The 186,785-nt window shown below is 74.0% G+C and carries 164 protein-coding genes, 2 rRNA genes and 2 pseudogenes; 71 read left to right on the forward strand and 97 right to left on the reverse strand.

Going from position 1 to position 186,785, the window contains the following annotated elements; all coding sequences use genetic code 11:
- Window positions 1–251 precede the first annotated feature (251 nt).
- A complete protein-coding gene (locus ACWEPX_RS22840) occupies window positions 252–3,338 on the reverse strand; it encodes a S8 family serine peptidase (RefSeq protein ID WP_451899247.1) in 3,087 nt (1,028 codons plus the stop codon).
- A 124-nt stretch (window positions 3,339–3,462) separates the two neighbouring features.
- Between ACWEPX_RS22840 and ACWEPX_RS22845 the strand changes: the two genes are divergently transcribed.
- The 8 genes from ACWEPX_RS22845 (at window position 3,463) to ACWEPX_RS22880 (ending at window position 10,785) form a co-directional block, all read left to right on the forward strand.
- A complete protein-coding gene (locus ACWEPX_RS22845) occupies window positions 3,463–5,076 on the forward strand; it encodes an nSTAND1 domain-containing NTPase (RefSeq protein ID WP_451899248.1) in 1,614 nt (537 codons plus the stop codon).
- A 45-nt stretch (window positions 5,077–5,121) separates the two neighbouring features.
- On the forward strand, window positions 5,122–5,547 hold the full coding sequence (locus ACWEPX_RS22850) for an HD domain-containing protein (protein WP_451899249.1): 426 nt from the start codon (window positions 5,122–5,124) through the stop codon (window positions 5,545–5,547).
- Window position 5,548: 1 nt separating this feature from the next.
- Complete coding sequence (locus ACWEPX_RS22855) at window positions 5,549–6,691, forward strand: sensor histidine kinase (protein ID WP_451899250.1); 1,143 nt, start codon at window positions 5,549–5,551, stop codon at window positions 6,689–6,691.
- Window positions 6,688–7,341 carry a response regulator gene (locus ACWEPX_RS22860; protein WP_451899251.1) on the forward strand — a complete coding sequence of 218 codons (654 nt, stop codon included), beginning with the start codon at window positions 6,688–6,690 and terminating at the stop codon, window positions 7,339–7,341. Before ACWEPX_RS22855 ends, ACWEPX_RS22860 begins: the two co-directional genes overlap by 4 nt.
- An 81-nt stretch (window positions 7,342–7,422) precedes the next feature.
- Window positions 7,423–8,805 carry a hypothetical protein gene (locus ACWEPX_RS22865; RefSeq protein WP_451899252.1) on the forward strand — a complete coding sequence of 461 codons (1,383 nt, stop codon included), beginning with the start codon at window positions 7,423–7,425 and terminating at the stop codon, window positions 8,803–8,805.
- Entirely contained in the window at window positions 8,802–9,197 is a 396-nt protein-coding gene (locus ACWEPX_RS22870; RefSeq protein WP_451899253.1) for a FixH family protein, read from the forward strand. Before ACWEPX_RS22865 ends, ACWEPX_RS22870 begins: the two co-directional genes overlap by 4 nt.
- A 9-nt stretch (window positions 9,198–9,206) precedes the next feature.
- Window positions 9,207–10,271, forward strand: a complete 1,065-nt coding sequence (locus ACWEPX_RS22875) for a hypothetical protein (RefSeq protein WP_451899254.1) — start codon at window positions 9,207–9,209, stop codon at window positions 10,269–10,271.
- Window positions 10,264–10,785, forward strand: coding sequence for a hypothetical protein (locus tag ACWEPX_RS22880; protein WP_451899255.1), 522 nt, complete (start codon window positions 10,264–10,266; stop codon window positions 10,783–10,785). Before ACWEPX_RS22875 ends, ACWEPX_RS22880 begins: the two co-directional genes overlap by 8 nt.
- Here ACWEPX_RS22880 and ACWEPX_RS22885 read toward each other — a convergent pair.
- From ACWEPX_RS22885 to ACWEPX_RS22905, 5 genes are all read right to left on the reverse strand, one after another.
- Window positions 10,772–11,926: a cytochrome P450 family protein gene (locus ACWEPX_RS22885; protein ID WP_451899256.1), complete on the reverse strand. Its 1,155-nt coding sequence runs from the start codon at window positions 11,924–11,926 to the stop codon at window positions 10,772–10,774. The two genes, ACWEPX_RS22880 and ACWEPX_RS22885, sit on opposite strands and share 14 nt — an antisense overlap.
- The gene (locus tag ACWEPX_RS22890) at window positions 11,923–13,038 is read right to left on the reverse strand and encodes an MAB_1171c family putative transporter (RefSeq protein ID WP_451899257.1); all 1,116 of its coding nucleotides are present in this window, start codon (window positions 13,036–13,038) and stop codon (window positions 11,923–11,925) included. The genes ACWEPX_RS22885 and ACWEPX_RS22890 overlap by 4 nt, the downstream gene beginning before the upstream one ends.
- Window positions 13,035–13,550, reverse strand: coding sequence for a hypothetical protein (locus ACWEPX_RS22895; protein WP_451899258.1), 516 nt, complete (start codon window positions 13,548–13,550; stop codon window positions 13,035–13,037). The genes ACWEPX_RS22890 and ACWEPX_RS22895 overlap by 4 nt, the downstream gene beginning before the upstream one ends.
- 3 nt (window positions 13,551–13,553) lie before the next feature.
- A complete protein-coding gene (locus tag ACWEPX_RS22900) occupies window positions 13,554–14,000 on the reverse strand; it encodes a helix-turn-helix domain-containing protein (protein WP_451899259.1) in 447 nt (148 codons plus the stop codon).
- A gap of 348 nt (window positions 14,001–14,348) precedes the next feature.
- Entirely contained in the window at window positions 14,349–15,071 is a 723-nt protein-coding gene (locus ACWEPX_RS22905; protein WP_451899260.1) for a PaaX family transcriptional regulator C-terminal domain-containing protein, read from the reverse strand.
- A gap of 54 nt (window positions 15,072–15,125) precedes the next feature.
- On the opposite strand from ACWEPX_RS22905, the gene ACWEPX_RS22910 reads away from it, so the two are divergent.
- Entirely contained in the window at window positions 15,126–16,754 is a 1,629-nt protein-coding gene (locus ACWEPX_RS22910) for an acyl-CoA dehydrogenase family protein (RefSeq protein WP_451899261.1), read from the forward strand.
- The gene (locus ACWEPX_RS22915) at window positions 16,751–18,064 is read left to right on the forward strand and encodes a serine hydrolase domain-containing protein (protein ID WP_451899262.1); all 1,314 of its coding nucleotides are present in this window, start codon (window positions 16,751–16,753) and stop codon (window positions 18,062–18,064) included. Before ACWEPX_RS22910 ends, ACWEPX_RS22915 begins: the two co-directional genes overlap by 4 nt.
- Here ACWEPX_RS22915 and ACWEPX_RS22920 read toward each other — a convergent pair whose 3' ends face one another.
- The 3 genes from ACWEPX_RS22920 to ACWEPX_RS22930 form a co-directional block, all read right to left on the reverse strand.
- Window positions 18,065–18,226, reverse strand: coding sequence for a hypothetical protein (locus tag ACWEPX_RS22920; RefSeq protein WP_451899263.1), 162 nt, complete (start codon window positions 18,224–18,226; stop codon window positions 18,065–18,067). It lies immediately after the preceding gene.
- A 73-nt stretch (window positions 18,227–18,299) separates the two neighbouring features.
- Window positions 18,300–19,877 (reverse strand): solute symporter family protein, encoded by a 1,578-nt coding sequence (locus ACWEPX_RS22925; RefSeq protein WP_451899264.1) that lies wholly within the window; start codon window positions 19,875–19,877, stop codon window positions 18,300–18,302.
- On the reverse strand, window positions 19,874–20,263 hold the full coding sequence (locus tag ACWEPX_RS22930; protein WP_451899265.1) for a DUF485 domain-containing protein: 390 nt from the start codon (window positions 20,261–20,263) through the stop codon (window positions 19,874–19,876). The genes ACWEPX_RS22925 and ACWEPX_RS22930 overlap by 4 nt, the downstream gene beginning before the upstream one ends.
- A gap of 263 nt (window positions 20,264–20,526) precedes the next feature.
- Here ACWEPX_RS22930 and ACWEPX_RS22935 point away from each other — a divergent pair, with 263 nt between their 5' ends.
- From ACWEPX_RS22935 to ACWEPX_RS22945, 3 genes are read left to right on the forward strand one after another with little or no spacing between them, the layout of a single operon-like run.
- Complete coding sequence (locus tag ACWEPX_RS22935; RefSeq protein ID WP_451899266.1) at window positions 20,527–22,857, forward strand: nitrate- and nitrite sensing domain-containing protein; 2,331 nt, start codon at window positions 20,527–20,529, stop codon at window positions 22,855–22,857.
- Complete coding sequence (locus tag ACWEPX_RS22940) at window positions 22,854–23,297, forward strand: roadblock/LC7 domain-containing protein (protein WP_451899267.1); 444 nt, start codon at window positions 22,854–22,856, stop codon at window positions 23,295–23,297. The genes ACWEPX_RS22935 and ACWEPX_RS22940 overlap by 4 nt, the downstream gene beginning before the upstream one ends.
- A gap of 2 nt (window positions 23,298–23,299) precedes the next feature.
- Window positions 23,300–23,773, forward strand: coding sequence for a DUF742 domain-containing protein (locus ACWEPX_RS22945; protein WP_451899268.1), 474 nt, complete (start codon window positions 23,300–23,302; stop codon window positions 23,771–23,773).
- A 102-nt stretch (window positions 23,774–23,875) separates the two neighbouring features.
- On the opposite strand, the gene ACWEPX_RS22950 is transcribed toward ACWEPX_RS22945, so the two are convergent.
- The 4 genes from ACWEPX_RS22950 to ACWEPX_RS22965 form a co-directional block, all read right to left on the reverse strand.
- Complete coding sequence (locus tag ACWEPX_RS22950; RefSeq protein WP_451899269.1) at window positions 23,876–24,835, reverse strand: PfkB family carbohydrate kinase; 960 nt, start codon at window positions 24,833–24,835, stop codon at window positions 23,876–23,878.
- A gap of 16 nt (window positions 24,836–24,851) precedes the next feature.
- Window positions 24,852–25,739, reverse strand: a complete 888-nt coding sequence (locus ACWEPX_RS22955) for an SDR family oxidoreductase (protein ID WP_451899402.1) — start codon at window positions 25,737–25,739, stop codon at window positions 24,852–24,854.
- Between the two features lie 106 nt (window positions 25,740–25,845).
- Entirely contained in the window at window positions 25,846–27,330 is a 1,485-nt protein-coding gene (locus ACWEPX_RS22960; protein WP_451899270.1) for an FAD-dependent oxidoreductase, read from the reverse strand.
- Window positions 27,331–27,358: 28 nt separating this feature from the next.
- Entirely contained in the window at window positions 27,359–28,195 is an 837-nt protein-coding gene (locus ACWEPX_RS22965) for an oxygenase MpaB family protein (protein WP_451899271.1), read from the reverse strand.
- Window positions 28,196–28,250: 55 nt separating this feature from the next.
- Here ACWEPX_RS22965 and ACWEPX_RS22970 point away from each other — a divergent pair, with 55 nt between their 5' ends.
- From ACWEPX_RS22970 to ACWEPX_RS22980, 3 genes are all read left to right on the forward strand, one after another.
- Window positions 28,251–28,892 carry a TetR/AcrR family transcriptional regulator gene (locus ACWEPX_RS22970; RefSeq protein WP_451899272.1) on the forward strand — a complete coding sequence of 214 codons (642 nt, stop codon included), beginning with the start codon at window positions 28,251–28,253 and terminating at the stop codon, window positions 28,890–28,892.
- Between the two features lie 88 nt (window positions 28,893–28,980).
- Window positions 28,981–30,420 (forward strand): amino acid permease, encoded by a 1,440-nt coding sequence (locus ACWEPX_RS22975; RefSeq protein WP_451899403.1) that lies wholly within the window; start codon window positions 28,981–28,983, stop codon window positions 30,418–30,420.
- Between the two features lie 54 nt (window positions 30,421–30,474).
- Window positions 30,475–30,873 (forward strand): ChaB family protein, encoded by a 399-nt coding sequence (locus ACWEPX_RS22980; protein WP_451899273.1) that lies wholly within the window; start codon window positions 30,475–30,477, stop codon window positions 30,871–30,873.
- Window positions 30,874–30,934: 61 nt separating this feature from the next.
- Here the strand turns inward: ACWEPX_RS22980 and ACWEPX_RS22985 are convergent, their stop codons facing one another.
- The 16 genes from ACWEPX_RS22985 to ACWEPX_RS23060 form a co-directional block, all read right to left on the reverse strand.
- Window positions 30,935–31,084 (reverse strand): hypothetical protein, encoded by a 150-nt coding sequence (locus ACWEPX_RS22985; RefSeq protein WP_451899274.1) that lies wholly within the window; start codon window positions 31,082–31,084, stop codon window positions 30,935–30,937.
- Window positions 31,085–31,146: 62 nt separating this feature from the next.
- Window positions 31,147–32,181 carry a DNA topoisomerase IB gene (locus ACWEPX_RS22990; protein ID WP_451899275.1) on the reverse strand — a complete coding sequence of 345 codons (1,035 nt, stop codon included), beginning with the start codon at window positions 32,179–32,181 and terminating at the stop codon, window positions 31,147–31,149.
- 12 nt (window positions 32,182–32,193) lie between these two features.
- Window positions 32,194–32,370 carry a hypothetical protein gene (locus ACWEPX_RS22995; protein WP_451899276.1) on the reverse strand — a complete coding sequence of 59 codons (177 nt, stop codon included), beginning with the start codon at window positions 32,368–32,370 and terminating at the stop codon, window positions 32,194–32,196.
- A gap of 4 nt (window positions 32,371–32,374) precedes the next feature.
- Window positions 32,375–33,424 (reverse strand): baeRF2 domain-containing protein, encoded by a 1,050-nt coding sequence (locus ACWEPX_RS23000; protein WP_451899277.1) that lies wholly within the window; start codon window positions 33,422–33,424, stop codon window positions 32,375–32,377.
- Window positions 33,411–33,953, reverse strand: a complete 543-nt coding sequence (locus tag ACWEPX_RS23005) for a D-glycero-alpha-D-manno-heptose-1,7-bisphosphate 7-phosphatase (protein WP_451899278.1) — start codon at window positions 33,951–33,953, stop codon at window positions 33,411–33,413. Before ACWEPX_RS23005 ends, ACWEPX_RS23000 begins: the two co-directional genes overlap by 14 nt.
- Before the next feature lie 68 nt (window positions 33,954–34,021).
- Window positions 34,022–35,998, reverse strand: a complete 1,977-nt coding sequence (locus ACWEPX_RS23010) for a CocE/NonD family hydrolase (RefSeq protein ID WP_451899279.1) — start codon at window positions 35,996–35,998, stop codon at window positions 34,022–34,024.
- The gene (locus ACWEPX_RS23015; RefSeq protein ID WP_451899280.1) at window positions 35,998–37,242 is read right to left on the reverse strand and encodes an ATP-grasp domain-containing protein; all 1,245 of its coding nucleotides are present in this window, start codon (window positions 37,240–37,242) and stop codon (window positions 35,998–36,000) included. Before ACWEPX_RS23015 ends, ACWEPX_RS23010 begins: the two co-directional genes overlap by 1 nt.
- 39 nt (window positions 37,243–37,281) lie before the next feature.
- Complete coding sequence (locus tag ACWEPX_RS23020; protein ID WP_451899281.1) at window positions 37,282–38,097, reverse strand: glycosyltransferase; 816 nt, start codon at window positions 38,095–38,097, stop codon at window positions 37,282–37,284.
- Entirely contained in the window at window positions 38,094–39,557 is a 1,464-nt protein-coding gene (rfaE2, locus tag ACWEPX_RS23025; protein WP_451899282.1) for a D-glycero-beta-D-manno-heptose 1-phosphate adenylyltransferase, read from the reverse strand. Before rfaE2 (ACWEPX_RS23025) ends, ACWEPX_RS23020 begins: the two co-directional genes overlap by 4 nt.
- The gene (locus ACWEPX_RS23030) at window positions 39,554–40,870 is read right to left on the reverse strand and encodes an aldehyde dehydrogenase family protein (protein ID WP_451899283.1); all 1,317 of its coding nucleotides are present in this window, start codon (window positions 40,868–40,870) and stop codon (window positions 39,554–39,556) included. Before ACWEPX_RS23030 ends, rfaE2 (ACWEPX_RS23025) begins: the two co-directional genes overlap by 4 nt.
- Window positions 40,861–41,544, reverse strand: coding sequence for an SDR family oxidoreductase (locus ACWEPX_RS23035; protein ID WP_451899284.1), 684 nt, complete (start codon window positions 41,542–41,544; stop codon window positions 40,861–40,863). Before ACWEPX_RS23035 ends, ACWEPX_RS23030 begins: the two co-directional genes overlap by 10 nt.
- A gap of 12 nt (window positions 41,545–41,556) precedes the next feature.
- Window positions 41,557–42,870, reverse strand: a complete 1,314-nt coding sequence (gene rfaE2, locus ACWEPX_RS23040) for a D-glycero-beta-D-manno-heptose 1-phosphate adenylyltransferase (RefSeq protein ID WP_451899285.1) — start codon at window positions 42,868–42,870, stop codon at window positions 41,557–41,559.
- Window positions 42,867–43,451 (reverse strand): D-sedoheptulose-7-phosphate isomerase, encoded by a 585-nt coding sequence (locus tag ACWEPX_RS23045; protein WP_451899286.1) that lies wholly within the window; start codon window positions 43,449–43,451, stop codon window positions 42,867–42,869. Before ACWEPX_RS23045 ends, rfaE2 (ACWEPX_RS23040) begins: the two co-directional genes overlap by 4 nt.
- On the reverse strand, window positions 43,448–44,662 hold the full coding sequence (locus tag ACWEPX_RS23050) for a glycosyltransferase (RefSeq protein WP_451899287.1): 1,215 nt from the start codon (window positions 44,660–44,662) through the stop codon (window positions 43,448–43,450). Before ACWEPX_RS23050 ends, ACWEPX_RS23045 begins: the two co-directional genes overlap by 4 nt.
- Window positions 44,659–45,633 (reverse strand): glycosyltransferase, encoded by a 975-nt coding sequence (locus ACWEPX_RS23055; protein ID WP_451899288.1) that lies wholly within the window; start codon window positions 45,631–45,633, stop codon window positions 44,659–44,661. Before ACWEPX_RS23055 ends, ACWEPX_RS23050 begins: the two co-directional genes overlap by 4 nt.
- Window positions 45,630–46,646, reverse strand: coding sequence for a glycosyltransferase family 9 protein (locus tag ACWEPX_RS23060; RefSeq protein ID WP_451899289.1), 1,017 nt, complete (start codon window positions 46,644–46,646; stop codon window positions 45,630–45,632). Before ACWEPX_RS23060 ends, ACWEPX_RS23055 begins: the two co-directional genes overlap by 4 nt.
- Before the next feature lie 171 nt (window positions 46,647–46,817).
- Between ACWEPX_RS23060 and ACWEPX_RS23065 the strand changes: the two genes are divergently transcribed.
- From ACWEPX_RS23065 to ACWEPX_RS23085, 5 genes are all read left to right on the forward strand, one after another.
- Window positions 46,818–47,648 (forward strand): SCO2525 family SAM-dependent methyltransferase, encoded by an 831-nt coding sequence (locus ACWEPX_RS23065; RefSeq protein WP_451899290.1) that lies wholly within the window; start codon window positions 46,818–46,820, stop codon window positions 47,646–47,648.
- Window positions 47,649–47,727: 79 nt separating this feature from the next.
- Window positions 47,728–49,590, forward strand: coding sequence for an SCO2524 family protein (locus tag ACWEPX_RS23070; RefSeq protein ID WP_451899291.1), 1,863 nt, complete (start codon window positions 47,728–47,730; stop codon window positions 49,588–49,590).
- Window positions 49,590–50,498 carry an SCO2523 family variant P-loop protein gene (locus tag ACWEPX_RS23075; RefSeq protein ID WP_451899292.1) on the forward strand — a complete coding sequence of 303 codons (909 nt, stop codon included), beginning with the start codon at window positions 49,590–49,592 and terminating at the stop codon, window positions 50,496–50,498. Before ACWEPX_RS23070 ends, ACWEPX_RS23075 begins: the two co-directional genes overlap by 1 nt.
- Before the next feature lie 61 nt (window positions 50,499–50,559).
- The gene (locus ACWEPX_RS23080) at window positions 50,560–51,567 is read left to right on the forward strand and encodes an SCO2522 family protein (protein WP_451899293.1); all 1,008 of its coding nucleotides are present in this window, start codon (window positions 50,560–50,562) and stop codon (window positions 51,565–51,567) included.
- 11 nt (window positions 51,568–51,578) lie between these two features.
- Window positions 51,579–52,487 (forward strand): SCO2521 family protein, encoded by a 909-nt coding sequence (locus ACWEPX_RS23085; protein WP_451899294.1) that lies wholly within the window; start codon window positions 51,579–51,581, stop codon window positions 52,485–52,487.
- Here the strand turns inward: ACWEPX_RS23085 and ACWEPX_RS23090 are convergent.
- From ACWEPX_RS23090 to ACWEPX_RS23100, 3 genes and pseudogenes are all read right to left on the reverse strand, one after another.
- A complete protein-coding gene (locus ACWEPX_RS23090; RefSeq protein ID WP_451899295.1) occupies window positions 52,484–53,317 on the reverse strand; it encodes a hypothetical protein in 834 nt (277 codons plus the stop codon). The two genes, ACWEPX_RS23085 and ACWEPX_RS23090, sit on opposite strands and share 4 nt — an antisense overlap.
- A 193-nt stretch (window positions 53,318–53,510) precedes the next feature.
- The gene (locus ACWEPX_RS23095; RefSeq protein WP_451899296.1) at window positions 53,511–59,459 is read right to left on the reverse strand and encodes an SDR family NAD(P)-dependent oxidoreductase; all 5,949 of its coding nucleotides are present in this window, start codon (window positions 59,457–59,459) and stop codon (window positions 53,511–53,513) included.
- Between the two features lie 10 nt (window positions 59,460–59,469).
- Window positions 59,470–67,041: pseudogene (locus tag ACWEPX_RS23100) on the reverse strand (type I polyketide synthase); the annotation flags it as partial.
- 160 nt (window positions 67,042–67,201) lie between these two features.
- On the opposite strand from ACWEPX_RS23100, the gene ACWEPX_RS23105 reads away from it, so the two are divergent.
- The 4 genes from ACWEPX_RS23105 to ACWEPX_RS23120 all read left to right on the forward strand — a co-directional run bounded on the left by ACWEPX_RS23105 (window position 67,202) and on the right by ACWEPX_RS23120 (window position 71,211).
- Complete coding sequence (locus tag ACWEPX_RS23105; RefSeq protein WP_451899297.1) at window positions 67,202–68,110, forward strand: MBL fold metallo-hydrolase; 909 nt, start codon at window positions 67,202–67,204, stop codon at window positions 68,108–68,110.
- 43 nt (window positions 68,111–68,153) lie between these two features.
- On the forward strand, window positions 68,154–69,245 hold the full coding sequence (locus tag ACWEPX_RS23110; RefSeq protein WP_451899298.1) for an extracellular solute-binding protein: 1,092 nt from the start codon (window positions 68,154–68,156) through the stop codon (window positions 69,243–69,245).
- Window positions 69,242–70,573, forward strand: a complete 1,332-nt coding sequence (locus ACWEPX_RS23115) for a GH1 family beta-glucosidase (RefSeq protein WP_451899299.1) — start codon at window positions 69,242–69,244, stop codon at window positions 70,571–70,573. The genes ACWEPX_RS23110 and ACWEPX_RS23115 overlap by 4 nt, the downstream gene beginning before the upstream one ends.
- A gap of 62 nt (window positions 70,574–70,635) precedes the next feature.
- A complete protein-coding gene (locus tag ACWEPX_RS23120) occupies window positions 70,636–71,211 on the forward strand; it encodes a pyridoxal 5'-phosphate synthase (RefSeq protein WP_451899300.1) in 576 nt (191 codons plus the stop codon).
- Here the strand turns inward: ACWEPX_RS23120 and ACWEPX_RS23125 are convergent.
- Complete coding sequence (locus ACWEPX_RS23125; protein ID WP_451899301.1) at window positions 71,200–72,417, reverse strand: PhzF family phenazine biosynthesis protein; 1,218 nt, start codon at window positions 72,415–72,417, stop codon at window positions 71,200–71,202. The genes ACWEPX_RS23120 and ACWEPX_RS23125 overlap by 12 nt on opposite strands.
- A gap of 114 nt (window positions 72,418–72,531) precedes the next feature.
- On the opposite strand from ACWEPX_RS23125, the gene ACWEPX_RS23130 reads away from it, so the two are divergent.
- From ACWEPX_RS23130 to ACWEPX_RS23145, 4 genes are all read left to right on the forward strand, one after another.
- On the forward strand, window positions 72,532–72,996 hold the full coding sequence (locus ACWEPX_RS23130) for a PhzA/PhzB family protein (protein ID WP_451899302.1): 465 nt from the start codon (window positions 72,532–72,534) through the stop codon (window positions 72,994–72,996).
- Window positions 72,997–73,010: 14 nt separating this feature from the next.
- On the forward strand, window positions 73,011–74,009 hold the full coding sequence (locus ACWEPX_RS23135) for a methyltransferase (RefSeq protein WP_451899303.1): 999 nt from the start codon (window positions 73,011–73,013) through the stop codon (window positions 74,007–74,009).
- Window positions 74,010–74,106: 97 nt separating this feature from the next.
- Window positions 74,107–74,892, forward strand: a complete 786-nt coding sequence (locus tag ACWEPX_RS23140) for a hypothetical protein (RefSeq protein WP_451899304.1) — start codon at window positions 74,107–74,109, stop codon at window positions 74,890–74,892.
- A 39-nt stretch (window positions 74,893–74,931) separates the two neighbouring features.
- On the forward strand, window positions 74,932–75,357 hold the full coding sequence (locus ACWEPX_RS23145) for a PPOX class F420-dependent oxidoreductase (protein ID WP_451899305.1): 426 nt from the start codon (window positions 74,932–74,934) through the stop codon (window positions 75,355–75,357).
- On the opposite strand, the gene ACWEPX_RS23150 is transcribed toward ACWEPX_RS23145, so the two are convergent.
- Together ACWEPX_RS23150 and ACWEPX_RS23155 are read right to left on the reverse strand one after the other, a co-directional pair.
- Window positions 75,336–76,205 carry an NAD(P)-dependent oxidoreductase gene (locus ACWEPX_RS23150; protein WP_451899306.1) on the reverse strand — a complete coding sequence of 290 codons (870 nt, stop codon included), beginning with the start codon at window positions 76,203–76,205 and terminating at the stop codon, window positions 75,336–75,338. The two genes, ACWEPX_RS23145 and ACWEPX_RS23150, sit on opposite strands and share 22 nt — an antisense overlap.
- A 79-nt stretch (window positions 76,206–76,284) precedes the next feature.
- Entirely contained in the window at window positions 76,285–77,154 is an 870-nt protein-coding gene (locus ACWEPX_RS23155) for an exodeoxyribonuclease III (RefSeq protein WP_451899307.1), read from the reverse strand.
- A gap of 109 nt (window positions 77,155–77,263) precedes the next feature.
- Between ACWEPX_RS23155 and ACWEPX_RS23160 the strand changes: the two genes are divergently transcribed.
- From ACWEPX_RS23160 to ACWEPX_RS23200, 9 genes are all read left to right on the forward strand, one after another.
- A complete protein-coding gene (locus tag ACWEPX_RS23160; protein WP_451899308.1) occupies window positions 77,264–77,977 on the forward strand; it encodes a DsbA family protein in 714 nt (237 codons plus the stop codon).
- Complete coding sequence (locus tag ACWEPX_RS23165; protein ID WP_451899309.1) at window positions 77,974–78,510, forward strand: vitamin K epoxide reductase family protein; 537 nt, start codon at window positions 77,974–77,976, stop codon at window positions 78,508–78,510. The genes ACWEPX_RS23160 and ACWEPX_RS23165 overlap by 4 nt, the downstream gene beginning before the upstream one ends.
- Window positions 78,511–78,573: 63 nt before the next feature.
- The gene (locus ACWEPX_RS23170; protein ID WP_451899310.1) at window positions 78,574–79,248 is read left to right on the forward strand and encodes a response regulator transcription factor; all 675 of its coding nucleotides are present in this window, start codon (window positions 78,574–78,576) and stop codon (window positions 79,246–79,248) included.
- Window positions 79,245–80,267 (forward strand): HAMP domain-containing sensor histidine kinase, encoded by a 1,023-nt coding sequence (locus tag ACWEPX_RS23175; RefSeq protein ID WP_451899311.1) that lies wholly within the window; start codon window positions 79,245–79,247, stop codon window positions 80,265–80,267. The genes ACWEPX_RS23170 and ACWEPX_RS23175 overlap by 4 nt, the downstream gene beginning before the upstream one ends.
- A 44-nt stretch (window positions 80,268–80,311) precedes the next feature.
- Window positions 80,312–81,751, forward strand: a complete 1,440-nt coding sequence (locus ACWEPX_RS23180) for a DUF4153 domain-containing protein (RefSeq protein WP_451899312.1) — start codon at window positions 80,312–80,314, stop codon at window positions 81,749–81,751.
- A gap of 89 nt (window positions 81,752–81,840) precedes the next feature.
- The gene (locus ACWEPX_RS23185; protein ID WP_451899313.1) at window positions 81,841–82,716 is read left to right on the forward strand and encodes a 2-dehydropantoate 2-reductase; all 876 of its coding nucleotides are present in this window, start codon (window positions 81,841–81,843) and stop codon (window positions 82,714–82,716) included.
- A gap of 70 nt (window positions 82,717–82,786) precedes the next feature.
- On the forward strand, window positions 82,787–84,253 hold the full coding sequence (locus ACWEPX_RS23190) for a PQQ-dependent sugar dehydrogenase (protein WP_451899314.1): 1,467 nt from the start codon (window positions 82,787–82,789) through the stop codon (window positions 84,251–84,253).
- Between the two features lie 140 nt (window positions 84,254–84,393).
- Window positions 84,394–85,683, forward strand: coding sequence for an FAD-binding oxidoreductase (locus ACWEPX_RS23195; protein ID WP_451899315.1), 1,290 nt, complete (start codon window positions 84,394–84,396; stop codon window positions 85,681–85,683).
- A gap of 37 nt (window positions 85,684–85,720) precedes the next feature.
- Complete coding sequence (locus ACWEPX_RS23200) at window positions 85,721–86,641, forward strand: aminoglycoside phosphotransferase family protein (RefSeq protein WP_451899316.1); 921 nt, start codon at window positions 85,721–85,723, stop codon at window positions 86,639–86,641.
- On the opposite strand, the gene ACWEPX_RS23205 is transcribed toward ACWEPX_RS23200, so the two are convergent.
- From ACWEPX_RS23205 to ACWEPX_RS23225, 5 genes are all read right to left on the reverse strand, one after another.
- Window positions 86,634–88,073, reverse strand: coding sequence for a flavin-containing monooxygenase (locus ACWEPX_RS23205; RefSeq protein ID WP_451899317.1), 1,440 nt, complete (start codon window positions 88,071–88,073; stop codon window positions 86,634–86,636). The two genes, ACWEPX_RS23200 and ACWEPX_RS23205, sit on opposite strands and share 8 nt — an antisense overlap.
- Window positions 88,074–88,239: 166 nt before the next feature.
- Complete coding sequence (locus tag ACWEPX_RS23210) at window positions 88,240–88,806, reverse strand: mycothiol transferase (RefSeq protein WP_451899318.1); 567 nt, start codon at window positions 88,804–88,806, stop codon at window positions 88,240–88,242.
- Between the two features lie 9 nt (window positions 88,807–88,815).
- A complete protein-coding gene (locus ACWEPX_RS23215; protein WP_451899319.1) occupies window positions 88,816–89,298 on the reverse strand; it encodes a DinB family protein in 483 nt (160 codons plus the stop codon).
- Between the two features lie 13 nt (window positions 89,299–89,311).
- Complete coding sequence (locus tag ACWEPX_RS23220; RefSeq protein ID WP_451899320.1) at window positions 89,312–89,863, reverse strand: class I SAM-dependent methyltransferase; 552 nt, start codon at window positions 89,861–89,863, stop codon at window positions 89,312–89,314.
- A 5-nt stretch (window positions 89,864–89,868) separates the two neighbouring features.
- On the reverse strand, window positions 89,869–90,810 hold the full coding sequence (locus ACWEPX_RS23225; protein WP_451899404.1) for an NAD(P)/FAD-dependent oxidoreductase: 942 nt from the start codon (window positions 90,808–90,810) through the stop codon (window positions 89,869–89,871).
- Window positions 90,811–90,907: 97 nt separating this feature from the next.
- On the opposite strand from ACWEPX_RS23225, the gene ACWEPX_RS23230 reads away from it, so the two are divergent.
- Complete coding sequence (locus ACWEPX_RS23230) at window positions 90,908–91,480, forward strand: helix-turn-helix domain-containing protein (protein WP_451899321.1); 573 nt, start codon at window positions 90,908–90,910, stop codon at window positions 91,478–91,480.
- Here the strand turns inward: ACWEPX_RS23230 and ACWEPX_RS23235 are convergent.
- The 5 genes from ACWEPX_RS23235 to ACWEPX_RS23255 are packed head-to-tail and all read right to left on the reverse strand — an operon-like array spanning window position 91,477 to window position 95,515.
- Complete coding sequence (locus ACWEPX_RS23235) at window positions 91,477–91,962, reverse strand: DnaJ family domain-containing protein (protein ID WP_451899322.1); 486 nt, start codon at window positions 91,960–91,962, stop codon at window positions 91,477–91,479. The two genes, ACWEPX_RS23230 and ACWEPX_RS23235, sit on opposite strands and share 4 nt — an antisense overlap.
- Before the next feature lie 9 nt (window positions 91,963–91,971).
- Window positions 91,972–92,184, reverse strand: a complete 213-nt coding sequence (locus tag ACWEPX_RS23240) for a hypothetical protein (RefSeq protein WP_451899323.1) — start codon at window positions 92,182–92,184, stop codon at window positions 91,972–91,974.
- 15 nt (window positions 92,185–92,199) lie between these two features.
- Complete coding sequence (locus tag ACWEPX_RS23245; protein WP_451899324.1) at window positions 92,200–94,056, reverse strand: anthranilate synthase family protein; 1,857 nt, start codon at window positions 94,054–94,056, stop codon at window positions 92,200–92,202.
- The gene (locus tag ACWEPX_RS23250; RefSeq protein WP_451899325.1) at window positions 94,053–94,676 is read right to left on the reverse strand and encodes an isochorismatase family protein; all 624 of its coding nucleotides are present in this window, start codon (window positions 94,674–94,676) and stop codon (window positions 94,053–94,055) included. The genes ACWEPX_RS23245 and ACWEPX_RS23250 overlap by 4 nt, the downstream gene beginning before the upstream one ends.
- An 11-nt stretch (window positions 94,677–94,687) precedes the next feature.
- Entirely contained in the window at window positions 94,688–95,515 is an 828-nt protein-coding gene (locus ACWEPX_RS23255; protein WP_451899326.1) for a ParB/RepB/Spo0J family partition protein, read from the reverse strand.
- A gap of 187 nt (window positions 95,516–95,702) precedes the next feature.
- On the opposite strand from ACWEPX_RS23255, the gene ACWEPX_RS23260 reads away from it, so the two are divergent.
- Window positions 95,703–97,256, forward strand: a complete 1,554-nt coding sequence (locus ACWEPX_RS23260) for an adenylate/guanylate cyclase domain-containing protein (protein ID WP_451899327.1) — start codon at window positions 95,703–95,705, stop codon at window positions 97,254–97,256.
- Between the two features lie 53 nt (window positions 97,257–97,309).
- Here the strand turns inward: ACWEPX_RS23260 and ACWEPX_RS23265 are convergent, their stop codons facing one another.
- The 3 genes and pseudogenes from ACWEPX_RS23265 to ACWEPX_RS23275 form a co-directional block, all read right to left on the reverse strand.
- Window positions 97,310–100,207 (reverse strand): glycoside hydrolase family 9 protein, encoded by a 2,898-nt coding sequence (locus tag ACWEPX_RS23265; protein ID WP_451899328.1) that lies wholly within the window; start codon window positions 100,205–100,207, stop codon window positions 97,310–97,312.
- A gap of 129 nt (window positions 100,208–100,336) precedes the next feature.
- Complete coding sequence (gene malQ, locus ACWEPX_RS23270; protein WP_451899405.1) at window positions 100,337–102,223, reverse strand: 4-alpha-glucanotransferase; 1,887 nt, start codon at window positions 102,221–102,223, stop codon at window positions 100,337–100,339.
- Window positions 102,224–102,297: 74 nt separating this feature from the next.
- A pseudogene (locus tag ACWEPX_RS23275) lies at window positions 102,298–102,465 on the reverse strand (sigma factor-like helix-turn-helix DNA-binding protein); the annotation flags it as partial.
- A 199-nt stretch (window positions 102,466–102,664) separates the two neighbouring features.
- Between ACWEPX_RS23275 and ACWEPX_RS23280 the strand changes: the two are divergent.
- A complete protein-coding gene (locus ACWEPX_RS23280; protein ID WP_451899329.1) occupies window positions 102,665–103,603 on the forward strand; it encodes a 5'-3' exonuclease in 939 nt (312 codons plus the stop codon).
- Here ACWEPX_RS23280 and ACWEPX_RS23285 read toward each other — a convergent pair.
- The 10 genes from ACWEPX_RS23285 to pafA all read right to left on the reverse strand — a co-directional run bounded on the left by ACWEPX_RS23285 (window position 103,600) and on the right by pafA (window position 114,577).
- Window positions 103,600–104,784, reverse strand: a complete 1,185-nt coding sequence (locus ACWEPX_RS23285) for a GNAT family N-acetyltransferase (protein WP_451899330.1) — start codon at window positions 104,782–104,784, stop codon at window positions 103,600–103,602. The two genes, ACWEPX_RS23280 and ACWEPX_RS23285, sit on opposite strands and share 4 nt — an antisense overlap.
- A gap of 3 nt (window positions 104,785–104,787) precedes the next feature.
- Window positions 104,788–105,432: a DUF4333 domain-containing protein gene (locus tag ACWEPX_RS23290; RefSeq protein ID WP_451899331.1), complete on the reverse strand. Its 645-nt coding sequence runs from the start codon at window positions 105,430–105,432 to the stop codon at window positions 104,788–104,790.
- 154 nt (window positions 105,433–105,586) lie between these two features.
- A complete protein-coding gene (locus tag ACWEPX_RS23295) occupies window positions 105,587–108,355 on the reverse strand; it encodes a DEAD/DEAH box helicase (protein ID WP_451899332.1) in 2,769 nt (922 codons plus the stop codon).
- Window positions 108,356–108,389: 34 nt separating this feature from the next.
- Entirely contained in the window at window positions 108,390–109,271 is an 882-nt protein-coding gene (locus tag ACWEPX_RS23300) for a diacylglycerol/lipid kinase family protein (protein WP_451899333.1), read from the reverse strand.
- A 49-nt stretch (window positions 109,272–109,320) separates the two neighbouring features.
- Window positions 109,321–110,184 carry a twin-arginine translocase subunit TatC gene (gene tatC / locus ACWEPX_RS23305; RefSeq protein WP_451899406.1) on the reverse strand — a complete coding sequence of 288 codons (864 nt, stop codon included), beginning with the start codon at window positions 110,182–110,184 and terminating at the stop codon, window positions 109,321–109,323.
- Between the two features lie 94 nt (window positions 110,185–110,278).
- Window positions 110,279–110,569 (reverse strand): Sec-independent protein translocase subunit TatA, encoded by a 291-nt coding sequence (gene tatA, locus ACWEPX_RS23310; RefSeq protein ID WP_451899334.1) that lies wholly within the window; start codon window positions 110,567–110,569, stop codon window positions 110,279–110,281.
- Window positions 110,566–110,811 (reverse strand): bacteriophage holin, encoded by a 246-nt coding sequence (locus tag ACWEPX_RS23315; RefSeq protein WP_451899335.1) that lies wholly within the window; start codon window positions 110,809–110,811, stop codon window positions 110,566–110,568. The genes tatA and ACWEPX_RS23315 overlap by 4 nt, the downstream gene beginning before the upstream one ends.
- Before the next feature lie 49 nt (window positions 110,812–110,860).
- On the reverse strand, window positions 110,861–111,826 hold the full coding sequence (locus ACWEPX_RS23320) for a helix-turn-helix transcriptional regulator (RefSeq protein ID WP_451899336.1): 966 nt from the start codon (window positions 111,824–111,826) through the stop codon (window positions 110,861–110,863).
- On the reverse strand, window positions 111,823–112,797 hold the full coding sequence (locus ACWEPX_RS23325; RefSeq protein ID WP_451899337.1) for a helix-turn-helix transcriptional regulator: 975 nt from the start codon (window positions 112,795–112,797) through the stop codon (window positions 111,823–111,825). The genes ACWEPX_RS23320 and ACWEPX_RS23325 overlap by 4 nt, the downstream gene beginning before the upstream one ends.
- Window positions 112,798–113,218: 421 nt before the next feature.
- Window positions 113,219–114,577 (reverse strand): Pup--protein ligase, encoded by a 1,359-nt coding sequence (pafA, locus tag ACWEPX_RS23330; RefSeq protein ID WP_451899338.1) that lies wholly within the window; start codon window positions 114,575–114,577, stop codon window positions 113,219–113,221.
- A 116-nt stretch (window positions 114,578–114,693) separates the two neighbouring features.
- On the opposite strand from pafA, the gene ACWEPX_RS23335 reads away from it, so the two are divergent.
- Window positions 114,694–116,190: a phosphatase PAP2 family protein gene (locus tag ACWEPX_RS23335; RefSeq protein WP_451899407.1), complete on the forward strand. Its 1,497-nt coding sequence runs from the start codon at window positions 114,694–114,696 to the stop codon at window positions 116,188–116,190.
- Here ACWEPX_RS23335 and ACWEPX_RS23340 read toward each other — a convergent pair.
- The 6 genes from ACWEPX_RS23340 to dop form a co-directional block, all read right to left on the reverse strand.
- Window positions 116,171–117,157 (reverse strand): LysR family transcriptional regulator, encoded by a 987-nt coding sequence (locus tag ACWEPX_RS23340; RefSeq protein WP_451899339.1) that lies wholly within the window; start codon window positions 117,155–117,157, stop codon window positions 116,171–116,173. The genes ACWEPX_RS23335 and ACWEPX_RS23340 overlap by 20 nt on opposite strands.
- Window positions 117,158–117,331: 174 nt before the next feature.
- Window positions 117,332–120,364 (reverse strand): S8 family serine peptidase, encoded by a 3,033-nt coding sequence (locus ACWEPX_RS23345; RefSeq protein WP_451899340.1) that lies wholly within the window; start codon window positions 120,362–120,364, stop codon window positions 117,332–117,334.
- Window positions 120,365–120,589: 225 nt separating this feature from the next.
- Window positions 120,590–121,363: a proteasome subunit alpha gene (gene prcA / locus ACWEPX_RS23350; protein WP_451899341.1), complete on the reverse strand. Its 774-nt coding sequence runs from the start codon at window positions 121,361–121,363 to the stop codon at window positions 120,590–120,592.
- A gap of 37 nt (window positions 121,364–121,400) precedes the next feature.
- Window positions 121,401–122,237, reverse strand: coding sequence for a proteasome subunit beta (prcB, locus tag ACWEPX_RS23355; protein ID WP_451899342.1), 837 nt, complete (start codon window positions 122,235–122,237; stop codon window positions 121,401–121,403).
- Window positions 122,238–122,280: 43 nt separating this feature from the next.
- Window positions 122,281–122,475, reverse strand: a complete 195-nt coding sequence (locus tag ACWEPX_RS23360; protein ID WP_189213856.1) for a ubiquitin-like protein Pup — start codon at window positions 122,473–122,475, stop codon at window positions 122,281–122,283.
- Between the two features lie 106 nt (window positions 122,476–122,581).
- On the reverse strand, window positions 122,582–124,087 hold the full coding sequence (gene dop / locus ACWEPX_RS23365; protein ID WP_451899343.1) for a depupylase/deamidase Dop: 1,506 nt from the start codon (window positions 124,085–124,087) through the stop codon (window positions 122,582–122,584).
- 70 nt (window positions 124,088–124,157) lie between these two features.
- Here dop and ACWEPX_RS23370 point away from each other — a divergent pair, with 70 nt between their 5' ends.
- Entirely contained in the window at window positions 124,158–124,676 is a 519-nt protein-coding gene (locus tag ACWEPX_RS23370; protein ID WP_451899344.1) for an NUDIX domain-containing protein, read from the forward strand.
- On the opposite strand, the gene ACWEPX_RS23375 is transcribed toward ACWEPX_RS23370, so the two are convergent.
- The 3 genes from ACWEPX_RS23375 to arc form a co-directional block, all read right to left on the reverse strand.
- Window positions 124,673–125,302 carry a hypothetical protein gene (locus ACWEPX_RS23375; protein ID WP_451899345.1) on the reverse strand — a complete coding sequence of 210 codons (630 nt, stop codon included), beginning with the start codon at window positions 125,300–125,302 and terminating at the stop codon, window positions 124,673–124,675. The two genes, ACWEPX_RS23370 and ACWEPX_RS23375, sit on opposite strands and share 4 nt — an antisense overlap.
- 71 nt (window positions 125,303–125,373) lie before the next feature.
- Entirely contained in the window at window positions 125,374–126,030 is a 657-nt protein-coding gene (locus ACWEPX_RS23380) for a hypothetical protein (RefSeq protein ID WP_451899346.1), read from the reverse strand.
- A 159-nt stretch (window positions 126,031–126,189) separates the two neighbouring features.
- On the reverse strand, window positions 126,190–128,010 hold the full coding sequence (gene arc / locus ACWEPX_RS23385) for a proteasome ATPase (RefSeq protein WP_451899347.1): 1,821 nt from the start codon (window positions 128,008–128,010) through the stop codon (window positions 126,190–126,192).
- 235 nt (window positions 128,011–128,245) lie between these two features.
- Between arc and ACWEPX_RS23390 the strand changes: the two genes are divergently transcribed.
- From ACWEPX_RS23390 to ACWEPX_RS23400, 3 genes are all read left to right on the forward strand, one after another.
- Window positions 128,246–128,893 carry a hypothetical protein gene (locus ACWEPX_RS23390; RefSeq protein WP_451899348.1) on the forward strand — a complete coding sequence of 216 codons (648 nt, stop codon included), beginning with the start codon at window positions 128,246–128,248 and terminating at the stop codon, window positions 128,891–128,893.
- A 130-nt stretch (window positions 128,894–129,023) separates the two neighbouring features.
- The gene (locus ACWEPX_RS23395) at window positions 129,024–129,665 is read left to right on the forward strand and encodes a hypothetical protein (RefSeq protein ID WP_451899349.1); all 642 of its coding nucleotides are present in this window, start codon (window positions 129,024–129,026) and stop codon (window positions 129,663–129,665) included.
- A 51-nt stretch (window positions 129,666–129,716) separates the two neighbouring features.
- Window positions 129,717–130,442 carry a hypothetical protein gene (locus ACWEPX_RS23400; protein ID WP_451899350.1) on the forward strand — a complete coding sequence of 242 codons (726 nt, stop codon included), beginning with the start codon at window positions 129,717–129,719 and terminating at the stop codon, window positions 130,440–130,442.
- A gap of 7 nt (window positions 130,443–130,449) precedes the next feature.
- Here ACWEPX_RS23400 and ACWEPX_RS23405 read toward each other — a convergent pair whose 3' ends face one another.
- Window positions 130,450–131,283, reverse strand: coding sequence for a tRNA (adenine-N1)-methyltransferase (locus ACWEPX_RS23405; protein ID WP_451899351.1), 834 nt, complete (start codon window positions 131,281–131,283; stop codon window positions 130,450–130,452).
- Between the two features lie 55 nt (window positions 131,284–131,338).
- Entirely contained in the window at window positions 131,339–132,445 is a 1,107-nt protein-coding gene (locus ACWEPX_RS23410) for a site-2 protease family protein (RefSeq protein ID WP_451899352.1), read from the reverse strand.
- Window positions 132,446–132,521: 76 nt separating this feature from the next.
- On the opposite strand from ACWEPX_RS23410, the gene ACWEPX_RS23415 reads away from it, so the two are divergent.
- Window positions 132,522–133,376, forward strand: coding sequence for a RecB family exonuclease (locus ACWEPX_RS23415; RefSeq protein WP_451899353.1), 855 nt, complete (start codon window positions 132,522–132,524; stop codon window positions 133,374–133,376).
- On the opposite strand, the gene hisG is transcribed toward ACWEPX_RS23415, so the two are convergent.
- The 3 genes from hisG to ACWEPX_RS23430 are packed head-to-tail and all read right to left on the reverse strand — an operon-like array spanning window position 133,373 to window position 135,003.
- Window positions 133,373–134,218 carry an ATP phosphoribosyltransferase gene (gene hisG, locus ACWEPX_RS23420; RefSeq protein WP_451899354.1) on the reverse strand — a complete coding sequence of 282 codons (846 nt, stop codon included), beginning with the start codon at window positions 134,216–134,218 and terminating at the stop codon, window positions 133,373–133,375. The two genes, ACWEPX_RS23415 and hisG, sit on opposite strands and share 4 nt — an antisense overlap.
- Window positions 134,219–134,264: 46 nt before the next feature.
- A complete protein-coding gene (locus ACWEPX_RS23425; protein WP_451899355.1) occupies window positions 134,265–134,528 on the reverse strand; it encodes a phosphoribosyl-ATP diphosphatase in 264 nt (87 codons plus the stop codon).
- 55 nt (window positions 134,529–134,583) lie between these two features.
- The gene (locus tag ACWEPX_RS23430) at window positions 134,584–135,003 is read right to left on the reverse strand and encodes a DUF3995 domain-containing protein (protein WP_451899356.1); all 420 of its coding nucleotides are present in this window, start codon (window positions 135,001–135,003) and stop codon (window positions 134,584–134,586) included.
- Between the two features lie 54 nt (window positions 135,004–135,057).
- Here ACWEPX_RS23430 and ACWEPX_RS23435 point away from each other — a divergent pair, with 54 nt between their 5' ends.
- Window positions 135,058–135,594 (forward strand): TetR/AcrR family transcriptional regulator, encoded by a 537-nt coding sequence (locus ACWEPX_RS23435; protein ID WP_451899357.1) that lies wholly within the window; start codon window positions 135,058–135,060, stop codon window positions 135,592–135,594.
- Window positions 135,595–135,625: 31 nt separating this feature from the next.
- On the opposite strand, the gene ACWEPX_RS23440 is transcribed toward ACWEPX_RS23435, so the two are convergent.
- Window positions 135,626–136,681 carry a glucose 1-dehydrogenase gene (locus ACWEPX_RS23440; RefSeq protein WP_451899358.1) on the reverse strand — a complete coding sequence of 352 codons (1,056 nt, stop codon included), beginning with the start codon at window positions 136,679–136,681 and terminating at the stop codon, window positions 135,626–135,628.
- Window positions 136,682–136,742: 61 nt separating this feature from the next.
- Here ACWEPX_RS23440 and ACWEPX_RS23445 point away from each other — a divergent pair, with 61 nt between their 5' ends.
- A complete protein-coding gene (locus ACWEPX_RS23445; RefSeq protein WP_451899359.1) occupies window positions 136,743–137,771 on the forward strand; it encodes a hypothetical protein in 1,029 nt (342 codons plus the stop codon).
- On the opposite strand, the gene ACWEPX_RS23450 is transcribed toward ACWEPX_RS23445, so the two are convergent.
- Window positions 137,768–138,415, reverse strand: coding sequence for an HAD family hydrolase (locus ACWEPX_RS23450; protein WP_451899408.1), 648 nt, complete (start codon window positions 138,413–138,415; stop codon window positions 137,768–137,770). The two genes, ACWEPX_RS23445 and ACWEPX_RS23450, sit on opposite strands and share 4 nt — an antisense overlap.
- Window positions 138,416–138,545: 130 nt before the next feature.
- Between ACWEPX_RS23450 and ACWEPX_RS23455 the strand changes: the two genes are divergently transcribed.
- Window positions 138,546–139,439 carry a PAC2 family protein gene (locus ACWEPX_RS23455; protein WP_451899360.1) on the forward strand — a complete coding sequence of 298 codons (894 nt, stop codon included), beginning with the start codon at window positions 138,546–138,548 and terminating at the stop codon, window positions 139,437–139,439.
- Here ACWEPX_RS23455 and mshC read toward each other — a convergent pair.
- The gene (mshC, locus tag ACWEPX_RS23460) at window positions 139,436–140,674 is read right to left on the reverse strand and encodes a cysteine--1-D-myo-inosityl 2-amino-2-deoxy-alpha-D-glucopyranoside ligase (RefSeq protein ID WP_451899361.1); all 1,239 of its coding nucleotides are present in this window, start codon (window positions 140,672–140,674) and stop codon (window positions 139,436–139,438) included. The genes ACWEPX_RS23455 and mshC overlap by 4 nt on opposite strands.
- Window positions 140,675–140,822: 148 nt before the next feature.
- On the opposite strand from mshC, the gene ACWEPX_RS23465 reads away from it, so the two are divergent.
- Window positions 140,823–142,001: a S8 family peptidase gene (locus ACWEPX_RS23465; RefSeq protein WP_451899362.1), complete on the forward strand. Its 1,179-nt coding sequence runs from the start codon at window positions 140,823–140,825 to the stop codon at window positions 141,999–142,001.
- The gene (locus ACWEPX_RS23470; RefSeq protein ID WP_451899363.1) at window positions 141,998–142,246 is read left to right on the forward strand and encodes a hypothetical protein; all 249 of its coding nucleotides are present in this window, start codon (window positions 141,998–142,000) and stop codon (window positions 142,244–142,246) included. Before ACWEPX_RS23465 ends, ACWEPX_RS23470 begins: the two co-directional genes overlap by 4 nt.
- 14 nt (window positions 142,247–142,260) lie before the next feature.
- Here the strand turns inward: ACWEPX_RS23470 and ACWEPX_RS23475 are convergent, their stop codons facing one another.
- Window positions 142,261–143,052, reverse strand: coding sequence for an ion transporter (locus ACWEPX_RS23475; RefSeq protein ID WP_451899364.1), 792 nt, complete (start codon window positions 143,050–143,052; stop codon window positions 142,261–142,263).
- 126 nt (window positions 143,053–143,178) lie between these two features.
- On the opposite strand from ACWEPX_RS23475, the gene ACWEPX_RS23480 reads away from it, so the two are divergent.
- Window positions 143,179–144,090: an anti-sigma factor RsbA family regulatory protein gene (locus ACWEPX_RS23480; protein WP_451899365.1), complete on the forward strand. Its 912-nt coding sequence runs from the start codon at window positions 143,179–143,181 to the stop codon at window positions 144,088–144,090.
- 6 nt (window positions 144,091–144,096) lie between these two features.
- Here the strand turns inward: ACWEPX_RS23480 and hrpA are convergent, their stop codons facing one another.
- The gene (gene hrpA, locus ACWEPX_RS23485) at window positions 144,097–147,987 is read right to left on the reverse strand and encodes an ATP-dependent RNA helicase HrpA (RefSeq protein WP_451899366.1); all 3,891 of its coding nucleotides are present in this window, start codon (window positions 147,985–147,987) and stop codon (window positions 144,097–144,099) included.
- A gap of 127 nt (window positions 147,988–148,114) precedes the next feature.
- Here hrpA and ACWEPX_RS23490 point away from each other — a divergent pair, with 127 nt between their 5' ends.
- From ACWEPX_RS23490 to ACWEPX_RS23500, 3 genes are all read left to right on the forward strand, one after another.
- Window positions 148,115–148,555, forward strand: coding sequence for a DUF6319 family protein (locus ACWEPX_RS23490; RefSeq protein WP_451899367.1), 441 nt, complete (start codon window positions 148,115–148,117; stop codon window positions 148,553–148,555).
- A gap of 105 nt (window positions 148,556–148,660) precedes the next feature.
- Complete coding sequence (locus ACWEPX_RS23495) at window positions 148,661–149,068, forward strand: four-helix bundle copper-binding protein (protein ID WP_451899368.1); 408 nt, start codon at window positions 148,661–148,663, stop codon at window positions 149,066–149,068.
- A gap of 55 nt (window positions 149,069–149,123) precedes the next feature.
- Window positions 149,124–150,506, forward strand: a complete 1,383-nt coding sequence (locus ACWEPX_RS23500) for an SDR family NAD(P)-dependent oxidoreductase (RefSeq protein ID WP_451899369.1) — start codon at window positions 149,124–149,126, stop codon at window positions 150,504–150,506.
- 316 nt (window positions 150,507–150,822) lie between these two features.
- On the opposite strand, the gene ACWEPX_RS23505 is transcribed toward ACWEPX_RS23500, so the two are convergent.
- Genes ACWEPX_RS23505 through ACWEPX_RS23515 form a run of 3 tightly spaced genes read right to left on the reverse strand, consistent with a single transcriptional unit; the run spans window position 150,823 to window position 154,014 of the window.
- Complete coding sequence (locus tag ACWEPX_RS23505) at window positions 150,823–151,263, reverse strand: response regulator (RefSeq protein WP_451899370.1); 441 nt, start codon at window positions 151,261–151,263, stop codon at window positions 150,823–150,825.
- Complete coding sequence (locus ACWEPX_RS23510; RefSeq protein WP_451899371.1) at window positions 151,260–152,849, reverse strand: sensor histidine kinase; 1,590 nt, start codon at window positions 152,847–152,849, stop codon at window positions 151,260–151,262. The genes ACWEPX_RS23505 and ACWEPX_RS23510 overlap by 4 nt, the downstream gene beginning before the upstream one ends.
- Window positions 152,842–154,014: a PP2C family protein-serine/threonine phosphatase gene (locus tag ACWEPX_RS23515; protein WP_451899372.1), complete on the reverse strand. Its 1,173-nt coding sequence runs from the start codon at window positions 154,012–154,014 to the stop codon at window positions 152,842–152,844. Before ACWEPX_RS23515 ends, ACWEPX_RS23510 begins: the two co-directional genes overlap by 8 nt.
- Before the next feature lie 186 nt (window positions 154,015–154,200).
- On the opposite strand from ACWEPX_RS23515, the gene ACWEPX_RS23520 reads away from it, so the two are divergent.
- Window positions 154,201–154,905, forward strand: a complete 705-nt coding sequence (locus ACWEPX_RS23520; RefSeq protein ID WP_451899373.1) for an LmeA family phospholipid-binding protein — start codon at window positions 154,201–154,203, stop codon at window positions 154,903–154,905.
- Here the strand turns inward: ACWEPX_RS23520 and ACWEPX_RS23525 are convergent.
- Genes ACWEPX_RS23525 through ACWEPX_RS23535 form a run of 3 tightly spaced genes read right to left on the reverse strand, consistent with a single transcriptional unit; the run spans window position 154,892 to window position 157,962 of the window.
- Window positions 154,892–155,527: a DUF998 domain-containing protein gene (locus ACWEPX_RS23525; RefSeq protein WP_451899374.1), complete on the reverse strand. Its 636-nt coding sequence runs from the start codon at window positions 155,525–155,527 to the stop codon at window positions 154,892–154,894. The two genes, ACWEPX_RS23520 and ACWEPX_RS23525, sit on opposite strands and share 14 nt — an antisense overlap.
- 48 nt (window positions 155,528–155,575) lie before the next feature.
- On the reverse strand, window positions 155,576–156,622 hold the full coding sequence (locus tag ACWEPX_RS23530) for a hemolysin family protein (protein WP_451899375.1): 1,047 nt from the start codon (window positions 156,620–156,622) through the stop codon (window positions 155,576–155,578).
- Window positions 156,619–157,962, reverse strand: a complete 1,344-nt coding sequence (locus ACWEPX_RS23535; RefSeq protein WP_451899376.1) for a hemolysin family protein — start codon at window positions 157,960–157,962, stop codon at window positions 156,619–156,621. The genes ACWEPX_RS23530 and ACWEPX_RS23535 overlap by 4 nt, the downstream gene beginning before the upstream one ends.
- 467 nt (window positions 157,963–158,429) lie before the next feature.
- Between ACWEPX_RS23535 and ACWEPX_RS23540 the strand changes: the two genes are divergently transcribed.
- Window positions 158,430–159,515, forward strand: a complete 1,086-nt coding sequence (locus tag ACWEPX_RS23540) for a tryptophan dimethylallyltransferase family protein (protein WP_451899377.1) — start codon at window positions 158,430–158,432, stop codon at window positions 159,513–159,515.
- Window positions 159,516–159,553: 38 nt separating this feature from the next.
- Window positions 159,554–160,921 carry a tryptophanase gene (locus ACWEPX_RS23545; protein ID WP_451899378.1) on the forward strand — a complete coding sequence of 456 codons (1,368 nt, stop codon included), beginning with the start codon at window positions 159,554–159,556 and terminating at the stop codon, window positions 160,919–160,921.
- A gap of 63 nt (window positions 160,922–160,984) precedes the next feature.
- Here ACWEPX_RS23545 and ACWEPX_RS23550 read toward each other — a convergent pair whose 3' ends face one another.
- The 5 genes from ACWEPX_RS23550 to ACWEPX_RS23570 are packed head-to-tail and all read right to left on the reverse strand — an operon-like array spanning window position 160,985 to window position 165,587.
- A complete protein-coding gene (locus ACWEPX_RS23550; RefSeq protein WP_451899379.1) occupies window positions 160,985–161,632 on the reverse strand; it encodes a maleylpyruvate isomerase N-terminal domain-containing protein in 648 nt (215 codons plus the stop codon).
- 13 nt (window positions 161,633–161,645) lie between these two features.
- Window positions 161,646–162,236 (reverse strand): GTP-binding protein, encoded by a 591-nt coding sequence (locus ACWEPX_RS23555; RefSeq protein ID WP_451899380.1) that lies wholly within the window; start codon window positions 162,234–162,236, stop codon window positions 161,646–161,648.
- Window positions 162,217–162,588: a DUF742 domain-containing protein gene (locus tag ACWEPX_RS23560; protein WP_451899381.1), complete on the reverse strand. Its 372-nt coding sequence runs from the start codon at window positions 162,586–162,588 to the stop codon at window positions 162,217–162,219. Before ACWEPX_RS23560 ends, ACWEPX_RS23555 begins: the two co-directional genes overlap by 20 nt.
- A 10-nt stretch (window positions 162,589–162,598) precedes the next feature.
- Complete coding sequence (locus tag ACWEPX_RS23565) at window positions 162,599–163,045, reverse strand: roadblock/LC7 domain-containing protein (protein WP_451899382.1); 447 nt, start codon at window positions 163,043–163,045, stop codon at window positions 162,599–162,601.
- Between the two features lie 43 nt (window positions 163,046–163,088).
- Window positions 163,089–165,587, reverse strand: a complete 2,499-nt coding sequence (locus ACWEPX_RS23570) for a nitrate- and nitrite sensing domain-containing protein (protein WP_451899383.1) — start codon at window positions 165,585–165,587, stop codon at window positions 163,089–163,091.
- Between the two features lie 291 nt (window positions 165,588–165,878).
- Here ACWEPX_RS23570 and ACWEPX_RS23575 point away from each other — a divergent pair, with 291 nt between their 5' ends.
- A complete protein-coding gene (locus ACWEPX_RS23575; RefSeq protein WP_451899384.1) occupies window positions 165,879–167,693 on the forward strand; it encodes a DNA/RNA non-specific endonuclease in 1,815 nt (604 codons plus the stop codon).
- Here the strand turns inward: ACWEPX_RS23575 and ACWEPX_RS23580 are convergent, their stop codons facing one another.
- From ACWEPX_RS23580 to ACWEPX_RS23600, 5 genes are all read right to left on the reverse strand, one after another.
- Window positions 167,694–168,083 (reverse strand): pyridoxamine 5'-phosphate oxidase family protein, encoded by a 390-nt coding sequence (locus tag ACWEPX_RS23580; protein ID WP_451899385.1) that lies wholly within the window; start codon window positions 168,081–168,083, stop codon window positions 167,694–167,696.
- A 47-nt stretch (window positions 168,084–168,130) separates the two neighbouring features.
- The gene (locus tag ACWEPX_RS23585) at window positions 168,131–169,054 is read right to left on the reverse strand and encodes a sporulation protein (protein WP_451899386.1); all 924 of its coding nucleotides are present in this window, start codon (window positions 169,052–169,054) and stop codon (window positions 168,131–168,133) included.
- A gap of 102 nt (window positions 169,055–169,156) precedes the next feature.
- Window positions 169,157–169,537: a RidA family protein gene (locus ACWEPX_RS23590; RefSeq protein ID WP_451899387.1), complete on the reverse strand. Its 381-nt coding sequence runs from the start codon at window positions 169,535–169,537 to the stop codon at window positions 169,157–169,159.
- 1 nt (window position 169,538) lies between these two features.
- Entirely contained in the window at window positions 169,539–170,294 is a 756-nt protein-coding gene (locus ACWEPX_RS23595; protein ID WP_451899388.1) for an IclR family transcriptional regulator, read from the reverse strand.
- A complete protein-coding gene (locus tag ACWEPX_RS23600) occupies window positions 170,291–171,259 on the reverse strand; it encodes a sugar kinase (RefSeq protein WP_451899409.1) in 969 nt (322 codons plus the stop codon). The genes ACWEPX_RS23595 and ACWEPX_RS23600 overlap by 4 nt, the downstream gene beginning before the upstream one ends.
- Window positions 171,260–171,418: 159 nt before the next feature.
- On the opposite strand from ACWEPX_RS23600, the gene ACWEPX_RS23605 reads away from it, so the two are divergent.
- The 4 genes from ACWEPX_RS23605 to ACWEPX_RS23620 all read left to right on the forward strand — a co-directional run bounded on the left by ACWEPX_RS23605 (window position 171,419) and on the right by ACWEPX_RS23620 (window position 176,757).
- Window positions 171,419–172,690: an alanine racemase gene (locus ACWEPX_RS23605; RefSeq protein ID WP_451899389.1), complete on the forward strand. Its 1,272-nt coding sequence runs from the start codon at window positions 171,419–171,421 to the stop codon at window positions 172,688–172,690.
- A complete protein-coding gene (locus ACWEPX_RS23610; RefSeq protein WP_451899390.1) occupies window positions 172,690–174,231 on the forward strand; it encodes an N-acyl-D-amino-acid deacylase family protein in 1,542 nt (513 codons plus the stop codon). Before ACWEPX_RS23605 ends, ACWEPX_RS23610 begins: the two co-directional genes overlap by 1 nt.
- Window positions 174,228–175,157, forward strand: coding sequence for a lactonase family protein (locus ACWEPX_RS23615; protein ID WP_451899391.1), 930 nt, complete (start codon window positions 174,228–174,230; stop codon window positions 175,155–175,157). Before ACWEPX_RS23610 ends, ACWEPX_RS23615 begins: the two co-directional genes overlap by 4 nt.
- Before the next feature lie 103 nt (window positions 175,158–175,260).
- Entirely contained in the window at window positions 175,261–176,757 is a 1,497-nt protein-coding gene (locus ACWEPX_RS23620; protein ID WP_451899392.1) for a beta-N-acetylhexosaminidase, read from the forward strand.
- Window positions 176,758–176,832: 75 nt separating this feature from the next.
- Here ACWEPX_RS23620 and ACWEPX_RS23625 read toward each other — a convergent pair whose 3' ends face one another.
- Window positions 176,833–177,582, reverse strand: a complete 750-nt coding sequence (locus ACWEPX_RS23625; RefSeq protein WP_451899393.1) for a GntR family transcriptional regulator — start codon at window positions 177,580–177,582, stop codon at window positions 176,833–176,835.
- 172 nt (window positions 177,583–177,754) lie between these two features.
- Between ACWEPX_RS23625 and ACWEPX_RS23630 the strand changes: the two genes are divergently transcribed.
- From ACWEPX_RS23630 to ACWEPX_RS23650, 5 genes are all read left to right on the forward strand, one after another.
- Complete coding sequence (locus tag ACWEPX_RS23630) at window positions 177,755–179,044, forward strand: sugar ABC transporter substrate-binding protein (RefSeq protein ID WP_451899394.1); 1,290 nt, start codon at window positions 177,755–177,757, stop codon at window positions 179,042–179,044.
- Window positions 179,041–180,027 (forward strand): carbohydrate ABC transporter permease, encoded by a 987-nt coding sequence (locus ACWEPX_RS23635; RefSeq protein ID WP_451899395.1) that lies wholly within the window; start codon window positions 179,041–179,043, stop codon window positions 180,025–180,027. The genes ACWEPX_RS23630 and ACWEPX_RS23635 overlap by 4 nt, the downstream gene beginning before the upstream one ends.
- A complete protein-coding gene (locus ACWEPX_RS23640; protein ID WP_451899396.1) occupies window positions 180,028–180,858 on the forward strand; it encodes a carbohydrate ABC transporter permease in 831 nt (276 codons plus the stop codon).
- Window positions 180,858–182,363: a glycoside hydrolase family 3 protein gene (locus tag ACWEPX_RS23645; protein WP_451899397.1), complete on the forward strand. Its 1,506-nt coding sequence runs from the start codon at window positions 180,858–180,860 to the stop codon at window positions 182,361–182,363. The genes ACWEPX_RS23640 and ACWEPX_RS23645 overlap by 1 nt, the downstream gene beginning before the upstream one ends.
- A 126-nt stretch (window positions 182,364–182,489) precedes the next feature.
- Complete coding sequence (locus ACWEPX_RS23650) at window positions 182,490–184,094, forward strand: glycosyl hydrolase family 18 protein (RefSeq protein WP_451899398.1); 1,605 nt, start codon at window positions 182,490–182,492, stop codon at window positions 184,092–184,094.
- A 73-nt stretch (window positions 184,095–184,167) separates the two neighbouring features.
- Here the strand turns inward: ACWEPX_RS23650 and ACWEPX_RS23655 are convergent, their stop codons facing one another.
- The gene (locus ACWEPX_RS23655) at window positions 184,168–184,737 is read right to left on the reverse strand and encodes an isochorismatase family protein (protein WP_451899399.1); all 570 of its coding nucleotides are present in this window, start codon (window positions 184,735–184,737) and stop codon (window positions 184,168–184,170) included.
- A gap of 105 nt (window positions 184,738–184,842) precedes the next feature.
- Between ACWEPX_RS23655 and ACWEPX_RS23660 the strand changes: the two genes are divergently transcribed.
- Window positions 184,843–185,376 carry a MarR family transcriptional regulator gene (locus ACWEPX_RS23660; protein ID WP_451899400.1) on the forward strand — a complete coding sequence of 178 codons (534 nt, stop codon included), beginning with the start codon at window positions 184,843–184,845 and terminating at the stop codon, window positions 185,374–185,376.
- Entirely contained in the window at window positions 185,340–186,167 is an 828-nt protein-coding gene (locus ACWEPX_RS23665) for a GNAT family N-acetyltransferase (protein ID WP_451899401.1), read from the forward strand. Before ACWEPX_RS23660 ends, ACWEPX_RS23665 begins: the two co-directional genes overlap by 37 nt.
- 76 nt (window positions 186,168–186,243) lie before the next feature.
- On the opposite strand, the gene rrf is transcribed toward ACWEPX_RS23665, so the two are convergent.
- Both rrf and ACWEPX_RS23675 read right to left on the reverse strand, forming a co-directional pair.
- A 5S ribosomal RNA gene (gene rrf / locus ACWEPX_RS23670) occupies window positions 186,244–186,360 on the reverse strand.
- 102 nt (window positions 186,361–186,462) lie between these two features.
- Window positions 186,463–186,785: ribosomal RNA gene (locus ACWEPX_RS23675) — 23S ribosomal RNA — on the reverse strand; the annotation flags it as partial.

Raw genomic sequence — 186,785 nt, forward strand, 5'->3', positions numbered from 1 at the left:
TAAGCGAAACGCCGCTTGGGCGTGAAGGCGGTGAAGGCGGGCGGAGCCCGTTCACGCCCTCGCAAGTTTAGCGGCGTTTCGCTCCCCGCGAATGCGAGTCCACCCCATCGGACTGTTGGGTGGGGCGGGGTGCCTTGGTTTGGTGGTTGCGTTGCTGCACATCGGTCGGTGGTGTGTGTGTGTGTGTGGTCTGTCGGTCTTGGTTGGGCAGGGGGCGGCGGTGTGGTGGATGCGCCGCCCCCTGCCGTTGGTTAGCGCTTGAGGTGGTAGGCGCGGATGATTGTTAGTTCTGCCACGGTGCCGGTTCGGTCTGTTGCCTTTATTCGCAAGGAGACCGGGGTGGGTTGGGGCGGGTGGTGGAGGAATGCCAGGGAGTTGGCTACTACCGCGGCGGGCTTCCAGGTTTGGCCGTCGTCATATGACACGTCTACCGAGAGCGATCGAGGTGTGGACAGGTTTCCGTCGATGCCCTCCAGTGCGACTGGGATCAGGAAGGGGGTGCCTGCCTTGGCTGTGCCCTCGGGGCTCAGGTAGGCGCCCGTTCGCACTGTCGAGATAGGAATCTCGACGAGGGGGGCCTCCTCTGAGCGGAACGTCCACGAGGCATCGATGCGGGTGCTAGTGCGGTGTTCGCGGGTTGCGGTGGTCGTCAGGCGGTAGGTGGCCGGGTCGGAGGGGACGGTGGCGTCGATGTAGCCGGGGATGGGGGATTCGGCGATCAGCTCGTCGTTGCGGTACAGGTGGGTTTGGCCTTCCTCGGATGCGGAGTAGCCCGCGTTGCCCGAGCTGTCGCCGAACAGGGGGATGGAGGCGTAGAGGATGTCGCCGAAGCGGTACACCGCGCCGTCGTCGGCGAGGGCGGGGGCGTAGATCGGGTTGTTCATCCGGAGCCGGTAGTCGCGGCCCGCTTCCCGCCTGCGCGCCGGGGAGTAGAGATCGGTGTCGATCGTCTCGTCGGTCTTCGACGGGTAGATGAACACGCTGTCGATCCAGGTGCCCGCGGTGCGGTAGTCGGTGTTGCGCAGCGGGAGGGGGCGGCGGTCGCCAGGCAGGCCGACGCCGAAGAAGCTGTCGGGCTCCAGGAAGATCGCGCCGCGTTCGCCCCACTGGCCTGCTTGCACGCTGTCGACCTGCGTCCGGGTGGTCGCCAGCTCCGACTGGGGCACCCGCCGCTCGTAGCCGGTGAAGGCGCGCCCGTGCTGGCGGTGGGCCAGGTAGTAGTCCGACCCGCCCCCGGACCACGACGCGGCGACGGTGGCCTCCAGCTGCTCGGGGGGCAGCGCGGGCCCCACGTGCGCGGTGAACACGTCGTCACCCATGACGATGCTGCCGAAGCCGCTGTCTGCGGTGAGCTGCACGGCGTAGGCGACGACCTCCCCGTGCGGGGTCGCCTCGCGGGGCGGGGCGAAGGCGACCGGCTTGGTCTGGCTGGTGTCGTACACGACCTCGCCCGGGCCGGTCACGGTGAACACCGGGTGCGCGAACTCGTACAGGCGGTCCCCGTCCTGGGTGAACACCTCTACGGCGTACTCGCCCTTGGGCACGCGCACGGTCAGCTCGCCGTTGTCGTCGCCGTAGAACTGCGGGTTGAAGGGGTCCTTGGCGATCATCAGCAGGTCGAACGGCAGGCCGCCCGCGTCGCCGCGCACCTTGATGGTGACGTCGTAGCGCTCGGTCTCGCGCTCGATCGCCACCGGCGTCCGCAGCGAGCCCGCGAGGATCGCTGAGGAGAACGCGCCGTCCTGGTCGGTGACGCGGGGGTCGGCGGTGACCGCCACCGTCGCCGTGCCGCCCGCGGGGACGGTGATCCGGCTGGGGCTCACGGTGAACATCCCCGCGGGCGCCCCCGGCTCCACCGCCAGGTCCGTGGTCACGTCCGCGGCGCCCGAGTTGCGGTAGGTCAGCTGCTTGGTGACCGGTTCGGCGTCGTCGTGCGGCCAGGGCTGGCTGCCCATGCCCAGTGACGGCGGATCGGTGTGCAGCACCTGCTCCAGCGAGGCGGGCACGTCCACCCGGCCCGCGCCCTGGTCGAACGCGGTGGCCCCCGCGGTCGGGCGGGCCGAGGCCATGAGCACCGACTTCAGCCGCGATCCCGGCCAGTCCGGGTGCTTCTGGGCCAGCAGCGCCGCCGCGCCTGCGACGTGCGGAGAGGCCATCGAGGTGCCGGAGGCGGCGACGTGGCCGGTCGTCCCGGCGCGGGCGGCGACGATCCCCACGCCCGGCGCGGTGATGTCGGGCTTGATCGTGGCGGTGCCTGCCAGCGACCCGCGCGAGGAGAACGGGGCGATGCTGTCGTCGCGGTCGACCGCGCCCACGGTGAGGGCGGCGTCGGCGCTGCCCGGCGAGGCGACCGAGCCCGGGGCCGGGCCGGAGTTGCCCGCGGCGATGACGAACAGCGTGCCGTGCTCGGCGGAGAGCCTGCCGACGGCCTCCTCCAGCGGGTCGACCTCCGGGGTGTCGCCGCCGCCCAGGCTCAGGTTGACGATGTCGGCGCCCTGCTCGGCGGCCCACTCCATGCCCGCGAGGATCCAGGACTCCTGCCCGGAGCCGCCGTTGTCGAGCACCTTCCCGTCGAGGATGCGCGCGTCGGGGGCGACACCGCGGTACTTGGCCCCGCCGCCCGCGATGGTGGAGGCGACGTGCGTGCCGTGCCCGTTCCCGTCGGCGGGGTCGGGCTCGTCGCTGAAGTTGCGCTGGCCCGCCTGCTTGCCCGCCAGGTCGGGGTGCGCCTCGTCGACGCCGGTGTCGAGCACGGCCACGGTGACGCCCGCGCCGGTCAGCCCGGCCGCCCACGCCTGCGGCGCGCCGATCTGGGCGGTGCTGCGGTCCAGCGACGCCCGGCGCACGCCGTCGAGCCAGACCTTCCCGTCGCCCTGCGCGACCCCCCGCCACAGCTCGCCGAGCTGCTGCGCCGACGCCGAGGCGGCGTGCAGGCCCAGCCCGCCCAGCTCCTGCGTGGTGACCGCGCCGGGCACCGGGTCGGTCGTGATCAGCGGCAGCCGGTCGCCGTACCCGGCGGCGATGAGCCCGGTGACGTCGAACAGCCTGCGGTCGAGCCTGCCTTCGGCCAGCGGGCGCAGCGCGTCGGCGGGGGTGACGTGCACCCGGTCGCCGACCTTGCGGATGGCGAAGCCGATCCCCTCGCGGCCCGGGGCGGGCAGGACGACCGGGGTGCTGCCGCGCAGCAGCACGCGGTCCCCGGTGACGAGGGTGGCCGACTGCGCGGGCTCCGCCCCGGCCGGGGCCGGGCGGGGTGGTTCCGCGGCGGCCGGGGTGGTCGCGGTCAGCGCCAGGACCAGCGCTGCTGCGACCGGAAGGGTTCTCCTCGGTGTTGGCAAGTTCTCCTCCTGTGAATTCAGACCGGCGACCGCGAACGCTAGGGGCGTTCGGGTTGTTCAGCGGGCGTCGATGGACGGTGAACAACCATCCGTGAACAATGGGTGGCGTCGAAAGGGGGTCGACGTGCCGCGACGGGAACGCCCGCTGGAATCCGAGGAAACCTCATTGCTCCGGTTCGCCGGTGATTTGCGCAGGCTCCGGGGGAAGGCGGGCACACCCACCTACCGCGAGCTGGGCAAGCGGGCCAACTACTCGGCCGCGGCGCTGTCGGAGGCGGCTGCGGGCAGGCGCCTGCCCAGCCTCGCGGTGACCCTGGCCTACGTCGGGGCGTGCGACGGCGATGTCGGGCAATGGCGGGCGCGGTGGCAGGAAATCGCCGCCGAGTCGGCCGCGGAACCCCGGAGGCGTCGTGCTCCATATGTCGGTCTGCGCACGTATCAAATGGCGGACTCGGATATATTCTTCGGCCGGGAGCAGACCACGGCGAACCTGCTGGAAATGACCGGCGAACGGCGATTCTCGGGCGTCTTCGGCGCCTCGGGGTCGGGCAAGTCGTCGGTGCTGCGCGCCGGTCTGGCCGCCGCGGCCCCCGGGCCGGTGCTGGTGCTCACCCCCGGTCCGCGCCCGGTCGAGGAGTGCGCGCTGCGGCTGGCCGGGCTGCTCGGGAAGACCGCCGCCGCGGTCAAGGCCGACCTCGCCGACCCGCGGAACCTGCACCTGCTGGTGCGGCAGGCCGCGCCCCAGCGCGACCTGCTGATGGTGGTGGACCAGTTCGAGGAGGTGTTCACCGTCAGCTCGCCGCGGGAGCGCGAGTGGCTGATCACCGCGCTGACGGCCGCGACCGCGGAGCCGACCAGCAGGCTGCGCGTGGTGATCGGCGTCCGCGCGGACTTCTACGGCCACTGCGCCCGCGATCCGGCGCTGGTCGCGGCGCTGCAGGGCGGGCACGTGCTCATCGGTCCGATGTCGACGGAGGAGCTGCACCGGGCGATCACCGAGCCCGCCGCCCGGGTGGGCGCCGCCGTCGAGCCCGCGCTGGTGGCCCGGCTGATCGCGGACGTGGCGGGCAGGCAGGCCGCGCTGCCGCTGGTCTCGCACGCGCTGGCCGAGACCTGGGCCCGGCGCACCGGCGCGGACCTGACGCTGGCCGCCTACGAGGCGGCGGGCGGGGTGCGGCACGCGATCGCCCAGACCGCCGAGGCGGTCTACACCGACCTGCTCCCCGAGGCCCGCCAGGCCGCCCGCCTGCTGTTCCAGCGGCTGATCGCCGTCGGGGAGCACACCGAGGACACCCGCCGCCGGGTGCCCCGCCACGAGTTCGGCGGCCACGCCGCGCTGCTGGACCGGCTGGCCGCCGCGCGCCTGGTCACCCTCGACCGCGACACCGTGGAGCTGGCGCACGAGGCGCTGATCGGGTCGTGGCCGCGGCTGCGCGACTGGCTGACCGAGGACCGCGCCGCGCTCATCGCGCACCGCAGGCTCACCAGCGCGACCGAGGCGTGGGAGGCGCACGGACGCGACGTCGACTCGCTTTACCGCGGTGTGCACCTGGAACAGGCGCGGGAGCTGCGCGACCGGCTCTCGGCGCGCGAGCGCGCCTTCGTCGACGCCGGGATCGCGGCCGAGGCGGAGCGCACCGACCTGGCGCGCACGCGCGTGCGCAGGCTGCGCCAGAGCGTGGCCGCGCTCGTCCTGCTCGTCCTCGCGTTGGCCTTCGCGCTGGTGCTGTCCATCTGAAGCGGTCCGTAGCTGCGCCACGCCGGACCGCGCTACTTTCCAGGCATGTTCACCGAGGCGGACGCGGTCCGGATCGCGCGGGACGCGCACCACGGGCAGGTCGACAAGTCGGGGCAGCCCTACATCGGGCATCCGCTGCGGGTGATGGCCGCGCTGGCGGGCGAGCACGAGCGGATGGCGGGGGTGCTGCACGACGTCATCGAGGACACCCCGGTGACCGCGGACGACCTGCGCGCGGCGGGCTGCCCCGACGCGGTGGTCGCGGCCGTCGTCGCGCTGAGCAAGGCCGACGGCGAGCCCCAGGACGCCTACCTGGCCCGCGTCGCGGCGAACCCGCTGGCCGCCGCGGTCAAGCGGGCCGACATCGCCGACAACACCACCCCGGCCCGGATGGCCGCCCTCGACCCGGCGACGCGGGCCCGGCTCACCGCCAAGTACGCCGCCGCGCTGGCCTTCCTCGACCGCCGCTGACGTGGACGTCAAGCGCTCCCTCACCCGGCAGTCGCTGGTGGTGGCCGGGGTCTGCACGGTCACCGACGCCTGCCTGTTCTGCGTGGTCGGCCCGCCGCCGGGCTGGCCGCTGGGGCTGCTGCTGGGCTGGCTGCTGCTGGCCGACGCCGCCCTGGCCGCCCCCGCCCGCTTCGCCGGGGTGGTCGCACTGGCCCACGGCGCCCTGCTGGTCGTGGCCTGCCTGCTGCTCGCCGACTTCGACGGGCTGCGCGTGCCCAACAACTCCGGCCTGCTGGTCGCGGGGTTCCAGGCGGGCGCGTGGCTGCGCCGCCTGCCCGCCGCGCTGGTGCTGGCCGCGATAATCGGCGCGTTCGTGGCCAGCGTGCTGCTCGCGGGCCGCTACGGCGGGGACTGGGCGGTCGTGGTGTTCGCGGGCATCGTCCCGAACACCGTGCTGCCCTGGCTGGTCGGCAGGCACACCACCGCGCGCCGGGCCTACCTCGCCGACCTGGAAGCTGAAGCCGAGCTGCGCAGGCGCGACGAGCGGGTGGCGGTGCAGCGCGCGGTGGCCGAGGAGCGCAGCGCCATCGCCCGCGACCTGCACGACACGATCTCCCACCACGTCAGCGCGATCAGCATGCACGCGGGCGCGGCCCGGCTCGGCGTGGCCGAGGACGGCCCGCTGCGCCGGTCGCTGGCGGAGGTGGAGTCGGCGAGCCGCTCGGCGATGGCCGACCTGCGGCGGATGCTGGACCTGCTGCACGGCAACGACCCCGGCGCCCGCAACCAGCCCGGCCTGGCCACCGTCGACGAGCTGGTCGACGGCGTGCGCGCGGCAGGAATGCCGGTGCGGCTGACCGTGCGCGGGGCGCCCGTCGCGGTGCCCGGGTCGGTCGACGTGGCGCTGTACCGGATCGTGCAGGAGGCGCTGACCAACGCGCTGCGGCACGGCGGCGGGCCGGTGGAGGTCGAGGTGGCCTACCGGGCCGACGGCGTGGGGTTGGCCGTGGTCAACGACCTCGGGCCCGGCGCGGAGCGGACCGCGTCCCGGCTGGGCCTCAAGGGCATCCGCGAGCGCGTGGCCGTCTTCGGCGGCGAGGTGTCCTACGGCCCCGACCGCGGCCGCTGGCGGACCGCGGTCAGCATCCCCTTGGAGCATCCGTGACCGTGCGCGTGCTGCTGGCCGACGACCACGCCATGTTCCGCTCCGGCGTGCGGGCCGTCATCGACACCCAGGACGACCTCGACTGCGTGGCCGAGGTCGGCGACGGCGACGCCGCGGTGGCCGCGGTGGCGCGGCTGCGCCCGGACGTGGCCCTGCTGGACGTGCGCATGCCCCGGCTCGACGGCATCGCCGCCACCGAGGCGATCCTGGCCGCAGGCGCGGGCACGCGCGTGCTCGTGCTGACCACCTACGACCTCGACGACTACGTCTACGCCGCCCTGCACGCGGGCGCGAGCGGCTTCCTGCTCAAGGGGACGCCGCCTGAGGAGCTGGTCGCGGCCATCCGGGTCGCCGCGCGCGGCGACGCGCTCATCGACCCCGCGGTGACCCGCAGGCTGATCAGCCGGTTCACCAGGAGCGTCCGGCCGCCGCGCACCCCGCCGGAGCTGGCCCGGCTGACCGCGCGGGAACGCGAGGTCCTGCTGCACATCGCCGAGGCGCGCAGCAACGCCGAGATCGCCGCCGCGCTGCACGTGGGCGAGGAGACGGTGAAGACGCACGTGTCGCGCGTGCTGGCCAAGCTGGGCCTGCGCGACCGGGTGCACGCGGTCGCCTACGCCCACCGCAACGGGCTGGTCGACCCCCCGTAGGGGCGGTGTCCCCCGCATTGGGGATGCCCGATCCCCCTCGGTCCGGACGCCGCCCGCGGCGGTGATCACTACCGTGGGCGCATGGGGGTTCGCAGGGCGTTCGTCGGGCTGGCCGTGCTCCTCGCCGGGGTGGCGGGCGCGGGCACCGCGCTGGCCGACGGCCCGCCCGGGGCGGCCGACCTGCACGTCGCGCAGACGTTGGGCGAGCGCGAGCTGACGGTGGTGATCCGCGGCGTCGAGCCGGTTCCCGGGCCGCTGCGGGTGGATGTCGTGACGCACGCGGGCACCGCGCCGGGGACGCTGCGGCTGCGCGCGGCGGCGACGGGGGCGACCACTTCGGACGCGACCAGCGCGCCGAGCGAAGCCGCGCTCGCCTTGACCGACCGCCCCGGGCCGCACTCGGCGACGCTGCGGGTGGACCGGCCCGGGCCGTGGGAGCTGGCGCTCGACGACGGCGAGCGGGTCGCCCGCATCCCGTTCATCGTGCCCGAGCGGATCGTCTCGGCCTGGGAGAAGGCCGCCTACGGCGGGTTCGTCGCCGCGGGCGCGCTCCTGCTGATCGCGGTCTTCGCCGCCGTGCGGGCGCGGCGCGGGTGGGTGGCGCTGCTGCCCGCCGGGGCGGTGGTGGCCGCGCTCGCGGTCGGGGTGACGGCCGCGGTGCTCTCGGCGAGCCTGCCGCCGCCGGTGCCGCCGGGCCTGCTGACCGATCCCACCGACGGCGCCCCCGCGCCACGGCTCTCCACAGTGGACTACTCCCGGCCACCGGCGAACCTCGTGCTCACCGCGGACGGCGCGGTCGGGCGGCCGCTGGACCTGCGGCTGGACCTGACCGACACCGGCAGCGGCCGCCCGGTGGACGACCTGCTGGTCCGCGACAACGCGCTGATCCACCTGGTCGTGGTCGGCCCGACCGGCAGGCTGTGGCACCTGCACCCGATCCGGCTCGGGCCCGGCGCCTACGAGGCCCGGTTCACCCCGCCCGACGCGGGCGAGTACGCCCTCGCCGCGGAGCTGTCCCGCCGCGGCGGCGGGGTCCAACTGCTGCGGAAGGCGTTCACCGTCGGCGGCCGGGGAACCGACTACGGCACCGCACCCGGCCCCGGGACGCGCGAGGTCGGCGGCACCCGGGTGACCGTGGCCGCCACCGGGCTGACCACCGAGGCCGCCACCGCGATCACCGCCCGCTTCGGCGACCGCGCCGACCTCCAGCCGTGGCTGGGCATGGCGGGCCACCTGATCGTCGTCGGCCCGCTCGGGTCGTCGGCCGCCGAGGCCCCGGTCTGGGCGCACGTGCACGCGATGCTCCCGCCCGCCCTCGGCAAGCCGGACGAGACCGTGGCCGCCTTCGGCCCGGAGGTGTCCTTCGCCTACCGGTTCCCGCTGCCCGGCCGGTACCGGCTGTGGGTGCAGGCCGAGCGCGGCTACGCGGTGCTGACCGCGCCGGTGGAGGTGGTCGTGCGATGAAGGCCGTCGCCGTGCTCGCGGGGCTGGTCGCCGCGGTCCTGCTGGGCTGGCTGGTCTGGCCGACCGGCGGCGGGCCGACCGTGCTGCGCGCCCAGGCGGGCGAGCACGTCGTGGAGCTGACCATCGCCGAGCCGCGGATCGGCGCGAACGAGGTCCGGCTGGCCATCACCGACGCGGGCGGGCGGCCCGCCGAGCTCGACGAGGTGACCCTGGAGCCGGTCATGCCGCAGATGGGCCACATCAGCGCCCCCGTGCCCGCCCGGCCGGACGGCCCGGGCCTGCGACGGGCCGAGCTGGCGCTGAACATGGGCGGCCAATGGGTCATCACCGTCACCCTGCGCGGCCCGGACGGGACCGCGGACGTCGACTTCCCCTTGCTCGTCAACGGATAGAGGACTGCCATGCAACCCACCGCAACGCGGGCGGACACCGCACGGGGCGCGCTGCCCGCGGCCGTCCTGCTGGGCGCGACCCTGCTGTCGCTGGTCGGGGCCACCTGGGACATCCAGTGGCACCAGGACGTCGGGCCGGACACCTTCTTCACCGTGCCGCACCTGCTGCTCTACGCCGGGGCGGCGATCTCGGGGTTCACCAGCCTCGCCGTCGTGCTGGCCACCACCGCGGCCCAGCGCGCGGGCCGGGCCGTCGACCCGGCCGTCGGCGGTCGGCCGGTCCGGATCTTCGGCGGGATCTTCACCGCGCCGGTCGGCTACGTCGTGGCCGGGACCGGGGCCGCGCTGTTCCTGCTCTACGGGCTGTGGGACCTGTGGTGGCACACCATCTACGGCTTCGACGCGGTGATCGACTCGCCGCCCCACATCGGCCTGCTGCTCGCCGACACGATCACCACGATCGGCGTGATCATCGTCTGCGCCGCGGGCCGGGCCAACCGCTGGCTGACCGCGGCCGCGCTGGGGGCCGTGGCGGTGCTGCTGACCTCCAGCACGATCACCGTCCTGGGCCTGAGCCAGATCCCCGGCCCGGTGCGCACGACCGACGTCGGCACGGCGTTCCTCGCGGTGCTGCTGCTCGCCGTCGCGGCGGGCTTCATGGGCAGGCTCGGCGTGCTGGCGGCGGCGGGCCTCGTGCTGGCCCTGCAGCTGGTGTTCTGGTGGTTCGCGCCGTGGGCCGCCCGCGCCTACGCCGACGCGGTGGGGCTGGCGGTGCGCGACTACAGCGACGGCATCCCGGTGACCCCGGCGCTGGTGCCGTTCTGCCTGGTGGCCGTGGCGGCGCTGCTGGCCGTCGGCCGCCGCGCCCCGGTGCTGGCGGGCGGGCTCGGCGGCCTGGTCATCACCGCGTGCGCGCCGCTGCAGCGGATGTGGATCTTCGACGCCCCGGCGCCCAACCCCACTCGGATGATCATGACCTGCGTGGCGGGCGCGCTGCTCGGCCTGCTCGCCGGATACCTGGGCGCGCGCTTCGGCGCGATGCTCCGGCTGACCTCGGGAGTGCGTGATGCGTAAGGCGTTGGTGGCCCTGCTCGCCGTGTGCGGGCTGCTCGTCGGGTCCGGGACGGCGCTGGCCTACCCGCCCGTCGAGACCGTCCACACCGAACAGGTGCAGGCCGGGCCGTACCGGCTGGCGGTCGGGTTCAGCGTGTGGCCGCTGCGGTCGATGCAGTCGCTGGACTTCAGCTTCGTCCCCGACAGCGGCATCGCCGACAAGGCAGGCGAGCTGACCCTGATCACCCCCGAGGGCCGCGAGCGCGGCCCGCAGCCGCTGGCCCGGCACCCGCGCGCCCGCGACGTGTGGGGGCTGGACGTGTTCGCCCTGACCGGCGAGGGCACGTGGACGCTGCGGTTCGCCGTCGCGGGCCCGCAGGGCGAGGGCATCGGCGAGCTGGCCGTGCCGGTGCTGGAGCAGCCCGGCCCGCCGATGGGGCTGAGCTGGGCGATCAGCGTGATCCCGCTGATCGGCCTGATCGCGTTCCTGGTCGTCGCATGGCGGCGGACGAAGGGCCAGCTCAGCCGAGCGTGACCGGCAGGGCGACCAAGCCGCGGTTGCGGAACGACGGCTGCCAGCGCAGGTCGGCGGCCGGGACCGCGAGGGCGCACCCGCGCCCGAGCAGCTCGGCCACCGCGATCTCGGCCTCGACCTGGCTGAGCCGGGAGCCGAAGCTGCGGTGCACGCCGTGGCCGTAGCTCAGGTGCGGGTTGGGGTCGCGGTCCAGCCGCAGCGCCTCCGGCTCGGCGAACACGGTCTCGTCGTGGTTGGCCGACGCGATGCCGAGCAGCACGGTCTCCCCCGCCGGGATCTCGACGCCGCCGATCTCCACGTCCTGCACGGGAAAGCGGCGGATGGCGAACTGCAGCGGCTGGTCGTAGCGGGTCAGCTCGGCCACCGCCGTGGGCAGGTCGCCGACGGGCTGGTCGTGGGTGAGCAGGGCGCGCATGCCGTTGCCGATGAGGTTGACCAGGTTCTCGTAGCCCGCCCAGAGGGTCAGGAACGCCATCGAGACCAGCTCGGCCTCGGTGAGCCGGTCCTCGTCGTCGCGCGCGGCGACCAGCGCCGACAGCAGGTCGTCGGCCGGGTCGGCGCGCTTGGCGGCGATGAGGTCGACGAGGTAGCCGTGCATGCCCGCCACGGCGTCGCGGGCGGCCGTGGCGGGCTGCCCGGGCGCCGGGGCCAGCAGGGTGCACGTCCACTCGCGGAACCGGGCCCGGTCGGCGGGCGGCACGCCCAGCAGGTCGCCGATGACGCGCAGCGGCAGCGGGGCGGCGAACGCGGCGATCAGGTCGAACGGCTCGCGCAGCGGGCAGGCGTCGAGCAGCTCGGCCGCCGCGGCGGCGATCGCCGGGGCCAGCGCCTCGACCCGGGCCGGGGTGAACTCGCGGGCGATGAGCGAGCGCAGCCGGGTGTGGTCGGGCGGGTCGAGGTTGAGCAGGTTGGCGTCCAGGGCGGGCGGCAGGGCGAAGCCGCGGTAGCCTGCGCCCGCGTTGGCCCGGTTGAGCGAGAGCCGCTGGTCGGCCAGGCAGGCGCGGACGTCGGCGTAGCGGGTCACGACCCAGGCGGGCGAGCCGTCCGGTGTGGACACCCGGTGCACGCCGCCATCGGCGCGCATGCGGGCGTAGGTCGGGTAGGGGTCGGCGTGGAACGCCGCGTCGAACCGCACGGTCACCTGTGCTCCAGCGTCGCGAAGGCGCGGGAGACCCGCACCAGCCAGTCGGTCTCCGCCTCGGCGGGCGGCGGGGCGGCGGGCGGCGGGGCCGCGGCGCCGACGTGGGCGCGGGACAGGGCCGCGGCGATGGCCGCGGCCTCGACGTGGGCGCGCAGGTCCTCGCCCGCGAGCCCGGCAGGCGCCTGCACGGCGTCGGGGTCGAGGTACGGGCGCAGCCACCGCCTGCCGTCGAGGATCTCCACGACCCGCCGGTGCAGGCGGAAGTCCAGGTCGCGCACGGTGGTGCGGCCCGCGGAGGGGTCGAGGGCGAGGTCGGGGTTGGCGGTGCGCAGCGCCGACCACAGCGGGTAGAGGTCGCGGTAGGCGCGGTAGTCGTGCATCCAGCCGCGCAGCGCCCGCACCTGCGGCCCCCAGCCGGGGACGCTGAAGCCGATCAGCGTGAGGATGCCGCCGACCCCCGCGCCGAGGCGGGCGACCACCTCCCAGTCGGCGGGGTCCAGGCCCAGCGGCCCGGCGAGCACGTCGGCGTAGCGGGCGGCGACGTAGACCAGCCCGCCTGCCGCGCCGACCGCGGCCAGCCGCAGGCCCCGGCTCAGCCACCGGCCGCCGACCGCGCGGGCGTAGCGCAGGCAGCGCACCACCAGCAGGTACTGGGCGACGGCGAACGCCGTGACGTACAGCATCAGGTAGAGGGCGTAGCGCCAGTTGCCCGCGTACCGGATGACGGCGGTGGTCGAGTCGTCGGTGTGCAGGTCCGCCAAGGCGAACAGGCCCGCCATCGCGGCGACGAGGCCGATGAAGGCGTAGGTCTGCTTGCGCACCCGCGGCCGGGCCTCCTCGACCGGGCGCTCCCAGTGGGTCAGCGCGGCGAGCTGGCTGGCCGCGACGCCGATGACCGCGGCCTGCGACAGCAGCAGCGCGAGGTTGGGCACCCCGCTGACCCGGCTGACCAGGCCCCACACGCGCGGGTCGCTGATGGTGAACGTCAGCCCCATGAACAGGTAGAACAGCGCCACCGCGACCGCGCCGGGCCCCCGGCCGCGGCCGAGCAGCTTGAACAGCAGGCTCACCCAGGCGATGCCCGCGCACACCGGGTACAGCACCGCGTTCATCGCGGCTCGCGGTGGGCCGAGTGGTTGAGCGAGTCGGCGATGCGCGAGGCCACGTCGTCGCCGGGGTCGGCCGAGGGCGTGCGCAGCACCTCGGCCAGCAGGTAGGCCATGATCTCGGCCTGCTGCTCCTGCTCGTCGCTGTAGGTGGTGCGGGCCAGCATCGCGCGCACGAGTTCGGGGTCGATGTCGGGGAAGAGCCCGGCCACCGGGTCGTCGCCGCCGCTGTGGCCGCAGATCAGGTGGCCGATCTCGTGCAGGATGATGTGCTCCTGGTGCGCGCGGCTGGTGTCGGCGTCGTAGAAGACCCAGTCGGCGTCCTGGGTGGCCAGCCAGAGCCCGCACGGCTGCGCGGCGTTCATGGCCACCGGCACGACGTGCAGCGGCCTGCCGCGGGCCGCGGCCAGGTGCGCGCAGAGCCCGGCGAGGTCGGCGCGGGCGGGAAGGCGGAGGGCGGCCAGCAGCCCCCGGCACTGCCGCCGGAGCCTGCGCAGGACCGCTCTGCGCCCCACCACCGGCTACTCCGGCACGGCGTCGGTGACCGGCGGCAGGCCCTGCTGGCGGCGGGCCTGGTCGAGCATGGCGATGATGAGGTCGAGGTTGGACTGGGGCAGCCCGACAGCCCGCTGGGCGATCCCCACGACGCCGCGCTCGCGCAGCATCTCCAACTGCTCCAGCTGCCTGCGCACCCGCTCGCCCTGGCCGTCCTCGTCGTCGAAGAAGTAGCTGGGGTTCACCCCGAAGAACCGGGCCAGCGCGAGCAGCAGGTCCGTCGACGGGCTCGTCCGCTTGCCGGTGCGCAGCATGGACAGGTAGGCCCCGCTCACCCGCAGGTCCGGGTTGGCCTTCTTGATCTCGGCCGCCACCTCGGCGTTGGACCACTGCCTGCCGTGCGGGCGGCTGATCCTGAAGAGCCGGTCCAACCTGCTCGTCAGCGGCGTGGGCCCGCCGTCCGACATGGGCATCCCCCAGGGGTGTGTCGCGGAAACAGCCGAACCAGTGTCTCAGGGTAACTGTGCGTTGACAACACGCCCTCCCGGACCACTACGATGATCGCGGTGGATTAACTGGCAGTTATCCACGGTTCGAGCAGGCCCGAACTGGGGGTGTGCCGTGTGGCGGGACAGCGCCGTCCCGCCACACGGGACCGGGGCCAGAGGGAAGAGAGTTCCGCGCTCGACCGGCCTGGGGGTCACCGGGAGCGCGGAACCGCACTGATCATACCGCCTACCCCCGGGGCGCGCGCAACGGGATTGACGGATTGATCTTCACGAGGCTGCCGGTCCCCCAGGCGGCCCGCGCGCGATTCGGCCTCAGCCCACGGCGGCGCGCATCGACATGAGCCACTCGCGGTACTGCGCGTAGCGGGCGCGCAGCTCCTCCCCCGGCCAGCCCGCGGGTCGCAGCTCGGGGGGCAGGACCGGGTCGGTGAGCAGGTGGCGCACGGACATGGCGACCGCGGCGAAGCGCATGGCCGGGTCGTCCGCGCTGGCCGCGATCGCGTCCAGCAGCGCTCGCCCTTCGGCGGCCCAGGCGGGCAGGTCCCACAGCGCGGCGGCCAGCTCCGCCGGGTCGCGCTCCGGGCGCGCGGTCAAGCGCATCGCCGCCGCGGCGACGCCCTGCGGCCACGGGCGGGCGAGGTTGGCCGGGCGCAGCCACACGCCCTCGCGCAGCTCGGCCAGGCGCAGGGCGGCCAGGTCGGCGCGCAGGGCGGCGCGGTCCGCCGAATCGCGGCCCGTCGCGGTGATGACGGCGGTCTCCCACTCCCCCCGCCACGGGGTCGTCTCCGGGTGGACGGCGGCGTCCTGCCTGCGCTGGCGGGCCAGCAGCCGCGGGGAGAGCGTGTAGCGGCCGTCGGCGCGGTGCAGGTCGCCCGCGGCCACCATGCGCGAGAGCGCGGCGCGGGCGGCGGACTCCGCGACCCCGACCAGGCCGACGGTGGCGACGAGCTCGCGCGCGCTCATCGTCGGCGGGTGGGCGCCCAGCAGCATGCTGAGCAGCGCGGAGCGGGCCGAGACCGGGCGGACGGTGGGCACGGCGGCGATATTACACTCTTGCCACGGTCGCCGGAGATTCGTAATGTCGAGGGCATGACAACCACCGCGCCGGTCACCAACCAGCCGCCCCCGCTGGCCCCGTACGACGCGGCCGCCGACCCGGCCCTGCTGGAGGGGCTGCGCCGGGAGGGCGCGGGCTGGGCCGAGGCCGACATCCGCCGCCTGGGCGCCACCGCGGGCGGCGAGGAGGCCCAGGCCTGGGCCGAGCAGGCCAACCGGTACCCGCCGGAGCTGCGCACGCACGACCGCTACGGCAACCGCGTCGACGAGGTGGACTTCCACCCCAGCTGGCACCACCTGATGCGGGTGGCGATCGCCGAGGGCGGCGCGGCGTCGGCGTGGGCCGACCCCCGCCCGGGCGCGCACGTGGCCCGGGTCGCGGTGTCGCTGGTCTGGGGGCACACCGAGGCCGGGCACGGCTGCCCGGTGTCGATGACCTACGCGGTGGTCCCCGCGCTGCGCCACCAGCCCGAGCTGGCCGCGGTGTACGAACCGCTGCTGGTCAGCCGGGTCTACGACCCCGGCCTGCGCCCGCCCGCAGGCAAGCGCGGCATCCTGGCAGGCATGGGCATGACGGAGAAGCAGGGCGGCTCCGACGTGCGCACCAACACCACCACCGCGACCCCGACCGGCGAACCCGGGGTGTACGCGCTCAACGGGCACAAGTGGTTCACCTCCGCGCCGATGTGCGATGTGTTCCTGGTGCTCGCCCAGGCCCCCGGCGGGCTGTCCTGCTTCCTGGTCCCCCGCGTCCTGCCCGACGGCGCCCGCAACCCGTTCCACATCCAGCGGTTGAAGGACAAGCTGGGCAACCGCTCGAACGCCTCGTCCGAGCCGGAGTTCCACGACACCCTCGGGTGGCTGGTCGGCGAGGAGGGCCGGGGGGTGAAGACCATCATCGAGATGGTCAACCACACCCGCCTGGACTGCGTCGCGGGCACGGCGACCCTCATGCGCAAGGCCCTGGTCGAGGCGGGCCACCACACCCGCCACCGCGCGGCCTTCGGCGCCCGCCTCATCGACCAGCCGCTCATGCGCAACGTCCTGGCGGACCTGGCCGTGGAGTCCGAGGCGGCGACGGCGCTGTCGCTGCGCCTGGCGGGCGCGACCGACCGGGCGCTGCGCGGCGACGACGGCGAGCGCGCGTTCCGGCGCATCGCCACCGCCGTCGGCAAGTACTGGGTGACCAAGCGCGGGCCCGCCTTCACCGCCGAGGCGCTGGAATGCCTGGGCGGCAACGGCTACGTTGAGGAGTCCGGCATGCCCCGGCTCTACCGGGAGGCGCCGCTGCTGTCCATCTGGGAGGGATCGGGCAACGTCAACGCACTGGACGTGCTGCGGGCGCTGGGCCGCTCGCCGGAGACCGCCGAGGCGCTCATGGCCGAGCTGGCCGCCGCCCGCGGCGCGGACGCCCGGCTGGACGCCGCGGTGGAGCGCATCGGCCGCGAACTGGCCGACCGGGACGGGCTGGAGACCCGGGCGCGGCGCGTGGTCGAGCTGATGGCGCTGGCGCTGCAGGGCGCGCTGCTGGTGCGCCACTCCCCGCCCGCGGTGGCCGACGCCTTCTGCGCCACCCGCCTCGGCGGCGACTGGGGCCACGCCTTCGGCACCCTGCCCGCCGCCGCGGACACCGGCGCGATCCTCGACCGCGCGCTGCCGTGATCGAACCGCCAGCTCGCCGGGGGTGGGACCTCGGCAAGCTGATCGCCGAGCACGGCGTGCCGGGCGCGCAGGTCGCCGTGCTCGCAGGCGGCGAGATCCAGGCCGAGGCCGCCGGGGTGCTCAACCTGCGCACCGGGGTCGAGACGACACCCGATGCGATCTTCAAGGTCGGCTCGATCACCAAGATCTGGGTGGCGACCCTGGTGCAGCAGCTGGTGGACGAGGGCGCGCTGGACCTCGACCGGCCGGTGCGCGACTACCTGCCCGGCTTCCGCCCGAGCCACCCGGCCGCGCCCACCACCCGCCAGCTGCTCACCCACACCAGCGGCGTCGACGCCAACCACTTCTTCGACACCGGGCACGACGCGGGTTCCATCGGGAGGTTCACCGACGCCATCGCCGCGACGGAGCTGTTCCTCCCGCCGGGCGCCATGCTCTCGTACTCGAACAGCGGGTACGTGGTGCTCGGCAGGCTCGTGGAGGTGTTGCGCGGCAAGCCCTTCCACGATGTGCTGCGGGAGCGCCTGGTGGCTCCCCTTGGCCTGGCCACCGTCTCGACCGACGCCGACGAGGCGATCCTGCACCGGGCGGCGGTCGGGCACGTCGAGGGGCGCGGGCAGCTCGTGCCGACGAAGGTGTGGGCGGCGGGCTACGGCACCGCGCCCAGCGGCTCGCACCTGGCGATGAGCGCGGGCGAGCTGATGGCGTTCGTCCGCATGCACCTGGCCGATCCCGCGCTCGCCGCGCTGCGCGAGCCCCAGGTGGATTCCGTCCCCGACTTCGGCGGCGGCGTCACCGGCTGGGGGCTGGGCTGGATGCGCCACCGGGATGGCGTGGTCGGCCACACCGGGGTCAGCAAGGGGCAACTGGCCTTCCTGCGCGTCGCCCCGGCGGCCGAGGTGGCCGTGGCCGTGCTGACCAATAGCACCGGCGCCGACGCCTTGGCCTACGAGATCATCGACGCGGTGCTCGGCGACCTGGCCGGGGTCCGGACGACGCCCCTGCCCGTCCCGCCTGCGAATCCCGCACCCCTCGACGCCCACCGCATGTGCGGCACCTACCGCACGACCCTCTACGACATCACCCTCGCCGAGGAGGGCGAGCTGGTCTACCGCCCGCGCACCCCCCGGGCCGAGTCGATCCTGGGCAAGGCGGAGGACCGGGTGCCCGTCGTCCGGCTCGGCGGGGATTCCGTCATCACCGCCGCGCCGCGCGGCGGCCGCCACCAAGTCCTGTCCGTGGTGGGCAGCGACGGGAGCGGCCGCGCCCGGTTCCTGCACAACGGCGCGGCCGCCTACCGCGTCGCCTGACTACTCCACGATCAGGACGGCCGCGGCGCGCATGCCGTCGTCGTCGCGGTCGTCGTCGTCATCGCCGTCGTCGTCGCCGCAGGCGGCGAGCAGCGGGAGCAGGGCGAAGCTCGCCAGCACGGCGAGCATGCGCGGTGACCGGCGCGTGGGGTCGAGTGCCATGTGGGGCCAACCTTCCTCAAAGGCGATCAACGCCGGTGACGTACCCGGCCGCGGGCAGGCCCAACCAGGCCGCTCACCGCAGCCCGGAGCCCAGCCCGGTCAGCGACCGGACCTCCATCTCGGCCTGCTTGCGCCGGTCGGCGTCGTCCCGGCCGAGCACGGTGCCCAGGTAGCCGAACAGGAACGACAGCGGGATCGAGACCAGGCCCGGGTTGCTCAGCGGGAACCAGTGGAAGTCGACCCCGCTGAACACCGAGTCCGGGCTGCCCGAGATCGCGGGCGAGAAGGCGATCAGCACCAGGGATGAGACCAGCCCGCCGTACATCGCCCACAGCGTGCCGCGGGTGTTGAACCGCTTCCAGAACAGCGAGTACAGGATGGTCGAGAGGTTCGCCGACGCCGCGATCGCGAACGCCAGCGCGACCAGGAACGCCACGTTCTGCCCGTTGGCGGCGATCCCGCCCGCGATCGAGAGCACGCCGATCACGACGGCGGTGATCCGCGCGACCTTGACCTCGGAGCGGGTGTCGGCGTCGCCCCGCTTGATGACGTTGGCGTACACGTCGTGGGCGAACGACGCCGACGCGGTGATCGTCAGGCCCGCGACCACGGCCAGGATCGTGGCGAAGGCGACGGCGGCGACGACGCCCAGCAGCACCGTCCCGCCGATGCGGAAGGCCAGCAGCGGGGCCGCGGAGTTCTCCCCGCCCGGCGCGCTCGCGATCGCCTCCGGCCCGACCAGCGCCATCGCGCCGAAGCCGATGACCAGGGTGCACAGGTAGAAGGTGGTCATCAGGCCGATGGCCCAGGTCACCGACCGCCGCGCCTCCCGGCCGTTGGGCACGGTGTAGAAGCGCATGAGCACGTGCGGCAGGCTCGCGGTGCCGAGCACCAGGGCCAGGGCGAGGGAGATGGAGTCGAGCCTGGTCGTGTCGGTCGCGCCGTACTTCGCGCCCGGGCTGAGCACGGCATCGCCCAGCGGGCTGCGCTCGGCGGCGCCGCGCAGGATCGCCGAGAGGTCGAAGCCGAACTTGCCCAGCAGGAACACCGTGATCATGCTGACGCACAGGATCAGCAGCACGGCCTTGATGATCTGGACCCAGGTGGTGCCCTTCATGCCGCCGACGAGCACGTAGAACAGCATGATGAGGCCGACCACCGCGATCACGGCGGCCTGCGCGGTCTTGTCGTGCACGTCGAGCAGCAGCGCGATCAGCCCGCCCGCGCCCGCCATCTGCGCGATCATGTAGAACAGCGAGATGACCAGCGTGGCGTTGGCCGCCGCGGCGCGCACCGGGCGCTGGCGCATGCGGAAGGCGAGGACGTCGCCGAGGGTGAAGCGGCCGGTGTTGCGCAGGCGCTCGGCGATGAGCATCAGGCCCATGAGCCAGGCGACGACCCAGCCGATGGAGTACAGGAAGCCGTCGTAGCCGTTGACCGCGATCGCCCCGGACACGCCCAGGAACGACGCCGCGGACAGGAAGTCGCCCGCCAGCGCGATGCCGTTCTGGCCGCCGGTGAACCCGCTGCCCGCCGCGTAGTAGTCCGACTGCGTGGCGTTGCGGCTGCTGACGCGGTAGACGACGTAGAGGGTGATCAGGACGAAGACGGCGAAGACGCCGATGTTCAGCGCCTGGTTGGTCGGTGTCACCGCTGCCCCACCAGCGCCCGCACGGCGTCGGCGTCGGGGTCCACGGTGCGGCGGGCGTGGCGCCCGTACAGCAGCGTGATGACCACAGTGGAGACGAACTGGAGGACCCCGAACAGCAGCCCGACGTTGACCGCGCCGAACACCGGCGTGCCCATGAAGTCCGGCGCGTAGGCCGACATCAGCACGTACGTGAGATACCACACGAGGAAGAACGCGGTGGCGGGCAGCGCGAACCGGACGGCGCGGCGGCGCAGCCGCTGGAACTCGGGGCTCTGCTGGAGGGCGACGAAATCGATGCCGCCGTCGGCGTCCCGATAGGCCGGTGCCACCTCGGGTTCGGGCTCGAACGTGGCGAACCCGGGGCGCGCGGGCAGCGGCTTGGTCATCGGGGCCCCTCCAAGGCGAAAACACTCACCCACCGAAAGAATCCGCGCGCCGGCGGGAGCGCCCAGCCTAGCCGGCGATCGCGCCCAGTCAAGAAACGCGGTGCGCCATTTCCCGGTGAAGAAATTACCGGTCCGGACCTCGTTGTCGCCGGACGATCTCTGACTTACGATGCCGGTCCGACTGGTTTGGGCCGCGCATCCCGGGAGGTAGGCGAGAGAGTGGCAGCCGCAACGCCATCCCGGGCCGGTGCGCCGCGGGCAGGATGACCGTGGCGCAGCGCGGTAAAGATCAACAATTGCGCGGGCTGACGCTGGCCGCGGTGCTGGACTGGCGCAATTGGCGGCTGCCGGTGAAACTCGCCGCCGTCCTCTTCGTCCCCGTCGTGGTCGCCTTGGCCGCGGGCGCGCTGCAAATCCAGAGCTACGTTTCGCGGTCGGCCGGATACGCGCAGATGCGCGATCTGGTCGCGGTGCGCGAGGCGCTGGTCCCGCTGATCGACAGCGTGCAGCGGGAGCGGACCCTGGTCGCCCGCGGCATGGCCGAGCCCACCGCCTACCAGGAGCAGGGCCGCGCCACCGAGTTCCTGCGCGTGCGGCTGGTCGAGCTGCGCACGGCGACCACCGGGTTCGGCGAGGTGTCGGCCACCCGCTTCGACGAGGCCGTCGAGCAGCTGGCCCCGCTGGCCGACGTGCGCGCCCGCGTCGCGCGCGAGGGCGAGACCTCGCTCATCACCTACAGCATCGCGATCAAGGCGCTGCTCGACTTCGACCAGGCGCTGGTCAGCCAGCTCGGCGATCCGCTGCTGTCGGGCACGGCGACCGCGCTGCACCACATCGAGGTCGCCCGCGAGCAGGTGGCCGTGCAGCAGGCGGTCGTGCTGGCCGGGATCGGGCGCGGGGACCTGGCCAGCGCCGACCAGCGCACCCTGGCCGAGTCGGTGCTGCGGATGACCGACCGGCTCAGCGACTTCCAGGCGGTGGCGACGCCGCAGCAGCGCAGGCACTTCACCCTGCGGATGGAGTCCCCCGACGTCGCGCTGCGCGACCGGCTGGTGCAGTCCGCGCTGAACACCAGCGGCAGGCTGCTGATCCAGCCCGCCCAGTGGAACCGCAGCTCGGAGCTGACCGCGCAGCGGCTCACCGAGGTCGGCGCGACCCTGGCCGCCGAGCTGCGCGGCACGGCCGACCGGCTGCAGGACCAGACCAGCGACCGGGCCGGGCTGGCCTCGGTGGTGCTGCTGGGCATGATCTTCGCCGCCGGGGCGATCGGGTGGGTCGTGGGCAGGCAGCTGCTGCGGTCGCTGAACGCGCTGCGCAGCGCGGCGCTGGAGGTGGCCGACCACCGGCTGCCCGCCGTCGTCGCCGCGATCCGGGCCAACGCCGCGCCGGACACCGAGATCGAGCCGGTGCCGGTCCGCACCGGCGACGAGCTGGGCGAGCTGGCCCGCGCCTTCGACAAGGTGCACCGGCAGGCCGTGCACTCGGCGACCGAGCAGGCCGAGCTGCGCTCGGACATGCGCAGCATCTTCGTCAACCTGTCCCGCCGCAGCCAGGGCCTCGTCGAGCGCCAGCTCAAGCTGATGGAGGAACTGGAGCGCAAGGAGGAGGACCCCGACCAGCTCGCCAACCTGTTCAAGCTCGACCACCTCGCCACGCGCATGCGGCGCAACAACGAGAACCTGATGGTCCTGTCGGGCACCGAGGTGTCGCGCCGGTTCACCAAGCCCGTCCCGCTGGTCAACGTGCTGCGGGCGGCGGTGTCGGAGATCGAGCAGTACCAGCGCGTCGTGGTGCACCCCGCCCCGCCGGTGGAGATCGTCGGGTACGCCGCGGGCGACCTGGTGCACCTGGTGGCCGAGCTGCTGGACAACGCGACGGCGTTCTCCCCGCCGCGCACGCAGGTCGTCGTCGGGGCCCGGGCCCGCGGCGACGGCGGGGTGCTGGTGGAGATCGTCGACGAGGGCATCGGCATGGCGGGCGCCGAGCTGGCCGCGGTGAACCGCAGGCTGGCCGAGGACGCCCCGGCCGAGCTGCCGGTGTCGCGGCAGCTCGGCCTGTACGTGGTGGCGCGGCTCGCGGCGCGGCAGGGCTTGCGCGTCCAGCTGCGCCCGGTGGAGGGCAAGGACGGCCTGCGGGCGGCGGTGCTCGTGCCGCCCGACCTCGTCCGCGCCCGCACGGCGACCCCCGTGCCCGCCGCCCCGGCCCCCAGCAGGGCCGCCGCGGCGCTGCCCCGGAAGCCGAGCACCCCCGGCCCGGTCAGCGCGGCCGGGCTGCCCCGGCGGATCGCGCCCAAGCCCGCGCTGCCACCGGTGCCGACCACGCCCAACGCGGGCGGCGCGGACGCGCTGCCGCGGCGGACGGCGGGCTCGGAGCTGGCGGGCACGCCGCTGGGGTCCGCCGCCGCCCCGGGCGAGTCGGCCTGGTTCGCCGGGGAGCTGCCGAAGCGCACGGCGGCGCCGCCCGGCTTCGGCGCCCCGCCGCCCACCGGTCCCCGCAGGCGCGACCCGGAGCGCATCCGCGGCTTCCTGTCCAGTTACCAGTCGGGGGCGCGCCGCGGCGCGCCCGAGGCCAACCAGCGGAATGAGCAGCCATGAGCACAACGTCGACGCGGCAGGTGGACCAGTTCGGGTGGCTGGTCGCCAACTTCACCGACCGGGTGCCCGGGGTCGCGCACGCCATCGTGATCTCGGTGGACGGGCTGCTGCTCACCACGTCCACCCGGCTGCCCAGGGAGCGGGCCGACCAGCTCGCGGCGATCGCGGCCGGGGTGAACAGCCTCACCGACGGCGCGTCCCGCTGCTTCGGCGGCGACCGGGTGCTGCGCACGATCGTCGAGATGGACGGCGGCATCCTGCTGCTGATGTCCATCCGGGACGGTTCCTGCCTGGCCGTGCTGGCCGCCCCGAGCTGCGACGTCGGCCAGGTCGCCTACGAGATGAACGTGCTGGTCGACCAGGTCGGCCAGATCCTCACCCCGGAGCTGCGCGCCGAGCTGCGCGGATCGCGGCCTGCCGCCGCGGCGAACACGCCCTGAGCATGGACCCGGACGACGAGCGCGACGGGTTCGCCGCCCTCCTCAACGGCTTCACCCTCGACACCGGCCGCCGCCGCAGGCGCGAGAAGCCCCCGGAGCAGCCGCGCCGCCCCGCCCCGCGCCCGGAACCGGCCGACGACGGCCCCGAGATCGTCCGCGCCTACGCCTGGACGGCAGGCCGCACCCGCTCCGACGCCCACCTGGAGCTGGAGTCCCTGGTGTCGACGGCGGACATCCCGCCCCGCCTCCTCGCCCAGCTCCCCGCCGAACACCACACGATCGTGGAACTCTGCCGCCGCACCCGCTCGGTCGCCGAGGTCGCCGCCCTCCTGTCCCTCCCCCTCGGCGTCGTCAAGGTCCTCCTCGGCGACCTGGCAGGCCGCGGCCTCATCGCCATCCACACCACCGGCACCGCGGGCGGCGCGCCCGACCTGGGGCTGATGGAACGGGTGCTGAGCGGCCTGCGGAGGCTGTGACAAGCCTCAGGCCAGGCACCAGCGGCCTAACCCGGTGACGAGCGCCCATCGACGTTTGCTCCCCCGCGTCGCTCCGCCCGGGAAGCTCCCCGAAGCGTCCGCTCACGCTGGGCGGGTGCCGGTGGCCTGGCCCAGGGAGGGGCGGCCGCCGATGTGGCCGACGGTCGCGCCTGCGGCGTCGGCAGCGGTGCGGGCGGCGGACTCCGGGGGATCGCCTCGGGTCAGGGCGACGGTGAGGGCGGCCACGAGGGCGTCGCCTGCGCCGGTGGTGTCGACGGTGGGGTCGCTGGTGTAGGGGATGAAGGTGTGGCCCTCGGGCCAGGCGAAGAGGTCGCCTGCGGCGTGGACGGCCAGGGCGACCAGCGAGGGGCCTTGGTGGAGGAGGTCGTGGGCGGCGTGCAGGGCGGTGTCGACCGAGTCCATCCGGGTGCCGGTGAGCAGGGCGGCTTCGCGGGTGTCGGCGCGGACCACGTCGGCGAGGGACAGCAGCTCCGCGCGGTCGGCGGCGGGCGGGGCGCCGTCGAGGACGACGCGGCGGCCCGCGGCCTTGGCGATGCGCGCGGCGGTGAGGGCGGCGGGCTGCTGGAGCTGGACAATCACCGACGACGCCGCGACCAGGGTGCCGCGGGCGTGCTCGACCTCCTCGGCGGTCAGCTCGGTGCCCGCCATGTCCTCCAGGTAGCGCCAGCCGCCCTGGTCGTCGACGATGTTGACGATCAAGGCCGAGCGGCCGGGGCGGTGGACCACGCACACCACGTCGATGTGGTCGGCGCGGGCCTGGGCGAGCAGGCCCGCGCCCACCTCGTCGTCGCCGACCACGCCGAGCAGGGCCACCGAGGCGCCCAGCTGGGCGCAGGCCACCGCCTGGTTGGCGCCCTTGCCGCCGAGGATCTCCCGGCGCTCCCGCACCGCGGTGGACGAGTGGCTGCCCGGCATGGCCTCGACCAGCAGGACGATGTCGCGGGCGATCTGGCCGACGACCACGATGTCCAGCTCGCCGCCGAATCCGGCCAGGTAGCGTTCCCGGCAGATCCTCGCCTGTCGCCGAGCCGTCGCGGTCATGGTCCCCACCCCGTCCTCAGGTTAGGAGGCGACCCCCGGTCACCGCCAGGGTCTCCCCGGTGATGTACCCGGATTCCGGCGAGGCGAGGAAGACGTAGGCCGGGGCCAGCTCGGCGGGCTGGGCCGCGCGGCCCATCGGGGTCTGCGCGCCGAACTCGGCCACCTTCTCCTCCGGCATGGTCGCCGGGATCAGCGGCGTCCACACCGGGCCGGGCGCGACCGCGTTGACCCGGATGCCGCGGGAGATCAGGTCGGCCGACAGGCTCTGCGTCGCATTGAGGATCGCGGCCTTGGTCGCGGCGTAGTCCATCAGCTCCGGGGAGGGCTCGCGGGCCTGGATCGAGGTGCTGTTGACGATCGTGGAGCCCGGCGGCATGTGCGGCACCGCGGCCCGGCACAGCCAGAACAGCGCGTACAGGTTGGTCTTGAACACCCGGTCCATCTGCTCGGTCGGCAGCTCAGCGACGCCCTTGCCGGACATCTGGTAACCGGCGTTGTTGACCAGGATGTCGAGGCCGCCCAGCTCCGCGACGGCGCGCTCGACCAGCTCGTCGCAGTGGGCCTCCTCGCGGATGTCGCCGCGCACCATGACCGCCTTGCGCCCGGCCTGCTTGACCAGGTCGGCGGTCACGGCGGCGTCGGCGTCCTCCTCCAGGTAGGAGATCACCACGTCGGCGCCCTCGCGGGCGAAGGCGAGCGCGACCGCGCGGCCGATGCCGGAGTCCGCGCCGGTGATCAGCGCCTTGCGCCCGCGCAGCCGGTCGGCCCCGCGGTAGGTGCGCTCGCCGTGGTCGGGCTCGGGCTGCATGCCCTCGGTGCTGCCCGGGGCCTTCTGCTGCTGCGGGCCCTGCGCGTCCGGCGTCGGGTACTGGGTGCGGGGGTCCTGGAAGGTGAACTGGTCCATCGTGTCCTCTACGTGGTTCGGCAGCTCCACTGTGGACTGCCAGGGCGGCGTCGTCCCCTAGGCGTTCCCCGGCGCGGCCCCGGCCAACCAGGACGCACCCGTCCGGTCACGGCGCGCGCCGCTCCAGCGGCTTGGTCGCGGGCCCCTCCAACACCGCGCCGTCGACGTCGAAGCGCGAGCCGTGGCAGGGGCAGTCCCAGCTGTGCTCTGCGGTGTTGAACCGCACGACGCACCCCAGGTGCGTGCAGGTCAGGCCCACGGCGTGCAGCTCGCCGTCGGCGTCGCGGTAGACGCCGGTCTTGCCGAAGCCGTCGCGGCGCACGCACGCCTGGCCGGGGGCCAGCTCGTCGAGGTTGGTCGTGCCGGTGGGCGCGAGGTGGTCGGTGACGAGGTCGACGCCGACCTTGGCGTTGATCCTGGCCAGCGCGGGCACCCCGCTGATGGGCAGCCGGTGCGGGGAGAACAGGTCGGTGGTCTCGCGGCCGAGCACGAGGTCGGCCAGCAGCGAGCCCGCGTAGGAGCCGGTGGACAGCCCCCACTTGGCGAACCCGGTGGCCACGTAGAGCCCGCGCAGGCCCGGCCGGTAGGTGCCGATCATGGGCAGCCGGTCGAACGGCACCGGGTCCTGGGCGGACCAGCGGTGGGTCACCTGGGCGATGTCCCAGTGCTCGCGCGCGAACGCCTCCAGCGCCAGGTAGCGGGCCGCGGAGTCGCCGCGCTCGGCCACGTGGTGGCCCTGCCCGCCGACGATGAGCCGCTCCCCCGCCGAGCTGATCGACCAGCCCCCGCCGATGGCCATGCTGGCGGGCGGGCGGCCGCTGGCCAGGGTCGCGGCGACGCAGTAGGAGCGGGTGGGTTCGAGGCGGGCGAAGTACAGGCCGCGGTCGAGGATCGGGTAGTGCGTGGCGACGATGACCTGGCCCGCACGCAGGTCGCCGTGCTCGGTGCGCACGGTCGCGGGGTCGCCCTCGCGGACCTGGTGCACCCGGCTCTGCTCGAAGACCCGGCTGCCGTCGCCGTCGACCATCCGGGCCAGCCCGATGGCGTAGCGCAGCGGGTGGATGCGGAGCTGGTCGTCCAGCCGGACGGCGGCGTGCACGGGGAACGGCAGGTCCGGGTCCGGGTCGGCGACCACCGGCAGCCCGGCGCGGGCGGCGGCGGCCAGCTCGGCCTCCACCGATTCCACGTCCTCGGGCCGCAGGGCGATGGTGTGGGCGGGCCTGCGCTCGACCTCGCAGTCGATCTCCTGGGCCAGCTCGGCGACCAGCTCCACGCCCGCGACGCTGGCCTTGGCGTACCCGGCGGCGGCCTCCTCGCCGTGCTTGCGCTCCAGGTCGGAGTAGACGGTTTCCTGCAGCGCGGTCACCTTGGCGGTGTTGTTGCCGGTGACCCCGCGGCCCACCTGGCCCGCCTCGACCACCGCGACCCGCAGGCCCGCGCGCTTGAGCAGCAGCGCCGCCGTCAGCCCGGCGATCCCGCCGCCGACGACGGCCGCGTCGAAGGTGGTGTCGGTGAAGTCGGCGCAGGTGGGGAACAGCGTCGGCGATACGCCGTCCAGCCACAGCGACTGCCGGGCGGTGGTGGTCTGCATGCCGGACAGGTACCCGCAGGTCGCGCCGTCAAACCGTGATCGACCAGCGCCCCTGCTCGGCCAGCCGGAGGTTGGCGCGGGCGCGGCCGAACCACCGCAGCCGCCGCGGCAGCCGGGGCCAGACCGCCCGGACCACGGCGGCCACCGCGGCCAGCCTGCGCTCCTGCCGGTCGGTCCAGGCCAGGCCCAGGATGTCGCGGGCGCGCGGGGGCAGCAGGCCGACCGACAGCCACGCGCCGAAGCGCACCACCGGGTCGCGGACCAGCGCCCACACCGGCCCGGGCACGAACCGGGGCGCGGGGATGCGGGCGTTCACCATGTCGATGGCGAAGTCGGTGGTGGCGTTGGCCTCCAGCTCCTCGGCCAGCATCCGGTCCCAGTAGGCGGCGAAGTCGGCGTAGTTGTCCACGACCGGGCGCATGGACAGGCCGTAGCGCTGCCACCAGGTCACCCCCTCGGCGACGAGCTGGTCCTTCTCGGCGGGGGTGAGCGGGGTGCCGAAGCGCTCGTTGACCGCGATGATCCCCTCGATGAAGGTGGCGTGGGTCCACCAGAACACGTCCGGGTTGAGCGCGTGGTAGCGGCGGCCCCGGGAATCCGTCCCGGCCAGCCGCGTGTGGTAGCCGCGCACGAGCGCGCCGGTGCCGGAGCCGGGCGGGTCGTAGACGACGCCGAGGATCGGCGGGATCGAGCGGAGCAGCCGGTCCAGCGGGTTGGCGAAGAAGTCGGAGTGGTCCTGCAGCGCCGCGCCCACGGCCGGGTGCATGTTCTGGAGGGTGCCGATGCGGCCGAGGCAGAGCAGGCCGCGGGTGTCGCCGAGCAGGCGCCAGGTCAGCGAGCCGGGGCCGAGCGGAGCCGCGTTCATGCACAACAGTGCAACACGTCGTGTCGATCTGTTGCAAGCGGCTAGGCTGGCAGCCGTGGAGAACCCGCTCGCGTCCCTGCTCGCGCCGCCCGCCGACCCGGCGGACGTGCGCATCCTGGAGGCGGCGGTCGCGCAGTTCGCGCTCATCGGCATCCGCCGCACCAGCGCCGACGACATCGCCCGCCGCTCCGGGGTCAACCGCACGACCCTGTACCGGCGGATGGGCACCAAGGAGCAGATCGTCCGCGCGGCCATGGCCCACGAGGTGCGCAAGGTGCTCGCCGAGATCGAGACCGGGCTGGCCGACATCGACGACCCGCTGGAGCGGCAGCTGCACGGCTTCTGCGTCACCGTCACCGCGCTGCGCGCCAACCCGCTGCTGCGGCAGCTGCTGGCCGTGGACCGGGACGAGACGCTGGTGTGGCTGACCCTGGACGCCGCCGCGGCCATCGAGATCGCCACCGCGCACGTGCTGGTCACCGTCACCGAGCTGCGGCGGTCGCTCGGCCTGCCGGACGACCCGCCCGCCGAGGTCGTCGCCGCGACGATCGTGCGGCTGGTGCACTCGCTGGTGCTCACCCAGGACGGGCCGCCGCGGCTGGCCGACGAGCGGGCGCTGCGGGCCTTCGCCGAGACCGTGCTGCGCCCGCTCATCGGGGTCCGCCTTGACACCACCGCGCGCCGGGCGGATCAATAGGGGTCGGCGTCGGCACGGGGAGGCCCCGGTGAACGAGGACGAGCGGCGGCTGCACGAGCTGGGCTACGCCCAGGAGCTGTCCCGCTCGATGTCGGGGTTCGCCAACTTCGCGGTGTCCTTCACGATCATCTCGGTGCTTTCCGGCTGCCTGACCCTCTACGGGTTCGGCATGAACACCGGCGGGCCCGCGCTGATCATCTGGGGCTGGCCCCTGGTCGGGCTGATGACGCTGCTGGTCGGCCTGGCGATGGCCGAGGTCTGCTCCAGCTACCCCACCGCGGGCGGGCTCTACTACTGGGCGGCCAAGCTGGCCCCGCGCGGCGGCGCGGCCTGGTCGTGGTTCACCGGCTGGTTCAACCTGCTCGGCCAGGTCGCGGTCACCGCGGGCATCGACTTCGGCGCGGCGTCGTTCATCAACGCCTTCCTCGCGCTGCAGTTCGGGATCGCCGCCACCCCCGGGAACACCATCCTGATCTTCGGCGTCGTGCTGGCGGTGCACGGGCTGCTCAACACCTTCGGGGTGCGGCTGGTCGCCCTGCTCAACAAGGTCAGCGTGTGGTGGCACCTGCTGGGCGTGGCCGTCATCGTGGTCGCGCTGGTCGTCGTGCCCGAGCGGCACCAGCCCGCGGGGTTCGTCTTCGGCGAGTTCGTCAACAACACCGGGTGGTCGTCGGCGTTCTACGTCGGGCTGCTGGGCCTGCTGCTGGCCCAGTACACCTTCACCGGCTACGACGCATCGGCGCACATGACCGAGGAGACCCGCGGCGCGGCCCGCTCCGGCCCGCGCGGGATCGTCCTGTCGATCGCGGTGTCGCTGGTGGCGGGCTGGATCCTGCTGCTGGGCATCACCTTCGCCATCCAGGACTACGACGGCGCGCTGGCCAGCGGCACCGGCGTGCCGCCAGCGCAGATCTTCATCGACGCGCTGGGCGCCACCGGCGGGAAGCTGCTGCTGCTCATCGCCATCGGCGCGCAGCTGTTCTGCGGCATGGCGTCGGTGACGGCCAACTCGCGCATGATCTACGCCTTCTCCCGCGACGGCGCGCTGCCCGCGTCGGCGTTCTGGCACCGGATCAACAAGCGCACGCGCACCCCCACCAACGCCGTCTGGCTGGCCGCGGGCGGGGCGTTCGCCCTCGGCCTGCCCTACCTGTGGAACGAGACGGCCTACGCCGCGGTCACCTCGATCGCGGTCATCGGGCTCTACATCGCCTATGTGCTACCGACCCTGCTGCGCCTGCGCCGCGGCGACCGGTTCGAGCCAGGGCCGTGGACGCTGGGCCGGTGGAGCAGGCCGGTCGGGATCGCCGCGGTGGGCTGGGTCGGATTCATCACCGTGCTGTTCATGCTGCCGCAGGTGAGCCCGGTGACCGCCGAGACGTTCAACTACACCCCGGTCGCGGTGCTCGTGGTCCTCGGGTTCGCCGGGGTCTGGTGGCTGGTGTCGGCCCGGCGCTGGTTCACCGGGCCGAAGGTCGAGGGCACCCCGGAGGAGCTGGCGGCGATCGAGCGGGAGCTGGAGCTGTAGTTTCACCCGCCCGCGCCGGGGGCACCCACCGGGTGACACGTGAGGAGGTCGGTCATGCCCGCGCGCGAGGAGATGCCCAGCACGCTGCGCCGCTCGTCGAAGAAGGCCCAGCGGACCTGGGGGAAGGCCCACGATTCGGCGGTCGAGAGCTACGGCGAGGGCGAGCGCGCCCACCGCACGGCGTTCGCCGCGCTCAAGCACACCCACGAGAAGGTCGGCGACCACTGGGAGGCCAAGGACGACGCCGGGCCGTCCGACGCCCAGGCCGCCCGCGGCGCCTCGGCCCGCCGCGGGGACACCGCGGGCGGCGTGGACGCCAACGCCAGCAAGAAGCACCTGTACGAGCTGGCCCAGCGGATGGAGATCCCCGGCCGCTCGTCGATGAACAAGTCCGAGCTGGTCGACGCCCTGCAGAAGGCGAACCGCAAGGAGACCGCCAAGGCCCGCCGCTGAAAGCACGCACACGGCCGCTGCTCGCAACCTTCCGCGGGCAGCGGCCGCGCGTGCGCAGGCGCTACTCGCGCCCGCGGATGATGGTCGGCTCGTAGTCCTCGTCCTCGGGCGGAGCCGGGACGGTCCAGGTCGCGGCCCGCCCGCCGATGAGGTCCACGTCCTCGTCCGAAGGGGACCGGGGGATGGGGACCAAATCGAGTTCCTGAGTCATCGCAACCTCCTTGCCACCACTGGGCATACCCCGCTCGCCTGGCCGGAAACCACCGCGGGGCCTCAGTCCCCCAACAGCTTCAGCACGGCCCGCTCGACCTTCTGGCGGGTGGCTTCGTCGGTCAGGTCGTCGCCGGTGCGCTCCAGCGTGCGGCGGATGGTGCGGCCGTCGGCGAAGGCGTCGACGACGCGGGCGTCCACGTAGGACTTGCGCGCGATCGCCCTGGTGTTGCCCAGGTCGTCGGCCACCAGGTCCATCACCGCGGCGTCGACCCGCTTGCGGGCGCGCTGGGAGGTCGGCGCCTCGGCCTTGGCGAAGCCGATGGCGGCCACGACCGTCGCGTGCCAGGTGCGCAGGTCCTTGACCGTGTAGTCCGGGGCGGTCAGCTCCTTGAACCGCTCGTTGATCTCCCCGGAGCGGATCTCGTGCCAGCGCCCGCGGCCCTCGCGGTAGACCAGCAGCCGGTCGCTGCCCGTGCGGGCGCGCTTGAGCGAGCGCACCAACGTGGACAGTTCCGGGTCGGTCAGGCTGACGTCGCGCTGCAGCCCGCTCTTGGCCGGGTAGTTGAAGACCAGCAGCCCGCCGCGCTTGAGCGCCACGTGCTCGCGCAGCAGCGTCGCCACGCCGTGGCTGCCGTTCTCGTCGGCGTACTCCTCGCCGCCGGTGCGGAAGACGCCGCGGTCGAGCATCCGCAGCGCGCCGCCGAGCACCCGGCGGCCGGTGAGCCCGGCAGAGGACAGGTCGTCGTGGATGGCCGCGCGGAACTTGGGCAGCAGCGCGGCCAGCTCCTGCACGCGCTCGTGCTTGGCCTCGTCGCGCTCCTGGCGCCACTGCTCGTGGTAGAGGTACTGGCGCCTGCCCGCGTCATCGGTGCCGACGGCCTGGATGTGGCCGGTCGGGTAGGGGCAGATCCACACGTCCGTCCACGCGGGCGGGATCGCCAGCTTGCGGACGCGCTCGGCGTCCTCGGGGGCCAGCGGCGCCCCGGTGGCGTCGAGGAACCGCCAGCCCCGGCCGTGCCGCCGTCGGCTGAACCCGGGTTTGGACGGATCGCTGCGCCGCACACCCGCGGTGTACCCGGGATCGGCGTCGGCCACGCGCGCGGCGGATCACGGTGAGCGCTGGTCCCTGCGGTCCGCGCCGGACTGCTTCATCGCCCCGCCGCAGAGGAAGACGAGGGAGACCGCGAGGGTCACCGCCCACGTCTGCCCGGCCTGCGCGGGGGCCAGCACCGCCAGCGCGGCGTGCACCAGGGCCGTCACCGCGAGCCGGTCGCGGAAGGCCATGACCTCACCCGTACCGGCGCAGGACGCCCACGCCGTCGCGCAGGTCGATCTCCGGCCCGACGACGCGCACCCGGGCGGCGACGGCCAGCGCGGCCGCGGGCAGGCACTCGTCCAGCCTGCACTCGACCTGGCCGGGCTCCGGGGAGCCGAGGCCGATCAGCTCCGGCGAGCCCGGGGTCGTCCAGGCCGTGCCCTCGATGTCCGGGCGCATGAGCAGCAGCTCGGCGTTGCCCGCGGCCAGCGCCGCCACCACGTCGGGCAGCCCGTCCACCGAGCGCACGCCCGTCTGCGAGCGGAAGTGGTCGAGGTCGGCGAGGTGGTCGGCGGCGTCGATCTCGGCGAGCGCGCGGGCCACCTCCGCCTCCAGCTTGCGCTCGTCGGCGCCCGCGGCGCGGCTGCCCGCGTCGAGCTCGACCGGGTGCAGCGACTCCGGCAGCTCCGCGCACAGCGCGGCCCGCGACTGGACCTCGCCCGCCACGGCGACCAGGCGGGCGCCCGCGCCGCGCGCGACGTCGACGGCGGCCTCGGCCGCGGTGCGCATCGTCTTGCGGATTGTCTCCTCCACCCGCCGCTGCATCGACAGGTGCGACCACCCGCCGCCCGGGATCTTGTGCACCGGGTGGTCCTCGCCGTGCACGGTGTCCTCGGTGGTGCCGTCGGGGGTGACGACGCGGTAGTCCATGCCCGTGCTGTCCACGACGAGCACGACGTGCGGCGGGGCCTGGCCCGCGGCCAGCGCGGGCAGCAGGTACGGCAGCGCGCCGTAGCGGCTCTGCGGCTGGTCCGGCGGCGCGGGCAGCACCTGGTCGAACCGCACCCCGGTGCGGTCGGCGACCATCAGCCGCCCGGCGCGGCCCTGCGGGGGCGCGGCCTCGGTCCAGGCGCGCTCCAGGTGCGCGATCGCCTCCTCGTCGGCGCCCGCGTCGGCCAGCCCCGCGGCCGCCGCGCGCCAGCGCTGGCGCGCGAGGTCGATGGCGTCCTCGGTGTCGTGGCTGGCGTCGAGCAGCACGGTCGCGAACGGGCCGGGCTCGCGGACGAGGTCAGCTTGCGACATGGCGGTCTCCTTCCGGGGTGCGCAGCGCGAGCCGCACGGCGTCGATGAGCGTCGGCGCGACCAGCGGGGCCGCGTCGACCTCGGCGGTCAGCGTCCGCGGGGTGGGCACCAGCACCGACCGCGCCCCCGCGGCGGCCGCGGCCACCACGTCGGCCCCGATGTCGCCGATCACGACGACGTCGGCGGGGTCGACGGCCAGCTCGACGCACGCGGAGAGGATCAGCCCGGGCTGGGGCTTGCGGCACACGCACTCGTCATCGGGCCCGTGCGGGCACCACTGCCAGGTGCCGAAGGGCCCCAGCAGCGCGTCGACGCGGGCGTTGACCGCCTCGACCTGGGCCGGGGTCAGCAGGCCCCGGGCCACGCCGGACTGGTTGGACACCACCCCGGTGCGCAGGCCGAGCCGCCGCACCTCGTCCAGCGCGGCGCGCGCGGACGGCATGGGGCGGACCAGCGCCGGGTCCCCGTTGTACGGGACGTCGTGCACCAGGGTTCCGTCGCGGTCGAACAGCACCGCCGCAGTACGCATGCCCCGGGCGTACCCGCTGCTCTGCGCCCTTACCCTTCCGGGGGGTTGCCGATGGGGAATGCCGCAGGTCAGAGGTGGTCGCGGGGGAAGCTGTGCCGCCAGTCCTCGGAGTACACCCGGTCGTCGCCCTCGTAGGCGTCGAGGTGGGCGTGCAGCACGAACTCCGTGGCGGTGCAGGTGAGCTTCTGCCTGGTCTGCACCCGCACCGACCAGTCGCCGCGGCGGAAGGTCATGGTCCAGTCGGTTTCGCCGGTGGCGGAGGTGAAGTCGTTGGCCGTCCACCCGTACCGCTCCCGGACGTGCTTGCCGACCTCCATCCCGGAGTCGGCGAACCGCACGAAACCGTTGTCCTTGAGCACATCGAGGCTGCTGCGGTAGTCGGCGAGGTCGCGGCTGACGCGCCAGTGGTAGGCGGGCGGGGTCAGCTGCTCGGTCTCCGGCGGCTCGGCCCCATCGGGCGGGGCGAGCAGGGCGGGCGCGGTGCCGCCCTCGGTGCGCACCGGCAACAGGAGAGCGCTCTCCCCCGTCTGGACCGTCACCGCGGCGGCCTCTGGTGGCGGCCAGGCCAGCGGCCAGTACGAACTCGACAACGACAGCCGGATCCGGTGCCCGGCCGGGAACGTCTGCGCCACCCCGTTGAGGGCGATCTCCACGTGGTAGACCTCGCCGGGTTCCACCGGTGTCGGGTCGTCGTGGCCGTCGCGGTGGGTGAGGTTGAGCAGGCCGTAGCTGACCCGGGTCGCAGCGCCGTCCGGCGCGACGTCGGACAACCGGGCGGCGACCATCGCCACCGGGCGGTCGGCCGAGACCGCCAGCCGCACGACCGGCGCGCCCAGGATCTCGCACCGCTGCGCCAGCGGCCCGGTCTCGAACACCAGCGCGCCGCCGTCCTCCTCCCGCTGGTCGTAGGGCAGGTCGGGCGGGGCGTTGTAGGAGCACCACTTGCCCGCGAACTGCCCCAGGCTCAGCGGCGAGGAGATGGTCAGCGCGGCGTCTTCCGAGCGCCCGATGCGGTGCGGGGCCAGCGGCCACACCGCGGTCTCCACCTGCGGCGACGGCCAGGCGGGCTCGGCCACCCAGCGGCCGGGGCGCTCCTGGTAGCTGGTGGAGGGCGGGACGCTGTCCTGCATCCACGTCTGGAGCACCGGTTCGGCGTCCACGCCGTTGTCCCGGCCCAGCAGCCACCGGTCCAGCCAGCGGACCACCTCCTGCAGGTAGCCGACGGCGGGGCCGGGCTGGCCCAGGTGCGGGTACTTGTGCGACCACGGCCCGATGAGCCCCCGGCGGGGCACGTCCAGCGAGGCCATCAGCCGCAGCACGGCGTTGGAGTAGCCGTCGGCCCAGCCGGACGCGGCGAACACCGGCACCTGGACCGCCGAGTAGTCCTCGCAGATGGAGGCGTGCCGCCAGTAGGCGTCGCGGCGCTGGTGGGACAGCCAGCGGGCGGCCCACGGCCCGGCCGCGGCCAGGCGCTCGAACCACATTTTCCGCCAGCGGTCGCCGACCCCGGCCGGGTCGGGCGGGCACGTGCTGTAGGCGAACATCGTGCCGGACTCGGCGAGGTTGTCCGAGAGCAGGCAGCCGCCCATGTAGTGCATGTCGTCGGCGTAGCGGTCGTCGGTGAAGGAGGCGATGCACAGCGCCCGCAGGCTCGGCGGCTTGCGCGCGGCCACCTGCAGCGCGGCGAACGCGCCCCAGGAGATGCCCAGCATCGCCGTCTGCCCGTCGCACCACGGCTGCTCGGCCAGCCAGGCGAGCACGTCCTCGGCGTCGCGCTGCTCGCTTTCGAGGTACTCGTCGGTCAGCACCCCGCCCGAGTCGCCGGAGCCGCGGATGTCCACGCGCACGCCCGCATACCCGTGGGCTGCGAGGTAGGGGTGGTTGATCCCGTCGCGCACGGAGGTCAGGTCGCCCTTGCGGTACGGGATGTACTCCAGCACGGCGGGCACCGGCCCGGCCGAGCGCGGCCGCCAGATGCGGGCGGCCAGCTCGATGCCGTCGGAGACCGGGATGACCGTGTCGGTGGCGGTCACCTCGTAGCGCATCACACCTCCTCGACCCGGAAGTCCAGGGCGGCCACCGTCCGCTCGTACTTGGCCACCAGGTCGGCTTCATCCGCGGCCCCGACGGTGATCTTGGCGAGCAGCCTGCTGTAGCTGTCGTCGGTGGCCAGCCGCTCCCCCGGCTGCGCCTGCCAGCGCACCTGCACCCCGGGTTCGAGTTCCCCGGCGGCCAGCGAGCCGGTGAGCACGCCGTCGGAGAAGTGCCGCAGGTACCACAGCGCCGAGATGCCGTACTCACCGCCGCCTGCGGGCGCGGCCGGGTCCTCGCCCAGCGCGACGGCCAGCATGCGGTGGTGGTTGGGGATGCCGTCCACCTGCCGGAACAGCTCGGCGTGCGACTGCGAGTGCCGCGGGTTGATCTCCAGCAGCCATACCCGGTCGGTGGCCGGGTCGCAGAAGAACTCCACGCTGAAGGTGGCGGGCGAGAGTCCGATGTGCTCGATCACCCGCTTGGCCACCTCGGCCAGCCGCCGCTGGGTCGACTCGGGGAGCTGCGAGGGGTACTGGTGGCGCAGGAAGCTGGAAACCCCGTCGTACACCAGGGAATCCAGCACGCCGTAGATGACCGCCTCGCCGTTGACGCAGTAGCCCTCGACGGCCGCCCGCGCCCCGGACATCGCCGCCTCGGCCAGGCACACCTGCCCGCCCGCCTCGGCGATCTCGGCGGGCAGGTCCGCCTGGGCGAGCAGCCGCTCGAACGGCTCGCCGATGCGGTCGATGCCGTCGGCGATCGCGGTGCGCGCCTTGGTGAACTCGGCGTCGTCGGTCACCTCGAAGGCCAGGTCGGACGAGAACGACTTCACCGGCTTGAGCCAGAACGGGTAGGCCACCGACTCCGGGGGCTCCGGGTCCTCGGGGCGCACCAGCGCGAACGGCGGGTACTCGGTGATGACCTCGGCCTGCACGAGCCTGCTCCAGTACTTGTGCTCGCACTTGAGCACGGCCTCCAGCGGCGCGCCGCGGACGTTGAACCGCTGCTGCAGGATCGGGAGCATCGTGCTGACCGGGAAGTCCCAGTAGCCGACGATCGCGTCGATGGGGCCGTCGAAGGCCGACAAGGTCTCCGTCGCCTCGGCGAGCAGGTCGTCGACCGGGATGTCGCCGACTTGGAGCTGCTCGTGGGTGAGCAGCCCGTGGAACTCGTAGCGGTCCGCATCGGGCACCTGGCGCAGCAGCTCCAGGTTCTCCTCATCCAGTCCCAGCACGAACACCGTCGCCGAACGCACATGACCTCCTGGGGTAGGGTTCACGATCGACGTACCCCATCACCCGTTGCGGTACACCCGAACGCAATCCCTGGCCTCGTTGGTGCGGTCCGGGATGGTCGTCGGCGCTTCCAGGTGCACCGCGCCGCTGGGCAGAATCCCCGCCCCGCCTGCCCTCGCCATCACCCGCCACTGCGCCACCACGTCCTCGCCGCAGTGCGCGCTGGGCAGGTCCCGCCAGAAGCCGAAGCCGCCGCAGGCCAGCAGCTCGGCGCGGTCGAACAGCACGCACCCGCCCACCCAGGCGATCTTGTAGGCGCGCCACTCCCCCGGCCGCAGGCCGAGCCTGCGGGCCAGGTGGGCGGGGTTGGCCGCGTTGTGCAGCGTCCACCGGTCCCACCCGTGGCCGCCCGGCTCCACCCGCTCGGGCTCCACCGGGCCGCGCCACTCCTCGTAGGGGGCCAGCTCGTCCGGCCGCTCGTCGTCCAGATAGGACAGCCCTTGGACGGCCGCGCCGACCAGGCCGCAGCCCAGCTCCTCGATCGCCGCGCGCAGGCGCGACACCGTGCCCGGGGCCAGCCACACGTCGTCGTCGAGGAAGAGCACGTAGCGGGCGCGGCTCTGGTCGAGCAGGAACGCCCGGTGCTCGGCGACCCCGCGGCGGGGCACGTGGCGCAGGAAGCGCACCGGGCAGCCGCGCTCGCGCAGCACCGCGGCCATCGCCCTGGCCGACGGGGTGTCCCAGCCGGGGTCGCCGGTGGACTGGTCGCTGACCACCACGCCGAACTCCGCGTCCTGCGCGGCCAGCCCGGCGAGGGTGGTGGCCAGCTCGACGGGGCGGTCGCGGGTGGGCACGAGCACGTCGAGCCCGGTCATCGGCCCGCCCGGCTGACGATCCGGTCGATGACCGCGCTGGTGGACTGGTCGGGCACGTAGTCCACGATGCGCACCTCGCCGCCGCAGGCGCGCACCACGGCGGCCTCGTCCAGCATCGACTCGGTGTAGTCGCCGCCCTTGACGTAGCAGTCCGGCCGCAGCACCCGGATCAGCGCGGCCGGGCTGTCCTCGTCGAAGACCGTCACGTGGTCGACGCAGCTGAGCGCGGCCAGCACCTCGGCGCGGTCGGCCGCCGGGTTCACCGGCCTGCCCCTGCCCTTGAGCCTGCGCACGCTGTCGTCGCCGTTGACCGCGACGACGAGCACGTCGCCGAGGCGGCGCGCCTGGTTGAGGTAGGCGATGTGCCCGCGGTGCAGCACGTCGAAGCAGCCGTTGGTGAACACCACCCGCCGACCGGCGGCGCGGTGGTCGGCCACCAGGGCGACCAGCTCGGCCGCGGTCACCGCGGCGCCGTGGTGGGCGCCGAGCCGGGCGGCGAGGTCGTCGGTGGTGCACACGGCGGTCCCGGGCCGGTGGACCACGATGTCGGCCGCGGTCTGGGCCAGCTCGGCGGCGGTGGACAGCGGCAGGCCCGCCGCGGCGGCGACGGTGAGCGCGGCGCAGAAGGTGTCGCCCGCGCCCGCGGCCTGGCTCTCCGGCGCGGGGTCGGCCCACGTGCGGTGGCCGGGCCCGTCGTCGAGCAGCACCGAGCCGTCCCGGTCGAGGGTGACCACGACGGCGTGGGCGCCTGCCGCGGCCCGCAGCCGCTCGCCCGCCTCGACCACGGCCCGCACGCGGTCCTCGGCGGGCAGCGGCTCGCCGAGCAGGTCGGCGACCTCGGCGGCGTTCGGCGTGATCAGGTCCGGCCGCAGCCGCGCCCAGCGGCCGGGCTCGTGGGCGTCGACCACCAGCAGCGGGATGCCGTCGCGGCGCTCGGCGAGCAGCCGGGCCAGCTCGGGGGCGCAGACGCCGAGGCCGTAGTCGCACAGCACCACGGCGTCGGCGTGGGCGATGGCCAGCCCGGCCGCCTCGGCGATGGCCCGGCAGGTCGGCTCGTCGTGCTCGGCCACCTCGCCCTCGTCGTAGCGGACCATGAGGTGGTCGGCGGCGAGCACGCGGTGCTTGACGACGGTCTGCGGCCCGACCACGAGGTGGTCGACGCCGACCCCGGCGGCGGCCAGCAGCTCCCGCAGCTCGCCGCCCGCCTGGTCCGGGCCGACGGCGGCCACCAGCGTGGCCTCGGCGCCCAGCGCGGCCAGGTTGACGGCGGTGTTGGCCGCCCCGCCCGCCGCGGCGTGTCTGCTGTGGACGGACACGACCGGTGCGGGCGCCTCCCGGCACAGCCTGCCCGCGTCGCCCTCCAGCCAGACGTCGAGGATGGCGTCGCCGACGACGGCGATGCGCGGCCTGCGCGCGGCCAGCGCCCGCGGCAGGTCGGCGGTGATGGCGTGGTCGGTCACGGAGCGCCTCCCGGCGGGCCGAGGTGGACGACCTTGGTGGTGGTCATCTCGTCGAGCAGCTCCGGGCCGTAGCCGAAGCCGGTCCCGCTGAGCCGCCGCGGCTGGGCCGCGCCGCCGGGGGCGCCGCCGAAGACCGCGTTCACCTTGACGGTGCCCACGTCCAGCGCCCGCCACGCCTGCTGGGCGTTGGCCATGTCGGCGGTGAAGACGCTGGCGGCCAGGCCGTGGCGGTCGTCGGCGGCCAGGGCCAGGCCCTCGGCGAAGTCCTCGACCACCATCACCGGGGCCACCGGGCCGAAGGTCTCCTCGGCCATCACCGACATGCGCGGCGTGCAGCCGGTCAGCACGGTCGCCGGGTACCACGAGCCGGCGTCGTCGGGCAGCACGCCGCCGGTGGCCAGCGACGCGCCCGCGTCCACGGCCTCGACCACGTGCCGGTGCACCGCGGCGCGGTGGTGGGCGTCGACCAGCGGGCACAGCCCCTCGTTCCAGCGCTCGGCCTCCTTGACCAGCGCGTCGAGGAACGGCGCCGCGATGGCGCGGTGGACGAACACCCGCTCGACCGACGTGCAGACCTGCCCGCCGTTGGCGTAGGCCCCCAGCGCGACCTGCGCGGCCGCCCACGCCGGGTCGACGTCGCCGTCGACGATGGCCGCGTCGTTGCCGCCGTTCTCCAGCAGCGCCTTGGCCCCGGTCGCGGCGGCGGCCAGCGCGATGGAGCGGCCGGTGCGCGTACTGCCGACATGGGCGACGACGGCGACGTGCGGGTTGCCCGCCAGCGCCGCGCCGACCTCGCCCGCGCCGAACACGGTGTGCGCGACGTCCTCGGGCAGCACCTCGGCGAGCAGCTCGGCCAGCAGGGCGCCGGTGCGGCAGGCGCGCTCGCTGGGCTTGTGCACCACCGTGTTGCCGGTGACCAGCGCCGCGCCCAGCAGCCCGCAGGCCACCGGGACCGGGTCGTTCCACGGGGTCAGCGCGACCACGACGCCGCGCGGCTGCGGGATCATCAGGTCGGTGGCGTGCCAGCCGCCCTGCAGGGCCCGTCCGCGGTGGACGGGGCCGAGTTCGGCGTACTGGCGCAGCGTGCCGATACCGGCCTCGACCGACGCGCGCGCCTCCTCCACCGGCCTGCCGGTGTCGGCGTGGTTGGCCTCGGCGAGGTCGTCGGCACGTGCGGCCAGGGCGTCGGCGAGCGCGTGCAGCAGCGCGCCGCGCGCGGCCGGGTCGGTGGCCGCCCAGGCCGGGAAGGCCCGCTCGGCCCGCTCCACCACCTGGTAGGGCTCGGTGTGCGGCATCAGGTCGGTCACGGCCATGAGGGCTCCCGGTCCGGGCAGACGACCAGCTCGCGGATCTCGCACCCGCGCGGCGCGGTGAGGGCGTGCAGCACGCTAGCCGCCACGTCCTGCGGGCGGTTGAGCACGGCGTCGGCGCCCGGCTTGTACTGCTCGGGGCGGTCGTCGAAGAAGTGGGTCTGCATGCCGCCGGGGATCAGCAGCGTCACGCCGACCTGCCCCGCGGTCTCCATCGCCAGCGCGCGGGTGAACCCGACGACGCCGAACTTCGAGGCGCAGTAGGCGGTCGCGTCGCCCGCGGGCCGCAGGCCCAGGGTGGAGGCCACCGTCACGACCCGCCCGTGCGAGCGCTTGAGCGCGGGCAGCGCGGCCCGCACCACGGCGGCCGTGCCGATCAGGTTGACCCGCACCACCCGTTCCCAGTCCGATGTGGACACCACGTCGAGCGCGCCGCACGCATCGGTGCCCGCCGCGGTGACCACCGCGTCGAGCCCGTCGGCGGCCAGCTCGGCGACCGCCCGCTCGGTCTCGGCGCTGTCGGTGACGTCCACCGCGCGGTACTCGGCCTGCCCGGTCGGCGCCTGCTTGTCCAGCACCAGCGGTGTTCCGCCGTGCGCGGCCACGGCGTCGGCGATGGCCGCCCCCAGCCCGGACGCCCCGCCGCTGATCAGCACACGGCCAGGATTGCCTGTCACGTCATCTCCTCTCTAGCCCGCCTCGGCGAGCGCGCCGACGAGTCGGGTGGTGGACCGGCCGGGCAGCAGCGGGGTCGTGACCACGCGCCCGCCCCAGCTGCGCACCAGGTCGGTTTCGGGCAGGTCATCGGGGGCGTAGTCGCCGCCCTTGACCCAGATGTCGGGCCGCAGCCGGGCCAGCACCCGGCGCGGGTCGTCCTCGGCGAAGACCACCACGGCGTCCACGCAGGCCAGGGCCCGCAGCAGCGCGGCGCGGTCGGCCTCGCCCATGATCGGCCTGCGCGGGCCCTTGAGCCTGCGCACGGAGTCGTCGGAGTTCAGGCACACGATGAGGCAGTCGCCCAGCGCCCTGGCCGCGGCGAGGGTGCGCGCGTGGCCCGCGTGCACGAGGTCGAAGCAGCCGCCGGTGGCCACCACGGTGCCGCCGCGCGCCCGCACCGCCGCGATCAGCGCCTCCGGGGTCGGCTCCGGCCTGCTGGCCGAGAGCCCGCCCGCCGCGAGGAACCGGCTCGCCGCGGCCACCCCGGCCTCGACGGCGGCGTGGGCGTCGGCGCCCCGCATCAGCGCTTCGGCCGCGGCGGCGGCGAAGCGGTCGCCCGCGCCGCAGGTGTCGGCCGCGTCGACGGCGGGCGCGGGCACCGACTCCACCCCGGACCCGCGGGCCAGCAGCGCGCCCTTGGCCCCGGTGGTGACTGCGACGGCCGCCGCCGCCCAGCGCTCCCGCAGCACGCCTGCGGCCTCCGGGCCGCTGCCCGTGCCCGCGAACGCCGTGGCCTCGGCCAGGTTCGGCGTCACCAGCGCGGCCCCCGGCACCGGGGCCGGGCCGCGCGGGTGCGGGTCCCACACCACGGGGACCGCGGACTCGGCCAGCACCGCGCGCAGCCGCTCGCAGGCGGCCAGGCCGCGGCCGTAGTCGGAGACGAGCACGGCGTCGGCCGCGCGCACGGCGTCGAGCATCTCGTCGGTGGCCCGCGGGGGCGGGCCGTCGCCGCCGCGGTCGAGCCGCAGCAGGGACTGGCCGCCGCAGCGCACCCGCGCCTTGACCGCGGTGCCCGCGGCAGGCCCGGCCACCACGTCGAGATCGCCGAGGGCGGCGCGCAGCCGCTCCCCGTCGGCGTCGGCGGAGAGGGCGGTCACCAGGCGCACGTCCGCGCCGTCGGCGGCGGCCAGCGTCGCGGCGAGCGCGGCCCCGCCCGCCCGGTCGGCCTCCCCGGCCACGTCGACCACCGGGACCGGGGCGTCCGGGCAGACCCGCGACACCTCGCCGGTGATGTCGACGTCCAGCAGCGAATCCCCCACCACGACGAGCTTCCCGCCGAACCTCATGACGCCCGCACCGCCCGCCGCGGCACCGGCACCGCCAGCGCCTGCTCGAACGCCGCGCACAGCTGGTGCACCAGCACCAGGTGCATCTCCTGGATGGTCGCCGTGCAGCCGGGCACGCACACCGCCTCGTCGGCGACGGCGGCCAGCGGGTTCGGCGGCGGCCCGGTCAGCGCCCACACCGACGCGCCCGCCCGCACCCCGGCCAGCGCGGCCCGGCGCAGGTTCTCGCTGCGGCCGCTGGTCGACAGCAGCACCAGCACGTCGCCGGGCCGGGCGTGCGCCTCGACCTGGCGGGCGAAGACCTCGGCGTAGCCGTAGTCGTTGCCGATCGCGGTGAGGCTGGAGGTGTCGGCGTGCAGCGCCAGCGCCGAGAACGGGCGCCGGTCGCGGTCGAAGCGGCCCACCAGCTCGGCGGTCAGGTGCTGGGCCTCGGCCGCCGAGCCGCCGTTGCCCGCGGCCAGCAGCCGGTGGCCCGCGTCGAGCCGGTCGGCCAGCGTCGCGCCCCAGCGCACCAGCAGGTCGGTCTGGCCGCGCACCACCGACAGCGCGGTCGAGATCTCGTCGATCCGGTCGTCGATCATCGGCCCTCCCCCACGGCCTCGCGGACGGCCGCGCCCGAGGTGCGGGCGCAGCGCTCGTAGACGCGCTCGGTGTCGGCGGCCACCCGGTCCCAGCCGTAGCGGGCGTGCGCCCGGTCGGCCCCCGCGACGCCGAGCATGGTGCGGCGCAGGTCGTCGGGCAGCAGCTCGCGCAGCCGGGCGGCCAGCGCGCGCGGGTCGCGGGGCGGGACGTGCACGCCGGTCACGCCGTCGACCACGGTGTCGGTCAGCCCGCCGACCGCGGCGGCCACGACGGGCACGCCGCAGGCCATCGCCTCCAGCGGCACGATGCCGAACGGCTCGTACCACGGCACGCAGGCCACCACGTCGGCCGAGCGCAGCAGCGCGGGCATGTCGGTGCGCGAGACCTGCCCGACCAGGTGCACGCGGTCGGCCACGCCCAGCGTCTGCGCCAGCTCCATCAGCGCCTTGGCCTGCGGGTCGTCGGCGCGGCCCGAGCCGCCCGCGATCACCAGCTCGGTGTCGGGCACCGACGGCATCGCCCGCACCAGCGTGGCGTAGCCCTTGCGGGGCACCAGCCTGCCGACGCTGACCACCCGGAACCGCGCCCCGCGCGGGGCGCTGGGCCCGTCGGGGGTGAACCGCTCCAGGTCGACCCCGCACGGCACGATCGACACGCGCGAGCGCGGCACGCCCATGCGCACCAGCTCGAAGACCTCGTCGGAGCAGGTCGCGGCGATCCGGTCGGCGCGCCCGCCGACCATGCGCTCGATGCTGACCCGCTCGGCCGGGCTGGTGTCGGCCCGGCCCTGGTGGCGCTTCTTCACCACGCCCAAGGCGTGGAAGGTCTGCACGGTCGGCACGTCCAGCCCCTCGGCGGCCACGACCGTGGCCAGCCCGGACATCCAGAAGTGGCCGTGCGCCACGTCCGGGGGTCGCCTGCCCCAGCGGTCGCGCAGATAGCGGGCGAAGTCGCCCATGTGCGGCAGCAGGTCGTCCTTGGGGACCGGCCGCGGTGGCCCGGCTGGCACGTGCACGACGTGGTATCCGGCGCTTGTGGCGACCTCTTCGGGGCTGCTGGCGTCGTCGCGTCGCGTGTAGACGGTCACCTCGTGGCCGCGCCGGGCCAGCGCCGCCGACAGCTCGGCCACGTGCAGGTTCTGCCCGCCCGCGTCGACCCCGCCCAGCGCGGCCAGTGGGTTGGCGTGCTCGGACACCATCGCGATCCTCATGCTGCACCTCCGGTTCCAGCGGCGGCGTGCGCGAGCACGCCGTCCCAGGTCTCCAGGAACGGCCCGAGGCCGTAGTGGGCGAGCGCGTGCTCGCGGGCCTTCGCCCCGGTGTCGGCGGCCAAGACGCGGTCGCCGACCAGCTTCGCGGCGGCATCGACCAGGTCGGCGACCCGGGTGGACGTGAAGCCGACGCCCGGCGGCACGGCCCGGGCGGCCTCGGTCGTCCCCAGCACGACCGGCGGGAGACCGGCGTGCATCGCTTCCAGCAGGGAGAGCCCCAGCGACGTCCACCGCGTCAGGTGCAGGTAGACGCGGCGGCGGGCGAGCTCGGCGTGCAGGCGCGCGGTCGGCAGGTCCCCGACCGGCAGCAGCGCCTCCGGCCCCAGGCCGACGGTCTCCGGCAGCCGCTCCAGGCCCATGCCGAACACGTCGACCCGGCCGACCTCGGCGAAGCGGGGCAGCAGGTCCGTGCCGGTGATCCGGCCGCGGCGCACGGGGTCGTTCATCACGACGGCCGCGGTGGGCAGCTCGCCGGTGAAGATGTGTCCCGGGTCCGGCACGCCGTGCTCGACCACGGTCGTGCGGGTGCTGCCGCAGTCCCACATCAGCTCGTTGAAGTGCGTGACGTGCACCAGCGGCAGGTCCGGCCGGTCGGCCATCCGGTGCCGCGCGCCCGGGGCGGGCGGGGTGTTGTGCTCCAGGTAGACCGCGGGGACGTCGTGGCCGGGCGCCCGCCCGGTCAGCCCGCGGGCCAGCTGCTCCTCCTCGGGCCGTTGCAGCACCACGACATCGATCGGCTCGTCCGCCAGGTCGGCGTAGGGCACCTCGCGCACCGACGCGGGCCACTCGCGGCCCGCGCGGCCGAGCCCGTAGGCCCCCGCGCCGGGCGCGACCGGCAGCAGGTACTCGTGCCTGCCCCGGACGAAGGCGTCCATCCACCCGCCGTGCACGTGCCAGACCAGCACCTTCATGCGCGCACTCCCACCAGTTCCTCCACGGCTGCCACGACTTCGGCCACGCTCACCCCATCCAGACACGGGTGCCCCGGGATGGGGCACTCCTTGGCCCGCGTGCCCGCGCACGCGGCGCGCTGGTCGCCCAGCACGACGGCTTCGGCCCGGTACGGCGCCCACTTCGCGGCGGGCACGACCGGGGAGAACAGCGAGACGACGGGCGTGCCGACCGCGGCGGCCAGGTGCGCGGGGCCGGTGTTGCCGACCACCACCGCCTCCGCCCCCGCCAGCACCCCGGCCAGGCGCGGGAAGGACGTGCGCCCGCCCAGATCGATCCCGTGCGCGCCTGCGACGCGCGCGGTGAGCGCCCGCTCGCCGGGACCTCCGGTGACCACGACCCGGTGCCCCCGCTCGGCCAGCGCCGCGACGGCTTCGGCGCAGCGGTGCGGCGACCAGGCCCGCGCGGGCGCGGTCGCTCCCGGGTGGACCACGACGTAGGGCCGGGGCAGGTCGTCCGCGGCCTCGACGCCGCGCACCCGCAGCCCGCCGTCGTCCCCCGGGGGCAGCGCGAACCCCGCGGCCTCGGCCACGGCCAGGGCGCGCTCGGGCTCGGGCACCATCTCGTCCACATCGGACCCCGGGCGCAGCCGGACGTCCAGCAGCGAACCGGGGTAGTCCTCGCAGACCGCGGCGATGAACCGCACGCCCGCCATCCTGGCCAGCAGCGCCATCGGCAGCGGCGACTGGTGGTAGGAGGTCAGCAGCAGCGCCACGTCGAAGCGGCCAGCGACCAGCCAGCCGACGAGACCGGCGACATCGGACTCCGCGACCGCGGGCGGCGACGCGGCGATCCACGGGCAGTTCCACACGCGAACCGCGCTCACACCGGGCAACATGCGCGCCGCGCGTTCCCCCGCCGGGCCGCACAACAAGGTGACCCGACCGCCTGCCGCCGCCGCACGCACGGCGGGCCCGGCGGTGAGCACATCACCGTCGCTGTCCAGCCGGACCACCAGCACGCTTGGCTCCATGCCTTCCGAGTTGCCGGAGGAGCAGGAGCCGAAACCTTGAGTAGCAACTACTACGGAGAGCGACATTGGTCCATCTCGGCGATCGCCAGGCGTGCACCCCTACCCCGATGATGTTGGTGGTACACCTGGGATAACGACGCGAGCGGGGCGCAAGGGGGCAAGGTGGCGGAAATGGGACAGCGCAACGCGGACGCGCCGTGGTACCGGTTCGACCCCCGCGCCTACCTCGCCCACAACTACGCCTGCGTCCGCGACGAGGACCGCCGCATCCTCGCCTCCGTGCGCGAGTTCTTCTGCCGCGCCCTCGCGGGCGATCCGCGGGCGGCGCGCGGCGGCTTGCGCGGCTTGGACGTGGGCACCGGGGCCAACCTCTACCCCGCGCTGTCGATGCTGCCCTTCTGCGAGTCCATCACCCTCTACGAGTACGCCAAGTCGAACCTGGATTGGCTCGGCGAGCAGGACGCGGCGGGCTGGCCGTCCTGGCAGCCGGTGTGGGCCGGGTTCTGGGCGTTGCTGGGCGAGCACGCCCCCTACGCCGACCTCGACCACCCGCGCCTGCGGCTGGCCGAGCGGGTCGAGGTCGCCGAGGGCAGCGTGTTCGCCATCGACGCGGCCGCGGGCGGGTGGGACCTGGGCACGATGTTCTTCGTCGCCGAATCCATCACCGCCGACCGCGCCGAGTTCGCCGCCGCGGTCCGCGGTTTCCTCGGGGTGCTGCGCCCGGGCGCGCCATTCGCCATCGCGTGCATGGAGAATTCGCTCGGCTTCGAGGTCGGCGGCGTCCAGTTCCCCGCCGTCGCCATCGACGTCACCGATCTCGTCGGCTGCCTGGCAGGCCGGGCCACCGATGTCGCCATCACCCGCGTCGACGGCCGCGGCAGCACCCTGCGGACCGGTTTCAGCGGCATGATTGTGGCCTGCGGCCGCAGTTCCGGCGCGCCCGCCGGACCCGATTCATCCGTCGGTGAGCACCAGCCAGCCCACGCGAGGGAGGTCAGCTGACCATGATACGGTTCGGCTCGCCGCGCCGCGGTGATCAGCACCACATTTCCTCGCGTCTCCTCCTGCCAGGGTGGCCGCTATGAGAATCCAGCCGAGACGACAGATCCTCGATATCTGGCGGTCGGTAATCCGCTCGTCGTTCCAGAATGGCTCCTGGGAATGGCGCGGCCGGGACGAATCGAATTCCATCAGCGACGCCGAGCAGCTGCTGTGCCTGCTCTACCCGGCCACCGAGGTGCCCGCGCTGGCCCTGGACCAGCCCGACATCATCGCCGAGGACGTCAGCAAGGCGCTGGAGCGCTTCGGCGACCCCCGCACCATCCCCTACCGGGTCATCGACGTCATCGAGGACTACCTCGACCGCAACACCGTCGACGGCGAGCCCCACTTCGGCGGCCGCGGCTACCTGGTGACCGACGGCGACGAGCCCACGCCCGAGCAGCTGTCGCTGGGCCTGGTCGAGTCGTACTCGATGTCGGTCAGCCTCTGCCTGGCCGCGCTGGGCTTCCTGCGCACCTACAAGCCGCCGTCGCGCAGGCCCGCGCTGGAGACCAAGATCGCAACCCTGCAGGTCGAGCTGAGCAAGCGGCTGACCGCGGCGCTGGTCGGCCTGCTGCGCTCGTTCGTGGTCAACACCGTCGGCATCGACGAGGCGGACCGGCCGGTGCGCGCGGCCATGCTGGCGATGGTCAACCAGCGCAACGACCCCGACCAGATCGTCATCGCCCGGCTGCGCGAGCGGCTGCAGCGGGTGCGCAACCGGCTGCTGGAGGACGTCCGCACCGGCGTGAGCGTCGACGGCGACCTGGAGGAGGAGAGCAGGCTCTTCGAGATCGGCTGGGGCTGGGGCGTGGTGGCCAACGCGACCCCCGTCGAGCTGGACCTGAGCCGGTGCGCCTTCGACGCCGAGCCCTCGATCTGCCGGATGCGGGGCGTCGCCGAGGCCCGCCCGTACCTCTACTCGACGGTGCTGGCCCTCGACGGCATCAACGACCTGCGCTCGCAGCGCACGCTGGAGCTCAACCTGCTCGACGACGAGCAGCGGCGGCTCACCGAGGCGCTGCGCATCCGCTTCGACCTGACCCAGCGGTACTGGTCCACCATCGCCCGCTTCGGCGACGAGTGGCCGCTGGAGGACATCCCGTGGCGGACCTCCGACGGCGAGGAGTCCGACTACTACTCCCTGCTGGTCTCCGCCGTGCTGGTGCAGGACCTGGAGACCCGGCAGGCCACCGACGACGACCTGGCCCGCGCGGTGGTCGTCTTCGAGTCGCTGGCCCAGCGCGGCCGCATCACCCGGCGGGTCACGCAGAACGACCCCTCGGTGGAGATGCACGTGCCGGGCGTGCGGATGCGGCTGGGCGGCTCGACCCAGCTGGGCCCGCAGCTGTACTGGTACGCCCGCGACTTCGCGCCGCTGCTGATGAAGCGGTGCCTGCAGGCCGCGGCGCTGTCGGGCAACCGCGACTCCCGCGACCGGCTGATGCAGCTGGCCAAGGCGACGCTGGACCACCTGATGGCGCGGCGGCTGGAGGTCGGGGACGCCGCGGGCCTGTGGGACGACCCGTCCGCGCTGCTCCCGCAGGACGCCGCGCCGGTGGCGAAGGAGCCGTCCTGGTACCTGACCGAGCGCGTGGTCGAGGCGCTGATCACCGCGGTCCGCACGTTCGAGGCCGAGCCGCTGCGCAGCGCGGGCATGCGCGCCCGGGCCGAGGAGGTGCTGCACGAGGCCGAGCAGCTGCTCAACCGGCTGCTGCTGGACTCCGACATCGACGACACCTCCGCCCGCAGCGTCCGGCTGGCCGAGATCGAGACCCGGCTCAACCGCGCCGCCGACGTGCTGGTCGAGCGACCCGGCACGGCCAACGCGCTGGGCCTGGAAGCCCTGCGCGCCCTCGACGAGCTGGCCGTGGCCAGGGACAACGCGGCGAGGAGCGCCTAGTGCTGGTCTTCGCATCGTCGGACAAGGGCGGCACCGGCCGGTCGGTGACCAGCTGCAACATCGCCTTCCACCTCGCCCAGCGCGATGACGTGGCCTACCTGGACTTCGACTTCGGGTCCCCCACCGCGGGCGCCATCTTCGACATCCCGCGCGCCGAGCGCGGCATCGACCGCGACGGGCTGCACACCTACTTCACCGACGGCATCACCGACCCGCGCCACCTCGACGTCTGGCACGCCACCGACCGGGGCGACCTGCGCGGGGCCAACGTGCGGGCGGGCAGGCTCTCGTTCTTCCCCGGCGAGCAGGGCGGGGCCGAGTTCGCCATCTCCGACACCGCCACCAACCGCTGCGCGGAGCTGCTGACCCGGCTCGACCAGGAGTACGCCGTCTGCGTCATCGACCTCAGCGCGGGCCGCTCCACCGCGCTGGAGATGGTGCTGGCGGCCACGGCCCAGCCGATGATGCGGGCCATCACCACCCGCTGGCTGGTCTTCCACCGCTGGACGCGCCAGCACATCGTCGCCGCGCACGGCCTGGTCTACGGCGAGCGCGGCATCGTCGAGATCGGGGCGAGCGCGGGCCACGACCGCGAGGCGCTGCGCGAGGCCATCCGGTTCGTGCGCGTCGCCGTGCCCAACCTCAAGGAGCACAACCCCGGCCAGACCGCGGCCCAGGCGACCTGGCTGTTCACCTACGACGAGGAACTGCGCAAACTCGCCGTTGACAAGCGGCTGGGCAAGAGCCGAGTGTTGGGCATGACCCCGGTCGAACCGGTCCTGCAGTACCGCGAGCAGCTGATCTCCGACGCCGACGTGTCCACCAAGATCGCCAACTACGCGACGGTGGAGGCCTTCCGCGAGCTGGCCGCCCGGCTCTCCGACGACGCGGTGTGGGAGCACATGTGAAGCGACCAGCACCCGCGCGGCGGGCGGGCGGGACGGCGGCCCCCGGCCGCGGGGAGGCGGCGTGAGCACCCTGGACTCGCCGGTCTACACCGAGGCCGCGGCCCGGCCCGAGCCGCGCCAGGTGGCGCTGTCGCACCTGTCGGTCGAGGTCGGCCACTTCTACATGGAGGACCTGCTCGGCGGCCCGGAGCGCGTGCGGGCCCAGTTCCGCAGGGTCGCGCCCTGGCTGGCCGCCGCGCGCGAGGCGCAGGCCGCCGAGCTGGGCGGGATCAAGCCGCGGATCAGCACCTGCTTCCTCATCGACGACTACTTCCGCGCCGACACCGACCCGGCGGCGGTGATCCCGCTGCTGCTGGACTCCGCGGCCGAGTGCGGCGTGCAGATCGACTACCTGGCCAGGGAAGCGGGCTGCCACGAGGCCGACCGGGTGCCGCTGGCCGAGATCACCGCGGCGATGCTGCTGCCGGAGCCGCCGGTCGGCACGACCGGCTCGCGCCCGCCGGTGCAGGACTCGGGCTGGCTGTGCAACGGCGAGCGCTCGCCGGACAGCACCGGCCGCCAGGCGATGCTGCCCGCGGTCGCCTGGGCGCCGCCGGAGGAGTTCGGCAAGCGCAACCACTCCATCTTCCTCGACGTGGAGCTGTGGAAGGACCACGCGGTCTCCGTCGACGGGGTGCGCCGGGTGGAGCGCAAGTGGTCGTGCCCGTTCCTGGCCGCGGTCTGGCAGCTCATCCGGCTGGGCCAGCTGCGCCACGCGGGCGAGCCGGTGGCCCAGCCGCAGCCCTGGTCGGGCCCGTGGCCGCGGCACTGGCGCGACCTGCCCGCGGTCATCCAGCTCAGCGAGCGCCCGCACCCGTTCTCGGCGTACCGCACCTCCTCGATCCTGCCCAAGCCGTACTTGAAGATCGAGGACGCGGTCAACGTCATCCTCGACCACCTGGACCTCGACGACGCCGTGGTCGCCCAGACCGCGCGCCGGGCCGAGGCCGAGGGCCTGCACCTGCCCGCGCAGCTGTCCGACCGGGTGGCGCACGTGTTCATCGAGGCGGCGGCAGGCCGGTCGTGGTGATCCTGGGCGAGGTGCGCACGAGCCTGCTGCACAACTCGCTGCCGCTGCCCCGCGACGCCGTCGCCGAGCTGCTGTCGCTGCACCCGGGCAGGCAGGTCACGGCCACCGACCGGCCGATCAACCGGACGGTGTCGCCGGCCGCGGTCAGCGGGGTGGACTGCGCGATCGCCAGCGAGCCGCGCATCCGCGCCCGCGGGATCGGCACGGTGGCCGCGCACGCCGTGGTCGTGGGCGGGCTGGTCGCGCAGGCGTCGTCCTGGGTGCGGCTGGAGTGGGCCGACAGCCGCGAGCGCAAGGAGTGGGCCTACTACGCCCGCAAGCGCGGCGTGGTGGAGGTGGTCGGTGGGGTGACCGCGGAGCAGGTGCTCGCGGGCTACCGCAGGCCGTCGCGGCAGGCGGACACCCTCGACCTGGGCGCGGTGTGCCAGCGGCTGCTGACCCAGGTGCAGGGCCGCCCGCAGCTGGACCACCGGACCGGGCTGCGCACCCGGCCGACGAGCCTGCGCTGGACGGCGGTGCCCGACGACGCCGCCCCGCCGTCGGTGCACCTGCACATCGACGACGACGTCCAGCGCACGCTGCAGCTGGTGGTGCCGACCGACCTGCTGGCCGAGGCTGCGCGCTTCGCCGAGGACCTGGCCCTGCACGACTGGCTCTACACGGCGCTGGGCAACGTCGTCGGCCAGGCGGAGCGGGACATGGCCATCGGGGCCGACCCGATGCCGGTGCTCAACGCGGCGCTGAGCCTGCTGGTGCGGCTGTGGATGCCGGGCGCGCACGTGGCCCTGGCGCTGCGGCCGCTCTGGCGGGAGCTGGAGACCCGGCCGGGGTTCACCGAGTCGTGGGACCGGCAGGTGGCCTGGATCCGCGACCAGATCTCCCTGCGCACCCTCTCCGCGCTGCAGGAGGCCCGGCACTAGCGGAACCACCGGCGCACCAGCAGGGCGAAGAAGATGTTCAGCGACAGCGCGCCCACGTAGCTCTCGGTCAGCAGCACGCCCTTGGCCAGCGGCGGCAGCCCGTTGGTGTCGCCGCCGCCCGCGGGGTTGAGGTAGTTGGTCAGCACCATCTGGACGCTGGTCAGCGTGTCCTGCCCGCGGGCGACGACGACCAGGGTGATGCCGAAGGCGACGAGCTGGATGAGCACCCACAGCAGCAGCCGGTACGGCTTGTAGCCGTAGCCGCAGGTCAGCCAGGAGATCCAGAGCAGCCCCTTGCGCCAGGCCTTGGGCTCGATGCGCTGGCGGGCCTGGTTGCGCCGGTAGAGGCAGCGGTCGCGGGCGAGGTCGTCGCGGGTCAGCAGGTGGATCTCGGCGGCGCGGTCGAAGGCGTCGGCCGCGTGCAGGTGCAGCCCCTCGACCAGGCACTCCGCGCCCAGTTCCTCCATGATCGCGGCCAGGTCGGTGTTCTGCGCCTGGGTCAGCTTCAACGGGCCGTGGAACTCGACCTCGGCGGCGAGCAGGGCGACCAGCAGGGTCCGGCGGCACTCGCTGGGCAGGTGGTCGGGCTTGCGGTCGTAGAGCTCCTTGAAGACCAGCTCGTGGGACTTGGGCCAGCGGCTGCCCGCGAGCCGGTCGAGGATGCTGGCGGTGTGCTGCTCGAAGGTGTCCAGCAGCTCGGTCTCCCGCTCGCGCAGCCTGCCGCTGTTGATGGCCTCCTCGACGTCATCGGCGTAGCGGCCCGCGCGCTGCTCCACGATCGCGCAGAGCCGGTGCGCGCGATCGCGGTCCTGGGCGAAGGCCAGGGACACGCGCCCGCCTACGCCGGAGTTCCTGGAGGTCGCATGGCGCCATTCTGCCCGCGAATTCGCCACCGGGCCTGAGCCATTCGGGGGGAATTTCGACGCTGGCCATTGGCGGCGCTTATACCAGCGAATCGCGCCCTATACCACGGCAATCCCCATTCTGTCCGGGAAACGGCTCGCAAATGTCATTGCCGGTCGGTCAGGTGCGGCTGGGCAGCGCAGCGGCGGCGTGGTCGTAGATCCAGTGGCGGGTGCGCTGGAACGGCGTGGTCGGCAGTTCCGCGCGGGGGTGGCCCGCGAACCGGCCCGACCAGTCCGCCTCGGCCACCGCCGGGTCGCCGAGGACGCCGGTGGCCCCCGCGGCGACGGCGGCCAGCCCCTCCCGCAGCCCCGCGCGGTCGGCGGCCACGACGACCGCCGCGTGCGGGAACCGGGTGCGGCCCGACCAGAGCGTGGCCGCGGTGTCCGGCAAGGACAGCAGGTGGTGGCGGTCGAGGAAGTCCAGCAGCGCGCGGGCGTGCGCGCGCAGCGCCTGCGGCGTCCGTCCGGTGACGACGAAGGGCAGCGGCCTCGGCTCCGCGGTCGGCAGCCGCCCCGGCGGCGCCTGCTCCAGCACCACGTGCACGTTGGTCCCGCTGAACCCGAACGACGACACCGCAGCCCGGCGCGGTCCGTCGCGGTGGGGCCAGAGCGCGGGGCGGGTGAGCAGGTGGACGGTCCCGGGCGCGTCGGTCGGCGCGTCGGCGGAGGCGGGGACCACGCCGTGGCGCATGGCCAGGGCGGCCGCGATCACGCCTGCGATCCCCGAGGCGTTCTGGGTGTTGGCCAGCTGCGACTTGACCGACCGCAGCAGCACGGGCCGGTCCGCGCGCCCGGCGCCGTAGGTGGCGTGCACGGCCTGGATCTCGATGGCGTCGCCCATCGGCGTTCCGGTCCCGTGGCCCTCGACCAGATCGATGTCGGCTCCGGTGAGCCCGGCGGCGGCCAGGGCGTCGGTGATCACCCGCTGGTGCGCCGGTCCGCTGCGGCCCGCGGTCCCGTTGTGGTTGGCCGCGCTGCCGCGGACGACGGCGGCGATCGGGTCGCCGTCGGCGAGGGCGTCAGCCAGGCGGCGCAGCAGGAGCACGCCCGCGCCTTCGGCCAGGCCCATCCCGTCCGCGGCCGCGGCGAACGAGCGGCAGCGCCCGTCCGGGGACAGGCCCAGGCCCGCGCCGAGGCCGCTGAAGGTCACCGGCGTCGGGATGACCGCGACGCCGCCTGCCAGGGCGGCGTCGCACTCGCCCGCCAGCAGCGCCCGGGCGGCCAGGTGCAGCGCGTAGAGCCCGGACGAGCAGCCGGTGGCCAGGGTGAGCGCCGGTCCTCCCAGGCCCAGCGCCTGGGCGACCCGGCCGGTCGCGGTGCCCATGTCGTTGCCCTGCGGGAGCAGCTCGGCCACGCCCGGGGGCAGGTCGAGCGCGCCGAGGTCGTGGATCGCCCGCAGGCCGTAGTCGGCTTGCAGCAGCCCGGCGAAGATCCCGGTGCGGGTGCCCGCGAGGGCGCGGGGGTCGACCCCGGAGCGCTCGACGGCCTCCCAGCACAGCTCCAGCAGCAGCCGCTGCTGGGGGTCGGTGGCCAGCGCCGCCTGCGGCGGCATGCCGAAGAACTCCGCGTCGAAGTCGGCCACGCCGTCGAGGAACGCCCCGCCCGTCGGGCCGGTGATCGAGCCCAGGTCCCAGTTGCGGTCGGCGGGGAAGGCCCCCACGGCGTCCACCCCGTCGGCCAGCAGCCGCCAGAGGTCTTCCGGGGTGCGCACGCCGCCGGGGTAGCGGCAGGCCATGCCGACGATCGCCACGGCATCGGCGTCCCGGGCACCGGTGCGGGCGGGGGCCTGCGGGGCCGGTTCGGCGCGCTCGCCGTGCAGGAAGTCGGCGAGGCGGGCGGCGGTGGGGTGGTCGTAGACCAGGGTGACCGGCATGGCCTGCCCGGTCTCGGCGGCGAGCCGGTTGCGGATCTCCACCGCCATCAGGGAGTCCAGGCCGATCTCGGTGAACGGGCGGCGCGGGTCGACCTGCGCCGGGTCCAGCCCGACGACCGCGCCGACGACCGCGGTCACCAGCTCCAGCAGCGCCGCCCGGTCCCGCGGCCGGGCGGCGGTCCGCGCGGCCGGGAGGTCGGGCCGGCGGGCCTCGGGGACGCCGTCGAGCAGCGGGCGCGGCGCGGCGGAGGCGAACACCGGCGCGAACCGGGACCAGTCGACGGCGGCGACCGCGACGGAGGTCTCGCGGTGGGCGACCGCCGCCGCCAGCGCGGCGAAGGCCGGTTCCGGGCGCATGTGCGGCAACCCCTGCCTGCGCAGGACTTCCGGGTCGACCTCCTTCGGGTTGTGCGGGTCGAGCACGCCCCACACGCCCCAGGCGACCGCGGTGGCGGGGATGCCGCGGGCGCGGGCGGCTTCGGCGTGGGCGTCGAGGTAGGCGTTGGCCGCGGCGTAGGCGCCGTGCTCGGCGCTGCCCCAGATGCTCGCGATGGAGGAGAACAGCACCAGGGCGTCTAGCTCGTCGCCGACCAGGTCGGCGAGGTGGTCGAGCCCGCCGACCTTGGCGGCCAGGGAGTCCGCCAGCCGGGGCAGGTCGGTCGCGGTCAGCGGGGCGAGGTCGATGAGCGCGGCGGCGTGCACGACCGTGCCGATCTCGGTGCCCGCCGCGCGCAGCCGGGTCAGCATCGCGGCCACGTCGGCGCGGTCGGCGAGGTCGCAGGCGGCGAAGGTGACCCGCACCCCGGCCGCGCCGAGCTCGGCGCGCAGCTCGGCCATGCCCGGGGCGGCCGCGCCGCGGCGGCTGACCAGCACCAGCTCCGCGGCGCCGAGCCCGGCCAGCCAGCGGGCGATGTGCGGGCCGAGGGTGCCGCTGGCCCCGGTCACCAGCACCGGCCGGGTGGGCCGCCAGTCCGGGCTGGGCGCGGCGGGTAGCGGCGCGCGGACCAGCCTGCGGGCGTGGCAGCCCGCCGCGCGCACCGCGGTCTGGTCCTCGGCCGGGTCGGCGAGCAGGGCGACCACGCGGCGCAGGGCGTCGTCGGTGAGCCGGTCGGGCAGGTCGATGAGGCCGCCCCAGCGGCGCGGGTGCTCCAGGGCGATGACCCGGCCCAGGCCCCACACCATGTTCTGCCGGGGCGCGGTCGGCGGGGCGCCGCCCACCCCCACCGCGCCCCGGGTGAGCAGGTGCAGCGGGACGGCCCGGTCCGCGTCGGCCAGGGCGTGCAGCAGGTCCAGCGTCGTGGCCAGGCCGACGGGGACGACCGGGTGGTCGGGGTGCGGCTGCTCGTCGAGGGCGGCCAGGGACACCACGCCCGCGAGGTCGGGGTGCTCGGCGATCAGCGCGCGGTGGTCGCCGCGGCTGGGCACGACCCGCGCCCCCGCGTCGGCCATCGCGCGGGCCACGGCCTCGGCATCCCCGGTCTCCTCCTGCGGCAGGACGAGCAGCCAGGTGCCGCCGAGGGCGGCGGGCGGGCGGTCCGCCACGGGCTGCCAGTCGATGCGGTAGCGCCAGTCGGCGGTGTCGTCCGCCGGGGCGGGCGCGTCGGGTTCGAGCCAGTGGCGCGTGCGCTGGAAGGCGTAGGTGGGCAGGTCGACCGGGGCGGTGGCGGGCGGCAGCGCGCGGGCCAGCTCGACCGGCGCGCCCGCGGCGTGCAGCGCGGCGAACGCGGCGGTGACCTCATCGAGGCCGCCGTTGCCGCGGGTCATCGCCGGGATGACGACGGCGTCGGCGCCCAGGTCCTCGGCGGTCTCCCGGACCCCGAAGGCCAGCAGCGGGTGCGGCCCGATCTCGACGAACGCGCCTGCCCCGTCGGCGAGCAGGCCGCGCACCGCGGTCTCGAACTCGACCGGCTCGCGGAGGTTGCGCCACCAGTACTGCGCGTCCAGCCCGGCGGTGTCGATGCGGCCGCCGGTCACCGTGGAGTGGAACGGGATGGCTGACGAGCGCGGCCGCAGGGCGGCGAGTTCGCGCAGCAGCACGGGGCGCAGCGGGTCGACGTGGCGGGAGTGGGCGGCGAACTCCGCGGCGACCGGGCGGTGCCACACCCCGTCGGCGGCGCACCCGGCGGCCACCTCGGCGATGGCGTCGGGGTCGCCTGCCAGGACCATCGAGGTCGGGCCGTTGGCCGCGGCCAGGCAGACGCGGTCGCCGAAGGGCGCGATGCGGGCGAGCAGGGCGGCGCGGGGCAGGGCCACGGTCAGCATGCGCCCGCCGTTGCCGGAGTCGAGCACGGCCCGCCCGCGCAGCGCGCTGATCCGCGCGCCGTCCGCCAGGCTCAGCGCCCCCGCGACGCACGCGGCGGCGACCTCGCCGTGGCTGGCCCCGACGACGGCGTCCGGCACCACGCCCCAGGACTCCCAGACGGCCGCCAGGCCCATCGAGACCGCCCAGAGCGCGCACTGGACCGCGTCCGGCCGGTCGAGGTCGACGGCGTAGAGGTCGGTGTCGGTGTGCGGGGCGAGGGCGTCGGCGCACTCGCGGTAGCGGGCGGCGAAGACCGGCGAGGCGGCCAGCAGCTCGTCGGCCATGCCGGGCCACTGCGAGCCCTGCCCGGCGAACAGGAACACCACCGGCCCGGTGGCGGTCGCCTGCCCGCGAACGACCCCGGGGCGGTCGTCGGCCAGCGCGTCCAACCCCGACAGCAGCGCCGCCCGGTCGCGGCCGACGACGACGCCGCGGTGCCGCAGGTGCGCCCGGGTGGTGGCCAGGGCGACGGCGGCCGAGGCCAGGTCCGGCTCGTCGGCCAGGCGCTCGCGCAGCCGGGCCGCCTGGGCGCGCAGGGCCGCCGCGGAGGCCCCGGAGACGGCCAGGGCGAGCGGGGCGCCGCCCGGTTCGCGGGGCGCGGGGGCCGGGGGCCGCTCGACGCCTTCCACGACCACGTGGGCGTTCGTGCCGCTGATCCCGAAGGACGACACCCCGGCCCGCCGCTGCGCCGAGGTCCACGGCTCGCTGCCTGCGAGCAGGGCGACCTTCCCGGCGGCCCAGTCCACCTTGGTGGACGGGTCGTCGCCGTGCAGGGTGCGCGGGAGCACGCCGTGCCGCGCCGCGAGGACCATCTTGATCACCCCGGCGACGCCCGCGCCCGCCTGGGTGTGGCCGATGTTGCCCTTCACCGATCCCAGCCGCAGCGGTGCTCCCGCGCGCTGGCCGTAGGTGGCGAGCAGGGCGTGCGCCTCGATGGGGTCGCCGAGCGCGGTTCCGGTGCCGTGCGCCTCCACCACGTCGATGTCCTCGATGGACAGCCCGGCGTCGGCGAGGGCGGCGGTGATCACCCGGCGCTGCGCCGGGCCGTTGGGGGCGGTCAGGCCGTTGCTGGCCCCGTCGGAGTTGACCGCGGTGCCGCGGATGAGGCCCAGCACCTCGTGCCCGGCCCGCCGGGCGTCGGAGAGCCGCTCCAGCAGCAGGAGCCCGCCGCCTTCGGCCATCGCCATGCCGTCGGCGGCGTCGGCGAAGGGCTTGCACCGCCCGTCCGCGGCCAGCGCCCGCTGCCTGCTGAACTCGACCAGCGGCAGGGTGGAGGACATGATCGTGGCCCCGCCCGCCAGGGCCTGGGCGCACTCCCCCGCGCGCAGCGCCCGCACCGCGAGGTGGATGGCCACCAGCGACGACGAGCACGCGGTGTCCACGGTGATCGCGGGCCCGCGCAGGCCCAGGACGTAGGCGATGCGCCCGGAGGCGACGCTGAGCACCCCGCCGGTCCCGACCAGCCCCTCGGCCTGCGCGGGCACGGCGGGCAGCCGGGAGATGTAGTCGACGGCGTTCGCGCCGATGAACACGCCCGTCTCGGTGTCGCGGGCGGCGGTCGGGGCGATGCGGGCGTGCTCGAACGCCTCCCAGGCCAGCTCCAGCAGCAGCCGCTGCTGCGGGTCCATCGCGGCGGCCTCGCGCGGGGTGATGCCGAAGAACTCCGCGTCGAAGGCGGCGGCCTCGGCGAGGAAGCCGCCCGCCCGGACGTAGCAGTGCCCGGTGCGGTCGGGGTCGGGGTCGTAGAGGTCCAGCGGCCAGCCGCGGTCCAGCGGCAGCCCGGTCGTGGCCACGCCGCCCGCGGCGACGAGCTCCCACAGCCCGTCCGGGCCGGTGATGCCGCCCGGGAAGCGGCAGCTCATGCCCACGATTGCGATCGGGTCGTCGGCCATCGGGTGTCCTTTACCGGTCGACAAGGGCGAGGGGCAGTTGGGCGAGGATGGCCGCGGCCAGCTTGCGCGGGGTCGGCTCGTCGAACACGACGGTGGCGGGCAGCCGCGCGCCGGTGGCCGCGGTGAGCCGGTTGCGCAACTCGACCGCGGTGGCCGAGGCCATGCCGAGGTCGTGGAAGGCCCGGTCGGGGGCGATGTCGGCCTTCCCGGGATAGCCGAGGACCACGGCGGCGTGGGTGCGGACGAGATCGAGGGTCTGGCGAGCGCGGTCGGCCGCTTCGACCGCCTGCGGTTCAGCGGGCGGCGCGGGCGCGCCGCCGCGGCAGGTGATCCCGCCGATGACCACGACCAGGCGGCCTGCGGCGTCCTCCAGCGTGAACCCGCTCCCGGTGGTGCGCAGGGTGAGCGGTCCGGTCGCGGTGGCCCCGCTGACCTCGGTGAAGGCGAACGGCCGGGCAGCCGGGTCGGTCAGCTGGACCCGCAGGGCGGCGTCGATGAGGACCGGATGCAGCGCGAAGTCCCCAGCCGGGAGATCGACCGCCAGGACCCCGCGCAGTTCCCCGGCAGCGGGTTGGGCGGCCTGCGGCACCACGGCGTCACGCCGATCACCAGCAGCGGGCTCGGCAGGCTGCGACGACCGGGCGCCCCGCACTTCCCCCGCAGCGGACCGGGCGGACTGCGGCGGCAGGGCGGCTTTCGCGGGGACGGGTTGTGGTGACAGGGTGCCGGTGGCGCAGGGGAACCAGGTGTCGGTGCGGGCGTGGATGGTGAAGGCGCGGTCGGGGGCGACGGCGAGTTGCAGGTCCACCGCGGCCCGCAGCGGCACGGCGGTGTGCATCACCAGTTCGGCGACCCGACCGCCGTCGGCGGCGTGCAGGGCGAGGTCGAGCAGCACGCTGGCGGGCAGAACGGGTGCGCCGTCGATCTCGTGTCCGTCCAGCCACGGGTGGGCGGTCGGGTCGACGCGGGCGGTGAGGAGCAGACCGCCGTCGGCCAGGTCGACCCGGGCGGTGGCGAAGGTGTGGCCGGTGGCATTCGCGGGGGCGCGTTCGGGAAGCCAGTACCGCTTGCGCTGGAAGGGGTACGTCGGCGCCGCGACCCGCGGCGGGCCGTCCACCCCGGACACCGCGCGCCAGTCGGGCGCGGCGCCGTGGACGTGGGCCTCGGCCAGGGCGGTCAGCATCCGCTCGCGGCCGCCGTCGTCGCGGCGCAGGGTGCCGATGACGGCGGTGTCCACCAGGTCTTGCAGGCCCAGGGTGAGGACCGGGTGCGGGCTGATCTCGATGAACAGCCCGGCTCCGCAGTCGCGGGCGGTGTCGGCCAGCCGGACGGTGGAGCGCAGGTTGCGGTACCAGTACTCGGCGTCCATGACCGTGGTGTCGATGGGGCCGCCGGTGACCGTGGAGTGGACGGGAATCTCGGCGGGCCGGGGCCGGATGTCGGCGAGGGCGGCGAGCAGGTCCGCGCGGAGGGGTTCCATCGCGGGCGAGTGGCTGGCGTAGTCGACCGGGATGCGCCTGCCGTCGGGGTGCTCGGCCAGGAACTCGGCGACCGACGCGGGATCGCCAGCGACCACGGTGGCCTGCGGCCCGTTGACGGCGGCGACGTCGAGCCCCGGCCAGCGGGCGATGGCCGCCCGGACCGCGGCCTCCGGCAGCCGCACCGCGGCCATCGCGCCCGCGCCCGCGACCCGCCGCAGCGCCTGGCTGCGCAGCGCGATCACCTTGGCGGCGTCGCGCACCGACAGCGCCCCGGCCACGCAGGCCGCGGCGACCTCGCCCTGGGAGGCGCCCAGGATGGCCGCAGGCCGCACGCCCCAGGCCAGCCACTGCCTGCCGAGGGCGACCATGACCGCGAACAGGGCGGGCTGCACGACATCGATGCGGGTCAGCGGGCCCGCGAGGGCGGTGCGCAGGTCCCAGTCGACGAACTCGGCCAGGGCGTCGCCGCACTCGTCGAGGGCGGCGGCGAACTCCGGGCACTCGGCGGCCAGCGCCAGCCCCATGCCCGGCCACTGCGCGCCCTGGCCGGGGAAGACGAACGCGACGCCGGGACGCCCGGCGGTCCCGGTGACCAGCCCCGGGGCGGGCTCCCCCGCGGCGAGCGCATCGAGGCGGGCGTCGATCTCGGCGCGGGCGCGGCCGACCACGACCGCCCGGTGCTCGAAGGCGGACCGGGCGGCCAGCGCGTGGGCGATGTCGGCCGGGCGGCCGGGGAAGGCGCGGAGCCTGCGGGCCTGGGCGCGCAGGGCTTCGGGGGTGCGCGCGGACAGCGGCCAGGCGACGGTGGTCTCGGGCGCCTCGGCGGGCTCCTCGGTGACCGCCTCCAGCACCAGGTGCACGTTGGAGCCGCTGATGCCGAACGACGACACCGCCGCGCGCCGCGGCCGGTCCACCGCGGGCCAGGGCCGTTCCCGGGTGACGACCTCGACCCCGTGCCAGTCGACCTCCGGGGTGGGCCGCTCGGCGTGCAGGGTCGCGGGCACGATGCCCGCCGCGAGCGCGGACACCGCCTTGATCACCCCGCCGACGCCCGCCGCGGCGGCGGTGTGGCCGATGTTGGACTTGAGCGAGCCCAACAGCAGCGGTGCGCCGGTGCGCCTGCCGTAGGTCGCCACCAGGGCGCCCGCCTCGATCGGGTCGCCGAGCGCGGTGCCCGTGCCGTGCGCCTCCACCAGGTCCACATCGGACGTCCCGAGGCCCGCGGCGGCGAGGGCGTCGCGGATGACCCGCTGCTGGGCGGCGCCGCTGGGCGCGGTGAGCCCGTTGCTCGCGCCGTCGGAGTTCATGGCGCTGCCCCGGATGACCGCCAGGACCGGATGCCCCAGCCTGCGGGCCGCCGACCGCCGCTCGACGATGACGACGCCCGCGCCCTCGGCCATCCCCATCCCGTCGGCTTCGGCCGCGAACGCCTTGCACCGCCCGTCCGGCGACAGCGCCCCGGTCTGGCTCATCCCGACGAAGGGCCGCGACGACGGCATCACCGTGACGCCCCCGGCGATGGCCAGGTCGCACTCCCCCGCGCGCACCGCGGCCGCCGCGAGGTGGATCGCGCTGAGCGAGGACGAGCAGGCGGTGTCGATCGTCAGCGCGGGGCCGTGCAGGCCGAGGGTGTAGGCGACGCGCCCGGAGATGACCGACGGGAAGCTGCCGGTGAGCAGCTGGCCGGTCTCGCTCTCGGCCGGGGCCGCCCGCCCGGTGCCGTAGTCGACCGAGGCGCAGCCGAGGAAGGTCCCGGTCCGGCTGCCCCGCAGGGCGGTGGGGTCGATCCCCGCGCGTTCGACGGCCTCCCAGCACACCTCCAGCGCCAACCGCTGCTGCGGGTCCATCGCCGTGGCCTCCCGCGGCGAGATCCCGAAGAACCCGGCGTCGAACTCCCCCGCCCCGTATAGGAAACCGCCGCGCTGCGCGGTGCTGCTCGTGCGCAGGGCGGCCAGGTCCCACCCGCGATCGGCAGGCAGGTCCCCGGTCGCGTCACGGCGGTCGACGACCAACCGCCACAGCGCCTCCGGCGTCTCGACGCCCCCGGGGTACCGGCACGCCATCGCCACGATGACGACCGGGTCGTCGCTGTCGGCCCCGGTCGCGCCCGGGTTGCTCGGCTGCGTCGGCTCCGGGCCCTGCTCGCCGAGGAGGCGGACCAGGTGCTCGGCGAGTTCGGCGGGCGTCGGGTGGTCGAACACCAGGGTGGCGGGCAGGGCCAGGCCGGTGGCCGCGGTCAGCCGGTTGCGGAGGTCCACGCCGGTGAGGGAGTCGAAGCCGAGGTCCATGAAGGCGCGGTCCGCGCGCACGTCCGCGGGCGACGGCAGTTTGAGCACCGCGGCCGCGTGCGTGCGGACCAGCCCCGCCACGGTGGTCGCGCGTTCGGCCGGCGGGAGGTCGGCGAGGGCGGGGCCGGGGCGGGCGGCTTCCGGGATGGCCGCCGACATCCGGGTCGCGGGCATGGTCGCCCAGTCGATGTCGGCCACCACGACGTCGGTGTCGGCCGCCAAGGCGCGCACGGCGCGCTCGGGGTCCATGAGGGCGGTGCCGATGAGCCGCAGGCCCGCGGCGGCGCGGTCGTCCACCAGGCCGCCGCCCGCCCAGCCGCCCCAGGCGATCGAGGTGGCGGGCAGGCCCGCGGCGCGGCGGGCCGCGGCGAGGGCGTCCAGGTGGGCGTTGGCCGCGCCGTACGCGGCCTGGCCCGCGTTGCCGAGCACCCCGCTGACCGAGGAGAACAGGACGAACGCGGTCAGGTCGAGGTCGCGGGTCAGCTCGTCGAGCAGGTCGGCGGCGTGGGCCTTGGGCGCGAGGACGGCCTCGACCCGCTCGGCCGTCAGGTCGTGGACGAGGCAGTCGTCCAGCACGCCCGCGGTGTGGATGACGGCCGTCGGCCGGTGCTCGGCGATGACCGCGGCGAGTTGGTCGCGGTCGGTGACGTCGGCCTTGACCGCCGTCACCCGCGGTCCCGCCGGGCCGCCGCCGCTGCGCGAGACGAGGACGACCTCGGCGGCGTCCTGCCCCAGCAGCCACCGGGTGGCGTGCCCGGCGAGCGCGCCGCTGCCCCCGGTGATCAGCACCCGGGCGCCCGCCCAGGACGTCCCGCCGCGGAACGCCGTGCGCTCCAGGCGCCGGGCCCGCACGCCGTCGGCGCTGATCGACACCTGGTCCTCGTCGCCGCCGAGCACCGAGCACAGCGCGGCGACGACCCGCGGGGTCAGCTCGGCGGGCAGCTCGACCAGCCCGCCCCACCGCTGCGGCTGCTCCGCGCCGACCGCCCGGCCCAGGCCCCACACCTGGGCGCGCCGCGGGTCCAGCCCGGTCGTCGCCACCCACAGCCGGGCGTCGGTCGTCCTGACCAGCTCGACGACCTCGGCCGGCGTGGGGTCGACGGCGAGGATGTGCTCCGCGTCGCCGCCCAGCTCGGCCCCGCGGACGGCGAGGGCGGCGGCGATCGGCGCGGTGTCGCAGCCGTCCGGGGCGACGATCCGCCACCGGCCGCGCAGGACGGGCACCGCCGTCTCGGGGACCTGCTGCCAGGTCACCCGGTAGGTCCAGCCGTCGAGGGGATCGGCGCCGTGCCAGTACCGCACCCGCTGGAACGGGTAGGTCGGCAGGTCCAGCCGCGCAGGCGGGAACACGGCCGCCCAGTCGACCGGCACGCCGTGGACGTGGGCGTCGGCCAGCGCCCGCAGGAACGCGCGGTGGCCGCCCTCGTCCCGGCGCAGGGTGCCCAGCGCGGCCACCCGCGCGCCCGCCGCGGCCGCCGTCTCCTGCACGGCGGTGGTGAGCACCGGGTGCGCGCTCGGCTCCACGAACCGGCGGAAGCCGCGGGCCAGCAGCGCCCGGGTCGCGTCGGCGAAGCGCACGGGCTCGCGCAGGTTGCGGTACCAGTAGCCGCCGTCGAGGGCCGTGGTGTCGAGCAGTCCGCCGGTGACCGCCGAGTAGAACGGGATCTCCGCAGCCCGCGGCTGGATCTCGACCAGCGCGGCCAGCAGCGCGGTGCGGATCGGCTCGACGTGCGGGGAGTGCGATGCGTAGTTCACCGGCAGCACCCGAGCCCGGACCCCGCGCCGCTCGCACTCGGCGACCAGCCCGCCCAAGTCGTCACCGGCGACCACTGTGGACTGTCCACTGTTGAGGACGGCGACGCACGCGCCGTCGGGCAGGATCGCCGCCACCTCGTCGGCGGGCAGGGCGACCGACACCATGCTGCCGCTGCCCGCCAGGTGCGTCAGCAGCCGCGAGCGCAGCACGACGACCCGCGCGGCGTCGCGCAGCGACAGCGCCCCGGCCACGCAGGCCGCCGCGATCTCCCCCTGCGAGTGCCCCACGACGGCCGCGGGCTCGACCCCGTGCGCGCGCCACAGCCGCGCCAGCGACACCATGACGGCGAACAGCATCGGCTGGACCACGTCGTCGCGGCGCAGGGCCTCCGGGTCGCCGAGGACGTCGCGCAGCCGCCACGGCGCGAACTCGGCGATGGCCGCCGCGCACTCGTCCAGCGCCGCGGCGAACACCGGCGACGACCCGGCCAGCTCCAGCGCCATGCCCAGCCACTGCGCGCCCTGGCCGGGGAAGACGAACACCGTCCCGTCCCGGCTGGGCACGACCGACCCGACGGTCCCGTCCGCCGGGACCTCGCCCCGCGCGAGCGCCGCGATGCCCGCGGCGTCGAACACCGCGGCCCGGTGCTCGAAGGCGGTGCGGGTCAGGGCGAGCGCCGGGGCCAGCGCGGGTTCGCCTGCGCGGTCCGCGAGCCCGGCGGCCTGGGCGCGCAGCGCCTCCGGCGTGCGGGCGGAGATGAGCAGCGGCGCGCCGTCCGGCACCGGTCCCACCACCGCGGGGGCCTGCTGCGGCGGCGACTCCAGCACCACGTGCGCGTTCGTCCCGCTGATCCCGAACGCCGACACGCCTGCGCGGACCGGGCGCTCGCGCGGCAGCGGCGCCGGTTCGGTCGCCAGGCGCAGGTTCGTCCAGTCGACGCGGCTGGTGGGCGTGGCGACGTTGATGGTGGGCGGCAGCGTGCGGTGGCGCAGGGCCAGCACCGCCTTGATCACCCCGGCCACCCCGGCGGCCGCGCCGGTGTGCCCGAGATTGGACTTGACCGAGCCGAGCAGCAGCGGCCGGTCCCGGTCCCCGTGGACGGCGGCGAGCGCGCGGGCCTCGATGGGGTCGCCCAGCCGCGTGCCGGTGCCGTGGGCCTCGACCAGATCGATGTCGGCGGGCGCGAGCCCCGCGTCGGCCAGGGCCGCGGTGATCACCTTGCGCTGGGCGTCGGCGCTGGGCGCGGTGAGCGTGGGGCTGGCCCCGTCGGCGTTGGTGGCGCTGCCGCGCACGACGGCGAGCACGGGCGCGCCCTCGGCGAGCGCGTCGGACAGCCTGCGCAGGTAGAGCACCCCCACGCCCTCGCCCCACGCCGTCCCGTCGGCGTCGTCGGCGAACGCCTTGCACCGCCCGTCCGGCGCCAGGCCGCGCTGCCTGCTGAAGTCCACGAACGGCCCCGGCATGGACATGACCATCACGCCGCCCGCCAAGGCGCCGTCGCACTCCCCCGACCGCAGCGCCCGCACGGCCAGGTGCAGGGCGACCAGCGAGGACGAGCAGGCGGTGTCCACCGTCATGGTCGGCCCCTCCAGGCCGAGCGCGTACGCGACGCGGCCGGAGACGACGCTGACCATCGTCCCGGTCATGGCGTAGCCCTTGATGCCCTCGACCGGCTCGAACATCCGGGGCCCGTAGTCCAGGGCGGTCGCGCCCAGGTACACCCCGGTGCCGGTCCCGCGCAGCCGGGACGGGTCCACCCCGGCGCGCTCGACCGCCTCCCAGGCGACCTCCAGCGCGAGCCGCTGCTGCGGGTCCATCGCCACGGCCTCGCGCGGGGCGATGCCGAAGAAGGCCGCGTCGAAGGTGTCGGCGTCGCGCAGGAACCCGCCGCGCCGGGTGGCGCTGGGCGTGGCCGGGTCCCACCCGCGGTCGGACGGGAACGGCGCGCCCGCGTCGCGGCCCTGCGCCAGCAGCTCCCACAGCTGCTCGGGTGATCCCACCCCGCCCGCGAACCGGCAGCCGATCCCGACGATGGCGATGTCCGAGCTCATGGTGGCCAGACCCCCGATCCGGTGTGTCCCGCAACCGTCGCCGAGCCCGTTGACCCCGCGCTGACACGTCCCGCACAAATCCGGGGATTCGCCGCCCCTGCCTGGAATTCCGGCCTCGACAGGCGATCATCCGGCGGTAGTCTCGCGGAGACGGAAAGGGGTGGCTGTGGACGACTGCGTCCTGGTCGAGATCGCCGACGGGGTCCATGCCTGGGTGCAGGCCGACGGCACCTGGTGGATCAACAACGCGGGGCTGGTGCGGGGGCGCGACGGCGTCGCCCTGATCGACACCTGCGCCACGCGCAAGCGGACCGAGCGGTTCCTCGCCGCCGTGCGCGCGGTCGCGGGCGCCGCCCCGATCCGGTTCGCGGTCAACACGCACCTGCACGGCGACCACTGCTACGGCAACGCCCTGCTGCCCGCCGAGACCGCGATCGCCGGGCACAGCAAGACGCGCGAGGGCCTGCTGGCCGACGTCCTGCTCACCGCGGCCCCACCGGTGTGGTCGCCCATGCCGGAGTTCGGGGTCGGCAGCGTCCGCCCGCCCACGGTGATCGTGGACGACGCGCTGACGCTGCACCTGGGCGAGCAGCGCATCGACCTGCGCCACCCCGGCTACCCCGCGCACACCGAGGGCGACGTCGTGGCCTGGCTGCCCGAGTCCAAGGTGCTCTTCGCAGGCGACCTCCTCTTCCACGGCATCACGCCGATGGTCCTCATGGGCTCCCTCGACGGCGCCCTGCGCTCGCTGGCCTGGCTGGCGGACTTCGGCGCGGAGACCGTCGTGCCCGGGCACGGACCCGTCATCCACGACCTGGCCCCGGTCCTCGACGCCCACGAGCGGTACTACCGGTTCATCGCGGCCACCGCGGCCGAAGGCCGGGCGGCGGGCCGGTCGCCGCTGGCGGCCGCGGACGTCGACCTCGGCGAGTTCGCCGACTGGCCGGACCCCGAGCGCGTGGTCCTCAACCTGCACCGCGCCTACGCCGACCTCGACGGCAAGCCGGTGGACCTGGTCGCCGCGCTGACCGACGCCATCACCTGGAACGGCGGGCCGCTGCGCTGCGCGGTGTGACCGGGGCTTGACACCAGCCATCTGGGAGCGCTCCCATAGGGGCGTGCTCACCAAGACGATGGTCGGACTGCTCACCGCCGGGACGCTGGTCGCCTGCGGCTCGGGAACCACGGAGGTGACGGTCGGGCTGTACGCCGACTTCGGCTACGCCGACCTCATCGCCGAGTACGAGCGGGCGCACCCGGACATCGACGTGGTGGTCCGCACCGCCGACCCCGACGAGCACCACCGGGCGCTGGCCGCCGGCCTGGCCGAGGGCACGGCCGCCGACATCGAGGCGATCGCCCTCGACCGCGTGCACGAGTTCACCCGGTCGCCGGGCGACTTCGTCGACGTGACCACCACGGGTATGGCCAACCGCTGGCTGGGCTGGGTGTGGTCGGCGTCGCTGAGCGCCGACGGCAGGCAGATCGGCTACGGCGCCCACATCGGCGGCCTGGCCGTCTGCTACCGCCCCGACCTGCTGTCGGCCGCCGGGCTCCCCGTCGACCGCGACGACCTCGCCGCGCGGTGGCCGACCTGGGAGGCGTACCTCGACCTGGGCAAGCGGTTCCAGGCGTCCGCCCCGGCGGGCGTGTCCTGGGTGGACAGCCTCCCGGCCGTGCTGGACGCGATGGCCGACCAGTCGCCCGACGACCTCAAGCAGGCGTGGGACCTGGCGATGACCGCCGTGGACCTCACGGGCGGGACCGAATCCGCGACAACCCTTTGCTCGGCCGGGCAGATGCCGGACGGCGGAGGGTGGGACATGACCACCGTGCCCGGCGCGGGCGGCAACCGCGGCGGCGCGTACCTCACGGTCCCCGCGGAGGGCTCGAACGTCGAGGAGGCCACGGCGCTCGCCGCATGGCTGACCGCGCCCGAGCAGCAGGCCCGGGTCTTCGCCGCGACCGGGCTCCTGCCGTCCACGCCCTCGGTCTACGGCGAGCAGTCCGTCGCGGGCCGCCCCGACCCGGCCGTCAACGACGCCCCCGTCGGCCGGTTGCTCAGCCAGGCCGCCACTGCCCTCGGTCCGCACCCGACGCACGCGCAGGCCGCCCTGGACCGGGCGGCGCAGCGGGTCGCCGCGGGCGAGTTGTCGTCAGCACAGGCGTGGAACCAGGTCAGTGCGGAGATCGAGGGGTTGGCCAAGTGAGCTTCCTGTGGGGTGTGGCCACCTCGGCCTACCAGATCGAGGGCGGCGCCACCGAAGACGGCCGCGGACCGTCCATCTGGGACACCTTCGCGGCCAAGCCGGGCGCCACCAAGGACGGTCGGACCGGGGCGGTGGCCTGCGACCACTACCACCGCTGGCCCGAGGACCTGGAGCTGCTGAGCAGGCTGGGGGTTCAGGCGTACCGCTTCTCGATCGCCTGGACGCGGGTGCAGCCCAGCGGCCGGGGCGCCCCGGAGCGGCGCGGCGTCGACTTCTACCGGCGCATCGCCGACGAGCTGCGCAGGCGCGGGATCGAGCCGTTCGCCACGCTCTACCACTGGGACCTGCCGCAGGGCCTGGAGGACACCGGCGGCTGGCGCAGCCGCGACACCGCCCACCGCTTCGCCGACTACGCCGCCTTCATCCACGGCGAGCTGGGCGAGTCCATCCGGTTCTGGACGACGGTGAACGAGCCGTTCGTCTCCGCCGTCGCCGGGTACGCCGAGGGCAGGCACGCCCCGGGCGCGCGGGAGGGGCACGGCTCCCTCGCCGCCGCCCACCACCTGCTGCTCGCGCACGGCCTGGCGGTGCGGGCGATGCGCGAGCAGGCGCCGGCCGACCACCGGTTCGGGATCGTGCTGAACCAGTCCCCCGCCGTGCCGGTCGGCCCGGGGGACGCCGCCGCGGCCCAGCGCTTCGACCTGCTGCTGCGCAGGCAGTTCACCGAGCCGCTGTTCGGCGGGGCCTACCCGGCTGACTACGCCGGGACGTTCGGGGCGATCACCGACCTGTCCTTCCGCCGCGACGGCGACCTCGACGTGATCGGCGCCCCGCTGGACTACGTGGGCATCAACTACTACTACCGCCGCCACGTCGCCGACGCTCCCCCGCGCACCGCCGACCCCGCCGCCCGCACCGCCGACGACATCGGCGTCGACCTGACCCGGCTGCCGGATGTGCCCAGGACCGGCCTGGGGTGGCCGGTGGAGCCCGACGGGCTGACCGAGGCGCTGACCGACCTGGTCCGCCGCTACCCCAACCTGCCGCCGGTCTACCTGACCGAGAACGGCTGCGCCTACCCGTCGTCCCCTGATGACCAGGAGCGGATCGAGTTCCTGGCGGGGCACCTCGCCGCGCTGCGGGCGGCGATCGCGGCCGGGATCGACGTGCGCGGCTACTTCCACTGGTCGCTGCTGGACAACTTCGAGTGGGCCCACGGGTACGGGCCGCGGTTCGGGCTGGTCCACGTCGACTACGACACCCTGGCCCGCACGCCGAAGGCCAGCTTCGAGTGGTACCGGGAGGTGATCGCCCGCGGGGAGCCGTGAGTTGGTCACCTCCGCGCGCGCACCCCTTGTCCGCCGCGGCCGGTCTCCCCTATCCAAGGGGGGTGGACTGGTACCAGAACCCGACCGCGAATCCGTGCGACCTGCTGCGCGAGTGGCTGGCCGCCCCGGGCCTGACCGACCCGGGCGCGCTGGCGCTGGCGACGGCGGGCCCCGACGCGCGCACGTCGAGCCGGATCGTGCAGCTGCTGCGGGTGACCGGCGACGGGATCGTCTTCGCCAGCTTCAGCGACAGCCCCAAGGGCCGCGACATCGCCGCGACCGGGTGGGCGTCGGGGGTGCTGTACTGGAGGGAGAACCGCCGCCAGGTCACCCTCGCAGGCCCCACGTCGGTCCTGCCCGCCGCCGACTCCGACGCGCTGTGGGCGGCGCGCCCGGACCACGTCCTGCCGATGTCGGTGGCGACCCGGCAGAGCGCCCCCCTGACCGACCCGGCCGCCCTGCGCGCCCGCGTCCAGCAGATCGCCTCCGGCGCCCGCCCACCCCGGCCCGCGACCTGGGTCGGCTACCACCTGAAGCCCGCCACGATCGAATTCTGGGAAGACCAACCCGACCGCTTCTACCACCGCCTCCGCTACGACCGCGGCCCGAACTGGACCACCACCCGCCTACAGCCCTAGGAACGTCCCCCTGGCGACGACCACCGCAGCCCCGGCGACATCAATCCGCTCGATCCCCTCGGCCGATCCGGTGACCTTGGCGTACATTGTGGACGGCCGCCCCATCTCGACCCCTTGCCGGATCGTGATCCCGTCCCCGTACCCCGCCAACCCGTACCGGGCGAGATGCAACGCCAACGGCCCCGCGGCCGACCCGGTGGCCGCGTCCTCGGCGACACCGTAGGCAGGGGAGAACATCCTGGTCCGCCAGACATCCCCGGCAGGCGCGAAGCAGTTGGCCGCCATGTCCTCATGCTCGGCCAACATCCGCAAATCCGGCCGCACGGCGGCAAGCGCCGCCTCATCCGCCACCCCCACAAACACATGCCGAGGCCCATTCCGATAGGCGACGACCGGCACCGTGGACCCCTCCAGCCCGAGGGCGCGCAGCAGATGCTCCGCCCCCTCGTACTCCTCCCACACCGGCAACGGCTGCCGCATGGAAGCCCCCCGAACCACCCCACCCACCCGATAAAGCCGAAACGGCACCTTCCCCATCCCCGTCTCCATCACCAGTTCCTCACCCGCATCCCCCACACCCCACCAATCAACCTCCCCACCCCAACCCGATCCACCCACTCCACCCGCGCCACCCCCTCCTGCGCCACCCCCACCCCAACCCGATCCGCCAACACCACCCGCGCCACCCCCACCAGCGCCACCGCCACCCCAAGCCGCGTCGACGCCTTCCCCGGCCTTGCTCGCCTTTCCGTCGCCCGCGCCTTCCCCCGCCCCAGCCTCGCCTGCACCATCCCCGGCCTTGCTTCCCGCTTCCTCCCCCTCAATCTCAATCCCCTCTCCCTTACCGGAGTGTCGCGTCCGGTTTTGTCGGTCCTCTCCGATAGGATGGAGACCGAGGGGGTCAGCCCCCTGGGAGGGCGGGGTCTGTCCTGGGGTTGATGTGGTTGGGGTGGAAGCGAGCACGATGGCGGTGCCCAGGGTGGGGTGGCCTGCGAAGGGGAGTTCGTTGACCGGGGTGAAGATGCGGACCCGGACGTCGCCGCCAGACTCCGGGGGGAGGACGAAGACGGTCTCGGAGAGGTTCATCTCGCGGGCGATGCGTTGCATGAGCGCGGTGGGGATGTCGGTCGCGTTGGTGAAGACGGCGACGGGATTGCCTTGCAGGGCAACGGTTGTGAAGACGTCGGCGATTGCGTAGGGGGTCATGCGGGCACGGTACCGCGCGGGTGTCCAAGTCCTCGATCAGTCGGTTGGACAGCGGTTGACCGGGTGGGTGGGGCGTCGTTAGAACGGGATCGGTCTCCCGGAAGCGAGGTCAGCGTGTTCGACACCGACATCGAGCTGCGGCGCCGCAACCGCGCGGTGGTCGAGGATTACCTGAGCAGGCAGGGGGAGTCGCGGTTGACGCGGTACCTGCTGTTCACCGAGGACGGCAGTGCCGGGCTCTACACCGCCGACACCGCGGAGCCGGTCGTCTCGCGCGGGCACGACCTGTTGCGCAGGCACGGGGAGTGGTCGCTGCGGATGTTCCCCGACTGGGTGTGGTTCAACATCGAGATCTTCGAGACGCAGGACCCCAACCGGTTCTGGGCGGAGTGCGACGGCGAGGGGCAGATCCGCTACCCCGGCTATCCGCCCGGCCACTACCGCAACCACTTCCTGCACTCCTTCGACCTCGCCGACGGCAAGATCGTCCGGCAGCGGGAGTTCATGAACCCGTTCAACCAGCTCCGGGCGCTCGGCATCGAGGTGCCGGTGATCGACCGCGGCGGCATCCCGACCTGAGGGGGGCGACCCAGGTGCACAGCGACCAGGCGGCGACCGGCGCCGCGATCGAGATCATCACCGGCGGGTGGCGGGCGCAGGCGCTCTACGTCGCGGTGAAGCTCGGCGTGCCCGACCACATCGCCGCGGGGCGGGGCACGCCCGCCGAGCTGGCGGCGGCGACCGGGGCCGCGCCCGAGGGCATCCACCGGCTGATGCGGCTGCTGGTGGCGATGGGGGTGTTCACCGGCGACGGCGAGTCCGGCTACGGCAACACCGACGTCTCCCGGGTGCTGCTCGACCAGCCCGGCAGCCTGCGCGACATGTGCCTGCTCTACGGCGAGGAGTTCTACACCGCGTGGGCGCACGCCGAGCACGCCGTCCGCACGGTCAGCGCGGGCTGGGACGTCGCCTTCGGCGAGCCGCTCTACACCTACCTCGACACCCGCCCCGAGGCCGCCGACCGCTTCCAGGCGGCGATGAAGGCGGGCAACCTCTTCTTCGACCACGTGCCGCAGGTCATCGACTTCGCGGGCAAGCACATCGTGGACTGCGGCGGCGGCGCGGGCCAGCTCCTCGGCACCCTCCTGGCCGCCGTCCCGGACGCCCGGGGCACGTTGATCGACCGCGAGCACGTCGCGCCGATCGCCAAGGAGAAGCTGGCGCACCTCGGCGACCGGGTGGCCGTCGTCGGCGGCGACATGTTCGCGGAGGTGCCGCAGGGCGGCGACATCTACCTGCTGTGCCGGGTGCTGGCGGGCTGGGACGACGACGCCGTGGCCGGGCTGTTCGCCCGCTGCCGGGCCGCGCTGCCCGGACCGGACGGCCGGGTCGTGGTCCTGGAGCGGGTCGTGGTGGACGAGGGCGCGACGGTGCTGCCGTCGCTGTGGGACCTGCACCTGCTGATGACCAACGGCGGCAGGCACCGCACCCTCGACCGCTTCCGCGCCCTGCTCGCGCGGGCGGGCCTGGTGGTCGAGCGCGTGGCGGACCTGCCGATGGAAACCTCGGCAATCATCGCCAAAGCCGCATAATCACCCAAACGGGCTGGTCAGCGCGCTGCGGTGATTCGGTGTCCCGCAGGATGGGTACCCAGTGGCATACCCATTGCCTGTCGAGAGGACCGACGAGATGACCAGGGCCGACGCAGAGACCACGCATCGGGAGGACGTGGGACGGGTGCCTCGGCGGCGGGGCGCGGTGAACGGGGTGCTGCTCGTCCTGCTGGGGCTGTGGGGCGCGCTCATCCCCTTGATCGGACCCTACCTCGGGATGTCGTACGGGACCGACCAGCCGTGGCAGTTCACCGCTGCCCGGCTGCTGCTGAACTTCCTGCCCGGCCTGCTGGTCGTGCTGGGCGGGCTCGGGCTCATCGCCAGCGCGCGCAGCGCGGGCGGGGTGCTGTGGGGCTGGCTGGCCGCGCTGGGCGGCGCCTGGTTCGTCCTCGGCCAGACCGTCAGCTCCATGTGGAACGGCGGCGCGCCCGCGGGCGGGCGCCCGATCGGCGACTCCCCGGTCACCCGGGCCGCCATCGAGCTGGTGTACCACCTCGGGCTGGGCACGCTGATCGTGTTCCTGGCGTCGGTGGCCCTCGGCCGCTTCACCGCCGGGACGGGCCGCGTGGTCGCCAACGTTCCCGAGCAGCACCGCGCCTACCACGACGACACCACCCGCGCGGACATGACGCGGACGGACACGCCCCTGCGCGATGACACCGTCGGCAAGCACCGCGCCACCGGGGCCACTGCCGGCACCACCACCGGACCCATCCCCGGCACCACCACCGGCGCGACCCGCGACGACCTCTACGAGCAGGCCGCGCACGACCAGGCTGCCCGCGACCAAGCGGCCCGCGGCGAGGTGACCGACGCGCACCCGCACCGCAGGAGCTGGCTCGGCCTGGGCAACCGGGGATGATCAGGAACAGCGGGGCGGTCCAGCGCGTTGGGGTCGGACATGACCGATGACCACGCGCTGGACCTGCTCCGCGACCGCCCCTTCGGCGCGCTCGTCACCATCAAGCGCGACGGCAGGCCGCAGCTGTCCAACCTCCTGCACCACTACGACCCCGCCACCAGGACCTTGCGGATGTCGGTGACCGACGACCGGGCCAAGACGGCCAACCTGCGCCGCGACCCGCGCGCGTCCTACTACGTCACCAGCGCCGACGGCTGGCGCTACCTGGTGGTCGAGGGCACCGCCGAGTTCTCCGCCGTGGCCCAGTCCCCCGACGACGACGCCGTCGGGGAACTGGTCCAGCTCTACCGCGACCTCAGCGGCGAGCACCCCGACTGGGACGACTTCCGCGCCGCCATGGTCGCCGAGAAGCGCATGGTGCTGCGCCTGCGGGTCGACCGGCACTACGGCTTGAGCGTGCGCTGACGGATCACGTCGTAGAGCGCCGTCCAGCTCTCCCGGCCGCGCCCCGCCGCGATCAGGCGGTCGTACAGCGACAGCACCGCGGCGGGCAGCGCGGCGTCGACGCCCGCCTGCTCGCTGGCCCCGACGATGTGGCGGGCGGTGGCACCCATCATCAGCGCGTTGGCCTCCTCCCCCGGGTGCTGCCCGCTGGCGATGTTGGCGAAGGTCTCCTCCAGGTACATGGGCATGGTCGTGAGGGTCTCGGCCAGGTACGGGCTGAGCACCTTCGGGTCGACCCCCGCCTCATCGATGAGCGCGGCCGCGTGCAGGACCACCGCCAGGACGGTCAGGAACACGTCCAGCTGGGCCTGGTAGAACAGCTGCGCCAGGCCGTGCTCGGCGCCCATGTAGTCGGTCCTGCCGATGACGGCCAGCGTCTCGGCGTGCTCGTCGAAGACGGCCCGCGGGCCGCTGTAGAAGACGTAGGACGCCTCCCCGCCGACCAGCTGGGCGGGCACCATCACCCCGCCGACGACCAGCTCGGCGCCGCGGGCGGCCAGCCAGGCGGCGGCCTTCACCGTGTCGCCCGGGGTGTCGGAGCTGAGGTTGACGATGACCCGCCCGGCCACGTCCACCCCGTCGAGGATGTCGTACATCGCCTGGTAGTCGGTCAGGCTCAGCAGCACCAGCCGGTTCGCCGCGACCGCGTCCGCCGGGGTCTGCGCCCGGATCGCGCCCCGCTCGACCAGCCCGTCGGCCCGCGCCGCCGTCCGGTTCCACACCGTGACCCGGTACCCCGCGTCCAGGTACCGCGCCACCATCGCCTGCCCCATCGGGCCGAGTCCGATCAGGGTCAGTTCCTTCGTCATGGCTCGCCTCTCGTGGTCTCCACTGGTGGGACCACGGTCGCCGACCGCGCGCACGGAACGCGCACGGTCCGCGCACGGCTCAGCTGATGATGCCCTGCTGCGGCAGCGGCCGCCGCCGCCGCGGCGCGCCCGCCGACGGCGGCGGGACGACCGGGCCGATGTCGCCGTCCGGGGCCTCGTCGAGGTCGACCACGACCGGCGCGTGGTCGCTGGGCTTGGTCCCCTTGCGGGCGGCGCGGTCGACCCAGGCGGCGCGGACGCGCTCGCGCAGCGGCGTCCCGGCCAGGATCAGGTCGATGCGCATGCCGAGGTTCTGGTGGAACGTGCCCGCCCGGTAGTCCCAGTAGGAGAAGATCCGCTCGTCGGGCCAGCGCTCGCGCACCACGTCGTGCAGGCCGACGGCGCGCAGGTCGGCGAGCGCGGCGCGCTCGGGCTCGGTGACGTGGGTGTGGCCCGCGTAGGCGGCGGGGTCGAACACGTCGGCGTCGCTGGGCGCGATGTTCATGTCGCCGCACACCATCGCCGAGTCCGCGTGCGGGGCGACGGCCTCGGTCAGCGCCGCCAGCCACGCGAGCTTGTAGCGGTAGTGGTCGGAACCGGGCACCCGCCCGTTCGGCACGTACACCGACCAGACCCGCACGCCCGCACAGGTCGCCGAGACCGCCCGGGCCTCCTGGTGCGGGAACCCGGGCGCGCCGGGCAGGCCGATCGCCACGTCGTCGAGGCCGACGCGGGAGAACAGGGCGACCCCGTTCCACTGGCCTTCGCCGTGCGCGGCGACGGCGTAGCCGCGGGCGGCGAACTCCGCCCCGAGCAGGTCGGTGAACGCCGCGTCGGTGAGCTTGGTCTCCTGCAGGCAGACCACGTCCGGCGCGCGCTCGTCCAGCCAGGGCAGGAGCCGGGGCACGCGCTGCTTCACCGAGTTGACGTTCCACGTGGCGATCCGCACGCCACCCACGGTAGTCGGGAACTCCCGCGCCGACCCGTCCGACTACCCCAAGCGCAGGTACCGTCGAGGCCGAGGTGAGACCCCAGAGATGACGCGCAGCAAGAACCCCGTGACCGCAGCCCGGAGCGGGGTGTCCCTCAACGTGATCCTGACCGCCGTCGTGGTGGTCGTCGCGGTCCTCGTGGTGGGCGGCATCCTGCTGTTCAACCGCTCCGACTCCCCTGAGGGCGGGGGCGTGCCCGCCGGCGTGCTGAACCCGCCCGGCAGCCACACGCTGACCGAGGCGCCCGAGGCGAAGGTGACGATCGTCGAGTTCCTCGACTACCAGTGCCCGGCGTGCCAGCAGTACTACACCAACATCACCAGCAAGATCGAGAAGGACTACGCGGGCCGGGTGACCTTCGTGGTCCGCAACTTCCCGCTGGACATGCACCCGCTGGCCCAGCCCGCCGCCCGCGCCGCGGAGGCCGCCGCCGAGCAGGGCAAGTTCGCCGAGATGTACCACCAGCTCTACAGCAACTACGCCCAGTGGGCGCTCAGCGCGGACGGCCAGGCGGTCAACGACGACGCCGCGGCCGCGGGCAAGCTGTTCCGCGGCTACGCCGAGCGGATCGGGCTCGACCTGGCGAAGTTCGACGCCGACGTGGCCTCCCCCGCGGTGCAGGCGCGCATCGACGAGGACGTCGCCGACGGCCGCGCGGCCGGGGTGTCGAGCACGCCGTCGATCTTCGTCAACGGGCGGCTGTTCGAGCCGACCGGCAAGACCTACGGCGACGTGGAGGCCCAGCTGCGCGAGCTGGTGGACGGGGAGCTGGGCGAGTGAGCCGGGCGCTGTCCTGGCTCTACGTCGTCGGCGGCGGGCTGGGCCTGGCCGCGGCCGTCGCGCTGATCCTGGAGAAGCTGGCCGTCCTGGCCGACCCGACGCACGTCCCGCTGTGCTCGATCAACCCGGTGGTGTCCTGCGGCTCGGTGATGGAGAGCCCGCAGGCGGCGGCGTTCGGCTTCCCCAACCCGCTGATCGGCATCGCCGCGTTCTCCGTCGTGGTCACCGCGGGCGTGGCCGGGCTGGCCGGGTTCCGGCCGCCGCGCTGGTTCCGGCTGGGGATGCTGGTCGGCACCATGCTCGGCCTGGTGTTCGTGCACTGGCTGATCTTCGCCAGCCTCTACGACATCCGCGCGCTGTGCCCGTACTGCATGGTCGTGTGGGCGGTGATGGCCCCGCTGTTCTGGTACACGCTGCTGGACACCTTCGAGCTGCCGGCGCTGCGCCGGGTGCACAGCGTGATCCTGGCGCTGTGGTACGTGGTGGTCGTGGCGCTGGTGCTGCAGGCGTTCTGGGACTTCTGGACGGGCTGACCCGCACAGAACCTCCACACCTCGCCCCGGCTTCGCCCACAACCGCTGCTTAGAGTCGGCGGCATGGGCAACAGGCGTGTGCTGGTGGTCGAGGACGAGCAGACCATCGCGGAATCGGTCGCGGCGCGGCTGCGGGCCGAGGGCTTCACCGTCGAGGTGGCCTGCGACGGGCCGTCCGGGGTGGCCGCGGCCCAGGCCAACCCGCCGGACCTGGTCGTGCTCGACGTCATGCTGCCCGGCTTCGACGGCCTGGAGGTCTGCCGCCGCGTGCAGGCCGAGCGGCCGGTCCCGGTGCTGATGCTCACCGCCCGCGACGACGAGAACGACATGCTGGTCGGCCTGGCGGTCGGCGCGGACGACTACCTGACCAAGCCGTTCTCCATCCGGGAGCTGGCCGCCCGGGTGCACGCCCTGCTGCGCCGGGTCGAGCGCGCCGCGGCCACCACCGGCCCGCTGGTCGTCGGCGACCTGGAGGTCGACCCGGTGCAGCGGCGGGTGCGGCGGGCCGGGGTGGAGGCGCACCTGACGCCCATCGAGTTCGAGCTGCTGGCCTACCTGGCGGCCCGCCCGCGCGCCGTGCAGCCCAGGGAGCGGCTGCTCGCCGAGATCTGGGGCTGGACCGACGCCGCGGGCACGCGCACGGTCGACAGCCACGTCAAGGCGCTGCGCCGCAAGCTCGGGGCGGACCTCATCCGGACCGTGCACGGCGTGGGGTACGCGCTGGAGGTCACCCGGTGAAGGCGCGCATGGCGGCGCTGGTCGACCTGCTGCCCCGGCCGCTGGACCCGGTGCGCTCGATCAAGCTGAAGATCGGCATCCTGCTGGTCGCCTCCGGCAGCGCGGCGCTGGGCTACTTCTGGCTGATGATCGGCTGGATCCCGCCGACGACCTCGATCACCGCGATCATCGGCGCGCTGCTCACCTCGCAGATCCTGGCGCACGGGATGACCAGGCCGCTGCGGGAGATGACGGCCGCGGCCCGCGCGATGGCCCGCGGCGACTACTCCCGGCGGGTGCGCGTCACCGCCCGCGACGAGGTGGGCGAGCTGGGGCGGGCGTTCAACCAGATGAGCGCCGACCTGGCCGACGTGGACCGCACGCGGCGGGAGCTGATCGCCAACGTCTCCCACGAGCTGCGCACGCCGATCGCCGCGTTGCAGGCGGTGCTGGAGAACGTCGTCGACGGCGTGAGCCCGGCCGACCCGGCGACCATGCGCACCGCGCTGGCCCAGACCGAGCGGCTGGGCAGGCTGGTCACCGAGCTGCTGGACCTCTCGCGCATCGACGCGGGCGCCCACCCGCTGCGCCCCGAGCCGGTCGCGGTCGCGCCGCTGCTGGCCGACGTGGTGGCCGAGGCCGAGGTCAACGCCGCCGCCACCGGCCGCACCCCGTCGTTCCAGGTGTCGGTGGTCCCCCCGGCCGCGGTCGTCCGGGCCGACCCCGAGCGCCTGCACCAGGTGCTGGCCAACCTGGTCGACAACGCCGTCCGCCACGGCCCGGCCGACGGCCTGGTCCGGCTCACGGCGGCGGCGGGGCCGGGCGAGCTGTGCATCGAGGTGGCCGACGACGGGCCGGGGATCGCGGTGGAGGAGCGCGCCCAGGTCTTCGGCCGCTTCACCCGCGGCGAGCGCGCCTCCGGCGGCGGCACCGGCCTGGGCCTGTCGATCGCCAAGTGGGCGGTGGACCTCCACGGCGGCACGATCGGCGTCATCGACTCCGACCGCGGCTGCCGCATTCGGGTCACGTTGCCCGCCTGAGCAATTCCGCAAGATTTTCGCCGAGTAGGAGTCGGGGTCGAGCCATGCCGGAATCAACCGCAATCGGGGTCCTCACCAAGCCGGTGCCGGATCGGGAGTGGACCGCGCCCGCCTCCCGCAGGGTGCTCGCGGTAGTCGGTGCGGGAGCGCTCGCCGCCGCGGTGCTCGCGCCGGTCGGGGCGGTCGGGTTGGGGTGGTCGCTGGCGTTCCTGGTGCTCGCCGCGGCGGTCGGCCTGCTCCGCCGCCTCGACGGCCACCGGGCGGGCGCGGTCTGGCTCGGGCTGGCGGTGGCCTTGGCGGCGACCGCGGCGATCAGGGACGCCGGGTGGCTGTTCGTGCTCTGCCTGCTCGGCGCGGTGGTGTGCTTGTCGTTGGCGGTGGCCGGCGGGCGGTCGGCCGGGGAGTTGGGGATGGGGGCGGTGGCGCTGGTGGGGACCGGGCTGCTCACCTGGCCTCGGCTGGCGACCGGGGCGGCCGCGGCGGTGCGGGGGCGCCGCGACGGGCCGCGGATCGGGCTGGCCATCGCGGTGGGAGCCGTGCTGCTGCTGGTGTTCGGGGCGCTGTTCGCCACGGCCGACGCGGCGTTCGCCGACCTGGTGGTGACGCTGGTCCCGGACCTGTCCGGGTTCAGCGGGCCGTCGCTGGCGGTGTTCCTCGTCGCCGTGGTGCTGCTGGCCGGGGCTGCCTTCCACCGCCGCGACGCCGCTGCCCGCACGCGGCCGGGCAAGCGGGTTCGGCTGGTGGAGTGGGCGCTGCCCGTGGGTGTGCTGCTGGGGCTGTTCGCGCTGTTCATCGGCGTGCAGGTGGCTGCGCTGTTCGGCGGCGACGCCTACGTCACCGCGACCGCAGGGCTCACCTACGCCCACTACGCGCGCAGCGGCTTCTGGCAGCTCCTGGCCGTGACCGCCCTGACCCTCGGAGTGATCGCGGTCGCCGCGCGGGTCGCGCCCCGCGGCACCGCGGTCGAGCGGGGCTGGCTGCGCGGGCTGCTCGGCGGGCTGACCGCCGCCGCGCTGGTGGTCGTCGCCTCCGCGCTGACCCGGCTGTGGCTCTACCAGCAGAGCTACGGCTTCACCGTGCTGCGGCTGCTGGTCGGCGTCGCGGAGCTCTGGCTCGGGCTGGTGTGCCTGATGGTGCTGGCCGCGGGCAGGCGGCTGGCCGCGGCCTGGCTGCCCGCCGCCGTGCTGGGCAGCGGGCTGGCCGCCCTGCTCGGCCTGGTCGTCCTCAACCCGGAGGCGTTCGTCGCGCGGTGGAACGTGCAGCGCTACGCCGAGACCGGGCGCATCGACACCGGGTACCTCGCCGGGCTCTCCGCCGACGCCGTGCCCGCGCTCGCCGAGCTGCCCGCCGAGGTGCGCGGCTGCGTGCTCCAGCCGCACGCCGCGCGCCTGGCGACTGAAGGCCCGACCGAGTGGAACTGGGGCCGGGCCGCGGCCCGGGATTTCCTGCTCCAGCCGCAATTCTGCGCATCATTGCCGAAATAGCGCGCCAACCGGGGGGAAACTTTGCTGCACCCGCGCGGCAATTCCCCCAGTACGATCCCGGCGACTTTCCGATCGCCGGGAGAATCCTCATGACGACAATGGCCATTGTCGGCCCCGGTGCGCTGGGCACCGTGTTCGCGCACGCCGCGCTGGAAGCGGGCATCGACCCGCTGGTCTGCGCGCGCAGGCCGCTGGCCGGGCTGGCGCTGCGCGCGGGCGGGGTCCGCACGGAACTCCCGGTGCGCGTGATCACCCGGCCCGACCAGGCCGAACCCGCCGAGTGGGTGCTGCTGACCACCAAGGCCCGCGACGCCGCCTCCACCGCGCCGTGGATGGCCCGGCTGCTGCGGCCCGGCAGCACGCTGGTCGCCCTGCAGAACGGCGTCGAGCACGCCGAGCACGCCGGGCCCCTGCTCGGCCCGGCCGCGCTGCTGCCCGGCCTGGTCTACATCGCCGCCGAGCGCCGCGCCGACGGCGAGGTGCTGCACCGGCGGGGGCGGGAGGTCGTCGTCCCGCGGTCCCCGGCGGCCGCCGCGCTGACCCGGCTGCTGGCCGGGTCGGGCCTGCTCGTGCGCCAGGACGCCGACTTCACCACCGCAGCGTGGCGCAAGCTGCTCGGCAACGCCGCGGCCAACCCGATCACCGCGCTCACCCTGCGCCGGATGGAGGTCATGGAGTCCGCGCGGATGCTCGACCTCGCCGACGTCGTGCTGCGCGAGGCGGTGGCCGTCGGCCGGGCGGCCGGGGCCGACCTCGGGCCCGCCGACATCGCGGCCACGCTGGAGTTCTACCGCGGCTTCGACGGCGCGGACGGCACGTCGATGCTCTACGACCGGCTCGCGGGCAGGCCGCTGGAGACAGAGCTGATCACCGGGGTGATCGTCCGGCTCGGCCGGGCCCACGGCATCCCGACCCCGGCGAACGACCTGCTGCACACCCTGCTGGACGCCTGCGCGCCCGCCTGAGTGACACCGTTGACAGAACAACCGTCCACGCGCCACGCTGGGAGCGCTCCCAACCCGGATTGGAGTGGACATGCGACGAAGCATGCTGGCCGCCGTCGTCCTCGGCGTGGCCGTGGTGGCGGTTCCGCAGGCCCAAGCCAGCCGCGCGGCGGCGCCGGACCTGGACACCCTGGTCGTGGAGACCACGCAGGTCGCGTTCGGGCTCCGGCGGCCGACCGCGATCGCGGCCCCGGACGACGGCAGCGGCAGGCTGTTCATCACCGAGAAGGCCGGGACCGTGCGGGTGTACCACCCGGACACCGGCCTGGCCGCCGAGCCGCTGCTCGACATCTCCGCCGCGGTGAGCACCAGCGGCAACGAGCGCGGCCTGCTGAGCATCGCCCCCTCCCCCGACTACGCCGCCGACCAAGCGCTCTACCTGGCCTACACGCGCTCGTCCGACAACGCCGTCACCCTGGCCCGCTACGCGGGCGGCGCCCTGACCGAGCTGCTCACCCAGGAGCACGCGACCTACGCCAACCACAACGGCGGCCAGCTGGCCTTCGACGGCGACGGCTACCTGTACTGGGGCATCGGCGACGGCGGCAGCGCAGGCGACCCGTTCGACGCGGGCCAGCGGCTGGACACCCTGCTCGGCAAGATCCTGCGCCTGGACGTGAGCTGCCCGCTGTACTGCGTGCCCGCGGACAACCCGTTCGTCGGCGTCGCGGGCGCGCGGCCGGAGATCTGGGCCTACGGCCTGCGCAACCCGTGGCGCTTCTCCTTTGACCCGGCCGACGGCTCGCTGTGGATCGCCGACGTCGGCCAAGGCGCCCTGGAGGAGGTCGACCACCTGCGCGCCGACCAGGGCGGCGCGAACCTGGGCTGGTCCTGCCGGGAGGGAACGGCCCTGTTCGACCCGTCCCGCTGCCGCAGCGGGGAGACCTATGTGGACCCGGTGTTCACCTACCAGACCTCCGTCGAGGGCTGCGCGGTCATCGGCGGCGCGGTCTACCGCGGCACGCGGTTCGCCGACATCGCGGGTGGTGTCTACCTCGCCTCGGACTACTGCACCAACCCCGCCTTCGCGATCCGCCCCAACGGCGAGGGCACCTACACCAGCGCCCGGATCGGCGAGCTCCCCATCCAGCCCACGAGCTTCGGCACCGATGCCGACGGCGAGATCTACCTGGTGAACGACCTGCCCGGCCAGCTGCACAAGGTCTCGTTCCGCTCCACCGCGTCGTCGTGCTCGGTGGACTACCGGATCGTCACGCAGTGGGGCACCGGCTTCCACGCCGAGGTGGCGCTGACCAACACCGGGGCCACCCCGGTCCCGGCCTGGTCGCTGGCGTGGTCGTTCCCCGACGGCCAGCGGGTCACCCAGGCGTGGAACTCGACCATCAGCCAGGAGGGTGCCGCGGTGACGGCGACCCATGCCGACTGGAACGCCGCGATCGCCCCCGGCAGCACCGTCCACTTCGGCTTCCTGGGCACCCGCGCAGGCGCGAACAACCCGCCGCCCGCCTTCGCGCTCAACGGCGGTACCTGCGGCTAACCTCGGCGGAATGCGGCCGCCGACCCCGGCTTCGCGGATGCCCACCACCGCGCAGCAGAACCCGAGGTCGGCGGCCGGCGCCGCGGGATTGGTCCGGGAACACCAGACAGGCAGGCCCCATCCGGGGCATGCTGGGCAGCATGCGCCTCATCCATCCGGATGACCCCGGATATGACGAAGCCCGCCAGGTGTGGAACGCGGCGGTGGACCGCAGGCCGCGGCTCATCGCCCGCTGCTCCACCGACGCCGACGTGGTGGCCGCCGTGCGGCTGGCCCGCGAGCGCGACCTGGAGATCGGGGTGCGGTGCGGCGGGCACAACCCGGTCGGCTTCGCCGTGCCGGACGGCGGGCTGATGATCGACCTGCGCGGGCACGCCGAGGTGCGCGTCGACCCCGCGGCGCGCACCGCCCGGGTCGGCGGGGGCGCGATGCTGGGCGCGCTGGACTCGGCCACCCAGGTCCACGGGCTGGCCACCACCGCAGGCAACGTCTCGCACACCGGGGTCGGCGGCCTCACCCTGGGCGGCGGCATGGGCTGGCTGGCCCGCGCCCACGGCCTGGCCTGCGACAACGTCCGCTCCTACCGGGTGGTGACCGCCGAGGGCGCGGTGCTGGTCGCCAGCCCGGACGAGCACCCGGACCTGTTCTGGGGCCTGCGCGGCGGGGGCGGCAACTTCGGCGTGGTGACCGAGTTCGAGTTCGCCCTGCACCCGGTCGGCACGCGCGCCCTGAGCGCCGTGCTCACCTTCGACCCCTCCGCCGAGGTCCTGCGCACCTGGCGCGACCTCAGCCGCGGCGCGCCCCGGCAGGCGACCTTCGACGTGTCCTTCCGCGGCGGCGACACCCTGGACGTCGGCTTCGTCTGGGTCGGCGACCCGCAGCGGGGCCGGGCGCTGGCCGCGGAGCTGCGCGCGCTGGGCGAACCGCGGGCGGCGGCCGTCCACGAGCTGTCCTATGTGGATCTCCAGACCCGGGACGACAACGTGCAGGGCCACGCGGTGCGCCGCTACTCGGCGGGCCACTACCTGCCCGAGCTGACCGACGCCGCCATCGACGCCTTCCTCGCCGTCGAGCCCGGGTTCGTGCCCAACCAGGGGTTGCAGGCCTACGGCGGGGCGATCGCCGAGGTGCCCGACGACGAGGCGGCGTTCAGCTTCCGGCGCACGGAGTTCGAGTACGGCGTGGGCATGTCCTGGACCGACCCCGCCGAGGACGAGGAGCGCGTGGCCGCCGCCCGCCGCACCGCCGCCCGGATGGCCCCGCACGCCGCGGGCGCCTACGTCAACAACATCGCCGACGAGGGGGCCGCCGGGGTGCGGCGGGCGTACTCGCCCGCGAAGCTGGCCCGGCTGACCGCGCTGAAGGACGTCTACGACCCGGACAACGTCTTCCACCTCAACCAGAACATCCGCCCCTCGGCGAGAAACTGAGCGGCGCTCCGATGGGGGGTCGTGCCACGATCGCCGGGTGACCGCGATCCAGAACCGCACCGACCGGGCCGTGTCCGCCGCCGTGGCGGCAGGCCGCGACCTCGGCGTCGAGTGCGCCGACCCGAAAGTCCTGCACGACGTCTTCTCCGTCGTCGTGCACCTGGCCCCCGCGCCGGTCGTGGTGCGCGTGCCGACCGTGCTGCCGCCGTCGGCGCGCGGCCCGGCCCAGCTCGACCGGCAGCGCGCCGAGCTGGCGGTGGCGGCCTGGCTGGCGGGCACGGGCTTCCCGGTGGTCCCGCCCAGCCCGCTGGTGCCCGCCGAGCCGGTCGCCCGCGACGGCTTCCTGATGACCTTCTGGCAGCACGTGCCCGTGCTCGACACCGAGCCCGACCCGGTGGCGCAGGCGGCCCGCACGGCCGAGCTCCACGCCGCGCTGCGCGCCTACCCCGGTGAGCTGCCGTTCCTGTCGTCGCTGGACGCGAGCATCGACGAGTCGTTCGACCTGCTCGCCGGGCGGCCCGACCTGCTGGCCCCCGCCGACCTGGCCCGCGTCCGCGCGCAGTGGGCGGCGCTGGCCCCGCTGCTGACCGACCGGGCGGCCTTCGAGCGGGCCTTCCCCGACGCCGCCGTCCAGGCCCTGCACGGCGACAGCCCGCCGTGGAACATGCTGCCCACCCCGGACGGCCTGCTGTTCTCCGACTTCGAGATGGTCACCGCCGGTCCGGTCGAGTGGGACCTGGCCCTGCTGCCGCCGGAGCACACCGCCGCCTACGACCGCCGCGCCGCCGAGCTGGGCCTGCGGCCGACCGACCCGCGCGTGCGGGAGCTGCTGGACGCGGGCCGGATGGTGCAGGTCCTGGCCTGCCTCGCGCTCGTGCCCGACCTGCCCATGCTGGCCGAGGCGCTGGTCCCGATGGTCGACCGGTGGCGGGCGCTGCCGGACCCGGTCGTCAGCTGAACCGCACGCCCGCGTCGTCGACCGGGCCGTGCCGGAGCAGGACGACGTCGCGCGGGTAGTTCTGGTGCAGCCGCCACGGCGCCTTCGGGCCCTGCCGGGGCAGCTTGTCCAGCGCGCGCAGGACGTAGCCCGCCTTGAGGTCGATGAACGGCTCGGTCGGCAGCGCGGGGTCCGGGGCCAGCGGGGTGACCTGGCGCAGGCCGTTGGCCCGCATGTGCCGCAGCAGCCTGCACACGTACTGGGCGACGAGGTCGCACTTGAGCGTCCACGAGGCGTTGGTGTAGCCGATGGCGACGGCGAGGTTGGGCACCCCGCTGAGCATCATCCCCTTGTAGGCCACCGTGTCCCCGAAGTCGACCTTGGTGCCGTCCACGGTCAGCTGGATGCCGCCGAAGGGCAGCACCGACAGCCCGGTCGCGGTGACCACGATGTCGGCGTCGACGCCTGCGCCCGACTCCAGGGCCAGCCCGGTCGGGGTGAAGCCGGTGACCGCATCGGTGACCACCGACGCGCGGCCGGACCCGATGGCCCGGAACAGGTCGGCGTCCGGGACGAAGCACATGCGCTGGTCCCACGGCTGGTAGCGGGGGCGGAAGTGGGTGTCGACCGGGTAGCCGTCGGGCAGCTTGCGCTTGGCGTCCCAGCGGATCAGCGTGCGGACGACGTCCGGCATGCGCTTGCTGAGCTTGTAGAGCAGGGTGGCCCCGAGCGCGTTCTTCCACCGCACCACCGGGTGCGCGATGCGCGCGGGCAGGTGCTTGCGCAGGCGGTCGGCCAGCGGGTCGCGGGAGCCGAGGGAGACCACGTAGCTGGGCGAGCGCTGCACCATGACCACGTGCTCGGCCTTCTCGGCCAGCGCGGGCACCAGGGTGACGGCCGTGGCCCCGCTGCCGACCACGGCGACCCGCTTGCCCGACCAGTCCAGGTCCTGCGGCCAGTGCTGGGGGTGCACGACCGGGCCGGAGAACTGCTCGCGCCCGGGGAAGTCCGGCGTGTGCCCCTCGTCGTAGCGGTAGTAGCCGGTGCAGCTGAAGATGAACCCGCAGGTCAGCTCGACCGCGCCGCCGTCGGTCTCCAGGGTGACCGCCCAGCGCGCGGTGCCGCTGTCCCACGCGGCCGCGGTGACGCGGTGGTTGAACCGCACCAGCCGGTCGACGCCGTACTCGCGGGCGGTCTCCTGGATGTACTCGCGGATGGAGGTCCCGTCGGCCAGGACGGCGGGCTGCCGCCACGGGCGGAAGGAGTAGCCGAGGGTGAACATGTCCGAGTCCGAGCGGACGCCGGGGTAGCGGAACAGGTCCCAGGTCCCGCCGATCGCCGACCGGGCCTCCACGACCGCGATGGACGCGCCGGGCACCCGCTCGCGCAGCTGGCAGGCCGCCCCGACGCCGGAGAGCCCCGCGCCGACGATCAGGACGTCGACGTGCTCCATGCCGTCTCCCCTCCGGTCGTGTCGCTTCGGACCGTACCGGAACCGCTGGGGGCAGGCGAAGATCGCAAACCCGCGGGGCGGCGCCCCTACCAGCCGCCGCCCGACCCGCTCACCGGCCGCCACCACCGCGGTCGGGGTGGCCGCGATCGGCTCCGTGCGGCGCCCCCTACCAGCGGCCGCCCGACCCGCTCACCGGCCGCCACCCCGGCGGCGGGTCCTCGCCGACCAGCCCGTCCACCGACTCGCGGATCAGGTCGGCGTGCCCGGTGTGCCTGCCGTACTCCTCGACCAGGTCGCAGACCAGGCGGCGCAGGCTGGCCCGGTGGCCGTCGGGCGTGCTGACGTGGACGGGCTGGTCGAGGCCGCCGTGGGCGAGGGCCGCGCCCAGGCGCGCCCGGGAGCGGGACACCGCGCCGTCCCACAGCGCGTAGAGGTGGTGCGGCGGGTCGGCGGCGGCCGAGGTGAAGGGCCACTCCTCGTCCCTGCGGTCCCAGCCGTCCCACGGCTCGCCGATCGGGGCGCCCGCCAGCTTGGCGGTGAAGGTGTGGTCCTCGACCAGCGCCAGGTGCTTGAGCAGGCCCCCGATGGTCAGCGCGGAGGCGCCCACGCGGGCGGTGAGCCCCGCGGCGTCGAGGGCGTCGGCCTTCCAGCGGAACGTCGCCCGCAGGCGCTCCAGCGCCCCGACGAGGTGCTCGACCTCGGTACCCGCCAGCGGCGGCTCCCACGGCGTCATCGGCCCACGCTACTGCGCGAGCACCTGCTCCCGCAGGATCTCGGCGTGCCCGCAGTGCTGCGCCAGCTCCCGCAGCACGTGCAGGTAGACCCACCGCAGCGGCAGCGGCCCGCGCCGGTTGCCGCGCAGCACGTCGTCGAGCCCCAGGTCGGCGACCGCCCGGCGGGACGCGGCGCACGCCTCGCGGTGCGCCTGCTGGACCGAGGCGATGGTGTCGAAGTCGTCGAGGATGAACGACTCGTCCGGGGTGGCGGGGATGCCGATCTCCGCGCGCGGCCTGCACGTGATCGCCTCGTCGAACCAGACCTTCTCCACGAACGCCGCGTGCTTCACCAGCCCCAGCAGCGTGGTGCGCGAGGGCACCAGCGACCGCCGCGCCTGCTCCTCGGTCAACCCGTCCAGGCACTCGGTGAGCGCGGTGCGGTGCTCATCGATGAACGCATCGAACTGGGCGCGGAGCGGGTCGGTGAAGACGTCGTCGGAGGTGCGCATGCCGATCAGCATGTCACGCCCGCCGCCTGGCGATGGTGATCACGTCCCCGTGCCCGTGGCGCCCGGCCCGGGACTCGGCGACGACGACCTCCCACCGGTCGGGGTCGAGGACGGCGACCACGTCGTCGGCCGTGGCGTGCGTCTCGGGCAGGGCGTGGTGGTCGGTCGAGTCATGTCCGACGACCAGCAGCGTGCCGCCGGGCGCGACCGCCGCGGCCAGCTTGCGGTGCAGATCCGACTGCGGCCCTGCCGGGTGGACGTAGAGCGCGACGACCAGGTCGAACGCCTCGGCCCGGGGCGTCCACCCGGTCAGGTCGGCCTGCACCCAGTCGACGTCCGGCTGCCGGGCGCGGGCCCGCGCCAACGCGGTCTCGGAGATGTCGACGGCGGTCACCCGCCACCCCTGCCCCGCGAGCCAGGCGGCGTTGGCGCCTTCGCCGCAGCCCGCGTCCAGCGCGGTCCCCGGTGCGAGGTCGGCCACCGCCGCCACCAGGTGCGGACTCGGGTCCGCGTGGTGGTGGCCGCCCTCGCGGTAGCGCTGCTCCCAGTACGCCTTGTCGAACACCGCCCTCACCTCCCCGCGCGGTGGGCGGCGACCGCTGCCCGCGTGTCGGCCGCCACCAGCTCGGCGTTGATCTGCGCGCCCGCCCCGGCGCCTGCCGCTGCCGCGGCCCCGACCTGGGCGGCCATGTCGACCACGTTGCCCGCGACCCACACCCCGTCCGCGTCGCTGCGCCCGGCGCTGTCGGCGGGCAGGTACTCCCCCATCCCGGACGGGTGGGCCACCGGGTGCAGGCCGATCCCGGCGAGGAAGTCCGTGCGCGCGGCCATCCGCGGCGCGATCGCCACCGCCGCGCGGGCGACGACGGTCCCGTCGGCCAGCCGCACGCCCGCCAAGCGGTCGTCGGCCACCTCGATGGCGGCCACCTCGCCGTCCACGACCCGGATGCCGCGGGCAGCCAATTGCTCGGCGTCCTCCTCGCCCAGCGGGCGGCCGTTGGAGAAGTACGTGACGTCGGTGCTCAGCTGGCGGAACATCAACGCCTGGTGCACCGACATCGGCCCGGTCGCCACCACGCCGATCGGCTGGTCGCGGACCTCCCAGCCGTGGCAGTACGGGCAGTGCAGCACGTCCCGGCCCCACCGCTGCTGCACGCCGGGGATGTCCGGCAGCTCGTCGACCACGCCGGTGGCCACCAGCAGCCTGCGCGCCCGGGTGCTGCGCCCGTCGGCCAGCGCGACGGTGAACCCGTCGCCGTTGCGGGCCACGTCGCTGACCTCGCCCGAGACCACGTGCCCGCCGTAGCCGCGCACCTCGGCCCGGCCGCGCGCCAGCAGGTCGGCAGGCGGCGTCCCCTCTTGGGCGAGCAGCCCGTGCACGCCGGCGGCAGGCGCGTTGCGCGGCGACCCCGCGTCGACCACCAGCACCGAGCGGCGGGCCCTGGCCAGCATCAGCGCCCCGTTCAACCCCGCGGCGCCACCGCCGACCACCACCACGTCGTAGGCATCCATCACCTGATCGGTCACTTGTCGACCACCTCCGCGACCACCATGCGCCGGGACCCGCTCAGAGCGCAAACCCAGTTGCCGATCTGGCAAACTGGGTCGCATGGACGACTACGAGCAGGCCCTCGCCGCGGTCGGACCCCGGCTCCGCGCCTTGCGCACGCAGCGGGAGACCACGCTGGCCGACCTATCGGCGGCCACCGGCATCTCGGTGAGCACGCTGTCGCGGCTGGAATCCGGGGCGCGCAGGCCGACGCTGGAGCAGCTGCTCCCCCTGGCCCGCGCCCACGGGGTCACCCTGGACGAGCTGGTCGACGCCCCCGCCACCGGCGACCCGCGCATCCACCTGCGCCCGGTCACCCGCCACGGCATGACCATGCTCCCGCTGACCCGCCGGGCGGGCGGCATCCAGGCGTACAAGATCGTCATCCGCGGCCGCCAGGGCGACCCCGACCCGCAGACGCACGAGGGCTACGAGTGGATGTACGTCCTCAACGGCAGGCTCCGCCTGGTCCTCGGCCAGCACGACGTGGTCCTCGTCCCCGGCGAGGCCGCCGAGTTCGACACTCGCGTCCCCCACTGGTTCGGCCCGGCCGATAACGAACCCGTCGAATTCCTCAGCCTCTTCGGCAAGCAGGGCGAACGCGCCCACCTGCGCACCCGCCCCAAGCCCTAGCGCCTGCGCCACCAGCGGCGCTTGGGCGGCGGCGGTGACTCGGGCTCGGACTCGGCGCGGGCGCGGGCCAGGCGGTCGAGGAGGGCGGCGCGGTCTACTCGCCAGTTGGCGACGATCTCGTCGGGGTCGACGAAGCGGACCAGGACGGTGGGGCCGGTGTGGGTGCGGATGCACTGGTCGATGCGCTCGTTGAGCTCGTCGACCACCGCGCGGACGCGCTCCTCGGTCGGCAGGGCGGCCACGGCGGTCGGGAGCAGCTCGACCTCCTTGCGCAGCCGCAGGCCCTCCGGCAGCAGCGCGCCGGTCTCCAGCTCCTCGCGCTTGAGGAAGGACTTGAGCCACCAGTGGTCGCCGTCGTCGGTGTGGCGCAGGGGCTTGCCGGAGCCGGGCAGGCCGTCGAACTCGCCGCGGTCCTGGGCGGCGCGGATCTGGGCCTCGATCCAGCCCTCGAAGTCGACGTTCGCGGGCTTGCGCTGCGTCATGCCGCCAGGCTACCGGGGGTCGGGCCGGTGCACCCACGAGTCGAAGGCCAGCACCAGCGCGGCGAGCACGATGAACACGATGCCGATGACCGCCACGCCCTCGATGATCAGGATGCCCGCGGCGATCAGCAGCGGCACCACCGCGAAGAGGCAGAACAGGTCGATCGGGCCGAAGCCGACCAGCGGGCGGGCAGGGGTGTCGCGGCGATCCGAGCTGGGCACGGTCGGCAGCCTAGTCTAGGCCGCGTCGGCGTCGGCCACGGTCGGGTGAACCGCGACCACCTCGCGGATGCGCTCGGCGAGGATGCGCGGACCGTCGGCGGTGAGCACCGATTCGGCGTGGAACTGCATGGACGAGAACCGCTCGCCGCGCAGGGCGTGCACCGCGCCGGTCCCGGGGTCGCGGCTGACCTCCACCCGGCCGAACCGGGGGTGGTGCAGCACATCGGTGTCGCTGTGGGCGGCGAAGGAGTTGTAGAAGCCGACGGTCTCCCGCGCGCCGAACAGGTCGATCTCCCTGCGGGTGCCCTGCAGGGCCACCGGGCACCGCCGCAGCGGCAGGCCGAGCAGGACGCTGAGCACCTGGTGGCTCAGGCACACCGCCAGGAACGGCAGCCGCCGCTGCAGCAGCCAGGCCGCGGCGGCGCGCAGGTGCGCGATGCGCGGGTCGGCGGTGTCGGTGGGGTCGCCCGGCCCCGGGCCCAGGACGACGAGGTCGTGGCCGTCCCAGCGGTGCTCCTCGTCGAAGCGGCGCACGTCCACGGCCAGGCCCAGGGCGCGCAGCTGGTGGGCGATCATCGCGGTGAAGGTGTCCTCGGCGTCGATGACCAGCACCCGCAGGCCCGCGAACCGGGTGTCCGGGCGCTCGCCGGTGAGCCAGAACCGGGCCAGGCCGTCGTTGCGGCCCGCCAGCGCGGCGGCGACCTCGGGGTGGTCGTGCCAGGCCCCGGTGCCGTCGAGCGCGCCGAGCAGACCCGCGACCTTGGCCCGGGTCTCGGCGACCTCGGACGCGGGGTCGGAGTGGCGGACCAGGGTCGCGCCGACGCCCACCCGGACCGCGCCGTCGGCGGCGATCTCGGCGGTGCGGATCAGGATGGCCGAGTCCAGCGCGGGCCCGTCGGCGTCGCGGCCGATGAGCGCGGCGACCCCGCTGTAGTAGCCGCGGCCGTCTGGCTCGTAGCGGCTGATGACCCGGCAGGCGCTCTCCACCGGGCTGCCGGTCACGGTCGGGGCGAACATCGTCTCGGCGAGCACCTCGCGCACGTCCCGGTCGGTGCGGCCCTCGATGTGGTACTCGGTGTGGGCCAGGCGGGCCATGCGCTTGAGCCGCGGCCCCAGCACCCGCACCCGCTGCGGGCACAGCCGGGCCATCATCTTCAGCTCCTCGTCGACGACCATGAACAGCTCGTCGCTCTCCTTGCCGTCGCGCAGGAACTCCAGCGCGCCCGCCACCGTCGGCCCGGTCGGCGGGTAGCGGTAGGTGCCGCTGATCGGGTTCATCGACACCACCCCGCCGCGCAGGCTGACCTGCCGCTCGGGGGTCGCGCCGACGAAGGCGGCCGCGCCGGTGTGGGCGATGAAGGTCCAGTAGGCGCCGGACTCCTGCTCGCAGAGCCTGCGGAAGAACGCCAGCGCCGACGCGGGCCGGTAGTCGGCGATGCGGGCGCGGTAGGTCCGGCGGATGACGAAGTTGGCCCCGACGCCGTGGCCGATCTCGGCGTCGACCACCCGGCGCACGGTGTCGGCGTAGGCGGCGTCGTCGGGGGTGAACTCGCCGCCGCGCAGGGCGACCGGCCCGGCGGGCAGCCGGGCGAGCACGTCGTCGAGGCCCAGCACCGCCTGCTCGCGCACCCGCAGGGCCAGCAGCGGCGCGCCGTCGTCGACCACGGCGTAGCCGCGCTCGGCGAGCTGGCGGTAGGGCACCAGCAGCAGCACCTGGTGGCCCAGGTCGTCGGAGAGCTCGACCTCGCCCAGGCGCTCGACCGCGGAGACCTCGCCCACCAGCACGTCCACCCGGTCGCCGCCGCGGTGCAGCAGCGCGAACGGCGGCGGGTCGTCGGACAGCACCCGGGCCAGCAGGTCCGCCTGGCTCACGGCAGGACCTCGGCGGCGGTGACGACGACCGCGCAGACCTCGGCCGCGTAGGACATGGCCATCCGGTGGTGCTCGGCGGAGAAGTCCCCCACCGCGTCGGCGACGATGAACGCCTCGATGTCGTTGGTGAACGCCTCCACCGCGCTCATCAGCACGCCGACGTGGGCGTACACCCCGCACAGCACCACCTGGTCGCGGCCGTGGGCGCGCATGCGCTCCAGCAGGTCGGATCGGCAGAAGGCGCTGTAGCGCCACTTGGTGAACACCCAGTCGCCCGGCTCGGGGGCCAGCGGCTCGACCACCGCCCGGTCGGCGGGGTCCACGCGCATGCCCGGGCCCCAGAAGTCCTTGAGCAGCCCGCGCTCGGCCTCGGTCATGCCGCCGGGCTGGGCGGTGTAGGCGATGGGCATGCCCGCGGCCCGGCAGCGCTCGCGCAGGCGCGCGGCGTTGGCGACCAGCGGGGCGCGCACGTCCTCGGGGAAGGGCCGCAGGAAGAACCGCTGCATGTCGTGGACCAGCAGCACCGCGCGGGCGGGGTCGACCACCCAGGGCGCGATGTTGTCGGGGAGGTCCGCCCGCACCGGCATCGGGTAGGACCCGATCGCGGGGATGCCCACCATTGCCGTCTCCTTCAGCTGTCCTGGGCGAGGCGTTCGGCGAACTGGCGCCAGCCGCGGCTGGCCTCCAGGGCGGCGCGGGCGATGGCGTCGCGGCAGTGGGCGGGCACGCTCTGCCCGATGAGCGCCCACCGCTCGTGGCTCATCGCGCCCACGTCGAGCAGGCGCAGCAGCGTCCGCCCGGTCTCGGAGAAGCGCAGGCTGGGGTCGGCCCGCAGCGCGCGCATCAGCTCGGCGGTGTCGGGCTCGGCGCGCGGCTGCGGCGCGGCCAGGGTGGCCCGCACGGCGCGGGCGGTCTCCGGGGAGATGCCCGCGCGGTGGGCGACCTGGCGCAGGGACAGCTGCGGCTGGGCGATCATCAGCTCGCGGGCGGCCCGGCGGCGGGCGGCGGCGTCCACCGGCCGCACCCGCCCGTCGCGGCCGATCCTGGCCACCGGCTGCGGCCCGGCCTGGCGCCTGCGCACCTCGGCGACGGTGGCCGGGGCCAGCCCGACCACGGACGCGACCAGCCGGTCCGACCACTGCGGCCGGGAGTTGACGATCCGCGCCGCAGCCGTCTTGCGGTCCGCTGTGGACAGCGGCAGGCCGTGGGTGACGTTGGCGCGCACGGAGAACAGGAAGGCGTCGGTCTCGTCGCCGTCGAAGTACCGGGCGGCGATGTCGTCCTGCCCGCGCAGGATGGCCGCGCGCAGCCGGTGCCGCCCGTCGACCACGCGCAAGGTCTGGCGGTGCACGACGATCGGCGGCAGCTCGCCGATGCTGTCGGCCAGCCGCCGGACGTGCTCGGGGTCCTCCCCGCCCGAGCGCGGCGACCGCATGGTGAGCAGATCGGCTATGGCCAACCGGACGACATCGCCTACCCGCGTCTGATCCGCCGCGAAGTCAAGCACCGCTACCCCCTCGGAGATGACGGCACCCATGGTAGGAATTTCGTCCGCCGTCGAACGACCCCACAGCTCACGAGTGTCAGGTGAATCGCTCACTCGACCGAACGCGCGACAATTCCCTACTTCCCAGTAGATTGCCGGGGTGAGCGTAGACCCCACCCGGCGCCCCTTCGGCTCCCGCCTGCTCGGCCCCGCGGGCGAGGACCGCGACGCCCTGCGCACCCGCGTGCAGCTGCTGCTGACGGTGACCCTCGTGGTGGCCAACATCCTCGGCGCCGTGGTGGTCGCGGTGCTCTCCACGCTGGTGATCCCCGGTCCCCGCATGGACGGCAGGACCGCGCTGGTGGTGGCGGTCGCGGTGCCGGTCTACGTCGTCGGCGCGCTGGTGGTCGGCGGGGTGTGGGGCACCCGCTGGGCGCTGCGCGACCTGCGGTGGGCCTTGGACGGGGCCGAGGACGACGACCCGGGCAACGACGAGACCGCCCGGCGGGCCGCGCTGCGCGTGCCGCTGAACCTGACGCTGATGCAGGCGTTCCTGTGGGGACTGGCCACGGTGCTGTTCACCGCGCTGTTCGCGTTCCTCCAGCCGCAGCAGGTGTTCACCGTCGGCCTGACCGTCAGCTTCGCCGGGATCGTCGTGTGCGCCAACGCCTATCTGCTCAGCGAGTTCGCCCTGCGCCCGGTGTCGGCGCGGGCGCTGTCGGGCACGGCGGTGCCGGGCGCGGGCGTGCTCGTGCGCACCCTGCTGTTCTGGGTGATGGGGACCGGTGTGCCGATGGCGGGCGTGGTCGTGGTGGCGATCTTCGCGATGGTGCGCGGCTACTCCACCGTCCAGCTGGCGGTGACGGTGATCGTGCTGGGCGCGATCGCGCTGGTGATCGGCTTGGTGGTGATGGTCTTCAGCGCCCGCAACACCGTCGCGCCGATCCAGTCGGTGCGCATCGGGATGGACCGGGTGCAGCGCGGCGACCTGGCCTGCGAGGTGCCGGTGTACGACGGCACGGAGCTGGGGATGCTGCAGGCGGGCTTCAACCGGATGGTGGCCGGGCTGCGCGAGCGCGAGCGCATCCGCGAGCTGTTCGGCAGGCACGTCGGCCAGGAGGTGGCCGACGTCGCCGTCGCGGGCGGCGCGGACCGGCTGGGCGGGGAGGTGCGGTCGGTCGCGGTGGTGTTCGTCGACATCGTGGGCTCGACGGCCCTGGCGGCGACCCGCCCGCCGACGGCGGTGGTCGACCTGCTCAACCGCTTCTTCGCCGTCATCGTCGACGAGGTGGACGCCCACGGCGGCTTGGTGAACAAGTTCATCGGCGACGCCGCGCTGGCCGTCTTCGGCGCGCCCGCAGCCGGACCCGACGCGGCGGGCCGCGCGCTCGCCGCCGCCCGGGGCATCGCCGCCCGGCTGCCGGTCGAGGTCCCCGAGTGCGCGGCGGGCATCGGGGTCGCCGCAGGGCAGGCGGTGGCGGGCAACATCGGCGCGGCGCACCGCTTCGAGTACACCGTCATCGGCGACCCGGTGAACGAGGCCGCGCGGCTGACCGAGCTGGCCAAGTCCGCGCCCGGCCGGGTGGCGGCGTCCGCGGCGGCGGTGGCGGCGGCAGGCGCCGAGGAGCGGGCTCGCTGGGTCGCCCACGAGACCGTCGTCCTGCGCGGGCGCACCGAGGAGACCACCGTGCACGTGCTGTCGACCGCCGAATAGGCCGACGGCCGCAGGCGGGGTCACCGCCTGCGGCCGTCGGGTGCGGAGGACATCTACCCGCAGGCCGCGCCGTTCACCGTGAACGCGGTGGGAGCGGGGTTGTTGCCCGAGTGGGAGCCGTTGAAGCCGATGCTCACCGACTGCCCCGGGGGAACCGAGCCGTTCCACGGCATGTTCACCGCGGTCACGTTCTTGCCCGACTGGGTCCACGTCGCCGCCCAGCCCTGCGTCACCCGCTGGTCGCCCGCGAAGGCGAAGCCCAGCGTCCAGCTCCACCACGGGGTCGACCCGGTGTTCGTGACCGTCAGCGAGGCGGTGAACCCGTTGTTCCACGAGTGCGCCGAGTACCCGACCTTGCAGCTCGCGGTCGACACCGGGGCCGTCTTGACCGTCACCCGCGGCGACAGCGGCGACGACTGCCCGATGGTGTCCTTCGCCCGCACCGCGTAGGTGTACTCGGTGTTCGGCGACAGGCCCGACAGCGTGGCCGTCGGGTTCGCCACCGTGGCGACGACGGCGATGGCGTCGCCCTGGATGCGCAGCACCTCGTAGCCCGCGACGCCCTTGTCGTCGGTGGACGGGGGCCAGGTCAGGGTCAGCCCGCTGCTGGTCACCGCCGAGGCGACGGGCGCGCCCGGCGCGGTCGGCGGGGTGTCCTCGACGGGCGGGTCGACCTCGGCCTGCTCGGCGCTCCACCCGGCCAGCCACGCGAACGCCGAGTTCCAGTTGATCGTGACCTCGTTGAGCGAGTACGCCTCGATGTGGTCGACGAAGCACTTCTGCGGCGCGCAGCCGGGCAGCAGCCGCGCCGCGATCGGGTCCTGCAGGCCGCTGTTCGGCCCGCCCGAGAGCGCCCCCGGCGGGGCGATCGGGGTCGACGGGTCGAGCTGGTTGGCCCAGTGCCGGTGGTGCACGTTGCGCACCGGGCGCTCGCCGTAGCCGGTGACGTAGGAGTAGTCCACCGGGTTGCGGCCCAGCAGGTAGCCCAGCGTCTCGTACACCCCGTCGCGGTAGCGGTCGTCGCCGGTGAGGTCGTGGGCCAGCGCCAGGACCACCCCGTTGTTGGCGATGAGCCCGTTGGAGCCCCACACGTACTCGCCGTTGCCCTCCTGGTACGGCGCGGGGTAGCCCATCGTCGCCATCTGCGCCAGGTGCGCGTCCGCGGTGCCGGTGATCGCCGACTCGATGGCGGCCAGGTCCGCTGCGGGCAGGCCGTTGTCGACGACGGTCAGCGTGATGTCGCCCAGCGCCGCGGTGGAGCCCCAGTCGAAGCCCCGGGTGGTGATGGCCTCGCCCTTGTAGTGCGGGGACGCCATGACATCGGCGCGGTAGCCCGCCTCACCGGTCGTGGCGTACAGCTCGGCAGCAGCCCAGTAGAACTCGTCGGTCACCGTGCTGTCGCTGTAGGAGCCGCCACCGGTGCCGTCATCGGGGTCGGCGATCTTCACCGGGTTGCCCTTGGCCGTGGCGTACGCGGTGCGCGCCGCCGCCAGCGCCTGCGCGGCGAACTGCGGGTCGATGCCCTCCCAGATGCGGGCGGCTTGGGCGGCGACGGCGGCCATGTTCAGCGTGGCCGCGGTCGAGACCGGCGCGAGGTAGCGGGCGCGCGGGTCCAGGTGCGGCATCATCGGCAGGCCGGTCCAGGCGTCGTCGTGCATCTTGTGGTGCACCCAGCCCGCGTTCGGGCTGCCCGCGGGGGCCTGCATGCTCAGCAGGAACTCGACCTCCCAGCGCGCCTCGTCCAGCAGGTCCGGCACCCCGTTGCCCTGCTCGGGGATGGCCAGGCTGCCGTCGCCGAAGGCGTCGGGGTCGCCGAAGGCCGCGGTCCGCTCGTAGAGGTCGAGCAGCTGCCACGCGGCGATGCCGCCGTTGACCACGTACTTGCCGTGGTCGCCCGCGTCGTACCAGCCGCCGCTGACGTCGAGGCGGTAGGAGCAGCCGGTGTTCGGGCGGCACGCCACGGAGGTGTCGCCCTGGTTGGGCGCCACGCCGATGTGCCCCGCGGGGCGGGCGTGCTCGGCGCCGACGTACTGCGCCTCGATCTCGATGCCGCTGCGGTTGTGGTAGAAGTACGCCAGCGACGCCTCGCGCAACGACTGGATGTCCGCCACCCCGATGTCGAACGGCTTGCTCACGTCATCGCCGACGGCGATCGTGTAGCCGGTCCCGGGGGTGTCGTAGGCGGAGAAGTCGATGGTGTGCACCGATTCCCCGGCCAGCGCGTCGCGGCCGCGCGGGGTCGTCTGCCCGCTGGCGACGGCCGCGCCCGCGGCGTTGCGCAACGTCCAGGGCAGCGGGGTCGCCGAGTCGGAGGTGACCGTGGCGCGCTTGGCCGCCGACGGCACGTAGGCCACCTGGTTGACCTTGATCGGCGGGGCCTCCTCCGGCGTGCCGCCGGGCGGGATGACGCCGCCGACGAGGGAGACGTTGTCCAGGCAGAAGGTGTTGGGCTCGCTCTGCCCGCCGAGGTGGAAGGTCACCTGGCCGCTGCCCGCCTCCGGGAAGTCCAATTCGGACGTGAAGGTGAACGAGAACCGCTGCTTCTGGCTGGTGACCTGGAAGGTCTGGCGCGCGATCTCGCGGTAGGGCGCGACCCCCTCGCCCGCGCCCGCGCCGACCGGCTGCGGCCGGGCGGCGTGCGCGTCGAAGGTCAGGGTGTAGGACTGGCCCGCCTCGAACGGCACGCCGTTCTGCCCGACGAGGGCGTCCCACGGGTTGGCCGTGCCGCCGGGGACCTGGGTGCAGAACTCGCCGTCGACCACCCGGCCGGTGGTGCCGGTGCCGTTCCAGAACGGGTCGGGCGTGCTCCCGGTGAACCCCCCGCCGACGATCCGCTCGTAGGGCGGGTCGGCGGCGAGGGCGGGTGGCGCGGTGACGACCGCACCGGCGACCAGGGTCGCCGCCGCGGTCACCCCGACCCGCGCCAGTCTGGGCCTCTGGCTGGAAACCATCGACGAACTCCTTGCCTAACGGCACATCGACGTGCCGCGCCGCCATGCTTCGACGGCGTGGGACAGGGCGTTGGGAGCGCTCTCAGTCTGGTGAGCATAAAGCCCCTCCCCCACCCTGTACAGGGGTCGCTACCGAGCGGCGTCGCCCAGCAGGGCGGAGATCCGCTCGACCCGCGGGTCGGCCAGCAGCTCGGCGACGGTGGGGCGCAGGCGGATGCGCCAGTTCGGGTACTCGTCCACCGTGCCCGGCAGGTTGGGCTGGCGGGGGTCGCCGATGACGTCGGTCGGGGCGGCCAGGACGAGGTCGCACGGGGTGCGGGCGAGCAGCCGGTGCAGGGCGAAGAGGCGGTCGTCGTCCAGCAGGCCCTCGGCGGCGAGCAGGTCGAGCAGGTCGTCGCGCTCGTCGGCGGCCCGGCGCTCCTCGGCCGCGGGGTCGTCGAGCAGGCCGAGCTCGGCGCGCACGCGCACGTGCTCGCCGGAGAGGAACCCGGCCGCGGTCGGCAGGTCGTGGGTGGACAGCGTGGCGACCGCCCGCGCGGGCCAGCGCTGCGGCGGCAGCGGCTTGCCGTCGTCGTCGCGCTCGAACCAGGCCACCGCGCAGCCCAGCGCGCCGCGCTCGCGCAGTTCGGCGGAGATCTCCTCGGGCACGGTGCCCAGGTCCTCTCCGACGACGACCGCGCCCGCCCGGTGCGCCTCCAGGGCGAGCACGCCGAGCATGGCCGCGCCGTCGTAGCGCACGTAGGTGCCGCGGTCGGGCGACTCCCCCGGCGGGATCCACCACAGCCGCCACAGCCCGGCGACGTGGTCGACGCGGATGCCGTCGCCGTGGGCGAGCACGGCGCGGATCATGTCCCGGAACGCGGTGTAGCCGGTGGCGGCCAGCCGGTCCGGGCGCAGCGGCGGCAGCGCCCAGTCCTGGCCCCGGGGGCTGAAGGCGTCCGGCGGCGCGCCGACGGTGACGTCCGCGGCGAGCACGTCCTGCAGCGCCCAGGCGTCCGCCCCGCCGGGGTCGACGCCGACGGGCAGGTCGTGCAGCACGCCCACGGCCATCCGCTTCGCCGCGGCGTGGGCCGCGCCCAGCTGCGCCTGGCACTGCCGCTGCACCCAGACGTGGAAGGCGACCCGCTCGGCGAGCTCGCGGCGGGCGGCGGCGACCTGCGGGGAGTCGGGCCTGCGCAGGCCCGCGGGCCAGGTGCGCCAGTCGCCGCCGTGGCGCTCGGCCAGGGCGCAGAAGGTGGCGAACTCGCCGAGCGCGGCGTCCGGCTCGGGCACCTCGCGCGGGGCGAGCAGGGCCAGCGCGGCGGACTTGGCCCGCCACACGGCCGGGTAGTCGATCAGCTCGCCGCCGTCGTCGGGGCGCAGGGCGGCGACCGCGGCGCGGGTGTCGGCGTCGGCGGCGCGGAAGGCGTCGGTCTCGGTCACCGACAGCAGCAGCGGGTTGTGGAAGCGCCTGCTGGACGGGGAGTACGGCGAGCGCTCCACCGGCTCGGTCGGGGTGATCGCGCCGACCGGGCTGACCAGGATCGCGCCCGCGCCCTGGGCCGCGGTGCCCGCGGTGAAGGCGCGCAGGTCGGCGAAATCCCCGATGCCCCAGGAGTTCTCCGAGCGCAGCGCGTAGAGCTGCACCATCCAGCCCCACGCGCGCGGCACCGGAGCGAGGCGGGCGGGGGTGATCGCCAGCGGCGTCTCGACGCCGCCGCGGCGCAGCCGGTGCCAGCCCAGCGGCGCGTCCGGCGGGACGAGGCCGTCGACGGGCAGCACGCCGCCGTCCTCCAGCAGGATCTCGGCCGGTCCGAGGTGGACGGCCGCGCCCTGGGTGATCACCGTCGGCGCCGGGTCGGCGGGCACGCGGTCGAGACTGTCGCGGATCTCCGCGGCGCTGCCCGCCGCCACGCCCAGCTGGCCCAGGACGGCGACGACGACCTCGGGGTCGACGTCGTGCCACCGACCCGCGCCGTCCTCGTAGCCGACGGAGACGCCGTGGGCGGACGCGAGCGCGGCGAGGTCTTCGGTGATCACGCTGCCACGGTATAGCGGCTGGCCGGACCCGGCCGATCGCGCGCCCGCACCGAACGGGTGATCGGGGCCGATCAGGACCGGGACGCGAGGTGGGCGCGCAGGGCGGTCAGGGCCCGGTGCTGGGCGACGCGGACGGCCGCGGGAGTCGTGGCGAGGCGTTCGGCGACCTCTTCCGCGGAGAGGCCGTCGATCAGGCGCAGGCGCAGGACTTCGCGTTGCGCGGGGGGCAGCACGGCGAGCGCGGCCTGGACTTCCGGCCGGGGCTGGGGGATCGCGGGCCGCCTGTTGGAGGTCGGTCGGGGCTTCCGCACGGCGGGGAGACGGCACCCCCGCATCCCCATGACGGGGGATGCCGCGGAAACTTCCCACGTTGCTCAATTCGTTGCCCGGAGCCCGGTCGCGTGGACCTCGTCGGCCCCGTGTGGCAGGGTTCGCGGCGTGAGCGGACCCCTGGTGCTGTTGGATTCGGCGAGCCTGTACTTCCGGTCGTTCTACGCCGTCCCGGAATCGATGACCTCACCCGACGGGGTGCCGGTCAACGCGGTTCGCGGGTTCGCGGGGATGATCGCGCAGATCATCACGGAGCGGCAGCCGTCGCGGCTGGTGGCGTGCATGGACGCCGACTGGCGCCCGGCGTTCCGGGTCGCGGCGATCCCCAGCTACAAGGCCCAGCGGGTCGCCGACGAGGCGAACAACGTCGAAGAGGTGCCCGACGCCCTCACCCCGCAGGTGCCGATCATCGTCGACCTGCTCGCCGCGGCCGGGATCTGCATGGCCGAGTCCGCGGGCCACGAGGCCGACGACGTGATCGGCACGCTGGCCGCCCGGGAGAAGTCCGACCCGGTGGAGATCATCACCGGCGACCGCGACCTGTTCCAGTGCATCCGCGACGAGCCGACGCCGGTGCGCGTGGTGTACGTCGGCGCGGGCTGGCGCAAGAAGTCCGTCGTCGGACCGGCCGAGCTGGCCGAGAAGTACGGCCTGCCGCCGATCGGCTCGGCGTACGCGGACATGGCGGTCCTGCGCGGCGACCCGTCCGACGGCCTGCCCGGGATCACCGGCATCGGCGAGAAGACCGCCGCCCGGCTGATCACCAAGTTCGGCTCGCTGCAGGCGCTGGTCGACGCCGCGGGCGCGGGCTCGGCCGAGGTCCCGCTGCGGGTGCGCCAGGCGTTCGAGCACGAGGCGGAGTACCTGGCGAACGCGCCGCTGGTGGTGCGGGTCAACGAGGACGCGCTGATCACGTCGAGCTGCCCGGACGCCCTGCCCGGCGATGTGGACGTCGACCGCATGCGCGCCCTGCAGGAGCGCTGGGACCTCGGCACGGGGATCGACCGGCTGATCGAGGCCCTGCAGGGCGCGGGGAAGGCCGACTAGAAGTACGTCCCGCAGAACGCGGGCCGGTCCACGGCGAAGAGCCGGTCCAGCCGCCCGAGCGCGGCCGGGTCGGCCACCCGCACCCGGCCCGCGTCGGCCAGCGCCGACCACATCCACGCGCCGAAGTACAGCTTGGCCAGCACATCCACGTCGACCGACACCGCCGCGGCGCCCTCGGCCCGCTCGGCCTTGTCCGGGGTGACGCGGTAGCAGCCGTCATTGGCCGGGCGGAACGGGTCCACCACCTCGACCACCACCGGGTCTGCGTCGCCGTAGACCCGGGCGCCGAGCGCGGCGGGGACATCGACCAGCCGCACCCACAGGTCGTCGGTGACGTCCTCGATGGACACCGTGCGCGAGTCGACCACCGCCGCCGACAGCGCCTCGTCGGTGGGCCGCATGTGCGCGCGCACGCAGTGGACGAGATCGCTGCCGACCAGGAAGTCCCATAGCGCGTAGGCGACCGCGGGCGTCGCGGCGACGAGGTCCTCCACCTCCAGGGTGACGGGCTCGGTCTCGGTCTTGGCGTGCGTCGGCCGCCAGACCGCGAACCCGTCGTCGCCGTCCTCGCCGGTGTGCACGGCGACGACCAGGTTCTCCTCTAGCGCCCACGCCCGCTCGTACCGCATCCACCACTGGGCCGGGCGGCTCAGCCTCCCCGCCCGGCCGCGGATTCCGCGGTACAGCTCGGGCAGGCACGGGTCGCCCGGGTCGAGGATGCGCACCGAGCCGCCCCTGGGCACCTCCGGCCGCAGCCGCGCCCGCGTGGCCGCGACCCGGTGCGAGCGGGTGCCGACGCCGTAGCCGAAGCGGCCGTAGATGACCGGCTCCGAGGCGTGCAGCGCCGCGAAGACCTCACCGCGCGCGGCGAAGTCGTCCACCTGCTCGCGCATCAGCGCGCGCAGCACGCCGCGGCGGCGGTAGTCGGCGCGCACCCCGACCCGGGTCACCGCGGCCGTCGGCAGCACCGACCCGCCCGGCACGACGAGGTCGGACGACCACGCCAGCGCCGTGCCGACCATCCGGTCGCCGATGAACGCCCCGAGGGTGCGCCCCGGCTCGTAGGACGGGACGCTGAAGCGCTCCTGGCCTGCGGGCAGCGGCGGGTGGTGCAGCGTCCTGCGGAAGAGGGTGTGGGCGGCGGGCAGCTCCGCCTCGGCGAGCGGTCGAACCTCGGGCAAGGGTCAGTCCGGCAGGTTGGGGTTGGCGACCTCGTACTGGCCGTTGGACTCGTCGCGGACGGTGATGTCCACCTTGATGTCCTGGCCCGCGTACTTGACCGTGCAGGTGAAGCGGTGGTCCTTGGTGACCGGCTCGCCCTCGGGGCAGGTGACCGACTCGATCTTGCCGTCGTCGGCGCCGTAGTCGTTGACCAGCACCGTGCGCACGCCGTCCTGGACGGCGGCGTGGTCGAACACGCGCTTGGTGAACCAGCCCGGGGTGACGAAGCCGAGCACCAGCACCGCGCCGACCGCCAGCACCAGGATCGCCACGATGGCCCAGATCAGGCCGTTGGACTTCTTCTTCGGCGCGCTGCCCGGGTACGGCTGCTGCTGCTGTTGGCCGTAGCCGGGGTACTGCTGCTGCTCGCCGTACTGCTGCTGCTCGCCGTAGGGCTGGTAGCCGCCCGCCGGGTACTGCTGCGTCGGCGGGGGCTGGTGGCCGTAGCCGTACTGCGGCTGGCCCTGCTGCGGGTACCCCGGCTGCTGGGGGTAGCCCTGCGCCGGGAACCCGCCCGACGGCGGGCCGGGCACCTGGCCGCCGCCATAGGGCTGCCCCCACGGCTGCTGCGGGTCCTGTCCACCGGACGGCCCGTAAGGGCTGCTCATCGTTCGCCTCCGCCTGGTTGCTCGCGCGCGACGGCCCGGGTCTCCCGCCCAGACACACCTCGCGCGATCAAACCACAGCGACCCGCCGCAGCGCCCGGCGACCCGCGGATCGTTCCCCGGCCGTCACCAGGCACCGGTCACCAGGCCCGATCCGCTACGCCGACGCCAGCGCCACCACGCCGCGCCGGATCGACTTGACCGCGGCCGCTGCCGCCGCCCCGACCGGCTCGTGCTCGCCCACCACGTCGCGGATCTGGTCGAGCAGATCGATCACCTGGCGGCACCAGCGCACGAAGTCGCCTGCGGAGAGCTCCTGCCCGGCCGACTCCGCCGCGGTGATCACCTTCTCCAGCGACTCCCCGCGCACCCACCGGTAGACCGTCCAGGCGAACCCGGCGTCGGGCTCGCGGGTGCGGTCGAGGCGGTGGTGGCGCTCGTCGGACTCCAGCTCGGCCCACAGCCGGGCGGTCGCGGTCAGCGCGTCGGCCACCGCCCCGCCGGGCACCCTGGCCTCCATCGGGCCGTCCCAGCGGGCCTCGAACACCAGCGCGGAGACGACCGCGGCCAGCTCGGCGGGGCCCAGGCCGTCCCACACCCCGTGCCGCAGGCACTCGGCGGCCAGCAGGTCGGACTCGCTGTAGAGGCGGGCCAGCCGCTTGCCGTGCTCGGTGACCACCTGCTCCCCCGGCCGCTCGGGGTCGGCGGCGAGGTAGCCGCGCTGGGCCAGCAGCGCGCGGATGCGGTCGAACTGGCGGGCCAGCGAGTGCGTCGTGGCCGCCACCTTGCGCGCCACCTGGTCGGTCTCGGCCTGCAACCGGTGGTGGCGCTCGCTCCAGCGGGCGTGCGCCTCCCGGTCGGGGCAGCCGTGGCACGGGTGCGCCCGCAGCGCCCGGCGCAGCGACTGCAGCTCGGCGTCCTCGTCCGCCCCGCTGCGCCGCCTGCCCCGGCCCGGCGCCTCGATGCCCGTGGCCCGCAGCGAGGAGGCCAGGTCCCGGCGGGACTTGGGCGAGCGGATGTCGACCTGCTTGGGCAGGCGCACCCGGCCCAGCGGCTCGACCGGGGCCGGGAAGTCGGCCACCGACAGCCGCCCGGCCCACCGGTCCTCGGTCACCACCAGCGGCCGCGGCTCGCCCATCGGCTCCACCCCCGGGTCGATCACCACCGCCAGCCCCGAGCGCCTGCCCGCGGGCACCGCGATCACGTCGCCCTTGCGCAGCGACTCCAGCGACCGGGCCGTCTCCGCCCGCCGCGCGGCGGTGTTCTGCTTGGCCAGCAGCTTCTCCCGCTCGGCGATGCGCCGCCGCAGCTCGGCGTACTCGGCGAAGTCGCCGAGGTGGCAGGTCATCGACTCGGCGTAGCCCGCCAGCGCCTCGGTGTTGCGCTCCACGCGCCGGGCCAGGCCGACCACCGACCGGTCTGCCTGGAACTGGGCGAAGGACTGCTCCAGGATGTCGCGCGCCGCGCGCACCCCGAGCCGGTCGACGAGGTTGATCGCCATGTTGTAGCCGGGCCGGAACGACGAGCGCAGCGGGTAGGTGCGGGTCGAGGCGAGCCCGCCGACGGCCTTGGGGTCGACGCCGGGCTGCCACACCACGACGGCGTGGCCCTCCACGTCGATGCCGCGGCGCCCGGCGCGGCCGGTGAGCTGGGTGTACTCCCCCGGCGTCAGGTCGACGTGCGCCTCGCCGTTGTACTTGACCAGCCGCTCCAGCACGACCGTGCGCGCGGGCATGTTGATGCCCAGCGCCAGCGTCTCGGTGGCGAACACGGCCTTGACCAGGCCGCGCACGAACAGCTCCTCGACGGTCTCCTTGAACGCGGGCAGCAGCCCGGCGTGGTGCCCGGCGAAGCCGCGCTCCAGCGCCTCTCGCCACTCCCAGAACCCCAGCACCGACAGGTCGGCGTCGGGCAGGTCCTTCGTCCGCCGCTCCACGATCCTGCGGACCTCGGCCACCTCGTCCTCGCTGTTGAGGCGCAGCCCGGAGCGCACGCACTGGGTCACCGCGGCCTCGCAGCCCGCGCGGCTGAACACGAACACGATCGCCGGGAGCAGCCCCTCGGCGTCCAGCCGCCCGATGATGTCGATGCGCGACGGCGGCCGGAACCGCGACCGCGGCGACCGCTCCGGCCTGCCCCCGCGCTGGCGCGGCGACCGCCACGGCGCGTGCAGCCGCCCGACCTCCTCCACCCGGCGCAGCAGCTGCGGGTTGATCCGCGCGTCGGTCCCCGGCTCCCCGCCCGCGAAGAGGTCCAGCATCCGGTTGCCGACCATCATGTGCTGGAACAGCGGGACCGGCCGGTGCTCGTCGACGACCACCGCGGTGTCCCCGCGCACGGCCACCAGCCACTCGCCGAACTCCTCGGCGTTGCTGACCGTCGCCGACAGGCTCACCAGCGTGACCCACTCCGGCAGGTGCAGGATCACCTCCTCCCACACCGCGCCGCGGAAGCGGTCGGCGAGGTAGTGCACCTCGTCCATGACCACGTACCCGAGGCCGTGCAGCGCGGAGGACTCCGCGTAGAGCATGTTGCGCAGCACCTCGGTGGTCATGACCACGATGGGCGCGCTGCCGTTGATCGCGGTGTCGCCGGTGAGCAGGCCGACCGACTTGGGCCCGTAGCGGGCGGTCAGGTCGGCGAACTTCTGGTTCGACAGGGCCTTGATCGGCGTGGTGTAGAAGCACTTGCGGCCCTCGGTGAGGGCCAGGTGCACCGCGAACTCGCCGACCACGGTCTTGCCCGCGCCGGTGGGCGCGCACACCAGCACGCCGTGGCCGTCCTCCAGCGCGGCGCACGCCTCGTGCTGGAACGGGTCTAGCTCGAAGGCCAGCTCACCGGTGAAGTCGGTGAGCTTGGGGTGGCGGGCGCGGCGCCGGGACGCGGCGTACGCCTCTGCCGGGGAGGGGGATGCACCAGCGGACACCCCACCAGGCTTTCACACCTCACCGACGCCTGCTTCAGCCAATGACCGTCAACGCGCCGGGCACGCACTCCACGGTCACCGGCAGCGGGCGGATGCGCTCGCCGTCGGCGTAGGCGACCCAGCCGTTGTCCCCGCCGAGCGAGATCCGCCGCGCCCGCAGCGTGCGCACCGCGGGGTGGTCGACGTGCCTGCCGGTGCGCAGCCGGGGCAGGATGCGCAGCAGGTCGCGCCGCGAGGCCCGGCCGACCACGGTCACGTCGAGCAGGCCGTCGGCGGGGTCGGCGTCCGGGCAGACCGGGATGCCGCCGCCGTAGTAGCGGGTGTTGCCCACCGCGACCAGCACCGCGTCGGCCTCGACGCGGCCGCCGTCGGTGTCGGCGACCAGCTCCCGCGGCCGCAGCGCCGCCAGTTCGGCCAGGATCGCCAGGTCGTAGCGGCGGCGGCCGTGCGGCCAGCGCATCCGGTTGACCCGCTCGTTGACCGCGGAGTCGAACCCCGCGCACAGCACGGTCGCAAACCACGGGCCGCCGTCGACCCGGCCCAGGTCCAGCTTGCTGCTCGACCCCCGCTCCAAGGCCGCGACCAGCGCGTCGGCGGCCGCCAGCGGCTCGGTCGGCCCGCCGAGGGCGCGGACCAGGTCGTTGCCGGTGCCCGCCGGGACGACCGCGATGGCCACCTCGTGCTCGGCGCAGAACTGCACGCCCTGGTGGGCCGAGCCGTCCCCGCCGAGCACCACGACCAGGTCGAGACCGGCGTCGCGGGCGCGGCGCATCAGCGCGTGCGACTCCGCGACCGTTGCCGCCGAGACCACGGCCAGGTCATCGACGACCGCCCGCAGCTTCCCCGCCACCGCATCGGCCACCCGGCCAGCGACCCCGTGCCCGGACGCCGGGTGCACGGCCAACGCCACTCGCATGAGCCCTCCCTCCACCGGTCGGCAACCGAACCAGACCGGGGCGCAAGACTCAAGTGACGTCGTCGAGGTTGCGCGCGGGCTCCACCGGCTTGACCGCGAGGTCCAGGTCCGAGGGGCGGTCGAGGTCGGTCGTGGCGGCCGCGTCCTCCAGCGCCTCGCGCCTGGCCTTGCGCCGGTCGTGGACGCGCGCGATCTGCACCGCGACCTCGAAGAGCACGGTCATCGCCGCCGCCAGCACGATCATCGACACCGGGTCGGTGCCGGGCGTGGCGAACGCGGCGAAGATGAACAGGCCGAAGACGATGAACCGCCGCCACTTGCGCAGGTTGGCGTAGGGCAGCACGCCGACCCGGTTCAGCATCGTGATCAGCAGCGGCAGCAGGAAGCTCACGCCGAAGATCAGCAGCATGACCAGGACGAACGAGATGTAGTCCTGGGCGTTGAGCGCGGTGATGAACGCGGTGCCGCCGAAGCTGACCAGGACTTCCAGGCCCTCGGGGATGACGAAGAACGCCAGCCACGCGCCCGCGGCGAACAGCACCGACCCGATCAGCACGAACGACAGCGCCAGCCTGCGCTCGCGGGCGTAGAGGCCCGGGGTGATGAACGCCCACACCTGGTACAGCCAGCCGGGCGACATCACGACCATGCCGACGGCGATGCCCACCTTGAACTGGACCATGAACGCCTCGAACGGCTTGGTCTGGAAGAGCTGGCACTCCCCCGGCACCGGCTCGAAGCGCACGGTCGTCGGCAGCTCGCAGTAGGGCGCGAGCAGGATCTTGCTCAGCGACGGGACCGGGCCCATCGGCACCATGAACCAGATGAAGCCGAACACGCCCCCGATCAGGATGAAGAGGACCGCCAAACCCAGTCGGTGCCGCAGCTCGTAGAGGTGCTCGCGCAGCGACATCGTCCCGTCGGGGTTGTGCCGACGGCTGCGCAGCTTCCTCTGCTCCCGGCGCGCTGCCCGGCGGGACTGCTCTTGCACCACCGTCAGTGTCCGCTCAGCTGGCGTTCTTCTGCTGCTGGTCGACCTTGCGCTGGAGCTCGTCGAGCTCCTTCTGCAGCTGCTCGGCGGTCTTCTCCGGCTTCGCAGGCGCCAGCTGCTGCTGCGCCGGGGCCTCCGCCTTCGCCGGGGTGTCGTCGTCCTCGTCCTTGCGCATGCCCTTGGTCTCCGCCTTCAGGATGCGCATGGACTGCCCGAGCGACCTCGCCATCTGCGGCATCTTGCGCGCCCCGAAGAGCAGCACGATCACCACCGCGATGATGAGGATCTCCCACGGTCCCAGGTTCACGGCCGTCCTCCTGTCTCGCCTCGCTGAATCGATCCTACGCGCCGGACCGCCGATTTCCGATCTTCGATCGCCACGCGCAGCGCCGCCGTCCTGGCCCGCACCAGGCCCGACCGGTCGGCCAGGCCCGCCCGGGCCGCGTCGACCGCGGTCCGCGTCCGGCCGGCTCGGCGGAGTACCGAGATCGCGGCCACGGCGAGGCACACCAGTCCGACCGCGATCAGGGCGCTGAGCAGGAACGGCACGAGCCGAACTCTACCGGTGGTCGGATGACCTGGGAACCAACCCGGGGCGTCAGCCGAGCGAATCGATGCGCCGCACGGCGTCGGCCGCCCGCTCCCGCAGCGCCGCTGCCAGCGCCGACGGCTCCTCGACCCGCACATCGCCCCCTAGACCGAGAAGCATCCTGGTCATCCAGGATTCGTCGGCGTAGCGCATCACGACGCGCTGGCGGTTGCCCGGCAGCTCCTCGACCTCGTCCACCGGGTAGTACTCCGACACCCAGCGCGCGTCCTGCTCCAGCACCAGCCGCGCGGTGCGCTGGTTGGGCTCGGGCTGGAAGAACCCGGCGGTCAGGTCGGTCGGCTGGGCGTGCGGCGGCGGGACCGACGGCTCGTCGAGGACGGTCACGCCGTCGATGCGGTCGAGCCGGAACAGCCGCACCGCCTCGGCGCGCCTGCACCACGCCTCCAGGTAGCCCCGGCCCTCGACGATCATGAGCCGCATGGGGTCGACCACGCGCTCGGTCATCTCGTCCTTCGACGCGGTGTAGTAGGCCATCCGCAGCGCCCGCTTGTCCCGCAGCGCGGCCTGCACGGTCTCCCGCGTCTCCGCGGTCTCCGCGCCCTCCCGCACGCCGAGGCCGACGGCCACGCCCGCGGGCTCGGCCTGCCCCGCGGCGGCCTCGATCTTGGCCAGCGCCCGGCGGATGGCGTCGGCGTCGGCCACCCCCGGGGTGTCGACCAGGGCGCGCAGCGCGACCAGCAGCGCGGTCGCCTCGGCCCCGGTCAGCCGCAGCGGCCTGCGCATCCCGGCGTCGAAGGTGACGGTGACGGTGTCCTCGTCGAAGGAGATGTCGATGAGGTCGCCGGGCCCGTACCCGGGCAGCCCGCACATCCACAGCAGTTCGAGGTCCTTGCGCAGCTGCTTGGCGGTGACCCCGAAGTCGGCGGCGGCCTCATCGATGCGGATGCCGGGGCGGGCGATGAAGTACGGCACCAGCGCCAGCAGCCGGGGCAGCCGGTCCTGCGCCGCGGTCATCGGCCCTCCTCCGCGACGGCGAGCAGCCGCTCGCGCACCGACTTGCGCAGCACGTCGGGCGCGAGCACCACGACGTCGGGCCCGTACCCGGCCAGCCACTTGGCCGCCGAGTCCGGGTAGGCCAGGTCCAGCTCCACGACGTCCCCCTTCGCGCCGTCGATCTCCTGCGTGCCCACCACGGTCGCCCGCCTGCGCACCCCGGCCGCGCGGCCCTCGGCCACCCACAGCCGCACGGGCTGGCCGGGGCGCTGCTCGCTGTTGAACGAGGCGACGAACTCCATCAGGTTCACGCCGTCGGGCCTGCGCACCTGGCCGGGTTTGCCGACCTTGGCGACTTCGCCCACGATCCGGGAGAGCCGGAAGCAGCGCGGCGCGCCCCGGTCCCGGTCCTGGCCGACGACGTACCAGCGGCCCCGCCAGGAGACGACACCCCAGGGCTCCAGCGTCCTGGTCTGCACGTCGGCCCCGGAGGGCCTGCGGTAGTCGAAGGACACCGCCTGGTTGGCCCCGACGGCGGCCAGCAGCGGGGCGAAGGCGGGTTCGGTGGTGCGGACCTTCGGCTCGACGATGGCGTGCGGGGCCTGGTGGACGTCGACCCCGGCCGCCCGCAGCTTGAGCAGGGCGCCGTGGGCCGCGCCGGTCAGCTCCGGGGAGTCCCACAGCCGCACCGCCAGCGCGACCGCGGCGGCCTCGTCGGGCTCCAGGTCGATGTCGCCCAGCTCGTAGTCCCGCCGGGCGATGCGGTAGCCGTCGACGGTGTCGAACATCGAGTTGCGGCCGACCTCCAGCGGGATGCCCAGCTCCCGCAGCTCGGTCTTGTCCCGCTCGAAGGTCCGGAAGAAGGCTTCATCGGATGGCGCATCGGCGTACCCGGGCACGATCCCCCGGATCCGCTCCGCACTGAGGTACTGCCGCGTCGACAACAGACACAGCACGAGGTTCACCAAGCGCTCCGCGCGAGCAACGGACACCCGCGCACCCTAACGCGCCCCCCACCGGCCCCGACACCCAACTCACCGAACATACGTGCGAACGCCGTCCACTAGGCTGGTCGATTGCCCCCTCCCCCTCCCTTCCAGGCGTTTTGCCGCGTCCCACCACCGCGTCACCAACGTCGCCAACCGACCCCGCCACCTTTCCCACCTCACCGCAGTCCACCCCTCCCGCCTGACTACAGTCCACCCCTCCCCCATCACCGCAGACCACCTCCCCCGCCTCAATGCAGACCACCTCCCCCGCCTGACCAAAGACCATCTCCCCCGCTTGACCGCAGAAAGCCCATTATCTTGATAGTGAATAGGCAATAGTGAGATCCTGGGCGCAGCCGAGGGCGGGCAAAGCGAAGGCCCCGGCGCGTGCGTGCGCCGGGGCCCTGCGGGGTGCTTCAGCCGGTCAGAGGGAGGCGATCAGGCGCTCCACGCGCTCGTCGACCGCCCGGAACGGGTCCTTGCACAGGACCGTCCGCTGGGCCTGGTCGTTGAGCTTCAGGTGCACCCAGTCGACGGTGAAGTCGCGCCCGGCCTGCTGGGCCGCGGCGATGAAGTCCCCGCGCAGCTTGGCCCGGGTCGTCTGCGGCGGGGTGTCCTTGGCGGCCTCGATCTCGCCGTCGTCGGTGACCCTGGCGACCAGGTCCTTGCGCTGGAGCAGGTCGAAGATGCCCCGGCCGCGGCGGATGTCGTGGTAGGCCAGGTCGAGCTGGGCGATGCGCGGGCTGGACAGGTCCAGGTCGTGCTTGGCCCGGTAGCGCTCCACCAGCCGGTGCTTGATGGCCCAGTCGATCTCCCGGTCGATGCGGGTCAGGTCCTGGGCCTCGACCGCGTCGAGCACCCGGCCCCACAGCTCGACCACCCGGTTGGCCAGCGGGTCCGGCGAGCGCCGGGCCACGTGCTCGACGGCCTTGGCGTAGTACTCCCGCTGGATGTCCAGCGCCGACGCCTCGCGCCCGCCCGCCAGGCGCACCAGGCGGCGGCCGGTCAGGTCGTGGCTGATCTCGCGGATGGCCCGGATGGGGTTGTCGAGGCTGAAGTCGCGGAACTGGACGCCCTCCTCGATCATCTCCAGCACCAGGTTGGCCGTGCCGACCTTGAGCAGCGTCGTGGGCTCGGCCATGTTCGAGTCGCCGACGATCACGTGCAGGCGGCGGTAGCGCTCGGCGTCGGCGTGCGGCTCGTCGCGGGTGTTGATGATCGGCCGGGAGCGGGTCGTGGCGCTGGAGACGCCCTCCCAGATGTGCTCGGCGCGCTGGGACAGGCAGTAGACCGCCCCGCGCGGGGTCTGCAGGACCTTGCCCGCCCCGCAGATGAGCTGGCGGGTGACCAGGAACGGCAGCAGCACGTCGGCGATCCTGGAGAACTCCCCGGCCCGCGTGACCAGGAAGTTCTCGTGGCAGCCGTAGGAGTTGCCCGCCGAGTCGGTGTTGTTCTTGAACAGGTAGATGTCCCCGCCGATGCCCTCGTCGGCCAGCCGCCGCTCGGCGTCGACGAGCAGGTCCTCCAGGATCCGCTCGCCCGCCTTGTCGTGCGTCACCAGCTGCACGAGGTCGTCGCACTCGGCCGTGGCGTACTCCGGGTGCGAGCCCACGTCGAGGTAGAGCCGCGAGCCGTTGCGCAGGAACACGTTGGAGGAGCGCCCCCACGACACCACCCGCCGGAACAGGTAGCGCGCGACCTCGTCCGGGCTCAGCCTGCGCTGACCGTGGAACGTACAGGTCACGCCGAATTCGGTCTCAATCCCGAAGATCCGCCGCTGCATCCCCTAAGCCTAGGTGCTGGGACCGTCCAAAGCCGTGCGCCGTTCGGGTCGGCGCGTGTTGCGCTTGCGGACCCATTCGGCAACGATCCCGCTCTTCATGTTCAATCGCGACCGTGATGAGACACGTGCGGCGCTCGGCGCGCCAGGTCAACCGCGTCGACCGCGACCTGGTCATCCGCTCCGCGCAGCTGCCCCCGACCCCGGTCGACGCCGGGTTGGCGTCGCTGTCGCGGGCGGCGAACAAGAGCGCCCTGTGGTTCGCGTTCGCCGCCGTCCTCGCCGCCAGGAAGGGCCGGACCAGGCGGGCGGCGCTGCGCGGGATCGGGGCGATCGCCGTCGCCAGCGCCTCGGCCAACCTGGTCGGCAAGAACCTGTTCCCGCGCAGGCGCCCCGCCGCCGAGCTGCTGCCGGTCTACCGGCGGCTGAGCCAGCGGCCGACGAGCTCGTCCTTCCCATCCGGACACGCCGCGTCGGCGGCGGCGTTCACCACGGCGCTGGCGCTGGAGCACAAGGGACTGGGCAAGCTGGTCGCCCCGCTGGCGGGCGCGGTCGCCTACTCCCGCGTCCACACCGGCGTGCACTGGCCGACCGATGTGGTGGCGGGCGCGGCGATCGGCGTCGGCGCGGCGTACGCGACGCTGCACTGGTGGCCGCTGGGCCCCGACCGGCCCGCCCAGACCGCCCACGCCGCCGACGTGCCAGCCCTGGAGCAGGGCGACGGGCTGTTGGTGCTGGTCAACCCCAACGCGGGCATCGCGGGCGAGGACGCGACCGACGTGGTCAAGCACCGCTGGCCGCGGGCCACCGTGGTGCACCCGCAGCCGGGCGTCGACCTCGTGGAGCAGCTCTCCGCCGAGCTGGCGAGCAGCCCGGCGGACATCCGGGCGGTCGGCGTCGCGGGCGGGGACGGCTCGGTCGCCGCGGTGGCCGCGGTGGCCGCGGAGTTCCGGCTCCCCCTGGTCGTGGTGCCCGCGGGCACGCTCAACCACTTCGCCAGGGACATCGGCGTGGCCGACATCGACGCCGCCGCGGACGCGGTCGCCGCCGGTGAGGGCGTCGTGGTGGACCTGGCCGGGGTCGACATCGGCAGCGACCGGCACCGCTGGTTCGTCAACACCGCCAGCCTGGGCGGCTACCCGGAGATGGTGCGGCTGCGCGAGCGGCTGGAGGGCCGGGGCTGGCCCAAGTGGCCCGCCGCCGCGGTCGCCCTGCACCGGACCCTGCGCCGGGCCCAGCCGATCCGGCTGTCCCTCAACGGCCGCTCGCACCTGGTGTGGTGGGTCTTCGTCGGCAACGGCACCTACTCCCCCAAGGGCTTCGTGCCCACCCACCGCCCGGTGCTGGACTCCGGCCTGCTCGACGTGCGCTACCTGCGGGCCGACGTGCCGTACTCGCGGCTGCGGTTCGTCCTGGCAACGCTGACCCGGACCCTGCACACCAGCCACGTGTACCGCCAGCGGGACTCCGCCGAGCTGGAGGTGGTGCTGCTGGACGGGGTCGAGCGCCGGGTGGCCACCGACGGCGAGGTCGGCCCGCTGGGCAGCCGCTTCGTCTTCCGGTCCCGCCCGCGCGCCCTGTCGATCTACCGGCCCGCTAGCGGCCGGGAGGGCTGACCTCGGGCTGCACCGGGCTGTTCTTGTGCTCGGCCCACCAGGCGGCGAAGAGCGGGTTGGTGTCGGTGAGCTGGTCGTAGGCGTCCAGCAGCGACTTGGGCGCCTCCTTGGCCGCGTCGGCGAGGTTGCTGTCCTCGTGCCAGACCAGCACGATCTCCTGGAGCATCGGGGTGCCGACCAGGTTGCGGATGACCAGGCCGTTGCCCTCCCTGGCGACCGGCTTGGCCAGGGTGACCGCGCCCGCCTGGACCAGCGCCCGGGTGGTGGTCGAGTCCGACATCTGGTGGCGGATGCGCGGGGTGAAGCCGCGCGCGGCGCAGGCCCGCACGAAGGCGAGCTGCTCGGTGCCCTCGGCGACCGGCGGCATCACCCAGTTCTCGTCGGCCAGCTCGGCCAGGTCGATGTCGCCGCGGTCGGCCAGCGGGTGGTTCTCGGCGAGCGCGACGAACAGCGGGGCGCGCAGCATCACCCGGGCGTGCACGTGCGCGGGCAGCGGTGTGCGGAAGCCGGGGTTCTCCTCCAGCACGGCGAAGTCGAGCTTGCGGTCGACGACCTTGCGCAGCACCTCGGTCGGCTGGGTCTCGATCTCGATGGCCGCCTCCGCCCCGCCGAGCCGGTCGGCGATCGCGGTGGCGAACAGCGGCACGATCAGCCCCGGCGGCCCGCCCACCCGCACCACCCCGGTCGCGGTGGTGCTCTGCGTGCGCTGCTTGATGCCCGCCATCAGGTCGTCCACCTCGCCGAGCAGCAGGCGGGCGGTCGTCAGCACGTAGCTGCCCAGGTCGGTGGGCACGACCCCGGTCCCGGTCCGGGCGAACAGCAGCCCGCCGACGCGCCGCTCCAACCGCTGCAACTGGGCGGTCAGCGCCGGTTGGGACACCCCGAGCTGCACCGCGGCCTTCGACAGACTGCCCGCGTCCGCGACCGCGCAGATGACCCGGAGATGGCGCAGCTCAAGCTCATTCACACGAGTGTTATGCCCCCTGCGGCGGGGTTATGCAAATCTCGGCCGGGGTTTTGGGAACAGCGCCACATTTCGCCCCCGCGGCGTGTCGAAACGGCTCCGGGGGCGTCGCGGTGGCGACGCCCCCGGATGCGGGGTGGTGACCGCGACGCGGGCGGGCGCCCGCGCCGCGGCGGCCTAGGACACCACGACCAGGGCGGTGTCGTCGACGGCGAAGGTGGTCTGCCGGGAGCTGTCCTCCACGCCCACCCACACCAGGGTCACCGGGCCGCCGTCGTAGGCGCCCAGGTCGACGGTCTTCTGCACGTACCCGCCGCCCGCGTCGAGGTTGGACGCGACCAGCCGGGTCTCCCGCAGGACCCCGCCCGTGTAGATCTGCAGGGACAGGGTGTCGTACTGCCCCGTGGTGGTCTGCTCGGCGGTGTCGGTGCGCACCCAGAAGGTCAAGGTCGCGCGGACCGCGTCCGGCACCTGGACCTGCTGCTGGAGCTTCTCGGTGCCGCGCCTTCCGGTGCCTGCCAGGTGCGCCCACCACGAGCCGGTGCGCGCCGGGCGCACCGTGCTGCTGGTGATCACCGAGGTGGTCCCGGCCCAGCCCGTCGCGCCCGCCTCGAACCCGGGGTTCACCAGGACCTGCCGGGCCTGCACGACCCGCCAGGCGATGGTGGTCGTGGCCGAGCCGCCGCGCCCGTCGGTGACGGTGACGCGGGCGACCGGGGCGCCCCGGGTGGTCGGGGTGCCGGTGACCAGGCCCGTCGCCGCGTTGATGGCCAGCCCGGCGGGCAGGCCGGACGCGGTGAAGGTGAGCGCGTCCCCGTCGGGGTCGGTCGCCTGGATCGGCAGGCTGACCGGGACCCCGACCTCGGCCTGCTGCGCGCCCGGGTCGGTCAGCACCGGGTTGGCGTTGCCCGCCGGGGCGAGGGGGCCGTCCACGACCAGGGCGAAGGGCTGCGGGCCGCGCGGGACGTTGTAGCCGCGCACCCGGACGGTCCACTCGCCCTCGGCCGGGTTCTGCACGTAGACGTTCTCGACGTTGTTGCGCCGGTCGGGCGCGGCGCCGGTGGTGGACCAGCCGCCCGCGAACTGGTTGCCGCGGTAGACCACCCCCTGCGGCGAGACGACCTCCAGGTCCAGGTCGTTGACCAGGGTGACGGCCGCGTAGGTGGCGGCCTCCGCGTCGCTGTAGGCCAGGGTGATCTTCAGCGGCGCGCCCGGCAGGACCTGCTGGCGGAACTCGGCGACCCCGCCGGTGGCCAGGCCCGCGCCCTCGTCGACGACCCGGGCGCGGCCCGCGGTCGCCTTGTCGAGGTTGACCAGGCCCCAGCCCTCGTGGGCGTTGGGGATCGGGAAGTCGTTGTCGTTGGCGCCGTCGCCGTTCTCGTCCAGCAGGTCCGTCGCGCTGTTGATGAGGGTGCCCTTCACCAGCGCGGCGGACGCGGCGATGCCGTGGTGCTTCTGGTAGTAGTCGCGCACCACCGCGGCGCCGCCCGCGACCAGCGGGTTCGACATCGACGTGCCGCTGAAGTACTTGTAGTCGTCGTTCAGCGGGAAGCCGTAGCCGTCGTGCTGGGGCGTGCCGGTCTTGGGGTTGACCGCGCCGTCGTACTGCTGCTGGTACTTGTCCGAGTAGCCGGACAAGATCCACGACCCGGGCGCGACGACGTCGGGCTTGATCCGGCCGTCGTCGGTCGGGCCGCGGCTGGAGAACGCGGCGATCTGCTCGGGGTTGCCGGTCTGGCGGTCGGACCGCACCGGGTTGGCCGGGTAGTCCGGCGACCACCAGTCACCCCAGGTGGGGATGACGTTCGCCCCGCCTGCCTGCTGGCAGGACCGGTTGCCCATGGTGGCCCGCTCCGCGGCCGACTGCGCCTGGTAGGTCAGGTTCGGGTCGCAGGGCGAGACCGCCTTGCCGTTCTCCGACGCCCCGACGGTGAGCACGTTCTTCGCGGTGGCGGGCGCGCCCATCGAGTCGTTGTCGACGACCCCGTCGGCGTTGGCGTCCACCCCGGCGTTGCCCGCCGAGAAGGTGATCAGCATGTCGCGGTGCTGGTTGACGAACTGGTCGGCGTGGCGGGAGTCCGGGGTGTAGGCGCCCGCCGCGTCCGAGCCCCACGAGTTCGCGTGGATGCGCGCGCCCTCGTCGTAGGCCTGCTGGAACAGCAGCCCGAGTTCCTCCGGGATGCCGAGCAGGTAGTAGCCGTCGGGGTAGCTCGCCGCGCACCCGCCGTACATGTCGACGTAGTCCTCGACCGCCTGGAAGACCAGGCGGGCGGAGTGCGCGGCGGCCTTGCCCCGGCCGTCGGCCATGCCGTCGCCGACCGCCGAGACGGCCACGTGGGTGCCGTGGCCGCTGTCCACGTCCTGCGCGCCGTCGGGCTGGACGTCGGCGCAGTTCGCGATGTCCGCGCCCGCCCAGGGGTGGATGGCCTGGATGCGGGTGGCGGGGATGTCCGGGTGCGCGGTGGCGGTCGTGCCGCCGCCCAGCCCGGTGTCGGCGACCGCGACGGTCTGGGTGGAGCCGTCGTAGCCGCGCGAGTACGCCTGCTCGCCGCGCATGATGGTGCCCGCGGCGTGCTCGTTGTGCTTCTCGTGGATGCGGAAGCGGTCGAGGACGGCGACGTCCTCGATCCCCGCCACGCTCGTGGCCTGGGCGGGGGTGGCGGCCAGCAGCAGCGAGCCGCCGCCGGTGCGGCTGACCACGGCGCCGGTCGCCGCGGCCGCCGCGGAGACGGCGGCGAGGTCGGCGTCGTGCTCGGCGCGCACCCGGTAGATGGCGGGCTTGCCCGCGGAGATCCCCGCCCGCGCGTCGGCGGTGACCTTCCACTCGGCCCGGTAGCGGCCGACCCAGCGCACGCCGGGCAGCCCCTCGGCCCGCCGCGCCTGGCCCGGGTTCATCCGGACCTTGAAGGCGAAGTCGGGGACGTAGTCGACGATGCCGGCGCCGAGGCGGGCGAGCCCGGCGGTCCAGTCGTCGCGGACGGGGCCCGCGAACTGGACGAGGTAGGACCCGCGCTCGGCACCCGCGAGCGCGGGGACCCGGCCCGCAGGCAGCCTGCTGGGCAGGAATTCCCCGCTGACCAGCCGGATCGGCGCCTCGGGCAGGTCCGGCTCCGCGGGCTGGCCCGCGGCGGTGCCGTGGGCCGCGAGCGCGGCGACCAGGGCGGGGATGACGGCGAGCGCGGCGAGGCGTCTCGACCGGGAACGCGGCATGTGGCTTCCTCGGGTTGCAGGGTGCTCCGGACACCCGATATCTCACCCGATCGAGCTAATCCGTCGGGGCACTATGACCCGATCACCCTGTGACACTCCCATCCCGAATGCCCATAACATGCACGTGACCTGCGGTTTTGCTGACCGTGTTGATCGAGTTGCAACCTGGCCGCACACGAAAGCGGGGCCACCCGTTCAGGTGGCCCCGCGATCGTCGCCGGGTGGTTACTCGTCGGTGGTCGGGGGCAGTTCCACGTCCTCGACCGGCTTGGCGGGGGATTCCGCGGGCGTCTCGGTGCGGGCCTCCGGGGGCAGCAGGGCCGTCAGGGCCGCGCCGGTGATGCGGCGGAAGGCGCGGGTCGGGCGGTTGCGGTCCAAAACCGCGACCTCCAGCTTGTCCGGCGACGGCGGGGTGTTGGCGCCGTTGGCCCCGCCCGCGGCGAAGGCCTTGATGGCCACCCCGACCGCGTCGGCCAGGGTGATGCCCTCGGTGAAGGTCTCCTTGAGCGACGCGGCGATCGGGTCGGTCTGCCCGCCCATCACCAGGAACTGGGGCTCGTCGACGATCGAGCCGTCGTAGGTGAGCCGGTAGAGCTGGTCCTGGGCCGCGGTGGCGCCCACCTCGGCCACGCACAGCTCCACCTCCAGCGGCTTGACCTGCTCGGTGAAGATCGTGCCGAGGGTCTGGGCGTAGACGTTGGCCAGCTGGCGGGCCGAGACGTCGCGGCGGTCGTAGGAGTAGCCCCACAGGTCCACGTGCCGGATGCCGCCGCGGCGCAGGCTCTCGTACTCGCTGTAGCGGCCCGCGGCGGCGAACCCGATGCGGTCGTAGATCTCGGAGACCTTGTGCAGCGTGGCCGACGGGTTCTCGGCCACGAACAGGACACCGTCGGCGTACTTGAGCGCGACGACACTGCGGCCCCGGGCGATGCCCTTGCGGGCGTACTCCGAGCGGTCGCGCATCAGCTGCTCGGGGGAGGCGTACAGCGGCAACGTCACGACAATGGGCTCCTTGGGTCGGGTGGGGTGGGGAACGTCAGCCGCGCGGGCGCGCCGACCGCTCGGTCACCACGGCCTGGGCGACGGCGGCGGTCTCCTCCTCGGACAGCCGGATCGCGCCCTGCTCCGCGGTGATCGTCACGATGCTGGGGTAGATCCGCCTGGCCAGGTCCGGCCCGCCGGTCGCCGAGTCGTCGTCGGCGGCGTCGTAGAGGGCCTCGACGGCGATGCGCACGGCCTGCTCGCGGTCGCTGTCGGGGTCGTAGAGCTTCTTCAGCGCGGACTTGGCGAAGTTGGAGCCCGAGCCCACCGCGTGGAAGCCCGCGCGCTCCTCGTAGCGCCCGCCCACCACGTCGAAGGAGACGATGCGGCCCGCCCTGGCCGGGTCGGGCGCGGCGAGGTCGTAGCCGACGAACAGCGGCACCACGGCCAGCCCCTGCAGCGCGGCGCCGAGGTTGCCGCGGACCATCGTGGCCAGCTTGTTGGTCTTGCCGTCCAGCGACAGCGACGTGCCCTCGATCTTCTCGTAGTGCTGGAGCTCGACGGCGTAGAGGCGGACCATCTCCACCGCCAGCCCCGCGGTGCCCGCGATGCCCACCGACGAGTAGTCGTCGGTGATGAACACCTTCTCCATGTCCCGCTGCGCGATCAGGTTGCCCGCGGTGGCCCGGCGGTCACCGGCGATGAGGACGCCGCCGGAGAAGGCGACGGCCACGATCGTGGTGCCGTGGGTCAGCTCGGCCGGGGCGGCCCCGCCGGGCGGGCGGGCGCCCGGCAGCAGGTCCGGGGCCTGGGCGCGGAGGAAGTCGGTGAACGACGACGTGCCCGTCGTGAGGTAGGCGGCGGGCAGCCCACGGGAAGAGGTGTGATCCATGCCTGCTTTCGTTTCCGGTTCGCGGGGGCGGGGGCGGTGCGGCCTACTGGCCGCCCTTCTGGACGTAGGCGCGGACGAAGTCCTCCGCGTTCTCCTCCAGGACGTCGTCGATCTCGTCCAGGATCGCGTCGGTGTCGTCGCTGAGCTTCTCCCGGCGCTCCTGACCGGCGGCGGTGGTGTCGTCGACACCCTCGTCGCCGTCGCCGCCGCCCTGGCGCTGCTTCTGCTCCTGGGACATCTCGCCTCCCGGTGGTCTGGCCTATACCGAACAGTACCGAGCGGGACCGACTTTCGTCGCGGTCCCCGCCGGGACCGAGATCGAAATTCGCCCTGGGTGAACGCCGCTAGCGGCGGGCCCCGGTCAGCGCGTCGACCAGCTCCTCGGCGGTGTTCGCCGCGTCGAGCAGGGCCCCGACGTGCGCCTTCGTGCCGCGCAGCGGTTCGAGCGTGGGGATGCGCACCAGCGACTCCCGGCCCAGGTCGAAGATCACCGAGTCCCAGGACGCCGCCGCGATCGAGGTCGGGTAGCGCTCCAGGCAGCGGCCGCGGAAGTAGGCCCGGGTGTCCGACGGCGGGGTGACGATGGCCGCCCGCACCTCCTCCTCGCTGACCAGCCGCTTCATCGAGCCGCGGGCGACCAGGCGGTTGTAGAGGCCCTTGTCCAGGCGCACGTCGGAGTACTGCAGGTCGACCAGGTGCAGCCGCGGCGAGGACCAGGCCAGGCCGTCGCGGGCCCGGTAGCCCTCCAGCAGCCGCAGCTTGGCGGGCCAGTCCAGCCGGTCGGCGCACTCCATCGGGTCGCGGGCCAGCGCGTCGAGCACCGTGCCCCACGTGTCGAGCACGTCCAGCGAGACCCGGTCCACGTCGGCCCGGCCGAGCTTGTCGGCGACCATCTCGTGGTAGGCGAACTGGATGTCCAGGCCGCTGTACTTGCGGCCGTTGGCCAGCTCGACCTTGGTCTTCAGGGTCGGGTCGTGGCTGATGAGGTGCACGGCGCGCACCGGGTCGGCCAGCTTGAGGTGGTCGAAGCGCACGCCCGCCTCGATCAGGTCCAGGACCAGGGCGGTGGTGCCCAGCTTGAGGTAGGTCGAGGTCTCGGCCAGGTTCGCGTCGCCGATGATGACGTGCAGGCGCCGGTACTTGTCGGCGTCGGCGTGCGGCTCGTCGCGGGTGTTGATGATGCCGCGCTTGAGCGTGGTCTCCAGGCCGACCTCGACCTCGATGTAGTCGGCGCGCTGGGAGAGCTGGAAGCCCGCCTCCTCCCCCGCCACGCCCATGCCGACCCGGCCGGACCCGCAGACGACCTGGCGGGAGGCGAAGAACGGGGTCAGCCCGGCGATCACCGCGGTGAACGGGGTGTTGCGGGCCATCAGGTAGTTCTCGTGGGTGCCGTAGCTGGCGCCCTTGCCGTCGACGTTGTTCTTGTAGAGCTGCAGCCGCGGCTGGCCGGGCACGGTGGCGGCGCGCAGCGCGGCCTCCTCCATGACCCGCTCCCCCGCCTTGTCCCAGATCACCGCGTCGCGGGCGTTGGTGACCTCGGGCGCGGAGTACTCCGGGTGGGCGTGGTCGACGTAGAGCCGGGCGCCGTTGGTGAGGATGACGTTGGCCGCGCCGAGGTCCTCGACGTCGGGGTCGGTGGGCGCCATGCCGGGCGCGCCGAGGTCGAACCCGCGGGCGTCGCGCAGCGGGGACTCCACCTCGTAGTCCCACCGGGCCCGCCGGGCGCGCGGGATGTCCGCCGCCGCGGCGTAGGCCAGCACGACCTGGGTCGATGTCAACACCGGGTTGGCCGTCGGGTCGCCCGGCACCGCGATGCCGTACTCGACCTCGGTCCCCATGATCCGCCGCATACCGGCCAGCCTACGGTGCCGGACCGACGCGCAGGCGGTGAGCCGCGTCGCGGAGGGCAGGATGGGAGAAGTGAGCGCGGACGAGCGGGTGGCCCTCTACGACGAGGCAGGCCGGGTGGTCGGGGCGACGACCAGGGCGCGGATGCGGGCGGGCGGCCTCTGGCACGCCGCCACGGCGGTGCTGCTCCGCTCGGGCGACGGCGCCCGGGTGTACGTGCACCGCAGGACCGACACCAAGGACATCTACCCCGGCCTGCACGACTGCGCCGCGGGCGGGGTGGTCGGCGCGGGCGAGGACCCGCCCGCGGCCGCCGCGCGCGAGCTGGCCGAGGAGTACGGCGTCACCGGGGCGGTCCTGACCCCGGTGTTCACCATGCGCATCGAGCTGCCGCCGGTGCGCATGCACCTGTTCGCCTACGAGACCCGATGGGACGGGCCGGTGGTGCCGCAGGAGAGCGAGATCGCCGAGGGCTGGTGGATGCCCCTGCCGGAGCTGCGCGAGCGGCTGGCGGGCGGGCGGTGGCCCTTCGTCCCCGACGGCAGGCTGGTGATGGAGCGCTGGTTCGCCCTGCAGGACGGGACGGGCTAGTCGAGGGCGGCTGCGGCCAGGGGGGCGATGCGGGTGATGGCCTGGGCGGCCCGGTCGACGCTGCCCGCCTCCACCACGACGACGCTGGCCAGGTCGCCTGAGGCGATGACGGCGCCGCACCCGCGGCGGTCGGCTTCGGTGAAGCACCACGTGTAGCGGTCGTCGCCGAGTTCGGGCAGGTCGGGGCCGTCGGTGGTGGTCTCGTCCGCGGGCGGGAGGCAGGTGCCCGCCGCGCGCAGGTCGGCCAGGGTCGCGCCCGCGCCGGGCAGGACGTGCACGCTCTGGTCGATCGTCGACCCGGTCGGGTAGACCCAGGAGGCGTCCGCGCGCGGGCCGCAGCCGGTGGAGATGACGACCGTGCCCTCCGCGGACTCCACGCCCTCTTCGGCCAGGTCGGCGTCGGTGAGCAGGCCTTCACCGGGGTCGACGGCGGGGGTGGTGGTCGTGGCCGCGGTGGTCGCCGTGGTGGTCGGCGCCGCTGTCGTGGCCACCACAGCCGCCTGGGCGGGGGTCGGCCGCGCGGTCGTCGTCGGCTCGTCGTAGTAGGTGTAGAGGTCGTTCGCCCGACCGGAACAGCCGACGGCGAGCAGCAGCACCGCGGCGGGCGCGAGCGCACGGCGGAACAACGGTCCCCCAAAGATCGACAGCGGTACGCGGCGGAACCTACCGGTTCCCGCCCGCCCACCCGCACCAGCCCCTACAGCCGCCCCAGCGCCTCGACGGCGACCGGCATGAGCCGGACCACCATCGCCCTGGCGGCCGCCGTGGACCCGGCTTCGACCACGACGGCCGTCAACAGGTCGTCCTTGGCCGCCACGGCGCCGCAACCGCGCCCCTGGTCGTGGTGGAAGCACCACGAGTACTGGGCGTGCATCCCCAGCTCCCCCAGCTTCGGCTCCGGCTCGAAGGGGCCGAAGCCCACCAGGCATTCCGCTGCGGAGCGCAGCACCCAGACCTGCGTGACGGCGTAGGACTCGACGCTGTGGATGATCGCGCGCTGGTTGGGGGTCTGCCAGAGCATGCGGGACTTGGCCGTCGGCTTCGCCTGCAGGCAGCGCTCCAGGTACGGGTCCTGGCCTGCGCCGAGGAACTCCACCTCGCCCACGGCCGCGAGGTCCTGCGGCGTCATCATCGCGGCCACCAGGTCGGCCGAGGTCCGCTTGACCGCGGTCGTGGTCGTCGGCAGGAACGCCCGGGCGCTCGGCCGGAAGCCGACGCGGCCCGCCCCGGCCAGGGCGGCGGGCAGCATGTCGACCACCTCGGCCGGACGCGGGTACACCTCCACCGCGTGCGTGACGACGCGCTCCTGGACGGTCCACCGGGCCAGCGCGTGCGCCGAGGGGGGCTCGGACACGCAGCCCGCCAGATACGGCGCCTGCTCGGCCGGGCGCTGCTCGACCGGGGTCGGCCCCAGCGCGGCGAGGTCCGCCGCGCCGAACAGGGCCGCCGCCAGCTCCGCAGACGGGCGAGCGGCCCCGGAGCCTGCGCTCCAGGGCCGCTCGCCGGGGTCGGCTCAGAGGTACTGGCCGGTGTTGCTCGCCGTGTCGATGGCGCGGCCCGCTTCCTGGTTCTTGCCGGTGACCAGGGTGCGGATGTAGACGATGCGCTCGCCCTTCTTGCCCGAGATGCGTGCCCAGTCGTCCGGGTTGGTCGTGTTGGGCAGGTCCTCGTTCTCGGCGAACTCGTCGACGATGGCGTCCAGCAGGTGCTGCACGCGCAGGCCGGGCTGCTTGGTCTCCAGCACCGACTTGATCGCCGACTTCTTCGCCCGGTCGACGATGTTCTGGATCATCGCGCCGGAGTTGAAGTCCCGGAAGTACAGGACCTCCTTGTCGCCGTTGGCGTAGGTGACCTCCAGGAACCGGTTCTCCTCGGTCTCCTCGTACATCCGCTCGACGGTGTGCTGGATCATCGCGTCGATGCAGGCCGCCGGGTCGCCGCCGAACTCGGCGAGGTCGTCGGCGTGGATGGGCAGCTTCGGGGTGAGGTACTTGGAGAAGATGTCCCGCGCCGCCTCCGCGTCCGGCCGCTCGATCTTGATCTTCACGTCGAGCCTGCCGGGGCGCAGGATCGCCGGGTCGATCATGTCCTCGCGGTTCGACGCGCCGATGACGATGACGTTCTCCAGGCCCTCGACGCCGTCGATCTCGCTGAGCAGCTGGGGCACGATCGTGGTCTCGACATCGGAGGAGACGCCGCTGCCGCGGGTGCGGAAGATGGAGTCCATCTCGTCGAAGAACACGATGACCGGCGTGCCCTCCGAGGCCTTCTCCCTGGCCCGCTGGAAGATCAGCCGGATGTGCCGCTCGGTCTCGCCCACGAACTTGTTGAGCAGCTCGGGGCCCTTGATGTTGAGGAAGTAGGACTTGGCCTCGGCCGGGCTGCGGTCGCCGCGCGCCGCAGCCACCTTCTTGGCCAGGGAGTTGGCCACCGCCTTGGCGATGAGCGTCTTGCCGCAGCCGGGCGGGCCGTAGAGCAGCACGCCCTTGGGCGGGCGCAGCTCGTACTCGGCGAAGAGGTCCTTGTGCAGGAACGGCAGCTCGACGGCGTCGCGGATCTGCTCGATCTGGCGGAACAGGCCGCCGATGTCGGCGTAGTCGACGTCGGGCACCTCCTCCAGCACCAGGTCCTCGACCTCGGCCTTGGGCACCCGCTCGTAGGCGTAGCCGGACTTGGCGTCGACCAGCAGCGAGTCGCCGGGCTTGAGCGGCGCGGTGAACAGCGGGTCGGCCAGCCAGACCACCCGCTCCTCGTCGGCGTGCCCGACCACCAGCGCCCTGGTGGGCACCTCCTCGCCGTCGGCGACGAGCAGCTCGCGCAGCGCGCAGACCTCGCCGGTGCGCTCGAAGCCGCCCCCCTCGACGACCGTGAGCGCCTCGTTGAGCCGCACGGACTGGCCCTTGCGCAGCTCCTCGCCCTCGACCGCGGGCGAGACCGAGACGCGCATCTTGCGACCGGCGGTGAACACGTCCACCGTGCCGTCGTCGTGCCGTTCGAGGAACACGCCGTACCCGCTGGGCGGTTGCGCCAAGCGGTCGACCTCCTCGCGCAGCGCGAGCAGCTGGCCGCGGGCTTCCCGCAGCGTGTCGACCAGCTTGGTGTTCCGCTCGGTGAGCTGGTTCACCCGCTCGGTCGCATCGGTCAGCCGCTGCTCCAACAGCCGCGAATGCCGCGGCGCTTCCGTCAGTTTCCGGCGCAGCAGAGCGACTTCCTCTTCCAGGAATCGGATCTGCGCGGCCGCCGAGCGCTGCTCGCGCTCGCCCCCCGGGCCGGGCGTGTCACCGTGCTGATCGTCGGCATCTTCAGGCCGACTGCCGGGACGATCGTGCTGCATGTCGGCACCTCCTCCCGAACTCGTACCCACTACGGTACCGGCGATCACCGACAACAACAGAGCATCCGCATGCCGGAACCCGCGTGTCACCGGACCGCAACACCCGCTCGGCCGCAGGCATTGGGCCGATCCGGTATCCGCCGGAACCGGCGTGCCGCTACCGTGCGTCGGTGTATTAGGCCACTCGCGCCAGCGTTGTGCACCTCCTTATTCGCAGCTAACGACCGGGGAAGACATGACCTACCCGCCGCCGCCGCAGGACCCCTACGGTGGCCAACCGCAGCAGCCCCAGTACCCGCAGCAGCAGCAGGGCGGCTACCCCCAGCAGCAGCCGCCGCAATACGGCCAGCAGCCGTATGGCACCCCGCCAGGCGGCCAGTCCTACGGCACCCCGCCGGGCGGGCAGCCCTACGGCACGCCCCCGGGCGGCCAGCCGTACGGGGGCGACCCCTACGGGCAGCAGCCGGGCCAGCACGGCCAGCAGCCGTACGGGCAGCAGCCCTACGGCCAGCCGCAGAAGAAGAGCCCGATGCCGTGGATCCTCGCGGGCGTCGGCGTGGTGGTCATCGGCGTCGCCGTCACCCTGATCCTGGTGCTGACCGGCGGCAACTCCGCCCAGTCGGTGGCCGACAAGGCCGCCGAGGTCATCAGCAACAAGGACCGCGCGGGCGCGCAGGAGATCTCCTGCGACCCGGAGGACTCCGGCACCGGCGACATCGACGAGCTGCCCGGTGAGATCACGGCCACGGTCGGCACGGTCACCGAGAGTGGCGACACCGCCACCGCCCCCATCACCGTCAAGATCGATGGCGAGAGCCTCGACGGCACGCTGAAGCTGAAGAAGAACAGCAGCGGCGACTGGTGCGTCGACGACATCGACTAGCCCGCCGAGCACGCGCACGGGCCGCGCCCGCTCACCGCCGCCGCCTTGCCCCGCGCATGGCGGCGGCGGTGTCCATCGGCCCGATCTGGGCCAATAGGATGGGCCGACACCACGACGAGCAGGGATCGACATGACCTACCCACCGCAGCAGCCGGGTCCGCACGGGGGACCACCGCCGCCGGGCTACGGTCGTGACCCGTGGCGTCAGCAAGGCCCCTACCAGGGTGGATACCCCGGCCAGCCGAACTTCCCCCCACCCGCGCCGCCGCCTGCGCCGCCCCCGCCGCCCAAGGGCAACGGCGGGAAGATCGCCGCGATCGTGGCGATGGCCGTGCTGCTGGTCGGCGGGACCGGCGTCGGGGTGTACTTCCTCACCCGTGACAGCGGTTTCAACGCCGCGGGCGGTCCCTCCGCCCCGGTGACGACCGCGCCAGCCGAGTCGGACGACGCCCCGGCGGGGGCGGGCCCGGACGCGGTGGTCGACGACTACATCGCCGCCTACGAGTCCAAGAGCTTCGGCGCGGTCACCGACCAGGCGTGCAAGGCGTACAAGAAGAAGTACGGCACGAACACCGCCCAGCTGGAGGACCAGCTGGCGAAGTACGAGATCAGCGGCTCGGCCAAGGGCGCGCCGCAGATCAGGGGCGACGTCGCCACCGCGCGCATCGCCCTGGAGCTCTCCGGCGACGGCGACGTGAAGAACGTCGAGATCGAGATCAAGATCGTCAAGGAAGACGGCGAGTGGCGGTTCTGCGGGGAGGAAACGGCCTGACCGCGGCTGCCTTCCCACCTCCATCCGCAGCACCCCACCAGGAGTCGGGCAATGACCACGCCACCCCCCTACGGCCAGAACCCCTACGGTCAGCAGCCTGACCCGTACGGCCAGCAGCCTGACCAGTACGGACAGCCGCAGCCCGGCTACCCGCAGCCCGTGTTCGGCCAGCAGCAGCCCTACGGCCAGCCCGGCTACGACCCCAACCAGCACGGCTACCAGCAGCCCTACGGCGGCCAGCCCTACGGCGGCGGCCAGCCGCCCAAGGGCCCCAACACCGGCAAGATCGTCGCCATCGTGGCGATCGCGGTGCTGGTCCTCGGCGGCGCGGGGGTGGGTGTGTACTTCCTCACCCGCGACAGCGGCTCCAACACCGCGGGTGGCGGCGGCGCCACCACGTCCACCCCGACGCTCCCCACCGGCGACGAGGACCCCACCACCGAGCGGACGACCGAGCGGGAGACGGCCGACCCGACGACCACCCGGGGCAGCGGGGGCGGCACCGGCGGGGACGACCCGGGCGCGGTCGCGCAGGCGTACGTGGACGCGGTGAACGACCGCGACGCGACCGCGGCGGGCAAGCTGGTCTGCGCCGACACCGAGCCGCCCGGGCTGATGTACTCGGCCCTGGAGGCCGCGGGCGGCACCGCCGAGATCTCCGGCAAGGCCGAGGTGGTGGGCACCTTCGCCACCGTCGACACCAAGACCTCCATCGGCGAGGAGCCGTTCCCGATCCTGCTCAGCCAGGGCGACGACGGCTGGTGCGTCAGCCTCTGACGGCGGGTCAGCCCTTGCTCGGCCTGCGCTGCGGGCGGGGCGGGGTGACGCCGTCGGCGAGTCGGCGGGCGGTCAGCAGGAACGCCGTGTGGGCGATCATGCGGTGCTCCGGGCGGACCGCCATGCCGACGACGTGCCAGGGGCGGATCAGGGTCTCCCAGGCGGCGGGCTCGGTCCAGCACTGCTGCTCGCGCAGGGCCTCGGTGACCCGGGACAGCTGGGTCGTGGTGGCCACGTAGGCCACCAGCACGCCGCCGGGGATCAGGTTGGCCGCGACGGTCGGCAGGACCTCCCACGGGGCCACCATGTCCAGCACGACCCGGTCGACCTCGCCGCTGTGCTCGGCGAGGTCGCCGACGGTCAGCGTCCAGTTGGCCGGGTGCTCGCCGTAGAACTCCACGACGTTGCGCTCGGCGTGCACGGCGTGGTCTTCCCGGATCTCGTAGGAGGTCACCGTCCCCTCCGGACCGACCGCGCGCAGCAGCGAGCAGGTCAGCGCGCCGGACCCGGCGCCTGCCTCCAGCACCCGCGCGCCGGGGAAGATGTCGCCCTGCATGACGATCTGGGCGGCGTCCTTGGGGTAGATGACCTGGGCGCCGCGCGGCATCGACAGCACGTAGTCGGCCAGCAGCGGGCGCAGCGCGAGGTAGCCGGTCCCGACCGCGGAGGTGACGACCGAGCCCTCGGGCTGGCCGATGATGTCGTCGTGGGCGAGCGCGCCGCGGTGGGTGTGGTATTTCTCGCCCGGGGCCAGCACCAGCGTGTAGTGCCGTCCTTTCGGGTCGGTCAGTTGTACCCGGTCCCCAGCCTGGAAGGGGCCGCTGATCCTGCGCGCCGTCACCGATTCGCCTCCTCGAGCAAACCCGCACATGCTCGCAGAGCGGCCCGGTCCCGGTTCAGCCAGCCCCGTCGATGGCCGCGCCGAGGTCGGCGCGGTGCAGCACGCCGGAGGGCCTGCCGTCCTCGTCGACCACGACGAACTGCCACGCCGCCGTGGCGCGCACCCGCTCGATGATGTCGGCGACCGGCTCACCCGCCAGCAGCACCGATTCCGGGCGGATCGGCTCGGCGGCCAGCTCGGCCGGGGCGAACGGCGACCCGGCGGCCAGCCGCTGCGCGGCGCCGGGGTCGAGCAGCCCGGCGGCCACGCCGTCCGCGCGGACCAGCACCACCCCGCGGCCCGCGGCGGCGGCCAGCGCGTCGGCGACCGGGCTCTCGGCGGGCAGCTGCAGGACCGGGCGCACGACGTCGGCCAGCCGGAACCCCTCCGGCGGGCGCGCGTGCTCCGCGGCCAGCTCGCCGCCCGCGCCCGCGACGACGAACCAGGCGGTGAACAGGCAGATGCCCAGGCGCAGCCAGCGGTCGGGGGACTCACTGGCCACCCCCCACAGCGCCCAGGCCACCAGCAGCCCGGCGACCAACCAGCCACCCACGGCCGCGGCGCGGGTGCCGGTCGCGCGGCGGCCGGTCATCGCCCAGACGCCCGCGCGCAGCATCCGCCCGCCGTCCAGCGGCAGGCCGGGCAGCAGGTTGAAGACGGCGACGGCGACGTTGGCGACGGCGCACTCCAGCACCAGCAGCCACAGCGCGCCCTCGCCGGGCAGGACCAGCACCAGCGCGCCGAAGAGGGCGGCGAGCACGATGGAGACCGCGGGCCCCGCGGCGGCGACCACGCCCTCGTCGGCGGGCCTGCGCGGGGTGCGGGTGATCTCGGCCAGGCCGCCGAGCAGGAACAGCCGCAGCCTGCGCACGGGCAGCCCCAGGCGCAGCGCGGTGACGCAGTGGCCCATCTCGTGGGCGAGCACCGACAGCCCCAGCAGCACCGCGAACGCCGCGGCCAGGGCGATGGCCGCGGGCGTGGACACGCCCGGCAGCAGCCGTCCGACCAGCGGGGTGTAGAGCACGACGATGGCCGCCGCGCCCAGCCACCAGGACGGCGCGAGCACGACCGGGACGCCGCGGAAGCGGAACAGCCGCAGTCCGCCGGGGGCGAGGCTCGACATCCGGCTCAGCGTACGGGCCCGGGTGTGGGATGGGGGTGATCCGGGCGTGTCGGTGCCCGTCTATATCGTCAGGGCCATGCTTCCCGATCTCGCCGCCGAGGAGACCGCCACGCCGCGCAGGCCCGCGCTGTCGCCGTCGCGCGCGGGCGACTTCAAGCAGTGCCCGCTGCTCTACCGGTTCCGCGCGATCGACAAGCTGCCGGAGACCCCGAGCGCGGCGCAGGTGCGCGGGACGGTCGTGCACGCGGTGCTGGAGCAGCTCTTCGGCCTGCCCCGGCACGAGCGGGTGCTGGCCAAGGCCCAGGAGCTGGTCGAGCCGACCTGGCAGCGGCTGGTCGCCGAGCAGCCCGAGCTGGCCACGGTGCTCACCGCCGCGGGGCTGGACTCGGCGGGGGCGCTGCTGGGCGGGTACTTCGAGCTGGAGGACCCGACCCGGCTGGAGCCGGAGGCGTGCGAGCTGCTGGTGGAGACCGAGCTGCCCAGCGGGGTGCTGCTGCGCGGCTACATCGACCGGCTGGACGTGGCCCCCACCGGGGAGATCCGGGTGGTGGACTACAAGACCGGCACGGCGCCGCGGGAGATCGGCGAGGCCAAGGCGCTGTTCCAGATGAAGTTCTACGCCCTGGCCCTGTGGCGGCTGCGCGGGGTGGTCCCCCGCCAGCTGCGGCTGATGTACCTGGCCGACCGCCAGTCGCTGGCCTACACCCCGGACGAGGCCGAGCTGACCCGCTTCGAGCGCACGCTGGACGCGATCTGGCAGGCGATCCTGCGGGCCGGGCGCACCGGGGACTTCCGGCCCAACCGCTCCCGGCTCTGCGACTGGTGCTCGCACCAGGCCCACTGCCCCGAATTCGGCGGGACGCCCCCGGAGTACCCGGGGTGGCCGGAGCCCGGTGCGAGCGACGAGTCGCTTGTGGACCGCGTCGACTAGAGCCTGCAGGCCCGGATGTCGGAGGCCAGCACCGCCTTGGCCCCCACGGCGGCGAGCTGGTCCATCGTGGAGTTGACGTCCTTGCGCGGCACCATCGCCCGCACGGCCACCCAGTCGGCGCCCGCCAGCGGGGCCACCGTCGGCGACTCCAGGCCGGGGGTGATCTCGATGGCCGCGTCGAGCAGCGAGGTCGGGCAGTTGTAGTCCAGCATCATGTACTGCTGGGCGAACACCACGCCCTGCAGCCGGGCCGCGAGCTGGTCGCGCGCGGCCGACGGCGCGGCGCCCGCCCGCTCGACCAGCACCGCCTCCGACAGGCAGATGGGCTCGCCGAAGGCGACCAGGTTGTGCTGGCGCAGGGTGCGGCCGGAGCCGACCACATCCGCCACGGCGTCGGCGACGCCGAGCTGGATGGAGATCTCCACCGCGCCGTCGAGGCGGATCACCTCGGCGGTGACGCCGTGGCGGGCGAGGTCGTCGGTGACCAGGTTCGGGTAGCTGGTGGCCAGGCGCTTGCCCGCCAGGTCGGCGACCGTCCAGTCCCGACCCGCGGGGGCGGCGTAGCGGAAGGTCGAGCCGCCGAAGCCCAGGGCCAGGCGCTCGCTGACCGCCGCCCGGGAGTCGCGGGCCAGGTCGCGGCCGGTGATGCCGAGGTCGAGCTCGCCGGAGCCGACGTAGATGGCGATGTCCTTGGGGCGCAGGAAGAAGAACTCGACCTCGTTGGCCGGGTCGACGACGGTCAGGTCGCGCGACTCGTGGCGCTGGCGGTATCCGGCCTCGGCCAGCATCTCGGACGCCAGGGTGGCGAGGGTGCCTTTGTTGGGGACTGCGACGCGCAGCATGAGGGGGTCTCCCGTGGAGGTGTGATGGGGTGGCCGGGGACTCGCCTCACAGATGTCGGTAGACGTCCTCCAGGGTCAGCCCGCGGCCCAGCATCAGCACCTGCACGCGGTACAGCAGCTGGGAGACCTCCTCGGCCAGGCGCTCGTCGGACTCGTGCTCGGCGGCGATCCACACCTCGCCCGCCTCCTCCAGCACCTTCTTGCCCTGGGCGTGCACGCCCGCGTCCAGCGCGGCGACGGTGCCCGACCCCTCGGGTCGGCTCCGCGCGCGATCGCTGAGCTCGGCGAACAGCTCGTCGAACGTCTTCACGGGAGTCGATCCTCCCATCCCGCGCCGCCGCGCCGACACCGAGGGGAGACCGGGATCACCCGAGCCCGGCCACCGCCGCGGCGAGGGCGCCCAGGCCCAGCGACAGCGGCGAGTACAGCCGCAGGTCCCAGCGGGCGAACTCGGTGCGCCCGCCCCGCGAGCCCACCAGCCCGCTCACCCCGCGGGCCAGCAGCACCACGGCCACGCCCCCGGCGCCGACCGCGACCAGCCAGTCCGGCCCGGGCGCGCCGACCAGCCCGCCGCGGGCGGCGACGAGGTAGGCGGCGAGCACGAGCAGCACGGCCACGACGACGGTCAGCCCCGCGCTCGGCAGCCGGTCCGGCTCGACGCCGACCACCCGGCGGGCCAGCTCCTCCCGCGAGCGCAGCGGCCACGGGCTGACCAGCCAGACCAGGTGCAGCAGCGCGATCAGCAGCAGGGCGACCGCGGCGATCCCGGCGACGACGACCATCATCGGACTCCTTCCATACACCACTGTATGGTCATGTCCGTACAGTAATGTACGGACATGCCGAAGCCCAGGTTGAGCCGGGAGAGCTGGATCACCGCGGCGCTGCGCGCCCTCGCCGCAGGCGGGGTGGCCGCGGTCGCGGTGGACCCGCTGGCCAGCGCGCTCGGGGTGACCCGGGGCAGCTTCTACTGGCACTTCGCCGACCGGCGCGCGCTGCTGGAGGCCGCGCTGGAGTGGTGGGAGCAGGAGGGCACCACGGCGCTCATCGAGCAGGTCGAGCCCATCGCCGACCCGCGCGAGCGGCTGGCCGAGCTGTTCCGCATCGCGGTCACCGAGGACCCGACGGAGGGCCTGGAGGCCGCGCTGGTCGCCCACGCCGACGACCCCGTGGTCGCGCCCGTGCTCCACCGGGTCACCCACCGGCGCATCGCCTACCTGGCCGAGGCGTACGCCGCCGCCGGGACGCCGAACCCGCAGGAGCGCGCCCGGGTCGTCTACGCGACCTACGTCGGCTGGGTCGCCCTGCGCCGGGCGGTGCCGGAGTCCACCCCGGACAGCGCCGTCGACCACCTGATCCGCGTCCTGCTGCCCTGACCGGGCTCCCCGCTCGCCGCGGGGCGCGCCGTCACGACCCGTCCAGGGTGATGACGGTCTTGACGTCGTGCGGCTGGGCCTCGAACGCCTCCTTCGCCCGGTCCAGCGGCACCCGCCGGGTGATCACCCGGTCCAGCCAGTCCGCATCGGCGGCGGCGAGGGCGTCGGCGGCCTGCTGGTAGTGGCGCAGGTTCGCGTTCACCGAGCCGAGCACCACGTCGTTCTCCAGCACCATGTCGCGGTTGAGGCCGCCCGCGTCGATCTCCAGCTTGCGCCCGGCCGGGGAGACGCCGGTGAGGCAGACGATCCCGTAGGCGGCGGTGTGGGCGACGGCGGCGGCGATGGCCGCGCTGACGCCGGTGGCCTCGATGGCCACGTCGGCCTTGAGCCGCGGCGCGACGTCGCCGACCGGCTCGTGGTGGTAGGTCGCGCCCAGCGCCCGCACCAGCTCCGGCTTCGGCCCGTCGGTCACCAGGTCGACCACGTGCACGTCCAGCCCGCGCTGGGCGGCCAGCAGGGCGGCGAGCAGCCCGATCGGGCCCGCTCCGGTGACCAGCACCCGTCGCGGCTCGAACCACGCCCGCGCGCCCACCCGCTCGATCTGCTCCCACACCTTGGCGACCACCGAGGTGGGCTCCATCAGCACGCCGACCCGCTCCAGGCCGGGGTCGAGCCGGACGGCGTAGTCGCGGTGGACGACCCACGCCTCGCTGCCATAGCCGTCGATCTCCTTGATCCCGCACTCGGTGTACTCCCCGTTGCGGCACATGTCGAACTCGCCGCGCGCGCACGCGCCGCACGGGCGCGGGTCGGGGCGGCGCACCACGCCGACCACCAGGTCCCCGGGCGCGAACCCGCTGCCTGCGGGGGCCTGCTCGACCCGGCCGAGGGACTCGTGGCCCAGCACCAGCAGCCCGCGGCCCGGCGGCGCCCAGCCGTACTCGCCCCCCGCGATCTCCTTGTCCGTGCCGCACACGCCGAGCGCGAGGCCGGTGACCAGCAGCTCGTCCGGCCCGGGCTCCGGGTCGGGCACGTCGGTCACCGCCAGCGACCCGGACGTCAGCGGGACCACGGTCAAGGCGCGCATGGCCCCACCGTCGCACGGCGGCCGTTTCCCCGCTCGCCGATCGGGTACGTGTCCGACTGCCATGGGAGACCTCGTCATCGGCCTGCTCGCCGACCCCGACCTGCCAGCCGCGCTCGTCGAGCGGCTCGCCGCCGACCTGCCCGACCGCCTGGGCGACACCACCGCGACGGTGGACACCGCCCAAGACCCGTTCGAGTCCCGGTACCCCGACCTCAACCGGCTGATGGACAAGGCCAACCAGCGCATCCGGGCCACCAGCTGGGACCTGGCCATCTGCGTGACCGACCTGCCGATCCGCACCGCGGCCGGGCCGGTGCTGGCCAGCGTCGACCCGGTGGGCCGGGTCGCGGTCGTCTCGCTGCCCGCCCTCGGCGGCATCCGGCTGCTGAGCAGGCTGCGCGCGGTGGTGGTGCCGCTGATCCGCGGCATGGCCGAGCGGCGGGTGCCCACCGACCTGCCCGGCCTGCGGGTGCTCGACCCCGAACCCGGCGACGACGCGGTGGAGATCGTCTGGCCGGGCCGGTTCCAGCGGACCCGGCTGCTGGCCGGGATGGTCCGGGCCAACCGGCCGTGGCAGCTCATCCTGGGCCTGTCGCGGGCGCTGGCCAGCGCGATGACCGGCGTGGCCTTCGGCGTGCTGTACTCCACGATCTGGGCGATGGCCACCGCGCTGCACCCGCTGCGGCTGGTCGGGCTGGCCGCGGTCGCCATCGCGGCGATGACGGCGTGGATCATCGCCGGGCACCGGCTGTGGGAGGCGCGGCCGCAGGCGGTGCTCGTGGTCGACCCGCAGATCCGGCTGCGCAACGCCAGCACGGCGATCACGGTCGTGATGGGCACCGCCGCGTTCTTCACCGCGCTGTTCGCCATCGCGCTCGCCGCAGTGGGGATCGTGATCCCGCCGGACTACCTGGCCCAGACCCTGGGCCGCCCGGTCGGCTTCGGCGACTACCTCACCATCGCCCTGATGGCCAGCGCGCTGGGCACCCTCGCGGGCGCGGTCGGCTCGGGACTGGAGGACGACTCCACCGTCCGCCTGGCGACCTACGGCTACCGCGAGCAGGAGCGCCGCGAGCAGGTGGCGGACTAGGCCGCGGGGGCCTCGCCCATGACCGCGGTCAGCACCCCCATGTCGACCCCGACGAGGCTGTCGCGCAGCACCCGCCGCTCCCCCGGCTCCACCGGCACCTCGCACGGCACGACCAGCACCGCGCAGCCCGCGGCGACGGCCGAGGCCGTCCCGGTCGGGGAGTCCTCGACGGCCACGCACCGGGTCGGGTCGACGCCCAGCAGCCGGGCCGCCCGCAGGTAGGGCTCGGGCAGCGGCTTGTTGCGCCCGTCCACCTCGTCGCCGCAGACCACCACGTCGAAGAACTCCCGGCCGATGGTGTCCAGCGCGATCTCCACCAGCGGGCGCTCGGTCGAGGTGACCAGCGCCGTGGGCACGCCCGAGTCGCGCACGGCCCGCAGCGCGGCCTCCGCGCCCGGCCGGAACCGCAGGTCGGTGCGGAACAGCTCGGCGATCCGCGCGTCGATCCACGCCACCGCCTCGCGCACCTCCTCGGTGCTCGGCTCCAGGCCCGCCGCGCCGAACAGCAGGGACATCGTCGTCGGGATGTTGGAGCCGACCATCGCCGCCCTGGTCTCGTGGGACAGCTCGGCGCCGAGCTTGGCCGCGTACTCGTAGAGCGGGATGTCCCAGAGCTTCTCGGAGTCCAGCAGGGTGCCGTCCATGTCCCACAGCACGGCGGCGGGCGCGGTCAAACCGTCCTCCAACAGGTCAACGGGGGTTCTCCGCCGCCACGCTACCCGGACACGCGGCCTTCGATCTCCCCCGGCGGCCGATGGGTCGTAGTCTTGCGCGGTGACGAACGCGGAACCCACCCCGACCGACCGGTCCGACCTCGACGAGCCCGTGCTCGTCGCGGCCTTCGAGGGCTGGAACGACGCCGGGGACGCCGCCACCACCGCCATCGAGCACCTGCAGCTCACCTGGGACGCCACCCCGCTGCTGGAGCTCGACCCGGACGACTACTACGACTTCCAGGTCAGCAGGCCGACCGTGCGCCTGGTCGATGGCGTGACCCGGCGGGTGGAGTGGCCGACGACCCGGCTGTCGGTGTGCCGCCCGCCCGGCTCCCGCCGGGACGTGGTGCTGGTGCACGGCATCGAGCCCAACATGCGCTGGCGCAAGTTCTGCGGGGAGCTGCTCGGCCACGTCGAGGACCTCGGCATCACCACCGTCGTCACCCTCGGCGCGCTGCTCGCCGACACCCCGCACAGCCGCCCGGTCCCGGTGACCGGCACCGCCTACGACGCCGAGTCCGCCGCCCGCTTCGGCCTGGAGCGGTCCCGCTACGAGGGCCCCACCGGCATCGTCGGGGTGTTCCAGGACGCCTGCGTGCGCGCCGGGGTGCCCGCCATCTCCATCTGGGCGGCGGTGCCGCACTACGTCTCCCAGCCGCCCTCGCCCAAGGCCACCCTCGCCCTGCTGCACCGGGTCGAGGAGGTGCTCGACGTCGAGGTCCCGCTGGGCGCCCTGCCCGAGCAGGCCGAGGAGTGGCAGCGCACGGTTAGCGAGATGGCCGAGGAGGACGAGGACGTGCGCAACTACGTGCGCGCCCTAGAGGAGCGCGGCGACGCCGAGGACACCCTCGGCGAGACCAGCGGCGAGACGATCGCCGCGGAGTTCGAGCGCTACCTGCGCAGGCGCGGCCCGGGCCGGGGCCACGGCGGCCCCGGCCCGACCGGCATCTAGAGGGCGACCCCCAGCAGGGCGTCCACCGCGGTGCGGACCAGGACGGGCGCGCCCTGGTCCGCGCCGACGCCGCGCAGGGCCTGCTCGGCCCAGGCGTCGACGGCCGCCATCGCGCCCGGGGTGTCCAGGTCGTCGGCGAGGTGGTCGCGCAGGCGGGCCACCAGGGCCGCGCCGTCCGGACCGGACTCGCGGGCGACGGCGGCGCGCCAGCGCGCCAGCCGGGCGACGCCGTCGGCCAGCAGCTCGTCGGTCCACGACCGGTCGGTCCGGTAGTGGCCCGCGAGCAGCGCCAGGCGCACGGCCATCGGGTCGACGCCGTCGGCGCGCAGCCGGGAGACGAAGACCAGGTTGCCCCGGGACTTCGACATCTTCTCCCCGTCGAGCCCGATCATCGCCGCGTGCGTGTAGTGCCGGGCGAACGGGTGCTCGCCGGTCAGGCACTCGGCGTGCGCGGCGCTGAACTCGTGGTGCGGGAAGATCAGGTCCGACCCGCCGCCCTGCACGTCGATGCCCATGCCCAGGCGGTTGAGGGCGATGACGCTGCACTCGATGTGCCAGCCCGGCCTGCCCGGGCCCAGCTCGGAGTCCCAGCTCGGCTCGTCCGGCCGGGCCGCGCGCCAGAGCAGGGCGTCGAGCGGGTGGCGCTTGCCCGGGCGGTCCGGGTCGCCGCCGCGCTCGGCGAAGAAGCGCGCCATCGTCGGCTCGTCGTAGTTGGACTCGTAGCCGAAGCGCCCGCCCGCGGTGTGGTCGAAGTAGATGTCGGGGAACTGCGGGTCGTCCACCCGGTAGGCGCTGCCGCCCGCGAGCAGCTTCGCCACGGCCTCCACGATCTCCGGGATCGACTCCACCGCGCCGACGAACGACCGCGGCGGCAGCACCCGCAGCGCCTCCATGTCCTCGCGGAACAGCGCCGTCTCCCGCATCGCCAGCACCACCCAGTCGTCCTGGTCGCGGGCGGCGCGCTCCAGCAGCGGGTCGTCGACGTCGGTGACGTTCTGCACGTAGCGGACGTCGTGGCCGTTGTCCAGCCAGAGCCGGTGCACGAGGTCGAACGCCAGGTAGGTGGCGGCGTGCCCGAGGTGGGTGGCGTCGTACGGGGTGATCCCGCAGACGTACATGGTCGCGGTGGGGCCCGGCGCCGTCGGCCGGATCTCACCGGTCGCGGTGTCGTGCAGCCGCAGCGGTCGCGGCGGCCCCGGCACGTAGGGCACCGGCTGGGAGAGCCAAGTCTGCATACCCACGACCCTAATCCGCGGCCGTCCGGTCAGGTGCGGCTTGGCCGGATGACCGGACGCCGACGCGGCCGAACGTGTGAGGGCCGTTACATCGCCCGGCCGCGGCCCGACACTAGAGCCGGGGACCTACGAAGGAGGCGGGGAGACGATGACGACGGCGGGCAACGGCACGACCGGGCGCTACCTGGTGCTGCTGGAGGACGACGCGGTCGCGGCGGGAACCAAGGCGCTCAACCAGGTGGCGGGCATCCGCGCGGCCAGCACGGCCGAGGCGGGGGTCGACACGATGGGCTTCGACGCCAGCCAGGGGGTGGTGCTGCACCAGCTGGGCGTCGCGGTGGTCAACGCCGACGAGGAGCAGGCGATGGCGCTGGCCAGGGCGGCGGTCGAGCCGGGCCCGATCGCGCTGCTGGAGCAGGAGCGGGTGGTCTACGCGATCGCCGCGCCCGCGCCCGCCGAGCAGCCCGCGGTCAGCGACGAGTCGCTGTTCACCTGGGGCCTGCAGGCCGTCGGCGCGCAGCTGAGCACGGCCACCGGCAAGGGCATCCGGGTCGCGGTGCTCGACACCGGCTTCGACCTGGCCCACCCGGACTTCGCGGGCCGCGAGGTCGAGGCCAGCTCGTTCGTGCCCGGCGAGGAGCCCCAGGACGGGCACGGCCACGGCACGCACTGCATCGGCAGCGCGTGCGGGCCGCGCGAGCCCGCGGAGGGCCCCGGCTACGGCGTGGCCTACGAGGCGGAGATCTACGCGGGGAAGGTGCTGAGCAACGCCGGGTCCGGCTCCGACGGCGGCATCCTGTCCGGCATCGCGTGGGCGCTGAGCAACGGCTGCGCGGTCGTGTCGATGTCGCTGGGGGCGCGCACCCGCCCCGGCGACCCGTACTCGCGCACCTACGAGCGGGTGGCGGCGCGGGCGCTGGCCCAGGGCACGCTCATCATCGCCGCTGCGGGCAACGAGTCCGAGCGGCAGAATGGCCGCGTGGCGCCTGTCGGTCACCCCGCGAACTGCCCGTCGGTCCTGGCCGTCGGGGCCGTCGACGTGAAGTCGGCCGTCGCGCCGTTCTCCTGCGGCACGGTCGACAAGATCGGCTCGGTCGACCTCGTCGGCCCGGGCGTGGACGTGCACTCGTCGTGGCCGATGCCGCTGCGGCACAACCGGATCAGCGGCACCAGCATGGCCACCCCGCACGTCTCCGGCGTCGCCGCGCTGGTCGCCCAGGCCACCGGGGCGCGCGGGCTGGAGCTGTGGGCGCGGCTGGTGCAGCACGCCCGGCGGCTGCCGCTGCCCTCGACCGACGTGGGCTCCGGCCTGGTGCAGGCCCCGTGACCGACGACCCCGTCGAGCAGGTGCTCGTCGTGCTGGCCGACTCCGGCCTGGCCCGGCTGCCCGAGGTGGTGGCCGGGCTGGAGGCCGCGGGGATGCGCGTGGACGAGGTGCTCGACTCGGTCGGGGTCGTCAGCGGGGCCATCGCCAGCCACGCCGTCGCCGCCCTGTCGGAGATCGACGGCGTGGAGGGCATCGAGCAGGTCGGCGCGTTCCAGCTCCCCGACCCGGGCAGCGACGTCCAGTGACCGCCGACCGGTGATCACCCGCCGGGTGGGGACGGGTCGGGCAGGTCGCGGTGGTCGCCCGCCCGCACGGCCCGGCGGATCTGGTCGATGTTCTCCCGGAGCAGGTCGCTGATCAGCTCGTCGGTGCGCGGGTCGGCCAGCATCTCCAGCACGACCCGCAGGACGGTGTCGGTGACCGTGCCGACGATCTCGTCGTGGAAGGGGATCAGCGACAGCCGCCCGGCCTGCCGATCCTGCTTGATCTTCTCCAGCACCATCGCGCGGATCTCGGCGCGGTTCTCCGCCAGCGCGGCGGCGGCGTTGCGGGCGTAGTGGCCGGTGCGCAGCACCGCGACCACCTCGTCCAGCACGGCGACGGTCAGCGGCTTCTTGATCAGGTCGACCACCGGGTCGATCAGCGCGCCGCCGAAGCGCCCGAGCGCGCGGTAGGCCAGCTCCTCCCCCACCGACCGGTTCGCCGGTCGGCTCAGCCGGGTCAGCACGACCGCGATCCGCACCGCCCGCAGCAGGCGGAAGGAGCGGAAGGCCAGGTGGGCCACGGGGACCATGCCCACGACGTCGTACCAGTTGACCCGCAGGAACCGCGCCTTGAACCCGCCCGCCCACCAGCGCCAGACGAACTCGACGAGGAAGACGCCGCAGAAGACCTGGTCGACGCGCACGATCACCGCGGCCACCGCGGGATCGGGGTCGAAGAACGCCCGGTAGGCCAGCAGGCCGACGGAGACGACGGCGAGCGCCATCATGAGCCAGTCGTCGATGCTGACCCGCAGCTTCTTCGGCGAGCCTGTCAGGGGGACGACCACGGTGGGAAACGATCGCACGGGCGCGCCCGCCTGGCCACCCCGGATCCCTCGCCGCCACCGGGGCATCCGGGTACCCTGGCGACGGCCGGCCGGGGCCCCCGAACCCGACCGCCCGGAGGCAGCCCCATGACCGCACGAGGCCCCGCGCACCACGCCCTCGTGTACACCGACACCGCCGAACTCGTCGCCGAGTCGGTGTCGTACCTGCGCGCAGGCGCGGCCGAGGGCCGCGCGGCCTTCGCCATCGTCCCGCCCGCCACCGGCGAGCCGCTGCGCGCCGCCCTCGGCGCGGACCTGTCCGCGGTGCGGATCATCGACATGGCCGCCGTCGGCGCCAACCCCGCCCGGATCGTGCCCGCGCTGCGCGAGGTCGTCGACGCCGCTGAAGGCGGGCGGGCGCGCGGGGTGGCCCAGGCGTGGTGGCCCGAGCGCGGCGCGGCGGCCTCGGCCGAGGTCATGCTGCACGAGGCGCTGGTGGACATCGCCTTCGCCGACGCGCCGGGCTTGCAGCTGCTGTGCCCCTACCCCGCCGACGGCCCGGGCTGGGTGGAGTCCTGCCACCGCGCGGTGGTCGAGGATGGCGTGCTGCGGCCGAGCCGCGCCTACGACCCCGACCTGGCGGCGACCACGTTCAGCGCCCAGCTGGACGACAACCCCGACACCGTCGCCGATGTGGCCCACTTCAGCCTCGACGACCTGCCGGAGCTGCGCGACCTGGTGACGATCCGGGCCAGCGCGGCCGGGCTCGACCGCGACCGGGCCCTGGACCTGACGCTGGCCGCCAACGAGATCGTCACCAACAGCATCTGCCACGGCGGCGAGCGCGGCACGCTGCGGCTGTGGACCGAGCCCGGCGAGGTCGTGTGCGAGGTCAGCGACAGCGGGCACCTGGACTCGGCGCTGATCGGCCGGGTCGCGCCGCTGCCGTCGGTGCGCGGCGGCCGCGGGGTGTGGCTGGCCAACCAGCTGTGCGACCTGGTGCGCATCCGCTCCTGCCCGAAGCGCGGCACCGTGGTCCGGCTGCACATGCTGATCTGAGCGCGGCTACCGCCCGAGCTCGGCGATCGCGGTGCGGATGCGCTTGTCCGACACCGATCCCGCGGTGCCCAGGGTCTGGGCGAAGTAGCTGATCCGCAGCTCCTCGATCATCCAGCGCACGGCCCGCACCCGCTCGCCCTCCTGGGCCCACGCCGGGAGCTGGTTGAGCAGCTCGTGGTAGGCGTCCTCCAGGTCCTGCACGACGTGCATCCAGGTGCGGTCCCGGTCGGGCCGCTCCGGCAGCTTGTCCAGCCGCCGCTGGATGCCCTGCAGGTACCGCTCGACGTCGGGCAGCCGGTCGAAGCCGGTCGCGGTGGCGAAGCCCGGGAACACCAGACCCGCCAGCTGCTCGCGGATGTCGGCCAGCGGCTCGGTGAAGATCGGCCCCCGGGTGCGCGAGATCCGCTCCGTCACCGCCTGCCACGCCGCGACGACCGCGCGGACCCGTTCCAGCGCCGTCAGGGTCGTGGCGACCAAGCCCTTGCGGACGGACTCGCGCAGCCGCGCGAACCCCGCCTCGTCCCAGGCAGGCCCGCCCGCGGCGCTGATCAGGTGGTCGGCGGCGCAGTCGACGCAGTCGGCGAGCAGGCCGTTGACGCTGCCGTGCGGGTTGTGCGAGAGGGTCAGCTTCGCCTGGTTCGACAGCGCCCGCACGACCTGCTTCACCGGCGACGGCACGCCGAGCAGGACCAGCCTGCGGGTGCCCAGCCACATCGCCTGGCGCTGCTCGGGCTCGGTGTCGAACATCCGCACCGCCACCGAGCCGCCCTCGTCCACCAGCGCGGGATAGGCGGTGACCGACATGCCGTTCTGCGTGGTGCGCGCGACCTTGGGCAGGCTGCCGATCGTCCAGTCGGTCAGCCCGCTGCGCGCCAGGTCGGTCGCGGCGGTCAGCGACTGCCGAAGCTGGTCCTTGAGCTGCTGCTTCAGCTTCTCCAGGTCCTTGCCCGCGGCGAGGGTCCGGCCCTCGTCCACGACCTCGAACGTGGTGCGCAGGTGGTCGGGGACCGCGTCGAGGTTCCAGGCGTCGCGCGGGACCGCCACCCCGGTGAGGGCCTTGAGCTCGCGGCCCACCGCCTCCGGCAGCGACGGCTCGTCCTCGGCGAGGCGGGCGACCACGGCCTTGGCGAAGTCCGGGGCGGGCACGAACAGCCGCCGCAGCTGCTTGGGCAGCGACCGGATGAGCGCCGTCACCGCCTCGGTCCGCAACCCCGGCACGGTCAGCGAGAAGCCGTCGCCGGTGAGCTGGTTGAGCACGGCGATGGGCACGCGCGCGGTCACCCCGTCGTCGGCGCGGCCGGGCTCGAAGCGGTAGGTCAGCGGGAGGGTGAGCCCGCGCTGGGTCATGGTGTCCGGGAACGACTCGGCGGTGATGTCCCGCGCGGACTCGTTGACCAGCAGGTCCCGCGGGTAGGTCAGCAGGTCCGGCTGCTCGTGCCTGGCCTTCTTCCACCAGGCGTCGAAGTGGCGGGCGGAGACGACCTCGGCCGGGATGCGCTGGTCGTAGAAGGCGAACAGGGACTCGTCGTCGACGAGGATGTCGCGCCTGCGGGCCCGGTGCTCCAGCTCCTCGACCTCGCGCAGCAGCTCGCGGTTGGCGTGGAAGAACTTGTGCCGGGTCTGCCAGTCGCCCTCGACCAGCGCGTGCCGGATGAACAGCTCGCGCGCCATCTCCGGGTCGATGCGCCCGTACTGCACCTTGCGGGAGACGACGATCGGCAGCCCGTAGAGGGTGACCTTCTCCATCGCCACGACCGAGCCCTGGCGGGCTTCCCAGTGCGGCTCGCTGTAGGTGCGCTTGACCAGGTGGGCGGCCAGCGGCTCGATCCACTCCGGCTCGATGCGCGCGGCGGTGCGGCCCCACAGCCGCGAGGTCTCCACCAGCTCGGCGGCCATCACCCAGCGCGGCGGCTTCTTCGCCAGCGCCGAGCCGGGGAAGACGGCGAACTTGGCGTTGCGGGCGCCGTAGAACTCCCGGCCCTGCGGGTCGCGCATGCCCACGTGCGAGAGCAGGCCCGACAGCAGGGCGATGTGGACGTTGCGCGGCTCGGCAGGCACGTCGTTGACCTCGATGCCGAGCTGGCGGGCCACCTGGCGCAGCTGGGAGTGGATGTCCTGCCACTCGCGGACCCGCAGGTAGTTCAGGAACTCGGCCTTGCACATCTTGCGGAAGCGGCTGCCCGACAGCTCCTTCTGCTGCTCGCGCAGGTAGTTCCACAGGTTGAGGAAGGCGAGGAAGTCGGAGTCGGGGTCGGCGAAGCGCGCGTGCTTCTCCGCGGCCGCCTGCTGCTGGTCCTGCGGGCGCTCGCGCGGGTCCTGGATGGACAGCGCGGCGGCGATCACCATGACCTCGGCGACCGCCCCGGTCTTGCCCGCCTCGACCACCATGCGGCCCATCCGCGGGTCGACCGGGAGCTGGGCCAGCGTGCGGCCGATCGGGGTGAGCGCCTTGCCGTCTGCGGTGAGCGCGCCGAGCTCGTGCAGCAGGTTCACCCCGTCGGCGACGTGGCGGCGGTCCGGCGGCTCGATGAACGGGAAGTCGGCCATCTCGCCGAGGTCGGCCGCGGTCATCTGCAGGATGACCGACGCGAGGTTGGTGCGCAGGATCTCCGGGTCGGTGAACTCCGGGCGGGCGAGGAAGTCCTCCTCGCTGTAGAGCCGGATGCAGATGCCGTCCGCGGTCCGGCCGCAGCGGCCCTTGCGCTGGTTGGCCGACGCCTGCGAGATCGGCTCGATCGGCAGCCGCTGCACCTTGAGCCGGTTGCTGTAGCGGGAGATGCGGGCGGTGCCCGGGTCGATGACGTACTTGATGCCCGGGACGGTCAGCGAGGTCTCGGCGACGTTGGTGGCCAGCACGATCCGCCTGCCCCGGTGCGGCTGGAACACCCGGTGCTGCTCGGCGGTCGACAGCCGCGCGTAGAGCGGCAGGACCTCGGTGTCGCGCAGCTTGCGGGCGGTCAGCGCGTCGGCGGTGTCGCGGATCTCCCGCTCGCCGGAGAGGAACACCAGGATGTCGCCCGGCCCCTCGGCGACCAGCTCGTCCACCGCGTCGAGGATGCCCTGCACCTGGTCGCGGTCGGGGTCGGCGTCGGGGTCCTCGGGGTCGACCAGCGGGCGGTAGCGCACCTCGACGGGGTAGGTGCGGCCGGAGACCTCGACGATCGGGGCGTCGCCGAAGTGCCGGGAGAAGCGCTCCGGATCGATGGTCGCCGAGGTGATGACGACCTTGAGGTCCGGGCGGCTGGGCAGCAGGCGGGCCAGGTAGCCGAGCAGGAAGTCGATGTTGAGGCTGCGCTCGTGCGCCTCGTCGATGATGATCGTGTCGTACTGGCGCAGCAGCCGGTCGTTCTGGATCTCGGCCAGCAGGATGCCGTCGGTCATCAGCTTGACCAGGGTGTTCGGGCCCACCTGGTCGGTGAAGCGGACCTTCCAGCCCACGACGTCGCCCAGCTCGGTGCCCAGTTCCTCGGCCACCCGCTCGGCGACCGTGCGCGCGGCGATGCGCCGCGGCTGGGTGTGGCCGATGTGGCCGGTGACGCCCCGGCCCAGCTCCAGGCACATCTTGGGGATCTGGGTCGTCTTGCCCGAGCCGGTCTCCCCGGCGACGATCACGACCTGGTGGTCGCGGATGGCGGCCATGATGTCGGCGCGCTTGGCGCTGACCGGCAGCTCCTCGGGGTACTTGGGCGCCGGGACCGCGGCCCGCCGCGCCGCCACCCGCGCCTCGGCGGCGCTGACCTCGGCGTCGAGGCGGGTGAGCACCGCCTGCCGCTTGTGCCTGTCGCGGAGCTTGCGCACCCCGTCGAGCCTGCGCCCCAGCCGGTGGGCGTCGTGTGCCATCAGCCCGCCGAGGCGCTCGCGGAGGCCGGCGGGGGAAGCGTCGAGGTCGGTGCTCATCTCCCTTCCAGCCTAGGCAATGCCCCCCGCCCGCCTCATCCGGTTTCCCGCCGGACCCGCCCGCGCCGGAAATCCGAACGCATGTTCTAATTCTCCTCGGTCCAGCAGGAGTCCTGAGAGGGAGTTGATGGTGTCAACCGATACCGAGACCGTGCCCGTGGAGCGCGTGCCCGAGATGACCGGGCCCGAGCCAGCGGCGGCGACCGAGGCAGCCCCGGCGGCCGCCGAGCCCGCCGAGGTCACGGCGCCTGCGAAGAAGCCCCGGGCGGCCAAGGCGGCCAGCACCGCGAAGAAGACCAGGACGGTGGAGCTGACCCTCACCGTCACCGGCACGGCCGACGGCGAGTGGCAGGCCGAGCTGACCCAGGCGGGCAAGCGCGTCGTGCAGGGGCTGGCCGTGCCCGCCGCCGCCGTCTCGCGGGCCGCCGCCGAGCTGCACAGCGACATCTCCTCGGCCATCGAGTCGGTGCTGGAGACCGCGCGGGAGCAGCACCGGCTGCGGATGGCCGAGCTGGAGGCCGAGCTGGACAAGGTCAAGGCCGCCCTGGCCGAGCTGCAGGAGGGCTGACCGGCGCGCCCTGCCGCGCCGGTGGCCTGGGCGCGGCAGGGCGCGTTTCCCGACCGGGGACCCCGGGTACCGCCTGACGGCAACCACAGGGAGAGGAGCGGCCCGATGGGCGTCGCCGGTCTGATGCTGAAGACCTACCCGAAGGACCTGGGCGGGGTGGACCCCGACACGCTCGCCGCCTGCATCGAGGCGTGCTTCGAGTGCGCGCAGGCGTGCACCGCGTGCGCGGACGCCTGCCTGAGCGAGGACCAGGTCGCCGAGCTGGTGAAGTGCGTGCGCACCAACCTCGACTGCGCCGACATCTGCGAGACCACCGGGCGCGTGCTGTCCCGGCACACCGGCTATGACGCCGATCTCACCCGCGCCGTCGTCACCGCCTGCGCCACCGCGTGCCGCAGTTGCGGGGACGAGTGCGCGGCGCACGCCGACCACCACGACCACTGCCGGACCTGCGCGGACTCGTGCCGCAAGTGCGAGCGCGCCTGCCGCGACCTGCTCGCCGCCCTGGGGTAGGGCCGCTTCTACAGTAGGGCCCGGACGACGACGGGCTCGGCACGGCAGGGGCGGCATGACAGGGATCGACGCGGACCGCCTCCAGACCTGCCTGCAGGTCCTCGCCGAGGTCGAGGCGCTGCCCGACGACCACCCGCACGCCGTCGCCGTGCGCAGGGCCACCGCGGGCATCTACAAGGCGGTCCGCAAGCAGCGCAAGGCCGCCAAGCGGGCCGCGGTGCTGGCCGCCGACCAGGCCGTCATCGCCGCGACGGCCACCGGGTCGCCGCAGCGCATCGATGACGAGACGCGCGGCATCCCGCTGGTGTCGACCACCCCGGGGGCCAGCGCGGGGACGCTGCTCAAGCCGGGCGCGTGCTACGTCTGCAAGCAGCGCTACACCGTCGTCGACGCCTTCTACCACCAGCTCTGCCCGGCCTGCGCCGCCGTCAACCGGGCCAAGCGCGACGCCGGGGCCGACCTGAGCGGGCGCCGGGCGCTGCTCACCGGCGGGCGGGCCAAGATCGGCATGTACATCGCGCTGCGGCTGCTGCGCGACGGCGCGCACACCACCATCACCACCCGCTTCCCCACCGACGCGGTCCGCCGGTTCGCCGCCGAGCCGGACAGCGCGGACTGGCTGCACCGGCTGCGGGTGGTCGGGATCGACCTGCGCGACCCGGCCCAGGTCGTCGGCCTGGCCGACCTCATGGCGCGCGAGCCGCTGGACATCCTGATCAACAACGCGGCGCAGACCGTGCGCCGCTCCCCCGCCGCCTACGCGCCGCTGATCGCCGCGGAGAGCGCGCCGCTGCCGTCGGGCCCGCTGCCGGAGATCATCGCCCTCGGCCGGGCCGACCGGGCGCACCCGGTGGCGATCACCGGCATGGTGTCCCCCGCCGAGGTGACGGCCAAGGCGCTGACCGCGGGCACCCGCGACGGCATCGACGCAGGCGGCCTGGTGCCCGACCCCGACCCGGTGAACAGCTGGACCCACCGGGTGCACGAGGTCGACCCGGTGGAGCTGCTCGAAGTCCAGCTCTGCAACCAGACCGCGCCGTTCATCCTGGTCAGCAGGCTGCGCCCGGCGATGAGGCGCTCGACGGCGCGCCGCAAGTACGTCGTCAACGTCTCGGCGATGGAAGGGGTGTTCTCCCGCGGCTACAAGGGCGCCGGGCACCCGCACACCAACATGGCCAAGGCCGCGCTGAACATGCTCACCCGCACCAGCGCCGAAGACCTCTACCGCGATGGGATCCTCATGACCTCCGTCGACACCGGCTGGATCACCGACGAACGCCCCCAGCCCACCCGCGAACGCCTGGCGGACGCCGGCTTCCACGCCCCGCTGGACCTGGTCGACGGCGCCGCCCGCGTCTACGACCCCATCGTCCGCGGCGAATCCGGCGAGGACGTCTACGGGGTCTTCCTCAAGGACTACCAGCCCGCCCCGTGGTGATCAGGCGGACGATTGCCCGCCGAAGAACCACAGGTGGCCGACATGTCGGCGAACCAAGGGGAAGCGGGTGACCGCTGGCTGATTCGGCTTCTGGGCCGGTGCCGCCCGCGCCCACCACCAACGAAATGAACGGGTTGTCCGCCGAAGAACCGAAGATGGTCGACGTTTGGCGGATCAAGAGCGCGCTAGAAGGCGCTGGGCTGGCCGACCGGCTGTTCCGCCCCCGCGCCCTCTGACGGAGCAGCGACGGAACAGCCCGCACCACTGGACGGGGCGCTACCAGCGCCCGCACCCCTTGACCTCACCGATTGGGTGGTCAGGTCGGCAGCTTCACCACGGTCACGAAGAATTCGTCGATCTTCCTGATGACCTCGATGAAGCGGTCGAAGTCGACGGGCTTGGTGACGTAGGCGTTGGCGTGCAGTTCGTAGCTGCGGACGATGTCCTCCTCGGCCTCCGAGGTCGTCAGGACGACGACGGGGATCGAGCGGAGGGTGGCGTCGGACTTGATCTCGGCGAGCACCTGCCTGCCGTCGAAGCGCGGCAGGTTGAGGTCGAGCAGGACGAGGTCGGGGCGGGGGGCGTCGGCGTAGGAGCCCTCGCGGCGCAGGAACTGGACGGCCTGCTCGCCGTCGCGGACGACGTGGAGCTCGTTGCGGATCTTGTAGTGCTCGAACGCCTCGCGCGTCATCAGGACATCGCCCTCGTCGTCCTCGACCAGGAGGACGTCGATGGCCTTCAAGTCCGCTTCGGTCACTGGGTTTCCTCGCTCCGGTCCGGGGTTTCGGGCGCGTCGGCGTCCGCGGGCTCCAGCGTAACGGGCACCGGCAGGGTGAACCGGAACCGCGTGCCGGAAGTGTGCTCGGAGTCCAGCCAGATCCGCCCGCCGTGGTACTCGATGATCTTGCGGCACATGGCCAGGCCGATGCCGGTGCCCGGGTACTCCTCCTTGCCGTGCAGCCGCTGGAAGATCACGAACACCCGTTCGGCGTACTCCGGCTGGATCCCGATCCCGTTGTCGGTGACGGAGAACTCCCAGAAGTCCCCGTCGCGCTCGGCTTCGACCCGGATGAGCGGGAGGTCCTCGCCGCGGAACTTCACCGCGTTGCCGATGAGGTTCTGGAACACCGCGGTCAGCAGCGCCGCCTCGCCGCGCACGGTCGGCAGCTCGCCCACCACCTCCACGGTCGCGCCCGCGTCCTCCAGCGCGTGGGCCAGGTTCGTGCGCGCCTGCTCGACCAGGTCCGCCGCGGAGAGCAGCACGTGGTCGTTGACGTGCCTGCCGACGCGGCTGAACGCGAGCAGGTCGTTGATCAGCACCTGCATGCGCTTGGCCCCGTCGACGGCGAAGCCGATGTACTGGTCGGCGCGCTCGTCGAGCTGGCCCTTGTAGCGGCGTTCGAGGAGCTGGCAGAAGCTGGCGACCTTGCGCAGCGGCTCCTGCAGGTCGTGCGATGCCACGTAGGCGAACTGCTCCAGCTCGCTGTTGGACCGCGCCAGGTCCTCGGTGCGCACGTCGAGCTCGGCGTTGACCTCCCGCTGGGCGGCCAGCTCGTCGAGGATGCGCCTGCGCATCGAGTCCACGCCGTCGGCCAGGGTGACGATCTCCAGCGGCCCGCCCACCCGGGGCGCGAGCTGGAAGTCCCCCTCGGAGACCCGTCGCACCTGCCCCGCCAGGCTCGTCAGCGGACCGACGACGGCGGCGCGCAGCACCAGGGTCAGCAGCACGAAGATCAGCAGCAGCACCACGGCGACCGACACCGAGACGACCACGACGCGGTTGGCCGAGGAGTTGAGGGCGTCCCGGCTGTCCACCCGGACCCGCTCCAGGCCCTCCTGCAGCCTGCTGGAGGCCGCGCGCACGGCGTCGAAGCGCTGCTTGGCCGCCTCGGTGCGCTCCGGCAGCGGCCGCTTCGGCTGCTCGACCGCGGCCTCGACCAGGTTGATGACCGGGGTGGCGTACTCCTTGCGCCAGAGCCCGACGTGCCAGGTGACCCGCTCCAGCTCGGCGATCAGCTCGGGGTGGTCGTCCAGCAGCTCGCGCAGCCTGTCCACCGCCCGCTCCTGCCTGCCGATCCCGTCGTGGTACGGGTCGAGGAAGGCCGGGTCGGCGGTGAGCACGTACCCGCGCACGCCGGTCTCCTGGTCGAGCAGGGCGTTGTCCAGCCGCAGCGCGTCCTGCACGGCCGGGTCGATGCGGTCGACGAGCGCGTAGCGCCGGTCCGACAGCTCGGCGATGGCCAGCGCCCCCACCACGATGGCGACGACGCAGATGGCGATGGCCGCGCCGATGGTCACGGTGATCCACCGGCGCAGCGGCCAGCGGTTCTCGCGCTCACGCATCCGCGATCCTCGTCAGCATGAGGGCGGCGACATCGTCCACGAGGTCGCCCTGGTTGAGCACGCACACGGTGCGCACGAGGTCGTCCAGCAGGGACGCGCGCCAGTTGCCGCCCGCGGCGGCGAACTGGCCCGCCATCTCGGCCAGCCGCTCCGGGCCCAGACGCTCGGCCCCGGAGCCGATGCGGCCCTCGATCAGGCCGTCGGTGAACATCAGCACCGACCACTGCGGACCCAGCTTGACCGTGCGCGCCTCCCAGCTGGCCTCGTCGAGCACGCCGAGCGGGATGCCGATGGGCGCGCTGAGCAGCGCGGCGCCGTCGGGGGTGAGCAGGATCGGCGCGGGGTGGCCCGCCATGCGCAGGTCGGCCGTCTCGCGGTCGGCGGCGACCGACAGCGTGCACAGCGTGGCGAACAACCCGTCGAGGTGTCTCTCGTGGACCAGCACGCGCTGCATCGCGTCGAAGATCTCGTCCACCGGGCGACCCGCCAGCATCATGGTGCGCCAGGCGACGCGCAGGTACACCCCGAGCGCGGCCTCGTCGGGGCCGTGGCCGCAGACGTCGCCGACCATCGCGTGGACGGTGCCGTCGTCGGCTTGGACGATGTCGTAGAAGTCGCCGCCGAGCAGGGCGCGCTGGCGGCCCGGCTGGTAGCGGAAGTCGGCGCGCAGCCGCGGGTCGTCCAGCACCGGGGAGGGCAGCAGGCCGCGCTCCAGGCGGGCCTTCTCCATCGCCAGCAGCCGCTCCTCGCGCAGCTGGCGCTGCATCTCCTCGGCCTTGACGCGGCCCACGGCGTAGCGGATGACCCGGGCCAGCAGGTCGGGGTCGACCTCGCCCTTGAGCAGGTAGTCCTGCGCGCCCGCGGCCACGGCGGCGACGCCGAGCTGGGCGTCGGCGCGGCCGGTGAGCACCACCACGGCCACCCCGTCGGGGTCGTCGAGCAGGCGCAGCGCGTCCAGGCCGGTGGCGTCGGGCAGGTCGAGGTCGAGCAGCACGCAGTCCTGCCCGGCGAGGTTGCGCCGGGCCTCGGCGACGGTGCGCACGGTGGTCAGGCGGACCTCGGCGTCGCTGTCAGCCAGCAGTTCGCGCACCAGCAGGGTGTCGCCCGGGTCGTCCTCGACCAGCAGGACGCTGACGAGGTCGCGCGCGGCAACCGACACTTCCATCCACCCGACTCCACGGTGCGCTGACTAGCTTTGACAAGGCTTTGCGATCGTAGTCTCCCGCAGCGCGCCCGCCATCGCGGGACGCGCTGCCCCTACCCCGCCCAGCGTGGTGGTTCGCGCACGCGGCGCACAACCCCCGGGCGCGCCGCCCCGCCCGCCCGGTCGGGCGTCGGCCAGACTGGCCGGGTGTTCGGCGACTGGCTCCCCGCGTTCGACGCCCTGCTGTCCGCAGGTCGCCGCGCCACGCCCGCGGGCGCGCTGGAGACCGCGGTGCGCGTCGCCGCCGAGCGGCTGCGCGGGCGGGTGGTGACGGTGCGCGGCGTGCCGATGACCGTGACCGACCTCGCCGTGACGACGGACACAGCCGGGCTGCTGCAGGGCCGCATCGACGAGGTGCGCTTCGCCGCCCGGGACGTGGGCTGGCCGGGCCTGCCGGTGGCGCGCTTGGCGGTGCGCTGCCACGACGTCCGCGTCGTCGGCCCGCTCTCGACGCGGGTCGTGATCGGCTCGGTGCGGCTGCGGGTGGCGATCCCCGCCTCGGCGCTGGGCAGGCCGCCGGTGGCCGTGCGGCTGGCCGACGGCCAGGTGTGGCTGAGCAGGCCGCCGTGGCCGGGCGCGCTGCGGGTCGTCCCCGAGGTGGCGGGCGGCGCGCTGCGGGTGCGCCCGGTCGCGGTGCGGCTGGGCAGGCTGCGCGTGCGGCTGGCCCGGCCCGCGATCCCGGTCGACCTGCCGGACCTGCCGCCGAACGTGCGCGTCACCGCGGTGTCGGTGACCGACGCGATCGAGGTCGACGCCCACGCGGTGGACTGGCGGGACCGCGTCTCAGGCACGCCGCTGACCGACCTGCTCGGGCTGCTCGGCACCGCCGCCACGACCCTCACCGTGCGGTGACCGCCGCCCTGGCCGGGCGCAGCAGGCCGAGGACGAGGACGGCCAGGCCCGCGACCGCGAACCCGGCGACCATCCGCTCCACCAGGCCCAGCGGGACGAAGCGCCACCAGCTCACCCCGCCCAGCGCCATGTTCACCACGCCGACGACGATCGTGCCGAACCAGGCCAGCGACGCCGCGGCCAGCGCGCGGGTGAGCCAGCGCCAGCCCGCGGCGGCCGGGAAGACCGCGCCCGCCGCGGCCAGCACGGCCAGCGGCAGCGACAGGAAGGCGGCCACGCTGGCGTAGCGGTGGATCGTGCCGCCCAGGCTCGGCCCCACCGACCAGTCGGTCTTGGTGAACACGACCACCACGACCAGGCTGGCCGTCCACACCGCGCCCATCGCCACGGCGAAGCGGCCGTGCCCGCGGCGCAGCAGCTCGGTGAAGGCCAGCGCCGAGCCGACGGCGATCAGCACGACCGCGAGGTCGAAGGCCCACTTGCCCTCCCCCAGCGCGTACTCGCTGAGCGTGCGGCGGACCGGGCTGATGCGGCTGGTGGGCGGGACCACGTGCAGCGCCAGGAGCACCACGACCCCGGCCAGCAGCGAGCACAGTCCGAGCAAGGGCAATCTGCGGTCCACGGTCGGCCAGGGTAGGCACCGCTGCTGATAAACGCCTGTGAACGGCCGTCACCGGGTATCGGTCTCGTCCTCGAACTCGCCGAGGAGCTCTTCGAGCAGGTCCTCCATCGCCGCCAGCCCGACCACGGCGCCGGAGCCGCCGCGCACCAGGCACACCTGGGCGCGCTGGGCGCGCATCACCGCGACGGCCTCGGCCGCGGTGCGCTCGGCGGGCAGCACCAGCGCCTCGGTCATCAGCTCCCGCGCCGTCGCCCGCCTGCCCGCCGACTCCGCGCGCACGGCCTCGCGGACGTGGACCAGGCCCAGCGGGTCGGCGTCCGGGCGGGCCGGGTCGACCACGACCAGCCGGGAGCGGCCGCTGTCGCGGCTGGCGGCCTCGATCGCGGCGGCGTCGGCGTCCACGGCGACGGTGACCAGCTCCGCGCGCGGGGCCATGACGTCGGCGACGCGCAGGCGCCGCACGTCCAGCGCGCCCGCCAGCATGCGGGCCTGCTGGTCGGGCAGCAGCCCGTGCTCGTGCGACTCGCGCAGCAGCAGCCGCAGCTCGTCGGGCCCGTGGGCCTGGGCGACGGTGTCCTGCGGCTGCACGCCGACCAGCCGCAGCGTCGCGTTGGCCATGCCGTTGAGCGCGACCAGCAGCGGCTTGGTCACCGTGGTGAACGCCCGGAACGGCAGGGCCAGCAGCAGCGCCGAGCGCTCCGGGTGCGAGATCGCCCAGGACTTGGGCGCCATCTCGCCGACGACCATGTGCAGGAAGACCACCAGCGCGACGGCCAGCACGAACGCCGCCGCGCCCGCCCAGCCCGCGCTCAGGCCCACCAGGTCGAACAGCGGCCGCAGCAGCTCGGCGACGGCGGGCTTGGCCAGCGCGCCCAGCCCCAGGGTCGCCAGGGTGATGCCGAGTTGCGCCCCCGCCAGCATCAGCGACAGGTGGCGGGTGCCGCTGACGGCGGCGCGGGCCGCGGCGCTGCCCGCGGCGGCCTTCTCCTCCAACCGGTGGCGCTTGCTCGCGACCAGGGCGAACTCGGCGGCGACGAAGAAGGCGTTCGCCACCAGCAGCAGCACCGACACCGCCAACGACCAGCCCAGGCTCATGCCGACTCCCGGACGCTGATCGTGACCTGCGCGGGCACGTGCCTGCGGACGTCGACGACCTCGATCACGGCCACGCCCTGGGGCTGCGGGTCGTCGGGGCCCGCGGCGGGCAGGGCGGCGGGGACCTCGACGCGGTCGCCCGGGCGGGCCACGCGGCCCAGCCGCTCCAGCACCAGCCCGCCCACGGTGTCGTAGTCCTGGCCCGCGGGCAGCTCGATGCTGGTGGCCTCGGCGACCTCGTCCACCCGCCACCGGGCGGGCAGCGACCACGACCCGTCCGGGTTGGCCACCGCGGCGCCCTCCACGGCGTCGTCCTCGTCCAGGATCTCGCCCACGACCTCCTCGGCCACGTCCTCGAAGCTGACCACGCCCGCGAAGCCGCCGAACTCGTCCACCACCACGGCGAGCTGGCGGTGCTCGGCGCGCAGCCGCTCCAGCACCTCCGGCAGCGGCAGGCTGGCGGGCACGCGCAGCGGCGGGGCCGCGATCGCGCCGACGGCCACCCGGGCGCGCTCGGCGGGCGGCACGGTCAGCAGCTCGGCGATCCCGACGACGCCCACGACGTCGTCCACGTCGGCGCCGACGACCGGGAAGCGGGAGCGGCCGGTGTCGAGCAGGTCGACCACGCGCGCGGCGGGCTCGTCCGCGCCCAGCGTGTGGACGTCCACCCGCGGCGTCATGACCTGGCCCGCGACCAGGCCCCGGAAGTCAAGGCCGCCCTCCAGCAGCCGGGTGGTGGCGTCGTCCAGCGCGCCCCCGGTGCGCGACTCGCCGATGATGCCGCGCAGGTCCTCCGCGGTGGCCCCGGCGGGCAGCTCCTCGATGGGCTCGATGCCGACCGCGCGCAGCAGCCGGTTCGACGCGGCGTCGAAGAGCTTGATCAGCGGGCCGAACACGGCGAGGTAGACCAGCGTCGAGCGGCTCAGCGCGCGGGCCAGCGCCACGGACTTGGCGATCGCCAGGTTCTTGGGCGCGAGCTCGCCGAAGACCATCTGCACGCCGGTGGAGAACAGCAGGGCGATGACGAGCGACAGCGCCGTGGTCACCCCGGTGGGCAGGCCGGTCGCGCCGAGCGCGGCGGCCAGGCCGCTGCCCAGGAACGGCTCGGAGACGTAGCCGACGAGCAGGGCGGTGACGGTGATGCCGAACTGGGCGCCGGAGAGCATGAAGGACAGCCGCTCGGTGACGCGGTAGGCGCGCTCGGCGGCCTTGTCGCCCGCCTCGGCCGCCCCGCGCAGGCGGTTGCGGTCGACGGCGACGAAGGCGAACTCCTGCGCGACGAAGTACCCCGTCGCGGCGGTGAGCACGAGGATGGTGCCGAGGCCCAGCAGGATCAGCACGGCGGCGCCGGAGCGGGACGCCGGGTGCGCCCCGGCGCCGGGCTGCCGCCTCGCGTCCCCATACGCCCAAGCTAACACGGTGGTTGAGGCCGGGCAGGACGGTGCGCGGCGCTCCGGCCGACCACTCGGTGTGATCATCAGCTGATCACCACTGTGGACCGACAACCGCAGCCCCGGATGTCCGGACCGTCCGATCCGCACTGATCAGGACCAGTGCCGACAACGGCATTCGCAGAATTGGCGGACATATTCCGGTAATTGCTTTTAGCCACGCTCCGTAACGAAAGTGAGGTCTTATCACACAGGACCGTCGAACCACAACCTGGGGAGCCGCAATGAAATTTCTCACGCTCGGTGAGTGCCGACGAGGCGCAGATCACCATTTTGGCGGTAGAGGTCCGTCGCGGTTCACCCGTAGGTTTGCCCGGTCGGCGGGCTGTTGTGTTCACAATCTTCTCGGAGTCGTGATGGGCGCGGAAACACTCGGCGATCACGTCCACGCGCAATTGCGGGCACTGGGCTCCGCCATCGGTTTGGGCGCCACGACCCACCAGGTGCGCTCCTTCATCGACGACCTGCTCGGCGCGGCCTGCCGGTGGCCGCTGACGGCCCCGCGCTGGGCGTCCGAAGTGGCCGACGACCACTCGCCGATCGAGTACTCGGTCGCGTTCGCCCCCGACGGCACGCCGACCCTGCGCCTGCTGGTCGAGTGCGTCGCCGACGACCCGTCGCCCGCGGCCAACCAGCAGGCCGCGCTGGCCGCGCTGGACCGCATCGCCGAGCGCCTTCCGCTGTCCCTGGACCGCTTCGCGCTGGTGGCCGAGCCGTTCCTGGCCGACGCCCCGGCGCGGCCGTTCTCGATGTGGTTCTCCCTGGTCGCGCGGCCGGGCGCGCAGCCGATGCTGAAGGTGTACCTGAACCCGCTGGCGCACGGGCGCCACCGCTCGGCCGAGCTGGTCGGCGCCGCGCTGGACCGGCTCGGCTTCACCGGCGCGGAACGGGTGCTGCGCGGGGGTTTGCGGGATGTGTCCGCTGTGGACCAGTACTCGTTCTTCGCCATCGACCTCGACGACCGGCCCGACGCGCGGGCCAAGGTGTACGTCACCCAGCCCGGCGCGACCCGCGCCGACGCCCAGCGCGCGGCCGCGGTCAGCCGCGGCGGCGACCCGGCCGAGGTGGCGCGGTTCTGCCGGGACGCGGCCGGATCGGACGGTCCCTACCTGGGCAGGCCGCTGGTGTCCTCCTACACCTTCCTCGGCGGCGACGGCGCCGAGCCCAGCGGGTACTCGCTGTACGTGCCGATCCGCGACTACGTCGCCGACGACGCCGAGGCGCTGGAGCGCACCCGCGCCCTCTCCGCCCGCTACGGCGTGCGGCCGGAAGCCGTGGACGCGGCGGTGTCGGCCCTGCGGGGGCGCGACCTGCGCGACGGGCCCGGCCTGATCGCCCACCTGTCGCTGCGCACCGGACCGCCGCGGCCGGGGATGACCGTCTACCTCTCGGCCGAGACCTACGCCATGATCGCGCCGGGCCGTAGGGTGGGCGCAGCCTGACCGCGACCGATGCGTGAACATTGAGGGGTGGCCCGCCGATGCCGCTGATGGAGCCGTACCGAATCAAGGTGGTCGAACCGATTCCGGTGCTGAGCCGCGCCGAACGGACCGAGGCCATGCGGGCGGCCGGGTACAACCCGTTCAACCTCACCGCGGACCAGATCACGATTGACCTGCTCAGCGATTCGGGAACCGGCGCGATTTCGGCGGCCCAACAGGCGGCCGGGGCGCTCGGCGACGAAACCTATGCGGGTTCGCGCTCCTATTTCCGATTCCGCGACGCCCTCGCCGAGCTGACCGGATTCGAGCACATCCTGCCGGTGCACCAGGGCCGCGCCGCCGAGCGCGTCCTGTTCGGCGCGCTGCTGCGGCCGGGGCAGCTGTGCGTGTCGAACACCCACTTCGACACCACCCGCGCCAACGTCGAACTCAGCGGCGGGCAGGCCGTCGACATCCCGTGCGCGGAGATGCGCGACCTCGACAGCGATGCGCCGTTCAAAGGCGACATCGACCTGGAGGCGCTGGCTGCGCTGCTGGCAGGCCCCGAGGACGTGGCCGTGGTGGTCATGACCATCACCAACAACGGCGGCGCGGGGCAGCCGGTGTCGATGGCCAACCTGCGCGCCACCGCCGAGCTGTGCAGGCGCCACGGGGTCCCGCTGATCCTCGACGCCGCCCGGTTCGCCGAGAACGCCTGGCTGGTCACCCAGCGCGAGCCCGGCTGGTCCGACCGCACCCCGGCCGAGGTCGCCCGCGCGGCCTTCGACCTGGCCGACGGCGCGGTGGGCAGCCTGAAGAAGGACGCGATCGTGCACATCGGCGGCTTCCTCGCCCTGCGCGACCGCGAGCTGGCCACGCGGTGCGAGGCGGTGGTGATCGCCACCGAGGGCTTCCGCACCTACGGCGGCCTGGCGGGCCGCGACCTGGAGATGATCGCGGTCGGCCTGCGCGAGGTGGTAGACCCGGACTACCTGCGGGCGCGGGCGGCGCAGACGCAGTACCTCGCCGACCTGATCCAGTCCGCGGGCGTGTCCGTGGTCCGGCCCCCGGGCATCCACGCGCTGTACCTCAACGCGGGCAGGCTGCTCAAGCACCTGTCCCCCGCCGAGTACCCGGGCCACGCCCTGGCGTGCGAGCTGTTCGTCGCGGGCGGCATCCGCTGCGCCGAACTGGGCTCGCTGTACCTGGGCGTCGAGGACGCCGAGGGCAGGCTGATCAAACCGGCCCCGTACGAACTCGTCCGCCTCGCCATCCCCCGCCGCGTCTACACCCAGAGCCACCTGGAGTACGTCGCCGAGGTGATCGCGGAGATCGCCAAGGACCCCGGCTCGGTCCCCGGCCAGCGCATCGTGTCCGCCCCGGACCTGCTGCGCCACTTCCACTGCCGCACCGAACCGATCGCCTGACCGAGCAGCCGCCACACCGGACCCGGCGCGAGGGAGGGCCCGGCGTGGCGGCCCCACCCGCCGCTACATGGCGGTGATGTCCGCAGGGGCGCGCTCGGCGCGGCTGAGGGCGCGCAGCAGCGGGGTCGGGCCGTGGCGGTCGAGGGAGAGGCGGGTGAGGATGTCGATGACCGCCAGGGCCGCCGCCGGGTCCAGCGGCGGGGTGTCGATGCCGACGCTGACCGCCAGGTCGTCGCAGTGGATCGCCAGTTCCAGCAGGCGGGTGGTGGCGAAGTCGTCGAGGGTGAGGCTGGCGCCCGCCCACGGGAGGGCGACGACGCGGTCGGCGGGTTCGGCGGCGAGGGCCTCGGCCGCGGCGCGGGCTGCGGCGGCCGACCGCTCGACCAGGGCGGGGTGGCCGTCGGCGGCGTGCGATTCGCCGCTTTCGCGGGCCTTGAGCTTGCTCGGGTCCTGCAAGTCCACTTCGGGCTCGCGCCACTTCGCGCGGCGGTAGTAGTCCACGACGGGGATCGGCTCGCCCGGCTCGTCGGTCGCGGACAGGACTGCCGGGATCGCGAAGATCTGCGCGGCGAGATGCCCGGCCAGGCCGCGCACGGAGAACTCCGGCAGGGCGCTGGGCGCGTCCCACGCGCGGGCGACCGCGGGGTCGGACAGGAGCTGGACCGCAGTGTCCGCAGTGGACACGTAGAGGGCGCGTGCGTCGTTGGCCACGCGCCCGACGGTACTACGCCGGGGCGCGCTCCAGCCGCCGCATCGTGTGGTGGACCAGCTCGACCAGGACCTGCTTGGCCGACTCGCGGTCGCGGGCGTCGCAGGAGATCACCGGCACCGACGCGGCGATGTCCAAGGCGTGCCGGACCTCCTCGATCGTGTGCGGCCACGCGCCCTCGAACTCGTTGACCGCGACGATGAACGGGATGCCCCGGCGCTCGAAGAAGTCAATCGAGGGGAAGCTGGAGTCCAGCCTGCGGGTGTCGACCAGCACGATCGCGCCCAGCGCGCCGTGGGCCAATTCGTCCCACATGAACCAGAACCTGTTCTGGCCCGGCGTGCCGAACAGGTACAGGACCACCTGGGCGTTGATCGTGATCCGGCCGAAGTCGAGCGCGACGGTGGTGGTCTCCTTGCCGTCCACCAGGTCGTCGACGCCGACGCTGGCCTCGGTCAGCACCTCTTCGGTCCGCAGCGGCGGGATCTCCGAGACCGCGTTGACCAGCGTCGTCTTGCCGACCCCGAACCCGCCCGCGACCACGATCTTGATCGAGGTGGGGATCAGCGGCGTGTCACTCACCTGTTCAGATCCTCCGAATGCCATCGAGTACCGCCTGCAGCAGCTTGGTGTCGGTGATGTCGGAGGTCTGGAACAGCGAGCCCGCGACCACGTGCCCGCGCTCCATCAGGTCGCCGAGCAGCACCTTGACCACGACCAGCGGCACGTCGAGGTAGGCGGCGACCTCGGCGACCGACAGCGGGGCCTGGCACAGCTCCAGGATCTGCAGGTGCTCCGGGCTCAGCGCGCCGGGGTCGGCCGGGTGCCCGGCCGCGCGCACCTGGGTGACCAGGTTCAGGTTCGGCGCGTTGGGCCGGGTCCGCCCCCTGGTCATCGCGTACGGCCGGACCAGCGGCCCGGCTGCCTCGTCGTACCACCAGTCGTGGTCCGGGTTCATCCGCGCGCCCTCACGACGGGCGTCGGCCGGGCACCGCCATCGGCGCCCCGGGGGTCGAGCCGGACCGCGGCGCCGAGGCCAGGTGCGCGCCGACCCGCTTGACCAGCATGTTCATCTCGTAGGCGATCATGCCCACGTCGGCGTCCTCCTCGGCGAGCACGGCCAGGCAGGCGCCCCGGCCTGCCGCGGTGACGAACAGGAATGCGTGGTCCATCTCGACGATGGTCTGGCGCACCTGCCCGCCGCCGAAGTGCCTGCCGGTGCCCCTGGCCAGGCTCTGGAACGCCGAGGCCATCGCCGACAGGTGCTCGGAGTCGTCCTTGGACAGCTCGGCCGAGCGGCCGAGCAGCAGGCCGTCTGCGGAGAGCACGACCGAGTGGCGGATGCCGACGACCCGGCGAACCAGGTCGTCCAAAAGCCAGTTCAGCTGCTGGTCCTGGCCGATCTTGTCGTTCACCTTGCGCGGTCCTTCCCCGGGTTTCCGGACATCGTGGCGGCGATCATGACTCGACCCCGGGCTCGGCCTCGCGGGCCTGCCGGGTGCCGCGCTGGAACGCGGACATGGTGTCGCGGACCCGCTCGGCGGAGTCCTCCTCCTCCGGATCGTCGGCGTAGTCGGCCCAATCCGGCAGCAGGGGTTCCCCGCGCAGCTGCGGCGCCAGGTTCTGCTGGCGCTGCCTGCGCGGCAGTGCGGGTCGCCCGCCGTTCCCGTTGCGCTCGGGAGCGGGCAGGTGCGGTGCGTCTTCGCCGAGCGGATCGGCGCGGTGCTGCGATGGACCGATTCCGTTCTCCTCGGTGGTCGGCCGCGGCGGGGCGACCTCCGGCGGCTCTTCGTCATCCACGGGCCACTGGGCCTCGATCTCCTCGGCGTCGGCCCACTGGTGGGACCGGCCGGGCGGGGCGTGCCCGGGCAGCGCGGGCTCGCGGGCCGCGGGCACGGAGCCGCCGCGCCGCTCGGCGGGCTTGCGCGGGCGGGGGCTGGGGCGCTCGGGCTCGACGGGGTACTCGGCGGTCTCGGCGACGATCTCGGCAGGCAGGAACACCAGGGCCACGGTCCCACCGTACGGCGATTCGCGCAGTTCCACCCGGATCGAGCGGCGGGCCGCCAGCCGGGCCACGACGAACAGGCCCAGGCGGGACTCCCCGCGCAGCGCCATCGCGTCGAACTCCGGCGGGTGGGCGAGCATGCGGTTGTGCTGGTCGCGGTCCTCGGGGGCCATGCCCAGGCCGTGGTCCTCGATCTCGACGACGACGCCGCCGGAGACCTGGCTGGTGTAGACCTCGACCTGCGAGCGCGGCGGGGAGAACGACGCGGCGTTGTCCACCAGCTCGGCGACCAGGTGGATGGTGTCGGCGACGGCGACGCCGTGCAGCGACACGTCCGGCACCTGGTTGACCCGCACGCGCACGTACTGCTCGGTCTCGGCGACCGCGGCGCGCAGGATGTCCAGCAGCCGCACCGGCTTGCGCCACTGCCGCCCCGGCTGCTCGCCCGCCAGGATGATCAGGTTCTCGGCGTTGCGCCGGGCGCGGGTGGCCAGGTGGTCGAGCTGGAAGAGCGAGTCGAGGTGCTCGGGGTTCTCCTCTTCGCGCTCCATCCGGTCCAGAATCTTCAGCTGGCGGTGCACCAGCCCCTGGTGGCGGTGGGCGATGCCGAGGAAGACGCGGTTGACGCCCTCGCGCGCCTGCGACTCCTTCACCGCCGCGGCGACGGCGGTGTACTGGGCGGCGTTGAAGGCGTCGGCCACCTGGCCGATCTCGTCGGTGCCGTAGTCCAGCGGCGGGACCTCGGCGGCGACGTCGACCCGCTCGCCCTGGCGCAGCCGGTCGACCAGCGACGGCAGCCGCTCGTGGGCCAGCCGCAGGGAGTCGTTCTTCAGCTGCTCCAGGCGGGTGACCAGGGCCTTGTTGACCAGCCGCCGGGAGATCCGCATGGCCAGCACGATGCCGGTCACCACGGCCAGCAGCGCGATCAGGCTGCCGACGATGACCTCGGTGAACTGCTCGTCGGCGCGGTCGAGGCCGAGCTGGGCGGCGGCGTTGCTCTGCTCGGTGGTGAGCTTGATCAGCTCCTCGGACACCCGGGTGGTCAGCTCCTGCCACTGCCCGGCCGCGATCGGCAGCTCGGGCTCGGCGGTCTCCTCGCCGGTGGTGGTGTCGGGGTCGACCGGGGGCGGCGCCGGGGAGCCGATGAGCTGGTTCTCCGCTGCGGTGAGCCGCTGCCACGCCTCGGAGCCGGTCAGCGCCCGGTGGTGCTCGCGGACGCCCTGGTCGGCGACGTTCGGGGCGATCGCGGCCAGCTGGTTGCGGTAGGCGCCGACCAGCGAGGTGAACTCCACGTGCTGGGTGGGGGTGAACTGCCCCCTGGCGATCGCGGCCGCGGCGACCGACGAGGCCCGGGACATGTAGTCGCCCGCGCGGAAGAGGCCGACGGCGGCGATGGCCTCCTGGACCACGACCGGGTCGGGCACGATGCGGGCCTGGGTGTCGAAGAGGCCGTGGGCGGCGTCGAGCAGGCTGTTGTAGTAGCGGTAGATCTCGTCCGGGTCGGCGTTGCCCGCGGCGACCTGGGCGCGGCGCTGGTCGAGCGGGCCGAGCACCTCGGTCAGCGCCTCGACCTTGACGGTGACCTCGGTCGGCGCGTTGGCCGACAGCTCGGTCATGGCCGCCTGCAGCTCGCGCACCGCGCGGTCGGTGGTGCGCTGCTGGCTCTCCAGGCCGACGGCGTCGGCGTTGCGGTTGGAGTAGAGCACCGTCATGGTGAGCTGGCGCTCGCGCTGGACGGCGGCGAAGGTGTTCAGCGCCGGGATCGACGCCTCCTTCACGCCGCTGGCCACGGCCTTGAGGTAGATGCCGTCGAAGACGGTGTAGGAGGAGAAGACCGCCCACATCACCAGCAGGATCACGCTGGGGAAGACGACAACACCGGTCAAGCGGGAACGGATGGTCGTGGTGGCGCGGGTGTCGCCCGACTGCTGCGGACCACTAGTCAGCTTCACGTTCCCCTTCTCCAGCCAATCCTGGCTTCACCTCACCGAGTGAGTGACCGCAGGCTCAACATGATCAATGTCACGGAGAGCCAATGATCCCCTGCGGTACGCGCATTCGGAGCGTACCGGTTCACCCGACGGCGTGGGTGACACCCCCATTTCGCCCAGTGGCGACCCATTCGGACGAGCGCGCGGTGGCCGAACGGGCAACACGGCGTGACGGGTGCCGACCGGCCCTAGTCGGCGCGCGTCCGATCTGGGCATGGTCGGTGCACCCCACCGGCTTTGTAAGGAACGGCCATGACCGATCTCTCCGCGGCGCTGCGCGCGTTCATCCGGCTGCGCGGCTCGGACTACCTGCGCGACCCCAACGTCACCTCCATCGGCATCGGCCACAAGGTGCGCGGCGGCGAGCGCACCGACGAGGTGTGCGTCCAGTTCACCGTCGGCGCCAAGGCCGAGCCGGAGGCCCTCGGCGCCCTGGCGACGGCGCTGCTGCCGGAGTCGATCGAGATCGCGGGCGTCGCGGTGCCGACCGACGTGCTGGAGCGCACCTACCGGCCCGCGTTCCGGCTGGTGGAGGCGTCCCCGCCGGAGCCGCGCAAGTCCCGGGTCGACCCGGTGCGGCCCGGGGTGAGCATCGGCCATCCCGAGATCACGTGCGGGACCGCGGGCGCGGTGGTCTACGACCAGGAGACCGGCACGCCCTACCTGCTCAGCAACTGGCACGTGCTGCACGGACCCGACGGCGCGCTCGGCGACACGGTCGTCCAGCCGGGCACGCACGACGACAACCGCGTCGCGCAGAACGCCGTGGGCGTGCTGGCCCGCTCGCACCTGGGCGTCGCGGGCGACTGCGCGGTGGTGGCGGTCGCCGGGCGCGGCCTCGACCCGTCGGTGCTCGACCTCGACGTCGTGCCCACCGATCTCGGCGATCCCGAGCTGGGCGACCTGGTGGTCAAGAGCGGGCGCACCACCGGGGTCACGCACGGGATCGTCCGCCGGGTCGACGTGCTGGCCCGGCTGGACTACGGCGGGGCCGTCGGCGCCCGGGAGATCGGCGGCGTCGAGATCGGCCCGGACCCCGACGCCCGGCCCGCCGACGGCGAGATCAGCCGCGGCGGGGACTCCGGGGCGGTCTGGCTGATCCGCGCGGACGGCAAGCCGACCGGCGTGCTGGCCGGGCTGCACTTCGCGGGCGAGGGCGGCGGCGACCCGGACGAGCACGCGCTGGCCTGCCTGCCCAAGTCGGTGTTCGACAAGCTGGGGATCACCCTGCGACCGCCCGCTGCGGTGGTGGCCGCCCCGCCGCGTGGCTACGACCCGGGATTCCTCGGGCTACCGGTCGATGCGCCGGACCTCGACGCCGGGGCCGAGGCGGTGGTGCTCGACGGCAGCACCACGATCGACTACACGCACTTCTCCCTGGCCCTGTCCGCGGCGCGCGGGTTCGCGTTCTGGGTGGCGTGGAACATCGACGGCAGCGGCCTGCGCAAGCTCCCGCGCTCGGGCATCGAGTTCGTCAAGGACCCGCGCCTGCCCGCCGACGCCCAGCACGGCGACGAGCTGTACCGGGGCAACCGCCTCGACCGCGGCCACCTGGCCCGGCGCGCGGACCTGCTGTGGGGCCCGCCGGAGGAGGCGGACCGGGCCAACCGCGACTCGTTCTTCTTCAGCAACATCACCCCGCAACTCGATGCGTTCAACCAGGCGGCCCGAAACGGCCTGTGGGGTCGCCTGGAGGACGCCCTGTTCGAGGACGTCGAGGTGGACCACCTGCGGGTGAGCGTCATGGCAGGCCCGGTCTTCGGCGCCGACGACCGCGTCTACCGCGGGGTGGCCGTGCCGCGGGAGTTCTGGAAGGTGATCGCCTTCGCCGAGGGCGGCCTCCTGCGCGCCTCGGCATTCCTGCTGACCCAGAACCTCAACCGCCTGGAGTCGCTGGACCTCGACGAGTTCGCCGTCTTCCAGCTCCCGATCACCGAGGTCGGCGAGCGAACCGGCTTACGCTTCCCCACCGCCCTGACCGAAGCCGACACCGCCCCCGTCCACGCCGCCTCCGACACCGCCCCGCCGCCGCTGACCGGCCAGGCCGACATCCGTTGGAAGCCCTGATCAGCCGAGGCCGCGGACGGTGCCCATCACGCGGCGGATGGCGATCTCGATGACCACGCGCTCGGGGTTGGGGCGGGGTGGGCGGTAGCGGGCGGTGTAGCGGCGGACCGCATCGGCGACGGAATCCGGGTCATCGCGGACGACGGCTTGGCCCTCCGCGGTGGTCCAGCGGCGGCCGTCGAGCTGGCAGATGGCCGCCGTCGGGTCGGCCAGGACGTTGCGGACCTTGCGGGAGCCGCGGGCGGTGATGACCCGGATGACGCGGGCGTCGGGGTCGAAGGTGGCGCCGACCGGGACCACGTGCGGCGAGCCGTCCGGGCGCCGGGTCGTCAGGGTGCACAGGTGGCGTTCGGTCCAGAACGCCAGGAAGTCGTCATCGGGCTGCCACACGCTGGTCAGCGTACGGGGGGCGGGCAGGCTGCCCGCCCCCGCCGCGGTCAGTCGTCGCCGAAGATGGCGTCGCCGATCTCGTCGAAGACCTCGCCCAGGACCATGCCGCCGACGATGCCCGCGGCCGCGCCCGCGACCACCGCGCCCGCGCCGCCGTGCAAGCCGTGCCCGCCGCCGTGCCCACCAGCATGCCCACCGAAGGCCGACCGCCGCCCCGCGGTCTGGGTGAGCCACTCGCCGATGCGGGCGGTCCAGTCGGTGCGCTCGGCCTCGGCGTGCCCGACCGCGAAGCGGCCGTACACGTCGCCGCCCTGGGTGAGCAGCCCGCCGCGCTTGTCGGCCTCCAGCACCACGACCAGGCCGTGGGCGTCGGTGATGAAGGTCAGCTCGACCTGGCTGATGCCGCGGGCGAGGTGGGCGGGCGGGTGGTACTCGATCTCCTGGAAGAACGGCAGGTGCTGGGCCACCCCGTGGATGCGGCCCTGCTCCAGGTCCGCGCTGCGGAAGGCGAAGCCCATCCGGTCGAAGGCGGCCAGCACGGCGGCCTGCGAGGGCAGCGGCTCGACCTGCAGCGGGTCCAGGTCGCCCTTGTCGACGGCCTTGGCCACCGCCAGCTCGGTGCGCAGGCCCAGCGCCATGCCGTGCAGGCGCCGCCCGCCGACCGCGGTGACCGGGGTCTCCCACGGGATCTGGAGCTGGAACGGGATGGCGTGGGCCTGCCCCGCCCGCAGCGGGAACCGCCCGGCGACCACGTGCCGGTCGAACTCGACGTGGCCCTGGGTGTCGTCGCTGCGCTCCACCCGGGTGACCAGGGACAGGGCGACGTAGTCGATGTCGGCGTCGTGCTCGCCGCCCTGCATCCGGACCTCGCCGGTGACCGTGCCGCCGGGCACGGCCACCGGCGAGGACAGCACGGTGTCCACCGACGGGCCGCCGACGCCCAGTGCGCGCAGCATCTTCTTGAACACCATCGCCGAGCTCTCCTCACGCCAGTTGCCGGTCCACCGCCTCTTCGGACGCCTGGACCGCGTCGGGGTTCCGCCGGGTAATCGCCGGCGGGGCCCCGCGCGTGACTAGTCGACCACCGCGAGGGCGTCGATCTCCACCAGCAGCCCCGGCGGCAGTCCGACGTAGACGGTGGTGCGGGCCGGGAACGGCTGGCCGAGCAGCTCGGCGTAGGCGGCGTTCATCTCGGCGAAGTGCGCCACGTCGGTCAGGTAGACGCGCAGCATCACGATGTCCTGCTCGGTGGCGCCCGCGGCGTCGAGCACGGCGAAGACGTTGCGCAGGCAGGCGCGGGTCTGCTCGGCGACGGTGTCCCCGGCCAGCTCGCCGGTCACCGGGTCGACGGCCACCTGGCCCGCGACCTGCACGATGTTCCCCTTGCGGATGCCGGGCGAGAGCGGCACCGCCGGGGGCTGCGCGCCGGGCGGGGTGATGGCGGTCCTGGGCATGTCAATCCTCTCCAACGGGGTTCCACCCGCAAGCGCGGGAAGCGGTGTCGGCGGCGGCGAGCAGGTCCGGGATCAGCGCCAGCAGGCCGGGCCGGTCGAGCAGGATCTTGGGCACCGAGACCGACACCGCGGCCAGCACCGCCCCCGCCTGGTCGCGGATGGGCGCGGCGACGCAGTGGATGAAGTCCTCGTGCTCGGAGTCGTCGATGGCGTAGCCGCGCTCGGCCACGGTCGCCAGCTCGGCCAGGTAGTCGGCGGCGTTGGTGATGGTGTTGCCGGTCATCGGGGTGTAGGTGATCGATTCGGCGATCTCCCGGCGGCGCGGCTCGGCGAAGGCGGCGACGAGCACCTTGGCCACGGCGGTGCAGTGCAGCGCGGCCCGCTTGCCGATGCGCGAGTACATGCGCACCGGGTGCTTGCTCTCGTACTTGTCGATGTAGACGACCTCGCCGCCCTCGTAGCTGGCCAGGTGCACGGTGTGGCCGGTGCCCTCGTTGAGCGCGCGGAGGGCGGGCTCGGCCAGCCTGCGCACGTCGCGCTGGTCGAGGGCGCGCGAGGCCAGGTCGAACAGGGTCGCGCCGAGCCGGTAGTGGCGGGTGTCGGCGCGCTGGACGAAGCGGTGGGACTCCAGCGTCCGCAGCAGCCGCAGGACGGTGGTCTTGTGCACCCCCGCCGCCTGGGCGAGCTGGTCGAGGGTGCGCGGCCCGTCGGCGAGCGCGGCCAGCACGGTCAGGGCGCGGTCCAGGCTCTGGCTCATCTGACCCCCTGGGCGGTCACGTGCGTCGTGGCCCAGGTCGCGGCGTCGGCGTCGAGCAGCCGGGCGACGAGCTCCCGGGGCAGCGGGACCGCCACGTCGTGCTGGGTGCGCAGGGCCCCGGCCGCGTGCAGGTGCCCCGCCCGCAGCCGCCGCCGCGGCGAGTGCCCGGCCAGCGTCGCGGCGAGGAATCCGGCGGCGAAGGCGTCGCCTGCCCCGACCGGCTCCACCACGTCGACCCGCAGCGCGGGCTCGAACACCATCTCGCCCCGCTCGACCAGCGTCGCGCCGAGCGCGCCCTGCTTGACCACCAGCGTGGCCGGTTCGGGCAGCAGGGCCCGCACGTCGGCCGGGTCGGACACCCCCCACAGCGCCTCGGCCTCGTCGGCGCCGACCAGCACGGTGTCGGCCCGCGCGGCGAGGGCGCGCAGCACCTCCGGCGCGTCGGCGTCCCAGAGCGCGGGCCGCCAGTTCACGTCGAAGGAGACCCGCGGCGCGCGGTCGAGCACGGCATCGATGAGGGCGCGGCAGCGCGGCGACAGGGCGGCGGTGATCCCGGTGACGTGCACCAGCCGCGCCGCCCCGAGGTCGACGCGGTCGAGCACGTCCGGCCCCATGTCGGAGGCGGCCGAGCCGAGGCGGTAGTACCGCATCGGGCTGCCGGAGGCGTTGGCCTCCTTGATGTAGACGCCCGTCGGCCGGGTCGGGTCCACGGCCACGGCGGAGACGTCCACCCCGGCGGCGGCGACCGCGGCGACGACCGCGCGGCCGAACGGGTCGTCGCCCACGGCGCTGACCCAGCCGACCCGCACCCCCAGGCCCGCCAGCGCGCACGCGACGTTCGACTCGGCCCCGCCCACCCCGCGCACCCAGGTCCTGACCTGCTCGGCAGGCCCCTCCTCGCCGGGCACGAAGACGGCCATGGACTCGCCGAGGCAGACCACCTCGGGAGCGTCGACCCGTTCCACAGGCACCCCCCACAACTCCCGGTTAACTTAACCGGTTCGCAGCGGCATGCTACACATCACATAGCGTCTGACGCACTAGCCGTTGCAGCTTGCGCAACTTGGCAAGCGGCGGCTGGTCTGGTCGGATCGACGGCGGGTATCCGGGAAGAAGGGTCGCGCATGAACGCCAGCCTCGACCGGGCCGCGGTGGCCCGCCTCCGCGACGAGCGGCTGGACTGGCGCTTCCGCCAGGTCCCCGCGGGCCGCACCGCGGGCGAGACCGCCGACGCGCGGCTCAACCTCTTCCGGGACGGCTTCATCGGCCCGTTCGCCGTCCTCGACGCCGCCGCGCTGGAGCACAACCTGACGACCCTGGCCGACTGGTCGGCCGACCAGGGCCTGGCCTTCGCCCCGCACGGCAAGACGACGATGGCCCCCGCGCTGTTCGCCCGCCAGCTCGACCTCGGCGCGTGGGCGATCACCGTCGCGCACGCGGGGCAGGCCCGCGTCTGCCGCGCCTTCGGCGTCAGCCGGGTGCTGGTGGCCAACGAGTTCACCGACCCGGGCGGCCTGGCCTGGCTGGCCGCCGAGCTGGCCGACCCGGCGTGGGAGTTCGTCTGCTTCGCCGATTCCGTCGAGGCCGTGGACCTGATGACCGCCGGTCTCGCCGACGCGCCCCGCCCGGTCGACGTGCTGGTCGAGATCGGCATGGCAGGCGGGCGCACGGGCGTGCGCGACCTCGCCGCCGCGACCGCGGTCGCCAAGGCGGTCGCCGCCAGCCCAGCCCTGCGGCTGGCGGGCGTCGCGGGCTACGAGGGCCCGGCCGCGGGCACCGCCGACGCGGACGGCCTGGCCGCCGTGCGCTCCTACTTGGACGCGCTGCGCACCGCGGCGGTCAGCCTCCACCCGATGGTCGAGGCGCCGCAGACGATCGTCTCCGCGGGCGGCAGCGCCTTCTTCGACGTGGTGGCCGCCGCCCTGGCGGGCGCGTGGCCGATGCCCGTGCTCCCCGTGCTGCGCAGCGGCGCGTACATCACCCACGACGACGGCTTCTACCGCGAGAACTCCCCGCTGGGCGCGACCCCGCGGCTGGCGGGCGTGCCCCCGCTCAAGCCCGCCCTGACCGCCTGGGCCCAGGTCATCTCCCGCCCGGAGCCCGGGCTCGCCCTCCTGGCCGCGGGCAAGCGCGACTTCTCCCACGACCTCGGCATGCCGCTCCCGCGCCTGCGCCGCACCGAGGACGGGATCGCCCCGCTGGACGGCTGCGCGGTGACGGCGATGAACGACCAGCACACCTATCTGCGCGTGCCCGCCGAGCACCCGCTGTCCACCGGGGACTGGGTGGGCATGGGCATCTCCCACCCCTGCACGACCTTCGACAAGTGGCCCATCATCCCGGTGACCGCCGACGACGGCGAGACCGTCGTAGACCTCATCCGGACGTTCTTCTGATGGGGACGGTCTACCGCTCGGCCACGGTCGTCGACGGCACCGGCGCGGACGCCTACCGGGCCGACGTACGGATCAGCGGCGGGCGCATCGCCGAGATCGGCCGCATCCCCGGCCCCGGCGTCGACGCCGACGGGCTGGTCCTGGCGCCGGGGTTCATCGACATGCACGCCCACTCCGACCTGCGCCTGCTCACCGACCCCGCCCACGAGGCCAAGACCACCCAGGGCGTCACCACCGAGGTCATCGGCCAGGACGGGCTGTCCTACGCCCCGGTCGACGACGCCACCCTGGCGACCCTGCGCACCCAGCTCGCGGGCTGGAACGGCGACCCGGACGGCTTCGACTGGAGCTGGCGCACGGTCGCGGAGTACCTCGACCGCCTCGACCGGGGCATCGCGGTCAACGCCGCCTACCTGCTCCCCCACGGCACCATCCGGATGCTGGTCATGGGCTCGGACGACCGGCGGCCCACCGGCGCCGAGCTCGACCGCATGCGCCAGGAGGTGGCCAGGGGCATGGCCGAGGGGGCGCTGGGGCTGTCCGCGGGCCTCACCTACGCCCCGGGCATGTACGCCACGACTGACGAGCTGGTCGCGCTGTGCGCGGTGGTGGCCGAGCACGGCGGCTACTTCAGCCCGCACCACCGCAGCTACGGCCGCGGCGCGATCGCCGCCTACGCGGAGATGATCGCGGTGTCGAAGGCGTCGGGCTGCCCGCTGCACCTGGCGCACGCCACCCTCAACTTCCCGGAGAACGCAGGCCGCGCCCCCGAGCTGCTCGCCCTGCTCGACGGCGTGGACCTGACCCTGGACACCTACCCCTACCTGCCCGGGGCCACCACCCTGGCCGCCCTGCTGCCCGGCTGGGCGTCGGCGGGCGGGCCGGAGGCCACGCTCGCGCGGCTGCGGACCCAGCGCGACCGCATCCGCCACGAGATGGAGGTCACCGGCTCCGACGGCTGCCACGGCGTGCCGGTCGACTGGTCGGCCATCGAGATCAGCGGCGTGGCCGACCCGGCCAACCGCCGCCACGTCGGCGTCCGGGTCGGCGCGGCGGCCGACCCGTTCGCCTTCTTCGCCGACCTGCTCATCGCCGACCGGCTCGGCACGTCCTGCCTGATGCACGTCGGCCACGAGGAGAACGTCCGGGCGATCATGCGCCACCCCGGCCACACCGGCGGCAGCGACGGCCTGCTCGTCGGGGACCGCCCGCACCCGCGCGCCTGGGGCACCTTCCCCCGCTACCTCGGCCACTACGTGCGCGAGGAGGGGGTGCTGGGCCTCGTGGAGTGCGTGCACCACCTCACCGGGCGCCCGGCCCGCAGGCTCGGCCTCACCGACCGGGGGACCATCCGGGTCGGCAACGCCGCCGACATCGTCCTGTTCGACCCCGAGACCATCGCCGACCGGGCCACCTTCGAGCAGCCGCGCACACCGGCGGCGGGCGTGGAGCACGTCCTCGTCAACGGCGTGCCGGTGGTCGAGGGCGGCCGTCCTACCGGGGCCCTGCCGGGCCGCAGCATCCGCAAGGGGAGCACGTGACCGTCTACATCGGAGCAATCGAGGGCGACGGCCTGACCGTCGCCGAGGCCGACCCCGCCACCGGCGAGCTCACCATCACCGACACGCTGACCGAGGTCAGCGAGCCGTCGTTCCTCGCGCTGCGCGGCGACCGGCTCTACGCGGTGGTCGAGGCGGCCGAGGGCGCGGTGACCGAGTTGGACATCACCGACCGGGCCAAGCCGACCGTCCAGCGGGTCGTCCCGACCGGACAGGCGGGCCCGACGCACCTGTGCCTGCACGGCAACCACCTGGCCGTGGCCCATTACAGTGACGGCACGGTCACCGTCCACGACCTGTCCACACTGGCCGTGACCGACCGCATCCGCCACGTCGCCGACGAGCCGCACGCGCACCAGGTCGTCTCGCACGGCGATTGGCTGATCGCGGTGGACCTCGGCGCGGACGCGGTGTTCACCCACCGCGTCGACAGCGGACGGATCACCGAGCACGCGCGCTGCGATCTGCCCGCGGGCACCGGCCCCCGCCACATCGCGTTCCACGGTGACCGCGCCTACGTCGTCGGCGAGTACATCCCCGGTGTGACGCGGATGGCTTGGCACGACGGGACGTTCACGATCACCGGGCACAGCCTGGTCACCGCCCCGGGCGCGCCGGAGACGTTCCCGGCCGAGATCATCGCCGCCGACACGCACCTCTACACCAGCAACCGCGGCGAGAACGTGATCGCGCGCCTCGACCACGACGGCACGCTGCGCCAGAGCGCGCCGGTGGGCGGGGACTGGCCGCGGCACTGCGCCGTCGACCCCACCGGGCGGTGGTTGTACGTGGCCAACCAGCGCTCCCACAACGTCACCTGGCTGCCCCGCGACCCGGCCACCGGGCGCCTCGGCGACCCGGTCGGCTCGGTCACCGTGCGTGGCGCCTGCGTGGTCGCGTTCGGCTGAGCGGGGCCGCCTTGTGCCCGGGATGAGGGCGCTCTACCATCCTCACCATTGCCGCCAGTGAAACCCAAGTTGCGTCGCATGCAACAGCGGGGAAGGATCGGAGATGAACCCCTTCGACACCCTGCTCCCCCGCCCGGTGTCGGCCGTGCCGACCGGGGGGACGCACCGGGTAGCCGACCCCGCAGCGCTCACCGATGCCTCCACTGTGGTCATCGACCCGGTGGCGCTGCCACATCCTGGGTCATACCGACTTTCCATCACACCTGAGGGGGTCCAGACCACTGCGGGCGACGCGGCCGGGGCGTTCCACGCCACCCAGTCGCTGCGCCAGTTGCTCGGCCCGGACGCCTTCCGCGCCGCCGACATCCGCACCGGCGGCTGGGAGCTGCCCTGCGGCGAGGTCGTCGACCACCCGCGCTTCGGCTGGCGGGGCGTGCTGCTCGACGTCGCGCGCACGTTCATGCCCAAGGCGGGGGTGCTGCGGTTCATCGACCTGATGGCCGCGCACAAGCTCAACGTCCTGCACCTGCACCTGACCGACGACCAGGGCTGGCGCATCGAGGTCCCGGCCTACCCGCGGCTGACCGAGGTGGGCGCCTGGCGCAAGGGCTCGTGGACCGGCCGCCAGCCCGACGGCGACCTGACCCACGACGGGCGCCCGCACGGCGGCTACTACACCACCGCCGACCTGCGGGAGATCGTCGCCTACGCCAAGGCCCGGCACATCACCGTCGTGCCCGAGGTGGACGTGCCCGGCCACAGCCAGGCCGCCATCGCCGCCTACCCCGAGCTGGGCGCGTCGGGCGCGCCGGTGGACGTCTGGCACGCCTGGGGCGTCAGCGAGCACGTCCTCGCCCCGACCGACCACGTGATCGACTTCTACACCACCGTCCTGGACCACGTCCTGGACATCTTCGACGCCCCGGTGGTCTGCCTCGGCGGCGACGAGGTGCCGACCAAGCAGTGGGAGGAGCACCACGCCGACCGGCTCGCCGAGCTCGGGCTGGACTCCGTCGACGGGCTGCCCGGCTGGTTCCTGCGCACGCTGGGCAGGCACCTGGCCGCGCACGGCCGCCGGACGCTGGGCTGGGACGACGTGATGGACGCGGGCGACCTGCCGCCCGGGGTCATCGTCGCCTCCTGGCGCGGCGAGGCCGCAGGCCGCGCCGCCGCGCTGGCGGGCCACGACGTGGTGATGTGCCCGGAGCAGCACGTCTACCTCGACCACCGCCAGTCCGACCACCCCGACGAGCCGATCCCGGTGGGGTTCGCGCGCACGGTCGCCGACGTCTACGCTTACGACCCCATACCGCAGGACCTGCCCGAGGACGCCCACCACCGCATCCTCGGCGCCCAAGCCCAGATCTGGACCGAGCACCTCGACAGCGCGCGACGGGTGGACTACGCCGCCTTCCCCCGCCTCGCCGCCTTCGCCGAGGTGGTCTGGTCCCCGAAGGACCGCCGCGACCCGGCGGGCTTCGCCGCTCGGCTGGCCGAGCACCACCTGCCCCGGCTCGACGCGCTGGGGGTGGAGTACCGCCCGCCCGCCGGGCCGCTGCCCTGGCAGACCCGCCCGGGCGTGCCGGGCAGGCTGCGCTGAAGGGAGAGGAGCCGCTTTCGCCGCGTCAGCACCGCAGCGGCCCGGCCGTATTCGACCGGGCTGGAAACTCCTCCCCTATTCCGCCGGACGCGGGGAAACCAGCGTCGCGACGAACTTGTAGCGGTCCCCCCGGTAAACGGAGCGGACCCATTCGACGGGTCGATTGTCGGTGTCGAAAGAGTGCCTCGACAGCCGCAGCATCACCGCGCCCACCTCATTTCCCAGCAGGGCGGCGTCCGCCGGGGTGGCCAGGGCGGTCTCGATGGTCTCCTCGGCGTGGCCCAGCTCCACCCCGTAGTGCTCCCACAGCACGCGGTACAGGGAGGTGTCGCCGACGCGGGTCTCCAGGCCGGGGAAGCGGGTCAGCGGGAGCCGGGAGGTCTCGATGGCCATGGGCTCCCCGTCGGCGCTGCGCAGCCGCTTGAGCCGCAGCACGTCGACCCCGACCGGCACCGCCAGCAGCGCGGCCACCTCCGGCTCCGCGGCCTCGATGGCGGCCTCCAGCAGCGACGACGTCGGGTTGAGCCCGTGCGAGCGCATGTCCTCGGTGTAGGAGGACAGCTGCAGCCGCTGGGTCACCTTGCCCGAGCCGACGTAGGTGCCGCTGCCGTGCACCCGGGTCAGCCTGCCCTCGGCCATCAGCTCGGTGAGCGCCTTGCGCACCGTGGTCCGGGAGACGCCGAACGCCTCGGCCAGGGCCCGCTCGCCGGGCAGCGGGCCGCCGGGCCCCGCGGCGGCGACCAGCGCCAGCAGCCGGTCCTTCAGCGCCCAGTGCTTGGGCGTCCGCGCCGATTTCCGGCCGTTTTCCGCGAGGTTGTCCGCCATGAGTGTTCCTTGGTCGCGCGCCGATGGGCAGGGTGGGCCGCTGCGGGGACGAAAGGTCACGGTTCCGCATTTATCTTGACAAGCCCGAGAACTACGGACCACTCTAATCGCAATGGTCTAAACCACTCAAGCCCTTCATCGCGGACGGGCTGCTCGAAAGGAAGTACCTCCAGTGAGAAGTTGGTCGAAGTCGCTGATCGGGGGTGTCGCGGTCGCGCTGGCGGTCGCGGGGTGCGCGGGCTCCGGTGGCGACACCGGGGGCGATAACGCCCAGAGCGGTCCCCGGGAGCTGACCGTGTGGCTGATGAACGGGTCCGCCCCCGAGGCCCTCACCAACGCGCTGCACAAGGAGTTCCAGGACGCCCACCCCGGCGTCACCATCAAGTACGAAGTGCAGCAGTGGAACAACATCCAGGACAAGCTGACCACGGCGCTGGCCAGCAACGACGCCCCGGATGTCATCGAGGTCGGCAACACCCAGTCGCCGAAGTTCGCCGCCGAGGGCGTGCTGCTGGACATCTCGGCCGACGCCGCGAGCTTCAACAAGGACCAGTGGCTCTCCGGCCTTGAGGCCTCGGCGACCTGGGACGGCAAGCAGTACGCCGTGCCGTTCTACGCCGCCAACCGCGTCGTGCTCTACCGCAAGGACATGTTCGAGCAGGCGGGCGTCACCGCCGCCCCGACCAACCGCGCCGAGTGGCTGGCCGCGATCGAGAAGCTGAAGGCCAAGTTCGGTTCGGACAAGGACTTCCAGCCGCTCTACCTGCCCGGCCAGAACTGGTACGCGCTGCTGTCGTTCATCTGGGACGAGGGCGGCGACATCGCCACCCAGGACGGCACCAACTTCAAGGCGGCGCTGGACAGCCCGCAGGCGAAGGCCGGCCTGGAGTTCTACAAGCAGCTGGTCGAGACCTCCGGGACCAAGGCCCCGAAGGACGCCGACGAGCAGACCCCCGAGCAGGCGGGCATCTACGGCGGCGGCAAGGTCGGCATGATCATCGGTCTGCCCTGGGAGGTCGCCACGGCCGCCAAGAGCGACCCGAAGATCACCGAGCTGACCGGCGCGTTCCCGATCCCCGGCAAGGCTGGCCCGGCTCCGGTCTTCCAGGGCGGCTCCAACCTGGCCATCCCGGCCAACAGCAAGGACCAGGACCTCGCCAAGGAGTACATCAAGCTGATCAGCAGCGCGAAGTACCAGGGCGAGTTCGCCAAGGCGGGCATGATCCCGGGCACCTCCTCCGACGTCTCCGCCCTGGAGAGCGCCGGTGAGGTCAGCGCCGCGATGGCCAAGGCGTCGACCAACGGCAAGGGCGTCCCGGCCACCCCGGGCTGGGCGACCATCGAGGCGGGCCAGAACCCGCTGAAGGACATGCTCACCGCGTACCTGACCGGCGCCAAGAGCATCGACCAGGCCACCACCGACGCCAACGGCGTGCTCGACAAGGCGTTCGCCGGGTCATGACCTCGACGACGTCCGCACGGACCGCTCGGCCCGCGGGTTCCCACCCGCGGGCCGGGCGGCCCGGCCCGCGTCGGCCCCGCGGTTTCCTCGGGGTCAGCGAGCGGGCCGTCCCGTACCTGATGCTGGCCCCGGCCCTGGTCTTCCTCCTGGCGCTGCTGGGCTGGCCTGCGCTGCAGGTCATCTTCATCAGCTTCCGCAAGCTGAACCTGGGCGAGCTCGTCCGCGGCGAAGTGGTCTGGACCGGCTTCGACAACTACGTCGAGATCCTCTCCGACCCCGAGTTCTGGGCGATCACCCTGCGCACCGTGGTCTTCACCACCGGCGTGGTGGCGGCCACCGTGCTGCTGGGCCTGGGCCTGGCGGTCCTGATGCGGCACCTGAGCCGCGGCGTGCGGATCGCCCTGCAGGTCAGCCTGGTGCTGGCCTGGGCGACGCCGATCATCGCCACCACGACGGTCTTCCAGTGGATGTTCGACCAGCAGTACGGCATCCTCAACAAGACCCTGGTGCTGCTCGGCTTCGAGGGCTTCGAGGGCTACTCGTGGTTCAGCACCGGGGCCAGCACACTGACCGTCATCGGTCTGCTGGTGTGCTGGCAGGCGGTGCCCTTCGTCGCCTTCACCCTGTACGCGGGGCTGTTGGGCGCGTCCAAGGACCTCTACGAGGCCGCCGCCATCGACGGCGCGACCGGGTGGCAGGCGTTCCGCGCGGTGAGCTGGCCCGCGCTCAAGCCGGTGCTGGCGATCGTGCTGTTCCTGTCGGTGCTGTGGGACTTCAAGGTCTTCACCCAGGTCTGGGCGATCCGCCAGGGCGGCCCGGACGGCCAGAGCACCACGCTGCCGGTCCTGCTCTACCTCAAGGGCATCTCCGGCAGCGGGTTCGGCGTGGCCGCCGCGGTGGCCGTGCTGATGCTGATCGTCCTCCTCCTGGTGACCTGGCGGTACATGCGCCTGCTGGTCCGCTCGCAGGAAACGGAGCTGTAGATGCACAAGACCCGTGGGCAGCGCGTCGGCCTGGCCGTGCTGGGCATCGCGGCCACCGTGTTCTTCTTCTTCCCCACGTACTGGATGATCACGACGGCGCTCAAGACGCCCGCGCAGATCCTCTCCCCCGACTACGACCTGATCCCGCTGTCGATCACCTTCGACAACTTCGCCTCCGCCTTCAGCAAGGACGGCTTCACCTCCTTCCTGACCAACAGCCTGATCGTCACGCTGGGCTCGGTCGCGGTGGCGCTGGTGGCGGGCCTGCTCGCCGCGGTCCCGCTGGCGCGGATGCGCTTCCGCGGCCGCAAGGGCTTCGTGCTGCTGGTGCTCATCGCCCAGCTGGCCCCGCTCGAGGCGCTGTTCGTGCCGCTGTACCTGATCATGCGCGACGCCAACCTGCTGGACAAGCTGCCCTCGCTGCTGCTGGTCTACGTCGCGTTCACCCTGCCGTTCACGGTGTGGACGCTGCGCGGCTTCGTCAAGGGCATCCCGGTGGAGCTGGAGGAAGCGGCGATGGTGGACGGCTGCGGCCGGTGGGGCGTGTTCCGCCGCGTCACGCTGCCGCTGCTGGGCCCCGGCCTGGTGGCCACCTCGGTGTTCAGCTTCGTGACCGCGTGGAACGAGTTCCTGTTCGCGCTGGTGTTCATCCGGGACAAGGGCAACCAGACGCTGCCGGTGTGGCTGTCGTCGTTCCGCACGGCGTTCGGCACCGACTGGGGCGGCATCATGGCCGCGTCGGTCATCTACGCCGTGCCCGCGTTGATCTTCTTCATGTTCGTCCAGCGCAAGCTGGTCTCCGGTGCTACGGCAGGGGCGGTGAAGGGCTGATGGCGGTTCCCTCGGTCTCCGGGTCCGGGGCGGGCGGCTCGCTGCGCGCGCTGGCCGAGGCGGTGCTGCTGCCCGGCTTCGCGGGCACGACCGCGCCGGACTGGGTGCGCGAGCGCGTCGGCGCCGGGCTGGGCGGGGTCGTCCTGTTCGGGCGCAACGTCGTCGACGACGCCCAGGTCGCCGCGCTGACGGCCGCCCTGCGCGCCGAGCGCGCCGACGTGGTGATCGGCATCGACGAGGAGGGCGGCGACGTCACCCGCCTGGACGCGGCCACCGGCAGCGACCTGCCGGGCCCGCTGGCGATGGGCGCGGCCGCCGACCTCGGCCTGACCGCCGAGGTGGGGGCGGCGCTCGGGGCCAGGCTCGCCGCCTGCGGGGTGACGGTGAACCTGGCCCCGTGCGCGGACCTCACGCTGACCAAGGACGACCCGATCATCGGGGTGCGCTCCTTCGGGTCGGACCCCTACGCCGCGGCCGCGCACGTCGGCGCGTTCGTCCGCGGGCACCAGGGCGGCGGGGTCGCCGCCTGCGCCAAGCACTTCCCCGGCCACGGCGCGTGCACATCGGATTCGCATGTGGCGCTGCCGGTCCTGCCCCGCACCCCGGACGAGCTGCGCGCCGCGGAACTGGTCCCGTTCCGCGCCGCGCTGGCCGCCGGGGTGCGGGCAGTGATGACCGGGCACCTCGTGGTGCCCGACTGGGGTGACGACCCGGTCACGCTCAACAGCATCGCCATCAACGAGATCCTGCGGGGCGAGCTCGGCTTCACCGGCGCGGTCATCACCGACGCCCTGGAGATGGGCGCGGTGGCGGGCTCCTTGGGCGACACCGACGGCCTCACCGAGGCCGCCGTGAAGGCGCTGCGCGCGGGCGCCGACGCCCTGTGCATCGGCGGCGAGGTGGCCGATCCGGGCATCGTGGACCGCATCGTCGACCGGATCGTCGCCGCGGTGGCGGAGGGCACGCTGGACGAGCAGCGCCTGGCCGAGGCCGCCGAGCGCACCCGCTCGCTGTCCACACCCGCCGAATCCACATCGCACTCCCCCGCCCCCGACCCGGCCGCCCGGGCCGAGCTGGGCATCACCGTGGCCCGCAAGGCCATCCGCGCGACCGCGCTGCCCGCGCTGCGCGATCCGCTCGTGCTCGACGTCGAGGTCGACCCGAGCATCGCCGCCGGGCCGGTGCCCTGGGGTCTCGGCCCGCACGTGCGCGCCCTGGTCCCGGGGACGACCGCCATGCGGGTCGACGCGGCCGAACCCGCGGCCGCGCTGGCCGCCGCCCGCGACGCCGCGGGCGTCGTCATCACGACCCGGGACGCGCACCGGCACCCGGCAGTGCGCTCCCTGGTGGCCGAATTGGTCCGTACCACGGCGGTCACCGTCCACGTCGAAACCGGCGTCCCCGGCCCCGACCTCGGGGCAGGCGCGCGGATCGACACCTTCGGGGCGTCGCGCCCCAGCCTGCTGGCCGCTGCCGAACTGGTCGCGGAGGCCAGCGGGCGCTGAGTCGGGCTCACCGATGGTTGCTCCATTCGAGTGAGACCAATGGTCTAGACCTTGTCCCCGTCATGTGGTCTGGACCAAAGTCAACTCAACATCCCCACCGATCCTCATCCCTGCGAGGTGACCCACGTGTCCAGAACCCGATGGCATGTGACAGCGGCCCTGGTGGCCGCTGGCACCATCACCCTGGGCCTAGTAGTCGCGGCCCCGGCCAGCGGCGCCGCCGCCCCGACCGCCGTGTTCGAGAAGACCCAGGACTGGGGCTCGGGCTGGCAGGCGAAGTACACGATCCGCAACAACGGCGACACCGCGCTGACGAACTGGCGGATCGAGTTCAACCTCAGCCCCGGCACCATCTCGTCCTCTTGGGACGCGCAGCGCTCGGTGTCGGGCACCAAGTACACCTTCTCGAACCTGTCGTGGAACGGCACCGTCGCCCCGGGCGCCAGCGTGTCGTTCGGGTTCATCGGGTCCGGTTCGGGCACCCCCACGAACTGCACCCTGAACGGCGTCTCGTGCGACGGCACCATCCCGCCGACCACGACCACGACGACCACAACGGACAACACGACCACCACCACCACGACGACGACCACGACGACCACCACCACGACGGACGTCCCGCCGCCGGGTTCCAAGGTCGTCGGCTACTTCGCGGAGTGGGGCGTCTACGGGCGCAACTACCACGTGAAGAACATCCACACGTCGGGGTCGGCCTCGAAGCTGACGCACATCATGTACGCCTTCGGCAACGTGACCGGCGGCCGCTGCGCGATCGGTGACTCCTTCGCCGACTACGAGAAGACCTACGGCGCCGACCAGAGCGTCGACGGCGTGGGCGACACCTGGGACCAGCCGCTGCGCGGCAGCTTCAACCAGCTGCGCAAGCTGAAGAAGATGTACCCGCACATCAAGGTCATCTGGTCCTTCGGCGGCTGGACCTGGTCCGGCGGGTTCGACGACGCGGCGCGCAACGCCACCGCGTTCGCCGACAGCTGCTACCGCCTGGTCGAGGACCCGCGCTGGGCGGACGTGTTCGACGGCATCGACATCGACTGGGAGTACCCGAACGCCTGCGGCCTGGAGTGCGACACCAGCGGCCCCGAGGCGTTCGAGAACCTGATGCGGGCGCTGCGCACCCGCTTCGGCAGCAGCAACCTGGTGACCGCGGCCATCACCGCGGACGCCTCCAACGGCGGCAAGATCGACGCCACCGACTACGCGGGCGCCGCGCAGTACGTCGACTTCTACATGCCGATGACGTACGACTTCTTCGGCGCATGGGCGGCGCAGGGCCCGACGGCCCCGCACTCCCCGCTGCGGGCCTACCCGGGCATCCCGCAGGACGGCTACAACTCCGACGCCGCCATCCAGAAGCTCAAGGCCAAGGGCATCCCGGCGAGCAAGCTGCTGCTCGGCATCGGGTTCTACGGCCGCGGCTGGACCGGCGTCACCCAGTCCGCCCCCGGCGGCACGGCGACGGGCCCCGCGCCCGGCACCTACGAGCAGGGCATCGAGGACTACAAGGTCCTCAAGACGCGCTGCCCGTCCAACGGGACGATCGCTGGCACGGCGTACGCCCACTGCGGCAACCAGTGGTGGAGCTACGACACCCCGGCGACCATCGCGGGCAAGCGCAGCTACAGCGCGCAGCAGGGTCTCGGCGGCATGTTCTTCTGGGAGCTGTCCGGCGACACCACCAACGGTGAGCTGATCACCGCGATGCGCGGTTAGGCTCCGGCCGGGACGGGCCGGATGTGGGCGGCCCGCCAGGTTCTCCTGGCGGGCCGCTCACCCGCATGACGGCTCAGCTGAGCACGCCGAGGAGTTCGCCGATCACCCGGCTGGTCGTGGTGGTCATCGCCCCGGATTCGGCGGCGGCGCGGACGGCTCGGCGGTGCTCGTCCAGGCCCAGGTCGGCGATGGCGTCGGCCACCGCGAAGACCTGGGCGCCCACCAGGCTCGGTCCGCCCGCGGCCAAGAGGCAGGCGGCGTGGGCCCGGACCCCGACGAGGACGAGCTGGTCGCGCCCGGCGGCGTCGAGCACCGCGCGCAGCGCGGCGCCCGGCTCCCCGAGCCCGGCGTCGACCAGCAGCTCATCCGGGCGCGGCGGGTAGACCAGCTGCCCCGCCTGGCGGCCGCGGAGGGTGTAGGCGATCGGCACAGCGGCATCACGGCACGTGTCGCGGAGCTTGCCGACGTTGTGCACCAGCTCGACGGCCGGAGAACGGCTTCCGTCGAAGGAGGCGACGATGCGGTCCTGCATGTCGTGGATCACGAGCACCGCGCGCCTGGCGTCAACGCGCCAGTCCACGGTGTTGCGGGGCAGCTTCGCCGCGGCGGACATGTCGTACGGCTCGACGACGGGGACGGCCATGCTCCCACCTCTAGCATCAACTTAGGTTAGCCTAACTTCCATCGACGGCCTGTCCACGTGGCCGTGGTCACCAGGCCGCCGATCCCGACCCAGAGGAGGGCCCGGGTGGACGACCTCGACCCCCGCCTGCACACCGTCCGGCTGCTACGCACCATCGCGGCCCGACTGGACCTGCTCGACGCCCGGTTCGCCGCGGAGCACGACCTGCACCCGACGGACCTCCGCGCGCTGATCCACCTGCTGGAGGCCCGCCGCACCGGCGTCGCGGCCACCCCGGGCTGGCTGTGCGGGCGGCTGGGCCTCAACTCGGCGTCGGTGACCGCGCTGGTGGACCGCCTGGTCCGCGCGGGCATGGTGACCCGCACCCGCGACGACCACGACCGGCGCCGCGTCCTGCTGTCCGTGCACGCCCGGGCCATCGACCTCGGCGGCATGGCCATCGACTCCACGCACGACGCCCTGAGCGCCCTCGACCGCTGCGACCCGGCCGACCTGATGGCCGCCCGCCGCGTGCTGCACGAGGTGGCCCGCGCGATGTCGGGTGAGCGGGTCGTCGGCGTCGGCGCGCGAAATGCGGTTGTCCGGTCTGGACAATCAGAGGCGTGGACACCACAACCTCCCATCCAGCGGTCGAGCTGACGCCGCTGGGCGCCCTCGCCGACCAGGCGGTCGCCGCCGCCTCGGCCGGGGCGGCCCCGGCCGAGGTGATGCCCGGCCGCCACCAGGACTGGACGCCGCAGGCCCGCGCGGACTACCGCGCGTTCCTCGACGCCCAGCTCGCCGACCCGACCACCACGTCGTTCGCCGTCTGCGCGGCCGATGCAGTGGTCGGTGTCATCCGCCTGCGCGCCATCGACGCGGACACCGCCGAGACCGGGCTGTGGCTCAGCCGGGACGCGCGCGGGCGGGGCATCGGCAAGGCCGCCGTCAGCGCGCTCCTGGCCGTCGCCCGCCGCCGCGGCTTGCGCGCCCTCGTCGCCGACACGACCCCGGAGAACGCCGCCGCCCTCGGCGTCCTGCGGGCGTGCGGCGCCGCGGTCCACCCGGAGGGGAGCAAGGTCCAGGCCGAGCTGGCGGTGCCGCTGGGCGTCATCGAGGGGGTCGTCTTCGAGTACGCCCCGGACGCGCCGGTCCTGGCCCATCCCGACGACGTTCTCCACGTGATCGGCTCGCTGTACGGGGTCGAGGTGGAGTGGGTGGCGCTGCCGGTGTCCCGGCTGGCCCCGGAGTTCTTCGACCTGAGCACCCGGCTGGCCGGGGAGATGCTGCAGAAGCTGGTGAACTACCAGCTGAAGGTGGCCGTCGTCGGCGACATCGCCGAGCACGTGGCCCGCAGCTCCGCCCTGGCCGACTTCGTCCGGGAGAGCAACCGCGGCAGGCACGTGTGGTTCGTCGCCGACCTGGCCGAGCTGGCGGCGCGGCTGCCCTAGGAATGCCAGAAGGCCCGTTCTCGTAGCGGTCCGAGTGACTCGGAGCCGTTGCGAGAACGGGCCTTCTGGTTATGAAGTCCGGCGGTGTCCTACTCTCCCACACCCTCACGAGTGCAGTACCATCGGCGCTGATGGGCTTAGCTTCCGGGTTCGGAATGGGACCGGGCGTTTCCCCACCGCTAAAACCACCGAAACACTATGAAACAGTAACCTCAACCCAACCCGATCCCCGCGTGGGGGGTGGGGTTGGGGTGGTTGGTGTCTCAGACACCACACAGTGGATGCGTAGCATGTTTGTGGCAAGCCCTCGGCCTATTAGTACCGGTCAACTCCACACCTTACAGTGCTTCCATCTCCGGCCTATCAACCCAGTCGTCTACTGGGGACCTTAACCCTCACAGGGGTGGGAGACCTCATCTTGGAACAGGCTTCCCGCTTAGATGCCTTCAGCGGTTATCCCTTCCGAACGTAGCCAACCAGCCATGCCCCTGGCAGGACAACTGGCACACCAGAGGTTCGTCCGTCCCGGTCCTCTCGTACTAGGGACAGCCTTCCTCAAGTCTCCAACGCGCGCGGCGGATAGGGACCGAACTGTCTCACGACGTTCTAAACCCAGCT

Source organism: Actinokineospora sp. NPDC004072, from assembly GCF_053604195.1.

Bases quoted from the DNA above. Each gene is read 5' to 3' on its own strand.
- ACWEPX_RS22850 (WP_451899249.1), top strand. From the start codon at position 5,122: ATGTTCACCGAGGCGGACGCGGTCCGGATCGCGCGGGACGCGCACCAC.
- ACWEPX_RS22865 (WP_451899252.1), top strand. From the start codon at position 7,423: ATGGGGGTTCGCAGGGCGTTCGTCGGGCTGGCCGTGCTCCTCGCCGGG.
- ACWEPX_RS22870 (WP_451899253.1), top strand. From the start codon at position 8,802: ATGAAGGCCGTCGCCGTGCTCGCGGGGCTGGTCGCCGCGGTCCTGCTG.
- ACWEPX_RS22875 (WP_451899254.1), top strand. From the start codon at position 9,207: ATGCAACCCACCGCAACGCGGGCGGACACCGCACGGGGCGCGCTGCCC.
- ACWEPX_RS22880 (WP_451899255.1), top strand. From the start codon at position 10,264: ATGCGTAAGGCGTTGGTGGCCCTGCTCGCCGTGTGCGGGCTGCTCGTC.
- ACWEPX_RS22890 (WP_451899257.1), bottom strand. From the start codon at position 13,038: ATGAACGCGGTGCTGTACCCGGTGTGCGCGGGCATCGCCTGGGTGAGC.
- ACWEPX_RS22900 (WP_451899259.1), bottom strand. From the start codon at position 14,000: ATGCCCATGTCGGACGGCGGGCCCACGCCGCTGACGAGCAGGTTGGAC.
- ACWEPX_RS22910 (WP_451899261.1), top strand. From the start codon at position 15,126: ATGACAACCACCGCGCCGGTCACCAACCAGCCGCCCCCGCTGGCCCCG.
- ACWEPX_RS22920 (WP_451899263.1), bottom strand. From the start codon at position 18,226: ATGGCACTCGACCCCACGCGCCGGTCACCGCGCATGCTCGCCGTGCTG.
- ACWEPX_RS22930 (WP_451899265.1), bottom strand. From the start codon at position 20,263: ATGACCAAGCCGCTGCCCGCGCGCCCCGGGTTCGCCACGTTCGAGCCC.
- ACWEPX_RS22935 (WP_451899266.1), top strand. From the start codon at position 20,527: ATGACCGTGGCGCAGCGCGGTAAAGATCAACAATTGCGCGGGCTGACG.
- ACWEPX_RS22940 (WP_451899267.1), top strand. From the start codon at position 22,854: ATGAGCACAACGTCGACGCGGCAGGTGGACCAGTTCGGGTGGCTGGTC.
- ACWEPX_RS22945 (WP_451899268.1), top strand. From the start codon at position 23,300: ATGGACCCGGACGACGAGCGCGACGGGTTCGCCGCCCTCCTCAACGGC.
- ACWEPX_RS22950 (WP_451899269.1), bottom strand. From the start codon at position 24,835: ATGACCGCGACGGCTCGGCGACAGGCGAGGATCTGCCGGGAACGCTAC.
- ACWEPX_RS22955 (WP_451899402.1), bottom strand. From the start codon at position 25,739: ATGGACCAGTTCACCTTCCAGGACCCCCGCACCCAGTACCCGACGCCG.
- ACWEPX_RS22960 (WP_451899270.1), bottom strand. From the start codon at position 27,330: ATGCAGACCACCACCGCCCGGCAGTCGCTGTGGCTGGACGGCGTATCG.
- ACWEPX_RS22965 (WP_451899271.1), bottom strand. From the start codon at position 28,195: ATGAACGCGGCTCCGCTCGGCCCCGGCTCGCTGACCTGGCGCCTGCTC.
- ACWEPX_RS22975 (WP_451899403.1), top strand. From the start codon at position 28,981: ATGTCGGGGTTCGCCAACTTCGCGGTGTCCTTCACGATCATCTCGGTG.
- ACWEPX_RS22980 (WP_451899273.1), top strand. From the start codon at position 30,475: ATGCCCGCGCGCGAGGAGATGCCCAGCACGCTGCGCCGCTCGTCGAAG.
- ACWEPX_RS22985 (WP_451899274.1), bottom strand. From the start codon at position 31,084: ATGACTCAGGAACTCGATTTGGTCCCCATCCCCCGGTCCCCTTCGGAC.
- ACWEPX_RS22995 (WP_451899276.1), bottom strand. From the start codon at position 32,370: ATGGCCTTCCGCGACCGGCTCGCGGTGACGGCCCTGGTGCACGCCGCG.
- ACWEPX_RS23000 (WP_451899277.1), bottom strand. From the start codon at position 33,424: ATGTCGCAAGCTGACCTCGTCCGCGAGCCCGGCCCGTTCGCGACCGTG.
- ACWEPX_RS23005 (WP_451899278.1), bottom strand. From the start codon at position 33,953: ATGCGTACTGCGGCGGTGCTGTTCGACCGCGACGGAACCCTGGTGCAC.
- ACWEPX_RS23010 (WP_451899279.1), bottom strand. From the start codon at position 35,998: ATGCGCTACGAGGTGACCGCCACCGACACGGTCATCCCGGTCTCCGAC.
- ACWEPX_RS23020 (WP_451899281.1), bottom strand. From the start codon at position 38,097: ATGACCGGGCTCGACGTGCTCGTGCCCACCCGCGACCGCCCCGTCGAG.
- ACWEPX_RS23030 (WP_451899283.1), bottom strand. From the start codon at position 40,870: ATGGCCGTGACCGACCTGATGCCGCACACCGAGCCCTACCAGGTGGTG.
- rfaE2 (WP_451899285.1), bottom strand. From the start codon at position 42,870: ATGAGGTTCGGCGGGAAGCTCGTCGTGGTGGGGGATTCGCTGCTGGAC.
- ACWEPX_RS23045 (WP_451899286.1), bottom strand. From the start codon at position 43,451: ATGATCGACGACCGGATCGACGAGATCTCGACCGCGCTGTCGGTGGTG.
- ACWEPX_RS23050 (WP_451899287.1), bottom strand. From the start codon at position 44,662: ATGAGGATCGCGATGGTGTCCGAGCACGCCAACCCACTGGCCGCGCTG.
- ACWEPX_RS23055 (WP_451899288.1), bottom strand. From the start codon at position 45,633: ATGAAGGTGCTGGTCTGGCACGTGCACGGCGGGTGGATGGACGCCTTC.
- ACWEPX_RS23060 (WP_451899289.1), bottom strand. From the start codon at position 46,646: ATGGAGCCAAGCGTGCTGGTGGTCCGGCTGGACAGCGACGGTGATGTG.
- ACWEPX_RS23065 (WP_451899290.1), top strand. From the start codon at position 46,818: ATGGGACAGCGCAACGCGGACGCGCCGTGGTACCGGTTCGACCCCCGC.
- ACWEPX_RS23070 (WP_451899291.1), top strand. From the start codon at position 47,728: ATGAGAATCCAGCCGAGACGACAGATCCTCGATATCTGGCGGTCGGTA.
- ACWEPX_RS23095 (WP_451899296.1), bottom strand. From the start codon at position 59,459: ATGGCCGACGACCCGATCGCAATCGTGGGCATGAGCTGCCGCTTCCCG.
- ACWEPX_RS23125 (WP_451899301.1), bottom strand. From the start codon at position 72,417: ATGACCCCCTACGCAATCGCCGACGTCTTCACAACCGTTGCCCTGCAA.
- ACWEPX_RS23140 (WP_451899304.1), top strand. From the start codon at position 74,107: ATGACCAGGGCCGACGCAGAGACCACGCATCGGGAGGACGTGGGACGG.
- ACWEPX_RS23145 (WP_451899305.1), top strand. From the start codon at position 74,932: ATGACCGATGACCACGCGCTGGACCTGCTCCGCGACCGCCCCTTCGGC.
- ACWEPX_RS23150 (WP_451899306.1), bottom strand. From the start codon at position 76,205: ATGACGAAGGAACTGACCCTGATCGGACTCGGCCCGATGGGGCAGGCG.
- ACWEPX_RS23170 (WP_451899310.1), top strand. From the start codon at position 78,574: ATGGGCAACAGGCGTGTGCTGGTGGTCGAGGACGAGCAGACCATCGCG.
- ACWEPX_RS23180 (WP_451899312.1), top strand. From the start codon at position 80,312: ATGCCGGAATCAACCGCAATCGGGGTCCTCACCAAGCCGGTGCCGGAT.
- ACWEPX_RS23185 (WP_451899313.1), top strand. From the start codon at position 81,841: ATGACGACAATGGCCATTGTCGGCCCCGGTGCGCTGGGCACCGTGTTC.
- ACWEPX_RS23190 (WP_451899314.1), top strand. From the start codon at position 82,787: ATGCGACGAAGCATGCTGGCCGCCGTCGTCCTCGGCGTGGCCGTGGTG.
- ACWEPX_RS23195 (WP_451899315.1), top strand. From the start codon at position 84,394: ATGCGCCTCATCCATCCGGATGACCCCGGATATGACGAAGCCCGCCAG.
- ACWEPX_RS23205 (WP_451899317.1), bottom strand. From the start codon at position 88,073: ATGGAGCACGTCGACGTCCTGATCGTCGGCGCGGGGCTCTCCGGCGTC.
- ACWEPX_RS23210 (WP_451899318.1), bottom strand. From the start codon at position 88,806: ATGACGCCGTGGGAGCCGCCGCTGGCGGGTACCGAGGTCGAGCACCTC.
- ACWEPX_RS23215 (WP_451899319.1), bottom strand. From the start codon at position 89,298: ATGCGCACCTCCGACGACGTCTTCACCGACCCGCTCCGCGCCCAGTTC.
- ACWEPX_RS23225 (WP_451899404.1), bottom strand. From the start codon at position 90,810: ATGGATGCCTACGACGTGGTGGTGGTCGGCGGTGGCGCCGCGGGGTTG.
- ACWEPX_RS23230 (WP_451899321.1), top strand. From the start codon at position 90,908: ATGGACGACTACGAGCAGGCCCTCGCCGCGGTCGGACCCCGGCTCCGC.
- ACWEPX_RS23235 (WP_451899322.1), bottom strand. From the start codon at position 91,962: ATGACGCAGCGCAAGCCCGCGAACGTCGACTTCGAGGGCTGGATCGAG.
- ACWEPX_RS23250 (WP_451899325.1), bottom strand. From the start codon at position 94,676: ATGGTGGGCATCCCCGCGATCGGGTCCTACCCGATGCCGGTGCGGGCG.
- ACWEPX_RS23265 (WP_451899328.1), bottom strand. From the start codon at position 100,207: ATGGTTTCCAGCCAGAGGCCCAGACTGGCGCGGGTCGGGGTGACCGCG.
- ACWEPX_RS23290 (WP_451899331.1), bottom strand. From the start codon at position 105,432: ATGAGCAGCCCTTACGGGCCGTCCGGTGGACAGGACCCGCAGCAGCCG.
- ACWEPX_RS23300 (WP_451899333.1), bottom strand. From the start codon at position 109,271: ATGCGAGTGGCGTTGGCCGTGCACCCGGCGTCCGGGCACGGGGTCGCT.
- tatC (WP_451899406.1), bottom strand. From the start codon at position 110,184: ATGTCGCTGCGCGAGCACCTCTACGAGCTGCGGCACCGACTGGGTTTG.
- ACWEPX_RS23320 (WP_451899336.1), bottom strand. From the start codon at position 111,826: ATGACCGCGGCGCAGGACCGGCTGCCCCGGCTGCTGGCGCTGGTGCCG.
- pafA (WP_451899338.1), bottom strand. From the start codon at position 114,577: ATGCAGCGGCGGATCTTCGGGATTGAGACCGAATTCGGCGTGACCTGT.
- ACWEPX_RS23335 (WP_451899407.1), top strand. From the start codon at position 114,694: ATGAGACACGTGCGGCGCTCGGCGCGCCAGGTCAACCGCGTCGACCGC.
- ACWEPX_RS23345 (WP_451899340.1), bottom strand. From the start codon at position 120,364: ATGCCGCGTTCCCGGTCGAGACGCCTCGCCGCGCTCGCCGTCATCCCC.
- prcB (WP_451899342.1), bottom strand. From the start codon at position 122,237: ATGGATCACACCTCTTCCCGTGGGCTGCCCGCCGCCTACCTCACGACG.
- ACWEPX_RS23360 (WP_189213856.1), bottom strand. From the start codon at position 122,475: ATGTCCCAGGAGCAGAAGCAGCGCCAGGGCGGCGGCGACGGCGACGAG.
- dop (WP_451899343.1), bottom strand. From the start codon at position 124,087: ATGCGGCGGATCATGGGGACCGAGGTCGAGTACGGCATCGCGGTGCCG.
- arc (WP_451899347.1), bottom strand. From the start codon at position 128,010: ATGCAGCACGATCGTCCCGGCAGTCGGCCTGAAGATGCCGACGATCAG.
- ACWEPX_RS23390 (WP_451899348.1), top strand. From the start codon at position 128,246: ATGACCTACCCGCCGCCGCCGCAGGACCCCTACGGTGGCCAACCGCAG.
- ACWEPX_RS23395 (WP_451899349.1), top strand. From the start codon at position 129,024: ATGACCTACCCACCGCAGCAGCCGGGTCCGCACGGGGGACCACCGCCG.
- ACWEPX_RS23400 (WP_451899350.1), top strand. From the start codon at position 129,717: ATGACCACGCCACCCCCCTACGGCCAGAACCCCTACGGTCAGCAGCCT.
- ACWEPX_RS23410 (WP_451899352.1), bottom strand. From the start codon at position 132,445: ATGTCGAGCCTCGCCCCCGGCGGACTGCGGCTGTTCCGCTTCCGCGGC.
- ACWEPX_RS23415 (WP_451899353.1), top strand. From the start codon at position 132,522: ATGCTTCCCGATCTCGCCGCCGAGGAGACCGCCACGCCGCGCAGGCCC.
- hisG (WP_451899354.1), bottom strand. From the start codon at position 134,218: ATGCTGCGCGTCGCAGTCCCCAACAAAGGCACCCTCGCCACCCTGGCG.
- ACWEPX_RS23430 (WP_451899356.1), bottom strand. From the start codon at position 135,003: ATGATGGTCGTCGTCGCCGGGATCGCCGCGGTCGCCCTGCTGCTGATC.
- ACWEPX_RS23435 (WP_451899357.1), top strand. From the start codon at position 135,058: ATGCCGAAGCCCAGGTTGAGCCGGGAGAGCTGGATCACCGCGGCGCTG.
- ACWEPX_RS23440 (WP_451899358.1), bottom strand. From the start codon at position 136,681: ATGCGCGCCTTGACCGTGGTCCCGCTGACGTCCGGGTCGCTGGCGGTG.
- ACWEPX_RS23445 (WP_451899359.1), top strand. From the start codon at position 136,743: ATGGGAGACCTCGTCATCGGCCTGCTCGCCGACCCCGACCTGCCAGCC.
- ACWEPX_RS23450 (WP_451899408.1), bottom strand. From the start codon at position 138,415: ATGGACGGCACCCTGCTGGACTCCGAGAAGCTCTGGGACATCCCGCTC.
- mshC (WP_451899361.1), bottom strand. From the start codon at position 140,674: ATGCAGACTTGGCTCTCCCAGCCGGTGCCCTACGTGCCGGGGCCGCCG.
- ACWEPX_RS23465 (WP_451899362.1), top strand. From the start codon at position 140,823: ATGACGACGGCGGGCAACGGCACGACCGGGCGCTACCTGGTGCTGCTG.
- ACWEPX_RS23480 (WP_451899365.1), top strand. From the start codon at position 143,179: ATGACCGCACGAGGCCCCGCGCACCACGCCCTCGTGTACACCGACACC.
- hrpA (WP_451899366.1), bottom strand. From the start codon at position 147,987: ATGAGCACCGACCTCGACGCTTCCCCCGCCGGCCTCCGCGAGCGCCTC.
- ACWEPX_RS23490 (WP_451899367.1), top strand. From the start codon at position 148,115: ATGGTGTCAACCGATACCGAGACCGTGCCCGTGGAGCGCGTGCCCGAG.
- ACWEPX_RS23495 (WP_451899368.1), top strand. From the start codon at position 148,661: ATGGGCGTCGCCGGTCTGATGCTGAAGACCTACCCGAAGGACCTGGGC.
- ACWEPX_RS23500 (WP_451899369.1), top strand. From the start codon at position 149,124: ATGACAGGGATCGACGCGGACCGCCTCCAGACCTGCCTGCAGGTCCTC.
- ACWEPX_RS23510 (WP_451899371.1), bottom strand. From the start codon at position 152,849: ATGCGTGAGCGCGAGAACCGCTGGCCGCTGCGCCGGTGGATCACCGTG.
- ACWEPX_RS23515 (WP_451899372.1), bottom strand. From the start codon at position 154,014: ATGGAAGTGTCGGTTGCCGCGCGCGACCTCGTCAGCGTCCTGCTGGTC.
- ACWEPX_RS23530 (WP_451899375.1), bottom strand. From the start codon at position 156,622: ATGAGCCTGGGCTGGTCGTTGGCGGTGTCGGTGCTGCTGCTGGTGGCG.
- ACWEPX_RS23540 (WP_451899377.1), top strand. From the start codon at position 158,430: ATGGGCGCGGAAACACTCGGCGATCACGTCCACGCGCAATTGCGGGCA.
- ACWEPX_RS23545 (WP_451899378.1), top strand. From the start codon at position 159,554: ATGCCGCTGATGGAGCCGTACCGAATCAAGGTGGTCGAACCGATTCCG.
- ACWEPX_RS23555 (WP_451899380.1), bottom strand. From the start codon at position 162,236: ATGGCATTCGGAGGATCTGAACAGGTGAGTGACACGCCGCTGATCCCC.
- ACWEPX_RS23560 (WP_451899381.1), bottom strand. From the start codon at position 162,588: ATGAACCCGGACCACGACTGGTGGTACGACGAGGCAGCCGGGCCGCTG.
- ACWEPX_RS23575 (WP_451899384.1), top strand. From the start codon at position 165,879: ATGACCGATCTCTCCGCGGCGCTGCGCGCGTTCATCCGGCTGCGCGGC.
- ACWEPX_RS23585 (WP_451899386.1), bottom strand. From the start codon at position 169,054: ATGGTGTTCAAGAAGATGCTGCGCGCACTGGGCGTCGGCGGCCCGTCG.
- ACWEPX_RS23590 (WP_451899387.1), bottom strand. From the start codon at position 169,537: ATGCCCAGGACCGCCATCACCCCGCCCGGCGCGCAGCCCCCGGCGGTG.
- ACWEPX_RS23595 (WP_451899388.1), bottom strand. From the start codon at position 170,294: ATGAGCCAGAGCCTGGACCGCGCCCTGACCGTGCTGGCCGCGCTCGCC.
- ACWEPX_RS23605 (WP_451899389.1), top strand. From the start codon at position 171,419: ATGAACGCCAGCCTCGACCGGGCCGCGGTGGCCCGCCTCCGCGACGAG.
- ACWEPX_RS23610 (WP_451899390.1), top strand. From the start codon at position 172,690: ATGGGGACGGTCTACCGCTCGGCCACGGTCGTCGACGGCACCGGCGCG.
- ACWEPX_RS23620 (WP_451899392.1), top strand. From the start codon at position 175,261: ATGAACCCCTTCGACACCCTGCTCCCCCGCCCGGTGTCGGCCGTGCCG.
- ACWEPX_RS23625 (WP_451899393.1), bottom strand. From the start codon at position 177,582: ATGGCGGACAACCTCGCGGAAAACGGCCGGAAATCGGCGCGGACGCCC.
- ACWEPX_RS23635 (WP_451899395.1), top strand. From the start codon at position 179,041: ATGACCTCGACGACGTCCGCACGGACCGCTCGGCCCGCGGGTTCCCAC.
- ACWEPX_RS23640 (WP_451899396.1), top strand. From the start codon at position 180,028: ATGCACAAGACCCGTGGGCAGCGCGTCGGCCTGGCCGTGCTGGGCATC.
- ACWEPX_RS23645 (WP_451899397.1), top strand. From the start codon at position 180,858: ATGGCGGTTCCCTCGGTCTCCGGGTCCGGGGCGGGCGGCTCGCTGCGC.
- ACWEPX_RS23655 (WP_451899399.1), bottom strand. From the start codon at position 184,737: ATGGCCGTCCCCGTCGTCGAGCCGTACGACATGTCCGCCGCGGCGAAG.